The sequence below is a fragment of the Aeromonas sp. FDAARGOS 1417 genome (genome assembly GCF_019046985.1).
Classification (GTDB): Bacteria; Pseudomonadota; Gammaproteobacteria; order Enterobacterales; family Aeromonadaceae; genus Aeromonas; species Aeromonas veronii.
Map to the genome: position 1 here is coordinate 57,672 of NZ_CP077221.1, position 230,686 is coordinate 288,357.

At 58.7% G+C, this 230,686-nt stretch carries 192 protein-coding genes, 5 tRNA genes, 1 other RNA gene, 2 pseudogenes and 1 riboswitch (1 of these 201 running past the window's edge); of the genes and pseudogenes, 89 read left to right on the forward strand and 111 right to left on the reverse strand.

The genetic code is table 11. The annotated features are described in order from the left end of the window. Positions 1–124 precede the first annotated feature (124 nt). Positions 125–1,258 carry a GGDEF domain-containing protein gene (locus I6L47_RS00280; protein ID WP_216948368.1) on the forward strand — a complete coding sequence of 378 codons (1,134 nt, stop codon included), beginning with the start codon at positions 125–127 and terminating at the stop codon, positions 1,256–1,258. Positions 1,259–1,344: 86 nt separating this feature from the next. Here the strand turns inward: I6L47_RS00280 and I6L47_RS00285 are convergent, their stop codons facing one another. The 8 genes from I6L47_RS00285 to I6L47_RS00320 all read right to left on the reverse strand — a co-directional run bounded on the left by I6L47_RS00285 (position 1,345) and on the right by I6L47_RS00320 (position 10,022). Beyond that, positions 1,345–2,679 (reverse strand): MFS transporter, encoded by a 1,335-nt coding sequence (locus I6L47_RS00285; protein WP_216948369.1) that lies wholly within the window; start codon positions 2,677–2,679, stop codon positions 1,345–1,347. Between the two features lie 21 nt (positions 2,680–2,700). Beyond that, positions 2,701–4,221, reverse strand: coding sequence for a signal transduction histidine-protein kinase/phosphatase UhpB (uhpB, locus tag I6L47_RS00290; RefSeq protein ID WP_216948370.1), 1,521 nt, complete (start codon positions 4,219–4,221; stop codon positions 2,701–2,703). After that, entirely contained in the window at positions 4,218–4,808 is a 591-nt protein-coding gene (gene uhpA, locus I6L47_RS00295; RefSeq protein WP_005334071.1) for a transcriptional regulator UhpA, read from the reverse strand. The genes uhpB and uhpA overlap by 4 nt, the downstream gene beginning before the upstream one ends. Before the next feature lie 193 nt (positions 4,809–5,001). Then, positions 5,002–5,397: a nucleoside diphosphate kinase regulator gene (rnk, locus tag I6L47_RS00300; protein WP_005334070.1), complete on the reverse strand. Its 396-nt coding sequence runs from the start codon at positions 5,395–5,397 to the stop codon at positions 5,002–5,004. Positions 5,398–5,642: 245 nt separating this feature from the next. Further along, positions 5,643–6,380: an ABC transporter substrate-binding protein gene (locus I6L47_RS00305; protein WP_216948371.1), complete on the reverse strand. Its 738-nt coding sequence runs from the start codon at positions 6,378–6,380 to the stop codon at positions 5,643–5,645. A gap of 82 nt (positions 6,381–6,462) precedes the next feature. After that, positions 6,463–7,149 (reverse strand): hypothetical protein, encoded by a 687-nt coding sequence (locus tag I6L47_RS00310; protein ID WP_216949289.1) that lies wholly within the window; start codon positions 7,147–7,149, stop codon positions 6,463–6,465. 72 nt (positions 7,150–7,221) lie between these two features. Beyond that, entirely contained in the window at positions 7,222–8,613 is a 1,392-nt protein-coding gene (locus I6L47_RS00315) for an alkaline phosphatase (RefSeq protein WP_216948372.1), read from the reverse strand. An 11-nt stretch (positions 8,614–8,624) separates the two neighbouring features. Further along, positions 8,625–10,022: an alkaline phosphatase gene (locus I6L47_RS00320; protein WP_005334065.1), complete on the reverse strand. Its 1,398-nt coding sequence runs from the start codon at positions 10,020–10,022 to the stop codon at positions 8,625–8,627. Positions 10,023–10,345: 323 nt separating this feature from the next. Here I6L47_RS00320 and ylqF point away from each other — a divergent pair, with 323 nt between their 5' ends. Beyond that, on the forward strand, positions 10,346–11,296 hold the full coding sequence (gene ylqF / locus I6L47_RS00325; RefSeq protein ID WP_005334061.1) for a ribosome biogenesis GTPase YlqF: 951 nt from the start codon (positions 10,346–10,348) through the stop codon (positions 11,294–11,296). A 157-nt stretch (positions 11,297–11,453) separates the two neighbouring features. Here the strand turns inward: ylqF and I6L47_RS00330 are convergent, their stop codons facing one another. From I6L47_RS00330 to dinG, 3 genes are all read right to left on the reverse strand, one after another. Beyond that, positions 11,454–12,350 carry a histone deacetylase gene (locus I6L47_RS00330; protein ID WP_216948373.1) on the reverse strand — a complete coding sequence of 299 codons (897 nt, stop codon included), beginning with the start codon at positions 12,348–12,350 and terminating at the stop codon, positions 11,454–11,456. A 181-nt stretch (positions 12,351–12,531) separates the two neighbouring features. Then, the gene (locus I6L47_RS00335; RefSeq protein ID WP_042053213.1) at positions 12,532–13,191 is read right to left on the reverse strand and encodes a DUF2057 domain-containing protein; all 660 of its coding nucleotides are present in this window, start codon (positions 13,189–13,191) and stop codon (positions 12,532–12,534) included. 142 nt (positions 13,192–13,333) lie between these two features. Next, positions 13,334–15,406 carry an ATP-dependent DNA helicase DinG gene (gene dinG / locus I6L47_RS00340; protein ID WP_216948374.1) on the reverse strand — a complete coding sequence of 691 codons (2,073 nt, stop codon included), beginning with the start codon at positions 15,404–15,406 and terminating at the stop codon, positions 13,334–13,336. 395 nt (positions 15,407–15,801) lie between these two features. Between dinG and I6L47_RS00345 the strand changes: the two genes are divergently transcribed. Next, positions 15,802–16,863: a porin gene (locus tag I6L47_RS00345; protein WP_076492123.1), complete on the forward strand. Its 1,062-nt coding sequence runs from the start codon at positions 15,802–15,804 to the stop codon at positions 16,861–16,863. Positions 16,864–17,430: 567 nt separating this feature from the next. On the opposite strand, the gene tyrA is transcribed toward I6L47_RS00345, so the two are convergent. The 12 genes from tyrA to hinT all read right to left on the reverse strand — a co-directional run bounded on the left by tyrA (position 17,431) and on the right by hinT (position 29,881). Continuing rightward, positions 17,431–18,558, reverse strand: coding sequence for a bifunctional chorismate mutase/prephenate dehydrogenase (tyrA, locus tag I6L47_RS00350; protein WP_150389356.1), 1,128 nt, complete (start codon positions 18,556–18,558; stop codon positions 17,431–17,433). A gap of 135 nt (positions 18,559–18,693) precedes the next feature. Further along, positions 18,694–19,767 carry a 3-deoxy-7-phosphoheptulonate synthase gene (locus I6L47_RS00355; protein WP_139411344.1) on the reverse strand — a complete coding sequence of 358 codons (1,074 nt, stop codon included), beginning with the start codon at positions 19,765–19,767 and terminating at the stop codon, positions 18,694–18,696. A gap of 408 nt (positions 19,768–20,175) precedes the next feature. After that, complete coding sequence (gene glgC, locus I6L47_RS00360; RefSeq protein ID WP_216948375.1) at positions 20,176–21,477, reverse strand: glucose-1-phosphate adenylyltransferase; 1,302 nt, start codon at positions 21,475–21,477, stop codon at positions 20,176–20,178. A gap of 282 nt (positions 21,478–21,759) precedes the next feature. Further along, on the reverse strand, positions 21,760–22,677 hold the full coding sequence (secF, locus tag I6L47_RS00365; RefSeq protein WP_216948376.1) for a protein translocase subunit SecF: 918 nt from the start codon (positions 22,675–22,677) through the stop codon (positions 21,760–21,762). Between the two features lie 151 nt (positions 22,678–22,828). After that, positions 22,829–24,631: a protein translocase subunit SecD gene (gene secD, locus I6L47_RS00370; RefSeq protein ID WP_021231015.1), complete on the reverse strand. Its 1,803-nt coding sequence runs from the start codon at positions 24,629–24,631 to the stop codon at positions 22,829–22,831. A 158-nt stretch (positions 24,632–24,789) separates the two neighbouring features. Next, positions 24,790–25,224 carry a hypothetical protein gene (locus I6L47_RS00375; protein ID WP_005334044.1) on the reverse strand — a complete coding sequence of 145 codons (435 nt, stop codon included), beginning with the start codon at positions 25,222–25,224 and terminating at the stop codon, positions 24,790–24,792. A gap of 96 nt (positions 25,225–25,320) precedes the next feature. Beyond that, positions 25,321–26,178, reverse strand: a complete 858-nt coding sequence (locus I6L47_RS00380; RefSeq protein ID WP_216948377.1) for a DUF6279 family lipoprotein — start codon at positions 26,176–26,178, stop codon at positions 25,321–25,323. A 3-nt stretch (positions 26,179–26,181) separates the two neighbouring features. Next, positions 26,182–27,006: a choline/ethanolamine kinase family protein gene (locus tag I6L47_RS00385; protein ID WP_254204785.1), complete on the reverse strand. Its 825-nt coding sequence runs from the start codon at positions 27,004–27,006 to the stop codon at positions 26,182–26,184. A gap of 10 nt (positions 27,007–27,016) precedes the next feature. After that, positions 27,017–27,613, reverse strand: a complete 597-nt coding sequence (gene lpoB / locus I6L47_RS00390) for a penicillin-binding protein activator LpoB (protein WP_005334041.1) — start codon at positions 27,611–27,613, stop codon at positions 27,017–27,019. Beyond that, the gene (locus I6L47_RS00395; protein WP_216948379.1) at positions 27,610–28,011 is read right to left on the reverse strand and encodes a YcfL family protein; all 402 of its coding nucleotides are present in this window, start codon (positions 28,009–28,011) and stop codon (positions 27,610–27,612) included. The genes lpoB and I6L47_RS00395 overlap by 4 nt, the downstream gene beginning before the upstream one ends. Positions 28,012–28,094: 83 nt before the next feature. After that, complete coding sequence (locus I6L47_RS00400; RefSeq protein WP_216948380.1) at positions 28,095–29,531, reverse strand: COG3014 family protein; 1,437 nt, start codon at positions 29,529–29,531, stop codon at positions 28,095–28,097. After that, complete coding sequence (hinT, locus tag I6L47_RS00405; RefSeq protein WP_005334033.1) at positions 29,531–29,881, reverse strand: purine nucleoside phosphoramidase; 351 nt, start codon at positions 29,879–29,881, stop codon at positions 29,531–29,533. The genes I6L47_RS00400 and hinT overlap by 1 nt, the downstream gene beginning before the upstream one ends. Before the next feature lie 252 nt (positions 29,882–30,133). Between hinT and I6L47_RS00410 the strand changes: the two genes are divergently transcribed. After that, positions 30,134–32,146: a methyl-accepting chemotaxis protein gene (locus I6L47_RS00410; RefSeq protein ID WP_160881455.1), complete on the forward strand. Its 2,013-nt coding sequence runs from the start codon at positions 30,134–30,136 to the stop codon at positions 32,144–32,146. A gap of 71 nt (positions 32,147–32,217) precedes the next feature. On the opposite strand, the gene I6L47_RS00415 is transcribed toward I6L47_RS00410, so the two are convergent. Then, complete coding sequence (locus tag I6L47_RS00415; protein ID WP_216948381.1) at positions 32,218–33,096, reverse strand: 6-carboxytetrahydropterin synthase; 879 nt, start codon at positions 33,094–33,096, stop codon at positions 32,218–32,220. Between the two features lie 80 nt (positions 33,097–33,176). Between I6L47_RS00415 and I6L47_RS00420 the strand changes: the two genes are divergently transcribed. The 5 genes from I6L47_RS00420 (at position 33,177) to I6L47_RS00440 (ending at position 38,542) form a co-directional block, all read left to right on the forward strand. After that, on the forward strand, positions 33,177–34,520 hold the full coding sequence (locus tag I6L47_RS00420; RefSeq protein WP_216948382.1) for a dihydroorotase: 1,344 nt from the start codon (positions 33,177–33,179) through the stop codon (positions 34,518–34,520). A 112-nt stretch (positions 34,521–34,632) separates the two neighbouring features. Then, positions 34,633–34,709 (forward strand) — tRNA-Pro (locus tag I6L47_RS00425). Between the two features lie 213 nt (positions 34,710–34,922). Next, positions 34,923–35,354, forward strand: a complete 432-nt coding sequence (locus tag I6L47_RS00430; RefSeq protein WP_041235087.1) for a hypothetical protein — start codon at positions 34,923–34,925, stop codon at positions 35,352–35,354. 204 nt (positions 35,355–35,558) lie between these two features. Next, positions 35,559–36,818, forward strand: a complete 1,260-nt coding sequence (locus I6L47_RS00435; protein ID WP_005334018.1) for a dicarboxylate/amino acid:cation symporter — start codon at positions 35,559–35,561, stop codon at positions 36,816–36,818. A 104-nt stretch (positions 36,819–36,922) separates the two neighbouring features. Then, positions 36,923–38,542, forward strand: a complete 1,620-nt coding sequence (locus I6L47_RS00440; protein ID WP_005353060.1) for a methyl-accepting chemotaxis protein — start codon at positions 36,923–36,925, stop codon at positions 38,540–38,542. Between the two features lie 64 nt (positions 38,543–38,606). Here the strand turns inward: I6L47_RS00440 and I6L47_RS00445 are convergent, their stop codons facing one another. Continuing rightward, the gene (locus tag I6L47_RS00445; RefSeq protein ID WP_216948383.1) at positions 38,607–39,209 is read right to left on the reverse strand and encodes a DUF924 family protein; all 603 of its coding nucleotides are present in this window, start codon (positions 39,207–39,209) and stop codon (positions 38,607–38,609) included. 251 nt (positions 39,210–39,460) lie between these two features. Between I6L47_RS00445 and I6L47_RS00450 the strand changes: the two genes are divergently transcribed. The 3 genes from I6L47_RS00450 (at position 39,461) to I6L47_RS00460 (ending at position 42,443) form a co-directional block, all read left to right on the forward strand. After that, positions 39,461–39,601: a hypothetical protein gene (locus I6L47_RS00450; RefSeq protein ID WP_193558099.1), complete on the forward strand. Its 141-nt coding sequence runs from the start codon at positions 39,461–39,463 to the stop codon at positions 39,599–39,601. Between the two features lies 1 nt (position 39,602). After that, positions 39,603–40,523 carry a DUF808 domain-containing protein gene (locus I6L47_RS00455; RefSeq protein ID WP_139429446.1) on the forward strand — a complete coding sequence of 307 codons (921 nt, stop codon included), beginning with the start codon at positions 39,603–39,605 and terminating at the stop codon, positions 40,521–40,523. A 123-nt stretch (positions 40,524–40,646) separates the two neighbouring features. Further along, complete coding sequence (locus I6L47_RS00460) at positions 40,647–42,443, forward strand: M3 family oligoendopeptidase (protein WP_216948384.1); 1,797 nt, start codon at positions 40,647–40,649, stop codon at positions 42,441–42,443. Positions 42,444–42,506: 63 nt separating this feature from the next. On the opposite strand, the gene I6L47_RS00465 is transcribed toward I6L47_RS00460, so the two are convergent. Then, positions 42,507–43,913 (reverse strand): nucleobase:cation symporter-2 family protein, encoded by a 1,407-nt coding sequence (locus tag I6L47_RS00465; protein WP_216948385.1) that lies wholly within the window; start codon positions 43,911–43,913, stop codon positions 42,507–42,509. A gap of 504 nt (positions 43,914–44,417) precedes the next feature. Between I6L47_RS00465 and ycfP the strand changes: the two genes are divergently transcribed. After that, a complete protein-coding gene (gene ycfP / locus I6L47_RS00470) occupies positions 44,418–44,957 on the forward strand; it encodes an alpha/beta hydrolase YcfP (RefSeq protein WP_005334000.1) in 540 nt (179 codons plus the stop codon). 74 nt (positions 44,958–45,031) lie between these two features. Then, positions 45,032–46,324: an NAD(P)/FAD-dependent oxidoreductase gene (locus I6L47_RS00475; protein ID WP_019445491.1), complete on the forward strand. Its 1,293-nt coding sequence runs from the start codon at positions 45,032–45,034 to the stop codon at positions 46,322–46,324. 84 nt (positions 46,325–46,408) lie between these two features. Here the strand turns inward: I6L47_RS00475 and I6L47_RS00480 are convergent, their stop codons facing one another. The 3 genes from I6L47_RS00480 to I6L47_RS00490 all read right to left on the reverse strand — a co-directional run bounded on the left by I6L47_RS00480 (position 46,409) and on the right by I6L47_RS00490 (position 50,938). Continuing rightward, entirely contained in the window at positions 46,409–47,050 is a 642-nt protein-coding gene (locus tag I6L47_RS00480; RefSeq protein WP_216948386.1) for an energy-coupling factor ABC transporter permease, read from the reverse strand. Between the two features lie 88 nt (positions 47,051–47,138). Continuing rightward, positions 47,139–47,936 (reverse strand): pyruvate formate lyase 1-activating protein, encoded by a 798-nt coding sequence (gene pflA, locus I6L47_RS00485; protein ID WP_216948387.1) that lies wholly within the window; start codon positions 47,934–47,936, stop codon positions 47,139–47,141. 65 nt (positions 47,937–48,001) lie between these two features. Continuing rightward, positions 48,002–50,938 carry an EAL domain-containing protein gene (locus I6L47_RS00490; RefSeq protein WP_216948388.1) on the reverse strand — a complete coding sequence of 979 codons (2,937 nt, stop codon included), beginning with the start codon at positions 50,936–50,938 and terminating at the stop codon, positions 48,002–48,004. A gap of 135 nt (positions 50,939–51,073) precedes the next feature. Between I6L47_RS00490 and I6L47_RS00495 the strand changes: the two genes are divergently transcribed. The 5 genes from I6L47_RS00495 (at position 51,074) to I6L47_RS00515 (ending at position 61,458) form a co-directional block, all read left to right on the forward strand. After that, positions 51,074–52,762, forward strand: coding sequence for an FAD-dependent oxidoreductase (locus I6L47_RS00495; protein ID WP_213388859.1), 1,689 nt, complete (start codon positions 51,074–51,076; stop codon positions 52,760–52,762). Positions 52,763–52,977: 215 nt separating this feature from the next. Further along, positions 52,978–53,637, forward strand: a complete 660-nt coding sequence (locus I6L47_RS00500) for a DedA family protein (RefSeq protein WP_005333990.1) — start codon at positions 52,978–52,980, stop codon at positions 53,635–53,637. Positions 53,638–53,802: 165 nt separating this feature from the next. Then, positions 53,803–58,689, forward strand: coding sequence for an alpha-2-macroglobulin (locus tag I6L47_RS00505; RefSeq protein WP_254204787.1), 4,887 nt, complete (start codon positions 53,803–53,805; stop codon positions 58,687–58,689). Then, entirely contained in the window at positions 58,655–61,087 is a 2,433-nt protein-coding gene (gene pbpC / locus I6L47_RS00510; protein WP_216948390.1) for a penicillin-binding protein 1C, read from the forward strand. Before I6L47_RS00505 ends, pbpC begins: the two co-directional genes overlap by 35 nt. Positions 61,088–61,209: 122 nt before the next feature. Continuing rightward, positions 61,210–61,458 carry a hypothetical protein gene (locus I6L47_RS00515; RefSeq protein ID WP_123172800.1) on the forward strand — a complete coding sequence of 83 codons (249 nt, stop codon included), beginning with the start codon at positions 61,210–61,212 and terminating at the stop codon, positions 61,456–61,458. 55 nt (positions 61,459–61,513) lie between these two features. Here the strand turns inward: I6L47_RS00515 and I6L47_RS00520 are convergent, their stop codons facing one another. Then, the gene (locus I6L47_RS00520; protein WP_216948391.1) at positions 61,514–62,479 is read right to left on the reverse strand and encodes a hypothetical protein; all 966 of its coding nucleotides are present in this window, start codon (positions 62,477–62,479) and stop codon (positions 61,514–61,516) included. 177 nt (positions 62,480–62,656) lie between these two features. Between I6L47_RS00520 and thiI the strand changes: the two genes are divergently transcribed. Then, a complete protein-coding gene (gene thiI / locus I6L47_RS00525; protein ID WP_216948392.1) occupies positions 62,657–64,105 on the forward strand; it encodes a tRNA uracil 4-sulfurtransferase ThiI in 1,449 nt (482 codons plus the stop codon). A 76-nt stretch (positions 64,106–64,181) separates the two neighbouring features. On the opposite strand, the gene I6L47_RS00530 is transcribed toward thiI, so the two are convergent. Then, positions 64,182–64,574 (reverse strand): hypothetical protein, encoded by a 393-nt coding sequence (locus tag I6L47_RS00530; RefSeq protein ID WP_005333978.1) that lies wholly within the window; start codon positions 64,572–64,574, stop codon positions 64,182–64,184. A gap of 100 nt (positions 64,575–64,674) precedes the next feature. Then, entirely contained in the window at positions 64,675–65,307 is a 633-nt protein-coding gene (locus tag I6L47_RS00535; RefSeq protein ID WP_005333975.1) for a trimeric intracellular cation channel family protein, read from the reverse strand. A gap of 383 nt (positions 65,308–65,690) precedes the next feature. On the opposite strand from I6L47_RS00535, the gene I6L47_RS00540 reads away from it, so the two are divergent. From I6L47_RS00540 to I6L47_RS00575, 8 genes are all read left to right on the forward strand, one after another. Then, a complete protein-coding gene (locus I6L47_RS00540) occupies positions 65,691–66,551 on the forward strand; it encodes a flagellin (protein ID WP_216948393.1) in 861 nt (286 codons plus the stop codon). A gap of 689 nt (positions 66,552–67,240) precedes the next feature. After that, a complete protein-coding gene (locus tag I6L47_RS00545) occupies positions 67,241–68,098 on the forward strand; it encodes a flagellin (RefSeq protein ID WP_216948394.1) in 858 nt (285 codons plus the stop codon). A gap of 186 nt (positions 68,099–68,284) precedes the next feature. Then, positions 68,285–69,151 (forward strand): flagellin, encoded by an 867-nt coding sequence (locus tag I6L47_RS00550; RefSeq protein ID WP_216948395.1) that lies wholly within the window; start codon positions 68,285–68,287, stop codon positions 69,149–69,151. A 28-nt stretch (positions 69,152–69,179) separates the two neighbouring features. After that, on the forward strand, positions 69,180–69,650 hold the full coding sequence (locus tag I6L47_RS00555) for a flagellar protein FlaG (protein ID WP_216948396.1): 471 nt from the start codon (positions 69,180–69,182) through the stop codon (positions 69,648–69,650). 38 nt (positions 69,651–69,688) lie between these two features. After that, on the forward strand, positions 69,689–71,089 hold the full coding sequence (gene fliD, locus I6L47_RS00560) for a flagellar filament capping protein FliD (RefSeq protein WP_216948397.1): 1,401 nt from the start codon (positions 69,689–69,691) through the stop codon (positions 71,087–71,089). Positions 71,090–71,113: 24 nt separating this feature from the next. Beyond that, positions 71,114–71,536: a flagellar export chaperone FliS gene (gene fliS / locus I6L47_RS00565; RefSeq protein WP_216948398.1), complete on the forward strand. Its 423-nt coding sequence runs from the start codon at positions 71,114–71,116 to the stop codon at positions 71,534–71,536. 8 nt (positions 71,537–71,544) lie between these two features. After that, entirely contained in the window at positions 71,545–71,847 is a 303-nt protein-coding gene (locus I6L47_RS00570; protein WP_042053173.1) for a hypothetical protein, read from the forward strand. Between the two features lie 28 nt (positions 71,848–71,875). Beyond that, a complete protein-coding gene (locus I6L47_RS00575) occupies positions 71,876–73,978 on the forward strand; it encodes a motility associated factor glycosyltransferase family protein (RefSeq protein WP_216948399.1) in 2,103 nt (700 codons plus the stop codon). Positions 73,979–74,269: 291 nt separating this feature from the next. Here the strand turns inward: I6L47_RS00575 and I6L47_RS00580 are convergent, their stop codons facing one another. From I6L47_RS00580 to I6L47_RS00645, 14 genes are all read right to left on the reverse strand, one after another. Continuing rightward, positions 74,270–75,040, reverse strand: coding sequence for an oxidoreductase (locus tag I6L47_RS00580; RefSeq protein WP_216948400.1), 771 nt, complete (start codon positions 75,038–75,040; stop codon positions 74,270–74,272). Next, complete coding sequence (locus I6L47_RS00585) at positions 75,040–75,729, reverse strand: acylneuraminate cytidylyltransferase family protein (RefSeq protein ID WP_216949290.1); 690 nt, start codon at positions 75,727–75,729, stop codon at positions 75,040–75,042. The genes I6L47_RS00580 and I6L47_RS00585 overlap by 1 nt, the downstream gene beginning before the upstream one ends. A gap of 23 nt (positions 75,730–75,752) precedes the next feature. Next, positions 75,753–76,724, reverse strand: coding sequence for a Gfo/Idh/MocA family protein (locus I6L47_RS00590; protein ID WP_216948401.1), 972 nt, complete (start codon positions 76,722–76,724; stop codon positions 75,753–75,755). Beyond that, positions 76,724–77,785 (reverse strand): nucleotidyltransferase family protein, encoded by a 1,062-nt coding sequence (locus I6L47_RS00595; RefSeq protein WP_216948402.1) that lies wholly within the window; start codon positions 77,783–77,785, stop codon positions 76,724–76,726. Before I6L47_RS00595 ends, I6L47_RS00590 begins: the two co-directional genes overlap by 1 nt. Before the next feature lie 12 nt (positions 77,786–77,797). Beyond that, entirely contained in the window at positions 77,798–78,439 is a 642-nt protein-coding gene (locus I6L47_RS00600) for an acetyltransferase (RefSeq protein WP_216948403.1), read from the reverse strand. Beyond that, on the reverse strand, positions 78,432–79,505 hold the full coding sequence (gene neuB / locus I6L47_RS00605; protein WP_216948404.1) for an N-acetylneuraminate synthase: 1,074 nt from the start codon (positions 79,503–79,505) through the stop codon (positions 78,432–78,434). The genes I6L47_RS00600 and neuB overlap by 8 nt, the downstream gene beginning before the upstream one ends. Next, positions 79,502–80,662 carry a UDP-N-acetylglucosamine 2-epimerase gene (neuC, locus tag I6L47_RS00610; RefSeq protein ID WP_216948405.1) on the reverse strand — a complete coding sequence of 387 codons (1,161 nt, stop codon included), beginning with the start codon at positions 80,660–80,662 and terminating at the stop codon, positions 79,502–79,504. Before neuC ends, neuB begins: the two co-directional genes overlap by 4 nt. 2 nt (positions 80,663–80,664) lie before the next feature. Further along, the gene (locus tag I6L47_RS00615) at positions 80,665–81,807 is read right to left on the reverse strand and encodes a LegC family aminotransferase (protein ID WP_216948406.1); all 1,143 of its coding nucleotides are present in this window, start codon (positions 81,805–81,807) and stop codon (positions 80,665–80,667) included. A 9-nt stretch (positions 81,808–81,816) separates the two neighbouring features. Beyond that, a complete protein-coding gene (locus I6L47_RS00620; RefSeq protein WP_216948407.1) occupies positions 81,817–83,007 on the reverse strand; it encodes a UDP-N-acetylglucosamine 4,6-dehydratase in 1,191 nt (396 codons plus the stop codon). Positions 83,008–83,034: 27 nt separating this feature from the next. Then, positions 83,035–84,276 carry a flagellin lysine-N-methylase gene (gene fliB / locus I6L47_RS00625; protein ID WP_216948408.1) on the reverse strand — a complete coding sequence of 414 codons (1,242 nt, stop codon included), beginning with the start codon at positions 84,274–84,276 and terminating at the stop codon, positions 83,035–83,037. 122 nt (positions 84,277–84,398) lie between these two features. Further along, positions 84,399–85,220 carry a cobalamin-binding protein gene (locus I6L47_RS00630; protein WP_216948409.1) on the reverse strand — a complete coding sequence of 274 codons (822 nt, stop codon included), beginning with the start codon at positions 85,218–85,220 and terminating at the stop codon, positions 84,399–84,401. Beyond that, positions 85,213–86,175: a cobalamin biosynthesis protein gene (locus tag I6L47_RS00635; RefSeq protein WP_216948410.1), complete on the reverse strand. Its 963-nt coding sequence runs from the start codon at positions 86,173–86,175 to the stop codon at positions 85,213–85,215. The genes I6L47_RS00630 and I6L47_RS00635 overlap by 8 nt, the downstream gene beginning before the upstream one ends. Then, positions 86,172–86,864, reverse strand: coding sequence for a 5'-methylthioadenosine/S-adenosylhomocysteine nucleosidase (gene mtnN / locus I6L47_RS00640; RefSeq protein WP_216948411.1), 693 nt, complete (start codon positions 86,862–86,864; stop codon positions 86,172–86,174). The genes I6L47_RS00635 and mtnN overlap by 4 nt, the downstream gene beginning before the upstream one ends. Before the next feature lie 167 nt (positions 86,865–87,031). Further along, positions 87,032–87,964: a ZIP family metal transporter gene (locus I6L47_RS00645; RefSeq protein WP_047440409.1), complete on the reverse strand. Its 933-nt coding sequence runs from the start codon at positions 87,962–87,964 to the stop codon at positions 87,032–87,034. 338 nt (positions 87,965–88,302) lie between these two features. Here I6L47_RS00645 and I6L47_RS00650 point away from each other — a divergent pair, with 338 nt between their 5' ends. Then, a complete protein-coding gene (locus I6L47_RS00650) occupies positions 88,303–89,934 on the forward strand; it encodes a methyl-accepting chemotaxis protein (protein WP_158112290.1) in 1,632 nt (543 codons plus the stop codon). A gap of 412 nt (positions 89,935–90,346) precedes the next feature. On the opposite strand, the gene suhB is transcribed toward I6L47_RS00650, so the two are convergent. Next, the gene (suhB, locus tag I6L47_RS00655; RefSeq protein ID WP_005352992.1) at positions 90,347–91,150 is read right to left on the reverse strand and encodes an inositol-1-monophosphatase; all 804 of its coding nucleotides are present in this window, start codon (positions 91,148–91,150) and stop codon (positions 90,347–90,349) included. Positions 91,151–91,349: 199 nt separating this feature from the next. Here suhB and I6L47_RS00660 point away from each other — a divergent pair, with 199 nt between their 5' ends. The 3 genes from I6L47_RS00660 to emrD all read left to right on the forward strand — a co-directional run bounded on the left by I6L47_RS00660 (position 91,350) and on the right by emrD (position 94,096). Next, positions 91,350–91,805, forward strand: a complete 456-nt coding sequence (locus I6L47_RS00660) for a hypothetical protein (RefSeq protein WP_005352991.1) — start codon at positions 91,350–91,352, stop codon at positions 91,803–91,805. Positions 91,806–91,974: 169 nt separating this feature from the next. Next, positions 91,975–92,637 carry a glutathione S-transferase family protein gene (locus tag I6L47_RS00665; protein ID WP_005333923.1) on the forward strand — a complete coding sequence of 221 codons (663 nt, stop codon included), beginning with the start codon at positions 91,975–91,977 and terminating at the stop codon, positions 92,635–92,637. Between the two features lie 262 nt (positions 92,638–92,899). Further along, positions 92,900–94,096, forward strand: coding sequence for a multidrug efflux MFS transporter EmrD (emrD, locus tag I6L47_RS00670; protein ID WP_216948412.1), 1,197 nt, complete (start codon positions 92,900–92,902; stop codon positions 94,094–94,096). Positions 94,097–94,147: 51 nt separating this feature from the next. Here emrD and I6L47_RS00675 read toward each other — a convergent pair whose 3' ends face one another. Further along, on the reverse strand, positions 94,148–95,056 hold the full coding sequence (locus I6L47_RS00675) for a LysR family transcriptional regulator (protein ID WP_216948413.1): 909 nt from the start codon (positions 95,054–95,056) through the stop codon (positions 94,148–94,150). Between the two features lie 162 nt (positions 95,057–95,218). Here I6L47_RS00675 and I6L47_RS00680 point away from each other — a divergent pair, with 162 nt between their 5' ends. Further along, on the forward strand, positions 95,219–96,025 hold the full coding sequence (locus I6L47_RS00680; RefSeq protein WP_216948414.1) for a formate dehydrogenase accessory sulfurtransferase FdhD: 807 nt from the start codon (positions 95,219–95,221) through the stop codon (positions 96,023–96,025). Continuing rightward, the gene (locus I6L47_RS00685) at positions 96,012–98,303 is read left to right on the forward strand and encodes an FdhF/YdeP family oxidoreductase (protein WP_216948415.1); all 2,292 of its coding nucleotides are present in this window, start codon (positions 96,012–96,014) and stop codon (positions 98,301–98,303) included. Before I6L47_RS00680 ends, I6L47_RS00685 begins: the two co-directional genes overlap by 14 nt. Before the next feature lie 165 nt (positions 98,304–98,468). On the opposite strand, the gene ssrS is transcribed toward I6L47_RS00685, so the two are convergent. Both ssrS and zapA read right to left on the reverse strand, forming a co-directional pair. After that, a non-coding RNA gene (ssrS, locus tag I6L47_RS00690) (6S RNA) lies at positions 98,469–98,650 on the reverse strand. 16 nt (positions 98,651–98,666) lie between these two features. Then, on the reverse strand, positions 98,667–98,999 hold the full coding sequence (gene zapA / locus I6L47_RS00695) for a cell division protein ZapA (RefSeq protein ID WP_005333910.1): 333 nt from the start codon (positions 98,997–98,999) through the stop codon (positions 98,667–98,669). 173 nt (positions 99,000–99,172) lie between these two features. Between zapA and I6L47_RS00700 the strand changes: the two genes are divergently transcribed. The 3 genes from I6L47_RS00700 to I6L47_RS00710 all read left to right on the forward strand — a co-directional run bounded on the left by I6L47_RS00700 (position 99,173) and on the right by I6L47_RS00710 (position 102,548). After that, positions 99,173–99,742: a UPF0149 family protein gene (locus tag I6L47_RS00700; RefSeq protein WP_216948416.1), complete on the forward strand. Its 570-nt coding sequence runs from the start codon at positions 99,173–99,175 to the stop codon at positions 99,740–99,742. 177 nt (positions 99,743–99,919) lie between these two features. Then, positions 99,920–101,143 (forward strand): 2-octaprenyl-6-methoxyphenyl hydroxylase, encoded by a 1,224-nt coding sequence (gene ubiH, locus I6L47_RS00705; RefSeq protein WP_216948417.1) that lies wholly within the window; start codon positions 99,920–99,922, stop codon positions 101,141–101,143. A gap of 136 nt (positions 101,144–101,279) precedes the next feature. Next, positions 101,280–102,548, forward strand: a complete 1,269-nt coding sequence (locus tag I6L47_RS00710; protein ID WP_058056651.1) for an FAD-dependent 2-octaprenylphenol hydroxylase — start codon at positions 101,280–101,282, stop codon at positions 102,546–102,548. A gap of 212 nt (positions 102,549–102,760) precedes the next feature. On the opposite strand, the gene I6L47_RS00715 is transcribed toward I6L47_RS00710, so the two are convergent. Beyond that, entirely contained in the window at positions 102,761–102,988 is a 228-nt protein-coding gene (locus tag I6L47_RS00715; protein ID WP_216948418.1) for a hypothetical protein, read from the reverse strand. Here I6L47_RS00715 and gcvT point away from each other — a divergent pair. From gcvT to I6L47_RS00865, 31 genes and pseudogenes are all read left to right on the forward strand, one after another. Beyond that, the gene (gene gcvT, locus I6L47_RS00720) at positions 102,965–104,062 is read left to right on the forward strand and encodes a glycine cleavage system aminomethyltransferase GcvT (protein ID WP_216948419.1); all 1,098 of its coding nucleotides are present in this window, start codon (positions 102,965–102,967) and stop codon (positions 104,060–104,062) included. The genes I6L47_RS00715 and gcvT overlap by 24 nt on opposite strands. A gap of 84 nt (positions 104,063–104,146) precedes the next feature. Further along, a complete protein-coding gene (gene gcvH, locus I6L47_RS00725) occupies positions 104,147–104,536 on the forward strand; it encodes a glycine cleavage system protein GcvH (protein WP_005333898.1) in 390 nt (129 codons plus the stop codon). Positions 104,537–104,835: 299 nt separating this feature from the next. Beyond that, positions 104,836–107,712 carry an aminomethyl-transferring glycine dehydrogenase gene (gene gcvP / locus I6L47_RS00730; protein WP_216948420.1) on the forward strand — a complete coding sequence of 959 codons (2,877 nt, stop codon included), beginning with the start codon at positions 104,836–104,838 and terminating at the stop codon, positions 107,710–107,712. Between the two features lie 550 nt (positions 107,713–108,262). After that, positions 108,263–109,778: pseudogene (locus tag I6L47_RS00735) on the forward strand (type I restriction-modification system subunit M). Further along, positions 109,768–110,958, forward strand: a complete 1,191-nt coding sequence (locus I6L47_RS00740) for a restriction endonuclease subunit S (RefSeq protein WP_080768655.1) — start codon at positions 109,768–109,770, stop codon at positions 110,956–110,958. Before I6L47_RS00735 ends, I6L47_RS00740 begins: the two are co-directional and overlap by 11 nt. Then, entirely contained in the window at positions 110,955–111,641 is a 687-nt protein-coding gene (locus tag I6L47_RS00745; RefSeq protein WP_216948421.1) for a UPF0149 family protein, read from the forward strand. The genes I6L47_RS00740 and I6L47_RS00745 overlap by 4 nt, the downstream gene beginning before the upstream one ends. A gap of 121 nt (positions 111,642–111,762) precedes the next feature. Further along, positions 111,763–113,292, forward strand: coding sequence for an AAA family ATPase (locus tag I6L47_RS00750; protein ID WP_216948422.1), 1,530 nt, complete (start codon positions 111,763–111,765; stop codon positions 113,290–113,292). After that, positions 113,283–114,776, forward strand: coding sequence for a VWA domain-containing protein (locus I6L47_RS00755; protein ID WP_216948423.1), 1,494 nt, complete (start codon positions 113,283–113,285; stop codon positions 114,774–114,776). The genes I6L47_RS00750 and I6L47_RS00755 overlap by 10 nt, the downstream gene beginning before the upstream one ends. Positions 114,777–114,781: 5 nt before the next feature. Beyond that, complete coding sequence (locus I6L47_RS22390) at positions 114,782–115,144, forward strand: type I restriction endonuclease (RefSeq protein ID WP_254204791.1); 363 nt, start codon at positions 114,782–114,784, stop codon at positions 115,142–115,144. Further along, positions 115,140–118,052 carry a type I restriction endonuclease subunit R gene (locus I6L47_RS00760; protein WP_254204846.1) on the forward strand — a complete coding sequence of 971 codons (2,913 nt, stop codon included), beginning with the start codon at positions 115,140–115,142 and terminating at the stop codon, positions 118,050–118,052. Before I6L47_RS22390 ends, I6L47_RS00760 begins: the two co-directional genes overlap by 5 nt. Positions 118,053–118,056: 4 nt before the next feature. Then, positions 118,057–118,848 (forward strand): M48 family metallopeptidase, encoded by a 792-nt coding sequence (locus I6L47_RS00765; protein ID WP_254204793.1) that lies wholly within the window; start codon positions 118,057–118,059, stop codon positions 118,846–118,848. Between the two features lie 197 nt (positions 118,849–119,045). Next, positions 119,046–119,768: a tRNA (cytosine(32)/uridine(32)-2'-O)-methyltransferase TrmJ gene (trmJ, locus tag I6L47_RS00770; protein ID WP_047434362.1), complete on the forward strand. Its 723-nt coding sequence runs from the start codon at positions 119,046–119,048 to the stop codon at positions 119,766–119,768. A 92-nt stretch (positions 119,769–119,860) separates the two neighbouring features. Continuing rightward, complete coding sequence (gene iscR, locus I6L47_RS00775; RefSeq protein WP_026035025.1) at positions 119,861–120,364, forward strand: Fe-S cluster assembly transcriptional regulator IscR; 504 nt, start codon at positions 119,861–119,863, stop codon at positions 120,362–120,364. Positions 120,365–120,417: 53 nt separating this feature from the next. Next, positions 120,418–121,632 carry an IscS subfamily cysteine desulfurase gene (locus I6L47_RS00780; protein ID WP_013723838.1) on the forward strand — a complete coding sequence of 405 codons (1,215 nt, stop codon included), beginning with the start codon at positions 120,418–120,420 and terminating at the stop codon, positions 121,630–121,632. A 41-nt stretch (positions 121,633–121,673) separates the two neighbouring features. Further along, positions 121,674–122,057, forward strand: coding sequence for a Fe-S cluster assembly scaffold IscU (iscU, locus tag I6L47_RS00785; RefSeq protein ID WP_005333813.1), 384 nt, complete (start codon positions 121,674–121,676; stop codon positions 122,055–122,057). A 15-nt stretch (positions 122,058–122,072) separates the two neighbouring features. Continuing rightward, positions 122,073–122,396 carry an iron-sulfur cluster assembly protein IscA gene (gene iscA, locus I6L47_RS00790; protein ID WP_005333812.1) on the forward strand — a complete coding sequence of 108 codons (324 nt, stop codon included), beginning with the start codon at positions 122,073–122,075 and terminating at the stop codon, positions 122,394–122,396. 118 nt (positions 122,397–122,514) lie between these two features. Beyond that, positions 122,515–123,033 carry a co-chaperone HscB gene (hscB, locus tag I6L47_RS00795; protein ID WP_005351031.1) on the forward strand — a complete coding sequence of 173 codons (519 nt, stop codon included), beginning with the start codon at positions 122,515–122,517 and terminating at the stop codon, positions 123,031–123,033. Positions 123,034–123,061: 28 nt separating this feature from the next. Continuing rightward, positions 123,062–124,909, forward strand: a complete 1,848-nt coding sequence (gene hscA / locus I6L47_RS00800) for a Fe-S protein assembly chaperone HscA (RefSeq protein ID WP_216948424.1) — start codon at positions 123,062–123,064, stop codon at positions 124,907–124,909. A gap of 1 nt (position 124,910) precedes the next feature. Next, entirely contained in the window at positions 124,911–125,249 is a 339-nt protein-coding gene (gene fdx / locus I6L47_RS00805; protein ID WP_005333808.1) for an ISC system 2Fe-2S type ferredoxin, read from the forward strand. A 173-nt stretch (positions 125,250–125,422) separates the two neighbouring features. Next, positions 125,423–126,727 carry an aminopeptidase PepB gene (gene pepB / locus I6L47_RS00810; RefSeq protein ID WP_005344851.1) on the forward strand — a complete coding sequence of 435 codons (1,305 nt, stop codon included), beginning with the start codon at positions 125,423–125,425 and terminating at the stop codon, positions 126,725–126,727. Beyond that, on the forward strand, positions 126,724–128,007 hold the full coding sequence (pepB, locus tag I6L47_RS00815; RefSeq protein WP_005359802.1) for an aminopeptidase PepB: 1,284 nt from the start codon (positions 126,724–126,726) through the stop codon (positions 128,005–128,007). Before pepB (I6L47_RS00810) ends, pepB (I6L47_RS00815) begins: the two co-directional genes overlap by 4 nt. A gap of 267 nt (positions 128,008–128,274) precedes the next feature. After that, positions 128,275–128,703: a nucleoside-diphosphate kinase gene (ndk, locus tag I6L47_RS00820; protein ID WP_005333805.1), complete on the forward strand. Its 429-nt coding sequence runs from the start codon at positions 128,275–128,277 to the stop codon at positions 128,701–128,703. A gap of 167 nt (positions 128,704–128,870) precedes the next feature. Then, entirely contained in the window at positions 128,871–129,974 is a 1,104-nt protein-coding gene (locus tag I6L47_RS00825) for a bifunctional tRNA (adenosine(37)-C2)-methyltransferase TrmG/ribosomal RNA large subunit methyltransferase RlmN (protein WP_216948425.1), read from the forward strand. Between the two features lie 11 nt (positions 129,975–129,985). Next, positions 129,986–130,777: a PilW family type IVa pilus biogenesis/stability lipoprotein TapF gene (tapF, locus tag I6L47_RS00830; RefSeq protein ID WP_085943024.1), complete on the forward strand. Its 792-nt coding sequence runs from the start codon at positions 129,986–129,988 to the stop codon at positions 130,775–130,777. Then, the gene (gene rodZ / locus I6L47_RS00835; protein ID WP_216948426.1) at positions 130,767–131,735 is read left to right on the forward strand and encodes a cytoskeleton protein RodZ; all 969 of its coding nucleotides are present in this window, start codon (positions 130,767–130,769) and stop codon (positions 131,733–131,735) included. Before tapF ends, rodZ begins: the two co-directional genes overlap by 11 nt. A 10-nt stretch (positions 131,736–131,745) precedes the next feature. Beyond that, the gene (gene ispG, locus I6L47_RS00840) at positions 131,746–132,861 is read left to right on the forward strand and encodes a flavodoxin-dependent (E)-4-hydroxy-3-methylbut-2-enyl-diphosphate synthase (RefSeq protein ID WP_216948427.1); all 1,116 of its coding nucleotides are present in this window, start codon (positions 131,746–131,748) and stop codon (positions 132,859–132,861) included. Between the two features lie 138 nt (positions 132,862–132,999). After that, the gene (hisS, locus tag I6L47_RS00845; RefSeq protein WP_005351051.1) at positions 133,000–134,277 is read left to right on the forward strand and encodes a histidine--tRNA ligase; all 1,278 of its coding nucleotides are present in this window, start codon (positions 133,000–133,002) and stop codon (positions 134,275–134,277) included. Positions 134,278–134,280: 3 nt separating this feature from the next. Then, complete coding sequence (locus tag I6L47_RS00850; protein WP_021229680.1) at positions 134,281–134,931, forward strand: tetratricopeptide repeat protein; 651 nt, start codon at positions 134,281–134,283, stop codon at positions 134,929–134,931. After that, positions 134,924–136,108 (forward strand): outer membrane protein assembly factor BamB, encoded by a 1,185-nt coding sequence (bamB, locus tag I6L47_RS00855; protein WP_005333796.1) that lies wholly within the window; start codon positions 134,924–134,926, stop codon positions 136,106–136,108. The genes I6L47_RS00850 and bamB overlap by 8 nt, the downstream gene beginning before the upstream one ends. A 74-nt stretch (positions 136,109–136,182) precedes the next feature. Continuing rightward, positions 136,183–137,679, forward strand: coding sequence for a ribosome biogenesis GTPase Der (gene der, locus I6L47_RS00860; RefSeq protein WP_005333794.1), 1,497 nt, complete (start codon positions 136,183–136,185; stop codon positions 137,677–137,679). 123 nt (positions 137,680–137,802) lie between these two features. Then, entirely contained in the window at positions 137,803–138,027 is a 225-nt protein-coding gene (locus tag I6L47_RS00865) for a zinc ribbon domain-containing protein (protein ID WP_005344872.1), read from the forward strand. 373 nt (positions 138,028–138,400) lie between these two features. Here I6L47_RS00865 and mltF read toward each other — a convergent pair whose 3' ends face one another. Next, positions 138,401–139,885, reverse strand: a complete 1,485-nt coding sequence (mltF, locus tag I6L47_RS00870; protein ID WP_005344877.1) for a membrane-bound lytic murein transglycosylase MltF — start codon at positions 139,883–139,885, stop codon at positions 138,401–138,403. Positions 139,886–140,034: 149 nt separating this feature from the next. On the opposite strand from mltF, the gene purL reads away from it, so the two are divergent. Next, complete coding sequence (gene purL, locus I6L47_RS00875) at positions 140,035–143,958, forward strand: phosphoribosylformylglycinamidine synthase (RefSeq protein WP_216948428.1); 3,924 nt, start codon at positions 140,035–140,037, stop codon at positions 143,956–143,958. Positions 143,959–144,022: 64 nt separating this feature from the next. Here the strand turns inward: purL and I6L47_RS00880 are convergent, their stop codons facing one another. The 32 genes from I6L47_RS00880 to I6L47_RS01035 all read right to left on the reverse strand — a co-directional run bounded on the left by I6L47_RS00880 (position 144,023) and on the right by I6L47_RS01035 (position 180,945). Next, complete coding sequence (locus tag I6L47_RS00880) at positions 144,023–145,567, reverse strand: HD domain-containing phosphohydrolase (protein ID WP_216948429.1); 1,545 nt, start codon at positions 145,565–145,567, stop codon at positions 144,023–144,025. A 1-nt stretch (position 145,568) separates the two neighbouring features. Then, on the reverse strand, positions 145,569–147,026 hold the full coding sequence (locus tag I6L47_RS00885; RefSeq protein WP_216948430.1) for an HD-GYP domain-containing protein: 1,458 nt from the start codon (positions 147,024–147,026) through the stop codon (positions 145,569–145,571). After that, positions 147,023–148,159: an FIST signal transduction protein gene (locus I6L47_RS00890; protein WP_216948431.1), complete on the reverse strand. Its 1,137-nt coding sequence runs from the start codon at positions 148,157–148,159 to the stop codon at positions 147,023–147,025. Before I6L47_RS00890 ends, I6L47_RS00885 begins: the two co-directional genes overlap by 4 nt. Before the next feature lie 232 nt (positions 148,160–148,391). After that, a complete protein-coding gene (nuoN, locus tag I6L47_RS00895; protein ID WP_160880672.1) occupies positions 148,392–149,855 on the reverse strand; it encodes an NADH-quinone oxidoreductase subunit NuoN in 1,464 nt (487 codons plus the stop codon). Beyond that, the gene (nuoM, locus tag I6L47_RS00900) at positions 149,852–151,396 is read right to left on the reverse strand and encodes an NADH-quinone oxidoreductase subunit M (RefSeq protein ID WP_005337249.1); all 1,545 of its coding nucleotides are present in this window, start codon (positions 151,394–151,396) and stop codon (positions 149,852–149,854) included. Before nuoM ends, nuoN begins: the two co-directional genes overlap by 4 nt. A 98-nt stretch (positions 151,397–151,494) precedes the next feature. Then, the gene (gene nuoL, locus I6L47_RS00905; RefSeq protein ID WP_216948432.1) at positions 151,495–153,342 is read right to left on the reverse strand and encodes an NADH-quinone oxidoreductase subunit L; all 1,848 of its coding nucleotides are present in this window, start codon (positions 153,340–153,342) and stop codon (positions 151,495–151,497) included. Beyond that, complete coding sequence (gene nuoK, locus I6L47_RS00910; protein WP_005337247.1) at positions 153,339–153,647, reverse strand: NADH-quinone oxidoreductase subunit NuoK; 309 nt, start codon at positions 153,645–153,647, stop codon at positions 153,339–153,341. The genes nuoL and nuoK overlap by 4 nt, the downstream gene beginning before the upstream one ends. Continuing rightward, a complete protein-coding gene (nuoJ, locus tag I6L47_RS00915) occupies positions 153,644–154,195 on the reverse strand; it encodes an NADH-quinone oxidoreductase subunit J (RefSeq protein ID WP_216948433.1) in 552 nt (183 codons plus the stop codon). The genes nuoK and nuoJ overlap by 4 nt, the downstream gene beginning before the upstream one ends. A 10-nt stretch (positions 154,196–154,205) precedes the next feature. After that, entirely contained in the window at positions 154,206–154,748 is a 543-nt protein-coding gene (gene nuoI, locus I6L47_RS00920; RefSeq protein ID WP_005337245.1) for an NADH-quinone oxidoreductase subunit NuoI, read from the reverse strand. Between the two features lie 10 nt (positions 154,749–154,758). Further along, complete coding sequence (nuoH, locus tag I6L47_RS00925) at positions 154,759–155,727, reverse strand: NADH-quinone oxidoreductase subunit NuoH (protein WP_005337244.1); 969 nt, start codon at positions 155,725–155,727, stop codon at positions 154,759–154,761. Then, complete coding sequence (gene nuoG, locus I6L47_RS00930; RefSeq protein ID WP_216948434.1) at positions 155,724–158,480, reverse strand: NADH-quinone oxidoreductase subunit NuoG; 2,757 nt, start codon at positions 158,478–158,480, stop codon at positions 155,724–155,726. Before nuoG ends, nuoH begins: the two co-directional genes overlap by 4 nt. Before the next feature lie 41 nt (positions 158,481–158,521). Then, on the reverse strand, positions 158,522–159,907 hold the full coding sequence (nuoF, locus tag I6L47_RS00935; RefSeq protein ID WP_167558478.1) for an NADH-quinone oxidoreductase subunit NuoF: 1,386 nt from the start codon (positions 159,905–159,907) through the stop codon (positions 158,522–158,524). Beyond that, entirely contained in the window at positions 159,904–160,446 is a 543-nt protein-coding gene (gene nuoE / locus I6L47_RS00940) for an NADH-quinone oxidoreductase subunit NuoE (RefSeq protein ID WP_005337236.1), read from the reverse strand. The genes nuoF and nuoE overlap by 4 nt, the downstream gene beginning before the upstream one ends. 80 nt (positions 160,447–160,526) lie before the next feature. Further along, entirely contained in the window at positions 160,527–162,332 is a 1,806-nt protein-coding gene (gene nuoC / locus I6L47_RS00945) for an NADH-quinone oxidoreductase subunit C/D (protein WP_216948435.1), read from the reverse strand. A gap of 2 nt (positions 162,333–162,334) precedes the next feature. Continuing rightward, positions 162,335–163,009 carry an NADH-quinone oxidoreductase subunit B family protein gene (locus I6L47_RS00950; RefSeq protein WP_005344917.1) on the reverse strand — a complete coding sequence of 225 codons (675 nt, stop codon included), beginning with the start codon at positions 163,007–163,009 and terminating at the stop codon, positions 162,335–162,337. A 29-nt stretch (positions 163,010–163,038) separates the two neighbouring features. Then, positions 163,039–163,443, reverse strand: a complete 405-nt coding sequence (locus I6L47_RS00955) for an NADH-quinone oxidoreductase subunit A (protein ID WP_005344919.1) — start codon at positions 163,441–163,443, stop codon at positions 163,039–163,041. 380 nt (positions 163,444–163,823) lie between these two features. Continuing rightward, entirely contained in the window at positions 163,824–164,393 is a 570-nt protein-coding gene (locus I6L47_RS00960) for a DUF1566 domain-containing protein (RefSeq protein WP_127006467.1), read from the reverse strand. A gap of 13 nt (positions 164,394–164,406) precedes the next feature. Then, entirely contained in the window at positions 164,407–165,846 is a 1,440-nt protein-coding gene (locus I6L47_RS00965; protein WP_216948436.1) for a DUF1566 domain-containing protein, read from the reverse strand. Between the two features lie 59 nt (positions 165,847–165,905). After that, positions 165,906–168,353: a proprotein convertase P-domain-containing protein gene (locus I6L47_RS00970; protein ID WP_216948437.1), complete on the reverse strand. Its 2,448-nt coding sequence runs from the start codon at positions 168,351–168,353 to the stop codon at positions 165,906–165,908. Then, the gene (locus tag I6L47_RS00975; protein WP_216948438.1) at positions 168,350–170,356 is read right to left on the reverse strand and encodes a prolyl oligopeptidase family serine peptidase; all 2,007 of its coding nucleotides are present in this window, start codon (positions 170,354–170,356) and stop codon (positions 168,350–168,352) included. Before I6L47_RS00975 ends, I6L47_RS00970 begins: the two co-directional genes overlap by 4 nt. Further along, entirely contained in the window at positions 170,356–172,494 is a 2,139-nt protein-coding gene (locus I6L47_RS00980) for a TonB-dependent hemoglobin/transferrin/lactoferrin family receptor (protein ID WP_216948439.1), read from the reverse strand. The genes I6L47_RS00975 and I6L47_RS00980 overlap by 1 nt, the downstream gene beginning before the upstream one ends. Before the next feature lie 162 nt (positions 172,495–172,656). Then, complete coding sequence (locus tag I6L47_RS00985; protein ID WP_005351126.1) at positions 172,657–173,532, reverse strand: flagellar motor protein MotB; 876 nt, start codon at positions 173,530–173,532, stop codon at positions 172,657–172,659. Then, positions 173,510–174,268 carry a flagellar motor protein gene (locus I6L47_RS00990; protein ID WP_216948440.1) on the reverse strand — a complete coding sequence of 253 codons (759 nt, stop codon included), beginning with the start codon at positions 174,266–174,268 and terminating at the stop codon, positions 173,510–173,512. Before I6L47_RS00990 ends, I6L47_RS00985 begins: the two co-directional genes overlap by 23 nt. A gap of 387 nt (positions 174,269–174,655) precedes the next feature. Beyond that, positions 174,656–174,743, reverse strand: a tRNA-Ser gene (locus I6L47_RS00995). Positions 174,744–174,888: 145 nt separating this feature from the next. Further along, positions 174,889–175,506: a TPM domain-containing protein gene (locus tag I6L47_RS01000; RefSeq protein ID WP_005337196.1), complete on the reverse strand. Its 618-nt coding sequence runs from the start codon at positions 175,504–175,506 to the stop codon at positions 174,889–174,891. 20 nt (positions 175,507–175,526) lie between these two features. Continuing rightward, a complete protein-coding gene (locus I6L47_RS01005; RefSeq protein ID WP_005351128.1) occupies positions 175,527–176,252 on the reverse strand; it encodes a YgcG family protein in 726 nt (241 codons plus the stop codon). After that, complete coding sequence (locus I6L47_RS01010) at positions 176,249–176,839, reverse strand: LemA family protein (RefSeq protein ID WP_216948441.1); 591 nt, start codon at positions 176,837–176,839, stop codon at positions 176,249–176,251. Before I6L47_RS01010 ends, I6L47_RS01005 begins: the two co-directional genes overlap by 4 nt. Positions 176,840–176,924: 85 nt before the next feature. Beyond that, positions 176,925–177,662 carry a penicillin-insensitive murein endopeptidase gene (gene mepA / locus I6L47_RS01015; protein ID WP_216948442.1) on the reverse strand — a complete coding sequence of 246 codons (738 nt, stop codon included), beginning with the start codon at positions 177,660–177,662 and terminating at the stop codon, positions 176,925–176,927. Further along, positions 177,656–178,561, reverse strand: a complete 906-nt coding sequence (locus tag I6L47_RS01020) for an amino acid ABC transporter permease (protein WP_216948443.1) — start codon at positions 178,559–178,561, stop codon at positions 177,656–177,658. The genes mepA and I6L47_RS01020 overlap by 7 nt, the downstream gene beginning before the upstream one ends. After that, positions 178,561–179,382 carry a transporter substrate-binding domain-containing protein gene (locus I6L47_RS01025; RefSeq protein ID WP_216948444.1) on the reverse strand — a complete coding sequence of 274 codons (822 nt, stop codon included), beginning with the start codon at positions 179,380–179,382 and terminating at the stop codon, positions 178,561–178,563. Before I6L47_RS01025 ends, I6L47_RS01020 begins: the two co-directional genes overlap by 1 nt. A gap of 2 nt (positions 179,383–179,384) precedes the next feature. Beyond that, the gene (locus I6L47_RS01030; protein ID WP_216948445.1) at positions 179,385–180,182 is read right to left on the reverse strand and encodes an amino acid ABC transporter permease; all 798 of its coding nucleotides are present in this window, start codon (positions 180,180–180,182) and stop codon (positions 179,385–179,387) included. Then, positions 180,175–180,945, reverse strand: a complete 771-nt coding sequence (locus tag I6L47_RS01035; protein WP_216948446.1) for an amino acid ABC transporter ATP-binding protein — start codon at positions 180,943–180,945, stop codon at positions 180,175–180,177. Before I6L47_RS01035 ends, I6L47_RS01030 begins: the two co-directional genes overlap by 8 nt. Positions 180,946–181,051: 106 nt before the next feature. On the opposite strand from I6L47_RS01035, the gene I6L47_RS01040 reads away from it, so the two are divergent. Together I6L47_RS01040 and I6L47_RS01045 are read left to right on the forward strand one after the other, a co-directional pair. Further along, positions 181,052–181,594 carry a hypothetical protein gene (locus tag I6L47_RS01040; RefSeq protein WP_058057416.1) on the forward strand — a complete coding sequence of 181 codons (543 nt, stop codon included), beginning with the start codon at positions 181,052–181,054 and terminating at the stop codon, positions 181,592–181,594. 249 nt (positions 181,595–181,843) lie between these two features. Further along, a complete protein-coding gene (locus I6L47_RS01045) occupies positions 181,844–182,092 on the forward strand; it encodes an RNA-binding protein (RefSeq protein ID WP_013723828.1) in 249 nt (82 codons plus the stop codon). Between the two features lie 79 nt (positions 182,093–182,171). Here the strand turns inward: I6L47_RS01045 and I6L47_RS01050 are convergent, their stop codons facing one another. Continuing rightward, positions 182,172–183,071, reverse strand: coding sequence for an aldo/keto reductase family oxidoreductase (locus tag I6L47_RS01050; protein ID WP_216948447.1), 900 nt, complete (start codon positions 183,069–183,071; stop codon positions 182,172–182,174). Positions 183,072–183,219: 148 nt separating this feature from the next. On the opposite strand from I6L47_RS01050, the gene I6L47_RS01055 reads away from it, so the two are divergent. From I6L47_RS01055 to ltaE, 3 genes are all read left to right on the forward strand, one after another. Further along, the gene (locus I6L47_RS01055) at positions 183,220–183,627 is read left to right on the forward strand and encodes a helix-turn-helix transcriptional regulator (protein WP_216948448.1); all 408 of its coding nucleotides are present in this window, start codon (positions 183,220–183,222) and stop codon (positions 183,625–183,627) included. 87 nt (positions 183,628–183,714) lie between these two features. Continuing rightward, the gene (locus I6L47_RS01060) at positions 183,715–184,416 is read left to right on the forward strand and encodes a short-chain dehydrogenase (protein ID WP_075115894.1); all 702 of its coding nucleotides are present in this window, start codon (positions 183,715–183,717) and stop codon (positions 184,414–184,416) included. Between the two features lie 112 nt (positions 184,417–184,528). Continuing rightward, positions 184,529–185,548, forward strand: coding sequence for a low-specificity L-threonine aldolase (gene ltaE / locus I6L47_RS01065; protein ID WP_110303214.1), 1,020 nt, complete (start codon positions 184,529–184,531; stop codon positions 185,546–185,548). Positions 185,549–185,637: 89 nt separating this feature from the next. On the opposite strand, the gene I6L47_RS01070 is transcribed toward ltaE, so the two are convergent. The 3 genes from I6L47_RS01070 to I6L47_RS01080 are packed head-to-tail and all read right to left on the reverse strand — an operon-like array spanning position 185,638 to position 188,093. Then, the gene (locus I6L47_RS01070; RefSeq protein ID WP_005337175.1) at positions 185,638–186,069 is read right to left on the reverse strand and encodes a PAS domain-containing protein; all 432 of its coding nucleotides are present in this window, start codon (positions 186,067–186,069) and stop codon (positions 185,638–185,640) included. Positions 186,070–186,077: 8 nt separating this feature from the next. Next, positions 186,078–187,100, reverse strand: coding sequence for a response regulator (locus I6L47_RS01075; protein ID WP_111901339.1), 1,023 nt, complete (start codon positions 187,098–187,100; stop codon positions 186,078–186,080). 54 nt (positions 187,101–187,154) lie between these two features. After that, positions 187,155–188,093 carry a LysR family transcriptional regulator gene (locus tag I6L47_RS01080; RefSeq protein WP_005337171.1) on the reverse strand — a complete coding sequence of 313 codons (939 nt, stop codon included), beginning with the start codon at positions 188,091–188,093 and terminating at the stop codon, positions 187,155–187,157. An 861-nt stretch (positions 188,094–188,954) separates the two neighbouring features. Here I6L47_RS01080 and I6L47_RS01085 point away from each other — a divergent pair. The 6 genes from I6L47_RS01085 (at position 188,955) to I6L47_RS01110 (ending at position 196,317) form a co-directional block, all read left to right on the forward strand. Beyond that, positions 188,955–190,907 (forward strand): bifunctional diguanylate cyclase/phosphodiesterase, encoded by a 1,953-nt coding sequence (locus tag I6L47_RS01085; protein WP_013723827.1) that lies wholly within the window; start codon positions 188,955–188,957, stop codon positions 190,905–190,907. Between the two features lie 143 nt (positions 190,908–191,050). After that, the gene (locus I6L47_RS01090; RefSeq protein ID WP_042055621.1) at positions 191,051–192,616 is read left to right on the forward strand and encodes an AbgT family transporter; all 1,566 of its coding nucleotides are present in this window, start codon (positions 191,051–191,053) and stop codon (positions 192,614–192,616) included. A gap of 71 nt (positions 192,617–192,687) precedes the next feature. Next, positions 192,688–193,413 carry an oxygen-insensitive NADPH nitroreductase gene (gene nfsA, locus I6L47_RS01095; RefSeq protein ID WP_216948449.1) on the forward strand — a complete coding sequence of 242 codons (726 nt, stop codon included), beginning with the start codon at positions 192,688–192,690 and terminating at the stop codon, positions 193,411–193,413. 191 nt (positions 193,414–193,604) lie between these two features. Then, on the forward strand, positions 193,605–194,369 hold the full coding sequence (locus I6L47_RS01100; protein WP_005337161.1) for a hypothetical protein: 765 nt from the start codon (positions 193,605–193,607) through the stop codon (positions 194,367–194,369). Next, the gene (locus I6L47_RS01105) at positions 194,363–194,917 is read left to right on the forward strand and encodes a VOC family protein (RefSeq protein WP_216948450.1); all 555 of its coding nucleotides are present in this window, start codon (positions 194,363–194,365) and stop codon (positions 194,915–194,917) included. Before I6L47_RS01100 ends, I6L47_RS01105 begins: the two co-directional genes overlap by 7 nt. A gap of 180 nt (positions 194,918–195,097) precedes the next feature. Then, a protein-coding gene (locus I6L47_RS01110; RefSeq protein ID WP_216947557.1) for an IS3 family transposase occupies positions 195,098–196,317 on the forward strand; the annotation gives its coding sequence in 2 pieces (ribosomal slippage) (positions 195,098–195,446 and positions 195,446–196,317; 1,221 coding nt in all). A gap of 184 nt (positions 196,318–196,501) precedes the next feature. On the opposite strand, the pseudogene I6L47_RS01115 reads toward I6L47_RS01110, so the two are convergent. From I6L47_RS01115 to argA, 3 genes and pseudogenes are all read right to left on the reverse strand, one after another. Continuing rightward, positions 196,502–196,900, reverse strand: a pseudogene (locus I6L47_RS01115) (IS4 family transposase); the annotation flags it as partial. A 132-nt stretch (positions 196,901–197,032) separates the two neighbouring features. Further along, positions 197,033–198,385, reverse strand: a complete 1,353-nt coding sequence (lysC, locus tag I6L47_RS01120) for a lysine-sensitive aspartokinase 3 (RefSeq protein WP_159158708.1) — start codon at positions 198,383–198,385, stop codon at positions 197,033–197,035. A 90-nt stretch (positions 198,386–198,475) separates the two neighbouring features. Then, positions 198,476–198,699: riboswitch (Lysine riboswitch) on the reverse strand. A gap of 107 nt (positions 198,700–198,806) precedes the next feature. Continuing rightward, positions 198,807–200,135 (reverse strand): amino-acid N-acetyltransferase, encoded by a 1,329-nt coding sequence (gene argA / locus I6L47_RS01125; RefSeq protein WP_005345063.1) that lies wholly within the window; start codon positions 200,133–200,135, stop codon positions 198,807–198,809. Between the two features lie 268 nt (positions 200,136–200,403). Between argA and msrA the strand changes: the two genes are divergently transcribed. Beyond that, the gene (gene msrA / locus I6L47_RS01130; protein ID WP_216948451.1) at positions 200,404–201,036 is read left to right on the forward strand and encodes a peptide-methionine (S)-S-oxide reductase MsrA; all 633 of its coding nucleotides are present in this window, start codon (positions 200,404–200,406) and stop codon (positions 201,034–201,036) included. Between the two features lie 261 nt (positions 201,037–201,297). On the opposite strand, the gene I6L47_RS01135 is transcribed toward msrA, so the two are convergent. From I6L47_RS01135 to I6L47_RS01145, 3 genes are read right to left on the reverse strand one after another with little or no spacing between them, the layout of a single operon-like run. Continuing rightward, a complete protein-coding gene (locus I6L47_RS01135; RefSeq protein ID WP_005333735.1) occupies positions 201,298–201,633 on the reverse strand; it encodes a DUF3802 family protein in 336 nt (111 codons plus the stop codon). Positions 201,634–201,690: 57 nt separating this feature from the next. Next, positions 201,691–202,179, reverse strand: coding sequence for a GNAT family N-acetyltransferase (locus I6L47_RS01140; protein WP_216948452.1), 489 nt, complete (start codon positions 202,177–202,179; stop codon positions 201,691–201,693). Further along, positions 202,176–202,559 (reverse strand): MmcQ/YjbR family DNA-binding protein, encoded by a 384-nt coding sequence (locus tag I6L47_RS01145; protein ID WP_216948453.1) that lies wholly within the window; start codon positions 202,557–202,559, stop codon positions 202,176–202,178. Before I6L47_RS01145 ends, I6L47_RS01140 begins: the two co-directional genes overlap by 4 nt. A 118-nt stretch (positions 202,560–202,677) precedes the next feature. Between I6L47_RS01145 and I6L47_RS01150 the strand changes: the two genes are divergently transcribed. Further along, the gene (locus I6L47_RS01150) at positions 202,678–203,469 is read left to right on the forward strand and encodes an alpha/beta fold hydrolase (RefSeq protein ID WP_201989266.1); all 792 of its coding nucleotides are present in this window, start codon (positions 202,678–202,680) and stop codon (positions 203,467–203,469) included. Positions 203,470–203,761: 292 nt separating this feature from the next. Here the strand turns inward: I6L47_RS01150 and I6L47_RS01155 are convergent, their stop codons facing one another. The 4 genes from I6L47_RS01155 to I6L47_RS01170 form a co-directional block, all read right to left on the reverse strand. Beyond that, entirely contained in the window at positions 203,762–204,703 is a 942-nt protein-coding gene (locus I6L47_RS01155) for an RsiV family protein (protein ID WP_216948454.1), read from the reverse strand. Between the two features lie 692 nt (positions 204,704–205,395). After that, positions 205,396–206,469, reverse strand: coding sequence for a lipocalin-like domain-containing protein (locus tag I6L47_RS01160; RefSeq protein ID WP_216948455.1), 1,074 nt, complete (start codon positions 206,467–206,469; stop codon positions 205,396–205,398). Further along, positions 206,466–208,889: an FtsX-like permease family protein gene (locus I6L47_RS01165; RefSeq protein WP_216948456.1), complete on the reverse strand. Its 2,424-nt coding sequence runs from the start codon at positions 208,887–208,889 to the stop codon at positions 206,466–206,468. The genes I6L47_RS01160 and I6L47_RS01165 overlap by 4 nt, the downstream gene beginning before the upstream one ends. 30 nt (positions 208,890–208,919) lie before the next feature. Beyond that, positions 208,920–209,600 (reverse strand): ABC transporter ATP-binding protein, encoded by a 681-nt coding sequence (locus tag I6L47_RS01170; RefSeq protein WP_216948457.1) that lies wholly within the window; start codon positions 209,598–209,600, stop codon positions 208,920–208,922. A 197-nt stretch (positions 209,601–209,797) separates the two neighbouring features. Between I6L47_RS01170 and I6L47_RS01175 the strand changes: the two genes are divergently transcribed. Beyond that, positions 209,798–210,265 carry a DUF4357 domain-containing protein gene (locus tag I6L47_RS01175; protein ID WP_005333716.1) on the forward strand — a complete coding sequence of 156 codons (468 nt, stop codon included), beginning with the start codon at positions 209,798–209,800 and terminating at the stop codon, positions 210,263–210,265. 107 nt (positions 210,266–210,372) lie between these two features. Further along, positions 210,373–211,797, forward strand: coding sequence for a sodium:proton antiporter NhaD (gene nhaD, locus I6L47_RS01180; RefSeq protein WP_058060016.1), 1,425 nt, complete (start codon positions 210,373–210,375; stop codon positions 211,795–211,797). Positions 211,798–211,883: 86 nt separating this feature from the next. On the opposite strand, the gene I6L47_RS01185 is transcribed toward nhaD, so the two are convergent. The 8 genes from I6L47_RS01185 to I6L47_RS01220 form a co-directional block, all read right to left on the reverse strand. Next, positions 211,884–213,095: a Bcr/CflA family multidrug efflux MFS transporter gene (locus I6L47_RS01185; RefSeq protein ID WP_216948458.1), complete on the reverse strand. Its 1,212-nt coding sequence runs from the start codon at positions 213,093–213,095 to the stop codon at positions 211,884–211,886. 70 nt (positions 213,096–213,165) lie between these two features. Continuing rightward, the gene (locus I6L47_RS01190) at positions 213,166–214,473 is read right to left on the reverse strand and encodes a hypothetical protein (protein WP_254204795.1); all 1,308 of its coding nucleotides are present in this window, start codon (positions 214,471–214,473) and stop codon (positions 213,166–213,168) included. A 159-nt stretch (positions 214,474–214,632) separates the two neighbouring features. After that, on the reverse strand, positions 214,633–215,193 hold the full coding sequence (locus I6L47_RS01195) for a hypothetical protein (protein ID WP_216948459.1): 561 nt from the start codon (positions 215,191–215,193) through the stop codon (positions 214,633–214,635). Between the two features lie 33 nt (positions 215,194–215,226). Beyond that, a complete protein-coding gene (locus I6L47_RS01200; protein ID WP_216948460.1) occupies positions 215,227–216,651 on the reverse strand; it encodes an FAD-dependent oxidoreductase in 1,425 nt (474 codons plus the stop codon). 102 nt (positions 216,652–216,753) lie between these two features. Further along, entirely contained in the window at positions 216,754–217,593 is an 840-nt protein-coding gene (locus I6L47_RS01205; RefSeq protein ID WP_107684950.1) for an FTR1 family protein, read from the reverse strand. Beyond that, complete coding sequence (locus tag I6L47_RS01210) at positions 217,593–220,583, reverse strand: YncE family protein (protein ID WP_216948461.1); 2,991 nt, start codon at positions 220,581–220,583, stop codon at positions 217,593–217,595. Before I6L47_RS01210 ends, I6L47_RS01205 begins: the two co-directional genes overlap by 1 nt. 4 nt (positions 220,584–220,587) lie before the next feature. Further along, complete coding sequence (locus tag I6L47_RS01215; protein WP_005352687.1) at positions 220,588–221,037, reverse strand: hypothetical protein; 450 nt, start codon at positions 221,035–221,037, stop codon at positions 220,588–220,590. Between the two features lie 128 nt (positions 221,038–221,165). After that, positions 221,166–221,651, reverse strand: a complete 486-nt coding sequence (locus I6L47_RS01220; protein ID WP_005333692.1) for a YqhA family protein — start codon at positions 221,649–221,651, stop codon at positions 221,166–221,168. A 277-nt stretch (positions 221,652–221,928) separates the two neighbouring features. Between I6L47_RS01220 and I6L47_RS01225 the strand changes: the two genes are divergently transcribed. Continuing rightward, positions 221,929–222,918, forward strand: a complete 990-nt coding sequence (locus tag I6L47_RS01225) for a DUF2860 family protein (RefSeq protein ID WP_216948462.1) — start codon at positions 221,929–221,931, stop codon at positions 222,916–222,918. Between the two features lie 225 nt (positions 222,919–223,143). Here I6L47_RS01225 and I6L47_RS01230 read toward each other — a convergent pair. Further along, positions 223,144–223,219: transfer RNA gene (locus I6L47_RS01230), tRNA-Asn, on the reverse strand. A 4-nt stretch (positions 223,220–223,223) separates the two neighbouring features. After that, positions 223,224–223,299: transfer RNA gene (locus I6L47_RS01235), tRNA-Asn, on the reverse strand. Between the two features lie 487 nt (positions 223,300–223,786). Between I6L47_RS01235 and dauA the strand changes: the two genes are divergently transcribed. From dauA to htpG, 4 genes are all read left to right on the forward strand, one after another. Beyond that, a complete protein-coding gene (gene dauA, locus I6L47_RS01240) occupies positions 223,787–225,523 on the forward strand; it encodes a C4-dicarboxylic acid transporter DauA (protein WP_064338171.1) in 1,737 nt (578 codons plus the stop codon). 183 nt (positions 225,524–225,706) lie between these two features. Then, positions 225,707–225,794 (forward strand) — tRNA-Ser (locus I6L47_RS01245). 184 nt (positions 225,795–225,978) lie between these two features. Continuing rightward, a complete protein-coding gene (recR, locus tag I6L47_RS01250; protein WP_005352677.1) occupies positions 225,979–226,581 on the forward strand; it encodes a recombination mediator RecR in 603 nt (200 codons plus the stop codon). Between the two features lie 165 nt (positions 226,582–226,746). Then, a complete protein-coding gene (gene htpG, locus I6L47_RS01255; protein WP_064337750.1) occupies positions 226,747–228,660 on the forward strand; it encodes a molecular chaperone HtpG in 1,914 nt (637 codons plus the stop codon). 104 nt (positions 228,661–228,764) lie between these two features. Here the strand turns inward: htpG and I6L47_RS01260 are convergent, their stop codons facing one another. The 3 genes in view from I6L47_RS01260 to I6L47_RS01270 are tightly spaced (at most 34 nt apart) and all read right to left on the reverse strand, a layout consistent with a single transcriptional unit that may run on beyond the window. After that, complete coding sequence (locus I6L47_RS01260) at positions 228,765–229,550, reverse strand: ATP-binding cassette domain-containing protein (protein ID WP_216948463.1); 786 nt, start codon at positions 229,548–229,550, stop codon at positions 228,765–228,767. Positions 229,551–229,584: 34 nt separating this feature from the next. Continuing rightward, positions 229,585–230,583 carry an oligopeptide/dipeptide ABC transporter ATP-binding protein gene (locus tag I6L47_RS01265; RefSeq protein WP_005333679.1) on the reverse strand — a complete coding sequence of 333 codons (999 nt, stop codon included), beginning with the start codon at positions 230,581–230,583 and terminating at the stop codon, positions 229,585–229,587. Beyond that, positions 230,583–230,686, reverse strand: the 3' portion of a protein-coding gene (locus I6L47_RS01270) for an ABC transporter permease subunit (protein WP_005333677.1). Its footprint extends 790 nt past the window's final position; 104 of the gene's 894 nt are visible here — the last part of the coding sequence; its start codon lies beyond the right edge, outside the window; the stop codon is at positions 230,583–230,585. The genes I6L47_RS01265 and I6L47_RS01270 overlap by 1 nt, the downstream gene beginning before the upstream one ends.

Sequence of the window (230,686 nt, forward strand, 5' to 3'; positions counted from 1 at the left end):
ATATCACACGCATTGCTCTGTTTGTCAGCAAACGAACGGGCTTTATTGTGAAAACCATCAAGTCGCACTGGGTCTTGGCAAACGCTTCTCATATACTCAGTTACCCTCTCTGCATGGCTTTGGTATGGACGCCTCACTACTGCTTAAGCTGGATATTTTTACCTTGATGATCATGGCCTTGTGTGGCTATTCTCTTGGTTTCCTCACTCTTACCATCATTCGCGTTACCCACAACGATATTCCCGGCGTCGGGGTCTGGTGGTGGTCCAGTCTGTTTGCCATGCTGGGTCAGGCGGGATTTGCCAGTCTGCTGCTGACACCCACCCCCTATGGCTCCTGGGTGGGCAATGTGTTCCTGATTTTTCATGTGTCGTTGCTGCTGGTCGCCCAACGCTGTTTCTTCCGTCAATCGCCGGGCTGGCCTGTCTGCTGGGGATTCATCCTGCTGTTTGCCGCCATCATGACCTGGTCGGTCGCCATCGATGGCCGGATTGCGGTGCGGGTGATGATCAGCAGCGCCACTTTCCTCATGCTCAGTTCGCTCATCATCTGGCAGCTCTGGCGTCACGGTCGACCCGATTATCAGGTGGCGGTCTGGGTGCTGATTGGCCTCAATCTGGTGCTGATCGCCATGACCCTGATGCGGATGTTTACCGTGTGGGGCGAGGTGATCGAAAGCCCGTTCCAGCGTCAGCTGTTCAACGTGTTGCCCTATGTTTCCATGCTGGTGGGTAGCTCCATGCTCACCTTCGGGGTGCTGCTGCTCTGCAATCAGCACCGTGCGCTGGAGCTGCGCTATCAGGCCAGTCATGACCCGCTGACCGGCTTGTTCAATCGCCGTGGTTTTATGGAGTGTCTGGCCCGGGGACGCCCTGCACAGCAGGGGGCGCTGGTGGTGCTCGATCTGGATGACTTCAAGCAGATCAACGATCGGCATGGCCATGAGGTGGGCGATCGGGTGCTGGAGCGGGTCGGGTTGGCACTGCGCGAGCTGGAGGGCGTATTGACCAGTCGCTTTGGGGGCGAGGAGTTTGTGCTGCTGTTTCGCCATGCCACCGCAGAGGAGGCGATCGCCCGTTGTCAGTCACTGCGGGTTCAGCTTGCGGCCTGCGAGGTAGATGGGATCCATATCACCGTCAGCATGGGTATTGCTCACTGGCAGGGGGAGTGGCACTTTGACAGCCTGTTCAGCCGTGCGGATGACGCTCTCTATCGGGCCAAGCGGGAAGGAAAAAATCGGGTCTGTCAGGCTGCCTGATGCAGGAATCGGTTCAGGAATAAAATCAGGGCGCGGTGATCCGCGCCCTGTCTGTTTGCCGGCTATAGCTCGTCAGCTGCAACCCGCTACTCTGCATTCGTTTGAGGGGTTCTCGGTGCCTGCGCCTTGAGGAAGGGGAGCAGCAGCAGGGCCGAGACGCCCGCTGCCACCGAGATCACCACGAAGAAGCCGTTCCAGTGCCAGATCTCCATCACCTTGGCCAGCGGATAGCCTGACAGCGCCGCCCCCATATAAGCGAACAGCCCGACAAAGCCGGTGGCCGCCCCCGCCGAGTTCTTGTGGGAGCACTCCGCCGCCGCCATGCCGATCAGCATCTGGGGGCCAAACACGAAGAAGCCGATGGTGAAGAAGCAGGCCGCCTGCATCACATAGCTGAAGAAGGGCATCAGCCAGAGCGACCCCACCGCCAGCAGGATCCCCACCGCAAAGATGAGGTTCATCGGGCCACGGTTGCCGTTGAACAGCTTGTCCGATCCCCAGCCCGCCACCAGAGCACCGATAAAGCCCCCCACCTCGAACATGGAAATGGCCGAGTTGGCGCTCATCAGATTGAAGCCGCGCTGCTCGGTCATGTAGAGGTTGCCCCAGTCATTGATGGCGGTACGCACCACATAGACCAGTACGTAACAGCAGGCGAGCAGCCAGATATAGGGGTTGCCGAGCACATATTTGCGCAGGATCTGGCGATGGGAGAGCCCCGCATCCTGGGTCTGCTGGGCCAGCTCCATGGCATCCTTACGCCACTCGCCCACTGTCGGCAATCCCATGGCACTCGGGGTATCCTGCAGTCGCCAGCAGAGGAACAATCCCGCGATGATGGCGATAAGGCCGGGCACTATCATGCCGTAGCGCCAGCCATGTTGCAGGGCGATGGTGCTGACGATAAGGGGAATGAGCGCCCCGCCGACGTTGTGGGCAGTGTTCCAGGCCGACCACCAGACCCCGCGCTCGGTGCGCGAATACCAGCTGGTGAGCAGCTTGGAGCAGGGGGGCCAGCCCCAGCCCTGGAAGAAGGCGTTGGCGACCCAGAGGGCGGCAAACATCCAGAGTGCCGACGAGAGGCCGAACAGGATATTGATAACGCCGGTGGCCATCAGTCCGACACCCATGAAATAGCGCGGGTTGGCGCGGTCACTGATGATGCCGGAGAAGAACTTGGAGCAGCCGTAGGTGATGTAGAACAGAGTCCAAAGCATGCCGATGTCGGACTTGTCCAGCATGCCGCTCGCCAGCATGTCCGGCATGGCGAAGTTGAAACTCTTGCGAGTGAAGTAGAAGACCGCGTAGCCCAGATACATGGTCAGCAGCAGGTGCAGCCGCCAGTGGCGATAGGTGGCATCGATCTCGGCCTGATCCCGGATAAGGGGCCGGGGCGGCGCGCTTCTCATAAAACTCAGCACAGGCAGGCCCTCTGGTGGTGATTAGCCATGACTCTCTTCCCGTCTGCGACTGGGCAGGTTGACCGTCAGCTGGGTGCCGTGGATGCAGGAGAGTTGCAAACTGCCCCCTAGGGCCTGTACCCGCTCGCGAATGCCGAGCAGGCCATAGCCCTGCTGCGGGCGGCTTTCCGGCAGACCGCGGCCATCATCTTCCAGCACCAGTTGCAACTGCTCGCCGCTGGCCCGGGCGCGAATGGTGACCGAGTGGGCGTTGGCATGTTTGACCACGTTGTTGAGCCCCTCCTGACAGACCCGAAACAGGGTGACCCGCTGGGCATCGGAGAGATCGCCATCTACCAGCTGCCACTCCAGCCGGGTGACGATGCCGTGACGCTCCAGCTCCAGCTCCCGCAGCAGTGCCCGTACCGCCTGTTCCAGAGTCATGTCGTCGAGCTGGCGCGGGCGCAGCCGCCCGAGCAGGCCGCGCACCGCGTCGTAGATCCCGAGCGATAGTGTGTCGATCAGGGCGCTGCTCTGGCCCACCCCGGCGTTGTCGGGGGCGAGGCGGCGCACGATCCCGGCCTGGGTACGAATGGCTGTGATGGTCTGGCCGATGTCGTCGTGCAGCTCGCGCGCCACCTCCTTGCGGATGCTCTCCTCGGTCTCCAGCAGCCGCTCGGTGAGCTGGCGATTGTGGGCGAGCTGGCGCGTCAGCGCCTGATTAAGTTCGCGTTGGCGCTGGATCCCGGCACCCAGCAGCAGGCCGGTGAGGCTCTGGGCCAGCAGGGAGAGCAGCAGATCGAGGGGGTGATCGTGCCAGGCCTGACTGGCCAGCAGGGCGATGGTGTTCATCAGGGTGGCGAGCAGCGCCCCCTGCCAGCCGTAGCGCCATGCCATGGAGATGATGGGGATGGCCAGACAAAACGGGGTGAAGCGTACCAGCGAGTTGGGCAATCCCAGTTGCAGCCAGAGGCTCAATACGAACAGCAGCAGATACCAGACCAGATGGCGAAAGCGCCACTCTACCGGCTGATCCACCAGCGCAGGTCCCAGCGGCACCCAGGTGGCTCGGGTGAGGTAGTGCCAGATCAGCATGCAGGTGGAGGTCAGCGTCAGCCCGCCGGTCAGGCTGAGCAGCAGGGCCGAGAGGCCATCTTCCCCGGCCAGATGCCAGAGCAGGGCTTGCAGCAGCGCCGCCGCCGTGACGGTGGCGAGCAGCAGCAACAGTTGCTGCCAGTCGTTGCGCACCTGTTGGCGACGGGCAATCAGCAGCGGTATCAGGGTCAGCAGACTGCCCGCGACCAGCCAAGGCCAGTGGGGCAGCCCCACTTCCAGATTGAGCCAGTAGAGCAGCAGCCCTTCGCACAATAATAGCGGCGGCCAGTAGTGGCCCGGGCTTTGCAGCAGCAAGCCGAGGCGCAGGCCGAATGGGAACAGCAGCACCGCCAGCGCCGGGCCGCCCGCCAGATGCAGGCTGATGCTCCAGAGGCAAAACCAGCCGGCGGCAAAGATGAAGCAGGCCGCCAGCGCGATGGCGACATAGCTGACAAAACGGGAGATCACCAGCTATCCAGCATGCGGTGGGCCAGCTCGACGTTGTTGCTGACCTTGAGCTTGTCCATCAGGTTGGCGCGATGGACGTGAACCGTCTTGGGGGAGAGTCCAAGCTGCTCGGCGATGGCTTTCACCTCCAACCCCTGCGCCAGCAACTGGGCAATCTCCCGCTCCCGATTGGTGAGGGGATCCCGGCTGCTGCTGGCCAGTTTCTGGGCGATGTCCGGCGTAAGATAACACCCCCCCTGGGCGGCGGTGCGCACGGCAGCGATCAGCTCGTCCGGACTGCAGCGTTTGGAGAGAAACCCCTTGGCGCCGGTTTGCAAGGCCTGCTCGATGAGGGCGGGGCTGTCGTGTACCGAGAGCATCACCACCGCAAGGCCGGAGGGGAGCTGCTTGAGCAGATCCAGTCCCGACTGGTCGGGCATCGAGATGTCGCAGACACAGACCCGCGCCCCGCTGCCGGGCAGGCCGGCAAGGGCGTCGCTGGCGGAGCCGAATTCGGCGACCACCTGCAGGTCTGGCTCCAGATTGAGCAGTTGGGCAAAACCGGATCGGACGATCTGGTGATCGTCGATGAGGGCAATTTTTATCATGATGTCAGCCTGAAATTCGGTGCGTCATGACCATGACGCGGCCAACAAGATACCTGCCCCCCGAGTCAGGCTCAAGCAGCAGCAGGAAAAGGGGCTAAAAACCGGGGGGCAAGGTGCGTAAAGCTTGATCGGGATCAGCTGGCAAGGGCGAGCAAGCGGGCTGATCAACAGGGGGATGACCAGCCCGGGGGACTCAGCGGTGCAGCTCGCCGGCGCGCTCCGGCTGATAAACCACTTCCAGAATTTCGACCTCGATGGTGCGACCGGCCGGGCCCGGCCAGGCGATGCTGTCGCCCACTTTCAGACCGAGCAGGGCGCTGCCCACCGGCGCCAGTACCGAGATGTTGCTCTCGTCGCCCTTGGCATCGCGCGGGTAGACCAGGGTCAGGCAGAACTCGTTGCCGCTGCTCTGCATCTTGAAGCGTACCTTGCTGTTCATGGTGACCACGTCCGGCGGCATGTCGGCTGGTTCGCGGATCTCGGCGCGGTCCAGCTCCTCTTGCAGGGCCAGATGTTGCGGGTGGTTGCCAAGCAGTTGTTCGATACGATCCAGATCAAGGCTGGAGATAACCAGATGAGGTTGTTTCATAAGATATTCCTTATCAATAGCGGATAGGCCCATACCGGCGGGTGCAGGTTGGCCATCACGCAAAGTGTTACAAAAATGGATTCAACAGGTTCAATCGATTGAAAATGCCATGCCCCCAAGCGACTCGCGGCCGAAGGAGCGAGGCGGGGGCTCAGCAGGGTGTGAGCAAATGCGAGGAAATAGCGAGTATTTTCATAGGCCTACCATAACCATTCTGGCCGGTCTTGGCAACCGCGATTGAGTGACTACTCAGGAGCCTGATAGTTGTACTGACGGATGATCCGCGCCAGTGTGCCATCATGACGCATCTTGTCGATTACGGCTTGCCAGCGACGTCCCTCGGTGAAGGGGAGCTCTTTGCTGGCGGCGACATAAAACTGGGTACGCATCAGAGTCTCCCCGCGTACCAGCCGGTCGGTTGGCAAATCACCAAGGCGCTGGTTATAGAGGATGGCGTTCCAAGCGGCCACCCAGGCATCGATACGGCCCCGATGCAATTTCTGGGCATTGAGCTTCTCGGTGGCCACGGTATCACTCTCAAGCTTAAGTCGTTGTCTGAGCAGATGCTGACCGAAGGAGTAGCGCAGGGTGCCGATCTGCAGCGGTGGGAGATCTGTCACTTTGAGGGGAGAAGGATGAAAGCGGCGATCGCTGACGATGACAAAATCGTCATCGAGTATCGGTGTTACCCAGTAGTAGAGGTGTTCCCGTTGAGTGCTGCGTACCGGCGGGATCAGCAGCACATCCTTGCGGTGGATAGCCTGAGTGAGGGCTCTGGCCAGTGGCATCAGCTCGATAGTGAGCGGTTCTTTAAGGCGTCGGGCGGCCTCCTCCATGATCTCGATGGCGACACCGCTTGGTTTGCCGTGAGAGGAGCGAATGACATAGGGGGGCAGCTCGGCCGCCACCAGCACAATAGCCTGGGCACCGGTGTTCACCAGCAATAACAGCAGGGCAAAAAAGGGCAGGCAGAGAGCGCGCATCAAGGTCGTGAGCCAGAGTCGAATATGCAGAGTGTAACATTCCTGCCTGCGTTGTTGTTGTGCCCGCTGAGGGGTTGGGATCTCAGTCGAAGAAATCCCGCAGATCGCGCACTTCGTAATCAGCGAGTTGCTGCCAGGGGAGCTGAGCAGGCAGCTTGCGCAGGGTCACCTCCATCCGGTAGCTGCGATAGCCGTCGAGACTGGCCGATTCGACCACCAGCGGGATCTGCCACTGACTCGACCAGAGAATCCGGGTTCGTTGCTGCCCTTCGCGCTTTTCATACCAGCGGGCCTGCTCGGGGGCGGCCTCATCCAGCGGGGTCATCCCCTCGATCAGCGCCGGGTTGACGAGATGGCGGATCCGCGGCCAGTCGGGTTTGAAGGCCACCTGGCCATACTCTTCCACCGGCACCTCAACCAGCTGGTTGTGCCAGCTGTCGGCATAGCGCAGCTGAAGTTCACCCTCATCACTGCGACTGACCCAGCGGGCCGCCATCTGGTGGGTAAAGTGCTTGTGGCCGGGGGTGGCGTCGTGAGTGGCGTGATAGGCTCGGGCAAGGGGGAGGGGAATGAGCCGCTGGCTCCACACCTGATTGCCCACCCGCAGCCACTTCTCTTGCCAGACACTCTCTCTGGCGATGCCATCGCTGCCGGTGTTCCGGTCGTGATAGCTGATCCGGGCGGCGAGATCCGGGGGCGTGTCGTCAGCATGCAGGGGGAAGGAGAGGATGCTGCCAAGCAGCCATAACGAAAGCAAAAGTCGCATCATCATCTGTCGCTCGAAAGAGCCGGGGCCCGGGCTGCTGAGTCAATTGCTCAGATGCACCCAGGCCCCTGCTGCTTACAGGCCGAGCGCCTCCCGCAGTTTGCCAAACACCTTGGTGTTATCCAGCGTGCCTTTGAAGCGGTTGCTGCCAGCGCCATCGGCAAACAGCATCACATCGCCGCCGCCATGGGTTTCCGATGTCAGTTTGACGCCGGTCTCCTGCAGGTAATCATTGGCCATCACCTGATCGCTGGTGAGGACCGGACGCACGGCCGCACGATTGGGGCCGTTACCGAACACCAGGGTGGTGAAGGGCTTGCCATCCACATCGTTCTGGGTCGAGCCATCGCCATTTTTAACCAGGTCGAGCACCGGATTGCCCTTGGCGGAGTAGCCGTTAATGGTCATGGTATGGTCATGGTCGGCGGTGACCACGATCAGGGTATTGTTGAGATCCACTTTACCCAGCGCCGTCTTGACCGCCTCATCCAGAGCCACCGCGTCGGTGAGCGAGCGCTTGGCGTTGGTGCCGTGCAGGGCATGATCGATCCGGCCGCCTTCTACCATCAGGAAATAACCCTGACTGTTCTTGCTCAGCAGGTCGATCGCCTTGGCGGTCATTTCGGAGAGGGACGGCTGGGTATTGGCCGCCCCCTTGGCGACCCGATCCAGCTCGTAGTCGAGGTGGGATTTGCTGCTGAACAGACCGAGCACCTTGCCGCTGGTGACCTTGGCCAGTTCACTTTGGGTGGTGACATAGCTGTATCCCTGCGCCTTCATCTCGGCGGTCAGGTCGCGGTTGTCATTGCGACCGCCCTTGTTGCTGGCGCTGTAGGGGGTCCAGTGGTTGGCACCACCGCCCATCAGTACATCGACCCCATCCCTCAGCGCCTGGTTGAAACCAGTTCCTCCCGGAACAGCTTGTGCGGCGATGTCATAAGCGGCATCCCGATGGCAGATGTGGGCGTAGGTAGCCGCCGGGGTCGCGTGGGTCAGCTCGGTGGTGGTGACGGCCCCGACCGATTTGCCTGCCGCCTTGGCCAGCTCCAGGATGGTGGGCACCGGCTTGCCGTTATCGCTGCTGCAATTGTTGACGGTTTTGTTGCCATTGACGTCTTTGCCGGGGGCGACGGCTTTGGTGTCGCTGCTCATGGCGATCACCTCGTTGTTCATCTTGACCCCGGTGGTGTAGGCCGCCATGGAGGGGGCCGAGTCGGTGGTCTGGGCATCGTTGGAGAAGGTCTTGATGCGGGCACTACGCGGCAGCTTCATCATCTCCAGATTGCCCTCTTCCCCCACCTTGAACAGGCGGGTTGCGGTGAGCACGGTGGGGCCCATGCCATCACCGATAAAGAGAATGACGTTTTTGGCATCACCGGCCTGTGCCTGGGAGGTTGCGCCCAGCGCACTGAACAGGGCGGCGCAGACCAGCGTGTGCTTGATGGATGTGTTCATCTGTTTGCTCATGAAAGTGCTCCTTACAGCTTGGCCGCAGCCTTGATCTTGCCGAACACGGCGGTGTTATCGAGTGAGCCATGGAAGCTGTCCGCCCCCTTGCCGATGGCGCCGAGGAAGACATCGGTGCCGCCGTGGGTCTCGTTGCCGATCTCGCCCACCTTGACCACCACTTCCTGGTGGTAGTCATTGGCGGAGACGGTGGCATCGTCGAGCGGGGCAACGCTGCTGCGCGGGCCATCCACCCGGTTGTAGCCGTTGCCAAAACCTATGATGGTGTAGGGCATACCCTCGCTATCCTTGCTTGGCTCGCCAGTCTCGTAGTTCTTCACCAGCCCGAGTACGCCGGGGTTGTCGGCGGTGGTCTTGCCGGTGCGCTTGGCATAGCCGTTGAGCACTAGCGTGTGGTCGTGGTCGGCGGTGACCACGATCAGGGTGTTTTTCAGCTCGGGGTCGCTCTTTTTCACCTCGTCGATAGCGGCCTTGATGGCGTTGTCGAAGGCGATGGTGTCCTGCAGCGCCCGCTTGGCGTTGGTGTCGTGCAGGGCGTGGTCGATGCGGCCCCCTTCCACCATCAGGAAGTAACCCTTCTCTTTGCCCTTGAGCTGTTTGATGGCGGCCAGGGTCATCTGGGCCAGTGACGGCTCGCTGGCAGGGCGGTCCAGGTCATATTTCATGTGGCTGGAACCAAACAGGCCCAGCAGCGGCTTGCCCGCATCGGCCTTGTTCAGCTCATCCAGATTGCTGGCAAACTGGTAGCCCTTGGCCTGCATTTCGCTGATGAGGTTGCGGCCATCCTCCCGCTTGCCCTTGTCGGCTTTGGGCAAGAAGAAACTGCTGCCGCCACCGAGCACCACATCCAGTCCCTCCTTGAGGGCGCTGTTGTAGCCTTTGCCGCCCGGTACCAGCTGGACGGCGATATCTGCCTCCAGATCCCGGTTGCAGATATGGGCATAGGTAGCCGCCGGGGTGGCGTGGGTCACCCGGGTACTGGTTACCACGCCGGTACCGCGGCCATCGGCTTTGGCCAGCTCCAGCAGGGTGGTCACCGGCTTGCCAGCGCTCTTGCTGCAGTCGCTCTCATAGGTGGCGTCGCCGTCCATGCTGATGACGCCGTTGTTGCTCTTGACCCCGGTCATGTAGGCCGCCATGGAGGGGGCCGAGTCAGTGACCTGGGCATCGTGGGAGAAGGTCTTGATAAAGGCCGTCTCTGGCAGGGTATCGATGGTGAGATCACCCTCTTCGCCGACACCGTAGATGCGGGCCGCCGTCAGGGTGTTGAGGCCCATGCCGTCACCGAGGAAGAAGATGACGTTGGTGGGTTGGGCTGCGGGCTTGGTCGCCACCGTGTCATTGTCTGATTTGCAGCCGGCAGCCAGGGCGGCGCCGATCATCACTGCAAGTCCTGCCATTTTTCTCATTGGGGTTCGCTCCTTGTAAAACCTGAGCGCAGCCTAGAGGGGGCAGATGACACTTTTACTGACTATCGGTGACGGTTGTGTGAAAAAGTGATGAAAATGTTACAACATATCAATGTGTTATCTATCAATTGAGCCAGTTGGTCCGGTCGCTTCCGGCAAGGTTGCTCCGCCTCGGCGGTTTGCTGATTTGATGAGGTGATGGTTAGAATGACCTGTCAAAAGAGGCCCGCAGCAGGTAAAATGCGCCCCCTTCGTTCGATGCCCGCGGCAGAGCGCTTGTTGTTCCATGCGCGCGCCCGCAGCCCCCACAGAGAGTAACGGATATGTCCATCAACTGGTTCCCCGGTCACATGCACAAGGCCCGCAAAGAGATTGCCGAGGTCATGCCCCAGGTCGATGTGATCATCGAGATGCTCGATGCCCGCATCCCCTTCTCCAGCGAAAACCCGCTGGTGCCCGAGCTGCGTGGTGATACCCCGGTGATCAAGGTGCTGAACAAGGCGGACCTGGCCGATCCGGCGATCACCGATCTGTGGGTGGCGCACATGGAAAAAGAGAAGGGGATCAAGGCGCTGCCGCTGACGCAACAAGAGCCGGAGAAGATCAAGCAACTGCTGACCCTCTGCCACGAGATGCTGCCGGAGCGCAACTTTGAGCTGCGCGGCGTGCGGGCGATGATCATGGGGATCCCCAACGTGGGCAAGTCCACCCTGATAAATACCCTGGCGGGGCGCATCATCGCCCGTACCGGCAACGAGGCGGGGGTGACCAAGTCCCAGCAGCGGATCAAGCTGGATAACAACGTTATCCTGACCGATACCCCGGGTTTTCTCTGGCCCAAGCTTAACCCGCCCTCCTGCGGTTATCGTCTGGCCATCACCGCGGCCATCAAGGACACTGTGTTCGACTATGCCGATATCGCCATGTTCGCCGCTGACTACTTCATCAAGGCCTATCCGGAGCGGATCAAGGCGCGCTACCAGATTGACGAGTTGCCCGAGACCGAGATCGAGCTGCTGGAGATGATCGCCCGCCAGCGGGCGTTTATGCGCAAAGGGGGGCTGGCCGACCTGCACAAGGCGTCCGAGATCCTGATCAACGAGTTCCGCTCCGGCTTGCTTGGCCGCATCTCGCTGGAGACGCCGGAGATGGTGAGCGTCGAGATTGTCGAAGCCGCCGCAGAAGCCGAGCAAAAAGCCAAAGAGAAGGCCGAGCGGGAAGAGGAGCGTCAGGCCCGCGCCCGTCGCAAGTACGCCCGCAAGCGTCAGAAATAGTTATACTCAGGCGTCCCGAGCTTGCCTGGCAACGAGCGAGCTTGTGTGACCCAGATGACGAAACACGAAGAGGCGACCCCAGGGGTCGCCTCTTCTGTTTTATCTGGTGAAGTGCCGCCCACTTCTCATGGCGTGTCCGCGCTATAAAGCCATGCCATCAGCCAAAACGGTGGCATGCCGTCTCAAACAGCGACATATGAAGCGGGATCAGCTGCTGCCAGTCGCGGCGATAGCCGCCACCGGGTACAGCGGCGACAGGCAACCCATGCTTGATTGCACAGTCAAATACCATGGCATCGCGTAGGCGCACCCCTTCATCGCTCAAAGAGAGATAACCAAGCTCGTCGGCATGATGCACATCGACGCCCGCCTGATAGAGGATGAGATCCGGCGAATAGAGCCGCAGTGCCAGTGATAGCGCCTGTTGCAGTGTGGTGAGATAGGCATCGTCCGTCATGCCGCTTGGCAGCGGAAAGTCGAGGTGAGAGGCGGCTTTGTGATGGGGAAAGTTGTGCTCCCCATGGAGGGAGAGGGTGATGATATCGCGCCGTCCGGCGCACAGGGCCGCACTGCCATCCCCCTGATGCACATCGAGATCGACGATCAGCACCTGTTCACAGTGCCCCTCGTCGAGGCAAGCCTGGGCGGCAATCACCAGATCGTTGAACAGACAAAAACCGCTGCCGTGATCCCGATGGGCGTGGTGGTAGCCACCGGAGATCTGCAAGCCGCATCCCTGCTCAAGAGCATGGCGGCTGGCGGCAACGGTGGCACCCACCGAGCGCAAGGTGCGCTCTATCAGCATGGGTGACCAGGGAAAACCGATCTTGCGAATGGCGCGCTCTTCAAGCTGGCCGCTCAGGGCCGCCGCGACATAATCGGCATCGTGAATGCGACAGATTTGCTCCCAGGTGGTCGACGGCGCTTCGCCAAGGGGGTAACCCTGCACCTGCAGGCGCTCAAACAACCCCTGATACTTGGCCAGCGGGAAGCGATGGCGATCGGGTAGCGTCAGGGAGGAGTAGAGAGGGTGATAGAAAATGCGCAACGACATGGTGCCATTCTCCCTGGCAAGGTGGCGCTTTCTATATATGAAATCAGCAGATGAATCCATATATGTACTCCCTATATAAAGGGGAAGTGGCAGCGCATAAATCAAGACGCGTCGTGAGTGAGACCGCAAGATATGGAAAAGGGGAGCTTGGCTCCCCTTTCAGTCAATCTCTCAGCTCGGCTTATTGCTGCTGGATAACCCAGATCTGGAAGGCTTTGCGGGTTTCCGCATCGGCCTTGTTGTACCAGTTTTGCAACTGGGTCAGGGCTTCCGGATTGCTTTGAGCCTTGCTGGGGGCAACCTGAACCGGTGCGCTGGCGGCAGCCATCACGGCAGCAGTAGAGACGGCAACGGTTTTGGGTTGGTTGAAGGCTTTGCCCATGTTGATCAGCTCTTGCTGATAGTCACGGGTCAGCTGGAAGCCCTCTACTTTCGGCATCACGAACTGTTCGCTACTCACTTGCTGGCCTGTGACCTTGTCTTTCAGCGCTACTTTCTGCTCTTTGACAAACTGCTTGGCTTCGGCTTCGTTGCGGGGCTTTTTGTAGTCCAGCACCAGTTGCTGATTGTCGGCGGCGGTGAAGTTCAGCACCAGCGGCTCGGCGGTGACCAGCTTGATATCGCTGCGGCTGGAGTAGTTGCCTTCAAAAGCGACGACCAACTGGTGTTTGCCGGCAGAGAGGGGGAAGATACTGGTTTTGTCGAGCAGCTTGGGGTTGATGGATTGACCATCGATCAGCTGGACGACATAGGGGTTGGTCACTTCCAGTTGAGCATCAGCAAGGGCGCTACCGGCCCATAACAGACCAGCCAGTGCCGGTACCAGAACAGTCAGTTTCATTTCATCTCCTTGAACAGTCAGGCGATTGCCCACTGAAAACAGGGGCTCATTTTTACAGGTTTGGCCTACTGCGGCAATGGCTCTTTCTGGTGGTCGATGTTCGCGCTGCTGTCAGTTTGTTTATCAATAGCGACCGACTTATTTATTCGATCCGCCGTGTAAACGGGGGGAGGGCATCAAGCAACCCCTTGCCATAACGTTTGGTCAGCAGGCGGCGGTCGAGAATGGTGACCCGTCCCCGATCAGCCTCTTTGCGGATGAGGCGGCCACAGGCCTGGATAAGCTTGCGCGATGCCTCCGGGACCGTCAGTTGCAGGAAGGGGTTGCCGCCTCGCTGCTCCACCCACTCGGCAGTAGCCTCCTCGACCGGCGAGTTGGGCACCGCAAAGGGGAGCTTGGTGATGACCAGATTGGTAAGGTAGTGACCCGGCAGATCCAGCCCCTCCGAGAAGCTGCCGGTACCAAACAGGATGCTGGACTGACCGCCATCGCATTTTTGTTTGTGCAGGGTGAGCAGGGCATTGCGGGAGGCTTCCCCCTGCACCAGCAGCGAGAGTCCCTTGGCTCGCAAGCCAATGGCCACCTCATTCATCTGGCGGTAGGAGGAGAAGAGCACCAGACTCGCCTCCTTGCCCGCCAAAATGCGTGGCAGTACGCTGATGAGCTCGTTGGTAAAGGCCGGCGAGTTGGGTTCGTGCTCCATTTTGGGCAGATAGAGCTCGGCTTTCTGATAGTCAAAGGGGGAGCGCAGGCGCAGATAGCGGGTGCCGTCGTGCTCCTTGAGCCCCACCTGATGGCGAAAATAACTAAAGGAAGAGAGGGCGGTGAGAGTCGCCGAGACCAGCACGGCCCCCAAACATTTCGACCAGAGCCACTCCTCCAGCAGATACCCCACCTCTATCGGTGAAGCGTGCAGCCAGATATCGCCGTCATCGCTCTTGGCCATCCAGCGGGCGAGCGGGGTTTTACCGGTCGGCACATGGCGCCCCAGCATCTCCCACAGGGCGCAGAAACTCTCCAGCCGCTGCAGATGAAAACCGCTCTCTGCCAACAGGGGTTCGGCCTCCTTGCGGCGGATCTCGCCATCTTTCAGCGCTTCACCTATGGCCCCCTGCATCCGATCCAGCGCTCGCAGCGCCTTCTTGCTCGACTCCTTGAGATTCTCTGCCAGCATGGGCAGGGGATCCGGCAATACCCCTTCGACGAAGCGGTAGTGTGGTTCCGTGCCAAACAGCCGATCGTTGGCGCTGAGCCACTGCTCGACCGCCTTCAGATCAGGCTGGATGGAGGCCAGTGCATCCTGCAGTTTGAGTTGGGGGTCGAGCAGGCTCTCCTTATTAAGCGTCCGCGCCAGCTTGCCTGCACTTTGTACCAGCTTCTCCAGCCAGCGACGTGAGCCTTTGACGCTGGCCGACGCCGCGCCGTGATCCCGGGCGATGGTGGGCAGGTGATGGGCCTCATCCAGCACATAGATGCACTCATCGGGGGGAGGCAGAATGATGCCACCGCCCATGGTGAGATCGGAGAGCAGTAGCGCATGGTTCACCACCAGCACATCGGCGCTCTCCATGTCGTTGCGGGCGCGATGAAAGGGGCAGTGCTGGTGATGGCTCAGCGCCTTGTTGCAGGTGTGGCGGTCGGCGGCGATGCGATCCCAGCAAGTGTCGGGAATGGGCTCCGGCCAGTTGTCCCGATCCCCGTCCCATTTGCCATTGGTGTAGGCCTGCCACAGGGCCTGGTAGCGATCTTTGTCGCTGTCAGATGGCTTGGATTTGCTCAGACTGCCAAAGTCGAGCTCGAAGTTGGCTATCTCGGCACCACTGGCTGCCTGCTCCAGCAGATGCTCGCAGCAGTAGCGCTGACGCCCCTTGACCAGCATAAAGCGAAACGGCAGCTCGCTATGGCGGTGGTAAAAAGGAAGGTCTTTGTGGATCAGCTGCTCTTGCAGGGCCACTGTGGCGGTGGAGATCACCAGTTTCTTCTGGGTGAGCCGCGCCACTGGGATGGCACCCTGCGCATAAGAAAGAGATTTGCCGATACCGGTTCCTGCTTCGGCAACCAGAATACGGCGCTGTTTGTCGTACTCGCCGGTCAGGGTTTTGGCTATCTCTGCCACCAGAAAGTTCTGCTCTTTGCGCGGCACAAAACCGGGTAATCCATCCGAAATCTGGCGATAGGTTTGACGAATGGTGGCTTTAAGGCGAGTAGAGAGCATGAAGAGAAGGCCAGTTAGGTGTTAATCGAAGGACAAGGATACCCGCAACCCTTTGGTTAGGTCGAGGCAACTGCCATTATCACGGCTGTTTTACGCTGATCAGACCACTTTAGTTGTTTATCAGGTAGTTAGCGTTATTTGCATGCAAAATAGACTATTTGAGTCCAAATAATCAGCAGGATTCATTGTAAACGTTTTCCTTTTGCCTTGCCGTCAGGTGAGACTTGGCTCACACTTTTGCCTCCGTGACTATGGTTTGCGTAAAAAGTTCCAAGTTTTTTCATTGCGGTTCAAAAAATCCGGTGCTAGTCTCGGCGGCATAGTGATGCAAAGAACATCGCTAACACAGGGAATAACAACAACTTAGTGTTTAATTACAGTAGGCATTGGAAACTATGAAAAAGACAATTCTGGCTATTGCTATCCCGGCTCTGTTTGCATCCGCCGCTAACGCCGCAGTGATCTATGACAAAGACGGTACCACTTTCGACGTATACGGCCGTGTACAGGCTAACTACTACGGCGAAAGTGACAACCCTAACCCAATCTCTGGAGCTGACAAGAACAGTGCTGCAGAATTGATTGGTTCTTCACGTCTGGGCTGGTCCGGTAAAGTTGCCCTGAACAACACCTGGTCTGGTATCGCCAAGACTGAGTGGCAAGTTGCTGCGGAAAATTCAGACGGAAGTAAGTTCAATTCACGTCATATCTATGCCGGTTTTGATGGTACCCAGTACGGTAAAATCATCTTCGGTCAGACCGACACCGCTTTTTACGATGTAATGGAAGCTACCGATATTTTCAACGAGTGGGGAAGCTACGGTAATTTCTATGACGGCCGTCAGGAAGGCCAGATCATCTACTCCAACACCTTTGGTGGTTTTAAAGGTAAGGTGTCTTACCAGACTAACGATGATGAAGCTGTTAAGGTCACTGATGTAAGACAGAGCATCAAAAAGGATCCGATTTTTGGTCCTGATGTGAAGCGTAAGGACGCCTATGCCGTTGCAGCAGGTTACGACTTTGACTTCGGTCTGGGCTTCAATGCCGGTTACGCCTATTCTGATCTGGCTAACAAAGCCAATGGTCAGACCGGTAAGAAAGACGAGTGGGCAGTTGGTGCACACTACGCTATCAACGGTTTCTACTTTGCGGGTGTTTACACTGAAGGCGAAGTTAAGAACAAGACTTTGGGCGCTAAAGATGAAGGTCGTGGCTACGAGCTGGCTGCATCTTACAACGTAGACGCCTGGACCTTCCTGGCTGGCTACAACTTCAAAGAAGGCAAGGACAATGCCCAAGCAGCAGGTTCCAGCTACAAGGACCTGGTTGACGAGACCCTGCTGGGTGTTCAGTACGCTTTCACTCCGAAGCTGAAAGCTTACACCGAGTACAAGATCCAGGGTATCGAGAAGCATGACGACGAGTGGACTGTTGCTCTGCAGTACAACTTCTAATAAGTTGCACATGAGTAATATCCTGGCTTGAGTCTTTGACCAAGTTACGAATGGCCGAGATGATATCTCGGCCATTTTCTTTTTAGGCGACAGCGTATTGGCGTCATGATAAATCGCCGGATTGCTATGTAAGTGATGTTTGGCAAACCATCTGTCTCGATTAATCTCTCCTGCTTCCTGCTTCCTGCTTCCTGCTTCCTGCTTCCTGCTTCCTGCTTCCTGCTTCCTGCTTCCTGCTTCCTGCTTCCTGCTTATCTCTTTGATGGGGAGGGCACTGCTCTCTTTTACACCATACAGTCATTGCTTGCAGCAGCTTGGTTTGACCGTGAGTATCTGGCTGCACTTGCAAGGGGCGGTGCTATTTGCGCGGATATTGAGGGGGCATACTTGGGATGTGATGCCGCGCAGGGTAGGGTTGGGTAGGGTATTGTGAGGCCAATCAGAGGTAGGTGCTTGATGTGTCGCCGCTCGCGACTGAGTTAGCGTTGAAATGAGTAACAAACAAAAAAGGAAGATGCCTGAGTATCTTCCCTTTTTGGTGATATGAGCGTTGCTACTTTTGCAGGATCAGCCGTGTTGGCGGCGGTCGTTAGCCTGGGCCAGTAGCATGCGGCTTTCACGCAGGAACTGGTCGGCATGTTCGCCGAAGAAACCGGAGACTTGCGAGAAGGCGTCGATAAATCCGGCTCTGTCCCCCCGCTCCAGCAGCCCCAGCGCTTCGCCGAAGTTTTGGTAGTAGCGACGGATCATCGCCAGATTCTGCGGTGACGACAAAATGATGTCGGCATAGAGGTGGGGATCCTGAGCGAACAGCCGCCCCACCATGGCGAGCTCCAGCCGGTAGATGGGGGAGCTCAAACTCAGCAGGCGATCCAGATTGGCCTGCTCCCGGGAGAGGTGCCAGCCATAGGCAAAGGTGGCGAAGTGACGCAGTGCCTGAATGAGGGTCATCGCCTCATCGTGGGCCTTGGCTTCCACCTGTTGCAAGCGGGCGCCCCAGATGGTCATCTGATCCAGCAGCCATTGGCTGGCGGCGGGGTCACGACCCTGGCAGCAGACGATCACCTGCTTGGCGAGACTCGCCACATCCGGCCCGAACATGGGGTGCAGTCCCAGTACCGGCCCTTGGTGCGCCGCCAGCATATGTTCGAGCGGCACCGCTTTCACGCTGGTGACATCGACCAGCAGGCAGTGGGCGGGCAGGTTGCCGAGGCGGTCGATGATCTGGCAGGTGATATCGATGGGCACCGCCACCATCACCAGACCGGCTCCGGCGAGGATCTCGTCAGCGCGCGGCCAGTCGGCTTGTTCCAGCGTCTCGACCCGATAGCCTGAGAGGCTGAACATATGGCCGAACAAGCGGCCAAGCTGGCCCTGACCGCCGATGATGACCACCTTGCCAAGATCCGGCTTTATGCATTTGAAGCCGGTATCTTTCTCGCTGGCATAAGATTCACGCATCACCCGGCGCAGCACGTCTTCGATGAGATCGCCGGGCACCCCCAACTGCTCAGCCTCGGCGCGGCGGCGGGCCAGCATGCTCGCTTCCCGATCCGGTGCATAGATGGGCAGGCCGTGGCGGCTCTTTACTTCACCCACTTCTCCCACCAGGGCCAGACGGGCGGCCAGCAGATCGATCAGCTGCTTGTCCACCGCATCTATCTTGTCCCTGAGTACATTCAACTCTTCAGCCATATCCAGTCCCTGCTGGCGCCGCGAGCGGCGGCGCCCTGAAAATCAAGATGCAACAAGGTATCACGGCGTGAGCGGTTTGATGCCACCACTAGTGATACCTCGATTGTTCAATAGGTTACGACAAGATACCACGGCTTACCGTGCAGTTCTGCCCTTGAGGGGGTCAGCCAGCTGGTTGTGGCAGCGGTCCAGCAGGGTAGCGGTGGTGTCCCAGTCGATGCAGGCATCTGTGATGGAGACCCCGTAGCGCATCTGCTCCTTGGGCTGCTCGCTGGACTGGTTTCCCTCGAACAGGTTGGATTCGAGCATCACCCCGATGATGGAGCGGTTGCCCTCCTGGATCTGGTGGATGACGTTGTCGGCCACCTTGGGCTGCAAACGGTGATCCTTGCTGGAGTTGCCGTGGCTGCAATCCACCACAAGGCTCGGCAGCAGGCCCGCTTTCTCCAGCGCCTCTTCCGCCAGCGACACGTTGACCGAGTCGTAGTTGGGATGTTTGCCGCCGCGCAGGATCACGTGGCCATCCGGGTTGCCCTGGGTCTGCAACAACGCCACCTGGCCCTGCTGGTTGATCCCCATAAAGGCGTGAGGGGAGGAGGCCGCCTGCAACGCATTAATGGCAGTCCCCAGGTTGCCGTCGGTGCCGTTCTTGAAGCCGACCGGCATGGAGAGGCCGGACGCCATCTCCCTGTGGGTCTGGGATTCGGTGGTGCGGGCGCCGATGGCCGACCAGGAGAAGAGCTCGGCCAGGTATTGCGGGCTGATGGGATCGAGCGCTTCGGTGGCCAGCGGCAACTCCAGCTCCGCCAGCCAGCAGAGCAGCTCGCGGGCACGGTGCAGCCCCAGCTCCACATCGAAGGTGCCATCCAGATTGGGGTCGTTGATAAAGCCTTTCCAGCCGACCGTGGTGCGCGGCTTCTCAAAGTAGACCCGCATGACAATGTAGAGAGAGTCCTGATAGGCATCATGCAGCGCTTTGAGTCTGGTTGCGTACTCTTTGGCGGCGTCCATGTCGTGGATGGAGCAGGGACCACAGATCACCAGCAAGCGGTGATCGCGGCGGTGAATGATATCGGCGATGGTATTGCGGGCCCCTTGTACGAATGCCAGCGCCTTGTCGGAGATGGGTAACTTCTCCTTGAGCTGGGCAGGCGTGATCATCACTTGTTCGGACTGGATATGGATGTTGTTCAGGGGGTCTCTTTGCATGATTTCATTCTCTCTACTGTATTAAGCCAAAAGCGATTGTACCGATATGTTTACGTTGGTACCTGCTTTGTTACGCAACCGCCCTCACCTTACCAAGGAAAAACAAACAATCAAGTGAAACTAGCGGATTTACCGCTAAAAAGTCAGATAAAGGAGCTGCTATATAGCGCGGACAGGAATAACACAGAGAGATTTTCGGAGGGTTAATGGCTTTTTCGTAACTTAATATTTACAGCCTGAGGGGTGAAGGCTGCGTTGCCCAGCTGTTTACCCACAGTAAATGGTATCTCTGGGAGACTGCAACGCGATGGCAATGATGGTGTGAGGTGGTTATCTGGTCAGCTATAGAAAGAGGGAGCCATTATGGCTCCCTTTGCAGTAGGAAGGGGGATCCCGTCTGGCTGCGGATCAGCGCTTCTGTTTTCCCTGCAGCTCTTTGTTCAGGCGAGTGAGCATCCCCTGGGTGACCAGCACTATGCCCTGCTCGGAGCGGTGGAAGCGACGTGCATCTTCATCGGCGTTTTCACCGATCACCATGCCTTCCGGCAGTTTGCACCCCTTGTCGATCACCACCCGGCGCAGTCGGCAACCGGCACCAATCTCCACACCTGGGAAGATTACGGCTTGATCCAGAGTGCAGAAGGAGTCGACCCGCACATTGGTAAAGAGCACCGAACTCAGGATGAAAGAGCCACTGACGATGGTGCCCCCGGCAAACATGGAGTTGATGGTCATGCCGTGCTGGCCGTTTCGGTCCTGCACGAACTTGGCGGGAGGAGTCATGTTCTGACTGGTCCAGATGGGCCAGTCCTGATCGTAGATATCCAGCTCAGGCGTGACGGAAGCGAGATCCATGTTGGCTTCCCAGAAGGAGTCCACGGTGCCCACATCGCGCCAGTAGGGACGGCGCTCCGGACAGCAGCCGACACAGGACATGCCAAACGGGTGAGCGAATGCGGTGCCCTCTTTCACCACGCGGGGAATCACGTCCATGCCGAAATCGTGATGGGACTGCTCGTTGGCAATGTCCTCTTCCAGCAGCTGATAGAGATACTCGGCATCGAAGATATAGACGCCCATGGAGGCCAGCGCGGTGTCGGCCTTGCCCGGCATGGCGGGCGGGTTGGCAGGCTTTTCGACGAAGGCATTGATCTTGCGATCATCATCCACCGCCATTACCCCGAAGGCGCTTGCTTCACTGCGTGGAACCTCGATGCAGGCAACGGTCACCTTGGCGCCCATATTGACGTGGTCGAGCAGCATGGCGGCGTAATCCATCTTGTAGATGTGATCGCCTGCCAGCACCACCACATATTTGGGGGCGTGATCGCGGATGATATCCAGATTCTGGTAGACCGCATCGGCGGTACCCCGATACCAGTTCACCTCATCCACCCGCTGCTGGGCAGGGAGCAGATCGATAAACTCGTTCATCTGGTAGCGCAGGAAAGACCAGCCCGATTGGAGATGGCGCAACAGGCTGTGGGATTTGTACTGGGTCACGACACCTACCCGACGAATGCCGGAGTTGATGCAGTTGGAGAGCACGAAATCGATGATGCGGAATTTGCCGCCGAAATGAACGGCAGGTTTTGCACGGTTGTCGGTTAACTGTTTGAGGCGACTACCCCGCCCTCCTGCGAGTACCAAAGCCATGGTCTCGTTCAGCAACTGTCTGGATTTTGCTGTATTGGCAGGTTGTAACAACATCTCATATCCCTTTGTAGATAAATCACTACAATGTTGCCTCCTTTGAGCCCTCAAGAAAGTGCTTTCAGTCACATTTTATGGTTTCTGACGTAATAAAATGACCTTTTTGTTATTAAAAATGACGGGTTGATCCGTCATTGCTTTCAATATGGTCAGTTGTCAATTGAGGCGAGCCGAACGACAAAATGGGCGGCGAGAGAGGAGGGATGAAAAAGCCCCTGCCAATGGTTGGCAGGGGCCCGGTTTGTTGAGACCCGGTGAGCCGGGTCTGATTAACAAGGTTCAGGCTGCGTTGGCCAGTGGCTCCTCGCTCTTCTTCTGGTAGGCCTGAGGGGTGAGGCCCAGCAGCTCCTGCACGGTCGAGGCGACGGTGATGGAGGAGACGGTGCCCACCAGGATCCCGGCAAACAGGGTGAAGGAGAAGCCGTAGAGGGCGTCACCGCCAAACAGCAGCAGCGCACCCACGGTAAACAGGGTGGTGCCCGAGGTGATCATGGTGCGACTGAAGGTCGCCTTGATGGCCACATCGGAGCACTCGTGGATCCCCATTTGGGTACGCGAGCTCAGCAGATCCCGCAGCCTGTCCGAGATGACGATGCTGTCGTTGAGGGAGTAGCCGATCACCGCCATTAAACCGGCGATAATGTTCAGATCGAATTCGATCTGAAAGAGTGACAGCAGCCCCAGCGCCACGATGGCGTCATGGACCACCGAGAGCAGGATGCCGATGGCCTGACGCCACTCGAAGCGAAACGCCAGATAGGCCGACATCGCCAGCGAAGCGACCAGCACGGCCAGCATCCCCTGCTGGAACAGTTCGGCACCCACCTGAGGGCCGACGATGGTGGTGCGCAGCAACTCGACCGGCATCCCCAGCTGTTGGGTCAGCATGGTGGCGAGATCCGCCGCGGGCCAGGGCAGTTCGTGGGGGGGCAGCTTGATCAGCCACTCGCCGGGAATACCGGCCGAGCTCAGCTCAACGGCTCCCGCCAGCGGGGAGACCAGCATGGCATTGAGCTCATGGGCCTCTTTCAGGGTCTGGATATGAAACTCCAGCAGGATCCCGCCGGTAAAATCGAGCCCCAGTATCAGGCCGTTCACCAGCAAGATGGCGACGCTGGCCACGGTCAGCAGGATGGAAGCCCACAGGCCGATATAGCGCCAACGGGTCAGCCCCATGGCAACGATCATTCTCAACATAATTCTCTCCTTGGCCAGCCAGCATCAGGCTGTTGGCCCATCACGACGTGTCGCGACACGCCGGGAAAATAGTGTTCTGCTTTGGCCGCTCCGGCCATATCCATGGCCGATGGCGCAGTCAAAGCCGCTCATCAGAGGGACTGCTGTCCCGTTACACCTTCAGCGTGCGCTCGCTGCTGCGTCCCCACAGGGGGTTGATGATGGCGCGCGTCCCCCAGATCCCGGTGATCATGCTGGAGAGCAGACCCAGAATGAGGGTGATGGAGAAGCCCTGCAGCGGACCGGAGCCAATGGAATAGAGCACCACGGCGCAGATGAGCGTAGTGATGTTGGCATCAAAAATGGTGTGGAAGGCCGAGCGATAGCCAAAGTCGATGGCGTTGGCCAGTGAGCCCCCTTCTCGCAGCCGGTCCCTGATCCGCTCGAAGATCAGCACATGGGTATCCACCGCCATGCCCACCGTCAGCACCAGACCGGCGATCCCCGGCAGGGTCAGCACGGCGCCCGGCAGCACCGCCAGCATGCCGACCTGCATCAACAGGTTGGCGACCAGCGCCGTGATGGCAACCCAGCCGAATTTGCGGTACCAGGCCATCATGAACAGCATCATGCCTGCCATGCCGAAGGCCAGAGCGGTGAAGCCCGCCTCGATATTCTGCATCCCCAGCGTCGGGCCAATACTGCGTTCTTCCAGGATCTTGAGAGGGGCGGTGAGGGCGCCTGCACGCAGCAGCATGGCCAGCTCTTGCGCTTCTGGCAGACTGCCAATGCCGGTGATGCGGAACTGGTTGCCAAGGGCGGTCTGGATGGTGGCGACGTTGATCACTTCGCTTTGGGCGCGCAGTTTGCCCTGGGCGTTAGTCTTGTACTCGGTGAAGACGGTCGCCATCGGCTTGCCCACATGCTGGCGGCTGAACTGGTTCATCTTGCTGCCACCCAGGGTATCGAGCACGATATTGACCTGGGGTTGACCCATCTCGCCCATGTTGGCGCGGGCATCGACGATGTGCTCGCCGGTGAGTACCGGCTTGCGCGCCATGCCGACGGCCTGACCGTTGCGATCGGCGATATAGAAGTGGCTGTCGGCTTTGGCCTCGTAGAAGGCCAGCGAGGCGGTGGCGCCGATCACCTCTTTCGCCTGCTTGGGGTTATGTACCCCGGGCAGTTCGATACGGATGCCATCCTGCCCCTGACGCACCACCGAGGCTTCGACGATGCCGAGCTCGTTGATCCGTTTTTTCAGGATCGACAGGTTCTGGGTCACGGCGTTGTTGACCAGCAGGGTACGCTCCGCCTCGCTCAGTACCAGTTTCAGGTCATTGCCGGAGCGGGCCAGCTTCCACTGATCCTGACGGGTACCGGCACTCTCCTTGATGATAGAGAGCCAGCTCTCCTGTTCGGCCACCTCCGGCAGGGTGACGGCTACGGCGCCCTGTGCCGTGCGAGTGACGCTGGCGCCGCGCAGATTGGCTTCACGGAAGCGGGTGCGCAGGGTGTCGACCAGATTCTTGGTCTGATTGTCGATGATAAAGTCCACGTCCACCCCGATCAGCAGTTGGGAGCCGCCACGCAGGTCGAGCCCCAGCTTGATGGGGTCGGCGCCGAGGCGGGTGATCCAGGCCGGCGCATTGGAGTGAAACTCCAGGGTCAGGGCGGCACTGTCGACCCCTTGCTGCTCCAGCAACTGCTTGGCGCGCTGCTGCTCGCCCTGGCTGGCAAAGACCAGCTCGACCCGCTCGGGTTGCTCAATGACCTTGGTCGGGGTCAGGTGTTTGTCACTCAGCAACATCTGCTGTTGAGCGGTCAGGCGCTGCTGTCCGTGCAGGCCGAGGGAGGGCTGCTCACCGAAAAAGGTGGGCAGGGAGTAAAAGGTAAAGGTCAACAGCATGAGCAGCAGCAGTGCGTACTGCCACTTGCTCATGCGGTTGAGAACGGTGCGATTGCTCTTTCTCATGGCAAACAAGCCTCTGTCAGGAGAATGGTGCCCGGGCCGATAGCAACAAGGCTCGGCAAGGCGCAAAAAATGGGATGCATCAAATGCGGATCAGGCAGCCGCCGGATCCGTCAGGAAGAGGAGATGAGCAAACAGTGGATGTGCCAGCCCCTCCGGGGTCAGGCGCTCAGATAGCTCTGGGTGAAGCGGTATTGCAGATGTTGGCGCTGTAGATGGCGCCGGTGGATCGCGCCAAAGCGATCGCGAAAACTCTGTTTGTGATAGAGCTCGGGTGCCAGCATCAGCCAGCCGAGCAGCAACAGCAGGATGGCCTGGGCCGACCAGCTCTGGATCAGCTCGTAGACCACACTCTTGGGCTGGTTGTCACTGCGCAGGGATTGTTCGAGACGCAGCAGGTGATTCTGATGGCTGCCGACAAACTTGATGATGCCATCATCGCTGTCGCTAAGCTGATTGAACACCTGAGTCTGCTGCTGTTCACTCTGGGGAGATGCGGGTAGCAGCGGGCCTTCCATTCGGGCGATGGAACAAAGCAGGGTGAGGGCGATAACCAGAGTTACCAGCACCAGTTTTACTTTGTCGATAAGGCGCAAAAAGTTAATTCCCGATAAATAGAAAGGGCAAACTACCACACGCGCCCGGTTTGAACAAGGTTGCCCTGGGCGCATGGCACCATTCGATGCCGCTCGTCAGCTGCCGCTCATCTGTTTGAAGTCGCGGGCATAACCCTTGAGCAGGGAGTAGAGATGGGCCCGCTGGGAGATATCAAGCGACTGGCTCATGGCGCTCAGCCAGTTGACGGTACGCTGGCGTGACTGCTCGGTATAGCCGGTAAAGCGGCCATCCATCAGCCCATCCCCCTCGGCCAGCAGGTCAGTCAGCTCGCGGGTAAAGGCGGGACTCTGGCGCTGCTTCATCAGCCTGTCCAGCTCCTGGGTCCAGGACTCCTGAAACTCGAGCCAGGGGGGCATCAGCTCGTATTGCCATTCGGCCCACTGGGCCACCAGTGGCGCCTGTGCCGGTTTCACCTCACCAATCCAGAACTCGAGCCGCTTGTTCATCTTGTCGCGAAACTCCGCCAGCATCTGCTCTTTGGGCTCAGTGGCAAAGTCCTTTTGCCGCTCCTGTTGCCGCTTGACCCGATCGGTCATAAAGCGGGCCACCTGCTCGTCGGTCAGGGTGCGCGCCAGCCTGACCGCGCGGGGGATAGTGTTTTCAAGGGTGCGGGTCAGACTCTGTTGCACCGCATCGAGATTGGTCGAGATCTGCTCCGGCGTCATGGGGCTGGCCACTGCCTTGGCCAGCGCATCGAGATCCTTGGCGTAGCGCGGCAGCTCGTGTTGGCGATGCCAGGCCATCAGCCCCTTCACTTCGCGGCTGAGCAGATCCTTCTGCGAATAGGAGAGGGCAAAGTAGTCATCCAGCTGCCAGATGATGGCGGTATCGAGCCAGTAGTAGATCACCCGGGTCGAGCAGCCGGTCAGCAGCAGGCCGATCAGCAGCAGACCCCAGGTTTTCGGCTTGTGCCAGCGCACCTTGTTTATCATCTGTTACTCCAGTCGTTGCCGGTTGATGGCGATCAGGGTGTCATAGTCGAGTGAGGGCTGTTGCTCTGCCATCAGCAGGGCCCAGAGCAGGCCGATATAGTCGACCCAGGGTAAAAATGCCTCGCTCTGAAAATCGGGCCACTGGTGGCGCGGCAGGGCCTGCAGATAGTGCGCTTCCAGCTCGTCGCGCCGCTCGGCGGGCCACTCATGGGTGCGCTGGATGCTGGCGAGCTCAAAGCCGGGGTGACCTGCCGCTCCATACTCCCAGTCGATGACCCAGGGTTTGCTTCCCAACAAGTTAGCCGGATTGAGATCATGGTGGCAAGGGCGCCAGCAATCATTTGGCTCACTGCTGGCGAGCAAGCCCCGCTCCAGGGCGAGCAGCCAGGAGGGAATGTGAGCCAGTCGGGCGCGATAGCCTGCGGCGTGGGCTCGCACCGCCATCACCACCGCAGGCAGCGGCAGGCGATGGAGCTTGCGCAGCACCTCTGCCAGCAGACGGGGCTGATCGGCTGCCGGTGGCGCCGCGTGTACCCAGCTTGGCTCATCGCACCATGCGAGCAGCATCAGACCGCTGGCGGGATCGCCATAGTGGCAGGGCAGCGCCAACCCTTCTGCCATCGCCCCCTGATAAAGCTGCCACTCGGTGGGACGGTCGATGCCAAGGCGCACCGGGTCGGAGTGGCCCTGACGCAAAAAGTAACTGCGCCCCGAGGGGAGGCGCAGTCGATAGTTGCAGTTGGTCAGACCTAACCCGAGTGGTTCCAGCTGCCCCTCCCGCCAGGGGGCGGGCAGGCTGGCCAGTAGCGGATCACAGTTGCCTGTCACCAGGAGCCTGTTACCAGCCAAAGGTGGATTTCTTCGCCTGTTTGCGGATCTCTTTCTGATCGGCCCACAGCAGTTCGCCGTTTTGCAGATCCATCAGGTTCATGGTCATCTGGTAGTAGACATCCTTCACCTTGCCATTGTCTTTGACGATGCTGGCGAGGTTGCCATAGACCATGTAGCGGGCACCGGTCTGCTTGCCCAGACGCACCATGGAGGCAGGATCCACCATGCCGCTGCTCTGCTGATATTCGAGCTGCTGCTTGACGGCGGCGACCTTGCTCATGTCGACGAAGCGGAACTTGCCAGCCCGCAGCAACTTGGTGCGGATGGTGTCGGTGATGGCTTCGGTATCGATGTGCTCGGAGGTCTTGTTGCGGATGGAGTCCATAAACATCACCGGACGACCGCCTGCGGTGATCTCGCTGGTGGCAGGGGAGGCGAGCATGGAGTCCGCCATCTTGTCGGCGATGGCCTGCAGGTCGCTTGAGCCGTAATCGACGGTGACGGTTTCGGTTTCAGTGGGATCGCCATAGCTGACGGTAGTGCTGGAGCAGCCGCCCAAGAGCAATGCAGAGGTCAATATCAGCAGGGCATGATTCATTTTCATCTGTAGGATTCCTCAATCACTTCGCGTACGTAAATCCGGTAACCCTGCGCCGCCGGGCTGGGCGCCAGGGCCGAGAGGGTGCGGGTCTGATAGCCATGCAGCTTGATGGGGGTCCAGCCGCGGCCATCGCTGGCGACCTCCTGACCGGCCTCATCATACCAATAGAAGATATATTGCAGCTTGTTATCGCCGCGCTGGGTGCTGGCGGCGGCCACATTGACCTGCAGCAGGCCATTTTGCTGGCGGCGGCTCAGCTCGGTCAGGGTGACGTTGACGTTTTGATGCTGCTCCAACGTGGGAGCACCGCCCGCCGGGCCATAGAGCGCCACGCCGGAGGTGTTGGTGGCGCAGCCGGTCAGCAGCAGCGCGAGCCCGAGGGCCAACCCGTATGCTTTCATCTTGCTCTCCTTCATCGGGGTGAGTGGGGCCGCGTGTGTGCTTGCCCGGTTAATTGTCTTGCTCATCTCTCTTCGTCATCTGCTCAGAGCGGCATCACCCGGGTGGTCAGACCGGCACCGAGGCGCTGTACCCAGACCAGGGTGGTGCGTCCCTTGTGGATGGTGAGCGGCAATTGCCGCTGCGCCGTCCCTGCGCCCAGGGTGAGATTGATGTCACCTGCCGGCACCATCCCCTGCCAGCTCGATGCCTGAGCTGGCAGCGTCAGCCAGCTGCGGGTATCAGCCCGCTCCGAGAGGGTGTTGAAGATCCCCACCAGAATATTGCCCACATCGCCTCCCTCTTTGGCGGCGGTGCGGCGCATCTGCTCCTTGGCCACCAGCCGCAGCGCCTGGCGGGTCAGCATGCCGGGCAGCCGCTCCTGCAGATCTTTGGCGGCCAGCGCTTCCAGCCTGACCAGCTCGCTGGTCTGCCAGGCCCGCTTGCCGACTTCCACCGTCAGCGGGCCGGTGTCGCTGGCCCGATTATCGTAATAGGGGATGGCGACGGTAAAGGTGCGAAAATTGCCGCGGGAGGTGGAGATGGGCAGCGGCAGGAACAGTTCGCGCCGTGCCGGGATCAAACCATCTTCAAACAGTACCACCAGTTGGCCTTGATCTTTTGCAAGTGGCGGTGCTTTGCGGCCTATCTTTTTCTCGGTCTCGCGGATCTCGTCCGGCGCGCCACGCAGCACCGCCAGACGCAGCAAGGCATCTTGCAGGCTGCGGTTGTCCGGCGCTATCTGGTAGCCGCGCTGATAGTCGACCCAGGCATCGTTGAGATCCCCGGCCGCCTCATAGAGCACGGCGGAAAAATAGAAGGTGTAGGCGTTCTGAAAACCGTTTTTGACCTTGCCGATCAACCGATCGAGATCCGGTGCGCCGCGCGACATCAGCTGGCGCATCTCACCTTCTGCTTCGGCCTCTTCGCTCTCATCCTTCGCCTTGCGCACCTCATCGGCTCGCCGTTTCAGGGCCTGTTCCTGCACCTGATTGGCCCGACGCACCTCCACCAGGGCGCCATCGGCATCACCCCGTTGCAGATAGTTGAGGGCCAGATAGTGATGCAGCATGGTGCGTTCGTAATCGGGAGTACGATAGGCCATCGACTGATCGTTGGTGAGCAGACTGCCCACCTGATCCAGACCGTGGCTCAGCCGGTATTCGGCCTGATTGTCTTCCCACTGAAGGCGGCTGTCAGCGGCGGTGAACGCCTGCTTGCTGCCCGCATCCTGACCTGCCAGCCAGGCAATGCGCCCCTGTTCGAGCCGATCCAGCACAAAGGTGTCATCCCCAAGGGTGGAGTCGCGCACTTCGGGCAGCGCCTCGGCGGCATGGCCCAGCAGCAGCTGGTTGCGCAGGGGCACCATCTGATCGGAGTAGGAGACGAACATATCCTGCCAGTGGGAGGCACAGCCCCCCAGCAATAGCAGGGCGCCGCAGAGCAGCAGGGCGCTGCGGCAGGTTGAGGCGTTGCGATTCATTACAGGCTGAGCAGCGGTCCCAGCGGCTGGCCACCGACCAGATGCATGTGGATGTGGTAGACCTCCTGCCCGCCGTGGCGGTTGCAGTTCATGATGAGGCGGTAGCCATCTTCGGCGATGCCAGCCTCGGCGGCCAGTTTGCGGGCCACGGTGAACATCCGGCCAAGGGCCAGTTCATGTTCGGCCTCCACGTCATTGACGGTGGGGATCAGTACATTGGGGATGATCAGAATATGGGTCTTGGCCTTGGGCTGGATATCCCGGAATGCGGTGACCAGATCGTCTTGATAAAGGATGTCGGCGGGGATCTCTTTACGGATGATTTTGCTGAAAATGGTTTCTTGCGCCATGGCTAACTCCCTTATATGAAACAGAAAATTGAACTAGAACCCCAAGCGGCTCCCGAAAGGGGGGCGAGCAGCACGCCAAGTGTGACACAAGCCGACATTTGACACAGCTGATGTCCCATTCCCTTCAGTTATTGTTAAAAATACCGATAGCCAGAGGGACGTCATCTGCAGCGCCTGTTCAGGGTGGTCTGCAGGGTATCAAAAGGACGGGGTACTCAGGCAAGGGACTTTTGCATATACAGCGGGACAATAATGAAACAAACAATGTCGGATCTCTCCATCTTGCAGCGAGTCTACCTTGGCTTCGCGATCCTGGTGGCCGTGATGGTGGCCAGTTCACTGCTCACATTTCGTAGTCAGGAGACCCTGGGGAACGCACTGGAGCAGGTTACCCAGCAGTCTATGCCGCTGGTGATTGCCAGCAGTCAGACCCAGATCACCCTGCTCAGTGCCAACAAGTGGCTGGGGGATGTGCTCACCGAGCAGGATCCCAAACAGCTGCCGGCCGAAGTGGCCGAACTGAAACAGGCCAAGGCTGCGGTGGGCAAGAGCCTTGACGTCTTGCGCCAGCAGGTGGCCCACCATCCCGAACTGCAAGGGGAGATGAGCAGCCTCAGCCAGCAGGTCGACAGCTACCTGCAACTGACCGATACCCTGCCCGGCGAACACGAGGCGCTGCTCACCCGACTGCACAAGGTCAATCTGGCCAAGGGGCAGTTTCAGGTCAGTCTGCCCCAGTTCAAGAAGAGTCTGGGTGACATGATGGTCACCATCGACGACAGCTTTATCAAGATGCTCTCCGAGACCCTGACCACCAAGCTCTCCGCCATCGAACTCTCCACCATGGACGCCCTCAATCAGACCATTCCGGCCCCCATCGAAGGGGCGCTCAAGCGCAACAAGATGCAGATCGAGGGGTTCAACAGCACCATCAAGGATCTGCAGGGGGAGCTGAAGAACTTCGAGAACGACATGGGCCACTATGTTCACGGTTTTGTACGCGACACCACCGCAAGCGAAGGCGTGCTCTCCCAGTATCTGGCGCTGATGAAGCAGCAGGAACAGATGCGGGAGAAGAGCAAGCAGGCCAGCGCCCTGATCGTCGAGATCCAGAATCGGCTTGAGCGGATCACCGGCCAGAGTCAGCAGCTGATGAGTCAAAGCATTCAGCACGCCAAAGCCACACAGAGCCAGAGCACCCTGACCCAGGGAACCAGCATCGTAGTCGCCATCCTGATCGCCATGCTGGTGGCTTATACCCTGGGCAAGGCCATTCGCCGTCCGCTCAGGGAGTTGCTGCGGGTGCTGACCGAAGTGACCCAGGGCGACATGACCCAGCGCATCGGTTTTCAGAGCAAGAACGAATTCGGTCAGCTGGGCAGCCAGATCAACCTGCTGATTGCCCAGATGGGGGAGGTGCTGGCACAGCTTTCACAAGCGTCTGCCCAGCTTAACGATGCCGCCCACGGCAACCGCCACACCACCGAATCGGTGCGGGCGGATCTGGAGAAACAGCGGCAGGAGACCGCCTCGGTCGCCGCCGCCATGACCCAGATGGAGGCCTCGGTGCGGGAAGTGGCGCAGGCTGCCAACCAGACCCTGGAGCGGGTGCAGGATGTGGAGAAGGCCTCCGAGATGGGACGCAAGGTGATGGCAGGCAATATCACCACCACTCATCAATTGGCGGGCAAGCTGCAACAGACCGGCAAGGTGATTGGCGATGTGAGCGCCATGAGCAGCCAGATCGGCAATATCCTCGATGTCATTCGCGGCATCGCCGAGCAGACCAATCTGCTGGCCCTCAACGCTGCCATCGAAGCGGCGCGGGCCGGCGAGCAGGGGCGCGGATTTGCGGTGGTGGCGGATGAGGTGCGCAGTCTGGCGGGTCGTACCGCCCAGTCCACCAGCGAAATCCAGACCATGATCGAGAACCTGCAGCAGGGGGTAGCCAAGGCGGTGACCGTGATGCAGGAGTGCTCTCGCGAGATGGACAGCTGCGTGGATCAGAGCTCTCACGCCAACAACGCCATGGAGGAGGTGCAGGGGATTGTGGTGCTGATCAGCGACATGTCGAGCCAGATCGCCTCTGCCGCCGAGCAGCAACAGGCCACCAGCGCCGATATCGCCACCAACCTCAACCGCATCTCCGATATCTCGGATCTCAACTATCAGGGGATCGAGCGGGTGGCCGAGACCAGCCAGCAGCTGGACACCCTTGCCGAGCAGCAGGAGAGCCTGGTCAAGCGCTTCCGCCTCAGCGCCTGATGGTCGAGAGTTGAAACAACAAGGCCCCGCAGATGCGGGGCCTTCTCTTTATTGCGGCAGCGACAAGGGGATCAGGCGTAGGCAATCGCGCCCTTGCCGACCCCTTCATAGGCGACAATCTTGACGAACTTGTCGCCCACCATCTTCTTCTTCACTTCGCGAGCGATGTAGCAGGCCAGCAGCTCGACCGTGGTGTCGGTGTCGATCATCTCTACCTCGGCGCTGGGGATGGCCAGTTGGAACAGCCCTTGCGGCGCCACATATTTGAAGCCGCAGTGATGCTCGCCAAGCTGGGCATTGGCGCGGGGGCTCAAGGCGAGCTCGGTCAGCGCCACCTTGTCCTCCTCGGTGCCGAGGTAGATATCGCCCCAGCGTTCGGCCCAGTTGAGCTCAAGCTCCTGGTCGCGTTCGCCATCGACGTGGATCTCGATGGGAGAGCGGTGGCCGTGGGCGATGCGCTGGCAGTTGCCATCGTGCTTTTTCAGGCCGTGGCTGTAGTGGTAGAAGGCGCCGGTGATCGCCTCCTGACGCAGGGTCAGGGAGAGATCCTTGATATTGCCCGGTAGCCGTTTGGCCAGTACCGCCAGCAGGTAGCGGGTCACCGACTCTTTATCAACTTGCGGGGCCGGGATAAAGGCAAAGCCCTGGGATGGGCAGCGCAGATGGATGGAGCGACCCGGGCGCAGCAGATCCACTGTGCTTTCGCCACCATCCAGAGCCTCAACGTGGATCAGCGGGCACTCGGTCGGCACCAGCAGCTTGTGGTCCACCTCTTCATCAATGATCGACTTGATCAGCTTCTTTACCCGGCCAAAGTCCAGCAGCATGCTCATTTCGTTGAGCTCACCGCTCATTTCGATATCTACCAGCCAGCTCTCGCCCACCATGCCGCGGCGTTCGCACAGGTAGCTGGAGTCGATCACGGTCAAATCTCTTACAAATAACTTCATCAGTCAGGCCTTGCTACAGAGAAAGGGCAGTTTTGCGCTATTATGACCCGCGATTATCGGCAAAGGAACTGGAACCCCCCATGAACAAACTGCTTATCAAGAATGCCACCTTGGTCAACGAAGGCCGTATCTATGCCTCCGATGTGTTGATCGAGGGGGAACGGATTGCCCGCATCGCCCCGGATATCGAGGCGCCCGATGCGCTGGTGATCGATGCCGCAGGTCGCCATCTCATCCCCGGAATGATCGATGATCAGGTCCACTTCCGGGAGCCGGGATTGACCCACAAGGGGACTATCGCCAGCGAATCCCGCGCCGCCGTCGCCGGTGGCACCACCAGTTTCATGGAAATGCCCAACGTCAATCCCCAGACCACCACCCTCGACGCCCTCGAAGCCAAATACCAGATCGCCGCCAACTCCTCCGTCGCCAACTACAGCTTCTATCTCGGCGCCACCAACGACAACCTTGAAGAGATCAAGCGTCTCGACCCCAAGCAGTCCTGCGGGGTCAAGGTGTTTATGGGCTCTTCGACCGGCAACATGCTGGTGGACAATCAGGAGACCCTGGCGGCCATCTTCCGCGAAAGTCCGGTGATGATCGTCACCCACTGCGAAGACACCCCGACCATCGCCAAGGCGGAAGAGGCGGCGCGGGCCAAGTGGGGCGAGAATGTGCCGATGGGCGAGCACGGCCGCATTCGCAGTGACGAGGCGTGCTACAAATCCTCCAGCATGGCGGTGGCGCTGGCGAAAAAATACGGTGCCAAGCTGCATGTGCTGCATCTGACCTCGGCCAAGGAGCTGTCGCTCTTTACCGCCAGCCACGATCTGAGCGAGTTGAAGGACAAGAACATCACCGCCGAGGTGTGCGTTCACCACCTCTTCTTCAATGAAGCCGATTACGAGACCCAGGGCAGCCTGATCAAGTGTAACCCTGCGGTGAAGAGTGCCGCCGACCAGCAGGCACTACTGGATGCGGTACGCAACGACGTGCTCGACATCATCGCCACCGACCACGCGCCGCACACCTGGGAAGAGAAGCAGAACAGCTACTTCAAGGCGCCGTCTGGCGTGCCGCTGGTGCAACACTCCCTGCAGGCATTGCTGGAGCTCTACCATAACGGCGTATTCACCCTGGAGACCATCGTCAAGAAGACCTCCCACGCGGTAGCCGAGCGTTTTCAGGTAGAAGATCGCGGTTATATCCGCGAGGGGTATTTCGCCGATCTGGTGCTGCTGGATCTGGGCAAGCCCTATGTGGTCAACGATGACAACATCCTCTACCACTGTGGCTGGTCGCCCTTCAACGGCTACCGCTTCCACAGCACGGTGGAGATGACGCTGGTGAACGGCCAGATTGCCTGGCAAAACGGGCAGGTGACTGACCAGATCCTGGGCAAGCGGCTGACCTTTAACCGCTGATTGTTCGCAAAGCAGGCGAACGCACCGTGGCCGAGGAATTGGCGGCGTTTCCCTGTTGACAGGGCAGGGTCATCTCCATAAACTCTGCCCCCGTCAGCCGAGCTGACTCCGTCGGTGTGTAGCGCAGCCAGGTAGCGCATCTGCATGGGGTGTAGAGGGTCGGAGGTTCGAATCCTCTCACACCGACCAAATTCCCCGGTAAAGGCCTTGTCAAACGATAAGGCCTTTTCTTTTGCCTGTGATTTGCCGCACAGTGAAGCCAGTGGTGATGCACGCTGGTCTCTGTTGGCGTGAGTCGATTGTGCAGCCACCGCGCTTTATGGTGTAGTAACGATTCTGTTGCTCATTTGCCTGGCGAGGCCTCTCGTGTCTGCATCCGTATCTAAACCCTGTTGTCTGCTGATGCTCACCCTGCTGCTGGTGGGCTGCGCCACCCCTTACGAGAGTGAAAAGTCATTCTGGAACGGCCAGACCGGTTTTTCCCAGACCCGGCTTGGCCCGGACAAGTGGCAACTGGAGTTTGTCGGCAACGATCTGGTGGACAGGGAGACCGCCCGCAAATATGTGCTCAAGCGGGCAGGGGAGCTGGCACTGGCAGAGGGTTACTCCTGGCTCAAGGTCGATGAGCTGACCATTAACCGCGATGCCGTCAGGGTGACCCCATCACGGCCGATATTCGGCTTTGACGAAGATGAACCTGATCTCTTTATGGCCCAGATGCAGGTGCAGCATACCATCTCGGCGCTGCTCACTTTTCGCCTGTTGCCACGGGCACTCGATGAGCGAACTCTGAATGCGAAATATCTCGCCGAAATCAAAATAAACAGTGATTAATATTGGTGGTTTGCAAGATCCATATCACATACACCTAATGGCAGGATAAAATTCTGGATAAAGCCTCTAGATTTACCCCCTGCTTTTAGGCATTCTCCCAGCATACCAGCCGCCAGGAATCAACGGCTCGGATCACAAAAACGGACTGTAGTGGCTCCCACGCCACTGTTTACGGCTTGCACCAATCAAAACCGGGACTCCCCCATGAAAATGAATAAACTGACGGTCGCCATCCTCATCTCCATGATGTTTGGCATCCTCACCGGCCAGGGCTATCGGATGTTTGCCGCAGATCAGGCTGCGGATTTCGCCAATAACATCACGATCCTGACCGATATCTTCCTGCGCCTGATCAAGATGATCATCGCTCCCCTGGTCTTCACCACCCTGGTGGTCGGTATCGCCAAGATGGGCGACACCCGCACCGTGGGTCGTATCGGTGCCAAGACCCTCGGCTGGTTCATGCTGGCCTCCCTGATGTCCCTGAGCCTGGGTCTGGTGATGGTGACCCTGATGCAGCCGGGTGTGGGTCTTTCACTATCCCTGCCCAATGACACCGCCAGCTCGGGCATTGCTGCCGGTGCCATTACCCTGAAAGATTTTGTGACCCACGCCATCCCCAAGAGCGTGGTCGAGGCGATGGCCACCAACGAGATCCTGCAGATCGTGGTCTTCTCCCTCTTCTTCGGTCTGGCTGCCGCCGCGCTCGGCGATCTGGCCAAGCCGGTGGTGGTGCTGATGGCCAGCGCTGCCGAGATCATGCTGAAAGTGACCGGTTATGTGATGAACTTTGCACCGTTCGCGGTATTTGGCGCCATCGCCGCCATGGTGGCCAAAGAGGGGCTGGGTATTCTGGTTACCTACGGCAGCTTTATGGCCCAGTTCTATATCGCGCTGGCCTGTCTCTGGCTGCTGCTGATCGCCATGGGTAGCGTCTTCCTGCGTGGTCGCGTCATCAAGCTGCTGGCGATGATCCGCGAGCCGATCCTGCTTGCCTTCTCGACTGCCAGCTCCGAAGCGGCCTATCCGAAGACCCTGGATCGTCTGGAGAAGTTCGGTTGTGACAAGCGCATCGCCAGCTTCGTGCTGCCGATGGGGTACTCCTTCAACCTCGACGGCTCCATGATGTACTGCACCTTCGCGGTGATGTTCATCGCCCAGGCGTATGGCATCGAGCTCTCCATGGCCCAGCAGATCACCATGCTGCTGCTGCTGATGGTCACCTCCAAGGGGATGGCCGGGGTACCGCGCGCCTCTCTGGTGGTGATTGCCGCCACCCTGAACCAGTTCCATATTCCGGAAGCGGGCATCCTGCTGCTGCTGGGGATCGATCACTTCCTCGATATGGGCCGCTCTGCCACCAACGTGCTGGGCAACGCCATCGCCGCCAGCGTGGTCGCTAAGACCGAAGACAGTCTGGGTGAAACCGTCGCGCTGGGCGAGAGTGAGCCAGCCAAAGCCTGATCACAACGCCATGAAAAATAAACAACAACGGCCCGCCAATGCGGGCCGTTGTTGTTTATGGCTCGTCTACACTGCTAGATAGTTTTCATCTGGAGTGTACGGTTATGAACATTGCTCGTCGGCTTCAACTGATAGCGCTGCTGGTTATGCTGGCGCTTGTTTTCCTCAGCTGGTTCAGTATCAACCGCCTTGGGGCTGGCAATCGAGACTTGAGCTATGTGACGGACAATACGGTGCCCAGTATTGCGCTGATCAAGGAGGTGCAGGCTGCGTTTTATGAGCTGCACTCCCGGGTTCAAAGCCATATCCTCAACACCGACAATGACAAGATGCAGCAGATAGAAGCGGATATTGCCGAGCATCGCAAACAGATCAATTCGCAACTGGAGAAATATAAAGCAGAGATGCTCTCCAATGACGAAGACCGACGCCTGACCGACGATGATCAACGCATTATCGCGCAATATTATCAGGAGATAGACAAGGTTCTGCAGCTCTCCCACCAAAACAAAAACGACGAAGCGCGAGACATGCTGGCAGGAGAAGCCTCCAGACTGTTCCATCAGTTTGCCAAGGCAATCGAGCTTCACGTCAACTTCAATATGGATTTGGGACTGGCGCTCAAGAAGCAGGGCCAGGAGAACTACGACAGCAGCCTGCAAACCCTGTTGTTTATCGCCGGTGGTGCCACCGTACTGACGATGGGGCTGTTTGTCTGGTTGTTCAATCAGGTGGCCAATCCCCTTCGCACCGCCATGGATACCCTGACCCGGATCCAGCGTGACCTCAACTTTACCCTGAGAGCAGACGTGAAACAGCAGGATGAGATTGGCCTGACCCTCAATGCGGTTAACCGGCTGCTAGATACGCTGCAACAGACATTTACCGAATTTTCCGTAGGCAGCTTGCAGATCAAGAGCACTGCCGAATCCCTCTCTCAGGCAGCGCAGCACCTGGCCAGCTCGGCTAATCAGGCCAATGATGCCACCAGTCTGATAGCCGCCGGTGTGGAAGAGATGACGGTCAGCATCACAGATATCTCCCAGCGTACTCAGGAGACGAGCCGTATCACCAATGAGTCGGGGCAGCTGGCGACCGAGGGGGGCCGGACCATCGAGCGCACAGTCCATGCCATCAACGAGATCGCCGACTCGATCCGGCAGGCCTCGGCCGAGGTCATTGCGCTGGGTGAGGGTATTTCGCGCATTGGCGGTGTGGTCAACGTGATCCGTGATGTGGCGGGGCAGACCAACTTGCTGGCCTTGAACGCGGCCATTGAAGCGGCGAGGGCCGGGGAGTCCGGCCGTGGCTTTGCGGTGGTGGCGGATGAGGTGCGCAAACTGGCAGAGCGGACGGCGCAATCCACCCAGGAGATCTCCGCTACGGTAGAGGCGATCCAGCAGGAGTCGAACAATACGGTCTCCCGCATGCATCTGGTGGAGGAGAAGGTGAGCCAGGGGGTCACCATGGCGACCGAGAGTGGTGCCATTATTGCCGAAATCCGCAGTGCGTCGCACCGGGTGATGGAGCAGGTGGGCGAGATCACCAATGCCATCCGCGAGCAGAGCTCGGCCGCCGAGTCGATTGCCCATCAGGTGGAGCAGATTGCTCAGGTCGTGCAGCAGACCAGCAGCACAGCGGAAGAGACCTCAGCCGCAGCCGAGGAGCTCAATGTCACCACCGAGAGCATCCACCAGCAGATATCCCGCTATCGCATTCAGTAACGCCGACGGTTGTTATCCATCTGCTATCCCCGCCAGCTGGCGGGGATTTTTTTATATGGCTTGCTTAGAAGCCTGAGCCCGGTTGCTGCAAAAATGCTGCCTCTTCCGGTGTGCTGGTGCGACCTAGAATGTCGTTGCGGTGGGGGAAGCGGCCAAAGCGTTCGATGATCACCTGATGGCGGCGGGCAAAGTCGGCAAATCCGGCAAACGTTGCTTGCGCCGGTGTGCCAGCCTGCTCGGCAGCGAGTGCCTCGAACAGGGCCACACTTCTGGCCTGCTGCTCCCGGGATTCAGCATGTTCCAGCGGCAGATAGAAGAAGACCCGCTCCAGTGGCGAGAGGGATTTGTCCGCCCCGATGGATAGCCCTTTCAGGCAGAGATCCCGTGCCAGCGGATCCTGGGCAAAGGCCGCAGGCGTGCCGCGATGCATATTGCGGGGCAGCTGGTCGAGCAGCAGGATCAGCGCCAGCCGACCGCTGGGGAGGTCGGTCCAGTGGGCTAGGCTGCCCTTGGCTGCCGCCTCTGCCAGCTCGCCAAAGCGGCTGGCCAGCAGGGCATCCGTTTCGCTGCTTTTTCCCCACCAGAGCGGGGCTTGCCGTGTGGCCCGCAGGACGTCATCGGCTTCGTCGCCAAACCAGAGATCGAGCAGAGGTTGCCAGGGTTGCATGGGAACTCCTTGAGGTGATTCAGAGGGAACCAGGAACAAATGGCTCAGGGGTGCTGCCGAAACGGCGGCTTCTCGTTACACTGTGCCATCTTTTGCCCGAAAGACGTAACCCCCCGATGGCGAGCGCCGGATTTTTGGCTCGGCCGATGATGGCCTGCGATCGCCATGAGGTGGTCCTGTTGACCCTGGTGGTTATCGGGATGTACATCTCTCTCGCGGTGTTGTTCTCACTGATATAAGGAATCTTTGATATGGCCGGAACCAGTTTGTTGGCCCTGCTCGACGATATCGCCAGCGTGCTCGATGACGTGGCGCTGATGACCAAGGTCGTGGTGAACAAGAGCGAGACATTTTTCGGGAAGACGTTTCTCACTGATATAAGGGATCTTTGATATGGCTGGAACCAGTTTGTTGGCCCTGCTCGATGATATCGCCAGCGTGCTTGATGACGTGGCGCTGATGACCAAGATGGCGGCCAAGAAGACCGCTGGGGTGTTGGGTGATGATCTGGCCCTCAACGCGGAGCAGGTCTCCGGGGTGCGCGCCGAGCGGGAGTTGCCGGTGGTGTGGGCGGTGGCCAAGGGCTCATTTCGCAACAAGCTGATTCTGGTGCCCGCAGCCATCGCCATCAGTGCGCTGGTGCCCTGGCTTATCACGCCACTCTTGATGCTGGGAGGCGCCTACCTCTGCTTTGAGGGGGCCGAGAAGCTGGCCCACAAGTTCCTGCCCCATAAGGCGAGTGAAGGTGAGGCACATACAGCCCCCATTCCCGATGATCTGGTGGCCTTCGAGCAGCAGAAGGTAAAGGGAGCGATCCGCACCGACTTTATTCTGTCGGCCGAGATCATCGTCATCGCCCTTGGCACGGTACAGGGAGCAAGCCTCGCGCTGCAGCTCTCGGTAGTGGCAGGCATCGCCCTGCTGATGACCATCGGGGTCTACGGGTTGGTGGGGCTGATCGTCAAGCTCGATGACATCGGTCTGCATCTGCTGCAAAAGCCTGATGGTAGCGCCCTGCGCCGCGCGGTGGGGCAGGGACTGCTGGTGACGGCGCCCCGCCTGATGCACCTGTTGGCACTGGTCGGCACCATCGCCATGTTCATGGTGGGTGGCGGCATTCTGGTGCATGGCTGGCCTTTTGCCCATCACCTGATTGAAGGCGCAGCCGCTGTTGTCGCCACCCTGCCCACAGTAGGGGCCGTACTGGCGGCGGTGACGCCGACTCTGCTCAACGCCGTGGCCGGTGTGGTGGCGGGTCTGCTGTTGGTTGTCTTGATGACGCTGGTGAGCCGTATTGCCCCGGCCAAGGGATAAGCGAGCTTGCGGGCCATTGTCTCTTTTTTCCTCTCTTCATTTTTTGGCCAGCGGGACGCTCGGTCTCTGGCTTGCTGCCCGCAGGTCTGTTGCGCCTCCCGATAAAGGCCTTTGCGAGAAGCTATGTATCAACAACAGTGGAATAACGACCATATCTACCCGGGCCTCGACAGCACCGAGCTGGAAGCGGACATGCGCGCCGCCCGCCACGCGCTGGAAGAGCTGGCCAGCTATATGGCGGGTCTGGACGGGGTGCGTGACGCTGACGCTGCGCTGCTGGATTTCTTGCGGGAAGTGCGGCTGCGCGCCCGTGATATTCGCCATATCGGCTGGAACGTCGCCATTCTGGCCGCGTGCCGCGGCAGTCAGGATGCGCGGGATCCGCAGGCCAAACAGCTGGCGTCCCGTGCCCGCGCCCTCAACGCCGATCTGTTCAAGACCCTGGCGCCGGTGGAAGATCTGATGCTGGCGTTGCCAGAAGAGAAATTCGCCGCGCTGATGAGTGATCCGCTGCTCGGCGAGGAGGCGTACCGCTTGGGCCATGAGCGCCGTTTGCAGGATCAGCGCTTGCCGGTGGCGGCGGAGCAGCTGGTGATTGGTCTGGGCACCGATGGTCTGCACGCCTGGGGCAACCTCTACAACGATCTGGTGGGCAAGATCCGGTTAACTATTGATGGCCGCGAGATGGGGCTGGCCGAGGCGAGCAATCTGCTCTCCAGTCCGGTGCGTGCGCTGCGTTTAGAAGCCTTTGATGCCATCAGCGCCGGTTGGGAAGGTGAGCAGGAGACGGTTGCTGCTATCCTCAATGCCCTCAACGGCTGGCGGCTGGAGCTGGCCCGTCAGCGCGGCAAAACCCGTGTGCTCGATGCGCTGGATCTCTCCTGCCACCAGAGCCATATCGAGCGCGCCACCCTCGATGCCCTGATGAGCGAAACCTGGCGAGCCCGTGGGTTGGGTCAGCGGGCGCTGGAGCTGATGGCCGAGCGCCTTGGTCTCGACGATCTGGGGCCGGAGGATCTCTTTGCGCCGCCGCCTGCTTCCAGCAGCCGCGACATTCCTTTTGATGAGGCGATCGCGCTGATTGCCGATGCCTTTAGCCGATTCGATCCCGAGATGGGTGCATTTGCCCGCATGATGGCCGAGAAGGGGTGGATTGATGCGGCGCCCACGCCAAATCGCCGCACAGGCGCCTACTGCACCAAGTTTGCCGAACCGGTCGAACCGCGGGTCTTTGTTACCTATGCCGGCACCATGGATAACGTCATTACCCTGGCCCATGAGCTGGGTCATGCCTGGCACAACTGGGTGATCCGCGATCTGCCGATGAGTCAGCGCAGCTACCCCATGACGCTGGCGGAGACCGCCTCCATCTTTGCCGAAACCCTGGTGCGAAGCGCCCTGTTCGAGCAGGCGCAAAGCCCGGAAGAGCAGCTGGCCATCGCCTGGGCGGAGGCCGATGGCGCAGCCACCTTCCTGGTCAATATTCCGGCCCGCTTCGATTTCGAGCGGGCGCTGGTGGCCGAGCGGGCGCAGGGTTATGTGTCGGCAGAGCGACTCAAGACGCTGACTGACGAGGCATGGGGGCGCTGGTATGAGGGGAGCCTGACCCGCTATCATCCCATGTTCTGGGCGGCCAAGGCGCACTTCTCCATCGCCGGGCTGGGCTTTTACAACTACCCCTATCTGTTCGGTTATCTGTTCAGCCTCGGGGTCTATCAGCAGTTGATGAGCCGCAAGGTGGCGGGGGAAGAGGGCGTGGCCGAGGCCTATCGCGCCTTGTTGCGCGATACCGGCCGGATGAGCGCCGAAGATCTGGTAGCCAAGCATCTGGGGCAGGATATCCGTGAGGCCGCCTTCTGGCAGGGGAGTCTGGCACAAGTAGCGCAGGCGATAGAACGCTTCGCACAGTTGCCTGCCTGATTGGGTCAGCGGTGATATGAACAACAGGCCCCCGGACAGTCTCGCTGTCCGGGGGCCTGTTTGTTATGCCTGCTCTTGCTGCGGTTTGATGGGACCAACGAACAGAGGACGGGTCTGGTGAGTCAGGTCCGGCTGATAGCCGTTGAAGAAGAGGTTGAGCAGCACCGAACTGATGGTGGCCAGCAGGATACCGCTATGAAAAAGCGGTTGTAGCTGCGCCGGCAGCTGCTGGAAAAAATTCCCGGAGACCGTCGGGATCATGCCAATTCCGAGACTGATGGCGACGATATAGAGATTGTGACGGTTGCCGCTGTAATCGGTGCGCGCCAGGATACGAATGCCGGTGGCCAGCACCATGCCGAACATCACGATACCGGCGCCCCCCAGCACGAAGGGCGGGATGGAGGCGACCAGCACCGACATCTTGGGGATGAGGCCAAAGGCGAGCAGGATCCCCCCCGACATCACGCAGACCCAGCGACTCGATACCCCGGTCACGCTCACCAGACCGATATTCTGGGAGAAGGAGGTGTGGGGGAAGCTGTTGAATATCCCACCAATAATGGTGCCGATGCCATCCACCCGCAGCCCGCGCACTATGTCGCCGCGCCTGGCCGGATGGCCGACGATGTCGCCAAGGGCCAGAAACATCCCCATCGACTCGATAAAGGTGATGAGCATGATCACCGTCAGAGTGGCGATGGAGATGGGATCGAAGGTGGGCCAGCCGAAGGCGAAGGGCACTATGGGGGCAAACCAGGCTGCCTCGCCGAGGCCATCGAGGCTCACTTCGCCCATGGCGATGGCCACCGCGAAACCGAAGATGATCCCGAGCAGCACCGAGATATTGCTGAAAAAGCCCTTGGTGAAGCGGGTCACCAGCAGGATAAAGACGAGCACCAGAAAGCTGGTGCCGATATAGCGCAGGCTGCCATATTCCGGATTACCCTTGCCCCCCGCCATCCAGTCGATCCCCACCTGCATGATGCTGATCCCGATGGAGGTGATAACCACCCCGGTGACGACGGTGGGGAAGAGTGGCATCAGCCTACCTATCAGCGGCACCAGCAGGGTCGAGATGATACCGGCGGCGATGGTGGCGCCGAAGATGCCCGTCAGCCCCAGATCCGGGTTGGCTCCGATGGCCAGCATCGGCATCACGGCGGCAAAGGTGACCGACATGATGACCGGCAGCCGGATCCCGGCAAAGCGGCCAATCCCGACACATTGCAGTAGGGTGACGATGCCGCAGCAGAAGAGATCCGAACTGATAAGGTAGGAGATCTGCTCCTTAGGCAGCCCCAGACTGCCGCCAATCACCAGCGGCACCGCCACGGCGCCGGCGTACATCACCAGAACATGTTGCAGGCCCAGGGTAAAGAGTTGGCCCATGGGGAGCATGCGCTCCACTTCATCCACCGGGCGCTTGCGCGCACCCGGTCGGGGGGAGGGGGGATTGGTCTCGTTCATGAACAGATCACTCCTTGAAGCCCGCGCAACTGCTACAGGCAAGATAGTGAAAGCCGCAGCTTTCCCGGTCATTGATCTCGTGTATTGACAGAGGTGCCAGATCCCTCGGCAGTAGTGAGAGGGAGCCGGTGCAGCACGGGTTAGTGCACAAAACATGCACAACGCCGCTCACGAGAGAAAACGTTTGGCGATAACGCCTTGTTTTGCGGGATGAGTCACATACCGGCCAGATAAGTGTCCGGTTGCTGGCAGGGGAAGGAGGTGAGGGCATCTCAGATTGGTAAGGGGTTTATCATTATTGGTCTGGCGATCTCACTTTGATAGCCGGGCACCATAACGTTGCTCGCAATGCGTCCCTCTGCATGTGACGGCGCTCGCGTGCCGCAGGGCGCAATCGGGGGCGGGGGCGTGATCCAAAGCAAGAAAGTTGGATGTTTTGGTGGCGCACGAGGCCGCCGCTGGGGTAGTTTCGATAAAACCGACACAGATCCTGAGGTCTTATCCATGATCATCTATCTGCATGGCTTTGATGCCACCAGCCCAGGCAATCACGAGAAAGTGCTGCAGTTGCAGTTTATTGATGATGATGTGCGTTTCGTGCACTACAGCACGGTTCACCCCCGTCATGATATGAGCCACCTGCTCAAGGAAGTGAAAAAACAGCTCGATATGAGTACCGATCCCAAACCGCTGATCTGCGGCGTGGGTCTTGGTGGCTACTGGAGCGAGCGGATCGGCTTTCTGTGCGGCATTCGCCAGGTGATCTTCAACCCCAACCTCCATCCGGAAGAGAACATGCAGGGCAAGATCGACCGGCCGGAAGAATATGACGATATCGGTACCAAGTGTGTAACTGAATTTCGTAAGAAAAATTCAGGAAACTGCCTGTGTATCCTTTCCGTTCAGGATGAAGTGCGCGATAATCGGGACACTGAACGTGAATTGAAGAACTATTACGACATCGTGTGGGATGAGCGCGAGACTCATAAGTTCAAAAATATCTCGCATCATCTGCAGCGGATGAAGGCCTTCAAAGAAGCCTGATCCATCACGTCGACCGATTTCGTTTTAGGGAGCCAATGGCTCCCTTTCGTTTTGAGGAACCGAGGAAAATCATCATGATGAATATTGTCGTTGTAGGCGGCGGCGCCGGTGGCCTGGAGCTGGCCACCAGTCTGGGTCGCAAGCTTGGCAAGAAGAACAAGGCCAAGATCACTCTGGTCGATCGCAACCGCACCCACCTGTGGAAACCCCTGCTGCACGAAGTAGCCACCGGCTCCATGGATGCGGGCATCGATGCCCTGAGCTACCAGTCTCACGCCAAGAACCACGGTTTCGACTTCCAGCTCGGCACTCTGACCGACATCAAGCGTGATGATAAACGCATCGTGCTGGCCCCGATCCACGACGACAATGGCGACATCGTGGTCAACGAGCGCGAACTGCCCTACGACTATCTGGTGATGGCCATCGGTTCTGTCTCCAACGACTTCAACACCAAGGGCATCAAGGATCACTGTATTTTCCTCGATAGCCCATCCCAGGCGCACCGTTTCCACAACAGCATGATGAACCGCTTCTTGCAGTTCGCCACCGAATATAAGCCGGGCGACAAGGTGAAGATTGCCATCGTCGGCGGCGGCGCAACCGGCGTTGAGCTCTCTGCCGAGCTCTACAACGCGGTCGAGCAGCTCTACGCCTACGGCTTCAAGAACCTCACCACCGACAGCCTGAAGGTGACCCTGGTGGAGGCGGGCCCGCGCATTCTACCGGCTCTGCCGGAGCGCATCAGCGGCGCCGCCCATCAGGAGCTGGTCAAGCTGGGTGTGGACGTGCGTACCGCCACCATGATCACCGAAGCGACCAGCGATGGTCTGCACACCAAGGATGGCGAGCTGATTGAAGCTGACCTGATGGTGTGGGCGGCCGGTATCAAGGCGCCGGACTTCATGAAGGATATCGCGGGTCTTGAGACCAACCGCATCAACCAGCTGGTGGTGAAAGAGACCCTGCAGACTACCCGTGATGAGAACATCTTCGTTATCGGTGACTGCGCAGCCTGCCCGCAGCCGGATGGCAAGTTCGTGCCGCCGCGCGCCCAGTCTGCCCACCAGATGGCCAGCCAGGCGTTCAAGAACATTCTGGCCAAGATGAACGGCGGCGAGATGAAGCCCTACCTCTACCACGACCACGGTTCGCTGGTCTCCCTCAGCCGCTTCTCCACCGTGGGCAGCCTGATGGGCAACCTGATGCGCGGCTCCATGATGGTGGAGGGCTACATTGCCCGTCTGGTTTACATCTCCCTCTACCGGATGCACCAGATCGCCCTGCACGGCTATGTCAAGACCGGCCTCATCATGCTGGTGGGTCGCATCAACCGGGTACTGCGCCCGACCCTGAAGCTGCACTAAGCCAAGGTTTGACAGAATTCGGAATAGCAAAAGGAGAGGCGATGGCCTCTCCTTTTTTATGGGCGCAGATCAGGAAAGAGAGCGTTACTTGCCCAGATAGGTACGGTCGAAGAAGGTATTGACCCAGTGGGGGCGGTAGATGGCCAGCACCGTCATCGCCATGCCGTTGAGCAGGGCTTCGGGGAACAGCAACAGCGGCCAGATGGAGAGGTAATCCGCCGTGATGGTGTGCCAGGGGTAGCTGTCACTTAGCCCCATCAGCAACGCACTGGCGGCCACCTTGACCGAGATGGTGATGGCGCCGCCGAGAAAGGCGGCCACGAAGATATAGACAAAGAGATGGCGCGGCAGCCAGGCCCAGCTGGCCAGAAACAGCAGCCAGCTGGTGGCTACCGGCAGGGCGATGCCAACCAGTGCCTGCCAGCCAAAATCGGCCAGATTGGTGACGCCGAAGTAACCGAGCACCAGCAGGGTCAGACAGGGGGCGAGCAGCGCCAGCCGCCAGCCCAGCAGCAGGGTGAGGGAGGTGAGCCCGAGAAAATGGACCTCCAGCCCCTCATGCAGACCGGCCCTTAGATACCAGAGCGGCACCAGCGCGATGGCACTACCCAGCAACAGGTGCTGATAGAGGGGGGTGTCATGGAGGGTTTGCCACAGAGAGCGGCGCAGGCTGAAGGCCAGCAGTACCAGCCAGATCAGGAGGGCGGCGAGTTGTCCTTCACTCATCTTGTCGTCCATTCATGCAGTAGAGTCCGGGCGGCCTTCCCGACCGCCACATAGCAGAGCAGGCTGACGAGTCAGCCTGCTTTTACCATCAATATTTGACGTTGTTGTGGTACTTGCCGAGGATGCCCTTGACCCGTTCCATGGTCTCCTTGCTGGGGGGCTTGATCCCGCTCAGTTCGTATGGGTCGCCCAGTACGTCCCACTTGTGTTTGCCGAGCTCATGGTAGGGGAGCAGCTCCACCTTCTCCACGCTATCGCCCAGCTCGGCGATAAACTGGCCCAGCCCTTCGGCGCTCTCGTCGTCGTCGCTCCAGGTCGGTACCACCACGTAGCGGATCCACATGGTCTTGCCTTTGGCTGCCAGATAGCGGGCAAACTCCAGGGTGTATCTGTTGCTGACGTGGGTCAGCGGAATGTGTTTCTCGTCATTGATCTGTTTGATGTCGAGCAGCACCAGATCGGTCTGGTCGAGCAGCTTGTCCACCTGTTCGTCGAGATGACGGACGAAGCCGTTGGTGTCGAGACAGGTGTGGATCCCTTTATCTTTGCAGGCGGTAAAGAGTTCGGTAATAAAAGCCGGTTGCAGCATGGCTTCACCGCCGGACGCTGTCACGCCACCGCCGGAGGCATTCATGAAGTGGCGATAGCTGGTGATGTCACTCATCAACTCCGGTACGGTCACTTCGCGGCCACCTTCGGTATCCCAGGTATCGCGGTTGTGGCAGTACTTGCAGCGCATCAGGCAGCCTTGCATGAATACGATAAAGCGTATTCCCGGGCCATCGACAGTGCCGCAGGTTTCGACGGAATGGATCCGGCCAACGGTGCCGTGAGCTCCGGCTGGCTGGCTGATTTCAACGGCAGGGATCCGATTAATGACAGACATAAACAACTCCAACGATTCGAGCAGGCCGTTATTTTATTACATAAACCCCTATTGATCCTACACCTTTAGTCCGGCGCCCGGCTGCCAAGCAGCTGCTCCAGCCCCTTGACGGTGAGCGGCCGACTGGTGAGAAACCCTTGATAATGCTGGCATCCCAGCGCTTTGAGGATGGCCAGCTGCGCTTCCTCTTCCACCCCTTCGGCGGTGACGGTAAAACGGAAGACCTGGGCCAGATCGAGTATTGCCTTGACGATAGCTCTGTCCTGTTCGCTGTGTACCAGGGTCTGAATGAAGCTTCTGTCCAGCTTCACCTCGTCGGCGGGCAGATCCCGCAGATAGGCCAGCGACGAGTAGCCGGTGCCGAAGTCATCGATGGAGATGAGGATGCCGAGCTCCTTGAGCTGGCGCATTCTGGCAATACTCTCCTGCCGATTCTCCAAGACTACCGATTCGGTCACCTCCAGCAGCAGGCGGGAGGGGGGCACACCGGTGTCGCGCAAGATGTACTCCACCTGTTGTACGAAGCCCTGGGTGTGGAACTGGCGAGCGCTGACGTTGACCGACAGATGGGGGATCTGCAGGCCACGGTTGAGCCAGAAGCTGTATTGGGCGCAGGCGGTCTTCATCACCCAGTAGCCGATCTCGAGGATCAGGCTGGTCTCTTCGGCGATGGGGATAAACTCCCCGGGCGGCACCATGGTGCCGTCACTGCGCTGCCAGCGCAGCAGCGCCTCGATACCCGATAGTGAGCCATTGTCGACCCGGTATTGCGGTTGATAGTGGAGTTGCAATTCGTGGTGACGCAGGGCATCGCGCAGCTCATTGGTGAGGGTCAGCCGGTTCTTCTCATGCTGGGCCATCGCCTCGGTAAAGAAGACGTAGTGGCCCTGACCGGCGCGCTTGGCCATGTGGGTCGCGGTGTCGGCCTGTTGCATCAGGACCAAATGATCCGTCTCGTTGCCGGAGAAGAGGCTGATCCCCACCGAGGCGCTGCAGTGCAGTTTGTGATCGCCGATGTCGAACGGGGTGCGAAACAGCCCCATCAGCTCGCGGGCGAAGTGCTCTGCCAGAATTTTGGCGGTGACTTCCCCTTGTCCCAGCTGGGTAAAGAGCAGGGCAAACTCATCCCCCGAGATGCGCGCCTGCACCAGATTGTCCTGGGGCAGCTCCCTGAAACGCTGCACCACGGCCTGCAGCAGCAGATCGCCGCAGGCGTGACCAAGGGAGTCGTTTATCGACTTGAAGTTGTCGAGATCCACCAGCAGCAGGGCGCCCCACTGGCCGTTGGAGGCGCTCAGGGTCTGCTGCAAAATATGGTTGAGGCAGCGCCGGTTGTGCAGACCGCAGAGATCGTCGTAGTAGGCGAGCTGCTCGATATGTCTGGCCGCCTCTTTTTCCTGGGTGATGTCGTAGAAGCTGCAGATAAAGTGGCTGAGCTCCCCTTGCTCATCCTTGACGCCGTTCACCATCAAGCGTACCGGAAAGAGGTGACCATCCTTGTGCAGGCAGCGCTCTTCCCCGAGCCAGAACTCCTGCTCGTTGACGGTGCGGCTGACATCCTCCTTGAGATGATCCCCGTAGTAGGTGGGGCGCAGCTTGCGAATGGAGTGACCGATCACCTCTACCTCGCCAAATCCGGTGATCCGGCTGAAGGAGTGGTTGACCTTGAGGATGATGCCGTTGTGATCCATCACGATCAGCCCATCGTGGGTATTGAAGGCCACTTCCGCCAGCCGCAGGGCATCGTCGGTGGCGAGGCGCTTGAGCTCGATGGCTGCCCGCTCGTGCTGGCTGCTCAACAGATCCAGCAGCTGCTCGGGCTCCTCAAGGGGGGTATCGAGCAGCAGGGTGATCTGGCCAATGGGGGCGCAGCTCTGGCCATGGAGCGGAATGCCGATGTAGGCGCTGGCATTGAGGGCAAGCAGCCGGGTCGCCTTGGGATAGCGTACGGGCAGATCTTCCACATAGATGGCCTGACCGTGCTGGAACAGCTCCTGAGCGGGGCCGGGGTCGAGCTGGATGGGCTTGAGGGTGGAGCAGATCTCCTCGTTGATGACGCAGCGGGGGATGATCCAGAGATCCTGACCGCGGGGCTGGAACTCGCCGATCCAGCCCACCCGGGCACCGCTGGCGCTCATGGCCCAGCTTACCAGCGTCTTGCAGTAGTCGATGCCGGTCTGTTGGTGGAGTTCGGGCGGGAGGGTCAGCTCGGCGCGGTGCTCTTCCGGTTGCGGTTGCCAGTGGCCGAGCAGCTGGGCGCTGCTGCGCACCAGCTGCAACATCTCCTCGCTAAGGGGGGTGGGATCGAGATACTCCAGACTCAGCACCCCGAACAGCTTGTCCTGCTCCAGCAGGGCACCATCAAGGCGTGAACGCACACCGGCACTGGTCAGATAGAGGTGATTGCTCAGCATCGGCTGGTGGGCGGCCTCCGAGAAACTCAACGCTTTGCGGGTACGCAGGGCGCGGATATAGCGGCTGTCACCACGAATGGGGTAGAGCGCCTCGACCCCCAGGGTGAACACAGGGGTGAGTTGCTCGCTGCCGAGATCGCCGTTGGCCTGATAGTGCCAGAGGATGAGCCGATCGGCCCCCAAACTCTCTTTAAGGGCCTCGAGCAGGGGCGCATACTGTTGCTGGCTCGCCATCTGGCTGAGGCGCGGCAGTTGCAATGCCAGATCGGCGATGGGCTCCTGACGAAGGTTCTGCAGACAGATGAGCCAGAAGCCATCCTGCTCGTGGGCGAGGGCGATATGCCACAACTGGCTGGCAAAGCGCACTGTGATCTTGCCGCCATGGCCGTTGGCCAGCAGTTGTTCGATGGGCAGGCGCAGGGCATCGGGCAGCTGGGCAGGCCAGGGGGCGCGCGGCTCATCGAGCCAGTAGAGCGGGGTTTGCATCACGTCGGTCAGGGCGACCAGCCGTTGACTGCGCAGATCCAGACGGAAAAAGAGTGGCGTCTGGAGGGCAGGAGGAAGATGACTGAGTGCGGTAGACGACATGAACAAACAACATCCTGTTAAGCAACCGTCGGGGTTGCAAGAATACTGCAAAATGGTGTGAAACAAAATTTCATTGAATTCTAAATTAGAAAAGTCTAATTTATTGCCCATTATCATGTATGAGGAGTCTTGCAGATGAAACGGATCCTGATTATCGGTGGTGTCGCGGGGGGCGCATCGGCGGCGGCTCGTGCTCGTCGTTTGAGTGAAGAGGCTGAGATCGTGATGTTCGAGCGGGGCGAGTTTGTCAGCTTCGCCAACTGCGGTCTGCCCTATCACATCGGGGGCGATATCCCCGACCGGGATGCCTTGCTGCTGCAGACACCCCAGAGCTTCAAGCGCCGTTTCAACGTCGATGTGCGGGTCTTCCACGATGTGATTGAGATAGACAAGGCGGGCAAGACCTTGCTGGTGCGCAACCTGCAAACCGGTGAAGAGCAGCGCGAGCATTACGATGTGCTGCTGCTGAGCCCGGGGGCTGCGCCGATCCGTCCTCCCTTCCCCGGTATCGACAGCCCCCATGTCTATACCCTGCGCAACATCCCGGACATGGATCGCATTCTGGCGGCCCTGCACCACGATCAGCCGCGCCACGTCACTGTGGTGGGCGGCGGCTTTATCGGGCTGGAGATGATGGAGGCGCTGCATCAGCGCAAGCTGGATGTCACCCTGCTGGAGCTGGCCGATCAGGTGATGGCGCCGGTGGACAAGGAGATGGCCAACATGCTCCATGCCCGCATCCGGGAAGAGGGGATCGACCTGCGCCTGCGCACCGGCCTCACCGCCATCGAGAGTCTGGATCTGCCTGCCGAGAAGACCTCCGCCGTACCGACCGCCAAAAGCGGTGGCCTGCGCCTGACCCTCAATGACGGTTCCCATCTTGATACCGGTCTCTTGATCCTCGCCATCGGCGTCAAGCCGGAAACACTGCTCGCCGCCAAGGCGGGGCTGGAGCTGGGCCCACGGGGCGGCATCAAGGTCGATGCCGGGATGCGTACCTCGGATCCCTTCATCTACGCGGTGGGGGATGCGGTGGAAGAGATAGACTTCGTCACCGGCGAATCTGTGCTGATCCCGCTGGCGGGCCCGGCCAACCGGCAGGGGCGCATCGCCGCCGACAATATGCTGGGCCGAAGCGAAACCTACAAGAAGACCCAAGGGACCGCCATCTGCAAGCTGTTCGATCTGGCGGTGGCCAGCACTGGCCTCAACGAGAAGCGACTGGTGCAACTGGGATTGCCGTTCGAGAAGGTCTATGTCCACCCGGGCAGCCACGCCGGTTACTACCCGGGTGCCCATCCGGTCAGCCTCAAGCTGCTGTTTGCCCCGGATGGCAAGATTTATGGCGCCCAGGCCATCGGCAAGGATGGCATCGACAAGCGCATCGATGTGCTGGCGGTGGCCCAGCGTGCCGGTCTCACCGTGTTTGACCTGCAGGATCTGGAGCTTACCTATGCGCCGCCGTTCGGCTCGGCCAAGGATGTGATCAACATGGCGGGCTTTGTGGCAAGCAACCATCTGAAAGGGGACACCCTGCTCTGCCACGTGGCCGAGGTGCAGGCTCGTAACCCCCATCAGCTGGTGGTGGATGTGCGCAACGGCCCCGAGCTCGACAAGCTGGGCCGCATTCCGGGGGCGCTGCATATCCCCCTCGACGAGTTGCGTGGTCGCCTCCATGAGTTGCCCAAAGACAAAGAGCTGCTGATCAGCTGTCAGGTCGGGCTGCGCGGCCATGTCGCCTGCCGCTTGCTGAGCCAGCACGGCTTTAAAGTGAAGAATCTCTCCGGCGGCTTCAAAACCTGGCAGATGGCCACCGCCGAGTAACCGTTTTATTTCTGTGCCTGTTTGCCCCTCTCCCTTGTGCGTGCAAGATGAGGGGCTTTTTGTTTCTGCTTTTCGCCCTTCTTGCATTCCCACCGTTGCTGCAATATTTCGACACACTTTATTTCCTGTGCCGGACAAAATTAACGTTTTGTTCAGGGGATGGGTGCTATAACCCCTGCCTCATTCATGATGAACCGTGTAGTAGGGAGAGTGACATGCTGGATATGCTGATGGCCATTTGGCATCAGGATTTTGACGCCCTGGTTCAGATGCAGGCGGTACCCCTGCTGATCAGTTGCCTGATGCTGGTACTGCTGCTGGAGTCCGCATTCGTCTTCCTGCCCCTGCCGGGGGACAGCCTGGTGTTGCTGGCCGGCGGGCTGGTGGGCATGGGGGTGTTTGGCCCTGAAGTAACACTTATTTATCTGCCGTTGGCTGCTGGCATAGGTTCCGTGCTCGCCTATTGGCAGGGACGGGCCCTGCAGCGCACTCGCTTTATGGATCATATCGAGCGGATGTTGCCTCCCGACAGCCTGCCAAAGGCGACCCGGCTGCTGAAAAAGTACGGTTTTCTTGCGATGTTCTCCTCCCGTTTTATCCCGTTCGTGCGGGTGCTGACCCCCATGTTGATGGGGATTGGCCGCCTGAGCGTGCTGCGGATGTGCGTGGCCAGCTTTGCCAGTGCCTTTATGTGGGCGCTCTGCCTCAGTTTGGTGGGCAAGCTGGCGATGAATACCCCCTTCTTTCTCCACCACAGCGAACTGTTGACCCGGGCCCTGCTGATTACCTCGCTGGTGCTGTTTCTGGCGGCCGTCATGGCCATCCTGTTTCGCTGGTTCAAAGGCGGAGCAAAAAACGAGACCAGCCACGACTAGATGACAACCCTTGCCGCACTGGATCAGTGGGCAAGGGGGTTCTCGTGCTGCAGGGGGGCGGAATTGTGCCCATTCGGGTAATGAGCTTTGTGTCGGGTGAGCAGGATGCCTTATCCTGTTTCCAGCCACGCTGCGTTTGCAGCGCTCCAACTCGGGATGGAACCTATGCGCCTCTTCGACTCTCCCTCTGCTTCTCACCGCTCTACCGCTGAAACCGGCGCTCTGCGCCGCCGCTGGTCAACCCTGCTGCTTTGCGGGGTGGTCGGTTTGCTGCTGTCTGGCTGTGGCCCTGACAAACCCACCAGCCAAGTACCGACCACAGAATCCACTGCGCAGCAGGAGGCCGGGGCGCCAACTTCTGTAGTGCAGGCCAATGCCCGCCAATATCGCGATGCCCCGGCGCTGGCGCTGGTCTTCTCCGGCCCCCTGGCGCCCAAGGCAAACTGGCAGAGCTGGCTCGGGGTCAGTGAGGGGGGCAAGCAGGTGCAGGGGGAGTGGATCCTCGCCGACGATGGTCGCACCCTCTATTTCCCGAACGTTCAGCCCGATAAAAGCTATGAAGTGAGCCTCAAGGCGGGGCTGGGCCCATCCCCCCAGAGCTGGACCCTCAAGACCCGGCCGCTGGAGGCGGGGGCCTCCTTTACCGCCAGCGGCATGGTATTGCCGCTGCGCGACGAGCTGCGCCTGCCCATCAGCGCGGTCAACGTGGATGAGGTCAATATCGACTTCTTTCGGGTCGATGCCGAATACCTGCCCCGTTTCCTGGCGGAATATCGCCCCGGTTCCGGCATGGGCAACTGGGAGCTTGAGCAGATCACCAAGCGGGCCAAGCGGGTATTCAGCGGCCGCTATGCGCTGGAGCTCGATGCCAACCGGCGCGAGACCCGCCTTATCAATGTGAAGGAGCCGCAGCTGGCGGAGGCTGGCGTCTACTTTGCGGTGATGTCGCCCCTTGGCAACTACGACTGGCGCAAGGAGACCACCTATTTTGCGGTGAGCGACATGGGGCTCAGTGCCCGCCGTTACCGCGATCAGCTGGAGGTGTTCGTGAGTTCCCTGGCCAGCGCCGACCCGCTCAAGGATGTGCAGCTCTCCCTGCTCGACGAGAAAGGCAACCGGCTGCAGGTGCAAACCACGGATCCACAGGGCCATCGCCGCTTTGATCAGGTGCAGGGGGCTCGCTTGCTGCTGGCCGAACAGGGCAACCATCTGGCGGTGCTGCGCCTCGATGGGGCTGCACTCGATCTCTCCACCTTCGATCTCGGCACCCAGCCCTGGCAGGCCCAGCAGTTGTATCTCTTTAGCGGGCGCGACCTTTATCGCCCCGGCGAGCGGCTCGACAGCGAGATCCTGCTCAAGGGGCAGGATGGCCAGCTGCTGCCCGGTATGGCAGTGGAGCTGGAGGTGAAACAGCCGGATGGTCAGCTGCTCGAACAAAAGCGGCTGCTACCGGACAATCTTGGCGCGGCCCACTACGGTCTGCGCCTGCCGGACGATGCGCCGCTCGGGCGCTGGACCATTAACCTCAAGACCGCCGCTGGTAGTCGTTTCGAGTGGCCCTTTTTGGTGGAGGAGTTTTTGCCGGAGCGGCTCAAACTGCAGCTTGGCAAGGGGCAGGATGGTGAAGTGACGGATCTGGACGCCTCCCTCACCCTGCCGCTGCAAGGGGACTATCTCTACGGTGCACCGGCGAGCGCCACTAAGGCCAAGGCAGAGGTGAAGATCAGCCGCGCCACCATGCCCTTTACCCAGTGGCAGGAGTTCACGCTGGGTGACGTACTGCTCGCCGAGCAGGCCAAGGATCTCGAGCCCCTCAGTCTCACCCTCGATGCGCAGGGGCAGGGGACTTTTTCGCTTGCTGATGAGCTCGACGGGGTGCGTGCCCTCGGGCCGCTGGAGGTGGCCTATCGGGTATCGCTCTCCGAACCCGGTGGCCGCGCCGTCAATCGCAGCCGCACCCAGTATGGCTGGCCCGCAGGCAGTCAGTGGCCGGCGCTCAAGGCCGATTTCGTGGCGGATCGGGTGGAAGGGGGCAAGCCGCTCCCCTTCCAGATCCTCAACCTCGATGAGCAAGGTCAACCGGTGGCGGGGGCGGTGAAGGTGCGCCTTATCAACGAGTACCGCGACTACTACTGGCACTACGCCGATGGCGAGGGGTGGAAGTACGAGTTCAACAGCCAGCCCTATCTGGAGCAGGAGCAGACCCTGCAGCTGGATGGCAAGGGGCCGACTCCCCTAAGCTTGCAACTCGCCGCGGGCTGGTATCGATTGGAGGTGGAGAACAGTCAGGGCCATCAATCGAGCCTGCGGGTGGAGATCGGCAGTTACGCCTGGGGCGGCGGTGGCGAGCAGGCGCGGCCTGACAAGATTGCCATCACCCTCGACAAGCGCGCCTATCAGGCCGGGGAGAAGGCCAAAGTGACGCTGGTGGCCCCGCGCCCCGGCAAGGGGTTGCTTATGGTGGAAGATGGCGACGGCCTGCGCTGGTGGCAGCGTATCGAGCTCAAGGGGGCCGGTGGCGATGCCAAGGATGCCCGCGGCGAGTTCGAGATCCCGGTCAGCCCCGAGTGGCAGCGTCATGATCTGCACATTTCGGCCCAGATCGCCGCACCAGACAGCGCCTCCAAACCGGTCAGCAGCCAGCAGGGGCAGAGCCTGCGCTCGGTCGGTCTGGTGCCGCTCACCCTGGATCGGGAAGCGCGCCGTCTGCCGCTCACCCTGAGCGCGCCTGATAAAGCGGTGCCGCTTACCCGGCTGGAAGTGACCGCCACCTCCACCCCCAACAGTCGGGGGCGGGTGGTGCTGGCGGCCGTGGATCGGGGTGTGCTCAATATCAGCGACTACCAGCCTCTCGACCCGTTCGAGCTCTTCTTTGGTCGCAAGCGCTTCGCCCAAGATTTGTTCGACAACTACGGCCAGGTGATCCCGCCGCAGGATGGCAAGCTGGCCCGCCTCAACTACGGGGGCGATCGGGCGCCGCTGAAAAAGGGCGGCGCGCTGGAGAGCCGGGTCGAGATAGCCGCGCTCTGGAGTGGCGAGGTGAGTTTTGATGAGAGCGGTAAGGCGGTGATCCCGCTCGAACTGCCCAACTTCAACGGCGAGTTGGCGCTGATGGCGCTGGCCTGGAACGAACAACAGGTCGGTGAGGCCGAGCGCGCCGTCAAGGTGGTGGCGCCCTTGGTGGCCGAGATCGGCTGGCCGCGCTTTGGCGCCAGAGGGGATGAGACCCGGGCGCTGGTACAGCTGCGCAACATGAGCGGCGAGGATCAGACCCTATCCCTTGCCTGGACCCTCAATGGCGGGCTGAAAGCAAATGGTGAGCTGCCCGGCACCCTTTACCTTAAAAATGGTGAGGAGCAGTGGCTGACCCTGCCGCTCACCGTGACCGGGGCGAGCGGTGTGGCGAGCCTGCAGTTGGCGGCCAGCGGCAAGGATTTTGTCATCAGCCGCGACTGGACTTTGCCGCTGCGCTCCCCTTGGCCTGCCGAGACTCGCCAGCGTTACCAGATGCTGGCTCCCGGCCAGCAGATGAGCTTTGCGCCAGCTGAGCTGGCCGGGCTGGATCGCGCCAACCTGCAGGGGCTGCTCAGCCTCTCCGGCACCCCGCCCTGGGATCCGGCAGCCCAGTGGCAGGCGCTGGCCGATTACCCCTATGCCTGTCTGGAGCAGACCCTGTCCCGTGCCTGGCCTTACTTGCTGACCACGGCGGATGAGCGGGCCGCCTGGCGCAAACCCGCAGAGGGCAAGAAAGCTGCGAGTGAGGCGGATGTGCAGCGCGCCCTGCTGCAACGACTGCAGCGGTTGCAACTGCCCAGCGGCGGCTTTGGCCTCTGGGATGGTCGCTCCGACGAGGAGCAGTGGCTCACCGCCTATGCCGCCGACTACCTGTTGGCGCGCAAGGAGGCGGGTGACGCAGTGCCAGAGGCCATGCTCAATCAGGCGCTGAACCGGCTGCAAAGCTATCTCACCGACAGTCAGTATGGCGAGCGCTGGAGCAGTGCCCCCGAGCACAGCCGGCTTGCCTACCAGGCTTACAGCGCCTATGTGCTGGCCCGGGTGGGCAAAGCGCCGCTCGCTACCCTGCGTCTTATCTGGGAGCAGCAGGCCGATCACGCCCGCTCCGGTTTGCCGCTTTTGCACCTCTCGCTGGCGCTCTCGGCCATGGGGGATGAGCAGAACGCCGCCAAGGCCCTCAGCCGGGCATTGGCGACCGAGCGCGGGGATGACTATCTGGGTGATTACGGCTCACCGCTGCGCGATGAAGCCCTTGAGCTCTCCTTGCTGCGCCAGCACAAGCTGGCTGCGGAGCGCTGGCCTGATCTCAGCGCCAAGGTGGCCGATACCCTGGCTCACCGTCAGTGGCTCAGCACCCAAGAGCGGCTCGCTCTGTTGCGACTGGCCCGTTTCGATCCTGCCGTCGACTGGCAGGCCAAGGTAACTTCCTCTCTTGGCAGTGGATCCCTGAGCGGTTCGGCTCCGCTACAGCAGGGTGCCCCCGAGGCGCTGGCGGCGAGCACCGTCACCAACGAGGGCAAGGGCTCGCTCTATGTGCAGCGCACTCTGGTTGGTTACCCCGAACAGGCACCGGCACGGATTAGCCAAGGGATGAGTGTGACCCGCAGCTGGTTCAATAGCGACGGTCAGCCGTTTGATCCCGCCAAGGTGAAGGTCGGCGATCTGGTAGTGGTGCGGCTCAACGTCAGTAGCGAATCGGCGGTGCCCGATGCCCTGCTGGTGGAGATGGTGCCCGCTGGCTTCGAGCTGGAGAACCCCGCCCTTGGCAACAGCATCAAGCTCGAAGAGCTCTCCATCGAGGGGAAACCGGCGTGGCAGAGCGAGTGGAACGACTACCTCAAGCATCAGGAGTTTCGCGATGACCGCTACACGGCAGCGCTGGATCTGAGCGAGGGGAGCAACCAGCAGCTGGTCTACCTGATGCGGGCGGTGACGCAGGGTCGCTATCAGGTGCCACCGACCCAGGTGGAGGATATGTACCGGCCTGAACTGCGGGCTGTGGGTGAGGATATCCACGAGGTGCGTATTTCTGAGTAACAAACCCTCCCTTGAGTGGGTTCGCCCGCTCACTTTCTGGCAGCATGGCTGGCTGAGTCTGGGTCGCAGTGGCCGCGCTGGCTGGCGCTGGCTTGGTCGTTTGCCACGCTGGCTGCGTTTCTCGGTGCTGGGAGTTGTCGCACTGCTGCTGTCATTGCTGGCGCTGGATCGCATTTTCCCGCCGCCGCCACTCGACCCCGCCTATGCGCGGGTGGTGCTCGACATGAAAGGGCGGCCGCTGCGCGCCTTTGCCGATACCAGCGGCGTGTGGCGCTACCCCGTGACCCTGGAGCAGGTCTCCCCCCGCTATATCGAGGCGCTGCTGGGCTACGAGGATCGCTACTTCTGGCGTCATCCTGGGGTCAATCCGGTGGCCATGGTGCGCGGCATCGGTCAGTGGCTGCGTTACGGGCGCGCCGTGTCGGGCGGCTCGACCCTCACCATGCAGGTGGCCCGCCTCATCGAGCCTTACCACCGGAGTGTACCCGGCAAGCTGCGCCAGATGGCCCGTGCGCTGCAACTAGAGTGGCACTACGACAAGCGCACCCTGCTCACCGTCTACCTCAACCGGGCGCCGTTTGGCGGCAACCTGGAGGGGGTGCAGGCGGCAAGTTTTGCCTATCTCGGCAAGAGCGCGGCCAAGCTGACCTATGCCGAGGCGGCGCTGCTGGCAGTGCTACCGCAGGCCCCCAGCCGCAACCGGCCGGACCGGCATCCCGAGCGAGCCCGCACCGCCCGTGACAAGGTAATGCAGCGGCTGGTGGCTCAGGGTGTCTGGCCCGAACAGGTGTGGCTGGAGGGACGTATCGAGCCGGTGCTGGCCCGCGGTCACTTCACGCCGATGGAGGCGCCGCTCTTTGCCCGCCTCGCCGCTGACAATCAGACCGGGGCGCTGGTGCACACCACCATCGACGGGGATCTACAGCGCTGGCTGGAGGGACGGGTGGCGAGCTACATTCGCCGCTTCCCCGAGCAGACCTCTGCTGCGCTGCTGTTGGTGGACAATAAAACCATGGCGGTGCGCGCCTATGTGGGCAGCGCCGAGTATGGCAATTTGCGCCGCCACGGTTACCTCGACATGGTGCAGGCGATCCGCTCTCCCGGCTCCACCCTCAAGCCCTTCATCTACGGTCTGGCCATGGATGAAGGGTTGGTGCACTCGGCCTCCCTGCTCTCCGATGCGCCGAGACTGGGGTCTGATTATCGCCCCGCCAACTTTTCCGGTGCCTTTCAGGGGCCGGTGACCCTTGCCCAGGCGCTGCAGCAATCCCTCAATGTACCGGCGGTGCAGGTGCTGGAGGCGCTCGGGCCCGACAAGCTGGTCAGCCGCCTCGACAATGCCGGGGTGAGGCTGGCCCTTTCCGACAAGCCCAATCCGGCTATTGCGCTGGGGGCTGCGGGGATCCGGCTTGAGCAGTTGGTGGCGCTCTACAGCTCGCTGACCCGGCAGGGGCAGGTGGCGATGCCGGTCTGGCTGGCGGGGCAGCAGGCGGTGTCGCGCCCCTTGCTGAGTCCGGGAGCAGCCTGGGTCATCTGGCAGATCCTGAGCGCGCAGGGGCGGGCGGATCAGCCTTTTGCCAGCGAGGCGACCGGCCGGGTCAATCGACTGGCCTGGAAGACCGGCACCAGCTATGGCTATCGCGACAGCTGGGCGATGGGGGTCTCCGGTCGCTGGACCATCGGCGTCTGGCTTGGTCGCCCCGACGGAACCCCCATGCCCGGTTTTTACGGGCAGAGCGCGGCGGTGCCGCTGCTGCTTTCGGTCTACTCGCGGCTCTCGGACAACAGCCCTCTGCCGGCACAGCCCAACACGGTGAGCGAAGCCGAGATCTGCTGGCCGCTGGGGCGCAAGGCCAGCGCGACCTTGCCAGAGGCCTGTTTGCAGCGCCAGAGCGCCTGGTTGCTGGAAGGGCGTGATCCCCCCACCTTGCCGGATCCCATGGACTGGCCCTCGCCGCTGCGTCAAGTTGCATTGACCGCCGCGGGCAAGCCGACTCTGACCCGTTGCCACGATGCGGCGCAATCCGGTTTTCGGGCCCTCTGGCCATTGTCGCTGGAGCCGTGGCGGTCCCCCGGAGAGCGACGGCAGGCGCTGCTTGCCAGCGGTTGTGCTGGGGAAGGGCAGAGTGCTGAGCTGCAGGCCCCTATTCGCATCGTGGCGCTGGGGGAGGGCAATCTTATCCGCAGTCAGCGTTACCGGTTGCAACCCAAAGTGCTGGGCGGTGTCGGCAAGCCTGCCTGGTTTCTCAACGGCCAGCGGCTGCGCTGGGATGGGGATCAGGTGCTGAGTGTGGCGGGTCGTTATCAGCTGGTGGTGGTGGATGAAGCGGGCAACAGCGATCTTATCGAGTTTCGCGTGGTGCATCCTGACGGTGATGCCGGCACCATCACCCGTTGAGCGTTTTGCCAACAGCCATTGAGGCGAATGTAATTAACTATTTGAAATGCATCAATATTTGATTGGGTGAATTAATTTGTGAATAATTACGAATTCATTCAAATCCAATCGGGAGTTCTCTTTTGCTGCGTGTTCTGTGTCCCTTGCTGGTGCTGATGAGTTCGGGCTGTGCCACTACCAATCATGGTGATCACCATGTTTCTCCTGAACGTACCGGGTTCTATTCACCTTTCGAACCCGTTTCCGAGGGTTTTGCGCGTTGTTATCAGAAACAGTTTGCCTGTACCCCTGCCAATATCCGCCGTGACAGGGCGATGGAGGCGCGCAGGCAGGCGCAAGAGCAGGCCAATCATCGTGGTGATGATTGGTAGGCCGCAGATAACGAGAGGGGTTGGCAAATGCCAACCCCTTTTTCATTCCGCCCATTCAGCCCGGTTGGCGCAGATGGCCGAGCCGGGTGAAGAAGTGCTGGCTCTTGCGCTGGTGAAAGTGGCTCTTCTTGATGGGATGGAAGATGAGGTTGCTTTCGGGATGGCTTGCTTTTAACTGGTGGAGCATGGCTACGGCGGGCAGGCTGGTGCTGACCAGGGTGGTGAGTGGCATGCTGAGGGTCTCGGGCCCGAGCAGTTGATTGAGCCCTTGCTGAGCCTGCTCAAAGCGGGTCAGGGCCGCCGGGTCGGCATAGCCGCTACCCAGCATGGTGAGCAGGTTGTCGAGGGCCAGATGAAATTCGGCCAACTGCTGGCGAAAGCCGCTGCGCCCGCGCAGGGCAATCAGCTCTGCAAACGGAATGTCGGCCAGGTGAGTGGGCACTTGCAACGGGATCTCGAGGAGGAAGCAATCCTGACCACCGCGATTGTGGTAGCGGGATTCGAGCAGATGGAGCAGGCGGTCGAGATAGTCGTGATCGGTAATGAGCGCCCCGTCATTGGCGAGTGCCCACTCACGGGCAAGGCGCATGGAGATCAGGTTGGCAAAGCGCCGCGCCATTCTGATCCCACCCTCATCCCGGGTCGCAAAGCCGTGAGTCAGGCAAAAGCCGTGCAGTCGCTCCAGTCCCGCCTGATCCGGGCAGAAGCAGTCGTGGTTGGCCTCCTGACGCCAGCGACCAATCAGCTCCTTGTTGCCAAACACCTTGTGGCGGACGAAATCGGGGGCCACCAGGCCGCTTATCTGGTTCTCCAGTTGCGGGGTAATGGCGGCAAAGAAGGCGGCATCGGGCCGCTCGGCCAGCAGATCGGTCTGCTGTTGAAGGGTATCGAGCAGGGCGGTGAGGCCGCTCTTTTCGCTGACGGTGAAGACAAAGGCAAGCCGCTCCAGATAGAGCAGGGCAAATTTGAGCCAGAGCTCGTCGCGTACCTCCATGCCGGGGTAGTAGATATAGGTCTTCATCGGATCAGTCTGTTGTCAAAAATCTGGCGAGGCGCAGGGTCGGGAATATACGCAAGATTGCGTCCGCGCGGCAAACATTGCTTAGGGGAATGTGAGCAAACGCTCATCCAGTAGGCGCTAGCCACAAAGTTCTGATATAATTCGCGCCCTTAAATCAAGGTCACCCGAGTCATTACCATGAAGTTCATTATCAAGCTGTTCCCGGAAATCACTATCAAGAGCAAGTCGGTTCGCCAGCGCTTTATCAAGATCCTGCAGGGCAATATCCGCAATGTCCTGCGCCGCTTCGACGACGATGCCCGCGTACGGATGGATTGGGACAAGCTGATCGTGAGCTCCCGCAATGACCAGTTCCGCGAGCAGGCTATCGAAGCTTTGGCCTGTATTCCCGGCATTCAGGCTTTCCTCGAAGTGCAGGCCAGCAAGTTTACCGATCTCCACGACATCTTCGAGCAGGTGAAAGCCGTGTGGGGCGACCAGCTCAAGGGCAAAACCTTCTGCGTGCGCGCCAAGCGCCACGGCAAGCATGAGTTCTCCTCCCTCGAGGTTGAGCGCTATGTGGGGGGCGGTCTGAACCAGCACTGCGAAAGCAACGGCGTGCGCCTCAAGAACCCGGATGTGAAGATCAACCTCGAGATTGACGGCGAAGAGCTCTTCATTGTCAGCGCCATCCATCAGGGGCTGAGCGGCATGCCCATTGCCACCCAGGAAGATGTGCTGAGCCTCATCTCCGGCGGATTTGACTCCGGCGTGTCATCGTTCCAGTTCATCAAGCGCGGCTGTCGCGTGCACTACTGCTTCTTCAATCTGGGCGGCGCAGCTCACGAAATCGGCGTCAAGCAGGTAGCCTATCACCTGTGGAACCGCTTCGGTTCATCCCATCGGGTGCGTTTCACTGCGGTCGACTTCGAGCCGGTGGTTGCCGAGATCCTAGAGAAGATCGATAACGGTCAGATGGGGGTGGTGCTCAAGCGGATGATGATGCGTGCTGCCGCCAAGGTGGCTGACGAATTCCAGATCCCGGCGCTGGTGACCGGCGAGTGCGTGGGTCAGGTCTCCAGCCAGACCCTCACCAATCTGAACGTGATCGACCGGGTCACCGACAAGGTGATCCTGCGTCCGCTCATTACTTGGGACAAGCCGGATATCATCAGCGAAGCCCGCCGTATCGGTACCCTGGAGTTCGCCGAAACCATGCCGGAGTACTGTGGCGTCATCTCCAAGAAGCCGACCGTGAAGGCCGAGCTCTCCCGCATTGAAGAGGAAGAGGCCAATTTTGACTTCTCCATTCTGGACAAGGTGGTCTCCGAGGCCCGTTACCTCGATATCCGCCGTATCGGTGAAGAGACTGCTGCTGAAGTGCAAGAGGTGGAAACGACTCAGGTGCTGGGCGCTGACGAGGTGATCCTGGATATCCGCTCTGCCGATGAACACGACGAGAAGCCGCTGGTGGTGGAAGGTCGTGAAGTACGGCATATCCCCTTCTTCAAGCTGGCTACGGCCTTTGGCGATCTGCCCAAAGAGAAGACCTACCTGCTCTACTGCGATCGCGGTGTGATGAGCAAGCTGCAGGCGCTTTATCTGAAAGAGAAGGGCTTTGACAACGTCAAGGTGTACCGCCCGTAAGCGTGTTTTTTACCTTCAATAAAAAAATCCGGCCAATGTGCCGGATTTTTTTATTTCACAGAGTGAGCAATGACTATCAGGGACAGGGAACCGGAGTGAAGGAGTCTTGCCCCTGACAACGCCAGCCCATTTCCGCCTCCCGCATCTGCCAAAGGTTGTTGCTGCGATAGAGGGTCAGGATGTAGATCATGTCGCTCTTGCTGCCGTCGAGGGCGACCGAGAGCACCAGATCATTGTCCAGCTGCTGGGCATGGATGCGGCTGGGCGTGTCACCATGACCGACGAATCGCAGAGCTACCTCACGGTAGTCATTAACCCAGTTTTGCTGTTGATGGCTTGCCTGGCGTATCTGCTGGTTGAACTGCTGCACCGGCGCCGAGGCCAGTCGTCCAAATACCACTTGTGCTTCGGCGTGGGCTGCCGTCACGTTCGCCAGGAGAAGGGTGGTAAGCATACCGATTTTGCGCATGAGAAGTTCCGGCTAACAACGACTGCTTCTATGACAACAGAAAAGCCTATTTGGTTCAACGCGTGGCCCACAGCGACATGATGACGCTGTGGGCCTGCTCTCAATTGCGTTGCAGGGAGAAGGTGGGCAGCGACAGATGCCAGTAGATAGCCGCGACCCGCAGGCCAAACACGGCCGTCATGCAGATGAGCATGGCCGTTACCCTGTCCATGTTCGCCTCCAGTGCCAGGGTATAGAGAATGCCGCCGAGGATACAGGCGGTGGCATAGATCTCTTTTTGCAGCACCATGGGGACCTCCCGCGCCAGTACATCGCGGATCATGCCACCGGCTACCCCGGTCATGGTGCCCATGATCACGGCAATCAGCCCCGGGGTGCCGAAGTTGAGGGCCTTCTGGGCACCGATCACGGTAAAGAGGGCCAGTCCGAAGGCATCCGCCACCGGCAGCACATACCAGGGCATCCTGCGGGGCAGCTTGACCATCCACATACCGATCAGCGCTGTCGCGATGACGACCCAGATATAGAGGGGATCGCGCACCCAGAACACGGGGGTGGCACCCAGGATCATGTCACGGATGGTGCCGCCGCCGATGGCGGTGACCGCCGCCAAAACCATGACGCCAAACCCGTCCATTCTGAGTCGGCCAGCCACCAATACCCCTGAAAACGCGAATACCGCAGTACCAAACATGTCGCTGATGTAAACAATCTGCTCAACCAGTGTCTGCATGGAGAACAACTCACGCCAAATTGTTGATGGGGCCGCGATTTTAGGGGTTGGTGAGCCCAATCGCCAACAGTGCTCGACAAAATTGAGAGTCGGGACGGATTTTTTCTCGCTGCATGAACCGGGCTAGGCTCGTGCGTGCCCGTAGCTCTCTGCCGTTGGCGGGCTTCAGAAGGTTGAGCTCATCACAGGTTTAGGTCCGATTTTTTCCTTAAGTTTTCCCCCGACCCGCCGATATATAAGGTAAGCGGCGTTAATGCGATGAAGCGTTGAAAAAAATGCTAAAGACATCCAAAAACGAGCCGTTAAATAAGACGCATCGGGCACAAACTAAAAAGAAAGCCTGAGCTAATAAAGAGCAAATTTAATCGCTTAGGAGAAATATCATGAGTATGTATGTAAATACCAACGTATCGAGCATCAACTCGCAGCGTAACCTCTATAACACCAACAAGGCTTTGGATACTGCGTATCAACGACTTTCCTCCGGCTTGCGCATTAATACAGCCAAGGACGATGCGGCTGGTCTGCAGATCTCCAACCGTTTGACCTCCCAGATCAACGGTTTGAACCAGGGTAACCGTAACGCCAATGACGGCATCTCGCTGGCCCAGACTGCTGAAGGGGCGATGGAAGAGATTACCGGCATGTTCCAGAGGATGCGGGTGCTGGCTGAGCAATCGGCCAACGGTTCAAATACCAATGCTGACCGTTCTGCCATCCAGCAGGAAGTGCGACAGCTGGCCACCGAAATCAACCGGATTGCCAAAGATACCACCTTTGGTGGCACCAAGTTACTCGATGGTAACTATAAAGGTATCTTCCAGGTGGGGGCCGATGCCAAGCAAACCATCAGCTTTACGCTCGTTCAGGCTGGCGGCTTTAGTATCTCGGGATTGGGTGCTGCTGCGGGTGTGACCACGATTTTTGGCACGGCTGCCACATTGTCAGTGTCGACCCAGGATAGCGCGCAAAGTGTATTGGGGGCGGTGGACAAGATGATAGCCGGTGTAGACAAGAAACGGGCTGAGCTGGGGGCCACTCAAAACAGGATGGAGTCAACTATTCGCAACCAGGCCAACATAGCTGAAAACGTCAGTGCTGCACGCTCCCGCATCAGAGATGCTGATTTTGCTCAAGAGACTGCCACGTTGACCCAGTACAACATTTTGCAACAGGCTGCATCAACTGTGCTGGGGCAGGCAAACCAGCGTCCCAACGGCGCACTTCAGCTCCTAAGAGGTTAATAAAAATGAAAGGCGGTTGTTCAGGCCGCCTTTCGGTAGGACGCATCAGAGGGTGTTCGGGAAATCATGTCTCTGATAAGTCACAACACTGTAGTAAACTATTATGCTCAGCGAGCGCGGTTTGCAACTGCACAACCTGACTCGCCACATTCTCCTGAGCTAAAGCTCGTTGGCCGACCTTGAGTCGGCCTTTTTTATAGCACTGTTCATGCTTTTGTTGTCATAAAACACAAAGCATGAAACATGCCAGTTTGAAGTTTTAGCTATGTTGGCGGTGACTGGTGCGGATCTATCCGACGGGCTGACCATCAGTCAGGCAGATGCTGGTCTTGATAAGTCAATATATTGACGCTGAACACGGGGTACCGAGGCGTGCGGTGACCCTGCTATCTCCTCTTCCCGCTTCATTATCTTTACATCCCCCCATGTTGGCTGGAAGCCACAGATCGGGACGGCAATGTTTTGCCGCCAGCGGCAAAAAATCCTCAAGCTTGTTGCAACGCGGCCGTTAACCAGAGTAAGCAAAAGAAGGTGTTCGGGACTCCTGAATTTTGCGGTGTGGCGGTAGTTGTCTGTTCAAACAACTGCCGCTGGTCGAGAGTGAAGGGCTTGTTTACCCCTTCACTCCCGGATTGCAACAGGGCTGATGTAAGCGAGGCCTGCAGTCTGTATCGAATGGGAGAAATATCATGTCGATGTTTATTAATACTAATGTGTCCTCGCTGAATTCTCAGCGGAACCTGATGAATACAAATAAGGCGCTGGATACCGCCTACCAACGCCTCTCCTCTGGTTTGCGTATCAACAGTGCCAAAGATGATGCGGCCGGTCTGCAGATTTCCAACCGTTTGACCTCCCAGATCAACGGTTTGAACCAGGGGAACCGTAACGCCAATGACGGTATCTCCCTGGCACAAACCGCTGAAGGGGCGATGGAAGAGATCACTGGTATGTTCCAGCGGATGCGGGTTCTGGCCGAGCAGTCAGCCAACGGATCCAATACAGCCGCTGACCGTGCCGCATTGCAGCAAGAGGTAACTCAATTAGGAACTGAAATCAACAGGATTGCCAAAGATACCACTTTTGGCGGGACTAAATTACTGAATGGCTCCTTTAAGGGGATTTTCCAAGTAGGGGCGGATGCCAAACAAACCATTAGTTTTTCACTGACTCAGGCCAATGGTTTCAACATCTCCGGTATTGCGGCTGCAGCAAGCGCAGGTGCCGCATTTGCAACCTTGGCGGCGATAAATATTACTAGTCAATCCAATGCACAGAGTGTGCTTGGTGCAGTGGACAAGATGATAGCAGGTGTAGACAAGAAACGTGCTGAGTTGGGTGCAATCCAGAATCGTATGGAATCGACCATTCGTAACCAGGCAAATATCGCCGAAAATCTGTCATCCGCCCGGTCTCGGGTGCGTGATGCGGACTTTGCGGTAGAGACGGCGGCGCTCACCCAGTACAACATCTTGCAGCAGGCTGCCTCAACCGTATTGGCGCAGGCAAACCAGCGCCCTAACGGTGCGCTCTCACTGCTACGTTAAGGGAGATCGGCCAGTAAGGCCGTTCATCGGTTAGAACATATATTGGGTGTTCGGGACTCCTGATATGACGAGATGGCAGAGGGGGACAAACTCTCTGTCAAGAGAGTGTGATGAGGCGGTTCACCTCATCACACGAGGGGAAAGCGTGCTGTATGCCGTGGATTCCTTATCAATAGGAGAGATATCATGTCGATGTTTATTAATACCAATGTGTCTTCGCTTAACTCTCAGCGAAATCTGATGAATACCAACAAAGCGTTGGATACAGCCTACCAACGCCTCTCCTCTGGGTTGCGGATCAACAGTGCTAAAGATGATGCGGCCGGTCTGCAGATTTCCAACCGTTTGACCTCCCAGATCAACGGTTTGAACCAAGGTAACCGTAACGCCAATGACGGTATCTCCCTGGCACAAACCGCTGAAGGGGCGATGGAAGAGATCACCGGTATGTTCCAGCGGATGCGGGTGCTGGCCGAGCAGTCAGCCAACGGCTCCAACACAAATGCTGATCGTTCTGCGCTGCAACAAGAAGTCAAGCAGTTGGCAACTGAAATTGATAGGATTGCCAAAGATACGACCTTTGGCGGGACCAAGCTATTGGATGGCACCTATAAAGGGGTTTTCCAGGTAGGGGCGGATGCCAAGCAAACGATCAGTTTTACATTAGTTCAGGGTGGGGGATTTGGTATCTCCGGTATTGCGGCTGCAGCTGGATTTGCTGGTTCTAGAGGTGGATTTAGTACTGTTGCTACGCTGTCTATTTCAACGCAAGACAAAGCTCAAAATGTGCTTGGTGCGGTGGACAAAATGATAGCTGGAGTAGACAGTAAACGGGCTGAGCTGGGTGCAATCCAGAATCGGATGGAGTCGACCATTCGCAACCAGGCAAATATCGCCGAAAACCTCTCATCTGCCCGGTCTCGGGTACGTGATGCGGACTTCGCGGTAGAGACGGCGGCGCTCACCCAGTACAACATCTTGCAGCAGGCTGCCTCCACCGTATTGGCGCAGGCAAACCAGCGTCCTAATGGCGCGCTCTCGCTGCTGCGTTAATACTGACTATGGGTATTAGGAGGCTATTATGTCGACCGATTTAAATGTAGGCGTTAGCTCCTCTCCTGTTTTAGGGCGTAGTGATAACGGCAGCCGGGAGGCTGCTGTTTTTGCATCGACCAATCCGAAACCGGAGGGCAACGTGACTACACGACCCATAGGTGGGGCAGGAACAAATGAGGTGGATTCAAAGGAGACATCTCTGCGTGCTCTAAGTTCCTCGGTGAACGATTTAAGGCAGCAGAAGGCTGATTTGGAAAAACAGGTACAAGAATTGCAAGAGGTTGTTGCAACAAAGGGCTGGTACTTGAACATTAGTCAGGATAAAACAGCCGGTAAAACAGTGATTAAGTTGCATGACAAGGAAACTGGGGATCTGATCAGGCAAATACCAAGTGAGGAAATGTTAAGCATATCTCGGCGGTTCAAAGAGCTTGAGTTGTCCAAGAGAATTGATGGTGCTCAGCAAATAGGCCTCTTGTTTGATCAGTCAATCTGAACAGGTGGTAGCCTGATCTCATATGGGGAGATATTGAAATGGCGGGTATAAGCTCAGCAGGTGTAGGGTCCAATTTGCCACTTAATGATTTGATCCAGGCAGAGTTAAGTGCCAAAAAAACACAATTTGAAAGGCGTATTGTTGGCCGTGAAACTCGCCTGAATAGCAACCTTTCTGGTGTAGGTCAACTCAAGTCGGCTATCAGCACCTTTAATGCTGCATTACAAAAACTGGCTAAACCAGCAGATTTTTCTGGTAATAAGGTGACGATTGGCCAGTCTGCAGATAATCAGCTACTGGCATTTACGGCAACCAACAAAGCTAATACTGGAAATTACAACATTGCAGTTAAGCAGCTTGCTACTGGCAGTTCTTTTATTTCGGCTGATAACGCATTTACATCTTCTTCCGATATTGCAACGTCATCTGCTGGTACATTGACATTTAGTGCAGGGGGAAAAACCCTTAATGTTGATTTGGCCGCTAATGACACCTTACTCGACATGCGGAATAAAATTAATAGTGCATCTAATAATTTCGGCGTCTCTGCGAATATTATAAATGTCGATGGTAAGTCACGACTTGTTATTGAGTCATCCGTGAGTGGCCAAGGCAATGATTTACAGGTGGCAGCCAGTAATGCGGACTTACAGCGTTTTTCAACCAGTGATCCTGCATCTGTTATGGGAAGCCAAAAAAATGCAAAAGATGCAATAGTTGAAATCGACGGCCTGGAAGTTAATAGTGCTTCGAATAAATTTGACAATGTGATCCAAGATACGTCGTTTACCGTGTTGCAATTGAGTGAAAAAGATGCGGCGAATAACTATAAAACAACCAAGGTAACCGTAGAGCAGGATAAAGGGAAAACCAAGGAAAATATTGAGGCGTTTATTAAATCATATAACGCTTTGATGGATACCATGGATACTCTGGGTAAGCGACCAACGATAGTGGGTGGCGAGCGAGTGGGGGATTCAGGTCCTCTAGCTGGTGATCAAAATCTCAATGGTGTTAAGAGTCTTTTGTTCAAAGAACTCTCATTATCTACCGTAGACAACGACTCACTTTTTAATGTCGGTATTAACATTGATAAAAAAGGTCGTTTGTCTATTGATAATGCAAAATTGACAAAAGTGATGGATGAAAATTTTGGTAAGCTGGAAAGTGTTTTTTCTGGTGAAACCGGGTTGGCGAAGAGACTTGATTCACAATTGAACGAATACACTAAATCTTCAGGCTCTCTTGATAAAAGACGTGATAGTCTTCAACAGGATGTCAGGTCAATTAAACAGGAACGTGTAGATTTTGATGCTTATCTTACTAAGTACGAAGAGGGGTTGCGCCAGAAGTATGCCCGCTTGGATGTATTGGTTGCCAGGATGAATTCATCTATGGGTAGCTTGACTACCTTGGTTAATATGAACAAGAAGTCCTGAACGGATAGTTTTTGAGAGGTTATCATGTACAACAAATCACTTGGCGTCTATAAGAAAAATTCACTTGAAGCTGAGCTGTCTGTTGCAGATCCACACAAGGTTATTCAGTTGTTAATGCAAGGTTTTTTAGAAAGAGTCGCTCAGGCTAAAGGTGCAATTGAGCGCAATGATTATCAGTTAAAAAGCGATCGTATTTCATCGGCAAATGCAATTTTAAATGGATTGAAAGATAGCCTTGATATGTCTCAAGGTGAAATATCAGAAAGATTATTCTCTCTTTATGAATATATGGGTGAACGTCTGCTGGATGCTAGCGTAAAAATGGAGGTATCACCTCTGGATGAGTCTATGAAACTTATGTTAATGATCAAAGAGTCTTGGGATAAGATACCAGATCAGGAAAAGCAAAAAGCGTATACTATGCGGCAATCACTTGGGGATTTATAGGTTTTATCGTGGCATATAAACAGTTGCTTGACGCGTTGCAGCGTAATACAGCGCACATATTAACATATGTGGAATCGGAAAGTTTTGATACCCTTGATGAACTATTTGATGAGAGAGAAGCAATCATCTTTTCTCTCTACTCTGCCAGTGGGTGGGAGGATCTTCATTTAGAACAGCTTGATAACATATTAAATACAAGTGTTATAGTACAAAACAAACTGGAAATGGCAAAGCAACTAGTGCAAAAAGAAGCCTTTTCTATCAGTAAAAAAAACAAAGCAATTAATCACTATAAAGCAAACGAAATTTAATTATAATCGCGTGGTGACAGGAGAGGATATGATTAAGCCTGAAGAGATACTAGCAAAAATAACACAAGATGCTGAGCGAATCATGCTTCAGGCTGAGCAAGAGAAAGCAATGGCTGAAGTTTTGCCTATTCGTTTCGAGCAAAATATGGTTGCATTCTCTAAATATATACCATCTATACACAAGGCTTTTTTAAATTATAAAGTACAAAGAGAATTTAGATTTTTCTGCACTGAAAATGGAATTCCTAATCTAGCGTGGATAGATGAAAATGTAGCTATTTACGGCGATGATCCATATTCTCAATGCCAGCAACAAATAAAGCATATGATGTCCTCTAGTGCTAGTGGTGGTATTCGTTTTGGAACAGAGAAAAATTTTTTCAATCAAATTCACATTGATTATTTGAATCAACTTGCTGAACTTTTGGCAAAGAAAAGAAATGAATACAGTCCCCTTCAGCAAGTCCCTGAATCAATGCCATTCATGATGATGTTTGGTGTAGGTTTAGGATATCAGCTAGGTTATTTATATGAAACCTGCAAGGTTGCCAACTTGTTTGTTTTTGAACCTGATCTAGATCTGTTTTATGCTTCGCTCTATGCCTTTGATTGGGTATCTTTACTTGATTACATTATGGCGGAGAATCTCAGGATCCATATTTTTTTAGGGCAAGATCAAGATAACTTGATGAATGATGCACTACATGCTATTCACAAAGCAGGACCATTTATTGCTGCGGCCCCTGTCGGACTGGTGCACTACCCATCAGAAATTATTGAACATCTTGTTGCTAAAATGAAAAAAGAGTTCTTTCTTTTTACTATGGGCTGGGGATTTTTCGACGACAATATGTTAGCTCTTTCGCATAGCGTTGAAAATATTTCAAAAGGCATTCCATTTTTAGTTAAAGGTAAGAGTCTGCCTGATAAATATAACACTGTGCCAGTATTTATTATAGGTAATGGGCCATCGTTAGATGCCACCATCCCATATATTAAAGAAAATAAAAATAAATCCATATTAATATCATGTGGTAGCAGTATTTCAGCGCTGCACAAAGAAGGGATTAAACCTGATATATATGTCACCATAGAAAGAACGAAAGCGGTACCAGATTTCATCGCATTGATTAATGATGAAGATTATCTTAAAGATATATTGTATATAAGTACTGATCTCACCCACCCTGATTGCCACCAGTTTTTTAGACGTAGCCTTTTAGCATTCAAGCCTAACGAGCCAATGCTATCTCTTGCTAGTATTAATTTCGAAGAGGTTCAAGGGTTTGATTACTTTAGTCATGTTAACCCTTTGGTTGGAAATACGGGGATTTCAGTCGCGGCCCGCTTGGGATTCAAAGAAATATACCTTTTTGGCATCGATAATGGTCATTATGACAGTGAGCATCATCATTCTAGGTTAAGCTCTTATTATGATGATAATGGCGCCCCAATTGCGGCATTACAACGTCTTGCGACAGCAGGATCTGATCAGGTCATTCCTGGCAATTTTGGTGGGGAAGTTATCTCTAGCAAAATGTTTGTCACTTCAATCAGAGTCATGGAGCGGCTTATAAGGGAATACTCTGGCACCAACTTTTTTAATACTTCCCATGGGGCAAAAATAGAAGGAGCCGAGGCTTTAGATATCAAAGAAAGTCAGTTTGGTGATCTCCCTGTTTCTTTTAATAAGATTGATATTATTGAGTTCATTGCGAATGAGGTCTTCAAGCCACTTAATATTGATCGTTCCAGGGTGGCTTCGGCTCTTGATGTCGATTATTTCAACTTCTTTATCGACAAGGTCCTATTGGAATGGAAAGAGCCTTTGCTATCACGTGCTGACGTTGTCAATCGCATGATGAGACAATTTGAGTATTTATTGGTGATAGAGAACAGTAGACAATGTCATATCTCCAGAGTTCTAATCGGTACATTCAATTATTTATTTAGTTTCCTCATCACTTTTTGCCATGCTTTCGCGGATGAAGAGGAGACGCTGGAGGCAGTAAGTGATGCGCTTGAAATATTTAATGCTTATCTATTAAAAGCCAAAGAATTATACCCTCAGGCGCTTGATAGTCCTGACAAAGTGGATTGTGAAATTATTAGTTTATACCGTAGTAATTGATTATAAGCCCAAGTGTTACTTGGGCTTTATATTATCATATTTACGTGACTCAATCAGTTATCACAATGCTTTTCGTATTGTATTTTGGCATATCAGAAACAGGATTACCCATAGTTAGTCGTTGCCACAAAACCTGAGCAGCGACCAAACTTGGGGGGATTGAGGTATGGATAAATAAAATAGATGTAGCCATGATGACCTACCTGAAATAGAATAATGGTTCAGAATGGCTGCTCATCGTCAAGCAAAAATACTAAATACAGCTGCGAAATGACGGTGGAGTGTGTCTTATTATAAAGAAAAACCGTCATCCACGACAATATTTTGTCCGGTCACATATCTGGATTGATCTGATAACAGAAACATAATGCTACCTACAACATCTGAAACATCAAGCATTCCCTTTCCACATGTCTGTTTTTTATAGGCTTGACAAAAAACTTCAGATTGATTATCAAGTAATCCCCCCGGACTGATCAAATTAATTCTGAAACGGCTGTCATTCACATATGTGACAACATATTTACTCAAGTGCTGTATTGCAGATTTTATTGCCGCATACTCCACAGGCATTGTCATTTTTGTATTGTTGTAAATGTCAAATTTAGGTGCAACAACACCATATATGGAGGACATATTGACTAATGAAAACGCAGTTTCATGTGTTTTGAAGTACGCGGCACATTGTTGAGTAAATAAAAAAGCACTACCCAGATGAAGAGATATATTTTCATTAAAACTAGAAAGCGATACATCAAAAAAATGTGCGCCATAGGTTTTATTTCTCGGGTAGGTGGCATTGACTGCACCATCAAGATGTTCTTGTCGTGCAAAAAATGTCTTGAGGCTTCCCTCGCAGGTTACATCCAGCGATATCAACGTCAGATTATCGTCTGCAATGTCTACACCCTGAGTGGCAAGACGCTGGGCCATGGCATCGACATTGATATCTGCTGCAATAACCTTGCCCCCTTGGGCAAGAATGGATGGGACCAAATGAGATCCCAGCAAGCCACCTGCACCTGCGACCAAGAAACACTTATATTTTAACAAACTGTCCATTATTTCCGCACTCCAATAATAGCCTCTGCCAGTTTAAAGTCGTAAATGTCGTCAATATCGACTGCGCGTTCTTTCGGCACTTCGATACTGGTGACTTTTCCCGAGAACAGCCCACAGTGTGCCAGCACAAAGGCTGGTGTCGTTGCATATACCACGGTTGTGATATCAAAAACCTGGGGTGAATCCTGGCGTCGAGCAACATTGCCCGCTGGTTTATTGACCAACTCGACCCGGCCATCCACCGTTTTCTTTACCATGTTGAAATAGGGACTGCGATTAGCTGGCGTGACGGAGATACAGATATCGGCATTTTGCTCACAACGTTTGGCAATGGCCGCTTCAACATCACTCACACTGCGCAGCGGGCTGGTTGCCGGCAAGCTGATGAAACCATCGAATGCTCCATAATGCGCGGTGGCCCATTCAATGGCATGTTGCCAGGAAAGCCACTCCGGACTGCTATCTGTCGCCAATTCGTATGGGCGCTCGATAACCACCGCACCGGATGAGATTGCAACGTTAGCAATGGCAGCATCATCCGTAGAAACAAACACCTGGCTAATCGAAGGTGATGCCAGAGCCGTATCTATGGAATATTGCAACAAGGGTTTTCCCGCTAATGGGCGAATGTTTTTACCTGGCAACCCTTTTGAACCACCACGAGCGAAAATAAACGCGAAATTTTTCATCTGATTCAAGTTCCGGTTACCTGTTATCGATAATGAGAGTACGCTTTGACTTCTTTAATCAGTGTAACCGTTTGTGTAGCCTCCTCAATTGAGGCACCATTATTCTTTTTCCCCTGAATAAGATTGACAAAGTCGGAAATCATAGCGAGATACATCTGGTTTTTATCCCAAGCGGGATCACTGTAGATGGTCTCAATACCGTTGGCCGAGCTCAATGTGACTGAGTTGTGAATCAGGTCCCACTCCAACGTACCTTCACTGCCAATCACTCGGCATTTGCGATGCGCTTTTCGTTGGAGAAAATCCAGATGAACCGTGGCAATGGCACCCGTTGTGTCGCCAAGTATGATATCGGCCATGTCCTCAACCGACAGGCCAAGCTCTTCGGAAGAAGACAAATTTGCGTATTTTACTTGAAGCGGTCCAAGCAGCCACTGGATATAATCAAATTCATGGCTGAGCTCCAGTAACACCCCGCCACCCAATTCTGCTCGTGCGGAGACACTGTGGCGATAATCTATGTTGGGGCGCCAGTCCGGCAAATATTGACCGACCTCGACATGAGCATAGTAGCAACGCCCTACTTTTTTCTGATCCAATAGATTTTTCATAGTGAATGCTGACGGCAAATATCGAAGACAGTATCCGACCGCAACAGCTGTATTATGCTCACGACTTGCAGTTTGGATAGCCTTACAATCTGCAAGTGATACAGCGAGGGGCTTTTCAATTAAGACTGGAATACCGGCCTTTATTAGAGGGATTGCATGAACTGCATGCAATGTCGCAGGGGATGCGATGATCGCGAGTTCGATGCGATGCTGAATCAGCTCCTCTACCGAAGAAACAAACACATCGCAATCACTGACCTCACTTGCGGCCACCTGACCACTGGCTGACATTGCATAGATGGAAGCAAAAGGATAGAGATACTTAAGATTATGTCTATGGCGAATAGATATATTACCCAGGCCAATCACAGCGATACGTTCCATTATGAGCGGAATCCTAGTGTAGAAATATCTGACTGGGCCCTGTTAAAATCCTCCATTCGTCCAATATCCAACCAATACTCATGAAGGGGAAACATTGATATACGTTTTTTTTCTTGCATATGTTTCTCAAGAAGGGTCGGCATATCAATACGTTCCCCTTTGATCACTGACTGCGCTATATATGAATTGACAACATAGATACCTGCATTAACAAAAAAATGATGTACGGGTTTTTCAACCATGCTGGTAATGTTATTTCCTTCTCCCGTTATCACGCCATAAGGAATTTGATAATTATACTCACGAACACACATTGTGGCATCTGAACCATTCTGAGTATGAAAATCTAGCAAACTGTTGAAGTCCACAGTTGTTAACACATCCCCATTTATCATGATCAGTGGTAGCGGAGGCAAATTGGCAGGCAATAAACCTAATGCGCCCCCTGTTCCAAGTGGATGTTGTTCATGAATATATGTAATATTTGCACCCCAAGCAGAACCATCACCAAAATAATCAGTGATAAGCTCAGGCATGTAATGAGTAGAAATATAGATGTTTTTGAACCCTGTTTTGATAAATTGATTAAGCAGGGTCTCTAAAATCGGTTTATCACCAACTTTTAGCATAGGCTTCGGGCAGGTATCAGTAAGTGGTTTAAGTCGAGTCCCAAACCCGCCAGCCATGATCAAAACAGGATTATCATATGTTGGTTGACTGGTTGCTTTTTCCCACGTTTCAAGTCCGATCAACTTGCCAGCGTCATCAACAACAGGCAGGGAAAGAATGCTGTGCTCGCGCATAGTCTCCAGCAGCTGCGCACGGGTCAGTTTGGCCGAGACTGTGATGGGGGTGGAGTTCATCACCGCCGTGACGCTTTGCGTCAGGGAGACATTGTTCAGGATGGCGCGACGAACATCGCCATCTGTCACGACGCCCAGCAAGTGCCGTAAGTCATCCACCACCAGACAAACCCGCAGCGCTTCTGCATTGATGACAGCCAAGGCATCACGCACCGAATGTTCAGGTGACAGCACTACTTTTTCCCAATTTTTGCTCATCCTATCCATCCTTTACTGCTTGATAGACACCACGCTGCCCCGGGCAACGTATACAATCTGCTTTTCTCCAAGAGGGCGCGTCAGTGTGGCGCCAGCCCCGACCACGGCATCAGAGCCAATTGATATGCCCTGGATCACGGCAGCTCCCGTACCGATATGGACTCTCTCACCCGTTACCACTCCGCCGGATAACACGGCGCCCGGGGCGACGTGGTTGTCACCACCAAGGTGGCAGTCGTGATCCACGATGGCACCGCTATTGATGATGCTGTTGGCACCTATCTGGGTACCAGTTTGAATGATGGCTCCGGCCATGACCTGGACCCCCTCTTCCAGCACGGCGTAATCAGAGACCATGGCTTGGGTGCTGACGACGCTTGCAAAGCGGTAACCAAGAGCGCGATAACGGGCAAACAGCGTGGTGCGCAGCAGGTTGCCCGGCAGGGAGCCGATACCATTGACTAGCTCCACCTCATCCGGGAGATGGGTCAGTATCTCCTCATCATGCCAGAGGGGAATACCTGCCAGCGCGGCACGCGGTGCATCAGCTGTGGGGGCAACCAGCGCGAGGGGAACCACTCCCTGGCTGCGCAGCATGTCGACCAGCACCGAGGCATGTCCGCCTGCCCCGAGGACGATGACCGGTTTATTCACGGATAAGTTCACCTGACTGATAGGCCTGCTTCGCAGGTTGTCCCAGAAGTTGCCAGTAGGCATAGGGGCTCATGCCGTCACCCGGACGCTTGATGGCGAGGTTGTCGGCACAGAGGATGGCGCCCTCCTCAATGTCGCAGGCAGCCACCAGGCTCTTGCGAGCGATTTCCTTGTTCTTGATCTCGCTCGGGCGAGGCCCTTTGATGCCATCTCCCAGAGCCAGCTCCACATCGCGGATCCCTTTCACCATGGCGACCAGTTCATCGGGTTCAAGAGAAGCCTTGTGATCAGGCCCTTCCATGTTGCGATCCAGCGTGAAGTGCTTCTCGATAAGGCAGGCTCCACGGGCGACTGCAGCCACCGGGATGGTGATACCTTGGCTGTGATCCGAATAACCGACCTGCAACCGGAAGGCGTGCGACAGGGTATCCATGGCTCTGAGGTTGATATCCACCATGGGCGCCGGATATTCGGTCGTGCAATGCAGCAGGGTCACCTTGCTGGCAAGGGCTGCCTGGCCAGCCTCGCTGGCATAGGCCGCCATGAAGGCAGACTCACCGGGCTGCGCATCCAGCGGTGCGGTCAATCCGAAGGCTATCACCCCCAGGGCCGCCTCCACTTCTGCCAATGTGGCCATACCGGTCGAGACGATCAACTCGCAACCGGTGCGAGCATGGGCCAGTACGAAAGGCGCATTGGTCAGTTCTCCGGACGGGATCTTGAGGGTCTGCAACTTCAGCCGGTTCACCAGAAAGTCCAGGCTCTCGGTATCGAAGGCGGTAGACAAAAACGCGATGCCGAGAGACTCGCAATGGGCGATCAGACGAAGATGGGCATCAAACGAGAGTTCAAGGCGGGAGAGCATGGCAAGCTGGCTCTCTTCCTTGCCGGTGTTAGCGGTTTGATAAGCTGCCTGCTTGGCCTGGCGGGTTACCAGATTGGCAGCCTTGAAGGTCTGAAACTTGACGACATCGACACCTGCCCTGTGGGCGGCATCGATCAGCGCCACAGCGAGTGCTTCATCGCCATTATGGTTGACGCCAGCTTCGGCAATGATGCGGATCATGGCGACGGACTCCTGTCGATATCATGGAACTGTTTGATGGTGGGGGCGGCAAAGTGCTTCAGGTGCGCCACGATCTGGCCGCTGGCATCCCCTGCACCATAAGGATTGACATAAGCATCCGGGCCCATAGGCTGCAAGGCCTTGGCAATGCATTGCGTAATGGCCTCAGCCTTCGCGTCGCAATGAAGCACACTCTTCGCTGCCAGGCGCCCTTGTTGACGCTGACCGATATTGATGGTAGGTACACCCAGAGAAGGCACTTCGATGATGCCGCTCGACGAGTTGCCGATCACGGCGGCACAGTGTTTCACCGCGCTCAGGTAACGTCTGTAACCCAAAGACGAGATGGCCAGCACGCGTGCAGGATTGGCTGTCGCATACTGCTCAAGCAGTGGAATGATGACTCGACCACCGTCATCTGCATTCGGGTACGTCAGGATAACCTGATGGTCGGGATAGTTATCCAACGCCGCCAGCAAGGCACTGAAACTCTCCCTGGCCGGTTCATCGGCCAGAGTCACGGGGTGATAGGTCACCACGAAGAACTGTGAGTCCAATGTAAACCCAAGAGAGGATTGCAGCTCGTCCATGGACAGCAGCGGTGTCTTGATGATGTGGTCCAGACCGATGGCGCCTACGTTGAACACCCGCTCAGGTGCTTCACCCAGCTGGATGACGCGCTGTCGATAGGGTTCGGCAGACGTGAAATGCAGGTAGCTCAACTTGGTAATGGCATGGCGGATTGCGTCGTCATAAGCCCCCTCGGTGATCTCGCCACCATGGAGGTGTGCTACCGGTATGCGCTGCAACATGGCCGCCTGGGCGGCAGCTAAGGCTTCGAAGCGATCTCCGAGGATCACCAACACATCGGGCTGCTGACGCGCAAGCGCATCGGCCAACCCCAACAAGGCGACCCCCATACTCTTGACCACACCGACTGATGTATCGGAAGAGAGCAGTATCTCGATGCGCTCATCGATCTTGAAGCCATCCAGCTCTATCTGCTGATAGGTCAGGCCGAACTCGGGGGACAAGTGCGTACCCGAGACGATCAGCTTTAGCTCGAGGTGGGGATCCGCGGCAATGTCTTTCATCAACCAATAGAGCAGCCCGTATTCGGCGCGAGTACCGGTAAAGACGGCAATGGTGTTGGCCATGTTCAGACCTCGACAGGCGAGCTGGGCAGGTTAATAAGATGGGCTTCCAGCCACTCGGCATTGCTCAATTCTCCACGCAAGGCATGAGAGAACATGGGCAGGTGATGCATCAGTTTCCATACAGGCCGGGTCATGACACCAGCCTTGTTCAGCTCAGTCAGCAACGTATCCCGCTGGGTTTGATCTTCACAGACAATCGCATTGAGCCAGTAGTTGGAGCGTCCATAAGAAGGCTCGGCCACAAACTGGCATGCCTGTCCCTTGAAGAACTCGGCATAGTGCATGGCAAGCGCCCGCTTTTGCGCCAGGAATTGTGGCAGGCCTTCCATCTGGGCACATCCGAGGGCCGCATTCAGATTGGGCATCCGGTAGTTAAAACCGGGTTCATCATGATAGAACTCGAACGGATGGGGGACCTTGGCGGTGGTGGTAATGTGCTTGGTGCGCGCCCCCTGCTCGGCATTCTGGCAGAGCACCATGCCACCCCCCCCCGTGGTGATGATCTTGTTGCCATTGAAACTCAGGGCGGAAAACGCACTCAGCGTCCCCGTGTGTTGGCCTTTGTAGTAGGAACCCAGGCTCTCGGCAGCATCTTCCACCAGGGCGATGCCCCAGGCCTCGCACACGGCCAGCAGTTCATCGAGTTCAACCGGATGACCAAAGGTGTGCATGGGCACGACGGCTTTGAGGCGGCGTCCGCTTGCCTTGTGAATGGCACCTGTCTCGGTGCGATATGCATGCTCTTCCAGCCAGTTGGCCATGGCAACGGGGCAGAGCCCCTGACTCTGGCGTGATACATCGACGAACACGGGTTCTGCGCCCATGTGATAGACGGCATTGCAGGTTGCCACAAAGGTCAGGGGCTGGGTGATCACCAGAGCGCCGCTCTGCACACCTGCCATGTAGAGCGCGATATGTAGCGCCGCCGTGCCATTCATGGTGGCAACGGCACGGGCTGAACCGGTAAAGGTGGCTATTTGTTGCTCGAACTGCTCAACATAGGCACCGACACTGGAAACGAAGGTGCTTTCAAGGGTATCGAGCACATATTGACGCTCATTGCCGGCGAAGGTCGGGGCGTGAAGAGGGATGAAGTCATCGGTTTTATAGGTATCACGAATAAAACGTATCAATTGAGTATGCATACCGACTCCTTACATCTTGCCGTCGAGATACTTGCCCGTTTCTTTGTGAGCAAAATCCGGGATCATGGCGAAGAACAACTCGACGATCTCTTTCTTGTCCCAGGCGCGTTTTGTTTTCATGGCTGCAATGGTCTGCTCGAAATGGTTGAGCAGATCATTCTGATATGAGGGTTCATTCTTGATGATGCCCAGGTTCTCGAACCGTGCCATATCCAGCACTTCCTTGTCCGTGAAGAACTCTTCGAAGTCTTTTTCACCAGTGGTGTCACTCTCGGTAAAGAGGCAGGGCCACATCCCCTGCTCAGGCAGGCTCGCCATCAAGGCCCTGGCTTCATCCTCATCCTTGCACAGATACGGCTTGTAACCATGCTGCTCTAGATACTTCACGGCAATTTCGGCGAAGGTAATCAGGTGCAGGGATTCGCTGAGCTTGGGGAAGAAGATATCCCTGTTCTCACCAAAGATGCAGGACATCAGGCACAGCTCACCGGACTCCTGGGGGGTCACAAAGTAGCGTTTGATGTCGTTGGGGGCGACGATGGGCTGACGCTTTTGCAAACGCTGGTTGAAGCCATGCAGCAAGGATCCATCGGAGAAGGCCACGTTGGCAAAGCGCGCGGTTGAAATGGCAATCTGCTCGCTGCGACGCATCAGGAACATCTCCATGATGCGCTTGGACGCCCCCATCATGTTGACCGGATTGGCTGCTTTGTCAGTCGAGACACAGAAGTATTTTTTGACACCAGCAGAGATAGCTTGAACAATTGTTTTGTCGGTGTTAAAAACGTTCAAATCAATCATCCGCATTAATGTGAACGGGTCTTTCTCACTACGCACGTGCTTTAAAGCAGAAAGATTTAGAACATAATCATAAGCACCATCAGATTCAATGAATGCATCATATTCAATAGAACCAATATCTAGTGCGAATGTTTTAAAGTCACCATTAATATAGCCATAGCTGCTTCTAATATCTCGCACTAGTTCTACTAAATTATTTTCACTGATATCGACAACATGCAACGTTACCGGATTTCTTTTAAAAATTTCTTTGGTAACTGCTTGGCCAATCGAACCCGCACCACCAAGCACTAAGAATCGTGAGTTGGCAACAACATCATTTAACGTATGCTGACATTCAGCAACATCTTGCTCAAAAAGCGATGCTGAGCGACCTAGTAGTGCCAGAGAAGATATCATTTGATCTCCCGAATCAAATAGTTAATTTTATCTATCGTTATCTGCGTTAGCATCATTTTGCTCTTTACGATTCGCCATCATTGAAGGGGGCGTAGTATTAAGCAATGCATAAAGAGAAACATCGTTATTGCTGCCATACTGATTCAGACCTATAGCCATAGCTTTTTCAAATTCTTTGTTATGCATTCTGACGCAGTGATAACTATAAAATAAATTTGTGACATCCTGTACTGTAAGAGGGCCTGACATGGCTATCAAACAGAGATAACTACGCAGCAGGAAATAATCTGTAATCATCAATTGACAACACTGTTGGGGAGTCATATCAGGATCAAGTGGAAAATTATGATGGTAGACATAGTAAATCAGATAATTTTGCATTATATGTGGATGAGCCTTCAAAAAAGGCTCAACTTCTTTATGCCAAACATCATGTATTTTCGCGAGATGGGTGATGTCACCATCATCAGAAAATAATTCCTTTATTTTATGCAAGCAGTAATTTATGACTACTCCGCCTCGGCGACCTTTTTTCTGGTTGTTCAGTAATTGTAACTGTGTGAGGTGATGTAAGGCCCACCATTGTAGTTTATCTAAGTAAGGAATTTGCAAGAAGGCATTGTGCAATTCACCACTGTCTATCAAATTCCCTATTTGTGCTAGAAATTGCTGATTGGGCAGGCTATCTTCGCTTCGATGTAATATTAAACCAATGATCCACAATTTCTCTTCAATACTTATTCCTTGTGTCAAAAGAATATCGATTGAAAAAAGATGGTAGTTTTCTACTTGCTCAGATATCAATTGTGTCTTGTAGAATCCCTTGAATGGTTGAACCTCCATGGCCATGGCATCAGGATTGAGTAACACTTGACGGCACACCTCGGGACAGGAGAGTGTCAGGCTCAATTTCAGATTGTCGCCAAAGCGGGTTTCAACCCGTGGATAGCTACGACAGGTATTGCTTAACGCATCGACTCCTGCTTCCTTATGAATTTGGCACCAGCCATCAGATAGAAACGGGCAATATCCTTCCTCATTTAAGATAATTTGCCCCCAGTTATGATCATCTTTCTTCACTTTCTGAATATGCTTCATCGTTTCTGTACGAAGCCATAAGTCTGGATGACTTGAATAGGTGCGATAGGTTTTCTTATCAATACTTATGTTCCACCCTCTGCAACAAGTGTCTTCACACTTATCGCCAATACACTGGAAATTTTTGAAAAAAACCGGAACAAACTGATGAGCAGGGGGCGATTTGGTCATTTTATAAGTCCATTTTTGAGCTAAGGTTACACGCTGTAACCTAGCAAGTTTAGTACCATGATGAATCCAGAGCCTGTTTTTCCTATGGTTGTTCCTGCGAAACAGTGGTGGCTGATGTTGCGTCAGTAATGGATCATACGGCACATCGACTCTACACCGTTCAAGGTTCTGGAGGTAAACCGGTGCAGCTCATCCGAGTTGATCAAATCGAGTCGCTGATGCTGCACCGCGTCGAGATTTGGCCACTTTCGCCAGTGACGCAGGGCGTCAGGATCTTGACTCCCTGCCAGGATCAGCGATGGGTTGGCTCTGATCACCTGTTCCATGTCCACTTGAGGGTAAGGGGTCTTGGCATTCGCCATGATGTTGATCCCGCCGCAAAGTTCGATGGCCTGAGCCGGCCAGGCGTTGCCGCTCACGCTGGTGAGCGGCGGGTACCAGAGTTGGTAGAACACCTTGACGCCGGTTGGTTGGCCATAGCGCTGTTGCAGGGAATGCAGACGCGCCAGATAGCGATCGGCGGCTTCGTTGGCACTCTTCTCCACCCCAAGCAATTTGCCCAGCGCCCGCATTTCGGTCGCCAGCGAGGCAAAATCGGTGGGCTCCGAGTTGAAAACCGGGATACCCAGCTGCTCCAGCGGGGCCAGCATGCGTGACTGGGCCGAGCGCCAGCCGAGAATGAGGTCCGGCTTTTGCGCCAGTACTGCCTCGACGTTAATGCTGCGATAATTCGCCACCTTTGGCTTGGTTTTCACCTCGGGGGGATAGTCTGAGGCATCGTCGATGGCCACCAGCTTGTCACCGGCGCCGATGTCATAAAGCAGCTCGGTAAGATGGGGTACTATGCTCACCACCCGGGTCGGCGTTGCGGCCTGCAGGGCACCGGGCAACCAGGCAATCAGTACGCAGGGCAGCCAGAGCGGCAATCGCAACCATCTAACCATGAAGTAACCCCGCCACAGTGACAAGCAGCGCCAGCATCAACCAGCCCCAGCCAATTCCTTGCAGAATATTGAGCACCTTGCGCGGAGTCTCGCTATCTGGCTCAGCACCAGTGCCGATGACTGGCCAGCGCTGGAGAGCCCCCTGATAGTAGCGAGGACCACCAAGGCGGATCCGGCTCTTATCTACCAGCAGAGTGAGCAGCATCCCCATGGCGGGATAGGGCCAGAGCGCGCCACTTCGCACCAGCTGTGCGGCCTGTTTGAGACGGCTTGCCAGCAGTGGCAGCCCCAGCAGCAAAATGACGGAGGCATTGAGCCCCTGATAGAGGGCGCTGGCGGCGCGACCAAAGTGGTCGAAGGAGGGATCTTTGCGACTCCAGCTCTGATTCATCAGCTGCACCAGCCGCCAGAGCAAGGCGCCCTGTACGCCAGCCAGAGTAAATCCCAGCAGCGGACCAGCCCATTGGCCGACCAGACGCAGGGCGCAGCTCTCCGTCACAGCTTTGGCGAGCCCCATGGTCGAGAGTTTACCGGTCTCCCGCTTAAGCCAGTGAGCCGCCTGCAATCTTGCCAGTGGCAGGGTCTCCTGCGTGGCGAGCGAGCGGGTGGCATGGGCGAGTTCGCGCAGCGGACGGGATTCGAGCATCAGCAGCAAGAACAGCAGGTCGAAGATCGGCTCGCTCAGGGCCAGATTGCGCAACGACCAGAGCCCGGCGGCGCAGGGGAGCCAGACTACCAGCATTGCCAGCAGGCCGGCCTGCATTTGCTGGCCGGGTGAACCATCGGGTCTGTGCACCTTGTGCCCCAGCCGGGTCAGCAAGGGCGTGACGGCCGAAAGACGCAGATGGGATGGCCACGGGATCACCGCCTCCAGCAGGGCAGCCCCTACCAGAATGGCCGCCATCGTCGAGAGGAGGGCGTCGGCCATCAAATCAAGCGAGCCGGTCTCGATCACAGCTTGCCGAGCATCTTGATGATCACTTCGGCGGAGTGTTTACCCGCGACTTCAATAAAGGCATCGAAGGATTCAACCTGTTCCTTGCCGGCGATATCGGACATGGCACGCACCACCAGATAGGGCACCTTGAACATGTGGCACACCTGACCGATCGCGGCACCTTCCATCTCGACCGCCAGCATCTGCGGGAAGTCGGCGCGAGCCTTGGCGATGGCGTCCGGTTTGCACATGAACTGATCGCCGGTGCAGATAAGGCCGACCTTGGTCTGGTGCTTGCCCTGCTCGGCGATGCAATCCTGAGCGACCGCGATGAGTTTCTCGTCGCAGGGGAAGGCGGCGGGTTGCTGCGCCATCTGGCCCATCTCGTAACCAAAGGCGGTCACGTCCACATCGTGGAAACGCATCTCGCTGGCGATCACCACATCACCGATGTGCAGGTCCTGGGCAAAGCCGCCCGCAGAGCCGGTATTGATGACGCAGTCGGGGGCAAATTTTTCCAGCAGCAGGCTGGTGGCCACGCTGGCGGCAACCTTACCGATACCGGAGCGGGTCAGGATCACCTCTTTGCCTGCCAGCATCCCTTGATAGAACTCGCAGCCGCCCAGTTGCAGGGTGGTGGGGTTGCTCATCAGGCTGCGCAGCAGGGCTACTTCTTGCTCCATGGCGCCGATAATACCTACTTTCATTGCTGACCTCGTCTTGATAGCCGTGTGGCTGAATTTAAGTTGCTGTAGATCATAACAAAAGATGGCGTCGGCGCCGAGAGGCGCAAGCGAAAGGAGAGATGAAACGCGGCGCTCCATATGGGAGCGCCGCAGGTGACAAAAAGCATTGATGAGATAGGAGGGGGCCTTTAGCCGAGCGCGGTGTCGAGGGTCATCATCAGGGCAAAGCCCGCCATCAGGCCGAGGGTGGCATAGGTCTGGTGACCGTTGCGGTGGGTCTCCGGGATCACCTCGTGCGAGACCACAAACAGCATGGCGCCGGCGGCGAGCCCAAGTCCGATGGGGTAGGCGATGGCAAGGCCGCTGGAGAGCCCCACCCCGAGCAGGGCGCCAACCGGTTCGAGCAGGCCGCTGGCGATGGCAACCAGCACAGCCACCGAGGGGCGAAAACCGGCGGCGCACATGGCCAGCGCCACCGCCAATCCTTCCGGAATATCTTGCAGTGCGATGGCGGTGGTGAGCGGCAGCCCCACCGACATATCCCCCTGGGAGAAGCTGACCCCGATGGCCATCCCCTCCGGCAGGTTGTGCAGGGCGATGGCAAAGACGAATAGCCAGACCCGGGAGCAGCTCTCATGGCCGGGGCCGCAGGGGCCGGTTTTGTCATGTTCGTGCGGGGTGAACTGATCCAGCCCCAACATCAACAGCACCCCGAGGGTCATGCCGACCACCACCACGGCGGCGGCACTGAAGCCGTTGCCAGTGATCCCCTCGGCGGCCTCCAGCCCCGGCAACAGCAGGGAGAAGGCACTGGCCGCCAACATCATGCCGGCGGCAAAGCCCAGCATGGTGTCCTCAACCTTTTGCGGTACCGAGCGCAGAAACAGAGCGGGCAGGGCGCCGATGGCGGTGGCGGCAAATCCGGCGGCACCACCGACAAGGCCATAGCGCACGCCGCTGGTCACCTCACCGGTAGCGAGCATGATGAGACTCTGCAACAGCAGCAACAAGACGGCAGCCAGCGCGATAAAGAGACCGAGGGCAGTGAGTGGGCGGCTTTGCATCTGGCTACGCAGTTGCTGTGACCAGGATAACGGAGGAAGAGCTGAGAGATGGTCCATGGCATGACCTCGAGTGTGCAAAGTGGATGGTGGCATTACATCCACTTGGCCGCCCCTTGTCCATGCCTGCAAGGCGATTGCCACTATCGAGAAAATGGTGTCAGGTGAATATGAAGTTTTTTGTGATCTGGCTCCGATTCTTGGTTTTGTTAAGTTGCTTTTAATTTTTAAAGAAAAGTGAGGGTGTGGTCGCTTTGTGCTAGAGTGCGCGCCTTTGCGGAACCCTATCTTCCCGGTGTTCTGCATTCTTTCCCGTCAGGAAGGTCCGGGGATTTGCTCATAGGGACGTGATCGCCACACCCCATTCGCCTGTCAGCAGTAGAGGATCACCCGCCACTATGTTTTACAAGAATCTCTCCATCGGCAAAAAGATTGCCGTGGTTTTTGCGGTCATTGCCGCAGTCAACGTTCTCTTCGGTGTTTTTCTCTCCAGCGAATTGCGCGGTGTGCGTGATCGGGTGCTGAACTTTACCGACTCTACGCTGCCGAGTGTCCTGTCGGTCGAAACCCTGCTTTATGACGTCTCCTATGTCCGTCGTGCCCAGTTTGCCTTGCTGATGGTGAACGATGCCGCTGATCTGCAGGCTCGCCGCAGCCGGATCCAGCAGAATATCCAGAAAGTAGACAACGCATTTCACGCCTATGAGGCGACCGTCGGTGCTGATCATGAGCGTCAGGTGTTTAATCAGGCCAAACAACAGTGGCTCAGTTACCAACGTGCAGTGAACGAGTTTGATCAACTGCTGGTACAAGGACAACAAGAGCAAGCCAAGGCACAGTTATTTGCCTCGAATGCTGCTTTTGGTTCTTTGGAGCGGGCAGTTAATGCTCTGATCGATGTGAACCTCGGTTTTGTGAAGGAAAACCGCAGCAGCTTGCTTGGCAGCGTCAGCATGGTGACCACTTTCGCCATGGTGAGCATTGGTGCTCTGCTGGTGTTCATGGTGGTGATGACCTGGTTCCTGACCCGCCAGATCTGCCTGCCGCTGCAAGCGGTAGTGGCTCAGGCCAACGCCATTGCCGCCGGCGATCTGACTCATCAGCTGGAGCGTCAGCATATCGGCCGCGACGAGCTGGGCATGCTGGCCAAAGCTTCCCTCAAGATGCAGGACAACCTGCGTGGTCTGATTGAAGAGGTGGTGGCTGCGGTTACCCAGTTGGGGGCGGCGATTGACGAAGTAAGTGCGGTTTCCGAACAGTCTGCCAAGGGTATTCAGAGCCAGCAGCAAGAGATTTCGCTGGTGGCGACGGCCATGACCCAGATGAAAGCGACCGTTGCTGATGTGGCGGGCAATACAGAGCACACTTCTGAGTCTGCCAGTGCGGCTAATACCTTAGCCCGCAAAGGTAATCAGGATGTGCAGCGTTCTTTGGTGGCGATCACCCGTGTGGCGGAAGAGATTGAGCAGGCTGGCACGCTGGTGGCCGAACTGGAGCGTGAATCCGCCCAGATCAACGTAGTGGTCGATGTCATTCGCAGCATTGCCGATCAGACCAATCTGCTGGCTCTCAATGCCGCCATTGAGGCAGCCCGTGCCGGTGAACAGGGCCGTGGCTTTGCGGTGGTTGCCGATGAGGTGCGCACCCTGGCGGGTCGCACCCAGGCCTCTACCGGCGAGATCGTCGCCATCATCGAAACCCTGCAGTCTCGCGCCAATCAGGCCAAAGAGGTGACCGGGCTGAGCTGTGACATGATCCGTCAGTGCGTCACCCAAAGCGAGCAGACCGGCACCGGTATCCAGCAGATCGAAGAGGCTGTCGCCCAGATTGCCGATATGGCGATCCAGATTGCCAGCGCCTGTGGTGAGCAGGATGCGGTGTCTGATGAGCTGGGTCGCAATGTTGAGCGGATCAACGAATCCGCCAATGAGGTTGCGCAGGGGGCGGATCATACTGCCCGCGCGTGTCTGGAGCTGAGCCAGCTGGCGGTGGGCCTGAAGCAGACCATCGGGCGCTTCCGTCTCGCCTGATAAGGGGGCTGGAGTGCTCCGGCCTCTTTATTCATAAACGTCGGGGCGCTTTGCCTGCCCTCACGACACCCGGCCATGTGCCGGGTGTTTTTTATCTGGCGATGGGTACGAGGCCTGATGGTTGGGGCTCTTCATACAGAGGATGAAGATCAGGGCAAACTGGGAGGGAGATCAGATGCTTATCTCTGCCTGTGTGGTGATATTCAAGAAGGTTGGTTAAGGCGTGTTTGCTAACGAGAGAAGGGCGACGAACTGTTTTGGGGATGGGGAACGGGGCGAGCGGTTGGGGCGCGAGCTACGGGGGAAGAAGAGCATAAGCAGTTGGTTGGAATGCCCTGACAGGGTATATCGCAGCAATAAAAAAACCGGCTTGCGCCGGTTTTTTTATATTGGTGAAGGCTGGGGAGCTGGCTTATTTGGCCAGAGACTCCGGCAGCTCTTCACGGATCTTGCCCAGCATCTCTTTCAGGACGCGCGGGTTGGCAACCACGATGTTGCCGGAGTTTTCGTAGTTGTGACCACCTACGAAGTCGGTGACGATGGCGCCGGCTTCTTTGGCCAGCAGTTCACCGGCAGCGGTGTCCCAGGGCTTGAGGCCGATTTCCCAGAAACCGTCGACGCGACCGGCAGCCACGTAGGCCAGATCCAGTGCGGCAGAGCCGGAGCGACGGATGTCGGCACATTCGATGAACATGCTCTGGAACATCTTCAGGTAGGACTCGATGTGGTGCTTTTGTTTGTAGGGGAAACCGGTCGCCAGTACGGTGCCAGCCAGCTCTTTGGCTTTGCCGACACGGATACGGTAGCCGTTCAGCTGGGCGCCGCTACCACGGGTAGCAGTAAACAGCTCGTCACGGATGGGATCGTAAACAACGGCTTGTTCGGTTTTGCCTTTCACGCGCAGGGCGATGGAAACGGCAAAGTGCGGAATACCTTTTACAAGGTTGGTCGTGCCATCCAGTGGGTCAATGATCCATTGGTAGTCCGGATTGGTACCGGCAATCTCACCAGACTCTTCAGCAACAATGCTGTGCTCCGGGTAAGATTTTTTGATGGTGTGAATGATGGCCGCTTCGGCTTCACGGTCAACGTTGGTCACGAAGTCATTGCTGCCTTTTTGGATAGCCTCAATGTTCTCAGGCTGGGAGAAGGCTTTTACTACAACTTGACCGGCGTTGCGCGCAGCGCGCACGGCGATATTCAGCATCGGATGCATAGGTTCACCACTGGATGTTAAAGAACGGGGGATAAAAGGACGCGGTATGATACCAGTATTTTGTGCGATGGCAACTGTTATCCCCCTACGACCAATTGATTACCACTGCCAGATTTGACGGCTCCAATATAGACCAGATCTGCGCTAGTCTTATCCCAGCAGCCGGATACAGGCTGTCATGAGCATAGGGATGTGAACCATGAATTTGTCATTAGTGAGTCAGAACGTGTCAGCGGCCAGCGAGGGACTGTTGGCCATCTTGCGGTCATCACCCGAGTATGGTGATCACTTTGCCCACATCACCGTGACCCCCCTGGCCCAGTGGCAACCGGCCAAGACGGAGGCGGCGATCCTGCTGATCGACGGCGATGCGCCTTGGCAGGATGCCGGATTTGCCCGGGGGGAGGATGAGACGATCGGTTTGCCGGTCTTGCCGCTGCTGATCCGCAAGGGGGACAAGGAGCTGACGGTCTGCGGGCCGGATGTGCGTGACCCCCGTTTCTATTTTGTCTCAAACGGCATCGTGCTGGATGAGTCGGAGCTGGCCGAGCCTGCTTGCAGCCGGGTGCTGCTGCGCAAGCTGGAGTCCTACTTCCCGCTGCTTTCCCGCCTGATCATGCTGCGCCAGCGCAAGCCGGTCGCCGTGATCAACTAAATATCTACCATTGCCAGAGAGCACCAGCGGCGCACCGTGGCCTTGTTTGGCCTACGGTGCGCCGCTTTTTAATGGTCTGGAGCCGGTCACTTGTTGCAAGATGAGGCGGCTATGGTGTTGCACCCTGTTCCAACCGTGCAATCTGGCTATGACCAACAAGGAGTGAATCATGATCGACTTTTACACCGCCGCGACCCCCAATGGTTTCAAAGTGGCGATCGCCCTCGAAGAGCTGGGTTTGCCCTATCGGGTCATTCCTCTCGATCTTTCGGCGCTGGATCAGAAGAAGCCCGAGTTTCTCGCCATCAACCCAAATGGCCGTATTCCGGCTATCGTCGATCGGGATAACGACGATTTCGCCGTATTCGAGTCGGGGGCCATCCTCATTTATCTGGCGGAGAAAGCAGGCAAGTTGCTGCCCGCCGATCCCAAACGCCGCTCTCAGGCCATCCAGTGGTTGATGTTCCAGATGGGCGGGGTAGGGCCCATGATGGGGCAGGCTAATGTATTCTATCGCTACTTCCCCGAGAAGATCCCCGCCGCCATCGAACGCTACCAGAAGGAGGGGCGCCGCCTGTTCGAGGTGCTCGACAGCCATCTGGCTCATCACGAATATCTGGCGGACGAGTACAGCATCGCCGATATCGCCACCTGGCCCTGGGTGCGGATTTATGACTGGAGCGGCATCTCCATCGAAGGGTTACCCCATCTGCAAGCCTGGATGGATCGCATGGCAGAGAAACCTGCCTGCCAGAAGGGGATCACCATACCGCCGCGCAAAGAGCAGCCGGATGAGCTGATCAAGCAGGCACAACAGATGGTAACACGTTGATTTTTAACTGCTGACGGGGCAAATTGCCCCGTAATATTAGAAAAACTAAGGCAAGCCGATTATAAAGATTCGTTCGTTTTCTGTGAGCTGAATCACTATGATGCCCCCATACCACCAAGCGTCCTGTGCGGTGGTCTGGCGGGCTCCCCGCCTACTGTTTCCAACACTGTTTTTGATTGCATCACAGCCTCTGTGATCAGATTCCTCTGGGCCATTTTGTGCCAGAGGGGCGGCAGCATTTTTTCGATTTTTTGGGACTGATATGGATCGGCACAGTTTTTATCCGTTGTTTTTATTGACCATTCTGATGGTCGCTGTGGGCCAGATGACCCAGACCCTTTATGTTCCCTCCATTCCCATGATGGCGGGGGACTTCAATGTGGCCTCGGGCCAGTTACAGGCGGTGATGGCCTGTTACCTGATCCCCTATGGCCTCTCCCAGTTTGTCTACGGGCCTTTGTCGGATCGCATCGGTCGTCGTCCGGTGCTGATCGTCGGCATGATGGTGTTTCTGGTGGGCACCCTGACCATTCAGGTCATCCCTCATTTTGCCGCCCTGCTGGTGGGTAGCTTTATTCAGGGGCTGGGTACCGGTGCCGGTGGCGCCATGAGCCGTACCGTGATGCGCGATCGCTACAACGGCGCCGAGCTCAACCGCGCCAACAGTCTGGTGAGTATGGGGGTGATCTTCTCCCCGCTGCTGGCACCGGTGCTGGGGGGATGGCTGACCGAGCTGTTCAACTGGCGTGCCGGTTACTGGTTCCTGTTCGGTTTTGGTGCCGTAGCCACCTTGGCGATCATGGCCTGGTTTGGCGAGACCCTGCCTGCTGCTGCCCGTCAGCCACTGCGCGTCGGTGCTGCCTATCGTCATGTGCTGGGCAACCCCAAGTTTCAGGGCAACCTGCTTTGCCTGATGGCGACCTTTGCGGGACTCGCGGTATTTGAAGCGGCGGCTGGTGTGTTGCTCGGCGATGTGCTGAAACTGAGCGCCCGTACCGTGAGCGTGCTGTTCGTGCTGCCGCTGCCCGGCTATCTGTTCGGGGCCTGGCTCTCTGCCAAGCTGAGCTTCCGTTTGACTCAGGGCAAGCTGATGCGTCTGGGGATCGCCTTTCTGGCGCTCGGCTCCCTCATCATTCTGGTGCCGGGGCTGTTCGGGGTGGTGAGTGCCGCCTCGCTGGTTGGTGGTGCGGCTGTCTACTTCATCGGTAGCGGTATTCTCTACCCGACCGCCACCTCCTGCGCCATCGAGCCCTTCCCGGGTCAGGCCGGCACAGCGGGGGCCATTCTCGGCGGGATGCAGAATCTGGGTGCCGGTGTGGTGACCCTGCTGGCCGCCGGTTTCCCGATGACTGGACAGGTGACCCTGGGGGCCATCATGACCCTGATGGTGCTGATCGTGGCGCTGAGCTTTGTCTGGTTACGCCACCACGGCTCGCCTCACGAGCAGATGGCCATCTAAATTTGCTTGCCTGCTGCAAAACAAAGCCCGCCTTTTTGGCGGGCTTTGTCGTTATGGCTGTTGGTTGGTGGGGCCATCTTCCGCCACCAGATCGAGAAAGGCCCGCATGGCGGGGGTGACACTCTGCTTACGAGTCAGAAAAACGGTGGTACCGGCATCGAGCGGTTCGAGGGGCAGGCAGACGAGATCTGAGAGCTGGCTGGCAGAGCTGGCAAGCCCGGCACTGACGATGGCCCAGCCCAGCTGGTGGCGCACCGCGCTCACCAGGTGGAACAGGGAGTCGGTCTCCAGCATCACGTTGAGCGAGACCCCGGCCCGCTCGGCGGCGAGATCCAGATAGTTCCGAAACTGCATGGTGCGGCTTGGCAAGACCAGCGGCTGCTGTTGCAGGCTGGCAAGGGTCATGGGGATATCGGAGGGGAGGGGCGTTGCCGCGCTGCGGTGCATCAGCACGGCCATCCGGTTTTGCCCCTGCGGATAGATGTGAAAGGCCCGCTTGTCGGGATCGCTGGCGGGAACGTCAAATCTCAGCCCGATATCGCATTGATGGAGCGCCAGCTGTGACAGCAGGGCCTCGTTGCTGAGCACTGACAAGCGGATGACGATATTGGGGTAGCGCTGTTTGCACCTGGCGATAAAAGGCATGATGTCGACATTGGATTGCGGCACTATGCCGATGCGCAAGATACCTGATAGTTCGCCATGAAACAGCGCCAGCTCCTGTTTGAGCGCTTCCTGCTCCAGCAACATCCGCTCGGCATACTGGCGCACCAGCTCACCCGCCTCGGTCAGGGCGACAAACTGGCTGGTTCGCAGTACCAGATCGGTGCCGAGGTTTTTCTCCAGCACAGTGATGCTGGCCGACAGGGTCGGCTGGGTGATGTGGCAGGCTTTGGCCGCCTTGGCAAAATGCTGATGTTTGGCCAGTTCGTGAAAGTAGTGCAGCTGCTTGATGTTCATGACGAGGTGGCGAGGCGTCGGGCGGGATGATGCTTAAAATTAATCAATTGAAAATTCATCGTCAATAGAGTGATTCTATCAGGAGATAGATTTAATTCATTGGTTTTGCCGGAGCGGCCTCTCTAAACTTGAATGCAGATTGCATTTTTAGGCCAACCTGTCATGCCTGCAGCCAACCCCGGCGTTCCACCCGATTCCCACTACCCCTTGCCCTCGCTGGATCATCTGGTGGAGGAGGTGGCGGTTTCCATCAATATCAATGGCATCAACCATGCGGTCATGATGGCGACCCCGGACGATCTCGATGATTTTGCGGTCGGATTTCTGTTCTGCGAGTCGATCATCCGGCACAACTACGATGTGCACGATATCCGGGTATACCCCGCCGAACATGGCTTTGTGCTGGATGTTACCATCGCCAACCGCTGCCTGGCGCAGCTCCAGCTGCGTCGGCGTAGCCTGACCGGCGCCACCGGCTGCGGCATCTGCGGTGTGGAGGCCGTCGAGCAGGCGTTTCCTCCCTTGCCAGCGCTGCCGCTCACCCCACCCCTTGATGGCGCTTTGCTGGCCGGACTGCGTGCGCAGATCGCCCGCTGGCAGCTCAAGGGGCAACACTCCGGCGCCCTGCATGCGGCACTGGCGCTGGATGAGCAGGGGCAGATCCTCCACTGCCGGGAAGATATCGGGCGCCATAATGCCCTCGACAAGCTGATCGGCCTGCTGCTGCGTCAGCAAAGTGCGTGCGACACCCTGGTGGTGACCAGCCGTTGTGGCAGTGAGCTGGTGCAAAAAGCCGTCCACTTCGGCGCCCGTCATCTCATCTGTCTGGCATCGCCCAGCCAGCTGGCGGTCAGGCTGGCCCTCAAATACAACCTCAACGTCGTTCATATTCCCAAGTTTGATGCCCCGGTCAGCTATTCGAGCTATCGCCCGGCGGCTCCCATCGGAGAGTGCCATGAGTCATATTGAAAAGCCCGCCAAAGCCGGCGGTTTTTCGTCCCTGCAATCCACCATGAAACAGGTGCTGCGCAGCCAGAAGACCCGTCAGAACATCAAGAATCTGCTGCGGGTCAACCAGACCGACGGCTTCGACTGCCCGGGCTGCGCCTGGGGTGACAACGACCACGGCACCTTCCAGTTTTGTGAAAACGGCGCCAAAGCGGTAGCGTGGGAATCCACCGGCAAGACGGTGAGGGCCGAGTTTTTCGCCGCACACTCGGTGCGCCAGCTGGCCAGCCAGAGCGACTATTGGCTCGAGTATCAGGGGCGGCTGACCGAGCCGATGCGCTACAACCCGGCGACCGATCACTACGAGCCGGTAAGCTGGGACGATGCCTTCACCCTGATCGCCGACACTCTCAAGGGGCTGAATAGCCCGGATGAGGTGGAGTTCTACACCTCGGGGCGTGCCAGCAACGAAGCTTCTTATCTTTATCAGCTCTTTGGCCGCCTGTTTGGCACCAACAATTTCCCTGACTGTTCCAACATGTGCCACGAGGCGAGCGGGGTGGCGCTGATCCAGTCGGTCGGCATCGGCAAGGGCACCGTCGTGCTGGATGACTTCGACCGGGCTGATGCGGTGTTCGTCTATGGTCAGAATCCGGGTACCAACCACCCGCGTATGATGAATGCCCTGCGCCAGGCAGCGCGCGGCGGCTGCAAGATCGTCAGCTTCAACAACTTGAAAGAGGTGGCCCTCGAGCGCTTCGCCAGCCCGCAGAGCCCGCTTGAGCTGCTGACCCCGGCTGCCACCACCATCAGCCACCAATATCTGACGCCGAAACTGGGTGGCGACATGGCCGCCATCCGCGGCATGGCCAAGTACATCCTGGAAGAGGCACCAGAGGCAGTGGATCGCGACTTTATCGCCCGCCACACCCGCCACTTTGACGAGTATGAGGCGCAGGTGCGAGCCACCGACTGGGCAGCGATCGAGCAGCAGTCCGGCCTGACTCGCGCCGAGATCGTACAGGCCGCCCGGGTCTTTGCCGCCAGCCAGCGCATCATAAGCTGCTGGGCCATGGGGGTGACCCAGCATCTGCACTCGGTCGATACTATTCGCGAAATCGTCAACCTGCACCTGATGCGTGGCCAGATTGGCAAGCCGGGGGCGGGACTCTGTCCGGTACGGGGCCACAGCAACGTGCAGGGCAACCGCACCATGGGGATCAACGAAAAGCCGACCGCCGCCTTTATCGACCGGCTCGAGCGTCACCTGCAGGTGAGCCTGCCGCGGGCCCGTGGCCACAACGTGTACGAAGCGCTCAAGGCGTTGGACGAAGGCAAGAGCAAGGTGCTCATCTGCTTGGGCGGCAACCTGGCGGCAGCGGCGCCCGACACCGACTTCACCTACGGGGCGATGAAAAAGGCCGAGCTCAACGTGCAGATCAGCACCAAGCTCAACCGTAGCCATCTGCAGGTGGGCAAGGCGGCGCTGATCCTGCCCTGCCTTGGCCGTACCGAGCTCGATATCCAGCGCAGCGGCAACCAGAAGATCACGGTGGAGGACACCTTCAGCATGGTGCACGCCTCGACCGGCGCAGCTGAGCCGGTATCGCAGCTCTGCCTCTCCGAAACCGACATAGTCGCGCGGATGGCTCACGCCACCGTGGGCTGCGAGCGGGTCGACTGGCTGGCTCTGCGCGATGACTATGCCCGTATCCGTGATCTTATCGAGCAGACCATCGCCGGTTTTGCCGATTTCAATACCCGAGTCCAGCAGCCGTGCGGTTTTCATCTCGATAACCCAGCCGCGCAACTGACGTGGAATACCGCCAGTGGCAGCGCTGAGTTTCGTGCCAGCACCCTGCCGCAATCAGTGCTGCCGGAGTGTACTCGCCATGCCGAACAGATGCGCGATCAGCCAGTCCTGCTGTTGCAGAGCCTGCGCTCTCACGATCAGTACAACACCACCATCTATGGCATGGATGACCGTTATCGAGGCATCAAGGGCCAGCGCAACGTGGTGTTCATGAACGAGGCGGATGCCCGTCGCCTCGGTTTTGCCGAAGGGGACAAGCTCGATATGGCGGCCATCTGCAACGATGGGCGTGAGCGCATCGTGACCGGCTTTAGTGTGGTGATTTATGACATTCCGCAGGGCAACATCGCGGCTTATTACCCCGAGACAAATCCGCTGGTGCCCATCGACAGTATCGGTGCCGGCTCGTTTACCCCCACCTCCAAGTCCATTCCGGTGCTGGTGACAGCCTCCCGCCAGCCGAAGAACCTGTTGCTGGTCAAATAAAAGCGCTAACGCGACTGGCTACGCTGAGATAGCCTGCGCAGTGAATGCGGTGATGCCCCGGGTGAGCTTTTCATCCGGAGCATTTTTTCAGCTCTGAAAGGGGTAGGGTTCGTTGATCATCATGCAAAGAAAAAGCCCGTCACGCTGGTGACGGGCTTTTGCTGTTGGTACCCCGAGATGCCGTTGCCGGTTTGGGCCCTTGAACCGTCGGTTCAAGGCGGGGATCGGATCTGACCGCAGGCTTCTCGGTCGTGCCGAGCATGCGCAATAGCCAGAAGGCAGATCCCCTGTTTGGTATGAATATCGGCTCGGGGACTTGAACCGGCTGACAAACATCCCAGGGAATTTTAAAACGGTTTGCGATTAGGGCTGTTGCCCCTCTTCGCTGGAATCACCATATTGTCCGTGCTCGATCAGGGCCGCTTCGATGGTGCGCTGCAGCATCTTGATCCGCTTGTCCATGGTCTCAGAGTATTGGTGGTTCTTCTCTTTTTCAAGGCAGAGCTCATGACAGAAATTAAGTGCCGCCATGATAGCCAATTGCTCGTTGCTGGAGACCTTGGAGCGTTGACGCAGGTCGATCAACTTGTCGGTCAGCTGCTCGGCGGCCTGGCGCAGGGCATCCTGCTGTCCCAAGGGACAGGATACCTTGTAGGGACGTCCCAAAATGACGATTTCTACGGCCTCTGTGCTCATGCCTTCCTCAATACGGCGGAGCTGATTTCCGCCTTTATCCACGTGGACAACTGGGCGGGACTATATAGCGCAGATGCATAAGTTTCAAGGCCTTGCTGGCTCTGCAAGAGGGAGAATGCTAGGATCCTGACCATTAATTCTGCAAATTTGACTGAACTTTGAGCGGATCCTCGATGAGCAAAACGAACCCCCTTAAATATGCGGCAGTGGCCGACATCATGGAACAACATGAGCTGATGGCCAGCGCAGTAGAGGCCCATGGTGTGATCTGCGGTCTGGTGTGCGGCGGTGTGGCACTGGACGACAAGAGTTGGCTGCCCCATTTCAACGATCTGGTGAACGACGGTTTCGGCTTGCCGGCCCCGGTGCGCCAGGTGATGACCGATCTTTATCACAATGTGGTCGAGAGCCTGATGGCCCAGAAGGGCGTCGAGCTGCTGCTGCCAAGTGATGATGCTCCCCTCGACGAGCGCATCGATTCGCTGGTGGACTGGTCACAGGCATTTCTGGCCGGTTTCGGCGTGGTGCAGCAGGAGCTCTCCCGCGCATCGGAAGAGCTGCAGGAGATGATCCAGGATATCGCCAGCATCACTCAGGTCTCCGCCGAGTTCGATCAGGAAGATAACGAGAACGAAGCCTCTTTCCTGGTGCTCTACGAACACGTCAAACTGGGTGTCATGATGGCCTTCGAAGAGTTTGGCAAGCGCCCCGATACCCCGAGCGCGCCGCCGACCCTTCATTGAGGTGCGGGTCAACGCGACCCTTACTGAATCTGCAAGAGCGCCTGATGGCGCTCTTTTTTATTTCCTTGTGGTGGCTAACCCTGTGAGGCGCAACCGGTTTTTTGCCGGTGACCTCGCATTCGGCCAGCGGCTTTGTGATAGCATGAGGCCACCTTTTTCACTTCTTCCTCTCTGCTTATGTCTCAATCTGATGTGCGACAGGTCGATGTCACCTTGGTCGGCGGTGGAATGAGCGGTGCCGTGCTGGCCCTCTCGCTGGCAGCCCTGCTTCGATCCGATGGCTCCCCCCTCGAGATCCTGCTGCTGGAGGCAAGCGTCCCCGAACAGCACACCCATTCAGGATTCGACGCCCGCGCCATTGCGCTCTCGGCCGGTACCTGTGATGCGCTGTTGCGACGCGGACTCTGGCCGCTGTTTGCCCCCCATTGCGCCCCCATTACCCAGATTCATGTCTCGGATCGGGGCCACTTCGGTCAGGCTCGCCTGTCGGCTGCCGAATACGGTCTGCCCGCGCTGGGCCAAGTGATCGAGCTTGCAGCTGCCGGTCATGAGTTGCAACGGGCGATGGCGGCCTCTCCCAATATCCGGGTCTGCTGTCCGGCACGGGTGAGCGAGATTGCGCCCGATGAGGAGAAGGTGACCCTCACCCTTGAGAGCGGTGAGCAGATTGAAACCCGCCTGCTGGTGGCGGCAGATGGCGGCAACTCCTTTGTGCGTCAGCGCTTCAAGTTGCCGGTGACCCGCCACGACTTTGAGCAGCACGCCATCATCGCCACGGTCAAAACGGCGCAAGACCCTGAGGGACGCGCCTTCGAGCGCTTTACCGAAGGGGGGCCGCTGGCCCTGCTGCCGATGCAGGAGGGGCTCTCCTCACTGGTGTGGAGCGTCGGGCAGCATGAGGTGGATGAGCTGATGGCCCTCGATGAGGCGACGTTTCTTGCCCGTCTGCAGCAGGCCTTTGGCTGGCGACTCGGCCGCTTCGAGCGATGTGGCGTGCGTAACGTCTATCCGCTCATTCTGACCGCCTGCGACTACCCGCTGGCCCAACGTACCGTGCTGGTGGGCAATGCCGCCCACGCCCTGCACCCGATTGCCGGACAGGGCTTCAACCTCGGGATGCGGGATCTCGACCTGCTTACCGGCGCCGTAGCCAAGGCGTTGGCAGAGGGGGAGGATATCGGCAGCTTCAAGGTACTGAGTGGCTACTGGCAGCAGCGTCAGCGCGATCAGGAGCAGACCGTCTGGCTCACCTCTTCGCTGGCCCAGCTCTTCTCCAATGGTCACGATCCGCTGGTGGCGGGGCGCAATCTGGCGCTCACCCTGATGGGGCGATTCCCGTGCCTCAAGGCGCCGCTTGCCTCGCGCACCCTGGGCTTTGTCGCCGATGTGTGCGGCAACTAGCCAGCACTTGTTGAGTGGAACCTGTTGACCGGAAGATGGTGACCGCCATTCGTTGATCAAAACCTATTGAATAGAGAGGTGATGCCTGCGGGCGTCCCCTCGCTGGCCAGCCGGTCAGCCCTGAAAGGATGAGATGATGCAGATGCAAAATGTGGATGTGGTGATTGTCGGTGGCGGCATGGTGGGGCTGGGGCTCGCTGCGGCCCTGAAACATAGCGCCCTCAAGGTGCTGGTGGTGGAGGGACAACTGCCCGACCCGCAGCTGGGGGAGGTGGCCGATAACCGGGTCAGCGCCCTGAGTCTGGCCAGCCAGCAGATCCTGCGCCATGTCGGCGCCTGGGACGGCATTGAAGCGCGCCGCCTGCAGGCCTACGACAAGATGGCGGTGTGGGAGCAGGACAGTTTTGGCCATATCGACTTCGATGCCGCCAGCCTGCGTCAGGCCAACCTCGGCCACATTGTCGAGAATCGGGTGATCCAGCTGGCGCTGCTTGAGGCGATTGAAGGTGCCAGCAATATCCAGCTGCTGACCCCCGCCAGAGCCAAGAGCCTGCAGAGCGGCCCAGCGGGCGCCCTGTTGCTCCTTGAAGATGGTCAGGCCATCTCGGCCAAACTGGTGGTGGCTGCCGATGGCGCCCACTCCTGGGTGCGCCGTCAGGCCGATATCCCGCTCACCAGCTGGGATTATGGCCACCACGCCCTGGTGGCGACGGTGCGCTGCGCCGAACCCCATGAAGCGGTTGCTCGCCAGATCTTCACCCCGGATGGCCCGCTCGCCTTCCTGCCACTGTGGCAAGAGAACCTCTGCTCCATCGTCTGGTCGCTGCCTGCGGCCCGCGCCGAGGCGCTCTGCGCCTGCGATGACGAGCAGTTCAATCGCCAGCTTACTGCCGCCTTCGATGCCCGGCTCGGTCTGTGCAAGGTGGAAGGGCCGCGCAGCGCGATTCCGCTTACTGCCCGCTATGCCCGCGACTTTGCTCGCGAGCGGCTGGTGCTGGTAGGGGATGCTGCCCACACCATCCACCCGCTGGCGGGGCAGGGGGTCAACCTCGGCCTGCTGGATGCTGCCGCGCTGGCGGAGCAGATCTTGCAAAATCATGCCGCGGGTGAGGATATCGGCCTGCTCGCCAACCTGCGCAGCTACGAGCGCTGGCGCAAGAGCGAAGCGGCTCGCATGCTCGCTGCAATGGAGGGGCTCAAGCGGCTGTTCAGCGGGGCCAACCCGCTCAAGAAGCTGGTGCGGGGCGTGGGATTGCGCGCGGCCAATCTGCTGACGCCCTTCAAGGAGGGGGTGATCCGCGCCGCCATGGGATTGGAGGGCGAGTTGCCCGCATTGGCCCGTCCTGACTGGGTCGTTGCGGCGACCAAGGGCAGTGCCATGCAGGCCAAGGGTGAAAAAAACTAATATTACTCGCCGTTTTTGACAACAAAAGTAATCCGACAAGGCTGATGACCCATTTTGGGTGTCAGCCTTTAATTTTGCTCTGGAGCGAAACGTTTTTCTGCAAATTGTGACGAAACGGTAAAAATCAAAATTTAATCTCGCCTGAGTCGGCTTATGGCTGTTTTTATCACTGCATTTATCTTAGTGTCTGGGGTCAGTTTTACGAGAGGGGATTAGTTTTTTTTGAGCGGCACGCTCGCCTGCTTGTCATATAATCCGCTCCGTTCAAGGAATCCCTCTTGCCTGGCAAGGGCAGGAGCGAGCACACACTTTTGGATCCGGTCGCTTTTTGCTGTACGTAGTGCAGTCAGAGCGGTGGCACGGATCGCAAGGGTGGTCGCCAAAGCGAAAAGGCTTTTTGCTAAGGAAAGAATGCGATGATCCAGACTACTGTACTGCATCCCAAACACCTGGAAGCCGGCGCCAAGATGGTGGACTTCCACGGTTGGGAAATGCCCATCAACTACGGCTCCCAGCTGGAAGAGCACCACGCGGTGCGCAGCGATGCCGGTATGTTCGATGTCTCCCACATGACCATCGTCGATTTGACCGGCGAACGGGTCAAAGCCTTTCTGCAACACCTGCTGGCCAACGACGTGGCCAAACTCACTGCCCCCGGCAAGGCCCTCTACAGCGGCATGCTCAATCCGGAAGGCGGCGTCATCGATGATCTCATCACCTATTACCTCACCGATACCTTCTACCGGCTGGTGGTCAACTCCGCTACCCGCGAGAAGGATCTGGCCTGGATCCGCCATCACGCCATCGATTTCGATGTCACCGTGACCGAGCGTCCGGAGCTGGCGATGATTGCGGTGCAGGGCCCGAATGCCAAGGTCAAGGCGGCTGCCGTGCTGAGCGCCGCCCAGCGTACCGCCGTGGTGGGGATGAAACCCTTCTTCGGTGTGCAGGCTGGCGATCTCTTTATCGCCACCACCGGCTACACCGGCGAGGATGGCTACGAGATCGTGGTGCCGCAAGAGAAAGCCTGCGAGCTGTGGCAAGCACTGCTGGATAACGGCGTAGCCCCCTGTGGTCTCGGTGCCCGTGATACCCTGCGCCTCGAAGCGGGGATGAACCTCTACGGTCAGGATATGGATGAGTCAATCTCTCCACTCGCCGCCAACATGGCCTGGACCATCGCCTGGGAGCCGAGCGATCGCAACTTTATCGGCCGCGACGTGCTGGAAGCACAGAAAGCGGCGGGCAATCAGCCCAAGCTGGTGGGTCTGGTGATGGAAGAGAAAGGGGTGCTGCGTGCCGGTATGCCGGTCACCTTCACCGCGGCAAACGGTGAGAAGCGGGAAGGTGTGATCACCTCCGGCTCTTTCTCCCCCACCCAGGGCTACAGTATTGCCCTGGCGCGGGTGCCCCGCGATATCGGTGAGCTGGCCGAGGTGGAGATCCGCAAGAAGCTGGTCACCGTGAAGGTCACCAAGCCCGCTTTCGTCCGTAACGGCCAGAAGCTGGTTTAATACCGTCTTGGGGGAGGGCAGTGCCTCCCCCATCGCTTTTCATATTCGTTTTTAAACGCGACTCAAAGATCAAAGGAAGCACAAATGAGCCATATCCCGAGCGAACTGAAATATGCCACTTCCCACGAGTGGATCCGTGTTGAAGCCAACGGCGAGGCCGTGGTCGGTATCACCGAACACGCCCAGGAGCTGCTGGGTGACATGGTGTTTGTCGAGCTGCCGGAAGTGGGCAAGCAGGTCAGTGCCGGTGACGACTGCGCCGTGGCCGAGTCGGTCAAGGCGGCCTCCGACATCTACAGCCCGGTGAGTGGCGAGATCATTGCCGTCAACGAAGAGCTGGAAGGGAGCCCCGAGCTGGTCAACTCCGACCCCTACAGCGCTGGCTGGCTGTTCCGCATCAAGCTCGATGACGAGAGCGAGCTGGCCAACCTTCTGGATGCCGAAGGCTACCAGAACGTGGTGGACGAAGAGTAATGCCCCCGGGCCCTGCCAACACAGCAGGGCCCCTTTGTATGACCGCCAGCCGGGCAAGCACCGGCCGGTGGAAGGGTGAAGTCGTCCGCGCTTGCCGTTTGCCAGTCTAGGTGCCTAGGGGGCAAACAGGCCGGTTCGCAACAAGGCGATCCCCTCTTGATGCTGCCGCAGCATCCGGTGCCGCACCCTGTCTGCGGGACCCAGAACATGAGTGGAGTCGGTATCAACCGACGATCAGGAACATCAGGTCTTGGTTATCAGGATGTCATGCCAGGACTTATTTATCAGGAAATAGGGAAATGACCCAGTCACTGTTTGAACTCGAGCAAAAAACCGATTTTGTCCGCCGCCATATCGGCCCGGGCGAGGAAGAGCTGCGCCAGCTGCTGGCGACCGTCGGGGCCGAAAGCCTGGACGATCTGATTGCCCAGACCGTGCCCGCCGCCATTCGCCTGCCGGGCCCGCTCGGCATCGGTGCCGGCATGACCGAAGTGGAGGCGCTGGCCAAGCTCAAGGGCTATGCCGCCCAGAACAAGATTGCCAAGAGCTACATCGGCATGGGTTATCACGATACCCATGTGCCCCACGTCATTTTGCGCAATGTGCTGGAAAATCCGGGTTGGTATACCGCCTACACTCCCTATCAGCCCGAGCTGGCACAGGGCCGTCTCGAAGCCCTGCTCAACTTCCAGCAGCTGACGCTGGATCTCACCGGCATGGATCTGGCGAGTGCCTCCCTGCTGGATGAAGCGACCGCCGCCGCCGAGGCGATGGCGCTGGCCAAGCGGATGGCCAAGTCCAAATCCAACCTCTTCTTTGTTGCCGATGACGTGCACCCGCAGGTGATCGACGTGGTCAAGGAGCGCGCGGTTCACTTCGGTTTCGACGTGGCGGTTGGCGCTGCGAGCGATGCAGTGAGCGAAGAGGTGTTCGGGGCCCTGTTCCAGTACCCCACCACCACAGGTGAGGTGAAAGATCTGCGTGCCCTGATTGCCGCGGTACAGGCCCAGAAAGGGCTGGCCTGCGTCAGCGCCGATCTGCTCTCCCTGCTGCTGCTCAAATCCCCGGGCGAGCTGGGTGGCGACGTGGTGTTGGGCTCCGCCCAGCGCTTTGGTGTGCCCATGGGTTACGGTGGCCCCCACGCCGCCTTCTTCGCTACCCGCGATGCCTACAAGCGATCCATGCCGGGCCGCATCATCGGTGTCTCCAAGGATGCCCGTGGCAAGGCTGCGCTGCGTATGGCGATGCAGACCCGCGAGCAGCACATCCGCCGCGAGAAGGCCAACTCCAACATCTGTACCGCTCAGGTGCTGCTGGCCAACATGGCGAGCTTCTACGCCGTCTATCACGGCCCGGTGGGGCTGAAAACCATCGCCTCCCGCCTGCACCGTCTCACTACCATTCTGGCGCTTGGCCTCAAGGCCAAGGGTGTGGCTCTCAAGCATGCCAGCTGGTTCGATACCCTGACCGTGCAGACGGCAGATAAAGCAGCACTCATAGCCAAGGCCGAGGGGCTCGGCATCAACCTGCGCGCCGATCTCGACGGTGCGGTAGGGGTCTCCCTCTCTGAAACCACCACCCGTGGCGATGTGGTTGAGCTGTTTGATCTCTTCCTCGGCCAAGGTCACGGGCTCGATATCGAGGCCCTCGACCAGTCGGCTCAGGCCCATCACGCCATTCCGCAGGATCTGCTGCGCACTGACGCCGTGCTGACCCACGAGGTGTTCAACAAGTACCACTCTGAAACCGAGATGCTGCGCTACATCCACCGTCTCGAAGCCAAAGATCTGGCGCTCAACTACGCCATGATCTCCTTGGGCTCCTGCACCATGAAGCTCAACGCCACCGCCGAGATGATCCCGGTGACCTGGCCCGAGTTCGGCAAGTTGCACCCGTTCGCCCCGCTGGCACAGGCCAAGGGCTACCAACTGCTGCTGGCCGACCTCGAAAACTGGCTGGTGAAAGTGACCGGTTACGATGCGGTCTGCATGCAGCCGAACTCCGGGGCGCAGGGCGAGTACGCGGGTCTGCTCGCCATCAAGAAGTACCACGAGTCCCGTGGTGAAGGGCATCGCGACATCTGCCTGATCCCGGCTTCTGCCCACGGCACCAACCCGGCCTCTGCCCAGATGGCGGGGCTCAAGGTGATCGTCACCGCCTGTGACAAGTCCGGCAACGTGGATCTCGACGACCTGCGCGCCAAGGCCGCCGAGGCGGGGGATCAGCTCTCCTGTCTGATGGTGACCTACCCCTCCACCCACGGGGTGTATGAGGAGACCATCAAGGAGGTGTGCGACATCGTTCACCAGCACGGTGGTCAGGTCTATCTGGACGGCGCCAATATGAACGCGCAAGTTGGATTGACGGCACCGGGCTTTATCGGGGCGGACGTCTCTCACCTCAACCTGCACAAGACCTTTGCCATTCCTCACGGCGGTGGCGGCCCGGGCATGGGCCCCATCGGCGTGAAGAAGCATCTGGCACCGTTCGTGGCTGGTCACGCCGTGGTCAAGACCGACAAGGAGAGCCGTGACAACGGCGCCGTGTCGGCGGCACCGTTCGGCTCGGCCAGCATCCTGCCCATCAGCTGGATGTATATCGCCATGCTGGGTGACGAAGGACTGAAGAAATCCACTCAGGTGGCCATCCTCAACGCCAACTATCTGGCCAAGAAGCTGGGTGAATCCTTCCCGGTGCTCTACTCTGGCCGCAACGGTCGGGTGGCCCACGAGTGCATCTTGGATATCCGTCCGCTTAAAGAAGCCTCAGGCATCAGCGAGATGGACGTGGCCAAGCGGCTGATGGATTACGGCTTCCACGCACCGACCATGAGCTTCCCGGTAGCGGGCACCCTGATGGTCGAGCCGACCGAGTCGGAATCCAAGCGCGAACTGGATCGCTTCGTCGAGGCGATGACGTCCATCCGCGCCGAGATTGCCAAGGTGCAGGAGGGGCAGTGGAGCCTCGCCGACAACCCGCTGGTCCATGCGCCGCACACCCAGGACGACGTGATGGATGCAGAGTGGTCCCGTGGCTACAGCCGCACCGAGGCGGTCTTCCCGTCCGACGCCGTGCGCGCCGCTAAACTGTGGCCCTCTGTGAACCGCATCGACGACGTCTACGGCGATCGCAACCTGTTCTGTGCCTGTATCCCGACTGAGGATTACGCCAAGTAAGTAGCGTCCTGATCACGGCCATTTAAGTTGGAAACCGTGACATTGAAGTTGGAAACCGACCATTTAAGTTGGAAACTCAAAGGCCCTGCAACAGCAGGGCCTTTTTATTTTGTGCGGTGATTATCTGTAATTAAATTACAAAAATGATCTCGGTTGGTGAGCTCGGACATTTAAGCTGGAAACTGAAAGACCCTGCATCGCAGGGTCTTTCTATTTGCGCGGTGCATGAAGTGAGCAACAGCCGGGCGTTGATTGGGCAATATAAGTGACGTGACCCACGTCGATGCTCCGCTCGCCGTTGGATCTTTATAGCGATCATAACGATAGAGGCAAAATGCGAGCGGGCACGCTTGACGCACCTGCGCCAGTTGCGACAGACTGCCGCCGCATCATCGGCGATAACGCGATATGTTGTGAACATGCCGCCGCTTGCCACCCTCAGTGTCGGGCCTCTCCCGCGTGGCCTGCTGGCTTGAACGATGGAGCCTGCCCCCGCTCAAGCGTCCGCGCTTTCCCGTTTATCCGGCCACTGCCCAAGGAATTGTGACTTATGACTACCTCGATAAACCAGGACGATATCAACAAGGCCCTCTGGTCTGCCTGTGATACCTTCCGGGGCACCATCAGTGCCGATACCTATAAAGATTTCGTGCTCACTATGCTGTTACATCTCCGATGTCTGGCAGGATCACTACGATGGCTACAAGGCCGAATATGGCGATGAGCCGGAGCTCATTGAAGAGATGCTCAAAAACGAGCGTTTCGTGCTGCCCAAACAGGCCAGCTTCTACAGCCTGTTCGAGCGTCGTCACGAGCCGGGCAACGGCGAGCGGATCGATCAGGCGCTGCATGCCATCGAAGAGGCCAATGGCACCAAGCTCAAAGACGCGGGCAAGAGCGTGTTTCAGGACATCAGCTTCAACACCGACCGCCTCGGCGAAGAGAAGCAGAAGAACACCATACTGCGCCACCTGATGGAAGATTTTGCCAAGGATGAGCTCAACCTCAAACCGAGTCGAGTCGGCACTCTGGATGTGATCGGCAACGCCTACGAGTATCTCATCAAAAACTTCGCTGCCAGCGGCGGCCAGAAGGCGGGGGAGTTCTATACCCCGCCCGAAGTTTCCGATCTTATCGCCGAGCTGCTGGAGCCGATGCCGGGCGACACCATCTGCGATCCGGCCTGTGGCTCGGGGTCACTGTTGATGAAGTGCGGCCGCAAGGTGGTGGCAAACCATGGCGAGAAGCACTACGCCCTCTACGGTCAAGAGGCTATTGGCTCTACCTGGTCGCTGGCCAAGATGAACATGTTCCTGCACGGGGAAGACAACCACAAGATCGAGTGGGGCGACACCATCCGCAACCCCAAGCTGCTGGATAAAAACGGCGATCTGATGCGCTTTGATATCGTGACCGCCAACCCGCCCTTTTCGCTGGATAAATGGGGTTATGAGGAGGCGGGAAATGATAAGTTCGGTCGCTTCAAGCGCGGGCTGCCGCCCAAAATCAAGGGGGATTACGCCTTTATCCTCCATATGATTGAGACCCTCAAACCCAAGACTGGCCGCATGGGGGTCGTGGTGCCGCACGGCGTGCTGTTCAGGGGCTCCAGCGAGGGGAAAATTCGTCAGCAGTTGATCGACGAAAACCTGCTCGATGCGGTGATCGGCCTGCCGGAGAAGCTCTTCTACGGCACCGGCATCCCCGCCGCCATTCTGATCTTTAAAAAGCAGAAGGTAGACGACAATGTGCTGTTTATCGACGCCAGCCGCGAGTTCAAGACAGGTAAAAACCAGAATCTGCTGAGCGCGGACAATATCGCCAAGATAGTCAAAACCTACCGCAACGGCGGCAATGTCGATAAATATGCCTACCTTGCCTCGCTTAAAGAGATTAAAGAGAACGACTACAACCTCAATATCCCCCGTTATGTGGATACCTTCGAGGGGGAAGAGGAGATCGATCTGCTGGCGGTGCGTGCCGAGCGCGAACAGCTTAAAACCCGGCTGGCCGAGCTGGAAACCGAGATGGCTAACTATCTGAAGGACCTCGGTTATGGTGCCTAATGGGTGGAAAAAAACACATCTCAAATGTGTTATTAGTGGCACCATCAAAAACGGTTATTCGCCACTCCCTGCTTCAACTACTACGGGTTATTGGGTATTAAGCCTTGGCGCATTGACTGACCATGGAATCAATCCTTTAGAAATAAAGCCTGTGGTAGTTGATGAGAAGGTAAAACAAGCTTTACTTTCTGATGGTGATTTTTTGATTAGTCGTTCTAATACCCCAGACAAAGTAGGGCGCTCGATTAGATTCAAAAATGAAGTTCAAAACTGTTCTTACCCTGATCTTATGATGAGATTTTGTGTAGATACCAAAAAAGCAGATCCCAATTTTATTGAAATAAAATTAAAGTCAACAGAGGTACGGCAGTATTATAAAAGCTGTGCCGCAGGCAGCAGTAGCTCAATGGTGAAAATAAATAAAGCGGTTGTTGAAAATACTCCGCTTCTGCTTCCCTCATTTCCTGAACAAAAGAAAATCGCCAAAATCCTCTCCACTTGGGACAAGGCCATCACCACCACCGAACAACTGCTCGCCAACAGCCAGCAGCAGAAAAAGGCGCTGATGCAACAACTGCTCACCGGCCAAAAACGCCTGCTAGACATAAAAACCGGAGTGATATTTGATCGTGATTTCAAGACGTTATCACTAAGAGATGTTTGCAGTATGCAAGCCGGGAAGTTTATAAATGCAAGTGATATTTTAAATGGTCATCAGGATGGGACTTATCCCTGCTTTGGTGGTAATGGACTTCGAGGTTATACGAAAACATTCACTCATGACGGGGAATTTTCACTTATAGGTCGTCAAGGCGCTTTGTGCGGGAATATCACTTTTGCTACCGGATGCTTTCATGCTACAGAGCATGCAGTAGTTGTTACGCCTCGAAGTAATATAAATACGAAATGGCTTTATTACGCACTTGTTGACTTGAATTTAAATCAATATGCAACAGGAGTGGCTCAACCTGGCCTATCAGTCAAGAATATAGAGCAAGTCTCAATCAAAGTTCCTGAAAGCATTAATGAACAACAAAAAATAGCCGCAGTGCTCTCCGCTGCCGATCAAGAAATCACTACCCTGAAACAAAAACTCGACGTCCTAAAGCAAGAGAAAAAAGCCCTGATGCAACAACTGTTGACCGGCAAACGGCGGGTCAAGGTCGAGGAGGCCGCATGAAAAAAGTGACCCTTCACCCCATGACCGAGGCTGACGTTGAGTGGCTGGAGCAGCGGTTGATGGAGTATGGCAATGACGATTCGATGCTGAGTCTGTCGGCACTCGACGGCTTTCTGACTGCCGTGCTCTCCGGCCCCGAGCTGGTATCACCGAGCCAGTGGTGGCCGGTACTCTGGGGCGGTATACCCCCCGAGTGGTCATCCGAGCGAGAGATGAAACGGGCGCTGGACCTTATCATCGGCCATATGAATATTCTGGCCCACACCCTCTGTTATCAGCCCGAGCACTTTATCCCTGTGTTGATGGTCAATCTTTTCGAAGAACAAGAGATCTGCAACGCCGAAGAGTGGTGCTTTGGCTATCTGCGTGGCATGGCGCTGGGGAACTGGCCAGCGCTGCCAGAGGAGCTGGATACCTGGCTTGAGGTGATCCGCCTGCATGGCAGCGATGATCTGCTGCCACAGCTTGCCAGCCTGTCGCTGCCGGAACATCAACAGAGCGTGGCCGAAGTGGGCCCTGCCGCGTTGAAATTGCACGCCTATTTTCTCGCCCAACGGGGGCCAAACAGCGGGCCTGTCGCGGTGCCATCGGTGAAACCGGCCAAGGCCCCTGCCAAGGTCGGGCGCAATGAGCCATGTCCCTGTGGCAGCGGCAAGAAGTTCAAGCAGTGCTGTTTGCACTGATCAGACGCTCGGCCTGTGGCCATCCCCATCAGTGAGGGTGACGGCCAGGCGAATGGCGAGCATTGGTTGCATCGCATCACCATAAAAATTAAATAAGATAAACAGCTAGTTAGGGATAAACATGAAATTACAACAACGGATGGAACGGCTGGTCAACGCGGTATGTGAAGGGATGTTTGAGCGGGAGGAGGTGATCTCAGTGGCGCTGCTGGGTGCCTTGTGTGGTCAGAATACCTTTCTTTATGGCCCACCCGGCACTGCCAAGAGCCTGATCTCCCGTCGCATCGCCTGTGCCTTTGCCAATCCGGCCTACTTCGAGTACCTGATGAACCGGTTCAGTACCCCCGAGGAGGTCTTTGGCCCCATCTCGATCAAGGCTCTCAAAGAGGATCGGTATGTTCGTAAAACCGAGCATTATCTGCCACAGGCCGATTTTGCATTTCTGGACGAGATATGGAAATCGAGCCCGGCGATCCTCAATACCCTGCTGACACTTATCAATGAGCACACCTTTCGTAACGGCGAACAGATCGAGCAGGCCCCACTGAAAGCCTTGGTGGCTGCGTCGAATGAAACGCCCGATGCCAATCAGGGGCTGGATGCGCTGTATGATCGCTTTATCATCCGCCTGATGGTTGGGCCCATTGAGCAGTCTAATAATTTTGAACGATTGCTGGCGTGCAAACCGACCGAGGCGGCTATCAGGGTTGATGACTCGCTTATTGTGAAGGCCGATGAGTGGGCTAAATGGCGAGAGCAACTGCATGAGGTGAGTTTGTCACCGGAAACCCTGACCATTATTCGCCTGATCCGCAGTGAACTCGCCACCAGATATGACAAACTGAAGGTCTATGTTTCCGACCGCCGCTGGCAGCGGGCGACCCAACTGCTCAAGGCCGCTGCCCTCTTTAATGGCCGCAGCGAAACCAATCACAGTGATGCCTTGCTATTGCGGCACTGCTTGTGGACCCATGAAGATAACCGTGTTGCCGTTAACGATATCGTTGAGCAAGCCGTCAAGGATAGCGGTTTTGACAGTGGTATTAATCTGGCAGAGATCGATCTCAAAAAAGACTCTCTGGATAAGGAGATTCATAATGAGCTTTTTTGTTCAGATGATATTTACGATGTTGTCTCATTGAGTCGTTCTGTTAAAGGTGAAAAATATTTCAAAGTTAAGAATGAATTAAATAGATATGCCGGTTCACCAGCGTATATATACTTTTCAACAAAACGTATGTACAAGTCGGGGGAATTTCATCCACTTGACGAGGCTGGCAATGAAATTGACGAACTGAATTGCGAGTTTGATAAGCAAGGAACATGTAAAGTATCTTATTCTCGCCGTGTTTACAGTAGTGGTTCATTTGAATTCAAACCCAAAGTATTGTTTCATAAGGGCGATAAAAAACCGGATATCAATCAACGTCTGGTTGATTCCCTCTCATCTTCAGTGACAGAGGTCAGAGCGCAGCTGACTGCCATATTGGACAAGGTGGAGACCTTGCAGCAGGGATATGAACAGCGTCTTGCATCCATATTTGTCCCGGTAGAAAAAGTAGCCATTGCGCTCGATGGGATTACGGAGCAGATAAGCCAGCTCAAACTGCGTATCAAGGATTGCGAACGGCTGGAAGCCTTATGCAAATAAGCCAGGTGGAGAGTGCTTCGCTTCTCGCTCACATAGAACTCCGCGACAGCTATGGTGGATTGCTGGCTCACTCCAGCTCGCTGACCAGCCAGGTCACGCAGCACATAGAGGAGTGGAAGAGAGATGCTGAGGCCGCGTTGACCAACGAGTGTCCATTCGCCGGGCAGGCCCACAAGCTGAACCATTGGCGAAGAGAGAGTGCGCTTGGCGATATATCCAAAACCTCTTTTCAAGGGGCGGTGAAGGATTATCTCGCGCTCTGTAAAGCCAGCCAGCACCCGGCGGATCCGCCATTTTGGCAAAAGCAGGTTGCCGATAGTTTCGGTCAGGACGCGGAGCCGCCGAGTGCGGATAAGGCCGTCAGTTGCCAACTGCTGGCTACTGAATGGCAAAAGGTGCTGGATAAAGCCCGCAATAGTTGGGAGCTGGCCAGGATCGAGCAGCTGCGCCACCAGTTAATGGAACGATTGGAGAGCATGCTCAAGCTGTTGCAGCAGTTGCAACCTTTGCTTGAAGCGTTGGGGCTGGATCCGGGGCGGCTGGTTGATCTCTTCAGTGGCCAGCTCTCTGCCCAAGATCTGGCCCAGTTCCAAAAGTGGGCAAGCTATCTGGCAAACGACAAGGGGCTGCATGCGTTATGCGACTTGCTCGGCAAGATCCGGCAGCTTGAACTCTCCGAAAAGATTGAGCGGGTGAAGGTCAACCACGTTCTGGATCTCTGTCTGCCCGATATCAACTCCCGAGAGGAGATTGTGGGTATTCGGTTGGGACGAGATCTGGAGCATGTATTGCCCAGCGAGAAAGCCCTGTTGGCTGATGACGAGACCGCATTGCTGTTTGATTTGAAGTTCGTCGAGTCACGACTGATGAGCTTTGATATGGCTGGTATACAGACTCAACATCTGCATGTTGAACGAGAAGAGGAGAGGCAGGTCAACGAAGAGGAGAAGCGCGGCCCCATGATCCTCTGCGTTGATACCAGTGGCTCAATGAGCGGTGCGCCCGAGACGATCGCCAAAGCGATGACGCTATTTCTGGCAACCAAAGCGAGAGAGGAGCAACGTCCCTGTTACCTGATTAACTTCTCTACGGGTATCAAGACGTTGGAGTTGAGTGGAGAATGGGGCCTTGCGTCGATAATCGACTTTCTGAAAATGTCGTTTCATGGCGGTACTGATGCGACACCAGCCCTTGGCCATGCGTTGAAAACCATGGCCGCAGAGACATACCAAAAGGCTGACCTGCTGATGATTTCTGACTTCATCATGGCGGATCTGCCACCGGCGACCCTGGCAAATATCGAGCAACAGCGTGGTAAGGGTAACCGCTTTTACTCTCTGGTGGTCGGCTCTGCCTATATGGTTCAGCGGCTAAAGAGTCTCTTTGATCATGAGTGGGTGTATAACCCGACGACGAGTACCATTCATGAGTTGATCGGCTTTCAGCAAAAAATTGACAACCAGTTTGAGGCATCCCCGTTATGAAGGCCTTGCCGAAATTTCAAGAAGAGTACAGCGCCAAGATCCCAGCCCTGACCCTGCTGACCCAGTTGGGCTGGACTTTCCTCTCCCCTGAACAGGCGTTGGCGGCGCGGGATGGCAAGGCCGATCAGGTGGTGCAGCGTCAACAGCTACGCAGCGTACTGGCCGAGCGCACCTTTGTGTTTGCGGGCAAAGCCTATCCGCTTTCCCCTAAGTCAGTGGACAATCTGGTGAGCGAGCTGTGTAGCCCGGCCCTGAATGAAGGATTGCAGGCGGCCAACGAGCGGCTCTATAACCACTTGCTCTATGGCATGTCCGTCACCGAGTTTGTTGATGGCAAGAAGGTGAGCCCAACCATCCCCCCTTATTGACTGGCACAACCCGCAGAATAACCGCTTCACCTTCACCGAAGAGTTTCGGGTTACTCGCGCAGGCGGCATCGAGTCGCGTCGCCCGGATATCGTCTGCTTCGTCAATGGCTTGCCCTTGGTGGTGATTGAGGCCAAGCGCCCGGATGGCAACGCCAAAAAAGGGCCGACCATCAAGGAGGGGATCTCTCAAAGCCTGCGCAACCAGCGCCCCGACGAGATCCCGCTGCTGTTTGCCTACAGCCAGTTACTGCTCTCCATCAATGGCATCGAGGGGCGATATGGCACCTGCGGTACGCCGGAGAAGTTCTGGGCCGCCTGGCGTGAGGAGGACATAGGTGATGGTGAGATGACAGCCATCAAGAATCAGCCGCTTTCATCTGAACAACTCTCTGCCCTGTTTAGCCACCGACCCGCCGCCGATCTGGACTGGTATCAGTCGCTGGTTGCGGCTGGTGAGCTGGCGGTCAGTGATCAGGATCGGCTGCTAATCAGCCTGCTCTCCCCGGATCGGCTGCTGGAGATGACCCGCCTGTTCACCCTGTTTGACAAGAAGGCGGGCAAGATAGTCGCCCGCTACCAGCAGGTGTTTGGCATCAAGCGGTTAATCGAGCGTATCAACCAGAAACGCCCCGATGGCGGGAGAGAAGGTGGGGTGATCTGGCACACCACTGGTTCGGGCAAGTCGTTCACCATGGTGTTCCTCAGCAAGGCGCTGATCCTGCACGATAGTTTGAAACAGTGTCGCCTGCTGGTGGTTACCGACCGGGTGGATCTGGAGAGCCAGCTCAGCAAGACCTTTGCCTCCAGCGGTGAACTCGCGGGCAAGAAAGATAAAGAAGCGGCCATGGCTACTTCGGGCAAGCGGTTGGCCGAGCAGATCGGTAAGGGCAGCGAGCGGATCATCTTCTCGCTTATTCAGAAGTTCAACTCAGCCACCAAGTTGCCTGAATGCATCAATAAGAGCCCGGATCTCATCGTGCTGATCGATGAGGGCCACCGCAGCCAGGGCGGCGAGAACCATATCCGCATGAAGCAGGCGCTGCCCAATGCCGCCTTTGTCGCCTTTACCGGCACACCGCTGCTCAAGGATGACAAGACCACCAACAAGTTTGGCCCCATCGTCCATGCCTACACCATGCAGCGGGCGGTCGAGGACAAAACGGTGACGCCGCTGCTCTATGAGGAGCGCATCCCCGATCTGGAGGTCAACGAGCGGGCCATCGACAGCTGGTTTGAGCGTATCACCCTGGGGTTAAACGAGCAGCAGCAGGCCGATCTGAAACGCAAATTTGCCCGCAAGGGCGAGATCTACAGCGCGGAGGATCGCATCAAGCTGATTGCGTTCGATATCGCCAGTCACTTTTCAAACCACATTGTCGAGGGGCTCAAGGGCCAGCTGGCCTGCGATAGCAAGGCATCGGCGGTGCTCTATAAAAAGTACCTCGACGAGGCGGGGCTGTTCGAGTCGGCGGTGGTGATGAGTCCGCCCGACAGCCGGGAAGGCAACACCGAGGTGGATGAATCGACCACACCGCTGGTTACCCAGTGGTGGAAGGATAATGTCGGCACTCAGGATGAGCAGGTGTATTCCAAGGCGCTTATCGAGCGTTTTGCCGATGAGAATGATCCCCTCAAGTTGCTGGTCGTGGTGGACAAGTTGCTGACCGGCTTCGATGAACCAAAGAACACAGTGCTCTATATCGACAAGCCACTCAAAGAGCACAACCTGATCCAGGCCATTGCACGGGTCAACCGGCTGCACCCGAAGAAGAAATTTGGTCTGCTTATCGACTATCGCGGCATCTTATCCGAGCTGGATACCACCATCGGCAAGTATCAGGATCTCGCTTCCCGCACCCAAGGCGGCTATGACGTTGACGATCTCAAAGGCCTCTACAACCAGATGGGCACCGAGTACAAGCGCTTGCCGCAGCTCTACCAGACCCTGTGGAACATCTTCGCCGGGGTGAAGAACAAGCAGGATATCGAGCAACTGCGCCAAGTACTGGTGCCCAAGATGGAGGAACTGGACGGCGAACTGGTGGATGTGCACCTCAAGGTGCGAGAAGACTTCTACGAGGCGCTCACGGCGTTTGCCAGTTGCCTGAAAGTGGCGTTGCAATCGGCCTCTTTCTTCGAGGACAGCGCCTTTAGCGAGGCGGATCGCCGTCACTACAAGGAGACGGTGAAACAGCTCTCCAGCCTGCGTCAACTGGTGCAACAGGATGCAGGTGAGAAGGTGGACTACGACGAATATGCCGAGCAGGTGAAGAAGCTGCTGGATAAGCATGTGGTCGGGGTAGAGGTTAAAGAGCCTGGTGGCGTCTATGAAGTCGGCAAGATGGGCCAAAAGCAGCCAGAAGAGTGGAGCGAGAACAAGACCCGCAACGAGACCGACATCATCAAGACTCGCGTCACCCGCATGATTGAGCAGGAGCTACGTGATGACCCTTACGCCCAGGAAGCCTTCTCCAAGCTGCTGCGCCAAGCTATCGAGGAGGCAGAGAAGCTGTTCGATCACCCGCTCAAGCAGTACATGCTGTTTCGGGAGTTCGAAGAGCAGGTGCAGGAGCGCCGCCTGAGTGACATACCTGACGTCTTTGCTGGGCATCGCAATGCTCAGGCCTACTTTGGCGTGTTCAAAAAGGTACTGCCGGAGGTGTTCGCCATTACCGACAGCCAAGTACAGGAGAAGTGGATAAAGCTGGCCTTTGAGATCGATACGGTCGTTGATGCATCGGTGGCCGAGCACTCCATCAACCCGCAGAACATCGAGGCGGGTATTCGCAAGCAACTGTTGCCACGCATGTTCCAGGAGTGCAAAAACATCGGCAGTGGTATGGAGCAGGCCAAGAAGATCGTCGAGATGGTGGTGCAGATCACCCGAGTCGGCTTGAGCGGAGTCTGATCAGATGAATGTGCCTATTCGGGCCAAGGGCGATGCTCAGGCCCAGGCTCCAGCTCCATCCTTTCGCTTTCGCTATGGCGATGAGCTGATCGCCTTCGAGCGGGTGCAACGGAGACAGGCTAGCGGCAAGGTGCTTATCAAGGTGCATCCCGATTGCCGCGTCGTGGTCTCGGCCCCGCGTGAGGCGGCTGATGATGCGGTTTTCGCAGCGGTCAAGCAGCGCGGACGCTGGATCTACGAACAGTTACGCGACTTTCGCCAGCAGTTGGAGCACGTCACCTCACGCCAGTACATCAGTGGGGAAAGTCATTATTACCTCGGCAAGCAGTACCTGCTCAAGGTGATAGCGGCACCTGATGCTGTGCAGGGGGTCAAAATGCTGCGTGGCAAGTTGGAGGTGTCGGTCAGGAGCCTAGTCACTGATAGCGCAAAGAGAGCCGAGAAAGTCCAGGCACTGCTCGCTGACTGGTACAAGGCTCGTGCCAGGGAGGTGTTTGCCAGACGACTCAATGCCATGCTCGATCAGGCCATCTGGGTCACCGAGCGTCCGCCACTGCGCATCCTGACCATGCAGACCCAGTGGGGCAGTTGTTCCCCCAATGGCCGGATCACGCTTAACCCGCATCTGGTCAAAGCGCCCCGCGAGTGTATCGATTACGTGATCCTGCACGAGCTCTGCCATATTGCCGAGCACAACCACAGCGAGCACTTTTACCGGCTGATGGGTCAGGTGATGCCCGGTTGGGAAAAGACCAAAGCGAAGCTGGATGGCATGGCTAACCGCTTGTTGACGTGAGTTATCAGCTCGTCAGTCACCCACAGCCCGGCAGGCCACCCTTGCCGGGCTGTTTTTTGGTGTGGATGGCGTTGTTTTATAAATCAATGCAGCCTGAATAGAATCAACTGAGGGCGATTCATTCAGCTTTACGGTGCCAACATTGTGTTCTCTTATGTTACAATTACGCGCCATTTTTGACTGAAGATTGACTGGGCATGTTGGATCAGATTCGTATCGTTTTGGTAAACACCTCTCATACCGGCAACATGGGGTCTGCGGCACGTGCCATGAAGACCATGGGGTTGACCCAGCTGGTATTGGTTGATCCGCAAGCCTTGCCGGATGACAATGCCTTCGCCCTGGCGGCTGGTGCCAGCGATGTGCTTGCCAATGCCCGTATCGTCCCGACTCTGGACGACGCGATCGCCGATTGTGGTTTGGTGATTGGCACCAGCGCCCGCTCGCGAACCCTGAGCTGGCCCATGCTCGATCCCCGTGAGGCCGGCGAAAAGTCGGTAGTCGAGGGGATGCAGCACCCGGTCGCGCTGGTGTTTGGCCGTGAACGCACGGGTCTCACCAACGACGAATTGCAAAAGTGCCACTACCACGTGGCCATTCCGGCCAATCCCGATTACAGCTCCCTCAATCTGGCCATGGCGGTGCAGACTCTCTGCTACGAAGTGCGGATGCGCTGGCTGCAGGGGCAGGCCGCCGAGCCTGAAGACGAGATGGTCTATCCGAGTGCCGCCCAGCTGGAAGGGTTCTATCAGCACCTGGAACAAACCCTGATGAAGACCGGTTTTATTGCCGATGACCATCCGGGTCATGTGATGAGCAAGCTGCGTCGCTTGTTCAATCGGGCTCGGCCGGAAGCGGCGGAGCTCAACATTCTGCGCGGTATTCTGACCTCGGTGCAGAAAGCGCGCGTACCGGATTAATCCGACTGATTTACTCAACTATATACTTGACTGATTTGGTCGGGTATGTGACCATGTGCCCCATTAAATTGCTTCGCAAGACGGTAAGGCACATGAGACTGACTTCAAAAGGACGTTACGCTGTAACCGCCATGCTCGACGTGGCGCTGCATGCAGAGCAGGGGCCCGTCCCCCTTGCCGATATTTCCGAGCGCCAGGGCATCTCGTTGTCCTATCTCGAGCAGCTCTTTGCCCGCCTGCGTAAACATGGTCTGGTGAGCAGCGTGCGTGGCCCGGGTGGTGGTTATCGCCTCGGGTTGGCCCCAGGCGAGATTTCGGTTGGTCAGGTGATCACCGCGGTCGATGAGTCGGTCGATGCCACCAAGTGCCTCGGCAAGGGCGGTTGCCACGGTGGTACCCAGTGTCTGACTCACTCCTTGTGGCGCGACCTGAGTGAGCGGATCTCCAGCTTCCTCGGGGATATTACCTTGGCCGAGCTGGTACGCCAGGCCGATGTGCGCCGGATTGCCGGCAAGCAAGATGAACAAATGAAGACCGTGTTGTCCCTGGTTGATCGGGCAGAACACGGCGATGTGAGCTTGAAAGTCCAACTATAAACGTGCTTTCCACAGCGGGACTCTGTATGACCCGGACTGTGACGGAGAAAAACATGAAACTGCCTATTTACCTTGATTATTCGGCAACCTGTCCGGTGGACCCGCGTGTCGCAGAAAAAATGATGCAGTGTCTCACCATGGATGGCCTGTTCGGCAATCCGGCTTCCCGTTCTCACCGTTTTGGCTGGCAAGCCGAAGAGGCGGTGGATCTGGCCCGTAATCAAGTGGCAGATCTGATCGGTGCCGATCCCCGCGAGATCGTCTTCACTTCCGGTGCGACCGAATCCAATAACCTGGCCATCAAGGGTGTTGCCCACTTCTATGCCAGCAAGGGCAAGCACATCATCACCTCCAAGACCGAACACAAGGCGGTGCTCGATACCTGTCGCCAGCTGGAGCGTGAAGGGTTCGAGGTGACCTATCTTGAGCCGATGCCAAACGGCCTGTTCACTATCGAGATGATTGAGAATGCCATGCGTGATGACACCATCTTGGTCAGCATCATGCATGTGAACAACGAAATCGGCGTGGTTCAGAACATTGCCGCCATCGGCGAGTTGTGCCGTTCCCGCAAGATCCTGCTGCACGTGGATGCCGTTCAGAGTGTGGGCAAGATCCCGGTAGATGTGGAAGCACTGAAAGTGGACCTGCTCTCCGTCTCTGCGCACAAGGTGTATGGTCCGAAAGGGATCGGTGCACTGTTTGTTCGCCGTAAACCCCGCGTTCGTCTGGAAGCCCAGATGCACGGTGGCGGCCACGAGCGCGGCATGCGTTCCGGTACTCTGCCGACCCACCAGATCGTCGGGATGGGCGAAGCTTTCCGCATCGCCAAAGAAGAGATGGTGAGTGAAGGCGAGCGCATCTTGGCTCTGCGCCAGCGTCTGTGGAATGGCATCAAGGATATTGAAGCCGTCTACATCAATGGCGATCTGGAGCAACGTGTTCCGGGTAACCTCAACGTCAGCTTTGCCTATGTGGAAGGGGAATCCCTCATCATGGCGCTGAAAGATTTGGCAGTCTCTTCCGGTTCGGCCTGTACCTCCGCCAGCCTGGAACCTTCCTATGTGCTGCGCGCACTGGGTCTGAACGACGAGCTGGCACACAGCTCCATCCGTTTCAGCATGGGTCGCTTCACCACCGAGGAAGAGATTGACTACGCGGTCAAGCTTATTCGTGACTCCATCGGTCGTCTGCGCGAGATGTCCCCTTTGTGGGAGATGTACAAAGACGGCGTCGATCTGAACACGGTCGAATGGGCTCATCACTGATCTATCTGGTCAGTGAGCAACAGAATTAGCAGGAGTGAAATATGGCTTACAGTGAAAAAGTAATCGACCACTACGAGAATCCTCGCAACGTCGGTGGTTTCGACAAGAATGATCCCAGCGTTGCAACCGGCATGGTCGGTGCGCCCGCCTGTGGCGACGTGATGAAGCTGCAATTGAAGATCAGCGACGAAGGCATCATCGAAGATGCCAAGTTCAAGACCTACGGTTGCGGTTCCGCCATCGCCTCCAGCTCCCTGGTGACCGAATGGGTCAAGGGCAAGACCCTGGACGAAGCGGCTGGCATCAAGAACACCGATATCGCCGAAGAGTTGGCCCTGCCACCGGTGAAGATCCACTGCTCCATTCTGGCCGAGGACGCCATCAAGGCCGCCATCGCCGATTACAAGCAGAAGAAAGGTCTCTAAGCGCCGGAGAGCAGTATGGCTATTACCATGACAGATGCCGCCGCGGCACGGGTTTCCTCTTTTCTGGCTAACCGGGGCAAGGGCATTGGCCTGCGCCTCGGCGTCAAAACCACCGGCTGCTCCGGTCTGGCCTACGTGCTTGAGTTCGTTGATGAACTGACCGATGAGGATCAGGTGTTCGAGCAGCAGGGCGTCAAGATTATTGTTGATGCCAAGAGCCTGATCCATCTGGATGGCACCGAGCTGGATTTCGTCAAGGAGGGCCTCAACGAGGGCTTCCAGTTCAACAATCCCAACGCCAAAGGCGAGTGTGGTTGCGGCGAAAGCTTCAGTGTCTGAGATGTTTGACGTCAATGATCCTTCGTCTGTGGTTGAGCGGGTCGCCCATGACCCGTTCAACCACATCTTATTTGCCAGGGGCGAGTGAGGTTGTGGCGAACGTTTCCAAGAGGTTTGCATGAATCATTTCGAGCTGTTTGGGCTGGTTGAAGGCTTCGAGCTCGATACCCGTCAGTTGGCTGATACCTACCGCCAGCTGCAAACCCAATTTCATCCTGATCGTTTTGCCACCGCCCCCGAACGGGAGCAGCTGGCTGCGGTGCAACGTGCCGCCCAGATCAACGAAGCATTCACCACCCTCAAGGCGCCGCTGCGCCGTGCCGAATATCTGCTCTCCCTGCGTGGCACCGATATCCGTGGTGAACAGCAGACTCTGCAAGATACCGCATTTCTGATGCAGCAGCTGGAGTGGCGCGAGCGTCTGGCCGATCTGAAAGATGACGCCGACCCTGAGCGCGCCATCAAGGATTTTCGCAGCGAGATCAGGCATGATCACCAGATGTTGATGCAGCAGCTGACCGAGTCTCTTGCCGCCGGCAGAGATCTCGTTGCCGCTGATTGCGTTCGCAAACTCAAGTTTGTCGACAAGCTCCTCGAAGAGCTGGAACGATTCGAAGACTCGCTTCTCGAGTCTTGATCCTTTAACGCTGGAAGTTTCATTACCCATGGCATTACTGCAAATCGCCGAACCCGGCCAGAGCGCTGTTCCCCATCAGCACAAACGTGCCGTCGGCATCGATCTCGGCACCACCAACTCTCTCGTCGCTGCGGTTCGCAGCGGTCACGCTGATACCCTTTGCGATGAGCAAGGGCGCGACCTGCTCCCGTCAGTGGTGCACTATCAAAGCGACGCCATTCGAGTCGGAATTGATGCCAAGCGCGAAGCGGCGCTCGATCCTCACAACACCATCGTCTCGGTCAAACGGATGATGGGCAAGGCGCTGGCCGATATCGATACCCGCCAGCAGCCTTACCAGTTTGTTGCCGCCGACAATGGCATGCCGCAACTGCAAACCCGTCAGGGGCTGGTCAATCCGGTGCAGGTATCGGCCGAAATTCTCAAAAAGCTGGTCGAGCGTGGCGCCCAGACCCTGGGTGGCGATCTCGATGGCGTGGTCATTACCGTGCCCGCCTATTTCGATGATGCCCAGCGTCAGGGCACCAAGGATGCGGCCCGTCTGGCCGGTCTGCACGTATTGCGCTTGCTCAACGAGCCGACCGCGGCCGCGATTGCCTATGGCCTCGACTCCGGTCAGGAAGGGGTGATCGCGGTATACGATCTGGGGGGCGGTACCTTCGATATCTCCATCCTGCGTCTGCATCGCGGTGTGTTTGAAGTGATGGCGACCGGCGGTGATTCTGCCCTCGGTGGCGATGATTTCGATCACCTGCTGGCGGACTGGATCAAGGAGCAAGCGGGCCTCTCCGGCGAGCTGGATGCCCATCTGCAGCGCGAGCTGCTGGATGTGGCCGCGGCCGTCAAGCACGGCCTCACCGATACCGACAGCGTTCCCTGCACCTTTGCCGGCTGGCAGGGATCAGTGAGCCGCAGCCAGTTTGATGAGCTCATCACCCCGCTGGTGAAACGTACCTTGCTGGCTTGTCGCCGCGCCCTGCGCGATGCGGGCCTTGAGCAGGTGGAAGTGCTGGAAGTGGTGATGGTCGGTGGCTCCACCCGGGTGCCGCTGGTGCGTGAACTGGTGGGCGAGTTCTTCCAGCGCACGCCGCTGACCAGCATCGATCCGGACAAGGTGGTCGCCATTGGCGCCGCCATCCAGGCCGATATTCTGGTGGGCAACAAGCCCGATGCCGAGATGCTGCTGCTGGACGTGATCCCCTTGTCGCTGGGTCTGGAGACCATGGGTGGCCTCGCCGAGAAGGTGATCCCGCGCAACACCACCATCCCGGTTGCCCGCGCCCAGGAGTTCACCACCTTCAAGGATGGTCAGACCGCCATGGCCATTCACGTGGTACAGGGTGAACGCGAGTTGGTGGCCGATTGCCGCTCCCTGGCCCGCTTTACCCTGACCGGCATTCCGCCGATGGCCGCCGGCGCCGCCCATATTCGCGTCACCTTCCAGGTGGATGCGGATGGTCTGCTCTCGGTCAGCGCCATGGAGAAATCTTCCGGCGTGCAGGCCGAGATCCAGGTCAAGCCCTCTTACGGGCTGGCGGAGCAGGATATCCTCAACATGCTGAGCGCCTCCATCGAGAACGCCCAGCAGGATATGGATGCCCGCATGCTGGCCGAGCAGCAGGTTGAAGCCGACCGGGTGGTCGAGAGTCTCAATGCCGCGCTGGCCGCTGATGGCGATGCCCTGCTCAATGCTGCCGAGCGTGCCGAGATTGATGCCGCCATCGCCCATCTGCTGACCATGCGCAACAGCGGCGCAACCCATCAAATCAAAGAAGCCATTGAGGCAGCCGATGCTGTCAGTGGCGAGTTTGCAGCCCGCCGGATGGACGCCTCCATCCGCAAGGTGCTGACCGGACAAAACGTCAACAAGGTGTAATATGCCAAAACTGATCATTCTTCCTCATCCCGTACTCTGTCCGGATGGCGCCGCCCTCGAGGGGCAAAGCGGCGAGACCATTCTGGATGTGGCGCTGCGCAACGGTATCGAAATCGAGCATGCCTGCGAGAAATCCTGTGCCTGCACTACCTGCCACTGCGTGGTGCGCGAGGGCTTTGACTCGCTCGAGCCAAGTGACGAGCTGGAAGACGACATGCTGGACAAGGCGTGGGGGCTGGAGCCGGAATCCCGTCTTAGTTGCCAGGCAAAATTGGCGGACGAGGATCTGGTGGTGGAACTGCCCAAGTACACCCTGAACCTTGCCTCTGAACGCCATTAATTACACATGAGTGAATTGCACGTGCAGCATCCTGTGGTGCTTCAGTGATATGGTGGAAGGCCGTGACCCTCGGGGGCACGGCCTTTTTTGTATTCGTTATTCTCTCTTTGCCAATAAGCTCTTTCCCATAAAGAGTGCTTATACATAGTGCCAGTAAAAAGGAAGCAAACACGATGGCTGACATGATGAAGGTAGCGTTATCCACCCAGGCTGCGGCCGCCTATTGGGGCGAGGGCGCCCAGCTCAGTTTCAATGGCGACGAGGCACTGATCCATCTTGGTGCCGCCGGTCAGCAGAAGGATGTTCTGCGCACCGTTCAGCGCGCCGCCCGTCGCCTCGAATCGAGCGGGATCAAGCGGGTGACGCTGGTCGGTGAAGGCTGGGATCTGGAGCGTCGCTACGCGTTCGCCCAGGGGTTCTACGCCGCCAAGGGAGCGCGTGAACTGGATTTTGGCCAGCAGAGCGATGCGGACGCCCGTGAACTGGATGCACTGCTCAAGGCGGCTCGCTGGGTACGTGACATCACCAATGGCTGTCCGGAAGAGATCTACCCCATGAGTCTGGCGGAATCGGCCCTGTTGCTCATTCGTGGTCTGGCTGGGGATCAGGTTACTGCCCGCATCACCGCCGGTGAAGCGCTGCGCGAGTCCGGCCATATCGGGATCTGGTCGGTTGGCCGTGGCAGCGAGCGCGAGCCTGTGCTGCTGGAGCTCGACTACAACCCGACCGGTGATCGCAATGCGCCCGTGGTGGCGGCGCTGGTGGGCAAGGGGATCACTTTTGATTCTGGCGGCTACTCCATGAAGTCCTCTGACAACATGCTGCCGATGAAGTCCGACATGGGGGGCGCAGCCATGGTGACTGGCGCACTGGCGCTGGCTATCAGCCGCGGCCTGAACCAGCGGGTGAAGCTCATTCTCTGCTGCGCCGAGAACCTGGTCTCCGGCCACGCCTTCAAGCTGGGCGACATCCTCACCTACAAGAACGGCATCTCGGTCGAGATCCAGAACACCGATGCGGAAGGTCGTCTGGTACTGGCCGATGGCCTGATGGCGGCCTCCGACAGCGGTGCAGCTTATATCCTTGACGCAGCCACCCTGACCGGCGCCGCCAAGATGGCGCTGGGCCGCGACTACAATGCGGTGTTTGCCCTCGATGAGACCGAACAGCTGCGTGCGCTGGCCGCCGCCAAGGTGGAAAACGAACAGGCGTGGGCGCTGCCGCTGGAACCCTGGCATGCCAGCCAGCTCACCTCGGCCTTTGCCGATCTGGGCAACGTCGCCTCAGCCGAAGGCACGGCCGGTGCCACCACGGCTGCAGCGTTCCTTTCCCGCTTCGTGCGCGATGAGGGCAAAGGCTGGGTGCACCTGGATCTGGCAGCCTCTTATCAGAAATCGGGCAATGATCTCTGGGCGACCGGCGCCAAGGGGCACGGTCTGCGTACCATCGCACGCTGGCTGCAGGAGGTGACCGCATGAATGTCTGGCTGAGTCGTGAATTTGCACCGGCCGAGTGGGGGGAGGGGGCGCTGCTCTCTCACCGTGCCGACGGCATGGTGATCCATCTGGTGACGGCCAATCCGCTGCTCGATATCCAGCAGGCGGCCCGTCGCCTCTGCCAGCAAGGGATCCAGAAAGTGACCCTGGCTGGTCACTGGGAGCGTGAACAGCAGTGGGCTTTTGCCCAAGGGCTGCAAACCCCCAAGGCGGAGGTGCAACTGCAGTGGGCCATGTCCTCGGAAGAGGACAGAGAGGAGCTGGAAGCGCGTTGGCTCTGCGGCCGCTGGGTGCGCGAGATGACCAATGCCACCCCGGAGCAGTTGGGCCCGCTGGAGCTGGCGGTGGAAGCGGCCTCCTTTATTACCGAGCTGGCGCCGGACAAGGTGAGTCATCGTATTTTGAAAGGCGAAGCGCTGCAACAGGCGGGCTGGGTCGGCCTCTATCAGGTGGGCCGCGGCAGTGCGCGCGAACCGGTATTGCTGGAGCTCGACTTCAACCCAGGGCGTGACCCCAAGGCGCCGGTAGCGGCAGCGCTGGTGGGCAAGGGGATCACCTTTGACTCCGGCGGCTACTCCATGAAGAGCTCCGAGGGGATGCTCACCATGAAGTGCGACATGGGGGGCGCGGCGATTGTCACCGGTGCGCTGGCGCTGGCCATGCTGCGCGGGCTCGACAAGCGGGTGAAGCTGATCCTCTGCTGCGCCGAGAACCTGGTCTCCGGCCACGCCTACAAGCTGGGCGACATCCTCACCTACAAGAACGGCACCACGGTCGAGATTGTGAATACCGATGCCGAGGGGCGGCTGGTGCTGGCCGACGGTCTGCAACTGGCGAGCGAGTCCGGCGCACCGCTGATCATCGATGCCGCGACTCTGACTGGTGCTGCCGTGATGGCGCTGGGTGGGCGCTACAATGCCCTGTTTGGCCTCGATAAAGGGCTGGTAAGCCGGGCCATGACCTATGCCGATGCCGAGCATGAGCCTGCCTGGCCGCTGCCGCTGGAGCCCTGGCACCGCCAGCAGTGCCCCTCCCATTACGCCGACACGGCCAACAGCCGTCCGGTGAAGGGGGGCGGGCCGGGTGGCGCCTCCAACGCGGCGGGTTTCCTCTCCCGTTTCGTTGCCAACGAAGGGATGGGCTGGTTGCATATCGATCTGGCCGCCTGCTTCAGTGACAACGGCGATGCCCTCTGGGCGCCGGGAGCCAATACCCTGGGGATGCGCACCATAGCGCGGGCCTTGCTGGCGGAAGCCAAATAGGCGAGACAAGGCACCTTCGGGTGCCTTTTTCATGCTGTTCGAATTGTGAACAAAAGATGGGTTTTTGGCGGCTTAAGGTAACTATCGTGCGCAAGCGCACATATTTTCCGGCTCTGCTCGGTCAAGATGAGTGTGGATGTTGATTGCAAGGGAGTGATGTTTAATAAAAAGTTGCTTGTTTGTGTGTTTTTCCGGTTTTTGTTTACGTATAATCGCCAGCGAACATGGATTCTAACAATAAAACTCTGTAGTTAAGGAAAGATATCAATGGCCATCGAACGTACCTTCTCTATCGTCAAACCGGATGCTGTCAGCAAGAACCTGATCGGTGCCATCTATAGCCGTTTCGAAAGCGCAGGCTTGAAAGTGGTGGCATCCAAAATGCTGCATATGAGCAGTGAACAGGCTGCCGGTTTCTATGCCGAGCATCAGGGCAAGCCTTTTTATGACAATCTGGTCAGCTTCATGACCTCTGGCCCTGTCATGGTGCAGGTGCTGGAAGGGGAAGACGCCATCCGTCGCAATCGCGAGATCATGGGGGCTACCAACCCGAAAGAGGCGCTGGCTGGTACCTTGCGTGCCTGTTATGCCGAGAGCATCGATCGAAACGCAGTGCATGGATCCGATGCACCTGCATCCGCTGCCCGCGAAATTGCCTACTTCTTCTCTGACAACGAGATCTGCCCGCGCGGCTGATTTTTGTGGATGATGACCCAAGGGAGCCTCGGCTCCCTTTGTTGTTTTCGCCGTTTACGCAATATCCCTCTATTCTCCAGGTGGAAAGCCAGACCCATTATTTGTACAATGCCGCCCCCTGACGTCGTCAGCCAATAATTGATGAAGTGTTTGAACTGAGGCCATTGATGAGCGAAACAAAAATCAACCTGCTGGATCTTGATCGGGATGCCATGCGTGCCTTTTTCGTCGAACTGGGCGAGAAGCCATTCCGGGCAGATCAGGTCATGAAGTGGATCTATCACTTTGGGTGTGATGATTTCGATCAGATGACCAACGTCAACAAGGTGCTCAAAGAGCGCCTCAAGGCGATCGCCGAGATCAAGGCGCCCGAGATCAGCCGCGAGCAGCGCTCTGCCGATGGCACCATCAAGTGGGCTCTGCAGGTGGGCGATCAGGAGGTAGAGACCGTCTACATCCCGGAAGATGACCGCGCGACCCTCTGCGTCTCCTCTCAAGTTGGCTGTGCGCTGGAGTGCAAGTTTTGCTCTACCGCCCAACAAGGCTTCAACCGCAATCTGAAAGTCTCCGAGATCATCGGTCAGGTGTGGCGTGCGGCCCGCGTGGTCGGTGGCAAGCGTCCCATCACCAACGTGGTGATGATGGGGATGGGCGAGCCGCTGCTCAACCTCGCCAACGTGGTGCCCGCCATGCGTCTTATGATGGATGACTACGGCTTTGGCATCTCCAAGCGCCGGGTGACCATCTCCACCTCTGGCGTGGTACCTGCGCTGGACAAGCTGGGTGACCAGATCGACGTGGCGCTGGCTATCTCCCTGCACGCGCCAAACGACAAGTTGCGTTCAGAGATCATGCCGATCAACGACAAGTACAACATCGAGGAGTTCCTCGCTGGTGTCCGTCGTTACCTGGCCAAATCCAATGCCAACGGTGGTCGGGTGACCGTCGAGTATGTGCTGCTCGATCATATCAATGACGATATGCAGCATGCTCACGAGCTGGCCAAGGTGCTCAAGGACACTCCGAGCAAGATCAACCTGATCCCGTTCAACCCCTTCCCGGGCAACCCTTACGGCAAGCCGAGCAACAGCCGTATCGATCGCTTCTCCAAGGTGCTGATGGAGTACGGTTTCACCGTGATTATCCGCAAGACCCGTGGTGATGACATCGATGCCGCCTGTGGTCAGCTGGTGGGTGACGTGATTGACCGTACCAAGCGAACTATCAAAAATCGGATGCAACAGGATGGGATTTCCGTCAAAATGGTTTAAATGCTAAGCCATTGTATAGACAGGGAATGGATACACGTACATTGATCGTAGTGGCAGCGCTCTGCGCGCTGCCAGGCTGTGTGACCGAGACCACTTACGCTGGCCAGAACTCGACCCAGCGTGAAGTGGGTCCTGACCTCAAGGCGGCTGCCCAAACCCGCCTCGACCTGGGTATCCAGTACTTGCGTCAGGGCAATGCCGAGCAGGCCAAGTTCAATCTTGACCGCGCCCTCCAGTATGACCCCTCCAACCCCCAGATCCAGATCGGTTTTGCCTACTTCTACCAGAAGGTAGGAGATTTCAAGGCAGCCGAGACCCATTACAAGAACGCCCTTGCCATGGATCCGTCCAATGCTGACGCAATGAACAACTATGGTGCCTTCCTCTGTGATCGCGGCAGGTATGCCGAGGCAGATCAGGCGTTCAACCAGGCTGTTATTCAGCCAGGCTATGTAAAAATTGCCGATACCTATGAAAATGCGGCACTTTGTGCGCTGCAAAATCGCAGAAATGATAAAGCAGGCGAGTACTATCGCTTGGCCTTGGGGTATAATCCCCGCAATCCAGGGTTATTGCTGGACTTGGCCGAGCTTTCCATGAAAGATGGCAAGCTGCCTGATGTGCAGTCCTACCTCGCCCGTTTTGCCGATGTGTCAGACGAGAACGAGGAGAGTCTCTGGTTGAGACTTCGGCTGGCACAGGCGATGGACAAGCCGGCATTACTTCACCAATTCGGGACTGAGCTGGTAAGGCAATATCCCACTTCGCAACAAGCCAAGCGTTATTTAGCCAATGACTATTGAACAGCAACACGATTTCCAAGACGACTCCCAGGCAGTAGGCCCAGGCCAATTGCTGCGCAACGCCCGTGAACAGCTTGGCTGGACACGAGAACAGGTTGCGTCCCGCATTCACCTTCGTCTGACCCTGATCGCCGCTATCGAATCGGATACCTACGACAAGCACACCTCCCATACCTTTATTCGGGGCTATCTGCGTACCTATGCCAAGCTGGTCGGGATCCCCGATGAGACCATTCTGGCCGCTTACGACAAGCTGGGTCTGACTCCTCCCGACAATATCGACATGCAGAGCTTCTCCCGTCGCTCCCGCCAGCAAGCCAACGACAGTCGGCTCAAGGTGGTGACCTGGCTGGTGATCCTGGTGTTGATTGCGCTCTCGGTCGCCTGGTGGTGGCAGAGTACTTCACGCCGCTCCGCCGGTGATGAAGCGCTGGCAGCCACCGAGATGAGTGCAACCAGTTCGACTCCGGCTGAACCTGCTATCACGCCGCCCGATGCAATCAACACCGCCCCGGTGGAAGGCACAGCCATCGCACCGGCCGCCACGGACGTGACTGCCCCTGCGGTGGTCTCCGATGCGACTGCTACCCTGGCGCCTGCTTCTGCGGCTGTTGCCCCGAGCGATGTCAGCGCGGCTGTCGGCACTGCGACCGATGCAGCGGTATCCGGCGCCAATGGCACCGAATCTGAAGAGGCTGTCGTTGATCCGGCGACTGCGCCGCAACTGAAGATGAGCTTCACCGCCGATTGCTGGCTGGATGTGAAGGATGCTAACGGCAAGACCCTGTTCAGTGGTCTGAAGAAGGCCAACGACGAGCTGGTGCTGGAAGGCGCCGAGCCCCTGAAGTTCATCATTGGCGCGCCCATGGCCGTCAAGCTTGACTACAAGGGTCAGTCGTTTGATATGAGCCGTTACAACAACGGTCGTACAGCCCGCTTCTCACTGCCGCAGGAGTAATCTGTTTCCCATGTCTTCTCACGAATCACCCATCATTCGTCGTAAATCCAGACAGATCATGGTTGGTAATGTACCGGTTGGGGGCGAAGCCCCCATTACCGTGCAGACCATGACCAACACCAAGACCACAGATGTCGCCGCCACCATCGAGCAGATCCAGCGGATCGAGCGGGTCGGTGCCGATATCGTCCGTGTCTCCGTGCCCACCATGGAAGCGGCGGAAGCCTTCCGGCTGATCAAACAGCAGACCCGCATCCCCATCGTTGCCGATATCCACTTCGACTATCGCATCGCCCTGAAAGTGGCCGAGTACGGTGCCGACTGCCTGCGTATCAACCCGGGCAACATCGGCAATGAGCAGCGGGTGCGCTCGGTGGTCGATTGCGCGCGCGACCTCAATATCCCGATCCGTATCGGGGTCAATGGCGGGTCGCTGGAGAAAGATATCCAGGAGAAGTACGGCGAGCCGACCCCCGAAGCGCTGGTGGAGTCCGCCATGCGTCACGTGGACTATCTCGATCGCCTCGATTTCCAGGACTTCAAGGTGAGCGTCAAGGCCTCCGATGTGTTCCTGGCAGTCGGTGCCTATCGCCTGCTCGCCAAGCAGATTGAACAGCCGTTGCACCTTGGCATCACCGAAGCGGGCGGTTTCCGTGCCGGCGCGGTGAAGTCTGCCATCGGTCTGGGCATGCTGCTTACCGACGGCATCGGCGATACCCTGCGTATCTCGCTGGCGGCGGATCCTGTGGAGGAGGTGAAGGTCGGTTTCGATATCCTCAAATCCCTGCGTATTCGCTCCCGTGGCATCAACTTTATCGCTTGCCCATCCTGCTCACGGCAGGAGTTCGATGTGATCGCCACTGTCAACGCGCTGGAAGAGCGGCTCGAAGATATCATCACCCCGATGGATGTCTCCATCATCGGTTGCGTGGTGAATGGCCCGGGCGAAGCGCTGGTCTCCGACCTTGGTCTGGCGGGTGCCGCCAACAAGAGTGCCTTCTATGAAGGGGGCCAGCGGGTCGATCGGCTCGACAACAAGGATCTCATTCCAACTCTGGAGCGCCGCATTCGCGCCCGCGCCGCCATGCTGGATCCCGCCAACCGGATCCCGATGGACAAGGAGTGAGCGAAACAGGGCCACATTGGGTGGCCCTTTTTCCAGGTGACTGATTTTAAATCCCGCATCCGGATTCCCTGATTTTACCTTGGGGGGGAAAATCCCTATAATGCGGCCAAATTTTACCTCTTTTTCTCGAGTATCAACGTGGCAAAACAGATCCAAGCTATTCGCGGTATGAATGATTGCCTGCCGGAGCAGAGCCCGGTATGGCAGAAGGTTGAACAGATCCTGCGCCAGGTCGTTGCCAGCTATGGCTACAGCGAAGTGCGCATGCCGATTGTCGAGCAGACTCATCTGTTCAAGCGCGCCATCGGTGAAGTGACCGACGTGGTCGAAAAAGAGATGTACACCTTTGAAGACCGTAACGGCGACAGCCTGAGCCTGCGTCCGGAAGGGACCGCCAGCTGCGTCCGTGCCGGTATCGAACACGGTCTGCTCTACAACCAGGAACGCCGGATGTGGTACATGGGCCCCATGTTCCGTCACGAGCGTCCCCAGAAGGGCCGTTATCGCCAGTTCCACCAGTTCGGTGTCGAGCTGTTTGGCATCAACGGGCCGGACATTGACGCTGAGCTGATCATGCTGACCCACCGTCTGTGGCGTCTGTTTGGCATCAGCGAGCATGTCACCCTGCAGCTCAACACCCTGGGTCAGAGTGCCGAGCGTGCCGCTTACCGCGATGCGCTGGTGGCCTATCTGGAGCAGTACAAGGAGCAGCTGGACGAAGAGAGCCAGCGCCGCATGTACAGTAACCCGCTGCGGGTGCTCGACTCCAAGGATGAAAAGGTGCAGGCCATTTTGGCGGGTGCCCCGCGTCTGTTCGACCATCTGGGCGAAGAGAGCCTGGCCCACTTCGAGGGGCTCAAGCGCCTGCTCGAGTCTGCCGGTATCAAATACGAAGTGAACGAGCGTCTGGTGCGTGGTCTTGACTACTACAACCTGACCGTGTTCGAGTGGGTCACCAGCAGTCTGGGTGCCCAGGGCACCGTCTGTGCCGGTGGCCGCTACGATGGTCTGGTAGAGCAGCTGGGCGGTCAACCGACCCCGGCCGTGGGCTTTGCCATGGGCATGGAGCGTCTGGTGCTGATGCTGGAGACTCTCGAGCTCAACGCCGATATCCGCCCGGCAGTGGATGTCTATCTGGCGATGGTGGGCGAGGGGACCGAACAGGCTGGCTTCCAGCTGGCCGAGCGTCTGCGCGATGCCCTGCCGGACCTGCGCCTCATGAGCCACTGCGGTGGTGGCAACTTCAAGAAACAACTCAAACGTGCCGACAAGAGCGGCGCGGCAATCGCCCTGATCCTTGGTGAGACCGAGGTGCAAAACGGGGAGATCACTATCAAATATCTGCGTGGTCAGGCCGAGCAACAGACCGTCAAGGTTGACGCCGCCATTGCCCTGCTGGCAGCCAAAGGAGAGTAAGCTGTGGAAGTCTATACCACCGAAGAACAACAGGTTGAGGTTATCAAGGAGTGGTGGAAAGAGAACGGAACCTCGGTGATTGCCGGGACCGTGATCGGTCTGGTCGGTCTGTTCGGCTGGCGCTATTACAACCAGCACCAGCAAGAGACCATGGAGGCCTCCTCCCACTCTTACAACCAGGTGATTGAGCAGCTGGCCAAGGGCGATGCCGCCGGTTTCGAGCAGGCCCAGCAGTTTGTTACCGCCAACAAGGGTGACTCCTACGGTGAACTGGCTGCGTTGCAACTGGCTGCCGCTGCCGTCAAGGCGGGCAAGCTGGATCTGGCTGCCGAGCAGCTGGAGCTGGTGGCGACCACGGGTGACGAGAGCATTCGTCCCATCGCGGCGCTGCGTCTGGCCCGTGTGCTGAATGATCAGGGCAAGGCAGATGAAGCGCTGGCCAAGCTGGCAACCATCCAGAATGAGGCCTTCAAGGCGCAGGTAGCCGAAGCCCGTGGCGATGTGCTGCAAAAGCAGGGCAAGACCGAAGAGGCTCGTGATGCCTATCAGGCCGCGGCCGATGCCGGCGGCCTGCAGGGTAGCGCCGAGCTCAAGCTGAAAATGGACGATCTGGCCCTGCCGGCCGTTGCGACTGGTGAGGCACCGGATGCGTAATCTATTCAAGATGGTGGCGCTGGGGGCTGCGGTCTCCTTCGCTCTGCAGGGTTGCTCCCTGTTCAGTTCCGAAGAGGATCTCAACCCGATGGCGCCGCTGCCCAAGGTTGAATCTGCCTTCACTGCCGACACCGCATGGTCATCTACTGTGGGTGATGGTATCGGTGACTTCTACTCCCAGCTCAAGCCGGTGGTGGAAGAGGATCGCATCTACGCGGCGGCCCGCGACGGCGATGTCAGCGCCTTTGACCGTGCCAGTGGCGATCGCCTCTGGACCGTCGATCTGGCCGACCTGCCGGTCAACGCCGACAAGCGTAGCGCTCGTCTCTCCGGTGGCCTGGTTTCCCGTTACGGCAAGCTGTTCCTCGGCTCCGAGAACGGGGTGGTCTACGCCCTGAACGAAGAGAATGGCGAAGTGCTGTGGCAGACCAATGTGCCCGGCGAAGTGGTGGCAAGCCCCGCGGTGGAAGATGGCCGCGTGGTGGTGTTGACCACCTCCGGTCGCCTGATCGCCCTCGACACGGATGAAGGCAAGATGCAGTGGTCGCTCTCCGAAGAGCAGCCGCCGCTGACCCTGCGCAGTGCCGGTGCACCGGTGATCACCAACGGCGCCGTGATTTACGGTCGTGCCGATGGCAAGGTGGGCATCGCCCTGCTGAGCAACGGCCAGCCGGTGCGCCAGTCCAAGGTGGCTGATCCGCGCGGTGCCACCGAGCTGGACCGCATGGTTGACGTCGATGCCAGCCCGCTGATTGCCGGTGATGAGCTCTACGCCATCGCCTACAACGGTCAGCTGATGGCGCGCAAGCTGATGACCGGCGATGAAGTGTGGAAGCGCAAGTATTCCGGCTATCGCGATCTGGCGATGACTGGCAATGCCATCGTGCTGACCGACAGCCGCAGCCATCTGTTTGCCATCGACCGTCGCAACGGTCTGGAGCTGTGGTCCAACACCCAGCTGGAAAATCGTACCGTCACTGCACCTGTCATCTTCGGTGACTATGTGGTGGTGGGTGATGTGGAAGGATACCTGTATTGGCTTGATCGTACCGACGGTACCATCAAGGCGATGCAGCAGCTCGATAGCAGTGGTCTCTATGCCGCCCCGCTGGTGGATGGCGAGACCCTGTATGTGCAGAGCCGTGACGGCAAGTTGTACGCCCTCAAGCGTCCTTGATCGTCCGATAATGTGAATATCCGGCTCCTGGTCTTCGGACCCGGAGCCTTTGTCGTCTTGAGAATGAGGCTTTTATGACTCCTGTAGTAGCCCTGGTGGGCCGCCCCAACGTGGGGAAATCCACCCTGTTTAACCGCTTGACCCGTACTCGGGATGCCCTGGTTGCCGATTTTCCCGGTCTGACCCGGGACCGTAAATACGGTCAGGCGAAGTTGGGCGAGCTGGAATTTATCGTGGTCGATACCGGTGGTATCGATGGCACCGAAGAGGGGATCGAGCTGAAGATGGCCGAGCAATCCCTGCTGGCCATCGAAGAAGCAGACGTCGTGCTGTTCATGGTTGATGCCCGTGCCGGTCTTACCGCGGCGGATCAAGCCATCGCCGAGCACCTGCGCAAGGCCCACAAGAAGGTATTTCTGGTGGCCAACAAGACCGACGGTATCGACGGTGATTCCGCGGTCTCCGAGTTCTACGGTCTGGCGCTGGGTGAGGTCTACCAGATCGCGGCCGCCCACGGTCGTGGCGTGCTGAGCCTGCTGGAACTGGCCCTGGCTCCCCATCTGGAGACCCTGGTCGACTCCGCTACCGATGAAGATGCGCAGGATGAGGAAGAGGAGGACTTCGACGAAGAAGCCCTGCTGCGCATGGTGGCTGCCGGTGAACTCGATACCAAAGAGGACACCAAGGAGACCCCGTTCGCTGACCTGCCCATCAAGTTCGCCATCGTTGGTCGTCCCAACGTCGGTAAATCTACTCTGACCAACCGCATGCTGGGTGAAGATCGGGTCATCGTCTATGACATGCCCGGCACCACCCGTGACTCCGTTTACATTCCGATGGAGCGTGACGAGCAGAAGTATGTGGTTATCGACACAGCCGGTGTGCGTCGTCGTGGCAAGGTGCACGAGACGGTTGAGAAGTTCTCCGTTATCAAGACCCTGAAAGCTATCGAAGATGCCAACGTTTGCCTGCTGGTGATCGACGCCCAGGAGACCATCACCGATCAGGACTTGAGCATCCTTGGCTATGTGCTCCACGCCGGTCGCTCCGTGGTGCTGGTGGTGAACAAGTGGGATGGTCTGGATCAGAAGGTGAAAGAGGATGTGAAGAACGAGCTGGATCGTCGCTTGGGCTTCATCGACTTCGCCCGCGTTCACTTCATCTCCGCCCTGCACGGCAGCGGTGTCGGCCATCTGTTTGAATCCATTCAGGAGGCTTACCAGTCCGCCACCCGTCGTACCAGCACGGCCATGCTGACCCGCATCATGCAGATGGCGCAGGAAGATCACCAGCCGCCGATGGTCAACGGTCGCCGCGTCAAGCTCAAGTATGCTCACGCCGGTGGCTACAACCCGCCGCGCATCGTGATCCACGGCAACCAGCTGAACGACTTGCCGGACTCCTACAAGCGGTATCTGATCAACTACTTCCGCAAGTCCCTCAAGATCATGGGCTCGCCGATCCGGGTCGAGTTCCAGGAGTCGGTCAACCCGTTTGAAGGCAAGAAGAACACCATGACCCTGAGTCAGGAACGTCAGCGCAAACGCCTGCTGAAGATGAAGAAGAAATAAGCCCTTGCGGCTGCCCTCACCGGCAGCCGCTTTGTTATCCTCGCCATGTTAAGGTGAGGAATAAGGGGAGGGGGATCTGCCATGGAACAAGACCATGGCAGATCCACTTTCGAGGAGTTGATTATGGAAGCCCTGCTTTGTCCATCATGCCAGGCTGAACTGGATACCCGCAGCAAGGAGCAAACCTGTGGCCAGTGCCAGGCCCCTGTTCGGGTTACTGCCATTTGCCCCACCTGCCAACAGGAGCTGGAGCGTCTCAAGGCGTGCGGCGCGGTGGATTACTTCTGCAACCACTGCAACTCGCTGATCTCCAAGCGGACGGTACAGTTCAAGGCGGCGCTGGTGTAAGACGATAATCAGGTGAGAAAGAAGATAAAAAAACCCGGCGAATGCCGGGTTTATGCTGTGTGCTCTGCAATAAGCAGGGTATAGGATCGATTTCTGCGCCACAGGTTGCGCTTGATGTCATTAAGCTTGAGTTTGCGTCTGGGGCTCCAGCTGCACTTCGCTTTTCTGACCAGACTGATTTTTCTACGTTTTTGCATCTTGGTCTCCTCCCAACTCAGGTGGCCATCCCGGCCTTGGGTCATTGATGGAGCCCATCCGAAATTGCTGTTATTTAATCTCTCAACATAATGAAAACAATGCGATTTCGGATAGGCTCCGATGTGAATCGATGGTAACAGAGAAGTTTACGTGAAAACAGCCGAATAATGGCTGGTTAGCGCATGGTGATCTGATTGACCACTTCGGCGATGGCGGTGGGGCGCTCGGCCAGCTCGGGCTCGCTGTCGTTGTCGAGACTCTCCCGCTGATGTGCCTTCTGTTGCTCGTTGTCGAGCCAGAGCAGACTCTGGTAATACTGGCGCACGTTGTTGACATAGTTGCGCGCCTCGCTACCACGGGCATAGCCGTAACGCACCTTGCGGTGCCAGCGCGCTTGCTGCAGCAGCGGCAGCACCTCTTTCACGTCGCTCCAGGCGTCAGGATTCTTGCCGAGCTCTTTGGTCAGGCGGCGGGCATCCATCATGTGGCCGTAACCGATGTTGTAGGCGGTGAGGGCAAACCACACCTTCTCGTCATCGGGCACCGAATCCGGCACCTTCTCCATCATCTGTTGCAGATAGAGGGAGCCACCCTTGATGCTCTCTTCCGGATGAAGCCGGTCGTTGACTCCCATCGCCTTGGCGGTGGGCTCGGTCAGCATCATCATGCCGCGCACGCCGGTGTAGGAGCGGGCCTGCGGGTCCCAGTGGGACTCCTGATAGCTGATGGCGGCGAGCAGACGCCAGTCGATATTCTTGGCGTGGGTCTGGAACAGCGGCTGGTACTTGGGCAGCAGGCTCTTGGCGCGCTTGAGGAAGGTACGGGTATCGACAAAGTCGAAGTTCTGCACGTGGCCGAAGTACTTCTCGTCCAGCTTGGCGATGGCACCATCCATAAAGCGCTGACCGAAGAAGTCGATCACGCTGGCATAGAGGCTGTCATCGGGCAGCTTGCTCATGGCCCAGGCAACGGTCTGCTTCTGGGCCAGGGTCAGCCCCTCGGTAAGCTCCGGGTAGTAGCGCTGGGTACGGGCCAGCACGGTATCCTGCACCACCGTGTAGTCAATCTTGCCATCCACCACCTGTTTGAGCAGCTCCTCCACATCGGCGTTGTCGCTGGTGCTCCAGGCTAGTTTCGGATTCTCTTTGCTCATCTCTTTGAGCAGATCTTCACCGGTGGAGCCGGCGGCCACCACCAGCTTGCCCTTGATATCGTTCAATGAGGCCGGCTTGGGTTTGCCGTTGCGGTAGACCAGTTTGGGGGAGACCTGGTAGAAGCCCGGGCCGAAGCGAAACAGCTCGCGTCGCTCGGGGGTGACCATGATGGCGGCAGCCGCCAGATCGAGTTTGCCCTTTTTCAGCAGGGTGACCAGTTGGTCAGTGGTGTCGACCGGGATGATGGTGAGTTTCACCCCCAACCAGTCGGCATAATTTTGCGCCAGCTCGTAATCGAATCCCTGGGCGAGGTCGTCACGCTGGTAATAGGAGGTGGGACCATAGATGGTGCCAACCCGGATCTCGCCTCGCTGGCGGATCTGCTCCAGCTGGCTGGAGGGGCTATAGAAGTCGCAGCCAACCAGTGTCAGCGTCAACAACAGCCCGATAAACAGTCGAAAAATGCAGCGCAAGTAGGTGAGTACCTTTGTTGAAAAAATCGGCATTTGTCAAAAAAGAGGCACCTTTATACCAGAGAGTGTGCGCAGAGTCACACTGCACGAAGTGAGAAAAACGTTTGTCCGCTGTGAGCCAGATCCCTATAATACGCGCGTCTCAATTCCCCCCCACTTTAAAACTTGGTGAGAAAGGTCATATGGATATCTTGCGTGGTGCCCCAGCACTGTCTGATTTTCGTGTCCAAAAACTGCTGCAACGCTTCGCACAGATGAGAAATGAGAGTGGAGTAGAAAGCGGAGTAGAGATAGAGGATGTCTATGCCGAGTATGTGCACTTTGCCGAGCTGACAAGCCCCCTCTCTCCCCCCGAGCGAGCGACCTTGGGCCAGCTCTTGCGCTACGGCCCGACCATCCCCGAACACACCCCCAGCGGTCAGCTGTTTCTTGTTACCCCCCGCCCCGGCACTATCTCCCCCTGGTCTTCCAAAGCAACCGACATCGCCCACAACTGCGGCCTGAAACAGGTCAAGCGGCTGGAGCGTGGTATTGCCTACTACCTGACCATCAAGGGGCAGGGTGAGCTGAGTGCCGCCCAGCGCAGCGCCATTGCCGCCGTGCTCCATGATCGGATGATGGAAGTGGTGTTTGCCGAGATGAGCGAAGCTGCCGCCCTGTTTGCTCACCACGAGCCGCGCCCCTTCACCCAGGTGGATGTGCTGGGCGGTGGTCGCGCAGCCCTGGCCGAAGCCAACGTGGCGCTCGGTCTGGCGCTGGCCGACGACGAAATCGACTATCTGGTGGAGAACTTCACCAAGTTGGGTCGCAACCCCAACGACATCGAGCTCTACATGTTCGCCCAGGCGAACTCCGAACACTGCCGTCACAAGATCTTCAATGCCGACTGGACCATCGATGGCGAACAGCAGCCCAAGTCGCTGTTCAAGATGATCAAGAACACCTTCGAGCAGACGCCGGATCATGTCCTCTCTGCCTATAAAGACAACGCCGCCGTGATGGAAGGGAGCCAGGGTGGCCGCTTCTTCCCGAGCCCGGCCAACGGCGAATACCAGTATCACCAGGAACAGGTCGACATCCTGATGAAGGTGGAGACCCACAACCACCCGACCGCGATCTCCCCGTTCCCGGGGGCAGCAACCGGCTCCGGCGGCGAAATCCGCGACGAGGGAGCCACCGGGCGCGGTGCCAAGCCCAAGGCGGGTCTGGTCGGTTTCTCCGTCTCCAACCTGCGCATTCCCGGCTTCGAGCAGCCCTGGGAGCAGGATTTCGGCAAGCCGAGCCGTATCGTCAGTGCCTTCGACATCATGCAGGAGGGGCCGCTCGGCGGCGCCGCGTTTAACAACGAGTTCGGTCGTCCGGCCATTCTCGGCTACTTCCGTACCTTCGAAGAGGAGGTGCCGAGCCACAACGGCGTCGAGGTGCGTGGCTACCACAAACCCATCATGCTGGCTGGCGGCATCGGCAACATCCGCACCGAACATGTCCAGAAAGGGGAGATCCCGGTCGGCGCGGCGTTGATCGTGCTGGGCGGCCCGGCGATGAACATCGGTCTGGGCGGTGGTGCCGCATCCTCCATGGCTTCCGGCCAGTCAGCCGAAGATCTCGACTTTGCCTCGGTGCAGCGTGACAACCCCGAGATGGAGCGCCGTTGCCAGGAGGTGATCGATCGCTGCTGGCAGCTGGGTGACGACAACCCTATCGTCTTTATCCACGATGTGGGGGCGGGTGGTCTCTCCAACGCCATGCCGGAGCTGGTCAACGACGGTGAGCGCGGTGGTCGTTTCGATTTGCGCGCCATCCAGAGCGACGAGCCGGGCATGAGCCCGCTGGAGATCTGGTGCAACGAATCCCAGGAGCGTTACGTGCTGGCGGTAGCGCAGGACAAGTTGCCGCTGTTCAAGGCGCTGTGCGAGCGCGAGCGCGCCCCCTATGCCGTGATCGGCACCGCGACCGAAGAGAAGCATCTGACCCTCTCTGACAGCCACTTTGACAACCAGCCCATCGATCTGCCGCTGGACGTGCTGCTCGGCAAGGCGCCCAAGATGCACCGCGACGTGGTGACTCTGCCTGCACAAGGCAAAGCGCTCCAGCTAGATGGCATCACTTTGAGTGACGCGGCCGAGCGGGTTCTGCGTCTGCCGACCGTGGCGGAGAAGTCCTTCCTTATCACCATCGGCGATCGCAGCGTGACCGGTCTGGTCAATCGCGACCAGATGGTTGGTCCCTGGCAGATCCCGGTGGCCGATTGCGCCGTCACCGCTGCCACCTATGACAGCTATCACGGCGAAGCCATGTCCATGGGCGAGCGTACCCCGGTGGCGCTGCTCTCCCACGCCGCCTCCGCTCGCATGGCGGTGGCGGAAGCGCTTACCAACCTGGCACCGGCCCACATCGGTTCCCTCAAGCGGGTCAAGCTTTCCGCCAACTGGATGGCCGCTGCCGGTCACCCGGGGGAAGATGCCGGTCTCTATGAGGCGGTCAAAGCGGTAGGTGAGGAGCTCTGCCCGGCCTTGGGCATCACCATTCCGGTGGGCAAGGACTCCATGTCCATGAAGACCCGCTGGCAGCAGGATGGCAAGGAGCACAGCGTCACCTCGCCGCTCTCCCTGCTCATCTCCGCCTTTGCCCGGGTCGAGGATGTGCGCAACACAGTCACGCCACAACTGCGTACCGATCTCGGTGAAACCGACCTTATCCTCATCGACCTTGGCAACGGCAAGCAGCGCCTCGGCGCCTCTGCGCTGGCGCAGGTCTATCGCCAGCTGGGTGACAAGGCGCCGGATCTCGACAATCCGGTCCAGCTCAAGGGCTTCTTCAACGCCATTCAGGCGCTGGTGGCTGATCGCAAACTGATCGCCTACCACGACCGCTCCGACGGTGGTCTGTTCGTCACACTGACCGAGATGGCGTTTGCCGGCCACTGCGGCCTCGACATCCAGCTCGATCGCATCGGCGGCGAGCTGCTGCCGGCGCTGTTCAACGAGGAGCTGGGCGCCGTCATTCAGGTGCGTCGTGAAGACAAAGAGGCGGTGATGACCCTGCTGGCCGGTCACGGTCTGGCGGCCTGCTCCCATGTGCTCGGTACCGTGCGCGAAGGGGATCTCATCACCTTGCAACGGGGCGGTCAGGAGGTCTATCGTGCCAGCCGCACAGCCCTTCGCACCATCTGGGGCGAGACCAGTTGGCAGATGCAGCGCCTGCGCGACAACCCGGCGTGCGCCGACAGTGAGCACACGGCCCGTCAGGACGCCACCGATCCGGGTCTGCATGCCAAGCTGACTTACAACCCGTCCGAGGATGTGGCGGCGCCCTACATTGCCAAGGGTGTTTCACCCCGTCTGGCGGTGCTGCGCGAGCAGGGGGTCAACTCCCATGTGGAGATGGCGGCGGCGTTCGATCGTGCCGGTTTCGCGGCGGTCGATGTCCATATGAGCGACATTCTCTCCGGTCGCATCAAGCTGGAGGAGTTCCAGACCCTGGTGGCCTGTGGCGGCTTCTCCTACGGTGACGTGCTGGGGGCGGGGGAAGGCTGGGCCAAGTCCATCCTGTTCAATGACAACGCCCGCGAGCAGTTCCAGCGCTTCTTCGAGCGTGGCGATACCCTCTCTCTGGGTGTCTGCAACGGTTGCCAGATGATGTCCAACCTGCGAGAACTAATCCCGGGTGCCGATCTCTGGCCGCGCTTTGTACGCAACCGCTCCGAGCGCTTCGAAGCCCGCTTCAGTCTGGTGCAGGTACAGGAGTCCCCGTCGGCCTTCTTCGCCGGCATGGCAGGCTCCGTGATGCCCATCGCCGTTTCCCACGGGGAAGGGCGTGTCGAGGTGCGCGATGCCGCTCACCTGAGCGCGTTGCAGGCCAGCGGTCTGGTAGGGCTGCGCTTTGTCGATAACCGCGGCAGCGTGACCGAGCAGTACCCGGCCAACCCGAATGGCTCACCGAACGGTATCACCGCGGTGACCACGCAAGATGGCCGAGCTACCATCATGATGCCGCATCCGGAGCGGGTGTTCCGCACCGTGGCCAACTCCTGGCACCCCGACAACTGGGGCGAGGACGGCGCCTGGATGCGGATGTTCCGCAACGCCCGGGTTCGTCTGGGTTAATAGAGACAGCACCAGCGCATAAAAACAGAAACCGGCCAATTGGCCGGTTTTTTTATCCGTGTCGTTAAGGCTTGCCGAGCGGTTGGGGGATAAAGTCTCCCCGATCGAGGATCCGCAGACAGGCATCCACCACATCCGCATCAAGCTGATGGCCGCGCATCTGGATGATCTGCTCCCTGGCCTGGGGAATGCCGAGGGCGGCGCGATAGGGGCGATCCGAGGACATGGATTCGACGATATCGGCGACGGTGAGGATGCGGGCCTCCAGCAGGATCTCATCTCCCTCGAGCCCCTGCGGATAGCCGGAGCCATCGAGATACTCGTGGTGCTGGTGGATCATCCGGGCGATGGGCCAGGGGAAGTCGATATCCTTGAGCACCAGATAGCCGATGGCGGGGTGCTCCTTGACCAGCTCGAACTCCAGCGGCGTGAGGCGCTCCGGTTTGGTGAGAATTTCGGCCGGTACCTGGATCTTGCCGATATCGTGCACCATGGCGCCCAGATAGATCCCCCGCAGCCGCTTCTCTTCCAGCCTGAGCTCCCGGCCGATGGCTTGGGCCAGCTTGGCCACATGTTTCTGATGGCCAGCGGTATAGGGATCGCGCTGCTCCAGCACGGCGGCGATGGCACCCAGAGCATCTTCCAGTGCCAGTTCCAGCTGGCGGGCATGGAAGATCTTCTCCTGTTGTGAGCGCAGATAAGCCTGCTGGGTATGGCGCGCCTGCAGGCCATAGGTGAGGTAGTCGGTCAGCTGGATAAAAAGTTGCTCCTCCTCCTGGCTGAACAACCGTGGCTGGTCGCTGTGAATGATCAGCGCACCGGCCTGATCCTCCTGCAGTGGCAAGGGGATCAGCAGGCGGGAGCGCAACGGGTGGCGGCCGGTATGGGGCCGCTCGTGGAAGATCACCTGATTGAGGCGCCGCTGGTGGAGGATGGCCTGGGTGAGGGCCTCATCGTTCAACCACAGCGTTTGTTCCGAGGCATCGGCACTGCCTGCCTGCGCCACGATTCTCGGCGGTTGGGCGAGTTCGGGCTGGCCTTGCAGCACTGCGACCAGCGGAAAACGGTCATCGACGGCGATGGCATCGCAGATATCCTGCAGCAGTTGCGGCTCATCGCCCGGTTTGAGCAGGGCGTGGTGGGCGCGGCTGATCGCCTGCTGGGTCCAGCTGTACTGTTGCAGTTTCTCCTGCTGCCACTTCTGTTCGGTAATGTCTTCGAAGAAGACGCCGACCCCCACGATGACCCCCGCCTCATCACGCAGGGGAAACTTGGTGGTGCTGAGCCAGCGGGCTTCTCCCCCCTTCAGATAGGGCTCTTCGATGTGCTGGTGTATCCCCTCGCGCATGACTCGAGCGTCATCCTCCCGATAGCGCTGTACCAGTTCGGGGGGAAAGAAGTCGCAGTCATTCTTGCCCACCAGTGCCTCTGGTGAGAGGGCGAGATCCGCCGCCAGCAGGCGGTTGCCCGCGATGTAGCTGAATCGGGTGTCTTTGAGCAGCACCCGATAGGGAAGCTGATCCATCACCTGGGTCAGCAACAGCGCCGAGGAGGGGAGCGAATCGGTCAGTGGGTGGGGGAGTGCACAGGAGGTGAGGAGTTCGGACATCTTATCCCGCCTTGTCTGCAAGTTGACTGATGGGAGGGCCGAAGTGGTAGCCGGTCTGCCAGAGCACGATACAGCTGTTGACCACTTTTTCATCGTAACGGATCCCGGCATAGCGGGTCAGTTCGGCAAAGGCGTCACTCAGGGGCATGGCCCGGCGGAACGGGCGATGGGAGGTCATGGCGATCAGCGAGTCGGCCACCCGGATAATGCGCGCCTCCAGGGTAATAGCGTTGCCCGCCAACCCCTGCGGATAGCCGCTGCCATCGAGGTTTTCGTGGTGCTGCAGCACTATGGTGGCGATGGGCCAGGGGAAGTCGATCTGTTTGAGAATATCGTGGCCGGCCTGGGGATGCTGCTTGATCAGTTCGAACTCCACCGGCCGCAATTCACGGGGGCGAGTGATGATCTCGGTGGGGATCTGCAGCAGGCCAATATTGTGCACCATGGCCGCCAGTCCCAGTGCATCCAGCCGCTCTTGCCGCAGCTGCATGGCCTGCCCGATGGCCAGTGCCAAATCGCGCACCCTCAGCTCATGGCCCGCACTGTTGCGATCCTTGTGGCTGATGGCGCTGGCGAGGGCACTGACGGTCTGGAACAGCAGGTCACGCTGGTGGAGTTCGCTCTCCTTGAGGCGGGTGATGTCGACCAGGGTGCCGATGATGCCGGCAACCATCCCCTGATGGTCATAGAAGAGATCCTTGAAACAGATGACCTGATAGCGCATGCCATTGCGGTCATGCAACTGCTGTTCGATGCACTGGGGCTGGCGACTTCGCAGCAACTCGGCTTCCCGCATGCTGTAGGCCTCGGCAAGCCCGACTGGCAGCAGCTCCTCGACCCGTCGACCCAGCAGCGCCTCCTTGCCGATGCCGATCACCTGATTGAAGGCCTGGTTGCAGCCCAGAAATCGCCCTTCGATATCTTTGTAGAACACCGGGATCGGGATGGCCTTGAGCAGGGATTCGTTGAAGTGTTTCAGATCCTTCAGTTCGGCCTGCTGACGCAGGGCGAGCAGCTCGCTGTCCTTGCAGAGGGAAATGGCGCGGGCCAGGTTGCCGAGCACCGGGCTGAACAGATGGCAGACCGGTACGATCTGCTGATGTGGCTGGGGGGCGAGCAGCAAGATGAGATAACCCCCTTCAACCTTGAGCCGATAGGCAAACTGGTAGGGGCGGCTGCCCGGCAGGGGGAGCGTCTGTTGCAGCAGGCAGTGCTCCTCCTCGCTGACCCACCCAGGCAGGGTCAGGGTGGTGCCGGTGTGCTGACGCAACCGCTCGTCGCCGATCACCTTGAGCAGCTTGTATCCCTCCCGTTGTTGCTGCAATACCGCGCCAACCGGCGTGGCGCAGTGATGCATAAAACGTTGCAGTACCTTGGTGAGCAGCGCATCCAGCGTCACTTCACGCCCGATGCAGAGCGCCAGATCGCAGACGATGGCCATGGCGTGGTCGTTGTTCATATCAATGCCCCGTTACAGAGAATGGCGCCGTTATGAAATTGGGGGTAATCCCCGTGGCGCACGCTGCCAATTTCGCCAAGGGAGAGGGCTCCTGCCAGATCGCCGGCCCCCGAGTGGGTCAGCAGGGTGTGCAGCTCGGTCACCGTCTGCTGGTCGAAGTGCAACTGGCGTCCCGCGCAGTAGTAGACCTCCAGCAAGTGTGCCCGGGTGAGGGTTTGTTGCTGGTTGAGGCGCCTGGCCAGTGAGCAGGCATGTTCGGTGGCACTCTCTGGCGCCTTCAGCAGAGTGAGGATGCTGTGCTCCGCGACCTCGCCGGCGCAGAGCAGGGCGCCGTCATCGTTTGCCTCGACGGGGATCCTGACAATCACATCCCCGTTGGCCCGCAGCAGGCCCAGTGGCATGTGCACCACGAAACGGTAGAGCTCCTCGCGCACCATAGTGTGCTGGAATTGCTGGCGGATCAGCCCCTGATATTTTTGAAAGGCCGGTTGCCAATCGATGTAGGCAATCTTGTTCGCTTCACTGCTGGTGGCCCGCATCGGTTGGGCCGAGAGTTGGTAACCATGTTCCAGAAAGGGAAAGCTGTTGCTGGGCAGCAGCGTGCAGGTGACCCCGTAGGCAAGTTGCCGCTGGTTGTCGAACAGACAGGCAAGGGGGGTGAAGCTGCCGCTGCCTGCGTTGGCGCCGGCATAGTTGACGCGATTGGCCAGCTGCAGATAAAGCGCATCCAGAATGGAGGCGATATTGGGAATGAGGTTGTCGAAGGTCAGAAACAGGGTTGGTGGCTGCGAAGGGGTTGGCCAGGTGGCCAGCATGCTCTCCACCTGTTCCGCAATCCGGTGGGCAAGGGATGCTGCGCTGGCCTGCGGTGTCAGGGGCTGCAGTGTGGCGTGATAGGGGTTGGCTCTGGGAAGTAGCCAGGCCCCTTGCGGCAACAATCCTTGCGCACCGATCAGCTGGGGGAAGATGGCGCCATTCAGGGTGATGTTGAAGTCGCGGCACAACTGCTGCAACAGGGGAACCTGCGCGCAATCCTGTTCGGCCAGCAGTATGGTCAGCTTGCCTCCTTGCAAGGGTGCCAGCGTGGCGGCCAGTTCTGTCGGGTTAAATTGGCAAACGTAGTGTTGCTTCATCAATCTGAACTCCATTCCAGAATATAACCAATATATCAATAAGGAATTCAAGAGGGTATGAGGATCTCGCCCGGTTCTGGTTGTATGGCAAAAACCATGATGGGTATCACCCTCGCTGACTGATCTGTCATTTGCTGGCCTGTGGAGTGCGCGATGCTGTCGGGCCGGAAATAGAAAACCGGCAGCCAAGGCTGCCGGTTTTGCGGGTAATGAGGGGTAGCGACGGTAACGGTTACTGCAATACCACGTGCTGGAACCCTTGTACCAGGCTGATGACCGGCTGGGGATAGAGCCCCAGCAACACCACCAGAGCGGCAGAGAGCAGTACCACCACACCACCGGAGGAGAGCGCCCAGTCGGCGCTGGCATCCCGCTGCTGCATACCCGGTTCGCGCAGATAGAGGGTCACCATCACCTTGAGGTAGTAGTAGAGACCCAGTGCGCTGCCGAGCACGATGGCACCGGAGAGCCACCAGAGCTGCGCCTCGACGGTGACGCCGATGAGGTAGAACTTGCCGATAAAGCCGAGGGTCATCGGGATGCCCGCTAGTGACAACATCATCACCGTCAGTACGGCAGTCAGATAGGGGCGCTTCCAGAACAGACCACGATAGCTGTGCAGGGAGTCGGCATCCTTGCCGCGATAGGGGCTCGACATCATGCTCACCACCCCAAAGGCACCCAGGCTGGTGAAGAGATACATCAGCAGGTAGACCCCGGCTGCTTCCACCGGCATCTGGCCGAATCGGCTCGCCACGATCACCGCCAGCAGGTAACCGAAGTGGGAGATGGAGGAGTAACCCAGCATCCGTTTGACGTTGGTCTGCACCAGGGCCAGCAGGTTGCCGACCAGGATGGAGATGACCGCCATGGCTGCCAGCAGCCAGTGGATCATGGGATCGCTCGCCGCCGGTACCGCCAGATAGAAGCGCAGCAGCACGGCAAAGACCGCCACCTTGCTGACGGTGGCGAGGAAGGTGGCGACCGGTGCCGGGGCACCTTCGTAGACATCCGGGGTCCAGAGGTGGAAGGGGGCCAAGGAGAGTTTAAAGGCAAAGCCGACCAGCATTAACCCCAAACCGCCCATCAGCAGCGGATGGTGAGCCGGGCTCTCGGCCAGGGTCTGCCCCAGGGCTGCAAAGCTCAGGCTGCCAGCCTGTGCATAGAGCAGCGCCATGCCAAACAGCAGGAAGGCGGTGGCGGCGGCAGAGAGCACCATGTATTTCACCGCGGCTTCCAGCGAGTGGCGCTCGCGGTAGGCGTAACCCACCAGACCAAACATTGGCAGGGTCAGCATCTCGATCCCGATAAAGAGAGAGGCGAGGTGACGGGAGCATGCCAGCACCAGACCACCAGCGGTGGCGATCAGCAGCAGCAGGAAGAACTCCTCCCGGTTGTCCGGGTAGGCTTTCAGCCACGATTGACCGAAGGTGCAGGTGGCCAGGGCGCCGATGAGCACCAGTCCCATGTAGAAGACGGCGTAACTGTCCACTTGCAGCAGCGGGGTGACCCCCTGATCCCCTTGCGCCATCACGATGGGCAGGGAGAAGAGCGCCAGGTTGAGACCAATGATGGTGACGGTAAAGGCGGTAGTGACACAGCGGCGCCACGCGATGGCCAGCATCAGGGCCGCCATGGCCCCGGTGGTCAGCAGCAGGGGAAGCAGTGCCAGCAGTTGGGAAGCGGAGAAAGTCATTGCAGGGCTCCAGCAGTCGGCAGCAGATACCAGTGCAGCACGTTGATAAGGCTGCTGCTGGCGGTGTCAATCACGGGTTGGGGATAGAGGCCAAGCAGAACCAGCAGGCCCGCGATCACCATCATCATGGTCAGCTCGCGGCGATCCAGTCCCTTGAGCATGCTCTCATCCTTGGCGGGGCCAAAGCAGGCGCGCTGCAACATGATGAGAGAGTAGACCGAGGCCAGCACCAGACCGAAGGTGGCGACTGCCGTGATGACAGGGGCAACCTGGAAGCTGCCGACCAGGATCAGGAACTCGCCGACAAAGTTGCCGGTGCCCGGCATGCCGAGCGACGCTACCGAGAAGAAGAGCATCACGCCGGGCAGATAGCGCAGGCGTCCCCACAGGCCGCCCATCTGGCGCAGATCCCGGGTGTGCAACCGCTCGTAGAGCTGACCGCAGAGGATAAAGAGGCCGGCAGCCGAGAGACCGTGGGCGATCATCTGCACCACGGCGCCCTGCAGGGCCAGCTCGCTACCCGAGTAGATAGCGATCATCACAAAACCCATGTGGGAGATGCTGGTGTAGGCTACCAGCCGTTTGATGTCGGTCTGGGCAAAGGCCACGATGGCACCGTAGACGATCCCGATCAGGCCAAGCACCATGGCGTAGGGAGCAAATTCGGCTGAGGCCTCGGGGAAGAGCGGCAAGGCAAAGCGCAGCAGACCATAGGCGGCGGTTTTGAGCAAAATACCGGCCAAATCCACCGAGCCTGCGGTCGGCGCCTGACTGTGGGCATCCGGCAGCCAGCCGTGCAGCGGTACCAGCGGCATCTTGACCGCGAAGGCGATAAAGAATCCCAGCATCAGCAGCCACTGAACGCCCTTGCTCATCGGGGTATTGAGCAGCTCCAGATAGTTGAAGGTGAAGACTCCGGTGGCATGCTGGTGGGTCAGCACCAGCCCGATGATGGCCACCAGCATGATAAGGCCGCTCACCTGGGTGTAGATGAAGAACTTGGTCGCGGCGTTGATCCGTGATTTGCCGTCAGTGACCGAGTGGCCCCAGAGCGCAATCAGGAAGTACATGGGGACCAGCATCATCTCCCAGAAGAAGAAGAAGAGGAACAGGTCCAGCGCCATAAAGACCCCGAGCACGCCGCCCAGGATCCAGAGCAGGTTGAGGTGGAAGAAGCCGATGCGCTGCACGATCTCTTTCCACGAACAAAGAATGGCCAGCACCCCGATAAAGCAGGTGAGGATCACCATCAAGAGCGACAGGCCATCCACCGCCAGATGCAAAGAGATGCCGAAGCGGGGGATCCACGGCAGGCGCCACTCGGCGGCCCAGGCGGAGGCAGCACCGGAGACGCCCGCGCTGTCTAGGCCCGTGGTGGCAAGGGAGAAGTCACCACTTAGCCAGATGGCACAGGAGAGCAGCAGGCTGGCGCTCATGGAGAGCAGGGCTACCCAGCGGACAAACTGCCCGCCGAGACGCTCCATCTGCCAGCAGAGCAAGCCGCCGATAAAAGGAATTAGCAAGATCCAGAGTAAGGTCACGGTATCAGCTCTCGTTCAAGTTCATATGAGATTGCGCTCCCTGTTCCATCAGGGAGAGCAAACAGCCTGGCTGTATGATTGTCCGGTTGTTCATCGCGTTACCCCAGCAGCAACAGCGCCAGCACCAGCACGGCGCCGATCCCCATGGAGGCAGCATACCAGCGCAACTTGCCGGTCACGGTCCAGGCCAGCAGCTGGTTGCCACGCAGGGCAAGCCAGGCGGGCAGGCCCATCATCCAGTCCAGCGGGTCGCGGGCCAGCAGTCGGGTCGCAAGCAGATAGGGCTTGACCCACAGCTGGTCATAGAGCCAGTCAAAGCCCCAAGCGTTGAACCAGAGGGTGCTGAGCAGGCGGCCCGGCGCGCTGTTGGCAATGGAGGTGGCCAGACGGCGCTCACCAAGGAACAGAAACGCAGCCAGCACAATGCCAGCGATGGCGATAATGCCAGAGGCTACCTCCAGTGCATGGCGACCCTCTTCGATATGGTCCCCCGGGCCTGCGGGCAGTACACCTGCCAGTGGCGGGGAGATCAGCGCGCCTATGCCTGTGGAGAGCACCAGCAATACCAGCAGCGGCAGATGGTGAGCCAGACCGTGGCCCGCATGGGCTTTGGTCTGCTCTTTGCCATGAAAGGCGATAAAGATCAGCCGGAAGGTGTAGAGCGAGGTGAGGAATGCCCCTACCAGACCTGCCCACAGCAGCGCGCTTTGGCCAGAGGCTTCTACTTGCCACAGGATGGCGTCCTTACTGTAGAAACCGGAAGTGACCAGCGGCAACGCCGCCAGCGCCGAGCCCCCCACCATGAAGCAGGCATAGACCAGCGGCAAACTCTTGCGCAGGCCACCCATCTTGAAGATGTTCTGCTCATGGTGGCAGGCAACGATAACGGCACCGGCGGAGAGGAACAGCAGCGCCTTGAAGAAGGCGTGGGTCATCAGGTGGAAGATGGCCCCTTCCCATGCGCCGACACCCAGTGCCAGAAACATGTAGCCAATCTGGCTCATGGTGGAGTAGGCGAGGATCCGCTTGATATCGGTCTGAACCAGCGCGGCAAAGCCTGCCAGCACTAGCGTGATGGCGCCAACCAGCCCGACCAGATGGAGGATCTCTGGCGCCAGCAGGAACAGGCCGTGGGTACGGGCAATCAGGTAGACACCGGCGGTCACCATGGTGGCGGCGTGGATCAGCGCGGAGACGGGCGTCGGGCCTGCCATCGCATCCGCCAGCCAGGTTTGCAGCGGCAGCTGTGCCGATTTGCCGACCGCGCCGCCCAAGAGCATCAGGCAGGCCAGCGACAGGGCAGGGGAGCCCTCGGCAAACAGGGTCGGGGCACGAACCAGCAGCTCGTGGATATTGAGGGTGCCCAGCTCCCGATAGAGGATAAACAGGCCGATGGCGAGGAAGACATCACCCACCCGGGTCACGACAAATGCCTTGAGGGCCGCTGCGCCGTTCTTGCGATCCTTGTAGTAGAAGCCGATCAGCAGATAGCTGCACAGCCCTACCCCTTCCCAGCCGAGGTAGACAAACAGCAGGTCATCAGCCAGCACCAGAAACAGCATGCTGGCGATAAAGAGGTTAGTGTAGGTAAAGAAGCGGGAGTAACCCTCTTCCCCACGCATATACCAGGAGGCGAACAGGTGGATGAAGAAACCCACCCCGGTCACCACCCCCAGCATGGTCAGCGACAGGCCATCCAGTGCCAGCGAGAAGCTCGGGGTAAAGTTGCCCACCGCCATCCATTGCCACAGGCGCTGGACATAGACGCCCCCCTCGGGCGGGTTGCCCAGAAAGTCGATGCCGACCCAGAGTGTGGTAAGCGCCGAGAGACCAATGGAACCCACCCCGATCAGCGCCGAGGTACGCTCGCCAAACCGGCCGAGGGAGAAGGCCAGCACCAGCCATCCCAGCAGCGGAAATAGAAAAGTCAGATATAAGAGGCTCATCCGCGCATCTCGCTCACAGTGTCCACGTTCAGGGTGTGGTAACGACGATAGAGCAGCAGTAACAGGGCAAGGCCGATACTGGCCTCCGCTGCCGCCAGAGAAATCACCAGGATATACATGATCTGGCCATCGGCCTGGGCCCAGCGGCTACCCGCCACCACAAACGCCAGTGCCGAGGCATTCATCATGATCTCGATACTCATCAGGATGTAGAGCAGGTTGCGGCGGATCAGCAGACCGCACAAGCCGATGCAGAAGAGCACCGCGGCCAGCAGGAGGCCGTGCTCCATAGGGATTCCATTCATTGCTGACCTCCTTCTTGTGCAGAGCGGGAAGCAGAGCGCGGGACGGAGAGCACTTCACCGCTCTTCTCTTCCCGACCCAGGTGATAGGCGGTTACCAGACCCGCCAGCAGCAGGATGGAGGCAAGCTCTACCGCCAGCACATAGGGGCCAAAGAGTTCGACACCCACCTGCTTGGCGGTCACCTCTGTCGCTCCGATCAGGCCCCCGGTCACCCCGAGAATGCCGTGGGCCAGAAAGCCCAGCAGGATCAGTGAGAGCAGGGCTGGGCCCCCCCAGGTCATGGGGGTGAGCCACTTTTTCTCCTGTGCCTGGGCACTCCCCAGGTTCAGCATCATCACCACGAACACGAACAGCACCATGATGGCACCGGCGTAGACGATCACCTGCAGGGCGCCCGCAAAGGCGGCACCCAGGCAGAAGAAGATCATGGCCACGGCGATGAGGGAGATGATGAGATTGAGCAGCGCATGCATGGGATTGCTGGTGCTGATCACCCGCAGCGTGCTGTAAATGGCCACCAGGGCCGAGGCATAAAATGCCAGTTCCATGATTGACTCCTCAGGGCAGCAGGCTCTTGACATCGATGGGCTTGGCTTCGTTTTCGGCATCCCCTTTCGGCTTGCCGTCGATGGCCATCCCGCTCATGCGATAGAAGTTGTAGTCCGGGTATTTGCCGGGCCCGCTGATCAGCAGATCTTCCTTCTCGTACACCAGATCCTGGCGGCGATACTCACCCATCTCGAAATCCGGTGTCAGCTGGATGGCGGTGGTGGGGCAGGCCTCTTCACACAGGCCGCAGAAGATGCAGCGAGAGAAGTTGATGCGAAAGAACTCCGGATACCAGCGACCATCTTCCCGCTCGGATTTTTGCAGCGAGATGCAGCCGACCGGGCAGGCAACTGCGCAGAGGTTGCAGGCCACGCAGCGCTCGTCCCCGTCGGGGTCGCGGGTCAGCACGATGCGACCGCGGTAGCGGGGGGCGGCATAGACTGCCTGTTCCGGATAGTTGAGGGTTTCACGGGGCCGCCAGGCATGGGAGAAGACCATGGCCAGACTGCGTAACTGGGTGCCGACACCCTGAATAATGCTAACAATTTTCATATTGAGTGCCTCACTGCGTACTTATCAGTACAACTGCCGCGGTGACCAGCATGTTGATCAGGGTCAGCGGCAAGCAGACTTTCCAGCCAAACGACATCACCTGGTCAAAGCGCGGGCGAGGCAGGGAGGCCCGCAGCAGGATGAAGAACACCATGAAACAGGCGGTCTTCAGGGCAAACCAGATGAAGGGGGGCAGCCAGGGGCCGTGCCAGCCACCGAAGAAGAGGGTCACGATGAGCGAGGAGATCAGCACGATGCCGATATATTCGCCCACGAAGAAGAGACCCCACTTCATCCCCGCATACTCGATGTGATAGCCGTCGGCGAGCTCCTGCTCGGCTTCCGGCTGATCGAACGGGTGACGGTGGGTGACGGCGACACCGGCAAACAGGAAGGTGACAAAGCCCAGGATCTGGGGCACCACGTTCCACAAGTCTGCCTGTGCCTCGACGATATCCCGCAGGTTGAAACTGCCGGTCTGGATCACAATCCCCATCAGCGACAAGCCCAGAAACACCTCGTAGGAGAGGGTCTGGGCCGAGGCGCGCAAGCTGCCGAGCAATGAGTATTTGTTGTTGCTCGACCAGCCGGCGAACAGCACCGCATAGACCGCCAGCCCTGCGATGGCCAGGATGTAGAGCAGCCCCACGTTGAGATCCGCCACGCCCCAGGTGGGGGTGATGGGCACCACCGCAAACGCCAGAATAAAGGCGGTGAAGGCGATGATGGGGGCCAGGATAAAGATCCGCCGATCGGCGAACGGCGGGATCCAGTCCTCCTTGAAGAACATCTTGATCATGTCGGCGGCCAGCTGCAGCAGACCAAACGGCCCCACCCGGTTGGGGCCGTAGCGATCCTGCCAAAGAGCCAGCAGACGGCGCTCAATGAAGCTCATGAAGGCGCCAGCCCCCACGATCCCTACCAGCACGATCAGTGCCTTGCCCACCTCCAGCAACAGATCGATCAGCGACTCGCTCATGCGATCACCTCCTGCAGGTTAGTGATTGAGGCTTGTTGCAGGGCCGTCGGCAGGCCGTTCACCCCAAGGGGTAGCCCCACCAGACCGGCGCTCAGCTGCTCGCTAAGCCGCAGACGTAGTTGCCAGTGGCTCCCACCCCAGGAGAAGGAGACTTGACTGCCCCCATGCAGGGCCAGACGCTGCGCATCAAGGGGATTGAGCACCAGCTCGGGTTCGTTCATCCGGGCCTGAATGACCGGGCTGCGAGCGGAGAGCTCCTCGCCGCCAAACAGCTGGGCATAATTGACCACTTGCAGCGCCTCTGCGGCCTTGAAGGGGGCGGGGATGGTGGTGAACCAGCCGAGCGGCTCCTTGCCTTCTGCCTGCGGGTCTGTTGCTTCCAGCAGACGGCGACCCGGATCGCCAGCACGCAGTTTGCCACCCACTTCATCCTGGAACTTGTTCCAGGCGGAGGGAGAGTTCCAGCCCGGCGCCCAGGCGAACGGTACTTGCGGCAGCGGCTGACGGGCTCCGGCATACCCTTCCATGGAGAAGTTGAAGGGGGAGTCGGGATCTTGCGCTACCCGCGGTTCGCTGACGTTCTGATCCGCCAGCATGGAGGTGCGACCACTGTAGCGGTGTGGCTCACGGGCCAGTCGCATGCCACGGATCCGCAAGCCTGCGTTGGGCGCCGCTTCCAGCATGGTAGCGAGCAGCGGATTGCTGGTGGCGCAGTCATGGTTGACCTGGTCGAAGTTCTGCCAGCGCAGCGGCTTGCGTTCGATCGCCCCTTGCAGCGCCGCCAGCCAGCGCCACCCTTCACGCACCTGAATATCGGCGTTGTAAAAGGCGGGTGCATAGACCTGGAAGAAGCGCTGGGCGCGCCCTTCCATGTTCACCAGCGTGCCATCGGCTTCGGCAAAACTGGCCGCTGGCAGCACCAGATCAGCCTTGTTGGCGGTCGGGGTCGCCTGATGGTCGATGACCAGCAGGTGCTGCAGCCGTGCCAGCGCAGCATCCACCCGGTTGCGCGGCGCGCGGCGGTAGAGATCGTTCTCCAGGGTGACCAGCGCCAACCCCTCTTCTGACTCGATACGCGCAAGGGCGGCTTCGAGTGGCTTGTCTGACAAGGTTTGAGCGCCCAGCATGGCCAGCCCCAGCGAGTTGGCCTCCAGGCCAACCAGCGCGATGTTGGCTTCCTGTCCACGGCCTTTCAGGGCGCGGGCAATGTTGCTGGCCGCCTCAAGCAGCGCCACATCGCGGGCAGTGGAGCCTGCAATGATGAGCGGCTTCTTGGCGTTGCCGAGCAGCTCGGCCCAGCGAGCCGCTTGTGCCCGCTGTTCGGGGCAGAGGTCGCTCACGGCCGGTGCGGCCGGGTCGAGCAGGTTGGCGATGGCAAAGCCAAGGCGCGCCTGATCGGCATAGGGGGCGTGCAGCTTGTCGGCCGCCACATCGTCCAGACGGGTGGTGTCGAGACTGGTGATGAGCAGCGGGTAGCGCTCGTTCTGACCCAGGGTCTGCACTGCGGCGACTTGCCACAAATCCACCTTCATCTTGCGGGCCAGCTCGCGGGCCTTGCCCTTGACGGCTTGACGCAGGGCCAGTGCAATTCGAGCCGCGCTCATGGTGACATCTTCGCCGAGTACCAGAATGGCGTCGGCCTCTTCCATCTCGCGCAGGCTTGGTGTTGATACGCCGCCATGCTGCAAAATCTGCAGGATCTTCTGCTGGCATTCCCACTCGGCCTGCTCGACGCCAGCGTAGAAGTTGGCTTCACCCACCAGCTCGCGCAGGGCAAAGTTGCTCTCCAGCGAGGCGCGGGGCGAGCCGATGCCGATGAGGCCGCGGGCCGTGCGCAGGGCATCGGCGGCTCGGTTGAGGGCGCCATCGACTGTGATGGTCAGCTGGTCGTTGCCATCTTTGAGCAGCGGTTGGCGCGGACGGTCGGCCAGATTGACGTAGCCATAGCCAAAGCGGCCACGGTCACAGAGGAAGTAGTGGTTGACGCTGCCGTGGAAGCGGTTTTCGATGCGGCGCAGCTCGCCATAACGCTCGCCCGGACTGATGTTGCAGCCCACGGAGCATTGCTGGCAGATGCTGGGGGCAAATTGCATGTCCCACTTGCGGTTGTAACGTTCGGAGTGGGTCTTGTCAGTGAAGACGCCGGTGGGGCAGACCTCCACCAGGTTGCCGGAAAATTCACTCTCCAGGGTGCCATCCTCGACCCGCCCGAAATAGACGTTGTCGTGAGCACCATAGACCCCGAGATCCTCGCCACCGGCATAATCCTTGTAGTAACGGACGCAGCGGTAGCAGGCGATGCAGCGGTTCATCTCGTGACCGATGAAGGGGCCCAGCTCCTGATTCTGGTGGGTGCGTTTAGTGAAGCGGTAGCGACGGCTGTTGTGGCCGGTCATCACCGTCATATCCTGCAGGTGGCAGGCGCCGCCCTCTTCACACACCGGGCAGTCGTGGGGGTGGTTGGTCATCAACCACTCCACCACGCTCTTGCGAAATTCTTTAGCCTCTTCATCCTCGATGGCGATGTAGCTGCCATCGGTGGCCGGGGTCATGCAGGACATGACCAGACGACCGCGTTTGTCATCGGCATTCTGATACTGTTTGACCGCACACTGGCGGCAGGCTCCCACGCTACCCAGCGCCGGATGCCAGCAGAAATAGGGGACGTCCAGACCCAGCGACAGACAGGCTTGCAGCAGGTTATCTGCTCCGTCTACCTCGTACTCTTTGCCGTCTACATAAATGGTTGCCATACAACTTCCCTGAAACCTGTTTTGTGAAATCTGTGGTGTCGTTACCAGCGCTCGCCCAGCAGATTGGGCTGGATCCCTTTGACCGGCTTGCGGTTGTCGCCGCTGCCTTTGATCCCGGCCTCGAATTCGGAGCGGAAATATTTGATGGCGCTGGCCAGCGGCTCGACGGCGCCCGGTGCGTGGGCGCAGAAGGTCTTGCCCGGGCCAAGGAAACCGCAGAGTTGTTCCAGAGTCGCCAGATCGCCGGATTGCCCTTCGCCACGTTCCAGTGCCCGCAGCAGCTTGACGCTCCAGGGCAGGCCGTCGCGGCAGGGGGTGCACCAGCCGCACGATTCGCGGGCGAAGAACTCCTCCATGTTGCGCAGCAGGGAGACCATGCTGATGGAGTCATCCACCGCCATGGCGAGGCCGGTCCCCATCCGGGTGCCGACCTTGCCGATACCGGCGGTATACATCTGGGCATCGAGGTGCTCCGGCAGCAGGAAGCCGGTGCCCGCGCCGCCCGGTTGCCAGGCTTTCAGGCGATAGCCGCTCTTCATCCCGCCGGCGTAATTTTCAAACAGCTCGCGGGCGGTGATGCCAAAGGGCAGCTCCCAGACCCCGGGGTTGTTCACCTTGCCGGAGAAGCCCATCAGCTTGGTGCCGTGATCTTCCGAGCCCGGCAGCGCCAGCCCGTGATACCAGGCGACCCCGTTGCCGATAATGGCGGGGACGTTGCAGAGGGTTTCGACGTTGTTGACACAGGTGGGTTTGCCCCAGACGCCGGAAACGGCGGGGAAGGGGGGTTTGGCACGCGGGTTGGCGCGGCGCCCTTCCAGCGAATTGATCAACGCCGTCTCTTCACCACAGATGTAGCGGCCGGCGCCGGTGTGGACGAACAGTTCGAAGTCAAAACCGGATCCCAGAATGTTCTTGCCCAGTAGACCGGCGGCCTTGGCCTCTTCCACCGCACGGCGCAGGTGGATGGCAGCATCTACATACTCGCCGCGCAGGAAGATATAGCCGCGATAGGCCTTGAGCGCCCGGGCCGAGATGATCATCCCCTCGATCAGCAGGTGGGGCAGTTGCTCCATCAGCAGGCGATCTTTCCAGGTGTTGGGCTCCATCTCGTCGGCGTTGCAGAGCAGGTAACGGATGTTCATGCTCTCGTCTTTGGGCATCAGCCCCCACTTCACACCAGTGGGGAAGCCCGCGCCGCCACGCCCCTTGAGACCGGCATCCTTGACGGTGCTGACGATCTCGTCCGGGCTCATCTGGCCGAGCGCCTTGCGCACCGCTTCATAGCCCTGTTTGGCCTGATACTCCTCCAGCCATACCGGCTGGCCGTCATCCCGCAGCCGCCAGGTGAGCGGGTGGGTCTCGGCGGTGCGGGCCGTGCGGTTGGCGGTGCCAAGAGAGGCGAGGATCTTGTTTTGCGGCAGGCTCATGGGTAAGCCTCCAGCGTTTTCAGCAAGGTCACCGGATCGAGGCCGCCATAGGTGTCGTCATCGATCATGATGGCTGGCCCCTTGTCGCAGTTGCCAAGACAGCAGACCGGCAGCAGGGTGAAGCGGCCATCCGGGGTGGTTTGACCGGGGCCTAGGTTCATCACTTCCTTGAGACCGGCCAGCAGATCTTCGTGGCCATTGATGTAGCAGACCATGCTGTCGCAGACGCGGATGATGTGACGCCCTACCGGCTGGCGGAAGATCTGGCTATAGAAGGTGGCAACCCCCTCCACGTCGCTGGCGGGAATGCCGAGCTCGGCCGCGATGGCGTGAATGGCACCGTCGGGTACCCAGCCTCTGGCCTGCTGCACGATCTTGAGCGCTTCGATGCTGGCGGCGCGGGGATCTTCGTAGTGGTGTTTCTCGTGTTCGATGGCATCGCGTTCAGCCTGGCTCAGAACGAAGTCGTCCTGTTTGCTGCTGCATGCCCCTTGCCCCTGTGGGGTCTGATTATTGTGACACTGACATTGCTGGCTCATGACTTGACCTTTGGTGGCTTGTCCTTTTACTGCTCGTCCGGCGATCCCGATTCCCGGCCATGGCCGGGAGGGCGGATCACTTAACGGTCCACATCCGACATAACAAAATCGATACTGCCCAGATAGACGATGAGGTCCGACACCATGCTGCCCTTGATCACCGAGGGGATCTGCTGCAGGTGAGCAAAGCTCGGGGTGCGGATCCGGGTCCGGTAGCTCATGGTGGAGCCATCGCTGGTCAGGTAGTAACTGTTGATCCCCTTGGTCGCCTCAATCATCTGGAACGACTCGGCAGCGGGCATCACCGGGCCCCAAGACACTTGCAGGAAGTGGTTGATCAGGGTCTCGATGTGCTGCAGGGTGCGCTCTTTGGGCGGCGGGGTGGTGAGGGGGTGATCTGCCTTGAAGGGGCCCTCCGGCATGTTTTTCATGCACTGCTCGATGATCGACATGCTCTGGCGGATCTCCTCGATCCGCACGGTGGCTCTGTCGTAGGCATCGCCATTGCTGCCAACAGGCACTTCGAAGTCGAACTGATCGTAACCGGAGTAGGGACGCCACTTGCGCACGTCGAAGTTGAGGCCGGTGGCGCGCAATCCGGCCCCCGTGGTGCCCCAGGACAACGCCTGCTCGGTGGTGTAGGCAGAGACGCCTATGGTGCGACCGCGCAGAATGCTGTTGCGCATCGCCGCTTTTTCGTAATCCATCAGACGTTTGGGCAACCAGCTCAACAGGTTGTCCTGCACCAGCCGTTGCCACCCCTTCGGCAGGTCGTGGGCCACACCGCCGATACGGAACCAGGCCGGGTGCATACGGGCACCGGTGATCGCTTCGATGATGGTGTAGATCTTCTGCCGGTCGGTGAAGGTGAAGAAGACCGGGGTCATGGCCCCCACATCCTGGATATAGGTCCCGAGGAACAAGAGGTGGCTCTGGATGCGGAACAGCTCCGCCATCATCACCCGGATCATGTCGACCCGCTGCGGCACCTTGATGCCGGCCAGCTTCTCGACCGCCAGCACATAGGGGAGGTTGTTCATCACCCCGCCCAGATACTCGACCCGGTCGGTATAGGGGATATAGCTGTGCCAGGACTGGCGCTCGCCCATCTTCTCGGCACCACGATGGTGATAGCCGATATCGGGCACGCAGTTGCGGATCTCCTCGCCATCGAGCTGCAACACCAACCGGAAGGCGCCGTGAGCAGAGGGGTGGTTGGGGCCGAGGTTGAGGAACATGTAGTCCTCGTTCTCGTTGCCGCGGGCCAGCCCCCACTCTTCCGGTTTGAACAGCAGGTTCTCCTGCTCCATGTCCTGTTTGGCGGCATCGAGCATGAAGGGATCGAATTCGGTGGCGCGCGCCGGGTAATCCTTGCGCAGCGGGTGACCCTGCCAGCTCTTGGGCATCATGATGCGGGTCAGATGGGGGTGGCCATCGAAGGTTATGCCCATCAGATCCCACACTTCCCGCTCGTACCAGTTGGCATTGGGGAAGTGGTTGGTGATGGTGGGCAGATGCAGGTCACTTTCGGCCAGCGCAACTTTCAGCATCACATCGGCGTTACGGTCGATGGAGATGAGGTGATAGAAGACGGTGAAATCGCTTTGCGGCAGACCGTAGCGATGGCTGCGCAGCCGCTCATCGGTGGCGCTGAGATCAAACAGCATCACAAACGGGGAGGGCACCTTGCGCAAGAAGCCCATCACATCCTGCAGCAGTTCGCGGGGAAGCCAGACCACCGGCACGCCGGTGCGCGTGGTCTGCACGGTGAAGTGCTCGACCCCGAAGTGGGCAAACAGTTCGCCAATGACTTTGGCATCCTTGTGGTCGCTGGGCTGCCACTGGGCCATGGCGTAATTGCTGGGAAAATCACGAGTCAGTTTCATGGTCAGATCTCATCCGGCGTGCGCAGGTTGGTCACATTGATCCGTTCGCCGCGCTTGCGCTCTTTTTCGGCCTGCATCTGGGGACGGTAGATCCCCTGATCGCCCACTACCCAGGAGAGGGGGCGGCGCTCTTTGCCGATGGAGTCCTGCAGCAGCATCAGGGCTTGCAAAAAGGCTTCGGGACGGGGCGGGCAACCCGGAATGTAGACGTCGACCGGCAGGAACTTGTCCACCCCCTGCACCACGGAATAGATGTCATACATGCCGCCGGAGTTGGCACAGGCCCCCATGGAGATCACCCACTTGGGTTCGAGCAGCTGCTCATACAGGCGCTGGATGACTGGCGCCATCTTGATGAAGGGGGTCCCTGCAATCACCATGAAATCGGCCTGACGGGGCGAGGCACGGATAACTTCGGCGCCGAAGCGGGCCACATCGTGGGGGGAGGTGAAGGCGGTACACATCTCCACATAGCAGCAGGAGATGCCGAAGTTGTAAGGCCAGAGGGAGTTTTTGCGGCCCCAGTTGACTGTGTCTTGCAGCACCTCCTCGAGACGGCCCATCATGATGCCGCGCGTCGCTTCTTGCGCCAGTGGGTCATCGACGGTCTGGCGCTGCTCCTGGGGGTAGCGCTCAACGGGTGCATCCGGGTCAATCCGGGTCAGGGTGTACTTCATGGTGCAACCTCAAGGAAAGGGTCTGTGGTTCAATCACTGTTTTTGTTGTTCAGCTGCGGTTTGCGCGGTGACCAGTCCAGTGCGCCGATGCGCCAGAGGTAGATCAGGCCGATAAGCAGCAGTCCGATGAAAATGGTGGCTTCAATAAAGCCGACCCAGCCGCTCTCCCGCACGGAGACAGACCAGGCAAACAGGTAGAGCGCCTCGACGTCGAAGATGACGAAGAACATGGCGACCAGATAGAACTTGGCGGAAAAACGCAGGCGGGCACTGCCGACCGAGTCGACACCAGATTCAAATGGCTTGTTCTTGGTGCGGCCGTAGGCACGACCTCCCAGCAGGGCGGCGAGGCCTATCATCACCAGACAGATGGTGATGGCACCGATGACATAAATGGCAAAAGCCCAATGTTGAGCAGAAATATCAGCAAACATAGAGGTTTTTCCTAACCAAATTAATCAAGCGACTTAACAATAATGTTACGCATTATGACACTTTCGCACTGATTTACATGTCATTTTTACGGGTTAATTATTAATCGGTTAACCGGTAATTAAATTTTGTTAAGAAGCGCACTTTTTTGTTGGTTATGGCGGGCGAGAAAGGCCTGGAAAGCGCAGAGAGCTGCTCCTCGTCATCACCTGAAAGGGGTAAATGCCGCGGGCGAAGCCGGATCAGGTCGGTATCGCGGGTAGGGGGCACAGGTGGGAGAAGAGCGTGATGGCGGGTGAGGTAGCGGGGGCGGCAAGAGCAATAAAAAGAGAGGCTTTCAAGCCTCTCCTGTCATCGCGTTCCGGTTTCGAGCGTGGGGCGGTCAGGGTTTATTGGCGACCAGCAAGACCTGATCCGGGTAGGCGCCAATGGAGCGAAGACCGATATCTCCCGAGGTGATATCCAGATACGCCCGCTGACCATTGGCGGAGGTTACCGTGCTGCTCATCAGATAGACATAACCCTCATTGACCTCTTTACCGCCCCCCGCCATGGCGCGCGGGAAAATGGCTTCATTGAGAGAGGGCTTGTAGCAGGCATGCTCGACCAGGGTCGCCAGCTCCTTGATGTCGGGCAGGCGCCACTGGCTAATACCGCCGAAGTGATAGAGAGCATGGCTGCTGTCACTGCGGATCCGCTCCGCCACTTGCAGCCCCTGCTGCCAGTAGTAAACGGTCGGTTCCCCCAGGCAACTGCTGCCACTCCATGTCTGTCCCAGTTTGCAGCGCATCCAGGTGAGGCCGGTGTGTTGATCCGTGACGGTGCCGTTGCCATGGTCAAGAAAACGGGCAGAGGGGGCGGTGCGATCCATGGTGTCATCACAGATGGCAGCACCGTGGGCCAGGGGGGCCATCAGTGCCAGCATGGCGAACGAAAAGCGATAAAGGCTCATGATATTCCTCGGATTATTGGGGAGTGGCGACCAGTCGTACCTGCATCAGCTCGATATAGGTATCTTGCTGCACCAGCGCGGGATAGGTGGTGCCCGCATCTTCTCCCAAGAGCAGGACTGTGCGTTTGCTGATGGGGCCACCGGAGAAGCGCTGGGCGGTGTTGCTGGTGGCGCTCCAGTAGTAGCCATCGTAGGTGTCATCTTCCGAGGAGGCGATATCCGGGAAGTAACGGGTATCCACGATGATGCGCTGACCCAGCGGGTCCTTGGCCAGGCTACCGTAGTGCATCAGTGACATCAGCTCACCCATGGTGGGCAGCCGCCACTGGCTGATGCCGCAGCGCTGCTCGCCATTGAGCCACTGCTGATACGCGCGGGTGGTCAGCATGGTGGTCAGCGCCTGTGCCCGGGCGAGGGCCGACAGATCTCCTTCGGCGGTGAGCTGTTCGATCCTGTTATGAATATGCTGGTAGGCCGCTTGCTGCTCGCCTGCGGTCGCTTTGAACTGCTCATCCTCATAGGCAAAGGGTCTGCTTTTCCAGGCCGGGCTCAAGGGATCGTCCGATTTGACCTCCCACACCAGACCGGTATTGAGATCCTTGACGCACTGCCAGCTCGGCGCGTTGTCGGGGAGAACCTGACCGCGATCATCGAGTTTACGATAGGCAAGTTGGGGACGAGTGCGATTCCAGCTGGCATCTTGTCCCGGATAGTCATCTGGTTCCTGTTCCAGCAGCGGGTCGTTGCCATCGCTGAAGGTGGTGACGCCGGTGACGGTCAGCAGGTTGCGTGGCTGCTGCTGCACCAGCAGGGTCAGTAGCTCGCTTTGGGTCTCTTCGGCAAACTGGCCGTTGCGCTGCCACTCCTGAGCCAATTGCTCCAGCATCAGGCTGATGGCGCGATAGCTGGTGGTGAGCAACTGGGTCTCCTTGGCGGTGGCAAGGCGTGTGCGGGCCTGTTGCTGCAAGCTGATCGCCACCTGCTGTAGCGCCTGATCAAACTGGCCTAGACCTGCGAGGGCCGCGCGATCGCCGCCCGGTTGCAGTGGCGCGAGATCGGCCAGCAGCTGCGTCAGTGCGCGATCTGCGGCCACCCCTTCGGCAATGCGGCTCTGCCATAGGGTGCTGAGCAGGGTCGGTTGCAGCCGTTGTGGGTCCCCTTTGGCGGCTGGGTGTGCCAGCAGAAGGCCTCCGCTCCTCGGTACGAACAGCAGGGGCGAGTTGACGATGTTGGCCGAACGGCTGACCAGGGCCACAGCTCCTTCGCCGCTGACGGCAGGATCGGCAGGATCACATTGCCAGTTCTGATCCAGATCGGCGCACAGGGTACCGGCGGTTGGCAGGGCGACATCGACCCGGTAGTCCGGGATCGCCAGTGGAGCGTTATCTTCCCCGCCGCCACAGGCGCTGAGCAGGGCTGAGAGGGTTGCAATAACCAGTACGGATGGTTTCACTTCACATTCCTTGATTCGGTCACAGGTTCACGGGGGCGGTAACCCCCGTGGTGCAGAATTCAGCGGCGCGGGGTGCTCCGGCGCCAGAGGCGGGGCCAGAGGGCCAGCAACAGCAGCAGGGGGGAAGTCGTGCCGCCACCCCCTTCATCCTGCTCAAGGGGAATGATGCCGGTGTTGGGCAGGGCTTCATCCTTGTCGCAGCGGGCGCCGACTTGCTGGGCTACCCGCCAGTTGCGCAACTGACCGGTGTCACCGGCGCTGGTGTCGTTGATCTCCAGCAGCCAGCGGCCAGCGAGCGGTTCGCCGTGCAGCTTATCGAGTGATTCGAACGGTACCAGTTCACGGGGGAACTCCCCCTTGAGCCGGGTATGGCTGGCGTAACCCTTGTTCCACAGGCTGATCCGGGTGCCGTAAGGGGAGGTGAGCCAGATCTCCAGCTGCTCCAGTTTGCTGTGCTCCAGATCGAGGGCGACCACGAATCCGCTGTCGATGCGGGCCTTGCTCTCGGGCAGGGTGAGAGTGAAGCGGGACAGGCCGTGCCGCTCATCGCTCACCGCATCCTTGATCTGGCCACCCTGGCCGATGGCCCGCTGCCAGAGCGGTTCACCGATCGGCAGTTGCAGGTCAAGGCGGGTCTGGCGCTCGGTGGGGCTGGGCAGGGTGAGCTGGAACTGCAGCGGCAAGGTGACTGCCTCGCCACAGGTCAGGTTGCTCGCCGCTTCCAGCGGCAGGGTCCAGCGGGCGGTGCCATCGGCGTTGAGCTCTCCCTGCCAGTGACCGTCACCCATGAGCCCCTTGCTCGGGAGCAGGCTGGCGTCAGCCACGGTCAGGGGGCGGCCGCTCTGGTTGGTCAATTCGATGGCGAGGCTCTTTTTCTCCCCGGGCAACAGGTAGCTGTCATCGGCAAGGCGGGCCGCGATGGGCGTTGGCAGCAGGGCGTGGTGGCGGAAGGCCTGCTCCAGCAGCTTGCCATAGCTGCGGTCCGGATAGAGGCGGTTGGCGGTATCCACGGTGACGCGCGCCAGCTGGGGCATCCGCACCTGCGGGCCGAGGCCGAAGTGGGATTCAATCAGCAGGGTATCGAACTCGTCACGGGCTACCTCGCCATATTGTTCAACGGCCTGGCGCAGCGCGGTGAAGAGCGGGGTGCCCCACAGCTGGTCGCCGTTGCTGCCGTTGATGGTGAGGTGAGCCGGATAGAGGAAGCCCGGATGATAGCGCGCCCGCAGATCATCGAGCTGACGGGGCGTTCGGCCGCTGATCCTGGCATCCCAGTTGAAGACCATGAAAGGCTCGAACTGGCGAGCCTCTGGACTACGCTGGCGCCAGCTGGCGGCCAGATAGTCGCTAAAGCCCTCGCCGATGGCGCCCCAGTCACCCTCTTCTCCCATGTCGGGCAGGATATGGTGCTGCACCGCATGGCCAAACTCGTGCCAGATCACCATGGGATCTTCCGCATCGGGTACCCCTATCCGGCCAATTTCCAACCGGCGCAGGAAGGGGTCATAGAGAGAGTTGTCCTGCTCCCCGGCATCGGTATCGATGGCCAGGGGGCCGCCCATCAGCGTCGGGTAGCCAAGGGATTCCACGTGGCGCTGGGCCAGATCCAGATGGTAGTAGCCATTGATATCGAGGAAGGCGGGCTGCTGGTGATCCAGCTGGAAGCCATCGGCATCAGGGCTACTAAAGGGAGCTGTTTCCGGCTCCGTGCCATCCACGACCCGGGCGCGTGGGCCATTTAGCTGGTAGGTGTCATCCACCTTTTGTACCGTGAGCGGGACGGTGCGATAGGCCCGGTTGTCCAGTACCAGATCGTGGCGCCACAGCAAATTGCCATCTTGCAGCTGAGTGCGTGGGTCGAGGGCAAAGATGCGGGCCTGCACCGTGGCCGCTTCCCCTGCCAGCGGGACCGCTTCGGCACGGGTGTTGGCCTCTTGCAGCATGCGCCCCAGCAGGGCGCTGCCATCGCAGGTGACAAACAGTTGCCAGTGGCTGCTTTTGCTGTTGCCCGGCTGGCTTTCCACCGCCAGCAGACGCCAGGCCGCAGTCAGTGTGTCGCCATCCTGCCAGTACCAGGGCTGGGCTTCGTCACTGCCAGCGAATTGCCACACCGTACCATCCAGCGTGGCGGTATAGGCATCCACCCCGGCGCGGCTTGCTTCATCACATGGAGCCGCCTGTGCCTGCATCAGCCGGGTATTGTGATAAAGGCGCCACGGGCGACCCTGCTCATCGAGACTGACGGCGGCCATCAGGCCGGCGATCGGTGCGCCATTTAGCTGCTGGCGATAATGCAGATAGTGGCCCAGCTTGCCTTGGCGCTGATAGGCCGGGGCATCACTCAGGGTGACGCCGAGCTGCTGTTCGAGCCAGAGGCGGGTATCGGCCGGGGCGTCCTGTTCGACAAAACGCAGTTCGGCGGCCTGAGTGGAAAAGCTAGCCAGCCCCAGCAAGAGGGCGGGCAACAGGGGTTTCATAGTGGTACTCCCAATCAGCGGCAGGGTCATTGATTGATCCCCGCCAGATGCAACAAGAAGGCAAATTCACGAGCCCGATCGCCACCACCGGCGCGGTGGCCTCCCTCCAGTTCGGTCAGCAGCAGGTAGGGGCCGGAGCCCGTGCTGTGCTCCCGCAGGCGGGCCAGCCACTTGACCGGCTCCCAGTAGGGGACCTGGCTATCGTGCAGGGCGGTAGTGACCAGCAGGGGCGGGTAGGGGGCGCGGTGCAGGTTGTCGTAGGGGCTGATGCGACGCATCGCCTGATACTCTGCGGGCTTGGCCGGATTGCCCCACTCCTGATACTCCTGACGGGTCAAGGGGAGGGCAGGATCGCTCATGGTGCCGAGCATATCGACGAAGGGAACCTGCAACACGGCGCCGCTAAAGAGTGTCGGTTGCTGGTTGAGGGCCGCAGCAACCAAGGTGCCCCCCGCGCTGCCCCCCATGGCAAACAGGGGCAGAGGGGCGGCGTCGGGCGACCAGTGGCGCAGGGTGTTGCCGGCAGCGATAAAGTCGCTGATGCCGTTCTGCTTGTGGATGCCCCGTCCGTCGCGGGTCCACTGCTCCCCCAGCATGCCGCCGCCGCGCACATGGGCGATGGCGTAGACAAAGCCCCGATCCAGCAGGCTTAACAGCTCTTTCTGGTAGTAGGGGCGCATCGGCGTGCCATAGGCGCCATAGCCGTAGAGCAGTACGGCGCGAGGGGCCAGATCCTTGCGCCATACCAGCGAGACAGGCACCCGGGTGCCATCGGCAGAAGTGATCCAGCGCCGCTCGCTCTGATAGGGCAATCCCTTGTCGTCACCGGTGTGCCGGTCGTTGATCCAGTGGCCGCTGTTCAAATCCAGCCAGCGCTGGCCGGGGGGCTGGCTCAAGCCTTGACTGCGCACCAGAATGCGGTCGCTGGCCGGGTCATGTTCTCCTTGCAGCCAGCCGGTACCGGCGCCACTGGCCAGCGGCAGGCGCTGGCGTTCATGGCCGTTGCGATCGAGCAGGGCGAGCCAATCCTCCCCCTGCTGGCGAAACTGCACCACCAGATGGCGATCAAACAGTCGCCACTTCTCGGGATCGCCGAGATCCTCCCCTTTGGCGGGCCACAGGCGTTGCCACTCACCGAGCGGCGTGCTGGCTGAGTAGAGGGCAAACGCCCCCTCCCGGTTGCTCTTGATCACCCAGCCGGATTGGCTGTCCAGATAGTATTCCACCCCGCGCTGGCGGGGTTTGACCTGCTGCGGCTTGCCCGAGTCGAGCAGGTACTGCTCCGAACTGTCGTGGTTGTTGCCCTGCAACACCAGATGTTGGCCATCCGTGGTGCGATAGAGGCTGAGCAGCCAGGCGGGATCCTGCTCCTCATAGAGAGTCTGCTCCTGGCCATCCTGCCAGCCGCGCAGCTGCCAGGGGCGCAGGGTGTAGCGCTCGTTGGCGATGGTGTAGAGGGTGCGACCATCTTGTGACCAGGCGAGATCAGCGCTGCGCTGCGCCAAACTGGCCAGCGCCTTGCCGCTCTGGAGATCGAGCAGGGTGACCTGGTAGTCGAGATCGCCGCGCCTGTCTTCGGCGATGGCCAGTGTGCGGTTATCCGGGCTCAGGGCCCAGCCGCCCGCTTCGTAATAGCCCTCACCCGCTCTGGCGGGAAGTCGTTGCTGCACCTTGCCCCCGTGGCGTTGCCAGAGTGAGCCATCCGGGCGCAGTTGCCATGCCTGATCGCCGCGCACAAGCCAGTTGTCTGGCACAGATTCCCCCGCCGGATGATGGGTAAACTCGGCGCGCAAGGTTGCTTCCAGCGGCTGCTGCGCGGCGAGCTGCTGCTCGCTCCAGCGATTTTGCTGCTTGAGCAGGGCGAGAATGGCCGGGTTGCTACGGCTCTCGTCCCGCAACCAGAAGTAGGGATCCTGGCGTACGGGATTGCCTGAAATCAGGTGCGATTGGGACGGGATCGGCGGTGGCAGGGCCTCTTGCGCCCACGCCAACGGGGCGGCCAACAGGGCCGCCATGATTGCATGATGCTTCATCACATCCCCACGAAACGGTAGCTGAGGCTGGCTGACAGGTAGCGGCCGCTCTGGCTGTAGAGGGAGGTGTCGCTGCCAGCCGGGAGTCCGGCCACATCCTGATAGCGGACGTAGCGGGTATCGAGCAGGTTGCCGATGGTGGCATTGACCTTGAGCGCCTCGGTGATCTGCCAGTCGCCGGTGAGGTCCAGGCTGAACCAGCCGGCGCTGCTCTGGCAGGCACCGTTGTAGCCAGTCTGCGCATTGGCGCACTGGGGCACCTTGGTCATGGCGGCGGCATAGTTGCCACTGAGCTCAACCCCCCAGTCGAGCTGTTGCCAGCGCAGGGTGGTGTTGCCTTCCAGCGGTGTCTGGGTGCGCAGCGGCTCACCGCGGTGATCCTTGCCATCCATCCAGGCCAGATTGGTCGAAAGCTCCCACTCGTCGCTCAGCCAGAGGCTGGCGGCCAGCTCGGCGCCCCAGGTTTCTGCTTTGGCGACGTTGCGATACTGGCGCAGGAAGACACCGTCATCGAGGCGAAAACCGGTCTGGCGCCAGTCGATGAAGTTGTAGTAGCGGTTGTAGAAAACGGCCGGTTTGACGCTCCAGTTGTCGCTTTGGCCATTCACTCCCCACTCCAGACTGTGGCTGGTCTCCTCCTTGAGGTTGGGGTTGGCAATGATCTCGAACGGCGGCATAGCAAAGTAGTGAGGAATGTTGCCGTAAACCTGATCGTAAGCGGGAGCGCGGAAGCCGTTGGCATAGCTGAGCCAGCTGCGCCATGTTTCGTTGAAGCGGTAACTGGCCGCCACACTGGGGGAGATGTGATCGCTGTGGTTCTCGGCCAGATTGCTGTCCGGTGCGCGCAGGCGCTGGCGGTCAAAGCGCAGGGTCGGGGTAAACTGCCAGTTGCCCAGATCGATCACATCGCTCAGCCAGATACCATCGCGGCGGGTCTCGGCCTTGCTGAAGGGGGCTTTCTGTCCCTGGGTGGTGATGCCATCTTCCAGGGTCAGATTGCTGACCGGCCGCTCGTGGTTGGCCTGCTCCACTTCCACACCGTAGCTGAAGGTGTGATCCAGCGAGCCGGTGCTCAGCTTGCTCTGCAGCTCCAGCTCACTGCCAAGGCGCAGCTCCTCGAAGGTGGAGAGGGTGCGCTGGCTGCGATATCTGGGATAGCCGCTCAGGGCATCGTTGCGCAGCAACTGGCGCTGGTTGGCTTCGTTGCGTGACTGGTTGCCAAACAAGCTCCAGTTGAGGGTATCGATCATGCCCAGATCGTTGGCCTCCCAGCTGAACTTGCCGCCCTGGGTGCGCTGATCGCCATCTTCCTGAAAACCGACCACGTCCCAGCTGCCATCGGGTTGGGGCACCGCTTTGGGCCCCATCTGGCGTTTGGCGTGATCCTCGTAGTAGTCCAGCTCCAGCCGCAGAGCGTGATGGGTATTGAGGGGGAGGCGGCTGCTGGTGGAGGCACTCATGCCATCCAAATCAGCCGGAATGCGGTTCTCCTCAAAGTTGGCGGTTTCGTTGCCACGCCAGCCGGAGAGGCGCAACAGATGTTCGCTCTCCAGTGCCCGTACCGCGCCGGTCATGCTGAGCTTCTTCTTGTTGCTGTCGCCACCGTAGAGGGTCTTGGCCGCCAGATAGCTATCTTGCTGTTGCAGATAATCTTCTGGCTGCTTGGTATTCATCACCACGGTACCGCCGATGGCATCGGAGCCATGCAGGGAGGAGCCGGCCCCCTTGGCCACCTCAATCTGTTTGATGTCATCGAGATCGAAGTTGAAGCGACCCACCTTGTCATTGATGTTGTCGGCGCCAAAGCCGTCGCTGACGCGCACCCCATCCTTGATCAGCAGGATACGGTTGCCACCGATGCCGCGCACGCTGATGTTTTGCGGTCGCCCGGCAGAGCCGGTGACCGAGACACCGGGGATCTTGCGAAACACATGGGTCAGCTCGCTGGCGACCTGACGGTCCAGCTCTTCCTGAGTGATGACGGTGATGGAGCCGGAGACATCGGAGAGTTTCTGTTGTACCCGTTGCCCGGTGACAATGATGGTGTCGTCGCTGCGAGCCTTCTCCACAGGGGGAAGATCGGCCGCGCCAGCGGAGGCACACAGGAGTGCCGGCCATGCCTGAAGCAGTTTGTTCATAATGATAATTGTTTTTATTTAAGCCTGAGGGGCGGCATTATTGCAGAGGCCTGACCACTTGACAATAAATGGCAATCATTATCATTAAGATCTTATGGTGTTGATATTATTGAGTTATTTGTTTTTAAAAAGAGGCTCCCGCGCGAAGCGGGAGCGGGGGGATCAGGGCTTGAGCAGTTGCAGCGACTCTTCTGCGGCCTTGCCTTGGGAGAGGGTGATATCGACCCGGCGGTTCGCCTGGCGATGTTCGGGGGTGTCATTGGCAAAGCGGGGTTGGGTGTCGGCAACACCCTGAGCGATGACTCGTCTGGCATCCAGCTGGGGATTGGTCAGCATGGTCTGCACGATGGAAGAGGCCCGCAGCACCGAGAGCTCCCAGTTGTTGCGATAGAGCTCCACCGGCGCTTGGGAGTTGTCGGTATGACCGGTGACCACTACTTGCCCCGGGATGTTGGCCAAAATGCCGGCGATCTTGTTGACCAGCGGGATGAACTGGGGCTGCAGGAACGCCGAATCGGCGGGAAACAGCGCCTTCTCGCCGATGCGGATCACCAGCTGACTGCCAAGCTGCTCGACCTCCAGATCCTTCGATTCAATCTGGGCCTTTAGCTGCTGCTCCAGCTTCTGCTTGGTCACCTGCACCCACTCCTGCTCCTGGGTCTTGTGGGGCCAGGCTTCGGTGGCGCTCGGTTTTTCCGAGGCACCTATGGTCTCGTTGAAGGGGTCCGATGCCGCCATGGGGGCATCTTTCTCCAGCACAGTCTCCTCTTTCGGGCTGCTCGGCGTAGTTTTTGATTCTGGCTCGAGAATCCCTGTGCCCCCCTGCATCAAAGGTGAGCCGGCAGGCGGGGAGATGAGGCCGATTTTACCCAGCGACTCGATAAAGCCCTGGATAAGCACCCGGGTTTCGGACTGCTTGGCCATGGCAAAGGAGTAGAGCACCACAAACAGGGCGAACAGCAGGGTCATGAAGTCGGCATAGGAGACCAGCCAGCGTTCGTGGTTCTCCGGCGCTTCAGCCTTTTTCTTTTTGGCCACCGTGACCTCCCAGATAAGGTTCGAGGGTAACTTGCAGGCGTGCCTGTGACTCGCCATCCACGATGCAGAGGATGCCGGTCAGGGTCATCTCCTTGTAGTGGCGGATCTGGTGGGCAAACCCCTTGTAGCGGTTGCCGAACGGCAAGAAGATCAGGTTGGCGGCGGATACCCCGTAGATGGTGGCGATAAAGGCCACCGCGATGGCGCCGCCCAGCTTGTCGGGGGCATCCAGCAGACCCATGGCGTGGATCAGGCCAAATACCGCGCCGACGATCCCCATGGTCGGGCAGTAGCCGCCCATGGCTTCGTAGAATTTGACCGTCTGTTCGAGATCTTCCTGTTCAAATTCGATCTCGTTCTCCAGCACCTCATGGATTTTGGCCTTCTCGTAGCCATCGACCATCATCTGCACCCCTTTCTTCAGGAAGGGATCCTTGATCTCGTCGATCATCCCTTCCAGCGCCAGCATACCGCTGCGGCGGGCGTTGCCTGCCAGGGTCTCCAGCAACTGGGCCTGTTCATGCATATCGAGCTTGAGGGGGGAGAGCAGCCATTTGAAACGCTTCATGGTGCTGCCGACGACGGAGAAGGGAAACTGGGTCAGAGCGGCACCGACAGTACCACCGATCACGATGAGGAAGGCGGGCAGATCGAGCAGGGCGCTGGGGTGGCCGCCCTCGATCATGTTGCCGCCAAGGATGGCGATCAACGCCAGTACCAAGCCAATCAAGCTCATCTTTTACACGTCCCTGCATGTTGATAATCGCTAGTGTAGCTACTTAAGTATCAGTTTTTCAAAATGAAATCCAATCGCTGAGCAATTAATGGGCGCTGGGTAACGTCCATAAAAGAAGGCGTGTTGCGGCCATAAGATGGCATTGCAATCATCTTGTTGCACCTGTTGTGACAGGAAGGAGCGCTTGTTGGGTGGGGCAATCACAAAAGCAAGGTAGGGGGCGGGAGCTGGCAATACGAAAAGCGGTGATGTTCCATCAGGGCTTTGCAAACTGGGGGGGAGCGCGTGGATGATCCGCCACTGCGTGGCTCTGGCTCACTTGTCGGCATAGGTGTTTGCGTTTGCCGGAAAGCAAAAAACCGACCCTGAGGTCGGTTTTTTTAAATTTGGCGGTGAGGGAGGGATTCGAACCCTCGATACGTTGCCGTATACACACTTTCCAGGCGTGCTCCTTCAGCCACTCGGACACCTCACCAAATTTTCGTTCGCTGCGCTGTTGCGCTGGAACGGGGCGTAATTTAGGGGAAAGGGCTGTGTGGGTCAACCTCTTTTCCCCTTATTTTTCATAATCTTTTCCGAATGCTTAACCCTTGCGCAGAATGCCGGTTTTTTAAACCGGATCAGGGCTTGTCGAGGATGATCAGGCTGTCCGGCAGCTCGTTTTGATCCCGGGTGGCCGGGAAGGCATCGGTCAGAATGGCGCTAACGCGCTCCACGCACTCCAGAAAACCTTGTTCGATCTCCTTGTTGCGCACTCGCGCCACGAAGTCGTCGATGATCTCCTGCCACTGGCCATTGTCGATATGCTGGGCGATGCCGTCATCCACCAGTATTTCTACATAGTGCTCGGCGGCTGAGACGAAGATCAGCACCCCGAGCCGGTCGCGGGTGCGGTGTAGCCCCTGCTCGACAAATTGCAGGCGAGCCATCAGGGCCGCCCGGTGCTGGCGAACCTTCTTCGGGATGAGCCGCATCTTGATGGGGGTCCAGTGGAACAGCAGGCTCAGCAGCAGCCAGACCGACCACTGCACCAGCAGGATTTCGTACCAGCCGAGCCAGAAGCCGAGCTGGAACACCAGCAGCGGGGTGAGCATCGCCAGCAGCGCCGCCCAGAGGGTGGGAATGTAGCGATAGCCATCGCTGGCCGGGGCCAGCACGGTGACCAGTTCAGCATCAGTCTCTAGCTCCGCTTCGCGCACCTTGGCCTGAAGCGTGTGGAAGAACTGTTTAGAAATCATGATTTGTCTCTTTACTCCTGTTACCAGCCACCGGAGGCTCCGCCACCGCCAAAACTGCCGCCGCCACCGCTGAATCCGCCGCCGGAGCGACCACCAAAGGAGCCGGCACCCAATCCACCGGCCATGTAGGTCGACCGACGTCGTCCTCCTGGCCCACCGCCACCACCGCCGCGCAGGTTGTGGAGCACGATCATCGCAATCACCACCAGAATAAACAGCCAGGGGCCGCCACCGTTGTCACTCTTTGGCTGCTCGACCGGCTGATATTCTCCGGCGAGTGCCTTCATGATGCTCTGGCTGCCCGCCATGATCCCGGCCACCATATCGCCGCGCTTGAAGGCGGGCAGGATGCGGCCATGGATGATGTTGGCGGCGATGGCGTCGGGCAGGGCGCCTTCCAGCCCATATCCCACCTCGATCCGCACCTTGCGCTCATCCTGGGCGATCAGCAACAACACGCCATTGTTTTTGCCTTTCTGGCCGATCCCCCAGTGGCGACCGAGCTGGTAGCCGTACTCCTCGATGGTCTCCCCATCGAGGCTGTCGACGGAGACCACCACCAGCTGGATGCCGCTGCGCTTTTCAAAGGCGGCCAGCTGTTGGGTCAGTTGATGGGCCTGTTTGCGGGACATAAGACTGGCTTCATCCACCACCCGTCCGCTCAGCGTCGGGAAGTCGGGTGCCGCTTGCAGGGCACTGGCCCAGAGCAGCAGACAGGGAAGAAACCAGCGCAGCATCATCTTCATTGGAAGCTGACCTTGGGCGCCTCATCGGCACCGGGTTTGGCACTGAAACTGGGTTTGGCTTCCAGATCCGAGTAGAGCAGCTTGAACCAGATAACGCCGGGGAAAGTGCGGATCTCGGTATTGAACTGGCGCACCGCCTCGATATAGTCGCGGCGTGCCACCGAGATGCGATTCTCGGTTCCTTCCAGCTGGGCCTGCAGGGCAAGGAACTGCTGATCCGCTTTCAGCTCGGGGTAGCGCTCTACCACCACCATCAGGCGGGAGAGGGCGCTGGAGAGCTGGTTCTGCGCCGCTTCAAACTCCTTGAGCTGGGCAGGATCGCTCACCTGCACGCTGCCGACCCGGGCACGGGCATCGGTGACCGCTTTGAGGGTCTCCTGCTCATGGCTGGCGTAGCCCTTGACGGTGGCGACCAGATTGGGAATGAGGTCGGCGCGGCGCTGATACTGGTTCTCCACCTGTCCCCAGCTCGCCTTGACCTGCTCATCCAGGGTCGGAATGTTGTTCATGCCGCAGCCGGTCAGGCCGAGCAGCAGGGTCAGGGTCAACAGGCTCTGCGTGGTTCTGCGCCAGAGTGATGTGGCCATCTTGTTGTTCTCCTTTGGTATTTCGAGTCGATAGTGCGCCATGGATGGTGTACGACCAAGCGTGCATCACCATACCAGCTTGGGGTCAGTTGCCACAACGCGCAGGTAGCTCAGGTCGCTTGTTGATGCCGGATACCTTGGGTAGCTGGGGCTTGTCTTTTAGCCAAGATGCCAGCTCTTCCCCACAGCCATTGCCGGGCGGAATGGGAGCCTGGGGTTCACAATCGGGGCTGCCCACCGGGCAGCGCAGCCGCACGTGGAAGTGGCTGAAGTGGCCCACCCAGGGGCGTAGCTTGGCGACCCAGGGTTCGTTACCAGCCTGTTGGCAGACCGCGGATTTGATCACCGGATTGACGAAGATGCGGGCCACCTCGGGTTTGCTGGCCGCAAGCCGCAGCAGGGTGAGCTGCTGGGGGCCAAAGCGGCCCGGTAACATTTTGTAGCTGGGTTCGTCGATCAGTGCCCACTCCTTGGGGGCATCCTGCTCCCATTTGCTGATGGGGCGGTTGGCCATGCGAAACCAGATATCGGCATCAAGGCCAGTCTGGTGGCTGCGATGGCCGGAGGTAAAGGGGCCGCCACGGGCCATCGCCAAATCGGCGATATAGAGATCCGGCAGCCCGGCCATGTGGGTCTGGTTGGCCAGCGATTGCAGGTAGTGGATAAGGTCGGGGTGGCCGTAGTAGCGCAGCCGTTTGGTGCGGATCACCTGATAACCCGGCCCTTCGAGGGGTAGGGATACGCCGTTTTTCAGGCAACCGGCGGCATAACCGCCGATGGCTTCCGCTTGCAATACAGTCGCCAGCAACAGGGACGTCAGCATGTGCGTGCTCCTTGTCTTGCTTCGAGTCGGCTCAGCAATACGAACAGACTCAAACATATAGATAAATAGGCTGCGGCCACCAGCAGCCAGATCTCGTAGACCAGTCCGCTGGAGTTGGCCATCTCGGTGCCGACGAAGGTGAGCTCCTGCACCGAGATAAGGGAAACGATGGCGGTATCCTTCACCAGCGCGATGAGCTGGCCGGTGAGGGGGGGGAGCATCAGTAGCATGGCCTGCGGCAGGATCACATGGCGCAGCCGCACCCAGGGGGAGAGCCCGAGGCTCTGCGCCGCCTCCCACTGGCCACGGGGGATGGCGGCTAGCCCGGCGCGGACGATCTCGGCGACGAAGGCTGCGCTGATCATGCCAACGCAGAGGGTGCCTGAGATGAGGTTCTCCCAGCGGGCTGGTGGGCCAAACAGCGCCTCTTGCCACGGGGAGAGTGATACGGTGCCGAGCCAGCGGGAGAGGCCGCTCGAAGGCAGCAGCTGGTTGGCGATAAAGAAGTAGAAGATGAAGATAAAGACCAGCGGCGGCAGATTGCGGATCAGCTGGATAAACAGGGTCGCGGGCATCACCAGCCAGGGGCGGCGGCTGAAGGCGGCTACCCCCAGCGCAGTGCCGAGCAGCAGCGCCAGCACCATACCGAGCAGGGCGATGCGCAAGGTGGTGAGCAGACCGCTGAAAAAGTAGGGCAACTCGCCGTGAGGGCCGGGGGTGAACAGCAGGTCGAAGGCCTCATGCCAGCGCCACTGATAGGCTACCCCGATGTGCAAGCGGCTGGCCAGCCAGAGGCCAGCCAGCAGCAGGATCAGGGCGATCACCCCATCCAGCCAGTTGATGTTCCGACATGCCCCACGGACGATGCGCCGGATGGTCTCTTTTAGAGCAATCAGCATCAGGGGTTGGCGACTTGCGCTTCCCACGCCAGCGACTTGAACCAGTAATCATGGCGCGCCTTGAGCCAGCCATCGGCCTGACGGGCTGTGATCCACTCGTTGAACTGCTCAGCCAGCGCATCATCCCCCTTGCGCAGGGCAAAGCCTTCATCGCCTTGTGCCAACGGCTCGGCAAACGGCATAAAGAGGGCATCTGGGTGGCGCAGCGCCTCTTGCTCGGGTTTCGGGGAAGAGGAGAGGGCGCCGTGGGCGCGGCCGTTCAGCACCTCCTGAAATACCTGTGACTCGTCATCAAACTGGCGCAGGGTGGCCTTGGGGAAGTGCGCTTTGGCTACCTGTACCGGCGAGGCGCCACGGCGTACCGCCAGGATCACCCCGCGCTGGTTGAAGTCCGCCACGGTTTTCTTCTCTTTGGCCAGGGTGCTGGAGGCGGCCAGCTGCACCCCCGAATGGGAGTAGGCCTGGGTGAAGCGCACGCTCTTCTCCCGCTCGGGGGTGATGGTGAGGCCGCCGATGATGACGTCATATTTTTTCGCCAGCAAGGAGGGGATGATGCCATCCCAGGCGGTAGGCACGAACTCTACCTGCCAGCCGTTATCTGTGGCGAGGCGACGGGCCACGTCAATCTCGAAACCGATCAGGGCCCCCTGCTTGTCGCGCATCGCCCAGGGGGCGAAGGTGGACATGCCGACCCGCAGGGTACCGCTCTGCTCGATCTGTGCCTGGGTGTCGGAGGGGGCAGTTTGTGCCAGTGCCGGAGTGAGCAGGCTTGCCAGCAGCAGGGCAGCGCCCGACAGGGTGGTCTTGAATGACAGATTCATGGTTAGCGTCCTTGTTGATCCGGATTCAGGTGACGGGCCAGCGCCCGCGAACAGGCTGACAGCGTCAGGGTTAACAGCAAATAGAGGGCAGCTACGGTAAACCACACCTCAAAGGTCAGAAACGTATCGGCAACCAGAGTACGCCCTTCGTTGGTCAGATCGAAGATGGCGATCACACTCACCAGCGCCGAATGTTTGATAAGGGAGACCAGCTCGTTGGTCAGTGGCGGCAAGGTGATGCGCACCAGCTGGGGCAGGATCACCTTGCGCAGGGTGATGGCCCGTGACAAGCCAAGCGACTGGGCTGCCTCCCACTGTCCTTTGGGAATGGCCTGTACACCTGCACGCAGCACTTCGGCGGTGAAGGCCCCCTGATAGAGGGAGAGGCTCAACACGGCGCAGGCAAGGGGGGCCAATCCCAGCATGGGGCCCAGCAAGAAATAGAGAATATAGAGCTGCACCAACTGGGGCGTGGTGCGCACCAGCGCCAGATAGGCGATGGCGAGCCAGGGGCCGAGCCTGGAGGGAAGCAGCCGCAGGCTAACCACGCACACCCCGACCGCCAGAGTGCCCAACAGGCTGAGTAGCGCCACCTGCAAAGTGACCAGCAGGCCGTTTAGCAGGGGGCCGGCATAAAAGGTTCCCTCATCCCATTCGCCGAGAAAGGGCAACACCCGCGGCCACTGCCACTCATAGCCCATCTGGCGAGCGCCGCTATAGAGCGCCCAGCCCAGTAGCGCAGAGAGCATCACAGTGCCTGACAACCAGCCAAGCTGGCGGGGGCGATTGAGCCTAGCCATGATAGCTGAGCACCTGTTCGAGAAAGGCCCGGGTGCGCGGGTGCCGGGGGGCGTTGAACAGCTGGGCGGGCGGGGCCGACTCGATGATCTTCCCCTCATCCATAAAGAGCACCCGATCCGCCACCTGACGGGCAAAGCCCATCTCGTGGGTGACGCAGATCAGGGTCATCCCCTCGTCAGCCAGCTCGCGGATCACATCGAGCACTTCGCGGATCATCTCGGGGTCGAGGGCGGAGGTGGGCTCGTCAAACAGCATCAGCTCGGGTTGCATGCAGAGGGAGCGGGCGATGGCGACCCGCTGCTGCTGGCCGCCGGAGAGCTGGTGAGGGTACTTGTCGGCCTGTGCCTGAATGCGCACCCGCTCGAGCAGCCCGAGCGCCCGGGCTTTGGCCTCCTGGGGGCGCAATCCCAGGGTATGCACCGGTGCCACCATCAGGTTTTCCAGCACCGTCATATGGGGGAAGAGGTTGAACTGCTGAAACACCATACCAACCCGACCTTGCAGGCGGCGCAGGTAGGAAGGGGTCACCGGCTCGCCAAACAGGAACAGCTGGCCGTCGTCGATCCCCTCCAGCCCGTTGATGGTGCGGATCAGGGTCGATTTTCCCGAGCCTGACGGGCCACAGATAACCCACTTCTCTCCCCGTTCAATGGTGAGATCGATGTTATGAAGAGCCTGAAAATCGCCATAGAATTTGTCGACGCCACAAAAGCGCACACAGGGTTGCGAGCTGGTCAAGAAGCGGGTTCCACTGAGAATCATTTACGCCATGGTATTGATTTTATAGGGGGATGACAAAGAAAACCCCCTTGTCAGCATCCTGATGGCTATTCACAATGGCGCCATTTCGTGATGACAGGAGCTTTTCATGCGTATTACATCCTTGCTTGCCGGTTCCCAGGTGCAGCTGTTGATGCCGCCAGCGGTTCGCTATCGCTGCGTCATTTTTCTGCTGTTGCTGGTGAGTTGGGGCGTGGTGGCGGCCTCCTTGTGGGATGGCTGGGGCGCCATGGCGCTGCTCAACTGGGTGGGCGTGGTCTTTGGTGGCATCACCGGGATCATGGTGTCGCTGCCCCGCAGCTGGCAGCCCTGGCGCCTGGCGGAGCTGGGGTGGGACGAACAGCATATCTATCTGCTCAATGGCAACAAGGATGAGGCGCTGGCGCTGCCCCGCAACCAGCTGGTGGCGCTCGAGCGGGAGCGGCGAGTGGGTCACGACGGCCAGTGGCTCGACTTCAGCCTCGATCTGCAACTGAGTGAAGAGGAGCTGGCGGCGGCCATGGCCTTGCTGGATCTCAAGGCGGGGGAGCTGCATCTGGTGAGCCCGTCTGTCTATCGCTTCGGCTTTAAACGGGCCTGGCACGGTCGCCGGATGCTGGCGCAACGGTTGTCAGATCTGCAATCGGCCTGAGTCGACTATTTTCTCGACAATTCCCGGCAAAGCTCAGATACTGCCAGTGACTCGAATTGATCTTGTCTGCACTGTTAACCCAAGAGATCAATCACTTGACGACAGTGTGGAGAAGGCCACGGCATGAAGCCATGGCAGGTCCGGCATAGGGGTTGTGCCCTTACCGTTATGCTGGGAATTGCATAGAGAAGGCACCTTGAATCGAGAGTGGATGGCATGAAGATTTACGTAGGAAATCTGTCGTACCGGATGACGGCCGACGAACTGAAAACCCTGTTCAGCCAGTTTGGACAGGTCGACAAGGTTGATATCATCATCGACCGCGATACCGGCCAGTCAAAGGGGTTTGGTTTTATTGAAATGCCGGTCAATGGTGATGCCGAAAAGGCCATCGCTGGTCTGCATGGCACAGAAGTCGGTGGCCGTACCATCACCGTCAACCAGGCCAAACCGAAGACAGATGCTCCCCGTGGTCGCCCGCAACAGCGCCACCGCTAAGGTGCCTCGGCAATCTCGGCAATGAAAAACGGCATGGGTTTCCCCCATGCCGTTTTTGTTTCTGAATGTTTTGCTGTGATCAGGGGACGTCGTAACCGAGCGCCGCCTTGCGGATGCGGAACCACTGCTGGCGGTTAAGCTCGATGGATTCGGCGGCCACGGCGGCAGCAATCCGCTCCCGCTTGCCGGAGCCAATCAATGGCAGCGGCTGGCTTGGCAGCATCATTACCCAGGCGTAGACCACCTGCTCGATAGTCTGGGCGCCCACTTCCTGACGGATCTGTTCCAGTTCGGCACGCAGCGGGGCATAGGCGTCATCGCTGAACAGTCGGCCGCCGCCGAGACATGACCAGGCCATCGGCTTGATGCCAAGCTGCTGGCACTGATCCAGGGTACCATCGAGGGTCCCTTCCTGATGAAGCGGCGAGATCTCCAGCTGGTTGGTGACCAGCGGGAAGGGGAGGCGCGATTGCAGTAGCTCGAACTGACGGGCGGTGAAGTTGGATACCCCGGCGTGCTTGATCTTGCCCGCCTGTTTCAGAGTGATAAAGGCGTCGGCCACTTCATCGGCGTTCATCAGGGGATCCGGGCGGTGGATCAGCAGCAGGTCCAGATGGTCGGTGCCGAGCTTGCGCAGCGAGGCCTCGGCGCTGGCGATGATATGGTCCTTGCCGGTGTTGTAGTGGTTGAGAGCATGCTCCGGCTTGGCGGTGAGGGCGATACCGCACTTGGTGACGATCTCCATCCGGCTGCGCAGGGAAGGCTCGAGGCGCAGGGCGTGACCAAAGGCCTCTTCGCACTGGTAGCCACCATAGATATCGGCGTGATCGATGGTGGTGACCCCCAGATCCAGATGATATTTCATCAGATCGAGCAGAGCTGCCGGAGAGAGCTGCCACTCCATCAGGCGCCAGTAACCCATGATTAGGCGAGAGAAGGTGGGGCCTTGCGGATGCAGGGCGACACGGGATACAGACATGGTTTGACTCCTTGAAAAACACGATGCGAAAACGATGTGCAACATAGATGACTGCGGGCATCTTGGCCTCATGTGGCTGGCAAAGCAATAATGGGCAGTGGCATGATTCGAACTTTGGTTCTGATCGCAGAGTAGGAGAGAGAGTTGGATGGAAGGATTTGCCGAGCGCTTGCAGAGCCTGATCGGGGAGATGAGCGTGAGCGCGTTTGCCCGCAAGGTGGGGCTCAGTGAAGCGCTGATCCGCAAATATCTGAAGGGAGCCGAGCCTGGCCTGGCGCGGGCCAACCAGATCGCCATGGGGGCCAACTGCTCGCTGGAGTGGCTGGCAACAGGCTGCGGTTATCTCTACCGTCAGGCGGAAGTGGTGGACAGGGAGGCGCTGGCAGCGGCGCAGCAACTGCTGGATGAGCAGCAACCCGGGGTGGGGCTGCCCGATGAGGAGGCGCTGGTCACCCTGCTCGCCTACTACCAGTTTTTGCGCACCCATAAGAAAGCGGACGGTTTTCTCGACTTGGCGCTGGCGCGGGAGTTTGGCCGCCATCTGGGGGAAGCGTGATGAGGGGCATATTACCCTTTGGTCGTGTCACGGCCGGTTGATTATTCTGATACGCTCTAAGCAAGATAACTCTCCATGGAATGGGCGATGAGCTACTTGATCCTCGGAAGTGGTGCGCTGGGCTCGGCGCTGGCAAGAGAGCTGATGGCAAGGGGGGAGTCCTTCCTGCTTGCCGGGCGTACCTATCCAAAAGGGATCGAGATGGGGGCTTTCTTCCCGCTGCAAGAGGTGGACGCCATCTCGTTCGACGCCCTGTTTACCCTCTACGACACCGATCCGCTTCCCACTGTGGTGATCAACACCATCGGCCTGTTGCACGATGTCAGCTTTATGCCAGAGCGGCGGGTCGAAGAGGTGCACCCCAAGTGGCTGTGCGACAGTTTGCTGGCCAATGCCTGGCCAACGCTGGCGCTGGCTGCCCGTTTCAGTCGGTTGATGGGCAATGACCATCCGCTGTGGCTCTGTGCCATCTCCGATCTGGCGGGCTCCATCACCGCCAATCTGGAGGGGGGACGTTACAGCTACCGGATGAGCAAGGCGGCCCTCGACATGGGGGTGAAAACGCTGGCCCTCGAGTGGGCGCAACGTTTCCCGCAAGCGGGGGTGGTGGCGGTGGCGCCCGGCTTGATGGACTCCCCGATGAACACCCCCTTTCTGAGCGAGTTGCCTGCGGAGCAATTGCAGGAGCCTGCCGAGGTGGCGGTGAAACTGCTCAATCTCATCAAGGGGTTATCGTTGACCCAATCGGGTCAGCTACTGGATCTCAACGGTCAGCCGCTGCCCTGGTAAATCCCGCCTACGGGTTCTATGGACGTCTATTGGCTTCACATTCTGCTCATGCGCCCCTTGCCAAGCGAGGGGCGCATGGCTAACGTCACTCTCCTGTTTCAGGAGGGATCTCATGCGCTATATCGATTTACGAAGTGACACCGTCACCCAGCCTACTGACGCCATGCGTCAAGCCATGCTCCACGCCGAAGTCGGTGACGATGTCTATGGTGAAGATCCGGGCGTCAACGCGCTGGAGGCCTTTGGGGCCAGATTGCTGGGCAAACAGGCGGCGCTGTTTGTGCCGTCCGGCACCATGTCCAATCTGTTGGCGGTGATGAGCCACTGTCAGCGCGGTGAGGGGGCCATCCTCGGCAACGCCGCTCACATCTATCGCTATGAAGCGCAGGGGAGTGCCGTGCTGGGCTCCGTAGCCCTGCAACCCTTGCCGATGCAGCGCGATGGCACACTGGCATTCGATGATATCAAGGCTGCGCTGGCCCCTGATGATGCCCACTTCGTCCAGACTCGCCTGATCTGCCTTGAGAACACCCACAACGGCAAGGTGCTGCCGCTCTCCTATCTGCAGGAGATGGGGGCATTTGTTGCTGAACGTGGCTTGAAGCTCCATCTCGATGGCGCACGGCTTTTTAACGCCGCCGTGGCCAGCGAGACCCCGGTCGAGGTGATCGCCGCTCCATTTGATAGCATCTCGATTTGTCTCTCCAAGGGGTTGGGCGCACCGGTGGGCTCGCTGCTGGTGGGCCGCCACGATTTCATCGCCCGTGCGCGCCGCCTGCGCAAGATGCTGGGAGGTGGCATGCGTCAGGCGGGGATTCTGGCGCAAGCCGGTCTGTTTGCCCTCGAGCAGCATGTGACCCGCCTGGCCGATGATCACCGCCGTGCCAAACGGCTGGCCGAAGGGTTGGCTGCACTGCCGGGCATCGAGCTCGACCTCTCGCTGGTGCAGAGCAACATGGTGTTCCTGCGGCTGCATGAGGGGGAATCGGCCCCTCTGCTCGCTTTTATGAAGGAGCGGGGGATCCTCTTCTCCGGTTACGGCGAGCTGCGGCTGGTGACCCATCTGCAAATCAACGATGACGATATTGAAGAGGTGATCGACGCTTTCACCGAGTATCTCGGAGTGCGTTGAGACGGCTGGTCAGGTAGAGGTTATACCAAGACCTGTTCATACCTAAATAACAGAGGGCGCTGCGGTGCCCTCTGTTATTTGCAGCAAGCTCAAGCCTGACGCTGGCCACTCATCAGCATGGCCTCATCGGTGGCATCGTAGATCATCACAGCGATGTGGGTCACCTGACCGCCGAAATCGGCCAGTGGCACTAGCGTCAGGTTCTGGAACATATGGGGGGCCGAGCCGGTAATGGGGCGGTAGTTGGAGAAACGCAGCAGATAGGGTTTCTGCTCCCAGGTGCTGAAGGCGCGGTTGTTGAGCTTGAAGACCATGTTGGCCTTGCGCTCGAACCAGGCTCTGTCCACATCAGGGAAGAGCTCGAACAGTACGCCATCGCGCACGTCACTGGCCAGTCGGCCGCTGTGGCTCTCCATAAAGCCGTTCCACACCTGTACCTTGTACTCCTTGTCGAGCACTACCAGGCCTACGTCCAGGTTCTGGACTATGTTCATCAACCAATGAAATTCACGGATTTCCATAGTCACTCCTAGAGCATGTGCATGATTTTGTTGTTCATGGTGGCGATGGAATCTTCGGTAAACAGCAGCAGCAGATCACACTGCACCGCGTAATCCTGGATCCGGTAGTTGATCTCGATGGCGAGTGTGCGGCGCCAGCGACTCTTGTTGGTGTTGATCAGCTCGTTGATGGGTCTGTGCTGGCCGAGCACCACCGGGTGCCCCTGACTGAAGGGGGTGTCGAGCTGGTTGGCGTAGCCGCGCAGGAAGGCGCCGATCAGCACGTTGGCGGTATCCATCAACAGCTCCAGTTCGGCGGTGCGATCCAGCGTCCCCTGATGGTTCATCAGCTTGGCCAAATCTTTGAAGCTGGAGTCATGGAACAGGATCAGCGCTTCACCGGCGATCCCCGCTCCGATAAACCCCTGACAGACGGCGGAGAGGGTATCTGAATCCGCAGCGGCCGAGAGGGCCATATGCAACTCTGATACTTCCAGCACGTTGACGTTGGGGATAGGTAGTACCACGAAGGCGTTGAGCAGACGAGCCAGCAAGTCGGCTGCCTGACCCATGGAGACGTTGGCCAGCTCCTGATAGACATCGCGGATTTCGGGGGTGATCTTGACGCCTGCATCGGCTACTACACCGCTTGTCAGCTGCTCGGGGGCGCTTGGTTGACCGCTCGGGGCGGCGCTCCAGAAATCATGCTTTTTGAGCAGGGCGAGCAGGGTTTCTGGGGCCGCGGGTTTCTTGATGAAATCGAGCGCCCCCAGCCCCATGACCCGTTGATAGGCCTCTGGCTGGATATCCCCGGAGACCACGATCACCTTGTTGCGCAAACCCTCCCGCTGGAGGGTCTCCAGCACGCCGTAACCGTCCATTTCCGGCATGGTCAGATCGAGGAAGATGAGATCGCCATGACCCATCAGCACCTGTTCGATCCCTTCGAGACCATTGGCTGCGTAGTGCAAATCGACTTTCCAGTCGGCCGGGAGCGCCCGCGCCAGCTGTTTGCGGGCGAACCCGGAGTCATCACATATCAATACATTCATGGCGTTAGGCAGGCTCTGTTGGCAAGGGATGCTATAAGTGTGGCCCGCTAACGGTCAGATGCAATGGGTGAGGCTATCACCTTGTGAAAATTGGTTGTCCCACTGCCGATTGCGATAGCGTGCTGAGTATTTTTCAACAAATTCAACGAACATCTTAACACGCAACGGAGCGAACTGGTGCTGGCAACACAACATGTAGAAGGGGCGATTGCCGGTTTGCCAGTCGGTCAGTACCGGCACCAGCTGCTCGTCATGGAGGAAGCTGCTCAGATAGTGCAGCGGGGCATTGACGATCCCCAGATGACGCCGGGCTGCACGTACCGCGGCCTGGGTCTGGTTGACGGTCAGTTTGGCGCTGCGTTTGATGCAGACGCTCTGGCCATCCTTGTCGGTCAGTTGCCAGTGCTGGTGAGGCCAGCAGTAGATGAGATCGTGCTCTTCCAGCTGGTTGGGGTGGGAGGGGGTGCCCTTTTTGGTCAAATAGAGTGGTGAGGCAAACAGGCCGTACTCGATATGGCCGAGACAGATCGCATTGGGCAGCGACTGGGGCAGCTCACCGTTGAAGAACACCAGATCCCGATCATTGTCGAACAGGTGCTGGTGATCATTGGTCTGGGTGATATCGAACTGTACCTCGGGATAGTGCAGCCCGAATTCGGCCAGCATATCGATTAGGATGGTGTTGGAGAGTGCGATCGGCGCAGCTATCCGGATAAGCCCGGTGATGTCGGCCTCTTGACCCTGGATCTCGCTGGTGGCCTGCTCGATTTGCGCGAGTGGCGTGCAGAGACGTTCGTAGTATCTGAGGCCATCATCGGTAAGGCGGAGTTTGCGGGTAGAGCGATGTAGCAGGGAGCAACCCAGTTGCTCTTCCAGCTGGGAAATGCGTCGACTGATGGTGCCTGTTGGCATGCCCAGTGCGGCTGCAGCGTGGGAGAATCCTCCCTCTTGCACCACCTTGACGAACAGGTAGAACTCTTCGATGTGCTTCATAAACGCTGTTCTGGGTGTAACAAGGGGGCAACCATAAAAAGAGCGTTCCGGGTTGGCAAGGGTAATTCAGCGTTTAATTGATCTGGATTCGATTTCTGTTGATACCAGTTATTCACCCGCCCGTCATCTCAGTTTCCCCGAGCTGGTGATTATTTCGGCACGATGTCAAATGGCGCTGCGGCAGAGATGTTTGCCATATTTCCTGATTTGTTCCGCTATAACCGCGGGAGAAGACCGATATTGCAATCTGATGGAAGGAATCTAGGTTGCTCTGCGTGCTCAGCCGGAGTGGTTTTCCATCCCCAGTCAATGTGATGCAGATCATATATTCGGGTTTTGCTCATTGCCTGTTGAAAAATGAATTTGGGGTATATCAATTCCGTCTTAGTGAACTATTTTTGTCCGTTTTGGCGTTTTTTTGGCTGTTTATCCATCCGCTTGGTTAATTAATGGAAGCTTTGTGACAGAGAGTGATGACTATTTCCACCATTGATTTAAATGTTAATAACAAATTTGTCGCAGCAAATATGCAATTGTTCTTTCAAGGTCTCGAGTGGATAGCTCTTAGTGCTTGTTTTTACTGGGGAAAAAAGTTAAAAATCGACTATATGATTTGCCTGGATTAACAGGGTCCTTGGCTGAGTCCTTTGTAGTATTGCCGTACAGGCCGCCCTGTTGTTGATATCTGAAATAGTTTTGTCCGCTCTTGGCTATGTGAAAAGGGATAATGGCCGAGAGGTGTTTGCACCTTGCATTCTGCAGCTAGCGGTTTGCCAGACCTGTTTTCCGGTTAACCAGTGACCATCCAGCATGAATGACCTTGACCAGATGAATACGCTTGACGAACGGTTACTGAAGACGATGGATGTTCTGCATACCCCGATCTGGGTTTATGACATCGAGCATCACCATATTTTCTGGGCAAACAGCGCCGCGCTCTCCGTGTGGGAGGCGACGTCTCTCGACGAACTCTGCTCCCGCGACTTCTCTGCCGATATGGCAACCGCCATCGATCTGCTGCTGCAGCGCTATCTGGGTGATTTTCAGCAGGGGCGCAGTTACAACGAGTGGTGGACCCTCTCCCCAAAGGGGGTCAAGAAGCAGATCTATCTGCGCCTCTCCGGTATTCAACTGGCTGGCCGGCTGATGATGATGACCGAAGCGGTGCTCGACTCCGATACCCTCTATCAGGAGTCCTCGCTGGCAACCGGCGATACCCTTGCCTGCCTGTTCGATAGCCATGGTGTGTTCGAGAGTGGTAACTATCACTTCGAAATGTGTTTCGGCCACCAGATCGCCAAGCTCTCCCAGGTTTTCTCCGGCAATGATGACAGCTTCTACCAGAAGCTCTCCCGTCTCGATGAAGTGGTGACCGAGGGGGAGTGCCGAACCCTCAAGGGGATGCGCTGGTTCCAGTATCAGTTCCGCTATATCCAGCAGGGGGCCCGCATTCTGCTCACCATGCGGGATATTACCGATCGCAAACTCGAAGAGCTGGAGCATCGCCACCTCGCCTGGCACGACTCCCTGACCGGCCTGCTCAATCGGTATGGCTTGATGAAATCCCTTGAGGCCTATTGCGGGCTGGGGGAGCGTTTCGCGCTGGTGTTCATGGATCTGGACAACTTCAAGCTGGTCAACGACAACTACGGCCACAAGGCGGGAGATCGCCTGCTGGAGCGGGTCGCCGGTCGCCTCAAACAGATTTGCCCGCGGGATGTGGAGCTGGCTCGCCTCGGTGGCGATGAATTCACAGCACTGGTGCCGCTGGGCAATCAGGGGGATCGGGCGCAAGAGGTGGCCGATCAGATGCTCTCCCAGATGACCAAGCCGCTGCAACTGAGCGGGCTGCCGGAGGTGACCATCGGCGGCAGTATCGGTATCGCCATCTATCCCGATGATGCGGATGACGGGGACAACCTCATCACCCGTGCCGACATGGCCATGTATCAGGCCAAGCAGATGGGGCGGCTGCGCTGGCAGCGTTTCACCCCCAGCATGCAGCAGACCCTGCAACGTAAGCTCAATCTCAAACAGTTTCTGGCCAAGGCCATCGGCCGCCAGGAGCTGAGCCTCTGTTACCAGCCGCAGGTCGATGCCGCCAAACGGCGTCTGATCGGTTACGAGGCGCTGCTGCGCTGGTACAACCCGGTGCTCGGCCATGTGTCGCCGGTGGAGTTTATCCCGCTGGCCGAAGAGATGGGGCTGATCCGCGAGATCGGCAGCTGGGTGCTCTCCACCGCGCTGGCACAGGTAGCCAGCTGGCAGAAGCGCTTCCATCAGCGGGTGCCTGTCTCCGTCAACCTCTCCGGTTTCCAGCTCTCGTCGGCGCTGCCCGGGCAAGTTCGCCAGCAGCTGGAGCTGCACGGGGTGGATGCCTCCCTGTTGACGCTGGAGCTGACCGAAACCGTGCTGATGCTCGATATGAAGGGGTGCCTCGGCATTCTCGACGATTTGAGCGAGCAGGGGATCAAGATTGCCATCGACGATTTCGGTACCGGCTACTCCTCGCTGGCTTATCTCAACCGGTTGCCGATCAACAACATCAAGCTGGATCGCTCCTTCGTGGTCGGCCTCAACTTGCCGGTGATCCGGGCGACTGCAGCCATGGCCACCAATCTGGGGTTGGGGATCATGGCGGAAGGGGTGGAGGAGCCTCACGAGCTGGCCGCACTGCAGACCCAGGGGTGCCATGTGTTCCAGGGATATCTGTTCAGCAAGCCGCTTACAGTGGCGCAAGTTGAGGCGAGCGGTTTTGTGGTGGAGTGCCAGGTCGGGCGTTATCCACTGCTAGATGCCGTGATGGCAGAGTAACAAGTGTGCGTTAGGCCACAACTTGGAATTTTATTCCGCAATATTTAATCAAAATTAATCATTCTTTTGCGATCGGTCATGAGACGGATTGGCTGGAATTGCTAGCATGCGACCTCGTTTCTAGGGAAAGGAGTATCGCAATAATGAGTCATGCTGCTGTCAATGACCGTCCGGCCAGCCCTCCCAAAGGTTGGCTGAACCGTTTCCTCAATGGCGTCGAGAAAGCCGGGAACAAATTACCCGACCCCGCCATGCTGTTCCTCTACGCCTTGCTGATCGTCTGGGTCGGCTCCTGGGTGTTGTCACAATTCCAGTTTGATCTGGTCAACCCCCGTACCGGGGAGGCGGTAGTGGTCAACAACCTGCTGACCGGTGCCGGTCTGGCCGAGTTTCTCTCCACCATGGTGACCACTTTCACCGGCTTTGCCCCGCTGGGCATCGTGCTGGTGGCCATGCTCGGGGTCGGGGTGGCCGAGCAGTCCGGTTTTATCAATACCGGTCTGAAAAAGTTGCTGAAAGTGACGCCTGCCCGTTTTCTCACCCCCATGCTGATCTTGGTTGCGATCGTCAGCCACACCGCCGCAGATGCGGGCTATGTGCTGGTGATCCCCATCGGTGGCATCATCTTCCACGCTGCCGGACGCCATCCGTTGGCGGGGATCGCCGCTGCCTTTGCCGGCGTTTCCGGCGGTTTTGCCGCCAACTTCCTGCCCTCCGGCGGGGATGCGCTGCTGCAGGGTTTTACCCAGTCCGCCGCTCAGTTGCTCGATCCTGACTACATGGTCAACACCCTGTGCAACATCATCTTTACCGGTGCCTCTTCGTTGCTGATCATCTGCGTCGGCTGGTTCGTCACCGAAAAGGTGGTGGAGCCGCGCCTCAAGCATGTGGCGCTCAACGAGGATCTGGAGAGTGCCGACGAGATGGGGCGCTACAGCGCGCAAGAGAGCCGGGCCTTCAACTGGGCCGGGTTTGCCATGCTGGCGGCTATCGTGCTGCTGGCGCTGGCGCTCTCCCCGAGCGATTCACCGCTGCGTGCTGCCGATGGCTCCCTGACCACCTTCGCCGCACCGGTGATGAAGTCCATAGTGCCGCTCATTTTCCTGCTCTTTATCCTGCCCGGGATTGTCTACGGCTTTGTCGCAGGCAGCTTCAAGAGTGGCAAGGATGTGATCGATGCCATGTCGGCCACCATGAACAAGATGGGCTCCTACATGGTGATGGCCTTCTTCTGCGCGCTCTTTATCAAGGCGTTTGGCGACTCCAATCTGGGCACCCTGCTGGCCCTCTCCGGTGCCGAAGTGCTTCATGCGCTGGCGCTGCCCGGTGAAGTGACCATCGTCGGGATGATCCTGCTCACCGCCAGCGTCAATCTGGTAGTTGGCTCGGCCTCCGCCAAGTGGGCGCTGATCAGCCCGATCCTGGTACCCATGTTGATGGCGGTGGGGATCTCCCCCGAGCTGACCCAGGCGGCCTATCGGGTAGGGGATTCCGCCTCCAACATCATCACCCCGCTGATGGTCTTCTTCCCGCTGGTGGTGGTCTATTGCCAGCAGTATGTGAAGAGCACCGGGATCGGTACTCTGGTCTCCATGATGCTGCCGTACTCGCTTGCCTTCCTGGTGAGCTGGACGATTTTCCTGCTGCTCTACTGGGCGCTCGGCTTCCCGCTCGGGTTGCAAGCCCCTTACGTCTATCCGGCCCCTTAAGCTGGGTGTGCGAGGGAGCCTTGGGCTCCCTCGTTTTTTTCGCTATGGTGTTACCTCATTTTGGAGGTGCCATGAATCAGACCATCGATCTTATCCTTTCCCATCGCTCCATTCGTCAGTTCACTGCCGAGCCGATCGCCCCGCAGCAGCTGGATGCCATTCTCGCCGCCGCCCAGTCCGCCTCAACCTCGAGCTTTTTGCAGGTGACCAGTATTGTGCGAGTCTGCGAGCACGAGGCGCGTCAGCAGTTGGCCATGCTGGCGGGCAATCAACCCTATGTGGTGCAGGCGGCCGAGTTTCTGGTGTTCTGCGCCGATTACCACCGCCACACCCAGATCGTGCCCGAGGCCCAGACCGGCTATGCGGAGCAGTTGCTGATCGGTGCCATCGACGGCGCCCTGATGGCGCAAAACGCCCTTCTGGCGGCCCAGTCGCTGGGGCTGGGCGGGGTCTATATCGGCGGCATTCGCAACCATCCGGCCGAGGTGAGCGAGCTGCTGGGCTTGCCCCATCAGGTGATCCCGCTGTTTGGCCTCTGCCTTGGTCATCCTGCCCAGCAGCCGGAGCAGAAACCCCGTCTGCCCAGGGGATTGGTGGTGCATCAGGAGCGCTACCAGCACGAGCTGGATCGCGACCTGCTGGCCCGGTACGATCAGCAGATCGCGGACTACTATCAGGCCCGCAGCAGCAATAACAAGCAGCAGACCTGGAGCGGACAGATCCGCGCCATTCTGGGCAAGGAGTCCCGCCCTTTCATGCTGGGATTCCTGCAATCGCGGGGCTTTAACCTCAAGTAATGGCGCTGATGGGCGATACTATGGGGAGGTGACCGTCATGGTCATCATCCCCTGATCCTGCAATCTCTCCCTGAGACCGGGGGCACAGCTTGGTGACAAATCGTGGGCAAGGGGGGATCTGCAGGCTACCTTAAGTGGGTAAGCTGTTGTAGGATCACGCAATTGGATAGGAACAGGGGTTTGGACATCCTATGATTTTAACTTTGGTATTGCTGTCTATTGGCGCACTCCTGTTTTTGGTTATCGCCTATAACGTGGTGCAGCAATATAAGCAGAAGGCAGAGGCGGACAAGCGTCACGCCGTTGCCAGACACAAGACGGTGGCTGACGAGACCGAAGAGGTGTTGCTGAACGTCAATCTGGTGCCTTTCTCCAAGAACATGGTGTTGCTGTTGCAGCACCGGATCCTCGATGCCTATCGCGCTATCGCCCAGGTGATGCCGAACAATCAGATCAAGCAGCGCATCGTCGATGTGCAGACCCAGATCAAGAATGTGCAGGAGAACTACAGCGTGCAGGATGAGGGGCAGTTCAAGACCCCGGAGTCCGATCGTCAGGCGATCCAGATGCTGCAGCTGGTCAAGAAGATGCGGGCCGTGCTGCGGGTCGAGCACAACAAGGGCAAGATTGACCCTCAGGGGTTTGCCCAGGAAGAGCGCCGCCTCGAGCTGATGCAGCTCAAGATCAACATCTCCAATCTGGTCAAGCGGGCGATGGATGCCCGCATTCAGGGCCAATATGGCACTTGCCGCCAGCTCTATACCAAGGGACTCTCTGCCATGGCGAGCGTGGGCGACAAGGATCCCTATCTGCTGGCCCGTGAAGAAGATATGCGTCAGGGGCTCAAGGAGCTTGAAGAGCTGCAGCAGCAAAATAGCGCGCAGGATCTGCAAAACATCAAGGACAAGGAAGCTGACGAGCTCGATGTCCTGTTTCAACCCAAGAAGAAATGGTAAGCATGTCCCACCCACTCGATTCCACACTGGGGCCAATGGCCCCATTTGTTTCTCAGCTGTTGGCCGAGCTGGCCGCCAGTGGCGTCACCATTTCCCGGCCAACGGTCGATCACCTCTGTTATCGGGCGGCAACCCTGCAGGAGTACTGCGCGCTATGTGCTGTGCTGACTGAGGCAGGTACCTTGCTTGTGGAGGGGATGATTGGCGGACGTCCCATCGCCACTTATCAGTTGCATCAGCCGCTGTTGGCTGGTGAGGTACAGGTACCCTGTATCGAGCTGGCTGCACCGAAACCGGGTCGCGTCCATCAGGCGGGGCTGGAACATATCGAGCTGGTGGTCACTTCACTGCAAGATCTGGTAGCGCGCTATCCCGAGTTGCCATTCAAAACTGGCAACATGCAGGATACCCGCAACCCCGATATTGGCCTGATGTTGCCCTCCGGCCAGATCAAGTTTCACCTGCGCCCGCTGGCTGAGGTGATCGCCGAAGAGGTGGCGACTGGTGCTGTGGTCGCGGTGCCTGCGGATTATTTCGATCAGGAGTGATCCTGCGCACAATGCTGAGCGGGCCTGACAGGCTCTTGAATAACGCAGCAAAAGGGGTCACCGGTGTGACTAATACCAGTCAGTTAAGCCTGAAAGGTATTATTTTTATTTGCTTTTTTCACACTATTGTCCCGTCCTGAATATGGTTTACACCTTTCCCCCCAATAAATGGAGAGCCCGATGGGACAAGGTGTGAAACGGACACAGCGCGATTACTCGCTGACTTTTAAACTGGCGCTGGTCGAGCAGATTGAAAAAGGCGAGCTCACCTACAAACAGGCTCAGGTGCGTTATGGCATTCAGGGCCGCTCCACCGTTCTGGTATGGTTGCGTAAACATGGTCGGCAAGATTGGAGCCAGGGGGCTTCTGTGCGTGCCGGCAGGAGTATCACCATGCCTGACCCCGACAACCAGACGCCCGAACAGCGCATCAAGGAGCTCGAGCAGCAGCTGGCGCTGATGAGCCAGAAGGCCCAGTTCTTTGAGGCCGTCGTCGATGTACTGAAGAATGACTACGGCGTCTCCATCGTAAAAAAGCGACCCAGCAAGTCCTCTCGCAGCGGCAAGTCGAGAGGCTGACCATTGTCAGGGCTTGCCTGTTTCTGGGGATAAGCCGGCAGGCTTACTACAAGCGCAATCGGGTCGCCGACGAGCGCCATGCACAAGGATTGCAGGTGGTGCGCTTCGTGCGTCAGGTTCGACTGCGACAACCTCGGGTCGGCACCCGCAAGCTGCATTATCTGCTGCAGGGTCAGGATGATGGCGGGCTCAAGGTAGGGCGTGACAGGCTGTTTCGGATATTGGCCGAGCACCGCTTGCTGGTGCAGCCTAAGCGGGCGTATCACAAGACCACCCACAGTTTTCACCGTTTCTACCGTCATCCCAACTTGCTCAAGGCGGGGCCAGAGCAGGTCACGCCGGTGGCCCCGGAGCAGGTCTGGGTCGCAGATATCACCTATCTGCCCGCCAGGAGCGGACCGCTGTACCTGAGCCTGGTGACGGATGTCTACTCACGCAAGATAGTGGGCCATCACGTGCACGAAGGGATGCATGCCAAGTCGGTTGCGATGGCGTTCAAGAAAGCGCTGAAGCAACGACGTGGCGGCGGTGAACTCATCCATCACTCGGACCGCGGCGTGCAGTATTGCTCGGGGCTGTATCAGTCATTACATGAACGGTACGGGGTGAAATGCTCGATGACGGATGGGTATGACTGTTACCAGAATGCGTTGGCGGAGCGGGTGAACGGGATTTTGAAAGGAGAGTTATTGTTGCAAAGCCCGCAGGATTTAACGCAAGCGCGGGAGATGGTGCGTGAGGCAGTGGATATTTACAACGCGGAGCGGCCGCATCATGCGTTAAAATACAGAACCCCCGATGCGGTACATCGGGGGTTCTGAGTAGAGAAATGCTAGTTGAAAATGTGTAAACCTATTTCAGGACTAGACATATGCCTCTGTGGCCTGGCCTTCACATCGCGGGTAACTTTGCTCCCTTCGTTCCGGTAACACAGATGCCTTGGGGATGGAGTTGGGGGATGCGCCGCTACCGTTGCAAACTGTGTCTGCGCACCAACACCATCCTATCCATGACCGCTTGAACAAGCAGGTGGCTGGTGAGCTCCATCTGGCAGAGCATGCGCACCTGCGGATAAGCAGTCTCGCCATGCTGGATGCCGGGATTGGCAAACGCAGCGGCATAGTCTGGGGTATCGGGCATCCGCCACATAACACCATCGGCGACGATCAGTTTGGGTGATAGGCATGTTGGTGCCAGAGCGAGGCGGTCTAGTGACTCTTGTCCCGGAGCTTCTGGTGGGCTTGCTGGAAGGCGCTGGGTTCAACAACGGGACGGTCACTGGGTAGCGACGCCCTTTTCGCCGAGCAGAGCCATGATGAGCTCGGGGAAAATGAGGTCAGAGAGTGACTCAAACTGGGCGGCATTGTTGGCGTGGAGGAAGTCGAGAGCCTGGTCGATACGCATTAAAAATCCGAAACCAAGCCAACTGGTTTCGAATTTTTACACATCAAGAGGATCGGTCAATTGATCCTTAACTAATCGGCATTAACCTTGTGCGTGCCCTGTTGCATGGCCGGAATTGCCTCGCGGTGAGGGTCAGTCCAGCAACTCCTGATGGAGGCGGTTGACGATATTGCCCGCCTCGCTCTCCTTGACCAGGAAGCAGAGGTTGTGGGCGCTGGCGCCGTAGCAGATCATCCGGATGTTGTGCTCGCGCAGGGCGTCAAAGACCTGACTGCCCACCCCGTTCACTTCGCTCATCCGGTTGCCGATGAGCGCCACCAGTGCCAGACCGGTTTCCACCTCCACCTTGCAGAGTTGCCCCAGCTCGGCCAGTACCTTGTCGCTCAGGATCGGTTCGCCGTTGCTCTGGCTCCCGGTGTGATCCAGCGTCAGTGACACGCTCACCTCCGACGTGGTGATGAGATCGACCGAGATGCGGTGACGGGCCAGAATGCCGAACACTTCGGCCAAAAAGCCGTAGGCGTGGAACATGTTGAGGCTGTGCAGGGTCACCAGCACCTGCTGGCGGCGCAGGGCGACGGCGCGAAACAGCGGGCTTGAATCTGTGCTGGCGCGGATCCAGGTACCACCGGCGGCGGGGTCCTTGGCGGAGCCGACAAACACCGGAATATTCTGGCGCACCGCCGGTTGCAGGGTCGCGGGGTGCAGCACCTTGGCGCCGAAGGTGGCCATCTCGGCCGCTTCGACAAAGCTGATTTCGGGAATGGGACGGGCGCGGGTGACGAGGCGCGGATCCGTGGTGTAGATGCCGGGCACATCGGTCCAGATCTCGATACTGGCGGCATCGAGCGCTTCGGCCAAGAGGGCTGCGCTGTAGTCAGAGCCACCGCGCCCCAGCGTGGTGGTGCGGCCATCGCCATCGGCGCCGATAAAGCCCTGGGTGATGATGAGGCTGTCGCCAAGCTGCGGGCCCAGCGTCTGCTGGCAGAGAGTGCGGGTGGTGGCCAGATCGACGGTGGCTTTGCCAAAGCGGCTGTCGGTGCGCATCAGCTGACGCACATCCTGCCAGTGGGCCTTGACGCCGCGCTGGCGCAGCAGCTCGGTAAAGAGGCGGGTAGACATCAGCTCGCCGCAGGCGATGAGGCGATCGGCCAGCTCCGCATCGGTATGCTGGTGGGCTTGCTGGGCCATGAGGCGGATTTCGTCCAGCTGGCCATGAATGAGGGCGCTCACATCAACAGGGTTGCCGAGATCGCTCAGAATGGCCTGCTGGATCCCGGCCAGTTTGGCCAGCTGCTCGTCGCGGCCCGCTTCGTCCAGCTCCCCTTGTGCCAGGGCGACCAGCAGGTTGGTGACACCGGCGCTGGCGCTCAGTACCACCACCCGGGTGGCGGGATTGGCCAGCACGATGTCGGCGCAGTGATTCATGGCCGGGAAGTTGGCGACACTGGTTCCGCCAAACTTGGCGACATTGATCGGGCTCATTGCTTACTCCTGTCTTATTTTAAGATTCCGGTTCCATCGGGCAAAAAAGAGAGGAGGAGGCTGAAAATGGCAGGAATGAACGAAGCTATCCCGGCCAGAAGCACTCCACCTGCAGAGCCCATCCCGTACCGCCCCTGACAGGGCGCGGTGTGGGATGATCACTACCGATGACAACCCGGGGGATTCAGCCCCCGCAGCCGACGTTGAGGTCACCAGTCTCCTCACTCGTCTCGGCGCTGCTCCCCCTGACCCAAGTTCACCGGACGCTGGCGTCCTCCCTTGGGCTGCCTGGGCAGCGCTCCTCTTCTGGCTCCACCAGGGCGGTGGAGTGCATTTAGAAATACCCTGCGTTGGATTGCACTGTCAATCGAGTTTGTGAAAAAGTTCAAATTGTCGGCTAACTCAACGCAGGATCAATGACTTAGGCAATGGTCTTTGACAAAACCTTGGAACGGCGCTGCCAGTTGTAGAGACGCTGGCGCGCCACCGGCAGATCTTCCACTTCCAGCGGATCGAAGCCCCGCTCCCGGAACCAGTGGATGGAGCGGGTGGTGAGTACGAACAGGCGACGGATCCCGAGCCGCTTGGCCCGCTCGGCTACCTTGGCCACCAGCTGATCCCCCCGGTTGGAGTTGCGATAGTCGGGGTGGATGGCGACGCAGGCCATCTCCGCCATCGCCTCTTCCATAAAGCAGTAGAGGGCCGCGCAGCCGATGATGAGACCATCGCGCTCGATGATGGTGAACTTGTCGATCTCCATCTCCAGCTGCTCGCGGGAGCGGCGCACCAGAATGCCTTCCTCCTCCAGCGGGCGAATAAGATCCAGAATGCCACCGATATCTTCGATGGTGGCGGCGCGGGCCTGCTCGGCACTTTCCCGCACTATCTGGGTGCCGAGGCCGTCGCGGCTGAACAGCTCCTGCAGCATGGCGCCGTCATCCTGATAGCTCACCAGATGGGAGCGGGGCACCCCGCCACGGCAGGATGCAATGGCCGCACGCAGGTAGCGGGCGGTGCCGGACATCTCTTCCCCCGCCTGCTCCAGCTCCACCAGCAGCTCTTCGGCCTGCTCGGGGAAGAGCTCGGAGATAGCTTCGCCGCGTCTGTCCATCACCCCCTGGGTACTGCTAAAGCAGATGAGCTTGTCCGCCTTGAGATCGACCGCCACCCGGCGGGCCACCTCTTCGGAGCTCAGGTTGAAGCTCTCGCCTGTGACCGAGCAGCCGATGGGGGAGATAAGCACCAGACTCTTCTGATCGAGCTGGCGGGTGATCCCCTCCACGTCGATGCGGCGCACCCGGCCGCTATGGCAAAAGTCGATGCCATCATCCACCCCCAGCGGCTGGGCAGTGACGAAGTTGCCGCTCACCACGCTGATCCGCGCCCCCTGCATGGGTGTGTTGGCGAGCCCCATGGAGAGCTGGGCGGTGATGTCATATTGCAGGCCGCCACACACCTGTTTGATGATGGTGAAACTCTCGTCATCGGTGACCCGGATCCGCTTGTGATACTGGGCCTCGATACCGGCGCGGGCCAGCGCTTCATCGTTTTGCGGACGTGAACCAAACACCAGCACCAGGCGTATGCCCAGTGTCTGCAGCAGGGCGATATCGCTGACGATATTGGCGAAGTTGGGGTGGCAGATGGCTTCTCCCCCCATCATCAGCACAAAGGTGGCACCCCGATGGACATTGACATAGGGGGTGGATTGCCGGAAGGCATTGACCAGACTGGGTTCGCGTTCACGCACTTGATATTTCTTCCATAAAAAAACAGCGACTGGCTCAATATATGAAAATTAATTCACAAATCAAGACTAAATATTGATTTTGGCCGTTTCTGGTCTACGAGGGGCGGGTTGGCTGTGCGGATCGGGAAAGGGTGACGGACGGTGCAGATAGCCGTTGGAGCGAGCGGGGAGGGGCCCGCCGGTTGATCCGGCGCGATAAACTGCTATCTTCGATGCTCCTTTTCGTCAGCTGTGTGATTTCACAGGGTTTTATACAAGGACAGAATTCATGGAACAGATTATTTCACCGGCAGATGCCCTGCCGGGACGACGCGAAGCGATGGTGATTGGTCAGCAGCATGCGGTGAATGGCAACCCGACCCAGGGCCCCTGGCCACAAGGGATGGCGGTGGCCTGGTTTGGCATGGGCTGTTTCTGGGGCGTTGAGCGCCTGTTCTGGCAGCAGCCGGGCGTCTACTCCACCGCGGCAGGTTATCAGGGCGGCGTGACCCAGAATCCCACCTACAAAGAGGTGTGCAGCGGGCTGACCGGCCATGCCGAGACGGTGCAGGTGGTGTTTGATCCGGCGGTGATCAGCTACGGCGATCTGCTCAGACTGTTCTGGGAGCAGCACGATCCGGCGCAGGGGATGCGTCAGGGTGGGGACATTGGCACCCAGTATCGCTCGGTGATCTTCTATGGCGACGAGAGCCAGCAGATCATTGCCCAGCAGAGCATGGCGGCCTATCAGCAGGCGATGGCGGCAAGCGGCGACAGTCGTGCCATTACCACCCGCATTCTGCCGCTGGCGCCCTTCTACTACGCCGAGGATTACCATCAGCAATATCTGGAGAAAAATCCGGATGGTTACTGCGGATTGGGTGGCATCGGAGTCTGTTTGCCGCCCAGCCTGAACCGCTGAACTGGTTTGTAGTCGATTTCTTAATAAAAGTGAAAATAAATGGTCGGAGGAGGGAACTTATTGCGACCAGTCGGGACTAACTAGGTAGCGTCCAGGGATCGGATGCAAAGTCCAGACACATTTCTTGCCTTGATAACCGCCTGATGAATGAACGCACTGGCGGGTTGAAAATGATAGCAAGCAGGGCTGCCCACCAAGGCGGCCCTTTTCCTTATCTGCTGCTTTGAAATCTTGCGTTGGGCGGGAGAGCCGGACGGCAGATCAGCCGATGGCGCTGTCGAACAGGTTCTTGATGAGATCGATAAACTCGATGAGGAAGGTTTTCTGTTCCGGGGTCGGGGCGCGCAGCCAGACGGCGGAGAGCACCTCTTCCAGGTCGGCGACCACGGCGTCGGCCTCCTGCATGATGGCGAAACGCACCTTGGGATCGAGCTGGGGGTTTTGCTCGCAAATGGCCATCAGGTTGCTGGCAACTCGGCCACTGACCAGATCTTCGATGGTCTCTTCACCATCGTTCTGCTGCTGGGATTCAAACAATCCCAAACTCTCCACCAGATACTCGATCAGCGAGATATAGCCTTCACTTTCTACCACCATGGTTGCTGCCTCAATACAGTAACAATACGAAAATTAAGCGTATTTTAGTGGCTTGCCCTAGCTTGGCAAGCAGCAGTGCAGGCGATGGCGAGTAAAACTGACTCCGCCCCGCTCCACGCACTCCAGCCCGGTCAACGTAAAGCCATGTCGTAAAAATAGCTCATAACTGAAGGCGCTGGCCTCGGTGGTGATGAGGGTCATACCGAGCCCTCTGGCCCCCGCGAGCGCCGTGGTGAGCAGCAGATTGCCCAGCCCCTGGCGCTGATGGTCGGCGCTCACATAGAGCAGGCTGAGGTGGCCATCGGGGCTCAGGGTGACAAACCCGAGGGGCACATTTGCCTGCTCCGCCACCCAGCCGTGGTGCTCGCGCAGCTGGCTGACAAAGCCCGGATGTTGTGAACCGAGGGCCCACTGCTCCACCTGTTCGGCGCTGTAGTGCTCGGGGCCGCAGCGTCGCACCGCCTGCTCAAACAGGGTCACGAGGGCGGGGATATGTGCCTCGCCAAGGGGGACAATACAAAGTGCTGGATTAAGTGCTGGCGTCATAAGGATGGGCCGTCAGTAGGGGGGAGGGGGCGCGGCGCCTGTGGCCGTTTGGCTTTGGGCAGACCCGCGACAACCCGCTCATAGGAGTGGTGCACCCAGCCCTGCCACAGATCATCTGGCAAGGTGCTGTTCAGGGTCACTGTGTTCCAGTGTTGCTTGTTCATATGCCAACCCGGTTTGACCTCGGGGTGGATCTCGCGCAGCAGCAACGCCAGCTCGGGCTCGCATTTGAGATTGATGGTAAGCGGCTCGGCCTGCCAATCCACCAGCGCAAACATCTTGCCCGCGATGCGGTAGACCAGGATCTCCGGGCCAAACGGGGTATCTTCGGTGGCGCCCGGCAGGGAGAGCAGAAAGTGGCGCAAACGGGTCAAATCCATGGTGGGTTCTCGCGCAAGGGGTGATCCGGGTCATGTCAGGCGCATATCTATCGGCGGGCCTGTTCTGTTAATATGCGCGCAGCCGAGTATACCCCCCATCACCAAGGGAGCCTATTGGATGTTGTATCACAAGACTTTCGAACTGGGTCCCGAGCGGGATTGGGTGGTGTTTGTCCACGGCGCCGGTGGCAGCTCCTCCATCTGGTTCAAGCAGCTGCGCGCCTATCGCGAGCACTTCAACGTGCTGCTGCTGGACTTGCGCGGCCACGGCCAGTCCCACCAGCTGCAACAGGTGGTCAAGGGACACTACAGCTTTCGGGAAGTGACCGAAGATATCGTTCGGCTGCTCGATCATCTCGATATCCGCCGCGCCCACTTTGTCGGCATCTCCCTTGGCACCATCCTTATTCGCCATCTGGCCGAGCTCTGCCCGGAGCGGGTGAAAAGCATGGTACTGGGGGGCGCTATCTTGCGGCTCGATATCCGCTCGCGGGTGCTGGTGCAACTGGGCCGACTCGGCCAGCACTTCCTGCCCTATATGTGGCTCTACCGGCTGTTTGCCTTCATCATCATGCCGCGCCAGCACCATCAGGAGTCACGCAACCTCTTTGTGCGCGAGGCCCGCAAGCTCTGCCAGAAAGAGTTCAAACGCTGGTTCCGCCTCGCCACCGAGGTCAATCCGCTGATGCGTTACTTCCGCGAACGCTCCCTGCCCATTCCCACCCTTTATGTGATGGGGGAGGAGGATCATATGTTTCTGGCTCCGGTGCGCGAACAGGTGGCTCGCGATGCCAGCTCCTCGCTGGCGGTGATCCAGCAGTGCGGCCATGTCTGCAATGTGGAGCAGCCGGAGCAGTTTAATCGCCGTACGCTGGCATTTATTCAATCGCTGGGGGGAGGGAGGAAATAATCTTTTGCCTCAACCCCGACTCAAACAAAGTGGGGAATATATCTGGGCCAGCGCATATCCAATTTCAGATGTCACGAGAATAGCAGTGCCTGCGAGACGGGGCCAAGCCAGCACGCCGGCATCCTCTATCTGGTGGTTCAGGTGGCGAAATAGGAAAATAAAAACGGCAGGATAAATATCCTGCCGTTTGACTCAAGGAGTTTCATAATATCTATCCAATCCTGACACATCTGGCTCAGAAAGATGGGTGTCTAAGATATGCTGTGAATTCACCTTGCGCAGTTTTGTAATATTATAATGCGTAGGCCAAGGGGCCATTTAGGCTAATAAACTGCCTAAGATCTTGAAGTGATAAATTTATTTCAACAGAGCCCTCTGCACCTGGGGCTACTTCGTACTCATCGAAGCATAGAGTTAAATTATGGCCATCGAAATAGTAACATTGATCATCTTTTAAACCTTCAAAATACTCCCCATACCCTCTAGCTTTAAGGGCTTTTTCTGCAAGTTTATCTACGCCTTCCTTGTAACCGGCGACAAAAAGATCTTTAAAATAAATTTGACCACCAGTAGTGATGTTTATGTTTGAGCTTGCAATTGTATTTCCAGCCCCGACATCGCCATGAGAATAATATGTGCCCTTATATAGAACACTTAGTAAATTACCTTTCAATGCATACTTTTCAGTTGTCACAAACCAGTTTTCTTGTTCATATTCTACATCTACACGTGCAGCATGTTTCAAATGTGCATTAACTCTATCTTCTATCAACTGATCTGATAGTCCTGATATCTGAATATAATCAGCTTTAACTTCGGCAGTCCACTCTGGATTGGTTGGATTGGGCCGCTTATACTCTAGCTTTTTCTTCTGAAACGTAACATTATTGCCAGTTTTGTCCAAGGTTGACTTTTGGAGTATCAATGAAGTGAGGTTCTGCTTACAACTGCGCACGTCGGTAAGTTGCCCAGCTAATTTATCATAGGGGACTCCTTCAAATTCACTAATATTTGACTTATAGCTACCATCAGCGGTTACAGTACCACCAATTAATTTTACAAGAGCTTCTCCTTGTCCTTTAAGTTGAGCTGTTATTTGTGATTGTGTAACTTTACCGCTAGCATGAATTTCTTCACATTGCCGTGAAGCGAAGTCTGCAATTTCATCTAGTGTTGCGGACTGCAATGACGAAGATGAAAAAAGCACAAAAGGTAGGCAGTGAATGATCTTCATAAATTTCCCTTTTTTTAAGTGTGAAAAGTTTAAAAAATTACAATATAATATGACTTTTTTATCGAACATGGCTTTAATTACACTCAAGACACTCTAAAAAATATTAAGTAAGAGGTTTTTGTATAGTGTGGTGCTAGACTAATATGTGCTTAACAAGAGTTGCACCACCTTGGTTTAACTAGTTTATTAATGCGTTGAGTTATATATGTAAAGTGGTTTTTGGAACTGCAATGGAATATGGATACATTATTATGCAAGGGGTTTCATAGTATCTGCATTGTATATATAGGAGCCATAATTCGATAGCTGTACACATAACTTGTGGCCATCATTGCAGTACCTTGTTTATTAGAAAATATATCTTTTCTACACAGGATAGCTACCGCACTGGGTCTTACCGCCCAGTGGGTAACGATTAACCAAATTGAAGAGTAATACCTCGTAAGCGAGCCTCGGTTACTTATTGTGCTGAAAAGGGTGGATGCGTATGGTACCAAATAAAGATCTATTTGTTGAGCAAAAGATCTTACTGAAGCGGGGGATTGACACGTTATTTTGATGAGGATCAGAAAGCGAAGCGGGAAAGGCAGTTTGGAACTGAGCGTAATGGAAACGGTGCACAGAGATAGTAATGCGAAGCAGACTTAACCCTCGCATATAAAAGCAGAGAAGAAACGCGGTAGGCCCTTTGCTCAATACCCCGTCATTTCCAGATAGCCGACCCCCTTGGCATCTCCCTCCACCGTTACTGCACCCTCCCAGTAGTCAAAGCGACCTGTCATGGCCTGATTGGGCTGACGGGCCTTGATGGTGAGGTTCATTCCGGCGGCGTTTAGCTGCCACTCGACGGGGTAATCCTGCCCCTTGGGGCCGCGCCAGGTGTTGCCCGGCGTAAAGTGAATCGTGTCGGGGGCGAGCACCCGGCTGCTGCCGTCCCGCTCAATCAAAATGCCGTAGCGGTTCTCAGGCTCAGTGCGTCCCGATTTGGTGCGCAGGCGAAACAGCATCAGTTCGCGGCCATCGGCCAGTTGCAGCGAAAACCAGTCCCAGCCCGATTGCCACTGGGCCAATACCGAGCTGCTCCACTCGTGATCAAACCAGCCTTGTCCGGTGACGGTGCGGGTTTCGCCATCGCGAGTCAGGGTGCCGCGAAGAGTGAGGCGCGGGTAGGAGTAGTAAAAGGAGGCGTTGCCCGGGCTCTTCTCGCTGTAACCGGCCTTGCCTTGCAGCACCAGCGGCTTGGCGGCAGTGACGGTGAGGTTCAGCTCGCCAATCTTGCTCTGCACCTTGAGGGTGGCGGGGAAGAGCGCTGCCCCTTGCGAGGCAAGCCGCCACTCCCTGAGCCAATATTGGCCGCCGCTGGCTCCCGCCAGTCCCGGTCCTTGCCGACTGGCCCGTTCATCTTGCTGGTGGCTGCCACGGTCGAGATCCGTGATGGCAAACTGGGCCAGCCAGAGCTGGGGGGTGAGCCAGGGGTTGCTGGTGCGGAGTTCTTGCTCGATCCCTTGGCGAAACAGGGTCCACTGCATGCCATATTCGCGCCCCTGTTCATCCTTGAGATTGCCGGTGAGATACCACCACTCGGAGCGGTAATCGGGGTGGGCGGCGTGATCCTCCGGCAATTGGATAGTTTGCCCCGGCAGCACCTTTTTAAAGCTGTCGTTGCCACCGCCGAGCAGGGCGCCCAGATCGCTGGCAGCGATAGCCCCGCTATAGAGCGTCCAGAGCATACCCAGCGCCAGCGGCCACCCTTTGATCTGTTTCATACCACTCTCCTTGCCGCATACCAGGATGCCAATGCGCCACATACCGGTGCCAGCAACAGGGCGGTGACCGCATGAAGGGGGGCGGCCTCGAAGGCGAGGCGCCAGCCAAAGGCGCGGGGATTGACCACCTCGATCAGCACCCAGGCGAGGCCATACCCCACCGGCAGGGCCAGCAGGGCGGTGAGCAGCCCCAATCCCGCTCCTTGCCACACCAGCAGCTGGCGGCAGTGGCGGGGGCTCAAGCCCAGACTCTGCAAGGTCTGCAGCTCGCCACGGCGCGCCAGCCCCAGCACCATAAAAGCCGAGCCAATGCCGACAAAGGCGATGCCGAGGATCAGCAACTTCAATAGCTCGGTCACCACAAAGGTCTGGTCAAACACCTTGAGGGCCGCGCTGTGAATGGCGGGGGCGGAGAGCAGATTGAGCTGCTCGCCAAAGCGCTCGCGCAGGCGGTCGGCCAGCTGTTCGGGGTCGTTGCTAAAGAGGGCGAGGGATTGTACCGCGCCAGCCTCGAAGGCGTGCAGGATCTGCCCCTTGTCGCTGCCGTAGTCCTGATAGACACCGGTGACGGTGAACTGCCGTGGCCCCTGCTCGCCGCTGATCGCCAATGTCTGGCCTACCTTGACCCCGAGGCGCACCGTCAGCGGTTCGCTCGCCAGCACTTCGTCGGAACGGGTGGGCCAGCGTCCGGCCAGCAGCGGATAGGCCGCTTTAAGCTGGGGGATAAAGTCCATCTGCGCCCACTCGATGGACTGCCCCTGCCAGCGGGCGGGGTGTACCGAGCGGCGCGAGGCGGCGCTCACCAGCGGGTTGGTGAGCAGGGTCTTGAGGGTTGTGTCGCTCAAGGTGCCCTTGTTGCCCGCCACCCCCTTGGGGGCGGTGACATAGAGATCGGCGGCCAGACGCTGGCCGAGCCAGATCTCCACGCTTGAGCGAAAACTCGACACCATGACCCCGATGCCGATGGCCGCCGCGATGGCGAGTTGCAGCGCCATCACCGCGATGGCGGTGCGATCGAGGTGATAGAGGGTCTCGGCCACCCCGAGCCGGGCGGCGAGGGGGCCGCCCGCGCGCCGTCGCAACCAGCCAAGCAGGCCGCGCAGGGCATCGGGCAGCCAGAGCGCCATGGCCAGCAGCCAGCCGCCGGCGATAAAGAGGGCGCCGGTCAGACCCGTTTGCGGTAGCCACAGGCAGAGGGCGCACAGCAGCAAGATGGCGATGGCCAGCACGCGCCGTCGCCATGGGTGAGCGGGGGGACGGCTGCTGCCGGCACGCAGTTCAAGGGGGGATTGGCGCAGCAGTTGCCACCAGCCGGGCAGGTTGGCGGCCAGCGTACCGAGCAGCCCGATCAGCAGCGCCTTGAGCAGGCTCACGGGGGAGAGACGCAACAGGTCGATGGGGTTGGGCCCATAGAGATCGGCCAGTGCCTGGGTGAGCTGCCCCATCAGCGCCAGCGCCAACAGGCTGCCGAGCAGCACCCCTAGCAGGGTGCCCACCGTGGCGAGAATAAGTAGCTCTAGAATGAGCCAGCGCAGCACCCGACTCGGCCCCATCCCCAGAATGATCAACTGGGCCAGCTGGGGGCGGCGCACGTTCTGCACAAATCGCTGGGCGTTGAACACCAGAAACAGTCCCACCGCCATGGCGAGCAATGAGAGCGCCGTCAGATTGAGGGCCAGCGCATCGCCAAGCTGGCTGGCATCGAGCGCCGGGCTAATGGGCTCAAGCCACAAGGGCTGGTTTGGGTAATCGGTTTGCAGGGTGGCCTGCAGGGTGCGAGCTTCTGATTCGCTTAGCTTGAAGACGATGCGATCGAGCCGACCCGCTTTATCCAGCAGCGGCTGGGTGAGGCCGATATCGGTTATCAGCAGTCGCTCCATGGGCACGGCGCCCGGTTCGAACGTACCTGCCAGCGTCAGGGTCAGTGTTCGGGCGCCATCGCTGCCGCCCAAGACAAAGCGTCGGCTCTGGCCTGCTTGCCAGCCAAGGCGCTCCGCTTCGGGGGCTGCCAGCCAGATGCTGTCGGTGCGGTTGAGGGAAAAGGCGGGTTCGCTCGCGGGTTGGGCGCCAAACAGCTGGCGCAGGGGGCCGGGGTTGAAGAGATCCATTCCCAGCAGTTGAAAGCTGCGCCCCTCTTCATCCTTGAGCCAGCCATGGAGCTGGGGCATGGCATCGAGGGCGGGCTGGCTGGTCACCAGTTGCACGTAAAGCTGCTCATCCAGCCCGCCAGCGGGGGCCAGCCGGTAGTTGGCTTCCCCTGCCAGCTGGCTGCGGGCGGCGACAAAGTTGGTGCGGGCGCTGTGATTGAGCAGCTCGATGGCCACCACCAGCGATACCCCCAATACCAGTCCGGCCAGACTCATCAGCAGCAACCAGGGGTGACTGCGATAGAGGCGCAGCAGCGCTTTGAGTGGCAGCATCAGCGTGCCCCCGACAGACGCAGTCGCTGTTTAGTCATGATGGGGTCCCTTGAGCTCGATAAGTTGCCCCCCTTCAAGGCGCAGCACTCTGTCGGCCAGCGCAGCATAGGCGGGGTTGTGGCTCACCAGCAGCAAGCCAGCGCCGGTATCGCGCACCGCCGCCACCATCAGCGCCATCACCTGTTCGGCATTGTGCTCATCGAGGCTGCCGGTGGGCTCGTCGGCGAGCAGCCACTGGGGCTGATGGATAAGGGCGCGGGCCAGCGCCACCCGCTGTCGCTGACCGCCGGAGAGCTGCTCCGGCCAGGCATGGCGCTTGTGGCTCATATCGAGCCGTTGCAGCAACTGGTCAATCCTTGTCTCATCCGGCGGCAGCCCGTTGATAGCGAGCGGCAGGGCCAGATTCTCGGCCACGTTCAGGGTCGGCAGCAGGTTGAAATCCTGATAGACGATGCCGAAATGGCGGCCCCGCAGGCGCGCCCGCTCGTCGGGGGATCGGGTGTCGATCCGGGTCTCCCCCAGCCAGATCTCCCCTTCATCCGGTGCAATCAGCCCGGCGATCAGATTGAGCAGGGTCGACTTGCCGCAGCCGCTTTGGCCCAGCAGCAGGGTGATCTCGCCAGCGGGGAGGGCGAGATCGAGATGGTGGAACAGCGGCAGTCGTTCACTGCCGTTATCGAAGCTCTTGCAGAGGTTGCGCAGGGTCAGCATGGGATAACCGTTTGATGGTCAATGGCTTTCATCATGCTTGGTACGCTAGCACGGCCAGCATTGATCAACACCCCTTACGGTTGATCAAGAGTGCCAGTTAGTGATCAAGGCGGCAAAAGAGCAGTGGATCCTCGCTGGATCCCGCTTGCCCGAGGTGGTTAGAATAGGGGCTTCCATGGGTCACAGGATGAGCAAGGATGTTACACAAGCAAGTCAGTTTTATCATCGATAGCAAGGGCAACAAGCAGGCTGCCGTCGTCCCCATCGAGATCTACAACGAGCTGATGACCCTGCAAAAGGCACTCTCCGACAACCGGCCGGGGGAGCGCGAGCTCTACCACTTCAACGGCAAGGGGGCCGAGGCCCACGGTTATCCGGTTGGCAAGCGGCAAAATCCGGGCTTTATGGTGCTGGCCGGTTCCACTGCCAATGGCGAGGATGCCGCCTCTTTGCGTGAAGCGGTGATCGAGCTGCGTCACGAACTGCTGGAGAAGGGGGTCATAGTGCCCCGCAGTCAGGGTGGCTTTGTCTTTACCGCCGATCAGCTGTTCAACAGCCCGAGTCTGGCGGCCAGTCTGGTGGCGGGCAATAACCGCAGCGGTCTGGATGCCTGGCAAAACAGCGCAGGCTATACCCTCAAGCAGTCGGGTTTCGGCAAGAAATAATCCCGCGTTTCGACAGCAAACCAATTAAGCGTTAATTGACCTGGATGAATTTTTCTTTTCATCCAGGTGCTAGCATCATTGCCAGACGGTTCTAAAAGGAAGAGACCATGTCTGCGCTCACCCCTGTTATTTTGCTGCTGTCCCTGTTTATCCCTCCCGCCCATGCCAGTAGTGGCCCTGTTCTGTTGACATCCTCCTCAATCGGACTTTTTTGTGTCGGATTGTTTGTCTTGGCCTACGCCCTGGTGATGGCTGAAGAGTATCTGCAACTGCGCAAGTCCAAACCCGTGCTGGTGGCCGCCGGGGTGATCTGGATCCTGATCGGTATCGCCTATGCACAGCAGGGGATGAGCCCTGTCGCCGAGCAGGCATTTCGCCATACCCTGCTGGAATATGCCGAGCTGATGCTGTTCCTGCTGGTGGCGATGACCTATATCAACGCCATGGAGGATCGGCGGCTGTTCGATGCCCTGCGCGCCTGGCTGGTACGATCCGGCTTTCACTTGCGCACCCTGTTCTGGTTGACCGGCGGGCTTGCCTTCTGTATTTCGCCGGTGGCAGACAACCTGACCACTGCGCTCTTGATGTGCGCCGTGGTGTTGAAGGTGGCCAACGGTGATCGGCGTTTTGTCAATCTTGCCTGCATCAACATAGTGATCGCCGCCAACGCCGGAGGGGCGTTCAGTCCCTTTGGCGATATCACCACCCTGATGGTGTGGCAAGCGGGCAAGGTGCAATTTGGCCAGTTCTTCACCCTGCTGATACCCTCTCTGCTCAATTTTCTGGTGCCGGCCATCCTGATGAGCCTGATGGTGCCGCGTCATGTGCCGGAAGCTGATAACGAGGTGGTCGATCTCAAGCGGGGGGCCCGCCGCATCGTCGCGCTGTTCTTGCTGACCATCATCACGGCGGTGCTATGCCACAGTTTCCTCCATCTGCCACCCGTACTGGGCATGATGCTGGGGCTCGGTTATCTGCAGTTTTTCGGCTTCTATTTGCGCAAGTCACTGCCGCGATCCCTTGCCCGCAAGCGTGCGCTCTATGAACGCAATGGTGATGAGGTACGGTTGCGCAGTCTGGGTTCTGTGGTGCCATTTGACGTGTTCAACAAGGTGGCCAAGGCGGAGTGGGATACCCTGCTCTTCTTCTACGGGGTGGTGATGTGTGTCGGTGGGCTGGGCTTTATGGGGTATCTGGAGCTGGTATCACACTGGTTGTATGACGCTGGGGATCCCACCATGGCCAACATCTTCATTGGGGTCTTGTCCTCCGTCATCGACAACATTCCCGTGATGTTTGCCGTGCTGTCGATGAACCCGGATATGGCGCTGGGACAGTGGCTGCTGGTGACCCTGACCGCCGGAGTGGGCGGCAGCCTGCTCTCCATCGGCTCTGCGGCCGGGGTGGCCCTGATGGGACAGGCCCACGGCATGTATACCTTTTTTGGCCACCTGAAGTGGCTGCCTGCCATCTTGCTCGGTTATCTGGTGAGCATAGGGGCGCACCTCTGGCTCAACAGTGCCCAGTTCTGAACGTCTGGGCGCCAGTACGAGCCAATACGAAAAGAGGCTTCCGTTGACGGAAGCCTCTTTCGTTTTCCCTGACAGGTGGCGGGTGATCAATCGCCTCGCTTGCCGGTCAGCAGCCAGTAACTCAGGGTGGAGCCCACGCCGCAGCAGGCGATGGCGATGGCCATGGGCAGCGGCGAGTGGGGCGGATTGAGGTTGACCAGAATGCCGACCAGGGCACCGATACCAAAGCGCAGGGTGCCCGCCAGTGCCGAGGCGGTGCCCGCAGATTGCGGGAAGTGGCCCATCAGGCCGGTCATGGCGTTGGCGCCCACCAGACTGATATGGCCGACAAACAGTACCACCGGAATGACGATGCCCCACAGGCCGCCGGTCTGGCTCCAGGCGTTATAGACCAGCAGGGCGCCCGCGCAGGGCAGCACCAGCAGACCGTATTGCAGCATCCGCTCGGCGCCCACCCCTTTCACCAGTCGGCTGTTGACGAAGGTGACCACCATCATCAGCAGGATATTGAGGCCAAACAGCCAGCCGTAGTGCTCGGTCGGCACCTTGAAGTACTCGATATAGACGTAAGGGGAGCCGCTTAAGAAGGCGAACATGCCGGAGCTGGAGAGGGAGCCGCACAGCACATAACCCATGGCGCCGCGATGGGAGAGCACCCCCCAGTAGTTCTTGAGGATCTGGCCGATCTTGAGCGGCTGACGGTGCTCCGGTTTCAGGGTCTCCTGAATTTTCCACTGCATCACCAGACAGATCAGCAGGCTGATCCCCACCAGCAGCCAGAAGATCACCCGCCAGTCGGCGTGGGCACTGATATAGCCGCCCACCACAGGCGCCACCAGCGGCGCCAGGGTCATCACCAGAATGACGAACGACATGGCGCGAGAAAACGCATCCTTCTCGAACAGATCGCGCAGCAGGGCATTGACCACCACAGAACCCGCCGCACCGCCCGCCGCTTGCAACATCCGATAGGCCAGCAATTCAGGCAGGGAGTCCGCCATGGCGCAGCCCACCGAGGCGATGGCAAACATGATGAGCCCCGCCAGGATCACCGGCTTGCGGCCATAGCTGTCAGCCAGCGGGCCGTAGAAGAGCTGGCCGATGGCAAAGCCACCCAAAAAGGCGCTGATGGTGAGCTGGGCGCCGTCGATGCTGGTGGCCAGATCCCGGGCGATGGCCGGAATGGCCGGCAGATACATATCCACCGCCAGCGGGGTCAGACCCGCCAGGGCACCCAGCAGGATAAACAGAAAACGGGGGGAGAGGGTGGCAGCCTGAGTTGTTGGCGATTGGGGCATAGGGTGTCCAGTTGATGCGAAACGTCGGGTTGAAAAGCGCGAAAAAAGCAGTCTATCAGTTTTGTCGCGGCTATGGATCCGGTATGGCGAGCCAGAGTCCGGGCTCGGCGGCAAAGCGTGGGGCAAACCAGTGCTGGCGCACCGCAGTGGGCATTTCGTTCGCGTCGATGGGGCGGCGACTGAGGCGGCAGGCTCCCCGAGAGAGCGCCAGCGCCGCATCCCCCTTGTACCAGCCATCGGTCACCGGCAGTGCCGTGGTCTCCCGCAGCAGTCTCACTCCCCACTGGGTCACCAGCGCCGGGCAGCTTTTCTCTGCGAGCCTTGCCGCCTGCACCATGGCGGGTGGACGGGGCAGGGTAAAGGTCGCGCCGAGCAGCAGCAATCCGGCCACCGTGACCAGCCCCTCCCCACGGAGCGGCAGCCAGCCTGCCAGCAGCACGATACCGAGCAGGGTGACGGGGGCCAGATGTCGGGGATTATCGGGATTCTGGCCGAACAGGGTCCAGAGCAGCAGGGCGAGCCAGTAGATCGTCCAGAGCGGTGAGAGGGCGGCAGGGTGGTTTTTTGATCTTTGCCAAAGCGGCAGTACCAGCAGCGCCCCGACAGCCAAGGGCCAGAGCGGGGTGAGCTGATCGTTGAAGGTGCTCGCCCAGCTCAGCAGTCGATCGCCGTGAGCCGCTGCCGTGTTGCCCCACAGGGTAAAGTGGCCGTCGGTAAAGCGGCGCCCCTCGGCAAAATAGGCCCAGCCATCGGCCTGCCAGACAAACAGCAGGCTGATAAGTCCAACCAGTGCGATGGGGAGCACAAACCTGACGTGCGTTTCCTTCTGCGCCAGCCCGAACCACAGGGGCAGCAGCGCCAGCACAAAATAGGAGGGGCGCAGCGCCAGCATAAGGCCCAGCAGCAGACCCGCCAGTGCAATTCTGCGCTGCGGCAAGGCCAGCAGCGTCCCGAGCCAGGCGGCGAGCGCCGGTCCATCCGAAAGGCCGGAGAGCGTCAGCGTCGGGGTGAGCGGCAGGGCCAATACCAGCAACCAGACCGGGGCGAGCAGGCTTGGCCGTTGCCACAATCTGACCGCCAGCAAGGCGGCGAGCGGCGCCAGCAAACTGCTACCGAGCAGGCTTGCCCACTGCACCGCACGGGCCGGGTCGTCCACCAGCAGATTGATCAGCCGTGCCAGCCAGATAAAGGCGGGGTAGCCCGGAAAGTGGGGGGAGAACTCCAGCACGCTAAAGCGCGTCACCCCGTGGGCAAAATTGAGGGCATCGTCGGAATCGAGAGCCACCGGGAAGGCCAGCAGCCAGCCAAGCCAGGCCAGTTGCAGCAGAATGAGCAGCCAAATGGTGGTGGAGCAAGGGGAAGGCCAACGCTGGGCCATTACCTTACCCCTCATCCCCAGCCCTTCTCCCGCAAGGGGAGAAGGGGGCGAACCGGCGTACGGGTGCATTTATCGGCAGGCCGTGCGTAGGGTGGGTAGAGCGCAGCGAAACCCCACCGTGTGTCACAGCGAGGTGGCGCCATGATTGGCAGGTTGCCATCAAAGCGGCGCCAGCACGGCCATCAGCGCTTTTTCTGCATCGCTAAAGGCGGCGGCATCGGCGGGCTTGGCGCCCACCCCGAATACCCCCGGGTTGCCGATGGCATCCAGCACCTTGGCCAGCGCCTGTTCCGCTGCCTTGCGATCCTCTTCACTGAGTGATGGGAGGATCAGATCGAGGAAGCGCTTGCTCTTGACCACCAGCACTTTGGCGGTCTGGTAGTCGCCGAGGTTCTGGCTGGCCCCTTCGAGGCGGCGCTCGATCTCCGCCTTGTAGGCGCGGTTGAGCAGGGCGGCGGTGGCGGCAGCGTCTTTGGCCTTGATGGCTGCGGCCAGCGGCCCTTGCAGCTCCACCTTGTGGTGCTGTTCCAGATAGGTCAGTTCGTCGGCAATCTCGCTCAAGGTGGCGCTGGCATCCTTGCCGCCAGTGGCGGCGCCCAGCAGCGCTTCGCGGGCGTCGATCAGTGGCTCCTTGCCGGCGGCGGCGTAGGAGTAAGCCTGCGCCTGCCCGCTCAGGGCCAGCAGCAGGGTGAGGGCGAGTAAACCCGGGCGGATGGTCATCTGTTCTCCTTACTTATGCCAATGGCGCGGCACTCAGGCCACGCTCTGGGTTTCAATCACGGTATTTTCGTTGCGATGGTTAAAGATGGCGTGACGTCTGTCCACCCCGTCGATCACCATGTCGGCGGCCATCATCCCCATCTCCATGGCGGTGTCGGTGAAGATATAGCGAAATGTCCCCTGACGGCCGGTCATGATGAGGTTGGTGATGGGCATCAGCGCCTTGATGGCTTCGTTGCGGCGTGCCTGATAGCCCAAATCCATCAGCGGATAGGCGTATTCGCTACGGGCTTCGAAGGTCTCATCGCCAAGCTTCTGGGTATCGACGCCAAGGCTCGCCAGATCGGCGGTGATCCGACCGCGCAGATCGGCCAGCGGCGCCTGCCAGGTGGCATCCCCCGGGTTGCAGGGGATCTCCAGCATCACCGAGGTCTGGCCCTGGGGCGCCATAAAGGGGCTGCGGCGGCGCGGCTCCTGCAGACGGGTCGCCAGAATATGGGGATCGGAGAGGTACTGCCAGGTGTTGTCCGACAGGTTCTCTGTTTTAAGCGGCATATTGACGAAGCGAAGCGAGCGGTATTGGAGATCGCACGGCAAGCCAAGATGCTGGCAGGTGAGCGGCAGCGGCAGGGTGGAGATCACCTGATCAAAGCGCTCGCTCTGCTCAACGTCATCTTGTTTCCAATAAACCCGTTCGATACGGCCATCAGCCTGATCAAGGCGGGTGATGGTGGCGCCGGTTTTCAGCTCAACGCCCTCTGCCACCAGTCGCTCCCCCAGAGTGGTGAAGATCTGGCCGAAGCCATATTTGGGGTAGCGGTATTTGCGGGCATAGGTGCGCACCGAGATACTGCCGTTGCGTCTTGGCAGCAGACGGCGCGCCACGTCTTTGAGATCGATCAGACTGATGCGCTGACCGGCCCAGTCGGCGGAGAGCTTGTCCGGGTTGATGCCCCACAGCTTGCCGGTGTAGCCCTCGAAAAACTGGCGGTAGAGGGTGCGGCCGAAGTGACTCTGGATCCACTCGGCAAAGCTGGCCTTGGCAAAATCATCCGGCTTCTTGCTAAAGGGCAACAGCAGCAAGTCTTTTACCGCACCGGCCATCAGGGCGAGCGGCGCCGTCTTGAGCAGGTTGGGCAGGTTCAAGGGGTAGTCATAGGTGCGCCCGCCAAAGCGGATGACGCTCTTGCGCTCGGCGTGGAGCAGGTCATCCCCCATCAGCTCGTCGATAAAGGCGAGCAGCTCGGGGTTTTTGGTGATAAAGCGATGACCGCCGTAGTCAAAGCGATACTCCCCATCGCGTCCCTTGAAGGTCTGGGTGGCGCACATGCCGCCGACCACCGGCTCCTGCTCGAACAGGGTGACGGCAAAACCGGCGCGGCGCAGGCGCCAGGCCGCCATCAAACCGGCGGGGCCAGCGCCCAGCACTGCAATGCTTTTCTTGTTGTTATCGCTCATGACCTATTCCGAAACTGCTTGATAGATAAGGGAACCGCGCCAAGGCGCGGCTCCTGAATAGTGTTGTTACCCCGTGCCCTTGTTGCCACAGGGCGTGTTGGCTCAGCCCTTGCCAGTCGCGGCACTCACCTGCGGACGATAGCTGCGCTGCCAGAGGGTAACGAAGATCGCCAGATAGAGGGCCCAGGTCAGCAGCTGCAAGCCAGCGGGTGAGGCATTGTAGCCAAACAGGGCGCGCAGGAAGGTACCAAATACCCCCTGATCGTCGAGAATGTGGCTGATGTCGAACACCGGCGTGGTCCAGAAGGTGATGATCTCTGCCGCCTGCAACATGTTGACGGCGGACGAGAGCAAGCCTGCGGCGATGATGATGATAAGCAAGCCGGTCCAGCGGAAGAAAGGAGCCAGCGCCACCTTGCGGGTGGAACGCAGCAGCCCCCACACCAGCGCGATGGAGACCAGCAGCCCCGCCAGCGCGCCCATCAGGCCGGATTGCAGATCGACCCCTTGGCCGGAGTAGAGCAGGGCGGAGAAGAAGAGCACGGTTTCAAATCCTTCGCGCATCACCGCCAGAAAGGCGAGCAGCACCAGACCAAACAGGTTGCCGCCATCGATGGCTGCATCGATGCGCGCCGTCATGGCCCCCACCTGGGATTTGGCCTGCTTTTGCATCCAGATCGCCATATAGGTGAGCACCAAGGTGGCGAAGATGAGGATCCCAGCCATCAACAGGTGGTTGTAGCGCTCGCTCTCGAACTGGCTCACCACCACCTGGAACAGGAAGGCGACCACAAGGGAGGCGATAAGGCCGAGCCCCACCCCCAGATAGATGAATTTGTTGTAGCGGCTCGCTCCCAGCTTGGCGAGGTAGGAGAGGCAGATGCCGACCAGCAGGAAGGCTTCCAGCCCCTCGCGCAGGGTAATCAGAAAACTTGCAAACATCAGGTTTGAGGCTCCGTAGCGGGCGTGACGGGGAGAGGCTGCAAGGTAAGTTGCAGCCGATTGAGTTGCACTATGGGTGGTTCCGGCAAGCTTGGCTCGGCGGCGCGCACCGCATCATTGACCCACTTGGGGTAGGTGCGGAAATTGAGTTTGATATCGGCCTTGAAGGGCCCCTGGGCATCAGTGGGCAGCGGCCAGGCTTCATCGCGCCAGCCATCGGCCGGAATGCGGGTATCTTCCAAGAGCTTGGCGTAACGCCAGAACTTGAGCCCCACCGGCTTGCCCTCGGCATCACCGAACACTTTTCTGAACAGTCGCGCATCTTCAGGGACAGCACCATCCACCGGCTGGCCGCTTTTGAGCACCACCTTGCCGCTGGCGTCGGTGACGGTCAGCTCCAGCCAGAGTTCACGGAAATCAGCTACGCCAGTGGGCAGAGCATGGCCCGCGCCGGTATTGGCGACCCGCACCACCAGCTGCTGACTATCGGCAGCCTGTTCAATACGGGCGGAGAGGATCGCGCTGGAGCGCAAGAGCGCCAGACTCTCCTGTTCAAGTGCAGGATTGCGCAGCCCCACCAGCTGGTGCTGGGCGCCGGTAAAGTTGTGGCGATAGAGGCGCGCCTTCATGGTGCCGTTTTCGGTGGACTGGCCCGCCACCGGTGCGCCGCCATTGCCCGGCTCGGGGTTCATGTGGCAGTCGATGCAGGTGCGCCGCTTGGCAGGATCCTCGGCCTTGGCGAAGCTGGATTTTTCCCACTCGTCCCAGGTGTTGACGATATTGGCGCCTGTGCCCGGGGCAAACTCGTTGTGGCAGGATTTGCACAGGGCCGCATCGCGGTAGAAATCCTTCTGGTAGGAGGCTTTGTGGGCTGCCGGGCGGGCATTGATCTGCCGCTCGGCCAGCCAGTGCTGGAGGCTGCCGCCCGGGGCATCCTCGAACACATAGCTCTCGCGGTCTTTCAAATTCACGGTAAAGGCGCTGTTGCCGCCCGCATCTTCTACCTTGGTGATGCGATGGCAGAGCACGCAGCCGGTCCCTTCCTCCACCACAGGTTCGCCCGCTTTGTGAGCGGCAACCAGCGAGGCGCCACCCTGCTCGAACATGTGGGAGCCCTTGGGCAGATCCAGCTGGCCGGTCATCACCTGCTGGGGCATATGGCAGCCTTGGCACCACTGACCGAACGCTTCCCCTTCGGTTTCGCGGGCCAGCGCCTGCACCACCTTGTAGTAGGGGTGGGAGTTGCCCATCAGCCGGTGGTTGCTCTCGCTCCAATCCTTGAACGCTTGGCTGTGGCAGTTCTGGCAGGAGGCGGAGTTGAGCCACTCTTTCGGGTGAGTGGTCGGCGCCTTGGCGGGATCGGTGCGCGGGGCATCGAGCCTGAGCCAGTTGGCGAGATAGGGGAGGTTGCCATCGGCGGTGACGAAGGCGTGCAGATCCTCCATCATCGCTTTCACTTCCGGCTGGGGCTTCGCGGGGTCAACTGCCTCGGCCCCATCGCGGGTGTCATGGCCCATGCCGCCCTGGGTCTGCTGGGTCATGCGCAGGTATTCGCCGACAAAATCCCCCGCCACCATGTTGGTGAGGTTGGCGTGGCCATTGATGGCGTTGTCGAAGATCTTTTGGCGATGGGCCGCCATCAGATAGCGGTTGGTGAAATTGAATCCGTCCAGATGGCAGGAGTTGCAGCTCATCCAGTTGTCCCCTGCCATGGGGAAGCGTGGGTTGGACGCAGTGTTACCGAGGTTAAACAGCCGCTCGCCGCGCTGAAGCGGCGCGGGGCGCGGATCTGTCTCTACCAGCTTGGCGAAGTGGGGCACATCAACCGTGACTCGGGCAAACGGGCCGCTGCCGCCGCTATTGAGGCGGGTGAGATCCTGCCCCATGGCGTTGTGCACCAGAATATGGTCACCGTCGATCAGCAGATCCCGCGGATTCTGGCCCGGCAGGTGGCGCAGGAGCTGGGTCGCCTTGGCGCCCCCCTGAAACTTCTTGCGGCGGTGGCGGTTGTTGTTGGATTTGCCGCTGCGAGATAGGTCGAACACCAGCAGATCTTCCGAGCCCGCAAGGGTCAGATAGACCCGTTTTCCGTCGGCGGCGAAGCGCGAAGCGAACGGGTTGGAGACGATCTGGCTGCGGTTGCCGACGCTTGGCAGGTTGATCTGCAAAAAGAGCTGTTTTCTTTCATCGACCCGCTCTTTCTCCTCATCGAGATCGATGATGGAGACGGCCGGAAAGACGGTGCTTTGGAACTGGAAGGGGTGGCTGAAGCTCCACAGTACATGGGGTAGCCAGGCCTCGCTGCCATCGGGGGAGAGGGCGATGCCATCGAGCAGCCGTGGCAAACCTTGAGAGTCGCTCGGCGTGTCGCTATGGGTCTCGGCCAGGGTAATGAGCTTGGGCTTGGGAAGCGAAGCCCCCTTGGTGCCGTGGCCAAGCTTGGCGAGATCATAGATGGCGAGCTGGCCGGTCATGGCGTGGGTGAGCAGCAGGCGATCATCGTCGGTCAGGGCCAGCCCGCGGGGTGTCTCGGCGGTCTTTGCATCCAGCTGGAGGTTGCCGGCGCTGTCGTAAGCCTGCAGACGAGCGGATTCGAACAACGTGACCCAGAACCACTGCCGCTTGGCATCGAAGATGACCCCATAGGGGCGATGACCGGTGGGGATCGCCTTTTCCAGATCGAGATCATCATCCAACAGCAGCAGGCGATCGCCGCTGTAGTCGGTGACCAGCAGGGTACCATCATCGGCGCGGGCCAGCTGGCGCAGATCGCCCCCCAGCTGCACCTCTTTCAGCCGCTTGCCGCTATTGCGCTCAAGCAGGGTGACCGAGCCTGCGCTCAGGTTGGCGGTGACGAGGCGCGGGGCGTTTCCCTCCTCATAGGTGAGCATCCCGGCACCCATCTGCTGGGCAGTGGCAAAGGGGCTGGTCAGCAGCAGGAGGAGGGCCAGCAGGGGTGACAAATATGCAGAGAACGATGACTTCAACATGGGATCAGGAGCGCCATTTCAAGATGGTCCAGCGCCAGGCGTGGCGCAGCACCAGAGGAGTTAACGCCAATGCGCTCAGCCAGTGGGCCCAGCTGGCGAGGTTACCCATGGCATCGCCCGGGGTGCCGTGCAGCACCAGCAGCAGGCCGCTGGCCAGACAGATCAGCAGGAGGGCTTCGATAATCCGCCCCGTGGTGCGTAAAAAGGGTTTGTTGCTGCGGTTCAACAAGCTGCGATGGGAGAGCCAGAAGGCGCCAAACAGCAGGGGAAACAGGGTGAGCGAGAGCATCACATGGAAAAACAGATTCCAGCGCGCCAGCGACCAGAGCGGGGTCAGCGGTTCCCACAGCAGCAGGCCGGAGAAGAACATCAGATAGAGGGTGCCCTCGGCAGCCTGATGGTGATAGGCCAGCCACTGCCAGAATTGTCGGGGTGAGAGAGAAAGGCTTGTCATAAAGGCTCCAGCACCCGGGCGGGGCAGCCCGGGGGGAGCAAGTTTATAACGCAGTAAAAATAATGAAAAGTGTTATCAATTGTATTGCTGGTGAATCAAGGCTGAACAAGCACTGTGATCAAGCTCGACTATTTATGCTCCGCCATCCGCTCGGTCACCGCATAGATGAGCGCGGCCAGCGAGAAGGCGAGAAACACCACCACGGACCACTTCATATCGACTTCATTGATGATGCCATCTTCGAGAAACGCCTTGAGTACCTCCACTCCGGCAATAGTCACCAGCGAGTTGATGACGATGAGCTTGAGGGAGGCAAAGTTGATCTTGCTGAGCCAGTTGCTGCTAAGGGAGGCGCGCTGCTCTTCCGTCTGGATAAATTGCACATAGCCACAGATAGCAACCAGGATCAGCATCTGGGCCACCAGTATAAAGTCCACCAGGGTCAGCACGCCGGTAATGAGGTCCAGATAGGGGATCTCGAAAATGTTTACAGAAAGTTGATAGAGCTGCATGGCAAACTTCACCATCAGCAATACCACGCAGATGAGAATGCCAATGTAGAAGGGGAACATCATCAATCTGCTGCCATTGAGCATGAAATTGAATCGACGCATGAGAACTCCGATGTTGGGAACAGGGGTAAATAGAGTGAGTATGGCGCGAGCAGCCCGCAGCGTTGCAAGGCCGTGGGGACTGATTATGCCGGGTCGCCCCCTGCTTGCGCCTATAAAAAAATAAAAAGCCATCATAAAAAATAAAACCGCATCCCGCTGTCTTATTTGTGATTTTTCCCTGCCGTAACATGCCGCTTCTCGATACTGGGGGGCGACTGCCTCCCTCCTATTTATCAGGCTCGGCCCACTCTTGTGGCCGCTTGCCAGGAGTGTTGCGATGCGTATTGGTCTGCTGTTGAGTATGGGGATGCTGGTTGCAAGCGGGGTTCAGGCTGAAGCTCTGGGTGCCATTCCTGAGGAATCTGGTTTTTCCGGCAGTGTGCTGGCGGGGGCCAGCGTTGGCGAGACCAAGTCCAATTTTGCCACGGGGAGTGCAGGTAGCGAGCGTATTGACGCTTTGGGTGCTGCGGCGCAGCAGCGCCACCTTGATCCGGTGATCAACGGGGATCTGCGCTACACCTTTGCTTCCACCGGTAGCCAGCTGTTTCTGGGCAACCTCATTCAGGATGCCATTCGTGGCGACGGTACCCAGCAGTTCGGGTTGCGCCAGCAACTGGGGGACAAGGGGATCGTGGCCGGTTCGCTGGTGTTCAATGCCACCCCGGTCAAGGTCTGGCGCGATCCCTTTGCTGTGGGTGTGGAACGCGAGCAGGGTGACGTGCGATCCCACGGCGCCCGTCTGGCGTGGGACAACATCTGGGGCAGTGCGCTCAGTGGCAGCATCACCAGCCGCGACGTCAAGGTGGATGGGGAGTCCAGCGGCGAGCAATATGGCCGCGCTGTGATGGGGATGCTGGATCGCAATGGCCGGGTCAACTCCGCTGAGCTCTCCTACCAGTTCCGGCTGGCAGACGATCAGTTCCTCGAGCCAGCATTGCGCTATGAGAAGGCTGATCTGGCGGGCAGTGCCGAGTCTTATGTGAGCAAGGGGTTGCAGTTCACTTACGCCAAAACCTCGCCCCGCTGGTCATTTGTCAGCAACCTCTATCTGGGCAAGCGGGACTATGACGAGGCCAACCCGCTGTTTGGCCAGCGTGCCGACAGTCGCGACATGGCCATCGATGCCACCCTCTTCTGGCACCAGCTGTTTGGCATCGCCCCGCTCTCTGCTCTCCTGAGCGCCAGCTACGCCACGGCAAACTCCGGGATCGACTTTTACGATATTCGCGTCACCAGCATCACCACGGGTCTGCTCTACCGCTTCTGATCCCGGCATCCGGCAGCGAGATGAGGTGTACACACAGGGGCTGGTCAATCCAGCTCTATTGTTTATGGGATGGCGCTCAATAGACAATTCAAGCTATATGCAGGTTGGTCATCACATGCAGGCAAGAGGCGTTATGACAGAGGGCATTTGAGGGACGCGCGAGGTAGGGAAGGGGGAGAACAGAAAATACGAAAAAGCCCAGCCAAAAGGCTGGGCTTTAGAATTTGGCTCCCTCGACAGGACTTGAACCTGTGACATACGGATTAACAGTCCGCCGTTCTACCGACTGAACTACGAGGGAAAAGTGGCTCCTCCTACTGGACTTGAACCAGTGACATACGGATTAACAGTCCGCCGTTCTACCGACTGAACTAAGGAGGAATTGCCTGTCTCGTTAAGACGGGGCGAATATTAATGACCAGGGCGGCGGGTGTCAACCCGCGAATTTCCCGAAAACCGGATTTTCGGACTGTTTGCCCAAAAGTTGCGCTTTGCGGTTTATTTTCAGCACAATCAGTCCCTTGCCATCGCATTGGCCAACTGATGCCGGGAACATTGGTTCGGTTCGCATCAACCTGATGATGCCAGCATGATGTCGCGAACGTGCTGGTAACCAGGCGAGGCTCAAATGGTAATCTTTGTGGCAAAAAGGGGGAGAGCAGGAGCCAAGATCGGCGATTTGGCGGCAAATAGGCCAAATAATGGGTGAGCGCGCGTTTCATTGATCCTGCCCATCGAAAAAATGGCCCGTCTGGAGTAAGGTTACGCAGGATACCATCGCCGCGTCGACAGCCCTGCCGGCCCTTGATGATGATCGGGCGCCGGATCTCTCCGGCCTTTATCTCCCTCTTCTGGTATTACGATATACATGCACAAGCAAGCCTCTTTAAATAGCGTGAAGCTCGCCATAGCCTTACGCCAGTCCTGTATTGATGAACCCTACAGCATGGCCCGCTTCGGCCGTGATCTTATCGCCGGTGTGACGGTGGGCATCATCGCCATCCCGCTCGCCATGGCGCTGGCCATCGCCAGCGGTGTACCGCCGCAACACGGTCTCTATACCGCCATCATCGCCGGTATCGTGATCGCCGTGACCGGTGGCTCCCGTTACTCCATCTCCGGCCCGACCGCTGCCTTTGTAGTGATCCTCTACCCGGTCGCCCAGCAGTTCGGGGTTGGTGGTCTGTTGATGGCGACGCTCATCTCCGGCCTCTTTCTGGTGGCGATGGGGATGGCCCGTCTTGGCCGCCTTATCGAGTACATTCCCCCGTCAGTGACGCTGGGGTTTACCGGTGGTATCGCCATCGTGATTGCCACCTTGCAGATCAAGGACTTCTTTGGCCTGAGCGTGCCCGAGATGCCGGAAACCTATCTGGGCAAGGTCGAGGCGCTGGCCGCCGCCCTGCCAAGCTGGCAGTGGGGCGATACCCTGGTGGGGGTCGCAACGCTGGCTGTGCTGCTGCTCTGGCCGCGCCTGCGTCTGCCGGTGCCCGGCCACTTGCCCGCGGTGCTGGTCGGGGTAGGTCTGGGTTTTGGCCTCCATTACTTTGGGGTGGATGTGGCCACCATCGGCAGCAAGTTCAGCTATACCCTGGCCGATGGCACCCAGGGGATGGGGATCCCGCCCATCGCACCGACCCTGGTGATGCCCTGGGCCTTGCCCGGACCGGATGGCTTGCCAGTTGAATGGAACCTGGCGGCTGTTGAGCGGCTGCTGCCTGCCGCCTTCTCCATGGCAATGCTGGGGGCGATCGAGTCGCTGCTCTGCGCCGTGGTGCTCGATGGGATGACCGGTCGCAAACACAGCTCCAACGCCGAGCTGGTAGGGCAGGGGCTTGGCAACATCTTCGCTCCCTTCTTTGGCGGCATTACCGCTACCGCCGCCATCGCCCGCTCTGCCGCCAACGTGCGTGCCGGCGCTACGTCCCCTATCTCGGGGATTGTTCATGCGCTGGTGGTGCTGGCTGCCATTCTGGTGCTGGCCCCCTGGCTCTCCTGGTTGCCGCTCTCGGCCATGGCTGCCTTGCTGCTCATCGTGGCCTGGAACATGAGTGAAGCGCACAAGGTGGTGGAGCTGATCCGTCGCGCGCCCAAATCCGATGTGCTGGTACTGCTGGTCTGCCTGTCACTCACCGTCATTTTCGACATGGTCATCGCCATCACCTTCGGGGTGATCCTGGCATCCCTGCTCTTTATGCGCGAAATCGCCAAGATGACCAAACTGCACGACTTGGCCGAGCACAAACGCTATGCCCACGAGGTGCCGGACAACGGCCTGCTCTACAAGATCAACGGTCCGCTCTTCTTCGCAGCGGCCGAACGGGTCTTTGCCGAGCTGGAATCACAAGTGAAAGGGCACCAGGTGCTGGTGTTGCAGATGGAGGCGGTCTCCATCCTCGATGCGGGCGGCCTGTCTGCCTTCCTCCACTTTGGCAAGCAGATGGCCAAAGCCGGTGTCGAATTGCGGGTGGCCGAGTTGCAGTTCCAACCGCTCAAGACCCTGGCCCGTGCCAAGGTACGGCCGCAGCCCGGCAAGCTGGAATTTTACGGCTCGCTGGAAGAGGCGCTCAAAGGTGAACATTTGCACGAAGCGGCAGTAAATTGATTGAAAGGGATACGAAACGACATATTTTTGGTCACTTGGTTCGGATATTGAGCAAACGAACGCAAAAAGTAAAAAATTGCATTGACCAAAAGCCATCGTATCCCTTACATTACGCCCCGTCGCCGCGGCATGGTCCGCCAGTGAATGTGCAGCTCAAGCACATAAAGCAGTGAGCAAAAATTTGGTGAGGTGTCCGAGTGGCTGAAGGAGCACGCCTGGAAAGTGTGTATACGGCAACGTATCGAGGGTTCGAATCCCTCCCTCACCGCCACATTGCAAAGCCCTGATGGAAACATCAGGGCTTTTTGCTATCCGCGTTTTTGCGAGCGCTGTGGGCAAGCCGATGGCGATGGGCGGCGGGCTCGGGTATAGTCCTGCGCTAATGGCGTTATCCTGTTTTGCTGACCCGTCGTTGCCTTGGTGGTGGCGAGGGGCAGGCCCGTGTAAGGAGTGTTATGAAGTTCAGTCCCCTGCTCGATGAGATGATGAAAGCCCTGCAGGTATTGCCGGGGGTGGGGCCCAAGTCTGCCCAGCGGATGGCCTTTACCCTGCTCGAGCGTGAGCGCAGCGGCGGTTTGCGGTTGGCCCAGCTGCTCTCTCGCGCCCTGACCGAGATTGGCCACTGCAGCCACTGCCGCACCTTTACCGAGAACGACCGCTGCGATATCTGCGCCAATCCCAAGCGGGAAGAGAATGGCCTGCTCTGCGTGGTGGAGAGCCCGGCGGACGTGGCGGCCATCGAGCAGACCGGTCAGTTTTCCGGTCGTTACTTTGTGCTGATGGGCCATCTGTCGCCGCTGGACGGCATAGGCCCGGAGGAGCTGGGGCTCGATATTCTCGAGCGCCGTCTGAAGGAAGAGCACATCAGCGAGCTGATCCTCGCCACCAATCCCACCATTGAAGGGGATGCCACCGCCTGGTATATCGCCGATATGGCTCGCACCGCCGGGGTAGAGGTGAGCCGCATCGCCCATGGCGTGCCGGTGGGGGGCGAGCTGGAGCTGGTGGATGGCACCACGCTCTCCCACTCCCTGATGGGGCGCCAGCGCCTCAAGTAAGGGGCGGGTGGCGGTAAGTCGCGAAAAACTGAACATAAAATCGGCGGTTACACGCCAACAGGGGGGCGAATGAGCAGGATTGCACATTCGCCCCCTTGATATTTGGATCGCTGTCCCCATCTAGGTTGGGCATATGTTCAACCCGATGTTTCTGAGGATTGGTCCATGACCCAAAGTGTTCATGCCGAAACCCACGGCTTTCAGACTGAAGTCAAACAACTGCTGAGCCTGATGGCTCACAGCCTCTACTCCAACAAAGAAGTATTCCTGCGCGAGCTGATCTCCAACGCATCCGATGCGGCGGACAAGCTGCGCTTCAAGGCGCTTTCCGATGCCTCTTTGTTCGAAAACGACGGCCAGTTGCGTGTGCGTCTGGTGGTGGACAAAGAGAAGCGTACCCTGACCATCTCCGATAACGGGATCGGTATGACCCGTGATCAGGTGATTGAGCATCTGGGTACCATCGCCAAGTCCGGCACCGCAGAATTCTTCAAAAACCTCTCCGGCGATCAGGGCAAGGATTCTCAGCTGATCGGTCAGTTCGGGGTCGGTTTCTACTCCGCCTTTATCGTGGCCGACAAGGTGACCGTGGTGTCCCGCGCCGCCGGTACTGCTCCGGAGCAGGGCGTACAGTGGGAATCGGAAGGGGAAGGCTCCTTCACCGTCGCTGACGTGACCAAAGAGGGTCGCGGTACCGACGTCATCCTGCACCTGCGTGCCGAAGAGGACGAGTTCCTCGACGACTGGCGTCTGCGCTCCGTGGTGGGCAAATATTCCGATCACATCAGCGTACCGGTCGAGATGTTCAAAGAGGGCACCCCTGATCGGGAAGAGGATGGCGAGACCATCGTCGGCACCCCGGGCGAGTGGGAGCAGGTCAACCGCGCCACGGCACTGTGGACCCGCAACCCGAAAGATATCAAGGACGAGGAGTATCAGGAGTTCTACAAGCACGTCGCCCACGACTTTGAAGATCCGTTGCTGTGGGGTCACAACCGGGTGGAAGGCGCGCAGGAGTACACCAGCCTGCTCTACGTACCGGCCCGCGCACCGTTCGACCTCTACAACCGCGAGCAGAAGCACGGTCTGAAGCTCTATGTGCAGCGCGTCTTTATCATGGATGACGCCGAGCAGTTTATGCCGACCTACCTGCGCTTCGTCAAAGGGGTGCTGGACTCCAACGATCTGCCGCTCAACGTCAGCCGTGAAATCCTGCAGGACAACAAGGTGACCGCCTCCCTGCGCAAGGCTTGCTCCAAGCGCGTGCTGACCATGCTCTCCAAGCTGGCGAAAGACGATGCCGAGAAGTACGCCAAATTCTGGAAAGAGTTCGGCAACGTGCTCAAAGAGGGTCCTGCCGAGGATTACGCCAACCGCGAAGAGATCGCCAAGCTCTTGCGCTTTGCCAGCACCGCGGGCGAGGGCGAAGCCCAGACCGTCTCTCTTGAGGATTACGTTGGCCGCATGAAGGAAGGCCAGCAGAAGATCTACTACATCACTGCTGACTCTTATGCCGCAGCCAAGAACAGCCCGCACCTCGAGATCTTCCGCAAGAAGGGGGTCGAAGTGCTGTTGATGTGGGAGCGTGTGGATGAGTGGCTGATGAGCCACCTGACCGAGTTCGACGGCAAGCAGCTCATCTCCGTCACCCGTGGCGAACTGGATCTCGGCGATCTGGAAGATGAAGCATCCAAGCAGGCGCAGATCGATGCCGAGAAGGCTAACGCCGGTCTGGTTGAGCGGGTCAAGAAGAGCCTGGGCGATGCAGTGAAAGAGGTGCGTGTCACTCACCGTCTGACCGACTCCCCCTCTTGCATCGTCACCGACGCCTACGGTATGAGCACCCAGATGATCAAGCTGATGCGTGCGGCCGGCCAGCCGGTACCGGAGCAGAAGTACATTCTGGAGCTCAACCCTGACCATGCGCTGGTGAAGAAACTCGACACCATCGAAGACGAGGCGCTGTTCGGTGAGTGGGTCACCCTGCTGCACGAACAGGCCCAGCTGGCCGAGCAGGGCGGGCTGAACGATCCGGCGAGCTTCGTCTCCCGCATCAACCGTCTGCTGCTGCAAGCCTAAGCAGCAACGCCGGTAACAGAAAGCCCACTGCATGCAGTGGGCTTTTTTGATCTCGCCGTGTGAGCGCGGCGAAAACAGCGGCAAAGGAGGCGGTCTGCGCCTCTCTATTTGCGGTATTCGTTGTTGTAGTTCTGGATGAGACGGCGAGTCACCTCATGTTGGGGATCGGCAAACACCTTGAGGGTCTTGCCGCGCTCCACCACCCGACCTTCGTGCATCACCAGCACCTCGTCGCTGATATGGCTGACGATGCCCAAATCGTTGGCTACCAGCACATAGCTCAGCCCCATGGTCTCCTGCATCTCCAGCAGCAGGTTGATGATCTGGGAGCGCACCGAGATATCCAGGGTGGAGAGCGCCTCATCGGCCACCACTATCTTGGGGTTGAGGATCAGCGCGCGCGCCAGCGCCACCCGCTGCTGCTGACCGGAGGAGAGCATCTGCGGATAGAACAGGGCGTGATCCGGCAGCATCCCCACCATACGCAGGGTCTGCACCACCTTCTCGCGGCGCTCCTCCTCGGTCATCTCGGTGTTGAGACGCAGCGGGGTTTCCAGGATCTGGCCGACCCGGATCTTGCGGTTCAGCGAGGTGTTGGGATCCTGAAAAATCATCCGCAGCAGTTTGCAGCGAGTCTGGTAATCGCCATGCACCATCAGGTGGCCGTCGATGGCGATGTCGCCGCTGGTGGGTTCGATCATGCCAGCCAGAATGCGGGCGAGGGTACTCTTGCCGGAGCCTGCCTCGCCGACGATGGCGAGGGTCTGGCCCACTTCGAGGTCGAACGAGAGGGGCTTGATCGCCTCCACCGCCTGACGACGGAACAGACCGGTACGGTTCTGGTAGGTTTTGCTAAGGCCTCTGACCTGCAACAGGGATGGCTCGATCACAAGCGGGGCTCCTTAATGGGGGCATTAACGGTCATCATTTTTTCGGCTCCTCCATGTTCAGCGGGAAGTGGCAGCTGAACTGATGGCCCTTGATCTTGTTCATCAACGGAGTTTGCACGCACTGCTTCTGGGCATAGGGGCAGCGCGGCCCCAGACGGCAGCCGATGGGCAGGTGTTGCAGTGGCGGGATGACGCCGGGCAGGGTCTCTAGGCGCGACTTGTGGCGCACCAGCTTGTCAAAGTCGGGGATCGATTTGAGCAGGGCATCGGTATAGGGGTGATGCGGGGTCTCGAGGATCTGCTCCCGGGTGCCTACCTCCACCATCTGGCCGCAGTACATCACGTTGATGGTATCGGTCAGGTTGGCGATGGCGGCGATATCGTTACTGATGATCAGGATGGTGGTATTGCCCAGCTTGTTCATCTTGTCCAGCAGTCGCAGGATCTGGGAGTGGGTGGTGGACTCCATGGCGCTGGTGGGCTCGTCGGCTACCAGCAGACGCGGCTGGTTGGCAATCGCCATGGCGATCATCACCTTCTGGCACATGCCATCCGACAGCTCGTGGGGATAGGCGCGCATCACCTTGCGGTGATCCTTGACGCCGACCCGGTGCAGCAGGGCGATGGCTTTCTTCTTGCGCCACTGGAAGCGCTGCCAGAATTGTCCCTCGAACGAATCGGTCGGGATCGCCTCTTCCAGCTGGGTGCCGATCTCCTCGGAGGGGTCGAGACAGCTGATGGGGTCCTGGAAGATCATGGCGATCTCGCGTCCCATGATGCGACGGCGCTCCTTGGGAGCCATGGTCAGCAGATCCATGTCGTTGAAGCGCATCCGGTCGGCACGTACCGTCCAGTTGTCCTTCTCGATGCCGACGATCACCTTGGCGATCAGACTTTTACCGGAGCCGGATTCACCCACCAGACCGCGGATCTCCCCCTCGGTCAGGGTCAGGCTCACCTTGTCCACCGCCTTGACCTTACCTTGCGGGGTGTCGATCTCGATGGTGAGATTGCGAATATCGAGCAGCGGCATCAGTCATTCCCCTCTTTGAGTGCTTCACGAATGCCTTCACCAACTAAATTGGTCACCAGCACGCTGAACAGGATGGCGATTCCGGGCAGGGTGACAGTCCAAG

What these genes read in the sequence shown, in the direction of transcription:
- I6L47_RS01155 (WP_216948454.1), bottom strand. Translation starts at nt 204,703, where the DNA reads ATGAAGATCATTCACTGCCTACCTTTTGTGCTTTTTTCATCTTCGTCA.
- I6L47_RS00990 (WP_216948440.1), bottom strand. Translation starts at nt 174,268, where the DNA reads ATGAGCTTGATTGGCTTGGTACTGGCGTTGATCGCCATCCTTGGCGGC.
- purL (WP_216948428.1), top strand. Translation starts at nt 140,035, where the DNA reads ATGGATATCTTGCGTGGTGCCCCAGCACTGTCTGATTTTCGTGTCCAA.
- I6L47_RS01265 (WP_005333679.1), bottom strand. Translation starts at nt 230,583, where the DNA reads ATGCCGCTGCTCGATATTCGCAATCTCACCATCGAGATCGACACCCCG.
- lysC (WP_159158708.1), bottom strand. Translation starts at nt 198,385, where the DNA reads ATGAGCCCGATCAATGTCGCCAAGTTTGGCGGAACCAGTGTCGCCAAC.
- nuoK (WP_005337247.1), bottom strand. Translation starts at nt 153,647, where the DNA reads ATGAATGGAATCCCTATGGAGCACGGCCTCCTGCTGGCCGCGGTGCTC.
- I6L47_RS01220 (WP_005333692.1), bottom strand. Translation starts at nt 221,651, where the DNA reads ATGCGTCGATTCAATTTCATGCTCAATGGCAGCAGATTGATGATGTTC.
- I6L47_RS00665 (WP_005333923.1), top strand. Translation starts at nt 91,975, where the DNA reads ATGATCGACTTTTACACCGCCGCGACCCCCAATGGTTTCAAAGTGGCG.
- I6L47_RS00680 (WP_216948414.1), top strand. Translation starts at nt 95,219, where the DNA reads ATGCCTGCAGCCAACCCCGGCGTTCCACCCGATTCCCACTACCCCTTG.
- iscU (WP_005333813.1), top strand. Translation starts at nt 121,674, where the DNA reads ATGGCTTACAGTGAAAAAGTAATCGACCACTACGAGAATCCTCGCAAC.
- I6L47_RS00535 (WP_005333975.1), bottom strand. Translation starts at nt 65,307, where the DNA reads ATGCAGACACTGGTTGAGCAGATTGTTTACATCAGCGACATGTTTGGT.
- I6L47_RS00650 (WP_158112290.1), top strand. Translation starts at nt 88,303, where the DNA reads ATGTTTTACAAGAATCTCTCCATCGGCAAAAAGATTGCCGTGGTTTTT.
- I6L47_RS00530 (WP_005333978.1), bottom strand. Translation starts at nt 64,574, where the DNA reads ATGCGCAAAATCGGTATGCTTACCACCCTTCTCCTGGCGAACGTGACG.
- I6L47_RS01195 (WP_216948459.1), bottom strand. Translation starts at nt 215,193, where the DNA reads ATGACCATCCGCCCGGGTTTACTCGCCCTCACCCTGCTGCTGGCCCTG.
- ubiH (WP_216948417.1), top strand. Translation starts at nt 99,920, where the DNA reads ATGTCTCAATCTGATGTGCGACAGGTCGATGTCACCTTGGTCGGCGGT.
- fliB (WP_216948408.1), bottom strand. Translation starts at nt 84,276, where the DNA reads ATGACCAAATCGCCCCCTGCTCATCAGTTTGTTCCGGTTTTTTTCAAA.
- I6L47_RS00415 (WP_216948381.1), bottom strand. Translation starts at nt 33,096, where the DNA reads ATGAAGTTATTTGTAAGAGATTTGACCGTGATCGACTCCAGCTACCTG.
- tyrA (WP_150389356.1), bottom strand. Translation starts at nt 18,558, where the DNA reads ATGGCTGAAGAGTTGAATGTACTCAGGGACAAGATAGATGCGGTGGAC.
- dinG (WP_216948374.1), bottom strand. Translation starts at nt 15,406, where the DNA reads ATGCTCTCTACTCGCCTTAAAGCCACCATTCGTCAAACCTATCGCCAG.
- I6L47_RS01090 (WP_042055621.1), top strand. Translation starts at nt 191,051, where the DNA reads ATGAGTCATGCTGCTGTCAATGACCGTCCGGCCAGCCCTCCCAAAGGT.
- I6L47_RS00435 (WP_005334018.1), top strand. Translation starts at nt 35,559, where the DNA reads ATGAAAATGAATAAACTGACGGTCGCCATCCTCATCTCCATGATGTTT.
- nuoL (WP_216948432.1), bottom strand. Translation starts at nt 153,342, where the DNA reads ATGAGCCTCTTATATCTGACTTTTCTATTTCCGCTGCTGGGATGGCTG.
- msrA (WP_216948451.1), top strand. Translation starts at nt 200,404, where the DNA reads ATGGAACAGATTATTTCACCGGCAGATGCCCTGCCGGGACGACGCGAA.
- I6L47_RS00585 (WP_216949290.1), bottom strand. Translation starts at nt 75,729, where the DNA reads ATGAAAAATTTCGCGTTTATTTTCGCTCGTGGTGGTTCAAAAGGGTTG.
- I6L47_RS00590 (WP_216948401.1), bottom strand. Translation starts at nt 76,724, where the DNA reads ATGGAACGTATCGCTGTGATTGGCCTGGGTAATATATCTATTCGCCAT.
- ndk (WP_005333805.1), top strand. Translation starts at nt 128,275, where the DNA reads ATGGCCATCGAACGTACCTTCTCTATCGTCAAACCGGATGCTGTCAGC.
- pflA (WP_216948387.1), bottom strand. Translation starts at nt 47,936, where the DNA reads ATGTCTGTCATTAATCGGATCCCTGCCGTTGAAATCAGCCAGCCAGCC.
- I6L47_RS01160 (WP_216948455.1), bottom strand. Translation starts at nt 206,469, where the DNA reads ATGAAACAGATCAAAGGGTGGCCGCTGGCGCTGGGTATGCTCTGGACG.
- I6L47_RS01035 (WP_216948446.1), bottom strand. Translation starts at nt 180,945, where the DNA reads ATGATTCTCAGTGGAACCCGCTTCTTGACCAGCTCGCAACCCTGTGTG.
- I6L47_RS00765 (WP_254204793.1), top strand. Translation starts at nt 118,057, where the DNA reads ATGAATGTGCCTATTCGGGCCAAGGGCGATGCTCAGGCCCAGGCTCCA.
- nuoN (WP_160880672.1), bottom strand. Translation starts at nt 149,855, where the DNA reads ATGACTTTCTCCGCTTCCCAACTGCTGGCACTGCTTCCCCTGCTGCTG.
- I6L47_RS00960 (WP_127006467.1), bottom strand. Translation starts at nt 164,393, where the DNA reads ATGAGCCTTTATCGCTTTTCGTTCGCCATGCTGGCACTGATGGCCCCC.
- I6L47_RS00950 (WP_005344917.1), bottom strand. Translation starts at nt 163,009, where the DNA reads ATGAAGTACACCCTGACCCGGATTGACCCGGATGCACCCGTTGAGCGC.
- I6L47_RS01075 (WP_111901339.1), bottom strand. Translation starts at nt 187,100, where the DNA reads ATGAATGTATTGATATGTGATGACTCCGGGTTCGCCCGCAAACAGCTG.
- I6L47_RS01000 (WP_005337196.1), bottom strand. Translation starts at nt 175,506, where the DNA reads ATGATTTCTAAACAGTTCTTCCACACGCTTCAGGCCAAGGTGCGCGAA.
- pepB (WP_005344851.1), top strand. Translation starts at nt 125,423, where the DNA reads ATGGCTGACATGATGAAGGTAGCGTTATCCACCCAGGCTGCGGCCGCC.
- I6L47_RS00580 (WP_216948400.1), bottom strand. Translation starts at nt 75,040, where the DNA reads ATGGACAGTTTGTTAAAATATAAGTGTTTCTTGGTCGCAGGTGCAGGT.
- I6L47_RS00550 (WP_216948395.1), top strand. Translation starts at nt 68,285, where the DNA reads ATGTCGATGTTTATTAATACCAATGTGTCTTCGCTTAACTCTCAGCGA.
- mepA (WP_216948442.1), bottom strand. Translation starts at nt 177,662, where the DNA reads ATGCTGACGTCCCTGTTGCTGGCGACTGTATTGCAAGCGGAAGCCATC.
- fliS (WP_216948398.1), top strand. Translation starts at nt 71,114, where the DNA reads ATGTACAACAAATCACTTGGCGTCTATAAGAAAAATTCACTTGAAGCT.
- I6L47_RS01205 (WP_107684950.1), bottom strand. Translation starts at nt 217,593, where the DNA reads ATGTTTGCAAGTTTTCTGATTACCCTGCGCGAGGGGCTGGAAGCCTTC.
- I6L47_RS00520 (WP_216948391.1), bottom strand. Translation starts at nt 62,479, where the DNA reads ATGAAGACCTATATCTACTACCCCGGCATGGAGGTACGCGACGAGCTC.
- nuoF (WP_167558478.1), bottom strand. Translation starts at nt 159,907, where the DNA reads ATGAGCCTGCCGCAAAACAAGATCCTCGCCTCTCTTGGCACCGCCAAC.
- I6L47_RS00685 (WP_216948415.1), top strand. Translation starts at nt 96,012, where the DNA reads ATGAGTCATATTGAAAAGCCCGCCAAAGCCGGCGGTTTTTCGTCCCTG.
- I6L47_RS00465 (WP_216948385.1), bottom strand. Translation starts at nt 43,913, where the DNA reads ATGAACGAGACCAATCCCCCCTCCCCCCGACCGGGTGCGCGCAAGCGC.
- I6L47_RS01010 (WP_216948441.1), bottom strand. Translation starts at nt 176,839, where the DNA reads ATGGCCACATCACTCTGGCGCAGAACCACGCAGAGCCTGTTGACCCTG.
- I6L47_RS00320 (WP_005334065.1), bottom strand. Translation starts at nt 10,022, where the DNA reads ATGAGAAAAATGGCAGGACTTGCAGTGATGATCGGCGCCGCCCTGGCT.
- I6L47_RS01025 (WP_216948444.1), bottom strand. Translation starts at nt 179,382, where the DNA reads ATGAATCTGTCATTCAAGACCACCCTGTCGGGCGCTGCCCTGCTGCTG.
- I6L47_RS01020 (WP_216948443.1), bottom strand. Translation starts at nt 178,561, where the DNA reads ATGCTGATTGCTCTAAAAGAGACCATCCGGCGCATCGTCCGTGGGGCA.
- I6L47_RS00975 (WP_216948438.1), bottom strand. Translation starts at nt 170,356, where the DNA reads ATGAAGCATCATGCAATCATGGCGGCCCTGTTGGCCGCCCCGTTGGCG.
- I6L47_RS00395 (WP_216948379.1), bottom strand. Translation starts at nt 28,011, where the DNA reads ATGAAAGCATACGGGTTGGCCCTCGGGCTCGCGCTGCTGCTGACCGGC.
- I6L47_RS00980 (WP_216948439.1), bottom strand. Translation starts at nt 172,494, where the DNA reads ATGAACAAACTGCTTCAGGCATGGCCGGCACTCCTGTGTGCCTCCGCT.
- rnk (WP_005334070.1), bottom strand. Translation starts at nt 5,397, where the DNA reads ATGAAACAACCTCATCTGGTTATCTCCAGCCTTGATCTGGATCGTATC.
- I6L47_RS00480 (WP_216948386.1), bottom strand. Translation starts at nt 47,050, where the DNA reads ATGAGTGAAGGACAACTCGCCGCCCTCCTGATCTGGCTGGTACTGCTG.
- I6L47_RS00450 (WP_193558099.1), top strand. Translation starts at nt 39,461, where the DNA reads ATGGCCGGAACCAGTTTGTTGGCCCTGCTCGACGATATCGCCAGCGTG.
- glgC (WP_216948375.1), bottom strand. Translation starts at nt 21,477, where the DNA reads ATGTTGTTACAACCTGCCAATACAGCAAAATCCAGACAGTTGCTGAAC.
- iscR (WP_026035025.1), top strand. Translation starts at nt 119,861, where the DNA reads ATGAGACTGACTTCAAAAGGACGTTACGCTGTAACCGCCATGCTCGAC.
- nhaD (WP_058060016.1), top strand. Translation starts at nt 210,373, where the DNA reads ATGTCTGCGCTCACCCCTGTTATTTTGCTGCTGTCCCTGTTTATCCCT.
- I6L47_RS00715 (WP_216948418.1), bottom strand. Translation starts at nt 102,988, where the DNA reads ATGCAGTACAGTAGTCTGGATCATCGCATTCTTTCCTTAGCAAAAAGC.
- I6L47_RS00400 (WP_216948380.1), bottom strand. Translation starts at nt 29,531, where the DNA reads ATGAATCGCAACGCCTCAACCTGCCGCAGCGCCCTGCTGCTCTGCGGC.
- gcvT (WP_216948419.1), top strand. Translation starts at nt 102,965, where the DNA reads ATGATCCAGACTACTGTACTGCATCCCAAACACCTGGAAGCCGGCGCC.
- I6L47_RS00595 (WP_216948402.1), bottom strand. Translation starts at nt 77,785, where the DNA reads ATGAGCAAAAATTGGGAAAAAGTAGTGCTGTCACCTGAACATTCGGTG.
- I6L47_RS00620 (WP_216948407.1), bottom strand. Translation starts at nt 83,007, where the DNA reads ATGATATCTTCTCTGGCACTACTAGGTCGCTCAGCATCGCTTTTTGAG.
- emrD (WP_216948412.1), top strand. Translation starts at nt 92,900, where the DNA reads ATGGATCGGCACAGTTTTTATCCGTTGTTTTTATTGACCATTCTGATG.
- I6L47_RS00825 (WP_216948425.1), top strand. Translation starts at nt 128,871, where the DNA reads ATGAGCGAAACAAAAATCAACCTGCTGGATCTTGATCGGGATGCCATG.
- I6L47_RS00505 (WP_254204787.1), top strand. Translation starts at nt 53,803, where the DNA reads ATGCGCCTCTTCGACTCTCCCTCTGCTTCTCACCGCTCTACCGCTGAA.
- I6L47_RS01070 (WP_005337175.1), bottom strand. Translation starts at nt 186,069, where the DNA reads ATGGAAATCCGTGAATTTCATTGGTTGATGAACATAGTCCAGAACCTG.
- I6L47_RS00880 (WP_216948429.1), bottom strand. Translation starts at nt 145,567, where the DNA reads ATGTCCGAACTCCTCACCTCCTGTGCACTCCCCCACCCACTGACCGAT.
- thiI (WP_216948392.1), top strand. Translation starts at nt 62,657, where the DNA reads ATGAAGTTCATTATCAAGCTGTTCCCGGAAATCACTATCAAGAGCAAG.
- I6L47_RS00955 (WP_005344919.1), bottom strand. Translation starts at nt 163,443, where the DNA reads ATGTTTGCTGATATTTCTGCTCAACATTGGGCTTTTGCCATTTATGTC.
- gcvH (WP_005333898.1), top strand. Translation starts at nt 104,147, where the DNA reads ATGAGCCATATCCCGAGCGAACTGAAATATGCCACTTCCCACGAGTGG.
- zapA (WP_005333910.1), bottom strand. Translation starts at nt 98,999, where the DNA reads ATGAGCACAGAGGCCGTAGAAATCGTCATTTTGGGACGTCCCTACAAG.
- htpG (WP_064337750.1), top strand. Translation starts at nt 226,747, where the DNA reads ATGACCCAAAGTGTTCATGCCGAAACCCACGGCTTTCAGACTGAAGTC.
- I6L47_RS01100 (WP_005337161.1), top strand. Translation starts at nt 193,605, where the DNA reads ATGATTTTAACTTTGGTATTGCTGTCTATTGGCGCACTCCTGTTTTTG.
- I6L47_RS01190 (WP_254204795.1), bottom strand. Translation starts at nt 214,473, where the DNA reads ATGGCCCAGCGTTGGCCTTCCCCTTGCTCCACCACCATTTGGCTGCTC.
- I6L47_RS00615 (WP_216948406.1), bottom strand. Translation starts at nt 81,807, where the DNA reads ATGCATACTCAATTGATACGTTTTATTCGTGATACCTATAAAACCGAT.
- fliD (WP_216948397.1), top strand. Translation starts at nt 69,689, where the DNA reads ATGGCGGGTATAAGCTCAGCAGGTGTAGGGTCCAATTTGCCACTTAAT.
- secF (WP_216948376.1), bottom strand. Translation starts at nt 22,677, where the DNA reads ATGTTGAGAATGATCGTTGCCATGGGGCTGACCCGTTGGCGCTATATC.
- I6L47_RS00305 (WP_216948371.1), bottom strand. Translation starts at nt 6,380, where the DNA reads ATGCGCGCTCTCTGCCTGCCCTTTTTTGCCCTGCTGTTATTGCTGGTG.
- I6L47_RS00345 (WP_076492123.1), top strand. Translation starts at nt 15,802, where the DNA reads ATGAAAAAGACAATTCTGGCTATTGCTATCCCGGCTCTGTTTGCATCC.
- I6L47_RS00755 (WP_216948423.1), top strand. Translation starts at nt 113,283, where the DNA reads ATGCAAATAAGCCAGGTGGAGAGTGCTTCGCTTCTCGCTCACATAGAA.
- I6L47_RS01045 (WP_013723828.1), top strand. Translation starts at nt 181,844, where the DNA reads ATGACGGCCGACGAACTGAAAACCCTGTTCAGCCAGTTTGGACAGGTC.
- hscA (WP_216948424.1), top strand. Translation starts at nt 123,062, where the DNA reads ATGGCATTACTGCAAATCGCCGAACCCGGCCAGAGCGCTGTTCCCCAT.
- nuoH (WP_005337244.1), bottom strand. Translation starts at nt 155,727, where the DNA reads ATGAGCGAGTCGCTGATCGATCTGTTGCTGGAGGTGGGCAAGGCACTG.
- I6L47_RS00335 (WP_042053213.1), bottom strand. Translation starts at nt 13,191, where the DNA reads ATGAAACTGACTGTTCTGGTACCGGCACTGGCTGGTCTGTTATGGGCC.
- neuC (WP_216948405.1), bottom strand. Translation starts at nt 80,662, where the DNA reads ATGGCCAACACCATTGCCGTCTTTACCGGTACTCGCGCCGAATACGGG.
- I6L47_RS01185 (WP_216948458.1), bottom strand. Translation starts at nt 213,095, where the DNA reads ATGCCCCAATCGCCAACAACTCAGGCTGCCACCCTCTCCCCCCGTTTT.
- I6L47_RS01030 (WP_216948445.1), bottom strand. Translation starts at nt 180,182, where the DNA reads ATGGCTAGGCTCAATCGCCCCCGCCAGCTTGGCTGGTTGTCAGGCACT.
- I6L47_RS01175 (WP_005333716.1), top strand. Translation starts at nt 209,798, where the DNA reads ATGTTACACAAGCAAGTCAGTTTTATCATCGATAGCAAGGGCAACAAG.
- ycfP (WP_005334000.1), top strand. Translation starts at nt 44,418, where the DNA reads ATGATCATCTATCTGCATGGCTTTGATGCCACCAGCCCAGGCAATCAC.
- I6L47_RS00660 (WP_005352991.1), top strand. Translation starts at nt 91,350, where the DNA reads ATGAATTTGTCATTAGTGAGTCAGAACGTGTCAGCGGCCAGCGAGGGA.
- I6L47_RS01145 (WP_216948453.1), bottom strand. Translation starts at nt 202,559, where the DNA reads ATGGATTTGACCCGTTTGCGCCACTTTCTGCTCTCCCTGCCGGGCGCC.
- I6L47_RS00500 (WP_005333990.1), top strand. Translation starts at nt 52,978, where the DNA reads ATGCTGGATATGCTGATGGCCATTTGGCATCAGGATTTTGACGCCCTG.
- fdx (WP_005333808.1), top strand. Translation starts at nt 124,911, where the DNA reads ATGCCAAAACTGATCATTCTTCCTCATCCCGTACTCTGTCCGGATGGC.
- I6L47_RS00575 (WP_216948399.1), top strand. Translation starts at nt 71,876, where the DNA reads ATGATTAAGCCTGAAGAGATACTAGCAAAAATAACACAAGATGCTGAG.
- I6L47_RS00310 (WP_216949289.1), bottom strand. Translation starts at nt 7,149, where the DNA reads ATGATGCGACTTTTGCTTTCGTTATGGCTGCTTGGCAGCATCCTCTCC.
- I6L47_RS00540 (WP_216948393.1), top strand. Translation starts at nt 65,691, where the DNA reads ATGAGTATGTATGTAAATACCAACGTATCGAGCATCAACTCGCAGCGT.
- I6L47_RS01200 (WP_216948460.1), bottom strand. Translation starts at nt 216,651, where the DNA reads ATGAGCGATAACAACAAGAAAAGCATTGCAGTGCTGGGCGCTGGCCCC.
- pepB (WP_005359802.1), top strand. Translation starts at nt 126,724, where the DNA reads ATGAATGTCTGGCTGAGTCGTGAATTTGCACCGGCCGAGTGGGGGGAG.
- I6L47_RS00410 (WP_160881455.1), top strand. Translation starts at nt 30,134, where the DNA reads ATGAAACAAACAATGTCGGATCTCTCCATCTTGCAGCGAGTCTACCTT.
- hscB (WP_005351031.1), top strand. Translation starts at nt 122,515, where the DNA reads ATGAATCATTTCGAGCTGTTTGGGCTGGTTGAAGGCTTCGAGCTCGAT.
- I6L47_RS01105 (WP_216948450.1), top strand. Translation starts at nt 194,363, where the DNA reads ATGGTAAGCATGTCCCACCCACTCGATTCCACACTGGGGCCAATGGCC.
- neuB (WP_216948404.1), bottom strand. Translation starts at nt 79,505, where the DNA reads ATGATCCGCATCATTGCCGAAGCTGGCGTCAACCATAATGGCGATGAA.
- I6L47_RS00420 (WP_216948382.1), top strand. Translation starts at nt 33,177, where the DNA reads ATGAACAAACTGCTTATCAAGAATGCCACCTTGGTCAACGAAGGCCGT.
- nuoG (WP_216948434.1), bottom strand. Translation starts at nt 158,480, where the DNA reads ATGGCAACCATTTATGTAGACGGCAAAGAGTACGAGGTAGACGGAGCA.
- I6L47_RS01060 (WP_075115894.1), top strand. Translation starts at nt 183,715, where the DNA reads ATGAGCTACTTGATCCTCGGAAGTGGTGCGCTGGGCTCGGCGCTGGCA.
- I6L47_RS00630 (WP_216948409.1), bottom strand. Translation starts at nt 85,220, where the DNA reads ATGGTTAGATGGTTGCGATTGCCGCTCTGGCTGCCCTGCGTACTGATT.
- gcvP (WP_216948420.1), top strand. Translation starts at nt 104,836, where the DNA reads ATGACCCAGTCACTGTTTGAACTCGAGCAAAAAACCGATTTTGTCCGC.
- I6L47_RS00555 (WP_216948396.1), top strand. Translation starts at nt 69,180, where the DNA reads ATGTCGACCGATTTAAATGTAGGCGTTAGCTCCTCTCCTGTTTTAGGG.
- secD (WP_021231015.1), bottom strand. Translation starts at nt 24,631, where the DNA reads ATGAGAAAGAGCAATCGCACCGTTCTCAACCGCATGAGCAAGTGGCAG.
- I6L47_RS00430 (WP_041235087.1), top strand. Translation starts at nt 34,923, where the DNA reads ATGCTCACCCTGCTGCTGGTGGGCTGCGCCACCCCTTACGAGAGTGAA.
- I6L47_RS01225 (WP_216948462.1), top strand. Translation starts at nt 221,929, where the DNA reads ATGCGTATTGGTCTGCTGTTGAGTATGGGGATGCTGGTTGCAAGCGGG.
- I6L47_RS00445 (WP_216948383.1), bottom strand. Translation starts at nt 39,209, where the DNA reads ATGCAACCCTGGCAACCTCTGCTCGATCTCTGGTTTGGCGACGAAGCC.
- I6L47_RS01140 (WP_216948452.1), bottom strand. Translation starts at nt 202,179, where the DNA reads ATGACGCCAGCACTTAATCCAGCACTTTGTATTGTCCCCCTTGGCGAG.
- I6L47_RS00490 (WP_216948388.1), bottom strand. Translation starts at nt 50,938, where the DNA reads ATGTCGTCTACCGCACTCAGTCATCTTCCTCCTGCCCTCCAGACGCCA.
- mtnN (WP_216948411.1), bottom strand. Translation starts at nt 86,864, where the DNA reads ATGAAAGTAGGTATTATCGGCGCCATGGAGCAAGAAGTAGCCCTGCTG.
- I6L47_RS00970 (WP_216948437.1), bottom strand. Translation starts at nt 168,353, where the DNA reads ATGACCCTGCCGCTGATTGGGAGTACCACTATGAAACCCCTGTTGCCC.
- I6L47_RS01050 (WP_216948447.1), bottom strand. Translation starts at nt 183,071, where the DNA reads ATGTCTGTATCCCGTGTCGCCCTGCATCCGCAAGGCCCCACCTTCTCT.
- I6L47_RS00440 (WP_005353060.1), top strand. Translation starts at nt 36,923, where the DNA reads ATGAACATTGCTCGTCGGCTTCAACTGATAGCGCTGCTGGTTATGCTG.
- I6L47_RS00865 (WP_005344872.1), top strand. Translation starts at nt 137,803, where the DNA reads ATGGAAGCCCTGCTTTGTCCATCATGCCAGGCTGAACTGGATACCCGC.
- ylqF (WP_005334061.1), top strand. Translation starts at nt 10,346, where the DNA reads ATGTCCATCAACTGGTTCCCCGGTCACATGCACAAGGCCCGCAAAGAG.
- I6L47_RS01080 (WP_005337171.1), bottom strand. Translation starts at nt 188,093, where the DNA reads ATGAAGCACATCGAAGAGTTCTACCTGTTCGTCAAGGTGGTGCAAGAG.
- hinT (WP_005334033.1), bottom strand. Translation starts at nt 29,881, where the DNA reads ATGGCGCAAGAAACCATTTTCAGCAAAATCATCCGTAAAGAGATCCCC.
- nuoI (WP_005337245.1), bottom strand. Translation starts at nt 154,748, where the DNA reads ATGAAAATTGTTAGCATTATTCAGGGTGTCGGCACCCAGTTACGCAGT.
- lpoB (WP_005334041.1), bottom strand. Translation starts at nt 27,613, where the DNA reads ATGAAAATGAATCATGCCCTGCTGATATTGACCTCTGCATTGCTCTTG.
- I6L47_RS01165 (WP_216948456.1), bottom strand. Translation starts at nt 208,889, where the DNA reads ATGCTGCCACTCAAAGCGCTGCTGCGCCTCTATCGCAGTCACCCCTGG.
- I6L47_RS00745 (WP_216948421.1), top strand. Translation starts at nt 110,955, where the DNA reads ATGAAAAAAGTGACCCTTCACCCCATGACCGAGGCTGACGTTGAGTGG.
- suhB (WP_005352992.1), bottom strand. Translation starts at nt 91,150, where the DNA reads ATGCATCCGATGCTGAATATCGCCGTGCGCGCTGCGCGCAACGCCGGT.
- recR (WP_005352677.1), top strand. Translation starts at nt 225,979, where the DNA reads ATGAAGTTCAGTCCCCTGCTCGATGAGATGATGAAAGCCCTGCAGGTA.
- I6L47_RS00475 (WP_019445491.1), top strand. Translation starts at nt 45,032, where the DNA reads ATGATGAATATTGTCGTTGTAGGCGGCGGCGCCGGTGGCCTGGAGCTG.
- I6L47_RS00495 (WP_213388859.1), top strand. Translation starts at nt 51,074, where the DNA reads ATGAAACGGATCCTGATTATCGGTGGTGTCGCGGGGGGCGCATCGGCG.
- I6L47_RS01215 (WP_005352687.1), bottom strand. Translation starts at nt 221,037, where the DNA reads ATGACAAGCCTTTCTCTCTCACCCCGACAATTCTGGCAGTGGCTGGCC.
- I6L47_RS00710 (WP_058056651.1), top strand. Translation starts at nt 101,280, where the DNA reads ATGCAGATGCAAAATGTGGATGTGGTGATTGTCGGTGGCGGCATGGTG.
- I6L47_RS00885 (WP_216948430.1), bottom strand. Translation starts at nt 147,026, where the DNA reads ATGAACAACGACCACGCCATGGCCATCGTCTGCGATCTGGCGCTCTGC.
- I6L47_RS00890 (WP_216948431.1), bottom strand. Translation starts at nt 148,159, where the DNA reads ATGAAGCAACACTACGTTTGCCAATTTAACCCGACAGAACTGGCCGCC.
- I6L47_RS00330 (WP_216948373.1), bottom strand. Translation starts at nt 12,350, where the DNA reads ATGTCGTTGCGCATTTTCTATCACCCTCTCTACTCCTCCCTGACGCTA.
- der (WP_005333794.1), top strand. Translation starts at nt 136,183, where the DNA reads ATGACTCCTGTAGTAGCCCTGGTGGGCCGCCCCAACGTGGGGAAATCC.
- I6L47_RS00645 (WP_047440409.1), bottom strand. Translation starts at nt 87,964, where the DNA reads ATGGACCATCTCTCAGCTCTTCCTCCGTTATCCTGGTCACAGCAACTG.
- ispG (WP_216948427.1), top strand. Translation starts at nt 131,746, where the DNA reads ATGTCTTCTCACGAATCACCCATCATTCGTCGTAAATCCAGACAGATC.
- I6L47_RS00700 (WP_216948416.1), top strand. Translation starts at nt 99,173, where the DNA reads ATGAGCAAAACGAACCCCCTTAAATATGCGGCAGTGGCCGACATCATG.
- I6L47_RS01085 (WP_013723827.1), top strand. Translation starts at nt 188,955, where the DNA reads ATGGATGTTCTGCATACCCCGATCTGGGTTTATGACATCGAGCATCAC.
- trmJ (WP_047434362.1), top strand. Translation starts at nt 119,046, where the DNA reads ATGTTGGATCAGATTCGTATCGTTTTGGTAAACACCTCTCATACCGGC.
- I6L47_RS00455 (WP_139429446.1), top strand. Translation starts at nt 39,603, where the DNA reads ATGGCTGGAACCAGTTTGTTGGCCCTGCTCGATGATATCGCCAGCGTG.
- rodZ (WP_216948426.1), top strand. Translation starts at nt 130,767, where the DNA reads ATGACTATTGAACAGCAACACGATTTCCAAGACGACTCCCAGGCAGTA.
- nfsA (WP_216948449.1), top strand. Translation starts at nt 192,688, where the DNA reads ATGAATCAGACCATCGATCTTATCCTTTCCCATCGCTCCATTCGTCAG.
- bamB (WP_005333796.1), top strand. Translation starts at nt 134,924, where the DNA reads ATGCGTAATCTATTCAAGATGGTGGCGCTGGGGGCTGCGGTCTCCTTC.
- I6L47_RS01150 (WP_201989266.1), top strand. Translation starts at nt 202,678, where the DNA reads ATGTTGTATCACAAGACTTTCGAACTGGGTCCCGAGCGGGATTGGGTG.
- I6L47_RS01005 (WP_005351128.1), bottom strand. Translation starts at nt 176,252, where the DNA reads ATGAAGATGATGCTGCGCTGGTTTCTTCCCTGTCTGCTGCTCTGGGCC.
- uhpA (WP_005334071.1), bottom strand. Translation starts at nt 4,808, where the DNA reads ATGATAAAAATTGCCCTCATCGACGATCACCAGATCGTCCGATCCGGT.
- I6L47_RS01210 (WP_216948461.1), bottom strand. Translation starts at nt 220,583, where the DNA reads ATGTTGAAGTCATCGTTCTCTGCATATTTGTCACCCCTGCTGGCCCTC.
- nuoE (WP_005337236.1), bottom strand. Translation starts at nt 160,446, where the DNA reads ATGAGCCAGCAATGTCAGTGTCACAATAATCAGACCCCACAGGGGCAA.
- dauA (WP_064338171.1), top strand. Translation starts at nt 223,787, where the DNA reads ATGCACAAGCAAGCCTCTTTAAATAGCGTGAAGCTCGCCATAGCCTTA.
- I6L47_RS00545 (WP_216948394.1), top strand. Translation starts at nt 67,241, where the DNA reads ATGTCGATGTTTATTAATACTAATGTGTCCTCGCTGAATTCTCAGCGG.
- I6L47_RS01055 (WP_216948448.1), top strand. Translation starts at nt 183,220, where the DNA reads ATGGAAGGATTTGCCGAGCGCTTGCAGAGCCTGATCGGGGAGATGAGC.
- I6L47_RS00355 (WP_139411344.1), bottom strand. Translation starts at nt 19,767, where the DNA reads ATGCAAAGAGACCCCCTGAACAACATCCATATCCAGTCCGAACAAGTG.
- iscA (WP_005333812.1), top strand. Translation starts at nt 122,073, where the DNA reads ATGGCTATTACCATGACAGATGCCGCCGCGGCACGGGTTTCCTCTTTT.
- I6L47_RS00780 (WP_013723838.1), top strand. Translation starts at nt 120,418, where the DNA reads ATGAAACTGCCTATTTACCTTGATTATTCGGCAACCTGTCCGGTGGAC.
- mltF (WP_005344877.1), bottom strand. Translation starts at nt 139,885, where the DNA reads ATGCCGATTTTTTCAACAAAGGTACTCACCTACTTGCGCTGCATTTTT.
- I6L47_RS00750 (WP_216948422.1), top strand. Translation starts at nt 111,763, where the DNA reads ATGAAATTACAACAACGGATGGAACGGCTGGTCAACGCGGTATGTGAA.
- I6L47_RS01040 (WP_058057416.1), top strand. Translation starts at nt 181,052, where the DNA reads ATGCGTATTACATCCTTGCTTGCCGGTTCCCAGGTGCAGCTGTTGATG.
- I6L47_RS00380 (WP_216948377.1), bottom strand. Translation starts at nt 26,178, where the DNA reads ATGATAAACAAGGTGCGCTGGCACAAGCCGAAAACCTGGGGTCTGCTG.
- ltaE (WP_110303214.1), top strand. Translation starts at nt 184,529, where the DNA reads ATGCGCTATATCGATTTACGAAGTGACACCGTCACCCAGCCTACTGAC.
- I6L47_RS00460 (WP_216948384.1), top strand. Translation starts at nt 40,647, where the DNA reads ATGTATCAACAACAGTGGAATAACGACCATATCTACCCGGGCCTCGAC.
- nuoC (WP_216948435.1), bottom strand. Translation starts at nt 162,332, where the DNA reads ATGAAACTGACTCGTGATTTTCCCAGCAATTACGCCATGGCCCAGTGG.
- nuoJ (WP_216948433.1), bottom strand. Translation starts at nt 154,195, where the DNA reads ATGGAACTGGCATTTTATGCCTCGGCCCTGGTGGCCATTTACAGCACG.
- I6L47_RS01170 (WP_216948457.1), bottom strand. Translation starts at nt 209,600, where the DNA reads ATGCTGACCCTGCGCAACCTCTGCAAGAGCTTCGATAACGGCAGTGAA.
- I6L47_RS00675 (WP_216948413.1), bottom strand. Translation starts at nt 95,056, where the DNA reads ATGAACATCAAGCAGCTGCACTACTTTCACGAACTGGCCAAACATCAG.
- I6L47_RS00315 (WP_216948372.1), bottom strand. Translation starts at nt 8,613, where the DNA reads ATGAGCAAACAGATGAACACATCCATCAAGCACACGCTGGTCTGCGCC.
- I6L47_RS01135 (WP_005333735.1), bottom strand. Translation starts at nt 201,633, where the DNA reads ATGGTGGTAGAAAGTGAAGGCTATATCTCGCTGATCGAGTATCTGGTG.
- I6L47_RS00740 (WP_080768655.1), top strand. Translation starts at nt 109,768, where the DNA reads ATGGTGCCTAATGGGTGGAAAAAAACACATCTCAAATGTGTTATTAGT.
- I6L47_RS00280 (WP_216948368.1), top strand. Translation starts at nt 125, where the DNA reads ATGGACGCCTCACTACTGCTTAAGCTGGATATTTTTACCTTGATGATC.